Genomic DNA, 225,141 nt, shown 5'->3' with positions numbered 1-225,141 from the left:
TTCGGTCAAGCTCTCGGCGCTCCACCCCAAATATACCTTCTTCCACGCCGACGCGGCCAAGGCCGCGATGGTGCCGATGATCAAGACGCTCGCCCTGCGCGCGCGCGATGCCGACATCCACTTCACCATCGACGCCGAAGAGGCCGAGCGGTTGGAACTCAGCCTCGACATCATTGAGGAACTGGTCGCCGATGACGAGCTGTTCCGCCGCCCCGATGGCAGCCGGTGGGAGGGCTTCGGCCTCGCGATCCAGGCCTACCAGAAGCGCGGGATCTGGGTGTGCGACTGGGCCGGCAAACTGGCGCGCCGTCACGGCCGCAAGCTGTTCGTGCGGCTGGTGAAGGGCGCCTATTGGGACAGCGAGGTGAAGCTGGCGCAGGTGGGCGGCTATACCGACTACCCCGTCTTCACCCGCAAGGTCGCGACCGATGTCAGCTACCTCGCCTGCGCCGCACGCCTGTTCGAGCACGCCGATGTGATCCGCCCGGCCTTTGCCACGCACAACGCCTATACGATTGCAGCGATCAAGCACCTCAGCGAGGGCAAGGCCTTCGAGTTTCAACGCCTCCACGGCATGGGCGAAGAGGTGTACGACGCCCTCCACGCCCTCGAAGGCAACCAGCGCACTCCGGTTCGCATCTACGCGCCGGTTGGCGGGCACAAGGAACTGCTCGCCTATCTGGTGCGCCGCCTGCTGGAGAACGGCGCGAACACCAGTTTCGTCAACCGCATGGGCGATGCCGATATTCCGGCCGAAGAGCTGGTCGGCGATCCCGTCGCGGAACTCGCCGCGCTCAGCCCGCGCCGCAATCCGGCGATCCCCTTGCCGAAGGACATCTTCGGCGCGCGCGTCAACAGCGCCGGGATCGATCTGAGCGACCCCATGGTGCGGGAGCCGCTGATGGCGCGGCTGAAGATGCTCGAAGACGTCCAGTGGCAGGCCGAGCCGACCTTCCCGGCGGCCATCGCGGGCGAGATCGCGCCGATCACCAAGCCGCATGATCCCGCCGCCGTCATCGGCACCCGCCGGGATGCGACCGCCGAAGAGGTCGAAGCCGCCTTCACCCGCGCCGCCGCAATCCAGCCCGGCTGGGACGCGCTGGGCGGCGAGGCGCGGGCGCTGTTGCTCGAAGAAGCGGCCAACCTGTTCGAAGCGCACGCGGCGGAATTCCTCAGCCTGTGCCAGCGCGAAGCGGGCAAGACGCTGCTCGATTCCGTGCTCGAACTGCGCGAGGCGGTCGATTTCCTGCGCTATTATGCGCAAGGCGCGCGTCAGCAATTCGGTGCGCCAACGATCCTGCCCGGGCCGACGGGCGAGGAAAACTCACTCGCGCTCCACGGGCGCGGGGTGTTTGCCACCATCAGTCCGTGGAACTTCCCGTTGGCGATTTTCATCGGCATGGCCTCAGCCGCGCTGGCGGCGGGCAATTCGGTGATCGCCAAGCCCGCCGAACAGACTCCGCTGATCGCGGCCCTCGCGGTCAAGCTGTGCCACGAAGCCGGTATTCCGCCCGAGGCGCTGCAACTGCTGCCCGGCGCAGGCGCGGTCGGCCAGATGATCACCGCCGATCCGCGCCTTGCGGGCGTCGCCTTCACCGGCTCGACCGAGACCGCCCGCGCGATCAACTGCGCGCTCGCCAATCGCGACGGGCCGATCGCCACGCTGATCGCCGAGACCGGCGGTCAGAACGCCATGATCGTCGACAGCTCCGCGCTGCCCGAACAGGTGGTGCGCGATGTGCTGGCGAGCAGCTTCCAGAGCGCGGGGCAGCGCTGCTCGGCGCTGCGAGTGCTCTATCTGCAAGATGACATCGCCGAGCCGATGCTGGACATGATCCGCGGCGGGTTCGAGGCGCTGCATGTCGGCGATCCGGCGGAGCTTGCCACCGATGTCGGCCCGGTCATTGACGAGGACGCCAAGGCCGCGCTCGAACGCCATGTTGCGCGCTGCGTGGCGAGCGGCCGGCCGGTCACGCGCCTGCCGCTCCCGCCGCAGACCGCGAAGGGCTGCTTCGTCGCGCCGACCATTGTTGAACTCGGCTCGATCCGCGATCTGACGCGCGAACATTTCGGCCCGGTGCTGCACGTGGTGCGCTTTGGCGCCGGTGAGCTGGCGCAGGTGGTGGATGACATCAACGCCACCGGCTTCGGCCTCACGCTCGGCCTCCACAGCCGTATCGCCGAAACGCGGCGCTTCGTGCAGGCCCATGCGCGGGTCGGCAATTTCTACGTCAACCGCAACCAGATCGGCGCGGTGGTCGAGAGCCAGCCCTTCGGCGGCGAGGGCCTGTCCGGCACCGGCCCCAAGGCGGGCGGTCCGCACTACCTTGCACGCTTCGCGACCGAGCGGGTGATGACGATCGACACCACGGCGGCAGGCGGCAACGCGAGCCTGCTGGCGGCGGGATAATGGCGCAGCGGATCAAGGTCGCCAGCTACAACATCCACAAGGGCGTGGGCACCGACCGCCAGCGCGATCCCGCGCGCATCCTCAAGGTGCTGGCCGAGGTCGATGCCGATATCGTCTGCTTGCAGGAGGCAGACCTCAGATTCGGCAAGCGCACCAGCGTGCTCCCGCCCTTCATGATCGCGAGCCACACCGACTACGTCCCGGTGCCGCTCGACGTACAGCATGATTCGATGGGGTGGCACGGCAATGCGATCCTGGTGAAGCGCCACATCCGCATTGACGCGCATGACATCATCCACATCCCCTGCCTTGAGCCGCGCGGGGTGGTGACGGCGACCTTGGGGATCGGCGGGGCGAGTGTCAGCGTGTTCGGGATGCATCTCGACCTGTCCGGCCTGTGGCGCGTGCGGCAGGCCCGCGCCATCACCGCACTGGGCGAGGCCGCCCGGCAGCAGCATCCCACGGTGCTGATGGGCGACATCAACGAATGGCGCGCCAATGCCGGGTGTTTCCGCGAGTTTGGCAAGCATTTCACCGTGCTCGACCCCGGGCCCAGCTTCCACAGCCAGCGCCCCATCGGGCGGCTCGACCGGATCATGCATTGCGACCGGCTGGTGCTGCGCAGCTGCGGCGTGCACCGCAGCGCGCTCTCCGCGACCGCGTCGGATCATCTGCCGGTGTGGGCCGAGTTCACGGTGGGGTAATCTGCTCTGCGCGAAAACCGCGGTGATACCCGCAGGAGGAGAGCGGTGATGACAATGTCGGCCAAGGCCGTCCTGCTTGCAGGGCTGATGATCACGGCGAACGCGCAGGCCGAGCCGCCACGGATGCGGGTCCGGCCCGCCGAGACGCCAACGCCCGCGCCGTCACCCGGCGATAGCTATGGCCTGCCCGGCGCCCCGAACGAGCGCGCGCTGCGCGCCCGCGCCAATCTGGAGGCGCTGCTTCAGGGCCGCATCTATACCAGCGACCTGTCTCCGCAGGACTTGCAGGACGTGCTCGATTTCGAGCGCATGGCGCGGGGCATCGTCCCGGACAACCGCACCTTCCAGCAGCAATGCATCGACGAGGAGGTCCGCCGCAACGGCGGCAACCCGACCCAGCTCGCGTGGCAGGTGATCCGGCTGAAGTGCCAGTGAGTTGCAGTCCTAGCCCTCTCCCCTTGCGGGAGAGGGTTGGGAGAGGGGTCCGGAGCGAAGCTCCGGCCCAGCCCCCTCTCAACTGCGACTAGGCAGCAAGCTGCCAAGTCTTCGTATCTCTCCCACAGGGGGGAGAGATAAGCTTTTCCGCATAGGGGTCTCTAGCCGTTTTCCGCTCCCGCAACGCTGAGGCGAGAGGGGATATGTTTCCGCCCGCTCTTGCCCCGCACCCGCGCATCGGGAATCCCTCGTTCATGGCGATTCTCTCCGACAAATGGATCCGCACCCAGGCGCTCGAACATGGCATGATCGAGCCCTTCGTCGAAGCGCAGCGGCGCGACGGGGTGATTTCCTATGGCCTCTCGTCCTACGGCTACGACGCCCGCGTCGCGCCCGAGTTCAAGATCTTTACGAACGTCGATAGCTCGGTGGTCGATCCCAAGCAGTTCGATCCCAAGAGCTTCGTCGACCGCGAGACTGATGTCTGCATCATCCCGCCCAATTCCTTCGCGCTTGCCCGCACGGTCGAATATTTCCGCGTGCCGGAAGATGTGCTGGTGATCTGCCTCGGCAAGAGCACCTACGCGCGCTGCGGGATCATCGTGAACGTGACGCCGTTGGAGCCGGGTTGGGAAGGGCATGTGACGCTCGAGTTCAGCAACACCACGCCGCTGCCCGCGAAAATCTACGCCAATGAAGGCGCCTGCCAGTTCCTCTTCCTCCAGGGCAACGAACGCTGCGAGACCAGCTACAAGGACCGCGCGGGCAAATATATGGGCCAGCGCGGGGTGACGCTGCCGAGGTTGTGACCCACTTCCGTTCGCCCTGAGCTTGTCGAAGGGCCGCACTTCTTTTAGCCCTGAGCCTGCCTCAAGAAAGACAGTGCTTCGGCAAGCGCAGCACGAACGGAGTTGGGATTCACCATGACCAAAGCCCGCGAATTCGACATCATCGTCTATGGCGCCACCGGCTACACCGGACGGCTGGTGGCGGAATATCTCGCCCAGCATTACGGCAGCCGTGAGGACGGCCCCAAGTGGGCCATGGCAGGCCGCAGCCTCGCCAAGCTTGAGGAGGTCCGCGACCTGATCGGCGCACCGGTCTCCACGCCGCTGGTGGTCGCCAATGCCGACGAAGACGCCGACCTCGAAGCCATGTGCGCGCGGACGAAGGTCGTGCTGACCACCGTTGGCCCGTACCAGCTCTATGGCGACAAGCTCGTCGCGGCCTGTGTGAAGACCGGCACCGACTATGCCGACCTGTGCGGCGAACCGGCCTGGATGGCGGAGAAAATTGCCGAGCATCAGGCCGCCGCCGAGGCGAGCGGCGCGCGCATCTGCTTTTCCTCCGGGTTCGATTCCATCCCCTTCGATCTCGGGGTGATGATGACCCAGAAGGCCTGCGTGGAGCGCTTCGGCAAGCCCGCGCCGCGCATCCGGGGACGGGTGCGCGCGATGCAGGGCACCTTCTCGGGCGGCACTGCGGCGAGCCTCGGCGCGACGATGAAGGCGGCGGCCAAAAGCCCCTCGCTGATCAACGTGCTGCGCAATCCCTTTGCGCTGACGCCGGGTTTCGAAGGGCCGGACCAGCCCTCGGGCATGATCCCTTCGTATGAGGACGACCTCGGCAAGTGGTCCGCGCCCTTCGTGATGGCGCCGATCAACACCAAGAACGTCCACCGCACCAACTTCCTGCTCGGCCACCCCTACGGGACCGATTTCCAGTATGACGAAATGATGCTGACCAGCCCCGGCGACGCGGGCAAGGCGGCGGCCAATGCGGCGCTCGAGTTCATGAAGAACCCCTTCGGCGCCAAGCCGCCCAAGCCGGGTGAGGGCCCCACGAAGGAAGAGCGCGAGAACGGCTTCTACGATGTGGTGTTCGTCGCCGACATGGCTGACGGCGGGCGTCTGCAATTCGGGGTCAAGGGCCGGTATGATCCGGGCTATGGCTCAACCAGCCGGATGCTCTCCGAAACCGGGATTGCGCTGCTCAGCTGCACCAAGCCGGGCGGGATCGGGACGCCGGGCAGCTTCCTGGGTGAAGATCTCGTGAAGCGGCTGGAAGAGCACGCCGAGCTGACCTTCGCGGTCGAGAGCTAGGCTGTGAGTCCCCGCGCAGGCGGGGACCTTGGTCGTCTTTGTCACAAGGCCAAATGAGCCCCCGCCCGCGCGGGGGCTCACCTGTTTTTGCAATCGTCAGAAGCTCAGGCGCACGCTCGCGCGGAAGTTGCGGCCCACCAGCGGCACGAAGTCCTTGGTGAAGCTGGCATGGCGGCGGCCGTTGACATCGAAGATGTTGTCGGCGGCCAGCTGCACAGTGACGTTCTGGTTATCGGCTAGCGGACGCCACGCGATCAGGGCGTTGACCAAAGTGAAGCTGTCCGTTGGCGTTTCAAACGCGGTCGTGCGGTCCTGCTTGTCGAACCATTGCACTTCGCCGCGCACGTCGAACGCGCCGGTCTGGGCTTCCAGCGCGCCGAGCAGGCTCAGCGGCGGGATGCGCGGCACGGCGGTGCCATCGGCCAGTTCCGCCTCGACATAGGAGGCGCGCAGATCGGTGATCAGGCGGAAGCCTTCGCCGTCGATGATCGGATAGTTGAGATCGGCTTCAATCCCGAAGAAGTCGGCATCCTGCTGGAGGTATTGGAAGACCGGCAGATCGTCCTCCTCCTCGCCGGTTTCCTCCAGGAAGATGTAGTTGCCGAACCACTGCCTGAAGGCGGTCAGGCTGAACGTCCCGGCACCGATGCTGCCGCGGGCATAGGCTTCCAGGCCCCAGGCGGTTTCGGTCCGAAGGTTGGGGTCGCCGATTTCGAACGCCTGCGTGGCGATGTGCGGACCGTCGGAGAACAGTTCCTCGGCGCTCGGCGCACGTTCGGCGCGCGAGCCGTTGATACCGACGCGGATACCTTCGATGCCCTCGTACACGAGGCCAAGCGCGCCGGAGTAGGTATCGAAATCACGCTCGATGCCGAGGGTCTGGGCCTTGACCTTGGTGAATTCGGCGCGGCCAGCGGCTTCGATCTGGAACGGGCCCGTGCCGAGTTCCTGAAGCGTGAACAGCGCGACCTGATCGGTCAGGTTGGGCGGAATATAGGCCTCAGCCCCGACGGCGAAGAAATCGCGGTGCTGGTATTGAACACCGCTCGATCCGCGCAGGGTGCCGCCGGTGTTCTGCACCAGTTCGGCGCGGGCTTCGACGCTGGTGGAATCGAACACGGTGCCGACTTCGGCGCCTTCGAATTCGGTGTGGGTGTAGTCCGAATAGCCGACCCGCAGCTTCAGGCGTTCAAACGCGCCGTCGCCAAGGAAGACGTCGCCCTTGAAGTCGGCGCGGAACTGCTTGAGGCCGATGGTGACGAGCTCCTCGCCTTCTTCCTCGCCGCCTTCTTCTTCGCCTTCCTCGCCGTGGTGGTGGCCTGCGCCCGGCCGCGTGGGGACGCCGTAGGTGGTGTCATACCAGCCGAGCGATGCGCCGAAGGTGCTTTCGCCCAGGATCACACCGAGACCGGCGTTGATCGTCCAGCTTTCCATCGCCGAGTTGGGCACGGTGCCGCGCTGATTGGCGGCTTCCCGCAGTTCGGCCGCTTCTTCCAGCTCGCCTTCCGCTGCTTCCTCGTCGGCATCGGCGAGCAGATCGGCCCGCAGCGCCGGCGCGACCTGGAAGCCGCCGATCTCGAAATCATCGGTCTGACGCCAGGAACCATCGACGTGGAACACGAGGCTCTCGCCCACACCGACGTCGATGCTGCCCGCGCCCGTGCGCAGGTTGGTTGCGCTGTCGATCCCGGCAAAACCGTCAAAGTGGAAGTCTTCATCCGGCATCCGGGTCGGGATGCGCTTGTCGATCACGTTGACCGCACCGCCGATCGCCTGGCTGCCGTAGAGCAGCACGGCGGGGCCGCGCAGCACTTCAATCCGCTCGACCGTGATCGGGTCGATGGTGGTCGCGTGGTCGACCGAGGTGTTCGACACGTCCGCGGTGCCGACGCCGTCGACCAGCACGCGCACACGTTCGCCCTGCTGGCCGCGCAGCACGGGGCGCGAGGAGCCGGGGGCGAAGCTGGTGGCAGAGACGCCCGGAATCTTCGTCAGCAGGTCGCCGATCTGGCCGGTCACGGCGTCGCGCTGGATGTCGCGGATTTCAACCACGCTCGTACCGGCGAGCACGTCGAGCTCCTTGAGGCCCTGTGCACTGACGATAATGGTGCCGATCCCGTCGGTCTGGCGGTTGTGGACGTCATCCTCCACCTGAGCGCCGCCAGCGGGCTGCGCTGCGGCTTCCGCTTCCGCCGTCTCCGCAAGCGCGGGCGTGGCGACAAAGGCCAGACCCAGCGCAGCAGTGAGTGCAAGATGAGAGGACGCGGTTTGCGTCTTGTGCTTGATCATGGGGGTTCCCGTTGAAAGAATGAGATAACGTATCGCGCGCCTAGCGCCGAGCCCGGCGAATGCAAGCCACAATCTGACAAGTGGGCGATGAAGACCGACCAAGTGCGGCGGATTTGCGACAGGTCTGGCAGGGTCTGACGCGCGCTGGGAGGGCCTAACGGATGCCGACGAAGGGCTGGCGGCCTGCGCCAGCCACCGCGCGTTTCATGCCGGGAGAGTTGAACGCCATCGTCACCGCGCCGCTGCGATCGACCGCGATCACGCCGCCATCGCCCTGCTGGCGCGCGACCTCTGCCAGCATCGCAGCGCAGCTCTCGTCGAGGTTCGCCCCGCCATAGGCGATGCGCGCGGCAATATCGCGCGCGCCGCCCGCGTAGATGAAAGCCTCGCCGATCCCGGTGCAGCTGACCGCGATGTCGCCGTCCGCCCAGTTGCCGATGCCGGTAATCGGCGTGTCGCCGACGCGCCCGGCACGCTTGCCGAGCAGGCCGCCGGTCGAGGTCGCGGCGGCGAGCCGCCCCTGCTGGTCCAGCGCCACCGCACCAACCGTGCCATGCGCGAGGCCGCTGTCGAGCTGGAGCAGTTCCTCCGCCTCCACCCCGACCGGCAAACGGTAATGGGCGGCGCTGTCGGTGACGAAGGCCAGCCCCTGTTCCTCCGCCAAGCGCCGCGCGCCTGCGCCTGCGATCAGCACATGAGGTGTGTGTTCGAGCACCGCGCGCGCCGCGCGGATCGGGTGGACGAGGCCCACCGCCGCGCATACGCCGCCCGCCCGCATCCGCGCCCCGTCCATGATCGCGGCGTCACATTCGACCTCGCCCCGGTCATTGGGCGCAGACCCGCGCCCGGCGACATAAAGCCCGCTCGCTTCCATCGCCGCGACCGCGTGTTCGACCACGTCGATTGCGCTTGCTCCGTCGGCCAGCTGCGCCTCACAGTCCCGCACCAGCGCGCCAAGATGCCCCTCGACCTCGCGATAATCGCGGGTGGGGTGGACGCCTGCTCCGCCGTGCAATGCGATGACGTGAGGGTGCGGCATCAATCGGTGGCCTTTCTGATGGCAACGGTGATCGGGGTGATGTCGAAGGCGACGCCTTCAATCGTATAGCGGGCGCGGCCCTGTGCATCGCGGCCCCACCACCCGCGCGCCGCGCCGGTCTTGGCGAAGCGGTAGGTGACGCCCTCTCGGCCAGCAAAGGAGTGGCGTTCGGTCACGCTGGCAGCGGCGTTATCCAGCAATCCCTCCCCCACGACCCCAGCAAGCGTTTGGTCGCCATAGGCCATGCCGCCGCCTGCGAGCAGCGGGCGTTCGACGTATTCGCGCCCCGCCGTCGGCTTGCGGATGGGGGCAGGGGTGACGCCCGGTTCGGCAAGACCGATGCTGTCACCCGCGCCCGCCAGCCCGAGCCTCAGCCCTGCGATCCCGATCCGCGGCCCGCGGGTCCGCTGCGCCATGCGGGCATCGAGCAGGGTGACATAGCCGCTGCCTTTCACCAGAGCGCGACCATCGCCGAGGCTGACGATCAGCGCGGTGTCCTCATCAATCCCGAGGCCGATGCGCTGCGGCTGACCGGGGTCGGTGATCGCCACCGCCAGCCGCCCGAGCCGCGCGCGCTCACCGAAATGCTGATCGACCAGCGCGCCTTTCAGGAACCCGAGCCCGCGCGTCAGCTCAAGCGGTTCGCCGCCCGCATTGGCCAGCAGCGCGCCCAGGCTGTCGCCCTGACCGATCATCCCTTCGCTCATGATCGCTGCCCCGGCCGAGGTGCCGCCGACCACCGCGCCGCCCGCCAGCCGCTGCCGGATTGCGGCGAGCATCGGGGTGTCGCTGCCATCCTTCTCCAGCAGCACCGCCGTGATCCGCGCCTGATCGCCGCCGAGGAACCAGATCGCGCCCGCGCGTTTCACCGCAGCGATTTCCGCCGGGTCATGCGCATTGCCGGCCCAGCGGCTTTCGTCCTCATCGGGCGTGCCGGGGTCATCGACAGCCGCGAGGCGGATGGTCACGATATCCTCCGGCCTGGTGCCGTGGCGTTGCAGCGCGGCGGTAAAGGCCCGCGATGAGGCTGCGGATTCCCCCGAGGCCGCCGGAATGATTGCAATACCGGGCGCGCCCTCGGGCCGGGCATCGAGCAGCGCGGCGAAAATCTCGGCATTGGCCGGATCGAGCCCGCCGCCGACGATTACCAGCGTGCCGCCCTCGGCCCGCGCCGCGGCGGTGCTCGCCGCCAAAGCAAGGCCCGCCAGAATGAACCGCGCCCGCATCAATATCCTCCCAGATGGGCCGCAACCATCACCGCGCTCGACAGCGCCATCAATCCCAGCACCGGCCGCCAGATGAAGGCCAGCCATTCGCCAAACCCGATCCGGGCCGCTGCCAGACAGGCCATCAGCACCGCTGAGGTGGGATTGACCAGATCGGTGAACCCGTCGCCCAGCTGGAACGCCAGCACCGCCGTCTGCCGCGTCACGCCCGACAGGTCGGCCAGCGGGGCCATGATCGGCATGGTGACGCTCGCCTGCCCCGATCCCGAGGCGATGAAGAGGTTGATGAGGCTTTGCACCATGAACATCGCCCAGGCGGTCAGCCACTCGGGCATGGCGGCGGTGAACCCGCTCAGGCTGTCGAGCAAGGTGTTGAGCAGTGAGGCCCGCGCAGGGTCATCTCCGCCCAGGATCAGCAGGATACCCTTGGCCGCGCCGACCACCAGCGCAGCGGGGAGCAACTGTGCAGCGCCCTCGCGGAAGGCGTCGACCATCGCGTGCACGCGCGCGCCTGGGATCCGGCCGAAATGGGCGATCGCGGCGGTGGCGATGCCGACGGCGAAGAACTGCGCGGCGATTTCGGGCAGGTAGTAGCCGCGGGTCGAAACACCCCACGCAACCCAGCCGACCCCGGCGATCACGGTCAGCAGCACCAGCTTGTGAGCGACGGTGAACGCCATCGCCGGAGCCTCTGCCGCCGCCTCGCCCAGCGTCCCGATCCGCTCCCGCCGCCCCAGCCGCACCGCGCGGGCATGGCACGCGACAAACAGTGCGGCGGCGAGGGTGAAGCCCAGCCACAGCACCGCGCGCACCTCCAGCCCCGACATCGGCGCAAGGCCGGCAATGCTCTGCGCAACGATCACGCTGAAGGGGTTCATCCAGCTGGTCGCAAAGCCGATCTGGCTCGCGCCGTAACAGACCAGCACCGCCGTCACCGCGTCATAGCCTGCGCGGGTCAGCGCGGGCGCGAGCAGCAGGGTGAGGGCAATCGCCTCCTCCGACATTCCGAACACCGCGCCCGCCAGCGAAAAGGCGATGCACAGCGCAATGATCAGCGTCTCGTTGCGCGCCTTGCCGCCGGGCAGGGCCGATTGCAGCGCGGCGTCGATCGCGCCGGTCTTCATCACCATCCCGAACACGCCGCCCAGCACGATGATGAAGGCCATCAGGCCAATGGCCGCCGAATTGCGATCGCCGGTGACCAGCCCCGCAAACAGAAAGTCGATGAAGCCGGTGCGCGCCTCCCCGCCCATGATCGGCGCGGGGCTTGGCCCGGCGGCGGCGGTGAAGCTGCCGGGCACGATCCGCGCCGGATCGCCCGCCAGCGCGAACTGCCCCGGTGTGAACAGCCAGGTCGCCGCCCACGCCAGCGCGGCGAGCGTGAACAGGATCAGCAGCGTATCGGGCATCTGCCAGCGTTTCGCCGGGGGCAGCGCGGGATCGTCAGTCATGTATTCTCCTCGCCGCGCCGCCCCGGACCCTGCGCACGCTTGACGCGCAAGGCCCGGGTGGTGCGACCCTCACCGAGGCTCAGAACCGCTTCACGATGCTGACCGTGGCAAACCGACCGATGAGGTCGTGATTGAACAGGTCGACATTGGACGACGAACCGAGCACCAGCGGGGGATCCTCGTCAAGCACGTTGCGCACCGCCAGCTGGACGAAGCTGTCTTCGGCGAAATCGTAGCTGACGGTGAAATCGACGGTGATGTAATCATCGACGAAATAGTCCTGCCCGCGCGGCAGGCCGAGGGCGTCGAGCGTCCGGTTGGCCGGATCGTCGCGGTAGCCGCTTGTGTAGAACCCGGCGACGCTCGCGCGCCATTCATCCTTGCGCCAGCGCAGGCGGGCCGCGCCGATCCAGTCGGGGAAGAGGTAATCTCCCGCCAGCCGTTCAACCGGGCTGGAGGGCGACGCCTGCCGGTCGAAGTTGAGGATGTGGGTCACGTCCGCAGTCAGCGTGAACAGCCCGAGCGGCCCTTCGGGGAAGCGGTGGGTGTAGGCGACATCGATCCCGTCGGTCTTCTGGAAGCCGAGATTGGTGATCTGGAAATGCGCGTCCGACACAAAGCCGTTGGTCACCTCCAGCCCGGGTGAGCCGGTCGGCAGCAGGCCGGAACCCACCACCGGGAATTCGCCCGCCAGCGCGCGGCGGATGAAATCATCCTCGTCGATGCCGACCAGATTTTCGTGCCGGATGTTCCAGTAATCGATCAGTAGTTCGATCGCATTGCTCGGCTGGAACACCACCCCGCCGCCGAAGCTGCGCGCGTTTTCGGCTTCGAGATTGGGGTTGCCGACGTCCTCGGACAGCAGCGCCTGACCGGTGGCGTTGGCGTTGTTGTTACAGGCCTGCGGCGTGGCCCGGCAATCGACGCGATAGGCCGACAGCAGCACACCCGCCCCGCTTTGCGCGAGAGAAGGCGCGCGGAAGCTGGTCGAGTAATTGCCCCGCAGGGCGAGCCATTCCACCGGCTGCCAGCGCGCCGCGATCTTGGGATTGAAGTCGCCGCCGAAGCCCTGGAAATCGTCGTAACGCGCGGCCAGTTGCAGGTTAAAGGTCTCGGTCACGGGGACGTAGAACTCCCCGAACACGGACCAGTTGTTGCGGGTGGCGTTGGCGCTGGTGGACGAGAAGCCGAGGATCGGATCGGGGTTGGTCGGGGTTGCGACCGCGAGGCCCGAGGGCACATCGCTCAGCGTTTCGCGCCGGAATTCCCCGCCGAACGCGGCCTTGACCGGGCCGGCGGGCAGATCCAGCACCGTGCCGTTGACGAAGCCATCCAGCGCATAAAGCCGCGACTTGCCGCGCCGTTCGGCCTGCGTTTCCAGCAGGTCGAGCACGCCATCCTCCTGATCGGTCTGACCGCCGAAGGGGTTGTACCACAGCGTCGATTTGCCGGAATCCTCGCAGGTATTGCCGACAAAGCGCGCGCTCGGCCGGGCTGCGTTGACCGTCCAGCGGTTCACCCGGCTGCCGTCGGTGCAGATATTGCCGAGGTTGAGATCGAAGAACGTGCCCGACTGGTACAGCCCGGAGGTGCCGCGTTGCACCCGGTCATTGCCGCCGAACAGGAAGGCGACATCGAAGTCCCAGTCGCCGGTCAGATCGCCCTTGAGACCGGAGGTGATCCGGTAGCTGTCGGATTCGACTGCGACCCCGCGCGGCTCGGGCACCTTGCCCCAGGCGAAAATCGGGAAGCCGAAGAATTCGCTGAAGTCGTCCACCCCGGCTTCGTCGATGAGGTCCTGCTGGAGCGCGGCGGGCCAGAACGGGTTTTCGGGGTCGACCGGCGCGCGGCTGAAGTTGGCCGGGCTGCTGACCCCGCGTGAACGCACGCGCTGGTAGATGACATCGTTGTACCACGTCAGACCATCGGTGATGCGGAACTGGTGGGTGAACAACCCGCCCAGCGTTTCCAGCCGGTCATTGGCGGAAACAAAGGCGTTGTTGTTGACCTCGCAGAACTCGCCGAGGTTGCCGACCCCGAAATCCTCGGGCGCGCAGCCGCCGTTCCCCGGGCCTTCGGTCTGGTCGTTGGTTTGTAGGAACAGATCGTTGAAGCTCGGGAAGAAGCCCTGCTGGCTCGGGCTGAAGCTGTTGCGGCTGATCGCCCGGTCGCGCAGGAAGAAGGGATTGCGGCGGAAATAATCGACCACCAGCATCACCGAATTGCGCTCACCCAGCTGGGCGCCGAACACGCCCGAGATGTTGAAGCGGCCTTCGTCTGTCCCCGCGGTGGAATTGCCGTAGGAGCCGGACAGCTCCAGCCCTTGGAAATCCTCGCGCAGCACAAAGTTGACGACCCCCGCCACGGCGTCGGCACCGTAGATCGCCGATGCACCGGACGGCAGCACCTCGACCCGCTCGATCGCGGCCAGAGGAATCGAGCTGGCATCGATGAAGCTCTCCTGCCCGCGCGCGAAGGCGCTGATCTGGGCGCGGCGTCCGTTGATGAGCGTGAGGGTGGAGGATGCACCAAGCCCGCGCAGCGACACCGCCGAAGCGCCGACCGGCGTGTCGGACGACAGCGCACCGGCGGTCGCGGTCGAGAAGGTCTGGCCGCCGCCGCTGGTGACGGGCAGGTCTTGCAGCACTTCAATGATGGTACCGGCGCCCGACTGGACGATATCGTCGCGCGTCACGGACAGCGTCTGCACCGGGCCGTCCTTGGGCAGGCCGGCAATCCGGCTGCCGGTAACGGTGATGGCTTGCCCCTCTTCGGCGGACTGTTCGTCGGTGGTGGCAGTGACGTCGGCTTGGGCATCGGCCGGCTGCGTCTCGGCCTGAGCCAGAGCGGGCGTGGCGACGCCGGCGAGCAGAATGGAGGCGACGCGCAGCGCGCCGCGGTAAAGCGGTGTTTGAAACGACATAAGGTGAACCCCCTGAAACCCTGAGGCACGGCACGCGGCCGCGAGGCGAATCAGCGGGATGAAGCCCGGAGCTGTGATGAAGGGCAGCGACGCGCCACGGCGCCAGTCGCTGCAATCAATCCGCGCCTATCCCGCGCGGCAGGGAATCACTCGTTGAACCAGTCGGTGAGATGAAACTCGACCGACCGGCGAACGGTCACTTGACCGCCGAGGGGACAGAAGAAACGTGCGTCCATGCAAGCAAGTATGTCATGCCCGTTCGCACCGTGCAACATTCTTGCAAGTACCCATGCAATCGGCGCAATTCCGCCATCGGCGTGCCTTGCCGGAGGCTCATGCACAAACCCGCTGTGTCGCGACTGCAACACACCCGATTGTTGATGTCCTGCAATTTTTCGCGTCAGCGCGACTCCGATGGCAAACCGTCCGCAAGCCGGGTCAGTTGCCGTTATTGGTCACCACATTGCCGATTGCGACAGCCGAGAACGCCAGGCTGGTCACGGTCGACAGGAATTCCCGCAACTCCGCTCCCGGTGCCGTCGAGACATAGACCACATCCTGATCACGGATCTGGAATTCCTGCGCCACGAAGAACCCGCGCGCATCCGACAGATCAAGGCGATAGATGACCGGGACGCGGCCATCCTCAAGCGCTTGCGTTGCCCGACGCTGTGCCGGATCCAGTGCCTCCGGTTGCTCCAGCCGGAACACAAACACGCCGCGAATATTGGCCTGGTTATCGCGCAATCCGCCGACCCGCGCCAAGGCCTGCGCCAGCGAGATGCCCCGCCCTTCGAAGGGGATTTCCGCGCTGGTCGCCACAGCGCCCATCGCGATGAAGCTGTAGGGCTGGTGCAGCACCGTCACCACGTCTTCCGGGCGCATCCGAATGTTCTGTGCCGGTTGGGCAATGATCGCCTCCAGCGCCATGGTCGCCGAGGTGCCGCCGCGACTGACCTGCACGGTAGTCTGATGCACCGGCGCGCGCGGGCCACCGGCGCTCGCGATGATGTCGAGCAGTCGCTCGCCGCGCGGGCCCAGCGGGACGCGGCGGCTGGCGGCGATTTCGCCCAGCACGGTGACATTGCGCGAATCGTTGAGCGCCAGCCGGACGTTGACCTGGGGATCATTGGCCCGGCCCGCCAGCCGCGCGACGATGGCACGCTCAATGGCGGCAGGCGTTTGCCCGGCCGCTTCAATCTGCCCGGCAAACGGGACGCTGATCCTGCCCGTCCCATCGACCACCTGCTGGACGACAGTGCGGTTCTGCGCGCCAGCGTCGGCTCCCGGGATGATCCCTGCGCTGCCGAACAGCACCGCGGGCGGTGCTTCCCACATCGCGATGTCGAGCACATCGCCGGGGCCGATCAACACGTCGCCCGCGCCGCCTTCACCAAATTGCTGCGCCAGACCAAGCGATTGTTCGAAGGCTGCAATCCGCTTGTAGGTCAGCGGATCGAGATCAACCAGTGCGACCTGCGACCCGGCATAGTCCGCCCCCTCGGCCTTGCGGATCTGACCGGACGAGGGCCCGGCCGCACCCAGCGTGGTGCAGGCACCGACCACTCCGGCGAGCAGCAACGCAAGCAAGGGGCGTGCGACGGTTCCGGTGACGGACTTGGGGCGGGTCATGCTGATTGTGCCTTTGTAAGCGGGACAGGCGGCGCGGCGCGCCCCTCGTTGGGAAGGCGCGAGGCCGTGCCGGTCAGCCGCGCATAAAATTCGCTCAACCGTTCGCGATAGGCGCCTGCGCTGAAACGTTCTGCCTGTACGAGGCCGCGTTGCCCCAGCTCTGCGACGGCGCTGTCATCATCGTCCAGCGCCTTGATCGCCCGGGCGATCGACCGCACATCATAGGGGTCGACCATTACAGCCGCATCGCCCGCGACTTCGGGCAGCGAGGATGTGGCGCTGGTGATGACCGGGGTGCCGAGCGACATCGCCTCCAGCACCGGAAGCCCGAAACCTTCATACAGCGAGGGGAACATCACCGCCCGCGCCCCGGCAATCGCCGTGGCCAAGGTCTGGCGCGGCAGATAGCCCAGCCACTTGATGCGCTTTTCGGTGTCCAGTTCGGCCAACTGCTTGAGCAGGGCGACATCGCGCTCGCTTCCCCATCCGGGCGCACCGACGATCACCAGCGGGTGCCGCGATCCGCTCATCAGATGCGCCTCCAGCAGCCGGGCGAGGTTCTTCTTCGGTTCGAGCGCGCCGAAGAACAGATAGTACTCGCGCATTCCGACGCCGAGCAGCCCTTCGACCTCCTGCGCGATCTGATCGGGCGTTACGCTGTCCAACAGCCCCGCGATATCGGTCGACTGGTAGAGGTTGGTGACCCTGTCCTCCTCGACGCCGAGGATGCGGATGATGTCGGCGCGCGAATGCTCGGACACGGTGAGGATATGATCCGCCTCGCGTGCGATCCGCTGGCACAGAGCCAGATAGTGCCGCTTGTGATCCGCGGTGGTGTAGGGAAGGCGCAGCGGCACCAGATCGTGCAGCGTGTAGACATTCGCCGCGCCCGGGGTCTTGACCGGCAGCGGATAGGTCCAGTGCGCAATGTCCGTCCCCGGTAGCGCGACCCGCGTCATCCGCCCCGTCGCCCGGAACGCCGCGTTGGCGAGTTCATAGAGCTGCGGCGTGTGCCAGTACCGCGCCCCCGGCACGCCGAGCGCGGGCGGCAGGATCACCTCGCCCGAAAGCGCGACTTCGCGCGCCTGCCGGGTGCCGAAGACCCCGCCAGTCGCTTTGACGACCTGACCGGGGAGCGCCAGCGCCCGCCGCTTGCGAGGCTCGGACTGCCCACCGTCACCCTCGGCCAGAGCGATTTCGTTGAGCAGCGGCTGCTTGCGCGAATGGCCCGCGCGGGTGCCGAACATCAAACGGACCTCAAACCCCAACCCCGCAGCCGCCCGCGCAAGGTTGCGGCCATAAGTGGCCACCCCCGTGCCGTGCGAGCGGGCGATGTTATAGGCGTCGAGGAGGATGGTCATAGAGTGTGTGCCGTCATCAACGTCTCTGCAAGCCAGGTATACTCCGTGGAATACAGAGCACATCCCACTCTTCGGTGAATTCGCCAGACCATTGACGAATTCCCGCCTCTAATCCGGCCCCCTCGTCAAAGTGTTTGAATTCATATCCTAAATCTTCAAGAAACCTGTAGATTTCTCGGTAGTCGTAGCCTTTCAGCTTCATCCAATATGGGGCTATTTCCAAAAAGATCTTAGGCTTGAACCGGTCAATGACGTTCCTTGCTCCCAAAAGCACAAATAGCTCAAAGGATTGAACGTCGATCTTCATGAAATCCAATTGATCAATGACGATTTTCCCAGATGAAATCAGGTTGTCGAGCGCCCAGACTGGCACAACCTCACCGCCCGACGACTCTGTCGTTGACGCCACCGACAGAGCTCCGAAATTGTTCGGCTCTTCATAGGATATCGGTGCCATATAAAGTTGCCCATCTTGGTCACCGAGGCAGCCTTGCATCAAGCTCGTGTTCCAGCACCCATTCAGCGCAAGGTTGGCCGAAGCGAATCTGAAAATCTCCTGCTGAGGTTCGAATGCGAAAACCTTTCCGCCCTCGCCCACGAGCTTGGAGAAAAATACAGTGTGATGGCCAATGTTTGCGCCGATATCGAAAGCGACGTCACCGACTTTGACAAGTTGCTCAAAAAGTTCGAGATCTTTGGGGGCCCATGCCCCTGTGTTCTTGATTGCCTGCCCGATCACCGCATCCAAGTGCGGGACTATGAGGCTTCCCACCTTCGCAAATCGAAAGTCGGCATGGCTAGAGAGCGGGAATGACTCGCTTTGCCACGGCTGAAGCTCGAAGAACTCGACTCCCTTGAGCCACACTTGTTGGCCTTTGGCTGCCGGATCGCAATCGCCCATCGCAAATAGCGAGATCGACGTCAGTTCACTGCTATCGGAACCGAATTCGATCCAGCAATCACTCGGTTCAGATGAGAATAGGTTGAATTGCTCTAATCTCCCCTGTTCAATTTTTGAGAGGCTCCCGCTCCAAGCGTGCGTATGGAAATGTAACTTGCCTCTGCCTTTGGAGTATATAGTTATGCCATTAAACCTATCATCAATCAGGTCTGCCAAGGGATCGAAAGCATTTGCGCTAAAATTCTTTAGCATGATGCCATCACTTGGTATGTAGTGGGTAGATGCTAGGGACCTAAGCATAGATGATGTATAATACATGGTGCGACCTCAAGTATGTTTAAATCATCGTAATAAAGTCGTTGGGCCGCGCGCGGCTTGAAATGCGCTGGCGGACGCGGATCGTGTCGTCCACCGCCCAGCGATCGGCTTCCTGACTGGCCGTAATGGCGCGTAACTGAGCGTCCTTGCACGCTTCGTTCTGTTCCTGCGGCAATCCGCCGCGGGCGGTCTGCGTAAGCGCCCGCGGACGGATAACCGCCTTACTCGCCTCGGCCAGTGCTGCCCGTGTTGCCGGCCAGCCGGAAAATCCACTCTGCGAAAGAAGCAGCCACGGCAGGACCTCGCGATCGTCTCCAAGTTCTTGCGCCAGGTCGTTCGCGTCGTGCCCAGATATTGGCGTTTCGGCCATCATCGCCGCTTGAAGCAGCCATCCGGCATCAATCATCGTTGCCTCCTGAATTCGCGAGAATGCTGCGGTAATATTCGGCCACGTCGCGCGCCATTATCGTGTCCGAGAAGCGCGTAGAGAAAGCACGGTGACTGGATTCTGCGAGCCGCCCGAGCCCTGCGCGGTCGCTTGCAAGCACACGAAGACGCTGCACCGCGCCGTTCACAAATGCATCTTCACTGGAAAACAAATAGCCCGAGACACCTTCCTCTATGACCTCGGCCAGCCCGCCGGTCGCAAGTGCGAGCACTGGGGTCGCCGCAGACATTGCTTCAATCGCGACAAGTCCAAAGGATTCGAACCGGCTCGGCATCATCACAATATCAGCGTCGAAATAGAGCTGTTCGAGCGCCGCGCGATCAACCTCCCCGTGGAAGCGGATGCCCCCTTCGCGCACTGGGTCGATGCCATATTCTGCCTTGATGCGGCTAAGCAGGGCGGCATCCGGGTTCGCTCCGGCGAAATCGAAGCACAATTGCGCATCACTTCGCAGATGCGCCGCGACCTTCAGCGCGAGGTCATAGCCTTTGCGCGGCTCGAACCGTCCGGCGAACAGGACGCGTAGTGGCTCGCCCTTGCGCTGGCGGGCCAACTTGTCGTCCAGCGTGACGCCGAGCAGGTCGAGGATATCGGGCGTACCGTGCGGCACAATCCGCGCCCGCTCCCCTAGTGAAACGTCATATTCGTTTTCGATCTGGTCGATCACTGCGCGACTGTTGGCAAGGATGTGCGGCGCGCGGACAAGTGCCGCCCGCTCGGCTTCGATCATTGGCTCGACAAAGCTGCGACCGTAGATGATGCGGGATGTCCATTCCCGCTTGAACGGACGTGCCAACTTGTAGCTGGTGTGCAGGCTCAGGACGCTTGCCACATCGGGATCGTCGAGCACTGGCAAAGCCTCCAGATCCCAGATCGGGAAGGACACTAGGTCGACCCCGAAGGTCTTGAGGAAGTCGATTTCCCGCATCACGCCGGCCATCCAGTCGGCCACCCCGCTGCGAGGCACCCGGTAGGTCGCCGCCAGCGCATCGGCGTCCTCGGCGGCAGCCGTGATCTTGTGAAACCAGATGCCGTCGCGGAAGCGGCGGCTGGGCAGGTCTCGAGCGCGGGTGATGATATGGACGGCCAACCCAGCCTCGCGCAGACCTTCGGCCAGCAACATCGTCCAGCGGGCAATCCCGGCCTCGTTGTCAGGCGGCAGGCCTTGCGACACCAGAACCACCCGCAGCGGGCGCGGCATCGTGGATGCAAGAAACGGTTCCGGCGCGGGGCTGGCTGCCAAGTCCCCTCGGGTCTTGCGCTCGAGCAGCGCGCGGCTGCTCGCTTCTATTCCCGCTTCGGTCCCGGCCTCGACATCGCTGTCAAGCGCCTGACGGTGGAGCGACGAAATGTCGCCATGCTCTTCAAGCCAGGCATTGGACCTGAGCAGCTCGGTCCGGTAACTCTCAAGCGCCTGAGCCACCTTGCCGTAGCCATCGGCCCGGCCATGGTGGTTGATGAAATAGGTCTTGCTGACAACGGAGGGATAAAGCGTTTTGGCTTTGCGTGTGCTGGACCGGATGTGGCTGGCGGCGAACTGGTGGAAGATCATCGCAGCCGGTTCATAGACAACGTTCCACCCGCTATCGACCAACCGCAGACAGACGTCAGTTTCGTCGAGCAGATAGGCGAAGGTATGATCGAACCCGCCGATTTCGCGTAGCGCGGACATGCGGAAACTGGAGTTGGTGCCGAGCAGGCTGGGATAGAGCGGGGTGCCAGGCCAGTTAAGAACCCGTTCGTCAAAGGAATCCGACGGGAAATAGGCATTGCCGAAACGATCGCACACCGTCTTGCGCACCTGCCAGCGCACTCCGGTATTATCGACTGTGAAACCGCCAACCCCGCCGATCGACGGATCGGCGAAACTGCGCGCGAGATAGCGCAGCCAGTGTGGATGGGGCACGGCGTCATCATCGAGGAAGGCAACTATCTCGCCCGCCGCGCCTTCGATCCCGACATTGCGTGAGACTGACAGATTGGGCACATCACAGCGCAGATGCTTGATCCGCCCCTGCCAGCTCGCCAACACGTCTTCGGAATTATCGGTTGATGGGCCGTTGACCACTACCAGTTCGACATGCGGATAATCGAGCTGCATCACGCCGGTAATTGCATCATTAAGCAGTTCGGCACGGTTAAGTGTGTTTATCACCACCGAAACAGACGGTGATTGGGCGTCAGAAAGAAAGCGGGTCACAGCTCTTCCTCTCGCACGAGTTCAAGCCACGAGCGATTAGCCCGCTCAAACCGCGGATCACGGATCATCGCCGCCATCAGCTCGTCAAGAGTCGCGCAACCGCGCAAGAAGCGGGCAATATCCTCATCATCCATTCCTAGCGCACCCCACAAAAGGCGGCCGCAGGCAAGAACATCTGGTCGGCCCGGCACATGCTGCGGCTGCGGACCGGTCTTGTAATGGAGGATTGGGTGGCGATGTTCTTCAAGACCTTGCCGCGCCATCACAAATCGCAGGTGTGGATCGACATCCTGCGGTGCCGCTCCCAGCGCACAGGCCGTGCGGTAGGCATTTTCGGCCCTGACGAAGGCTTCCTGTTCTTTTGCCATGTGACCCAGCTGGGTCCAGTAACTGCGCTCATAAGGATACAGATCAAGTGCGGCCGCATAAGCAGCCTCGGCCTCAAGCCAGTTTCGAACATCCCGGGCTCGGTCACCGCGCTCAATATGCTCAAGAAAACGTGCGTCACTAAGAGCCGCCCTCTGCGACGACTCAAGCAGATCTTGACGGCTTGTTCGTGACACTGACGACGTTCTGCCCGGCACTGAAGTCCCGGCTCCCGCCCGCACCGTACCGCGCCGCGCTAGGGCGAACATGTCCTTTCTGGTCTTCATTCCTCGCCCCCCTGATCGGCTATCTCGATGACATTGCCCGACAATCCCCCGTGAAGAGCATTGGCGATCTGCGATAAGTTCATGGATCAGGCCCCGCCCTTCTGAATGATCAGGCCGAAGGAGGTGGTGACCCACTTTTCAATCATGAGTTTCAGGTGCCGGTCGGCAGAATAGGGAGCCATATCGATATGTCGGTCGAGCGGCTGGTCCCCGAGATCGAAGGTCAGATCGATCCGGTGGCCGCGCGCGCGCAGGCGGTCTGCCAGGCGCAGAAAATCGCGCTGCCGGAACAGGACGGTGGAAGCATGGTCCAACGTGTCACCGTCTGACGAGCAGTTGAACTCGGTCGTATGCACCGCCACGCCCCCGGGGACGAGGCAGGCGATCGACTTTTCGATGAAGGCCAGCCCATTCGCGATCGAACCAAGGTGCTCAAGCGCGCAGGCCGACCAGCAGAAATCGAACCGCCCGGCGAGATCGGACGGCACATGGTTCATGTCGACCACGCGGTAATCGACAAGGCGTGCGAAACTGTCCGGATCGCACAGCGCGCGGTTGTTGAGCGCGGCCTTGCCGGCGGCGTGCTGATCGGTGTCGACCCAACCCAGCGCCGCGGCGCGGGACTGGTCAAGATCGGTTGCCAGCACTTCTACGCCGCGCTGCGCCATCAGGGCGGCGAGTGGCTCCTCACCGACGCCGAAGCCGAGCCCGCGCATGTCCGGGGCCAGCTTGCCGGTGCGGGCCAGCGCCTGCAGGATGTAACAGAACTCCCACTGCTTGCGATGATGGCGCGGCACTTCGCCGATCGCCGCGCACCAATAGGCATAGGCAGGCTCTTCCATCTGCGCCTGGGTGCAAGCCTGCGAACGCGGGTCGCGCAGCGTCGGCACCGGATCGGCAACAGGGGTAGCAGTTTTGAAGAGGCCCAACATGATCCCGTTTCTTAGGCTGTCGTCGGTTCGTGCGGAGACCAGCCCACCGGCGGCTTCCACCCGATCAGATCCTTGAAGATGGCATAGGCGACCTCAAAATCGTCGTACGGGACGAATTCGCCCTCGTGCAGGATCGCCCAGCGGTTGCAATTGTCACGGACATACGCGGCATCGTGGCTGATGATGATCATCGCCCGGTCGCCGCGTTTCTCGAACAATTCGTGATTGCAGCGCTCGTGAAAGCGCGCGTCCCCGACCGATGCAATCTCGTCGATCAGAAAGCAGTCAAACTCGATGATCATGGAAATGGCGAAAGCCAGCCGCGCCCGCATGCCCGAGGAATAGCTGCGCACTGGTTCGCGCAGGTAAGGACCGAGCTCGGCGAATTCCTCGACGAAGGCCAGGTTGCGTTCGAAATCCTGATTGTAGATCCTGCTGATGAACCGGATATTGTCCACGCCCGTCAGCATCACCTGGAAAGCGCCGCCGAATGCCAGCGGCCATGACACTGACATGGTGCGCTCGATTTTGCCTAACGTGGGTTTCTCCGCGCCGCTGACCAGGCGGATCAGGGTAGACTTGCCCGCGCCATTGCGACCAAGGATGCCAAGCCGTTCGCCCCGCCGCAGTTCGAAGTCGACGCCCTTCAGAACCTGCTTGTCGCCGAACCGGGTCGGATAGGTCTTGTGCAGATCGGTCACGCGCAGGACCCCGGTGGCGTCGCCACCCACTATGCTCGCCTGCCGGTGCAGCGCGCCTTCGATCAATCCTTGCGCGGTCATTCGGGAACCACCCGGCCTTCGCTCCATCGCACCAGCATCAGCGCCACGACGGAAATCACCAGCGAGAAGGGGATTACGTATGAGAGGTCGTAGATGGCCTCCACACGGCTGCCGAAAAAGCCCTCACGGACGATCTCGACGCCATGCACCATCGGAATGTAAAGCACGACCTGCTGCGCGTAAGGGGGCAACGCCGAGACGAGGAACGCCGAGCCGGAGAGCGGGAACAGGAGGTAGGAGGCGGGATGCCACAGTTTCTCGACCAGCTCGCTTTCCTGCGAAACCGCCCCCAATGCGATTGCGAGCGCCGCGCCGAACCAGGCGATCAGCAGCCAGCCCCCGACGACCTCCAGAAAATCCTCGGGTGGTTCAAGCCAGCCGATCAGGATGAAGAACAGCGACAGGGTGAAGAATGAGATCGTCGCGCCCGAAAACTCGATCATCAGACGCGCCAGGTAAATATCCAGCGGCTTGATGTTGCGGTGATACATGAGCGAAAGATTGGCTTCGAGCGCGCCGATGCAGCGGCCCGGCATATTGCGCCACAGCAGCACGCTGGAATAACCCGTAAGTGCGAAGGCCACGATCGGGATGTCGCTGCCGTGCACCGATTTGGTTGCGGTCCACAGCGCTGTCACCCCGAGGGTGAAGATCATCGGCTCGACGAACAGCCAAAGAAAGCCGATATTGTGCCGCCCGTAGCGCGTCAGCATCTCGCGTATCAGCAGCGCGCCCAGCACGCGGCGCTGCACCCCAAGGCTGGCGATCAGCGAATCCCGGGCGGCGCTTGCCATGCTCAATCCCTGTGCTCACGAATGCCGACCAGCAGCATTGAGACCACACCCCAGGCCAGCAGGCCCAGCACGAAGGTGGCGAGGATGTTGCGCAAACGGCGTGGATAGGCAGAATCGTCGGGCAGGCTCGGATTCGAAATCCGCTCGACATAGGCCTGTTTGCGTCGAGCTTCTGCCTGCGCCTCCTGATAGGCCGACAGCGTGATGCCGAGTTGCTTCTCCGCAAATTCGGACGCCAGCTTCAGCTCCTGATAGCGCACCGAAGCCGAAGACAGCGAACCCCGTCCGCCCGCCAATTGCGTGGTCTGATCGGCAATTTCGCGCTCGAGATTGCGAATCTGCGTGCGCAAGAACGGGATTTGCGATGCCCGCGGCGTATAGGTCTGCAATTGCAGCAGCTGGGTCTGGGCCGCGATCAGCTGGTCCTGAAGCTTCGAAATCATCTGTAGCCCGGCACTGGCCTGCAATTCGGGATCGATCAGGCCTTCACGATCGCGGAAGGTCCCAAGCGCCAGCGCGGCCTCCTGTGCTTCCCGCCGGGAGCGGGCAAGTTCGGCCTCGGCAAAGGAAATGGCGTCGCGCCGTGCCCGGTTGGACAATTCATTGACCAGCTCTTCGGACTTTTCGAGCAGCCGCTGGTTGATCGCCCGCGCGGTCTGCGGGTCGAAGGATTGCACTGACAGCACCGTGACCATGGTCGTGGTCGAATCCTCGGCCGACACCTTGTCGAGATAGTATTCGAACAGGTCTTCGCCGGTATCCGCGCCGAACCTGCCGAACCGGTCGAACCAGAAGATCGACGGGTTGCCCCATGCGCGGGTTGCGTAACCATCGGCATTGATGGCAGCGAGGCCCTGACGCGAACTCAGGAACTCGGTGACGGCTTCGCTTTCCTCGCTAGCGCCCACCAGACTGCCGCCCCCCAGCACCACGCCCAGCGGTGACAGGTTGGGTTTCGACGGGCTGCGCACGATGAAGCGGCTTTCGGAGACATAGACCTCGCTGGCGAAGACACCGAAATAGAGGCTGGCAATCAGAGTCGGCAGGATCACCAGCGCCGCGAACAGCGGATCGATCGCCTTCAGCCGCGACAGCAGGCTGCGGCGAGCAGGCGCATCGTGATCAGCGCCGGGTGCGCCATGCGGTCCTTCTGGGTCAGTCAGCACGGGATCAAGAATAGGCTTCATCTGGGTCATGCCAACCCCCGAGCCAAATCCGAACGTGCCGCGGTGTCATTGGCTGCGACCAGCGGGGCACAATCCGCGGCGCGGCGCACGGGGAGGGTCTCGAGCCATTCCTCCACCAGACCGAAATGATCGCGCCAATCCGGGGCGGACCATGCCGCCAAGGCGGCCATCTGGCGGCTCCGCTCCGCTCCATCGGTCATGAAGTCCTTGATCACGCGCAGCCACTCTTCCGGCGCATCAGGAGCAAGGAAGGTCGGCACGGTGCCGCCAACTTCGCGAAACACCGGCAGGTCGCTGGCAATAACGGGAACGCCGAGCGATAGCGCCTCGACCACCGGCAGGCCGAAACCTTCGGCTCGCGAAGGCGCCAAGAGCGCGCGCGCTGCGCTCACATGCTGGACCACCTCGGCATCGGTGCACCCGGTGTGGATCGTGACGAAACGGCGCAGCTGAGGATCGGACAGATAGCGCTGGCGCACCGCCTGCGAACCGACACCCCACCGCCCGATCAGCACCAGCCGCGGCGCGCTCTCGCCATAGCGGGCAATCAGGCGCTGCCACACGTTGAGCAGCAACATATGGTTCTTGCGCTGTTCGATGGTGCTGACGCACACAAAGCTTGCTCGCTCCATCGCCGCAAGAGCAGGCCGTTCAGGCAGGCGGGGCGATCCGAGCGGGGCGCCAAGGATCGGCGGCAGGGCCAGCCCCTCGCTGCGCGCAAAGGCGGTGATGGCGCTGGCCGTGACGCGCGAATTGGCAATGATGCCGCTTGCCGCCTCAAGGGCGCGGCGGACACGCCCGTTGTGCCGGTTGACCTTTTGGGGCGTCGTGAATTGCGGATGCTCGATCGGGATAAGATCGTGCAGCAGATAGACCGGCCGCAGGTTCTCCGACCGCACCCAGGCAATATGCCGATCAAGGTCGAAGTCGGTGTGGGTCACGTTGAGATACAGCGCGCCAGGCGGGGTGCCGACGCCGCGTGCTTCGCCATCCATCAGCGCCGCAAAGCCGCTGGCCAACGAGGCGAAGCGCTGACGCAATGCGCCGCCGGGCGTGTCGAGCAAGGCGAAGAGCCGTTCCGACTGCGCCCGGGTCATCACGCGCGCGCGCCCGCGCACCTGGATGACAGCTTGGGCACGCGCCGCAAAATGCGTGCGATAGGCGTCAGCGACACGGTCAATCCCGGTCGGCATGGCACCGGACCAGTAGCGCGCGATCATGCGCGTGCAATCAAGCAGCAGGGGTTGAGCGGTGGTCATGCGGCGACCTGATGCGATATCGGCTGTGCCGCGCCGCGCCCCAACAGGGCGGGCGCCATCGCCTGTGCCAAGGCCAGCATCGCCGGATCGTCGACGTCGATCCACAATTCACCCGTCGCATCGACCGTGTCTGCCAATCCGCGATCGGCGAGGCGTTGCATCCCATCGGACAGGCTGCCGCTGGCGCCTTCCCCAATCGCATCGGAAATCGATTGGGCGAGATCGGGTGTGGCAATGAAGGCGCCGCAGTCGACCGCGTCATATCGGCTCAGATGCTTGCCGATCTGTGCGATCTGGCCGTTGCCGTGGCAGCGCACCCAGGTGGCATCCGCAGGATCGATCGCGGGCCCATCGACGCCGCGATCGATTGCCAGAGCCGCACCGGAACTGCGGCCAAAGTCTGTCACAAGGCGCTGCAGCAGCCCCACACTGAGCAGATGATCGGCCATCACGAGCAGGTAGTTGCCGGTGATCCTTGCGGCACCGGCGATGACGGAATGGCCGTTCGGACGCGACCAGTCCGCCATCCGGCATGGCTCGAGCGCCACGCCGGTAACCTGCGCAATCCCGGGCAGGCGAGCCTCAATCTCGTCGGCACAATGCCCCGTAACGATCACCGCCCGCGTAACCCCGACAGCGGCCATCTGTCGCACAGACCATTCCAGCAGGCTGATACCGGCGACTTCGACAAGCGGCTTGGGCGTCCGCATGGCGGACAACCGGCTGCCAAATCCGGCCGCGAGGATCACTGCATTCATGACGGGCTGCCTTGGGCCAGAGAGGATGAGAAGCCAGGGAGCTTGCAAACAGGGGATTCTGTAACGGTTGTGCGGTTGTATCGGTCCCGCATTACTCGGCGGCGTCCAGCCTCGGCGCTGCGCGCGCGTCCAGCAGGCCCAGCGCGACATCTTCCACCAACTGCTGCGGCGGGTGTTTGCAGTAATACGCGCTTTCGGCGATCAGCGTTCCGCCTTCGCCGCGATCACGGGCGAGTTTGCAAAACCGGATCGCATCCATCACGCAGGCGGCGGAATTGGGGCTATCCTCGACCGAGAGGCGCAGCTCGAGGTTGACTGCCACGCCGCCCCATTGTGACCCCTCCAGCCGCACGAACGCGATCTTGTTGTCCTTTTGCCAAGGCACGTATTCGGCCGGGCCGATGCGGATATTCTCTTCATCCAGGCGTTGCGCCAGCGCGGCCTGCACCGCTTCGGTCTTTGACACCTTTTTGTGAGCCAGCCGCGCCGGATCCAGCATGTTCATGAAGTCGGTATTGCCACCGGTGTTCAGCTGGTAGGTTCGGTCAACCGTGACACCACGGGTCGAGAACAGGTTCGACAGTGCGCGGTGGATGATCGTGGCACCGACCTGCGCCTTGATGTCATCGCCCACGATCGGCAGACCGCGCTGGCGGAAGCGCGCCTCCCATGCGGGGTCGCTGGCGATGAACACCGGGATGGCGTTGACCACGCCAACACCGGCCTCAAGCGCGCATTCCATGTAGAATTCGCTCGCCTGTTGTGACCCAACCGGGAGGAAGTTGATCAGCACGTCCACCCGTTCACGCCGCAATGCAGCAACGATGTCGTCCTGCGTGGGTTCGGGAAGATCAGCAATCTGGAAGCCGCGCTCGCCAGCCTGCACCATGTGCGGAGCGACACCGTCAAGCACACGTCCCATAATGACCTGCGCCGAAGTCGGTTCAATATCGGCTTCGAAAACCTGCGTATTGTTGGGGCTTGCAAAAATTGCCTCAACAAGAGGTTTGCCGACTTTGCGGCGATCAACGTCAATTCCAAGAACAAAATCGACGTCGCTGGCTTGATAGCCACCGATTGACTGATGAATTAAACCGTTGCTTGACAATGTCCGCCGATAATAGGCACTACCTTGCATCAGTGAACAAGCACAGTTGCCCACGCCTACGATTGCTGCTCGTACGCGATTCATCAATACATCCTTAAATTGCCCGCAATACATCTATGGAGGGCAAGCGTCTGTCAACCCTCACGAATTTTTGTCGTGTTACCTTTCCTTGGATAAATGCGGCTAAAGAGGCCAGATTTGAAGCGGCTGAATGATCCGAAATGAACGTCATTTGGCCCGTGAAAAGGCCGGAAATCTGCCACATTCCGGCTGTGGCCGAAGCGTTGGCAAACGGCCTAGTCAGGGTATGTGACACACCGCCACACGCCTTTCGCACCTGCGGTAAACCGCGCCAAAATTCAGCTAATCCGAAATGGATGAAGTCACTGTAACAATGCCAGTACGCACGCCCCTTCGGAGCCCCCATGTCGCGCTCGATTGCCGCTATCTCGGTCCGCGCCCAAGCGGGATCGGCGAAGTTGTCGCGGCGCTCGCACATCACTTGCCGTCTCTGGCGCCTGACTTCCAATTTACGTTCCTCAGGCACGCATCTCGCGATGAACCTCTCAGCAATGCGGCCAATGTTCGAGAAGTCATTATTCGCGCTCCGGCAAATGGTCCGGTCACGTTGCTTCACCTGCCACTTGCTGTCGACTTGCGCGGGATCGACCTGTTTCATGCACCAGCCAATATCTTGCCTGGGGGACTGACAATGCCCGCGATCACAACCATTCATGACACGATGTGGCTGACGCATCCGAAATGGTGCAATCCGGCGCCCTGGGGCCGAATCGAGCAACACTTCTATGGCCATGGCATCCGGCGGGCGCTCACCCGCTCTGCGGTTGTTGCGACAGTCAGCGAAGCGAGTCGGACCGAAATTGCCCGCATCTGGTCGCAGGCGGCGGCGCGTGTGGCCGTCACCCCTTCGGGCGTTGCCGATGATTTCCACCCCGTGTCGCCCGATCCCGAAACATTGGCGCGATTGGGCGTTGCACCCGGACGGCGCTATGTCCTGATCGTCGGGCAGGGCGCGCCCTACAAGAATCACGAAGGCGCGCTGCGGGGGTTTGCGATAGGATGTGGGTCATCATCCGACATTGATCTGGTGCTGGTGCAAAGACGCGGCGGACAGCGGCAGGCTTTTGCGGAGCGCGTACGCGAGCTGGGTCTTGATGGCCGGGTTCATGTGCTGGAGCCGATCGACCGCGCGGCGCTGGTCCAGCTTTACAGCGGGGCTGCGGCGCTGCTGCATCCCTCTTTCATTGAAGGTTTTGGTAATCCGGTTGCCGAGGCGATGGCATGCGGTTGTCCGGTCGTAACCAGCAATTGCTCGGCCATGCCAGAGGTTGCCGGCGGCGCCGCGCTTCTGGTTGATCCCCATGATTCGGCTGCGATCGCCGCCGCTTTGCGGCGCGTGACGCAGGACGCCGCCCTTGCCACCACGCTGCGTCAGCTTGGCTTGGCACGCGCGGCCGCGCTTGACTGGCGGGCCTTCGCCGCGGCCAATCTTGCGCTTTATCGCAAGGTATTGGACGCCCTTGCCTGAATCAGAACCGCCTCCATCACCTGCCGCACCCGGGCGAGGGAGGCGACAAGGACGGCGCCCAAAACCACGATCTCGAACAGGAAATACCAGTGCGGCCGCCCCGCCAGCATTGCGGCACCCACCGCGAGGGTGCGGTAATTGGCGCTGAGCGGGCCGATCCGGGCGAGCAGAGCCGGGCCGTGCCGCCGCATCGCCTCGCGCAGCGGCGCGCTTGTCTCCGGCGATTGCGCTGCCATCCGCAACGCGGCACCGTGCGGCACGATCCAGCCGGTGAGCCACAGGTAATAGGCGACGAAGGGATGCCGCCGGCCCTTGGCATCAGTGGCAGGGGCCTCGCTCCCCATCCACGGAGTGCCATAGACCGCCAGTTGATATTGCCGCCGCGTGCCTTCGTAATGCGCGGCCTGCACCACGCGGCTGGCCCCCGCCGCCCACATCAACGCCCAGCCCCAGCCGCCGATCTGACCCGCGGCAATCGCCCCCATCGTCACATAGAGGACGATATGCCCGGCATAGTCGCAGATCCCATCCACCAGCTCGCCATGCGCCGAACTGCGCCCGGTCAGCCGCGCGAGATCGCCGTCCGCGCCATCAAGCGCGTGCCAAGACATATGGAGGAGTAGTCCCAGCACGGCCCCCCAAGACGCTGCGATCAGGCCATAGCTTGCAGCGGCCAGCATGATCGTCGCCGCACCGGCAGCCGAGACCATGTCCGGCGTTATCCGGGTCGACGCAAGTCTGCGCGCCAGCCGCCACGACAGGGGGTGATAGACCTGACGATTGAGCCAATCCTCCAGCTCCGCCGGTCGCGCGGGCGGCGCGGTCACCGGGGTCGAGGAAGCAGAGGTCATAAGGTATCACCGGATCCGCGGCAGGACGACGTTGCCCTGCCGTGCATCGGCGATGCATATAGGCGGCTGTTTACCAGCGCAATTCCGCAGCACTGCGAGGCCTCATGTCATCCCCCCTCGGGTATCGCTTCTCGTCGTCACGCACGGCCGACCGTCTGGTGGCCGGCGTGCCAGCGGCGGCGCGCTTGGCCAAAGCCCATGTCGCGGCGCTGCCCGGCACGCCGCTGCGGCTGGTGTTGGGCGATTCGGGTGCGCTTGCCCCGTTGACGCGCGCAGAGATCATGCGCTTGGCACCCGGCCTGCCGGTTGAACTCTCGGCAGCTGCCGACATCACTCTGCTTCCCGGCGAAGCACTGCCGGACGCGGCTACGATCCTCGCGGTGCAGGCGGGTTTGGCGGCAGCCCCCGAACAGTCGGATGATCCCGAGATGGCTTTGCGCAGAGCGGCCAAGACGATCGTGCGCGGCACGGCAAAGCCCGGCGACGGGATGATCTCGCGCCATTGCAACCGTCCCCTGTCGCAGGCCGCCTCGGCGGCGTTGCTGCGGCTCGGCTGGATCCGTCCCGGCCATGCCACCTTGCTGACCTTCCTGACCGCATTGGCGATGGTGGCAAGCTTGCTGACGGGGACACCGGGCGGGTTGGTGGTGGGGGCGCTGCTGTTCCAGATCGCGTCGGTTGTCGACGGGATCGATGGCGAGATTGCAAGGGCAACCTTCCGCTCTTCGAAGCGCGGTGCCTCGCTCGACAGCATCATTGATGCCTTCACCAACGTCGCCTTTCTGGCCGGCGCCGGGTGCAACTTCTGGATGCAGGGGCAGGCAGAGGACGCGCTGGTCGGCATGGCCGCGGGTGCTGTGATGGCCACCGGTCTCGCCCTCCTCGGAACCTCGGCCTTCCGGCGCGAGGGTATCGTCCATTTCGATGGCGCGAAACGCATTCAGGAAGAGGCGGGCAGTCCTAACGCGCGGCTGCTCAAGGACCTGACGAGCCGCGATTTCTACTGCTTTGCGCTGCTTGTCGCGGCGCTGGCCGGGGTCTTGGACGTTGCATTGAAAGTGTTTCTTGCCGCCGTCGTCGTTTGGCTGGTGGCGATCATATCGCTGCTGTCTGCGCAGGCGCGGGGCCAGCAATGACGCGTCAGGGGAGCCAACTGGCGATCAGGCGCAAAGCAAAAAGGAAGGAGCCTGAGCGCGGCGCATCGCGCCAGGCCCGCAACAGGCCGTCGCGCTGACTTGCCGGTGACCTAGGGCCCGGTGCCCGAAGGCAAAAATTCGCAAAACTGTTGGATGTAATGGAGCGGGCGAAGGGATTCGAACCCTCGACCCCAACCTTGGCAAGGTTGTGCTCTACCCCTGAGCTACGCCCGCTCACTGGCGCTGACAAAAAGCCGCAGTTGCGCGCTTCCTGCCGGAGAGGCGGCGCGATTAGCAGCGCCTTGGCACACCTGCAAGCGCTAAATTCGCACATTGGCTCGTGCAAATTTGGCGCGATTGGGGCTTGATCGCGTATAGCGCAGCGGTCAGCACAAATCCGCGCTTCACATCTTGGCGCAAGGCCCCACATTGGAGCCAATGGCGCGCGGGCGTCCAATGACACAGCAGGAGCAGATACCTTGGCCAGCATGGGACTGAGCATCGACGAACAGAAGGCGGTCGACCGTTTCCGCAAGGCGGTGGTCGAACCTTCGCAGAGCAAGCTCGTCATCCTTGATTTCTGGGCCGAATGGTGCGGCCCGTGCAAGGCGCTGACCCCGGTGCTGGAAAAGGTCGCGGGCGAATATGCCGACAAGGGCGTGGTGCTCGCCAAGATCAATGTCGACGAGGAACAGTTCATCGCCGCACAGTTCCAGGTGCGCTCGATCCCCACGGTCTATGCCATGTTCCAGGGCCAGCCGATCGCCGATCTGACCTCCGCGCGCAGCGAATCGCAGCTGAAGGCGATGCTTGATCAGTTGCTGGCGCAATTGCCGATCCAAGGCGGCGCGGCCGATGGGGTGACGGGCGAACCGCAGGGCCCTTCGCCCGAGGAGATCGCGCAGTTCGTGAAGCTGGGCGAGGAAGCCCTTGCCGCGGGCGATCCCCAGCGCGCTGCGGGCATCTTCGCGCAGATCACCGAGTTCGCACAGGACAATGCCCCCGCCCACGGTGGTCTGGTGCGCGCACTGGTGCAATTGGGCGAGGTCGATCAGGCCAGACAGGTGATGGAAGTGATCGATTCCGACCCGCGCCTCGCCACCGATCCCGCCATCGCACCTGCCCGCAGCGCGCTGGAACTTGCCGGCACCCGCGTCGACGACAGCGAGCTTGCCGCCCTGCGCGCCGCCGCCGCTGCCGCGCCTGAGGATATGGACGCGCAGTTCGCTTTTGCCGAGGCCGCCTTTGCCGCAGGCCAGCGCGATGACGCCGCCGACACCTTGCTCGCCATGATCACCGCCGACCGCGCGTGGAACGACGGCGCGGCGCGGTCCAAGCTGCTCAAGATCTTCGAGGCGACCGGCCTTGAAGACGAATGGGTGGTCGGCGTCCGCCGCCGCCTGTCGCGCGTATTGTTTGGATGACCGCAAACACCATGACCCGCCGCCTTTCCATCTTTCCCCTGACCGGCGCCGTGCTGTTCCCCGGCATGCAGCTGCCGCTTCACATCTTCGAGCCGCGCTACCGTGCGCTCGTAGGCGATGCGCTGATCCGGGACCGTCAGATCGCGATGATCCAGCCGCAGCGTGCAGTGGAAGGCGCGCCGCTCTACGCGGTCGGCTGCATCGGCAAGATCGGCGAAGTGCAGGCGATGGACGATGGGCGCTACAACCTCATCCTCGAAGGCACGGCGCGGTTCCGGCTGGTGCGCGAGCTCGATGTGGCCACCGCCTTTCGCCAGATCGAAGCCGAGGTCTATGCCGAGGACGAAGACGAAACCCTCTCCCACGCGCAGCGCGGCGGGTTTGAGCGGGAGGCGCGTCGCTTTGCCGATATGCAGGGCTATTCGGTCGATTGGGCTTCGGTCGAGCGGTTGGATGATCGCTCGCTGATCAACGGCGTCTCGCAGATCGCGCCGTTCGATCCGGCGTCAAAGCAGGCACTGCTCGAAGCCGAGACGCTGGCCGACCGCTGCGAATTGCTGGTGCAGCTGATGCAGTTCTATGGCCGCACCGATGGCAGCGAGGAAATCACCACACTGCAATAGCCGATAGCGCGCTGGCGCGGGTATCAAGGCAACTGGCGTGGGTGCGCTACCCCATCGCCTCCAGCACATCTTCCAGCCGCGCCGGATCGCCCAGTGCGATCACCGTGCCATCGCTGCCTGCGTCAAGCGGATTGCCCTGCCAGTCGGCCATCATCCCCCCTGCGCCTTCGACCACCGGGACGAGCGCGGCGTAGTCATAGAGCTTCAGCCCCGCCTCGATCACCACATCGACATGGCCGCTGGCGACCAGGCCGTAATTATAGCAGTCGCCGCCGAACACGATCTTCTTTTCCGCCACCTGCTTGGCGACCGACATGAAGGCGTCGGCCTCCTGATTGGTGAAGAGGTGCGGGCTGGTGGTGGCCAGCACGGCGTCGCGGAGTTCCTTGAGGGGGCGTGCCTGTGCGGGCTTGCCGTTGAACAGCGTCGGCTGGCCGATGCGGCCCACCCAGCGTTCTCCGCTCACCGGCTGGTCAATGATCCCGAGCACCGGCCAGCCGTCCTGTAACAACGCGATGAGCGTGCCGAAGATCGGGCGGCCGGCGATGAAGCTGGTGGTACCGTCGACCGGGTCGAGCACCCACTGCCGCCCCGCGCCCTCGTTGCGGGTGCCATATTCCTCGCCGATAATCCCGTCGGCCGAGAATTCCGCCTCGATCAACCGTCGCATTGCGGCTTCGGCGGCACGGTCGGCTTCAGTGACGAAGCTGCGGTCGGCCTTCTTCTCCTCGCTCCACTGGCCGCGGAATAGCGGACGGATCGCGGCTCCGGCGACATCGGCGAGGCGCAGGGCGAGGGCGAGATCTTTATCGGTCATGCGCTTCCCAATAATCGAACGCCTCGGCCTGTCGAGCCTGCGTATAGGCCCGTGCTTCCGTCCCCTCCCATTCGAGCGGCAAGTCGTCGTAAACGCCGGTACGGCTGACGAACCAGCCTTGGCCGGGCAATCCGTCCGACTGGCGCACGACCAGCACCGCGAGGCCGGGCTCCCCGCAAGCGCGCCCGTCCTCGTCGATCCGGTCGAGCACCTTGCACAGCTGGCGCATCAGGGGCCGCGTGAAGGTATGGCCGAGAATGGCGAGGAGCCCGCCGTAGGTGAAGGTCTGCCGCTGGCGGGCGGCGTCGATCAGAAGGGCGCGGATTTCGCTGGGGTCGAACATCAAAGCCCCCTCCTCTTCAGAAGGGGGAGAATGGTCGGCAACTCAATCAAACAGGCTCGAAACCGAGCTCTCATCCGCAATCCGCCGGATCGCCTCGCCCACCAGCGGGGCGATCGGCAGGATGCGGATGCGGTCGGAGGCTTCGGCGGCCTCGGTCGGGCGGATCGAATCGGTGATGACCAGCTCCTTGAGGCTCGACCCGTTGATCCGCGCCACCGCCCCGCCCGAGAGCACGCCGTGAGTGATGTAGGCCGCGACCGACTTCGCCCCGCCTTCCAGCAGTGCCTCGGCCGCGTTGCACAGCGTGCCGCCCGAATCGACGATATCGTCGATCAGGATGCAGTGCCGCCCGGAAACGTCGCCGATGATGTTCATCACCTCCGATTCGCCCGGACGATCACGCCGCTTGTCGACGATGGCCAGCGGGGCGTTGTCGAGCCGCTTGGCCAGCGCCCGCGCGCGGACCACGCCGCCGACGTCGGGCGAGACCACCATCAGCGACTGGTCGCCGTAACGCGCCTGAATGTCCGCCGCCATGACGGGCGCGGCGTAGAGGTTGTCGGTCGGAATATCGAAAAAGCCCTGAATCTGCCCGGCGTGAAGATCGACCGCCAGCATCCGGTCGGCGCCCGCCTCGGTGATGAGGTTCGCCACCAGCTTGGCCGAAATCGGCGTGCGGGGGCCGGGCTTGCGGTCCTGCCGCGCATAGCCGAAATAGGGCACCACCGCCGTGATCCGCTTGGCAGACGCGCGGCGCAGCGCGTCGATGCAGATCAAGAGCTCCATCAGGTTGTCGTTCGCCGGGAAGTTGGTCGGCTGGACGACGAACACGTCCTCCCCGCGCACATTCTCGTGAATCTCGACGAAGACCTCCTCGTCCGAGAAGCGCCGCACGCTGGCATCGGTCAGCGGGATTTCGAGATAGGCCGCAATGGCCCGGGCGAGCGGCAGGTTCGAATTGCCGGACATGATCTTCATCGCTGCGAATCCCCGTTGGCGCGTGACGCTTCCGCCTAGCGCGGCGTCATGGAATTGCAACGCAGCGCTGCGGCGTTCTCGTCAGGTAAGGTGGGACTTTCGCACTGCGAATAGCCGACTGGGCCGCGCGAGCTTACCCGAACAGCCGCCCGGCGACTGCATCCAGCTTGGCCATGACCGCCGGGTCGTGTTCGTCGGGCGCAGTGATCACCGCATCGTCCAGCGCGAAATCGATCGGGGAAGGTTCGCGCTCTTGCGGCAGAGCGGCGATGAAATTCGCCACCATCGCGCGGGCAAGCGCGCCGTTGGCCTGCATCTGGCCAACCACCTGCGCCACATCGACCGCTTCGCCTTCGCGCCAGCAGTCATAATCGGTGACCATGCCGACCAGCGCATAGGGCAGCTCCGCCTCGCGCGCGAGTTTCGCCTCGGGCATCGCGGTCATGCCAATCACATCGGCGCCCCAGGCGCGGTACATCCGGCTTTCGGCGCGGGTAGAGAATTGCGGGCCCTCCATCGCGAGATAGGTCGCGCCGACTGCTACCTTCCCCCCGGCGTCGCTGATCGCGTGAGCGGCCATGTCCGACAGGCGCGGGCAGACCGGATCGGCCATCGAGACATGGGTGACAAAGCCGCTGGTATAGAAGGTGCTGGGGCGGTGCACGGTGCGGTCGATGAATTGCTCGACCACGGCAAAGCGCCCCGGCTCCAGCTCCTCGCGCAAGGATCCCACCGCGCTGATCGCCAGAACATCGGTGCAACCCGCCCGCTTCAGCGCGTCGATATTGGCGCGGGCGTTCAACTCCGTCGGCGTGATCGGGTGGCCTCGGCCATGGCGCGGGAGAAAGCGCACCTTCACCCCGGCGAGCGTCCCGCACAGAATTTCGTCCGACGGGTCACCCCAAGGCGTGTCGATCGCGATCCACTGCGCGTCTTCCAGGCCGTCGATAGCATAGAGGCCTGATCCGCCGATGATCCCGATGCACCATTCGCTGGCCATTTTGCTCGCCTGTTCTCTGATCGCTTTGGGATGTGGGGCTTAGGTCAGGTCGAAGCGGGTGGGCAAGGCCCTGCGGATCATCTTTTCCGCCGCCGCATAAGGTTCGGCGATCAGCGGCAGGGCCTGCATCGCAGCGTAATGTGCGGCAAGGCCGGGCCAGCGATCCAGCGGCATCTCTGCCACCAGCGCGATCTGCATCAGCACCGTCGCCACGGTGATGTCGGCAATCGAGAGCGCGTCGCCCGCGAAGAATGCGCGTCCGCCGAGCCGCGCTTCGAGCACATCGAAGATCGGCGGCAGCTGGTTCGCCCAGGCATCGCGTGCCTTTTCGAGCCCTGGCTCCTCGCCCTTGCTGACCGCGAAGAAGATCGGCCGGAAGATGCCTAGGCCGCCCGCCATCGCCAGCGCGGTGTCGGCATATTCCTCGATGAACAGCGCTTCGCCCAGTGCCATCGGGATATCGGGATAGAGCGCCGGGGTGGGGTGCTTCTTCTCGATGAACGCGCAGATGGCGGAGGAATCGGCGATGGTGCCCGCCAGGCCTTCCTCTGCCACCGAACGGTCGCGCAGCACCGGAATGCGCTTCATCGGTGAGATGTCGCGGAACCACTGGGGCGGATCGAACACGTTGATCGCCTCGACCTCGTAAGGCACGCCCTTGGCGATGCAGACCCCGGCGACCTTGCGCACGAAGGGCGAGATCGGGCTGCCGTAAATCACCAGATCAGGGCGGGAATCACTCATGCGGCTCTCCTCCAAGGCATCTCTCGCCGGTTCCATAGGCCCCCATGCCGATAGCGCAATCATCAGGTGATCGCGCCCGGACATCGCGCTAGCCCTGTCGTCAACGCAAGCGTTGCGTTTTGCTACGCAACGCGCCAACCTGATTGCGAGAGACGACTCCCCCCATTCGTAGAGAGGACAGACAGATGGTCACCCAGTACAAGAACCTTATCGGCGGCGAGATGGTCGCGACCGACCGCTGGCTCGACGTGGTGAACCCCGCCAACGAGCAGGTGATCGGCCAGGTCCCCGCCTGCGGCCAGGCCGAGCTTGACCGCGCGGTCGCCGCTGCCCGCGCTGCGTTCAAGACGTGGAAGAACACCCCCATCGAGGAACGCCGCGCCGCGATCATGGCGATTTCGGGCGCGATCAAGGCCAATGCCGAGGAACTCTACCGCCTGCTCACCAGCGAGCAGGGCAAGCCCCACGATCAGGCGCGCGGCGAAATCTACGGCGCGGCCGGGATGAGCGCGGCGCAATCGACCCTCAGCCTCGAAGACGAGATCAACGAGGACAGCGACACCCGCCTGTCGCGCACCCGCCGTGTGCCGGTGGGCGTTGTCGGCGGCATCGTGCCGTGGAACTTCCCCGTCATGATGGCGATCCAGAAGATCGTCCCCGCGATGCTTTCGGGCTGCACCATCGTGCTGAAGCCCTCGCCCTTCACCCCGCTCACCACGCTGCGCATCGCCGAGCTGATCGCCGACAAGGTGCCCGCGGGTGTCGTCAACATCATCACCGGCGAGGACGACCTCGGCCCGATGATCACCAGCCACCCCGATATCGACAAGATCACCTTCACCGGCTCGACCGCGACGGGGAAGAAGATCATGGAAGGCGCCAGCGCCGATCTCAAGCGCATCACCCTCGAACTCGGCGGCAACGATGCCTCGATCGTGCTCCCCGATGCCGATCCCAAGAAGGTCGCCGAACAGCTGTTCTGGTCGAGCTTCTCCAACGCCGGGCAGATCTGCGTCGCGGCCAAGCGCGTCTATATCCATGAGGATATCTACGATGAACTCAGCGCCGCCATCGTCGAATATGCCAAAACCGTGAAGGTCGGCGACGGCAGCCAGCAGGGCACCGGCGTCGGCCCGATCCAGAACAAGAAGCAGTACGAGCGCGTGCTGGAGCTGATCGAGGACGCCAAGGAGAACGGCTACAAGTTCCTGCTCGGCGGCAATGTCGATCCCTCGGGCACCGGCTACTTCGTGCCGCTGACCATCCTCGACAACCCGCCCGAAGATGCGCGGATCGTGGCCGAGGAACAGTTCGGCCCGGTCATGCCGCTGATGAAGTTCTCGACCGAGGAAGAGGTCATCGCGCGCGCCAACAACTCCGAATACGGCCTCGCCGGCGCGGTGTGGACCGGCAACCCCGAGAAGGGCGTGGAGATCGCCGAGCAGCTCGAAACCGGCACGGTGTGGGTCAACGAATACCTCCACCTCTCGCCCTTCGCGCCCTTTGGCGGGCACAAGCAGTCGGGCTTCGGCGCCGAATACGGCAAGGAAGGCCTCAAGGAGTTCACCTATCCGCAGGTGATCACCGTCAAGAAGGACGCCGTCACCGCCTGATCCGGTGGCAGTAACGGTTGAAGACCTGAGCGCCGGGCTGGCGCGGGTGTGTGCCCGCGTCGGCCTCGGCGCTTTGTCGTTGGCGCCGCAGCGCCTGACGGGCGGGGCGGTGATGGAAAGCTGGCGGTTCGAGGCGGGGGGCTCCGACTGCGTGTTGCGCCGCGCCCCGAGCCTCGCCTTCATGGAGGGGCGGCCTTACGGGCACGCGACCGAAGCCGCGCTGATCGAGGCGGCGCGGGCCAAGGGCGTGACCGCGCCGGAAGTGGTGGCGGTGCTGGAAGAGGCGGACGGGCTGGGTTCCGGCTTCATCATGCGCGCGCTGCCGGGGACGGCGGACCCCAAGGTCATTCTCGGTTGCGACGATCCCGATGGGTTGCTGCGCGACATCGCGCGTGATCTGGCGCGCATCCACTCGCTGCGGCAGTCCGACGTGCCCGCAGGCGTGCCGGTGATGGACTACCGCGCCGCGATTGCCGACCTCAAGGCGCAGTTCATGGACGCGGGTGGCGACCGACCGATCATTGCGCTCGGGCTCAAGTGGTTGGAGGACAACTGCCCGCCTGAGGTCGAGCCCGTCCTAAACCACGGCGACTACCGCATGGGCAATCTGCTGGTGGAGGGCTCGGCGCTGACCGGCGTGCTCGACTGGGAGATCGCCCACTTCGGCGACCGCCATGAAGACCTCGCCTTCGGCTGCATGGCGGTGTGGCGCTTCGCCCGCTACGACCGCCCCGCGCTGGGGCTGGGGAGCATCGCCGACTACATCGCCGCCTATGAGGCCGAGGCGGGGGTGACCATCGACCCCGCGCGGTTCCGCTTCTGGACGATCTACCGGACGGTGTGGTGGGCGCTCGGGTGCCTCAAGATGGCCGCGCAATGGCGCTCGGGCGCGGACCGGATGCTCGAACGCGTGGTGATCTCGCGCCGGACGAGCGAGCAGGAGCTCGATCTGCTGCTGCTGCTGGAGGAGGACGCGTCGGAGGAAGAGCGGGGACGGCCAGTTGTCCTCCCCGATATGTCCTGCACTTATCTCGGCGAGGCCAATCAGGCTGAGATGGCTACCGCCATCGCCGAGTGGCTCGATACCCTGAAGGACAAGCTGACCGGGCATGACCGCTTTCAATTGGCGGTCGCACGGAACGCACTTGGCATGATCGCCCGTGAGGATGACCTGCTGCCCTATCCAGGCGACTACCTGCTGTCGGAGGCACTCTTGGTGGGCGAGAAATCGGTCAAATCATCGGGATTGCTAGCTGACTTGAGATCGTCGGCACTACAAAAGTTGAGCGCAGACGTTCCCAAATACCCTGCGCTCAAAGCGGCGCGGAAGAAGTGGCTTGGAGAGGAATAACCCATGGACTTCGCGCTTCCCGCCGACCTGCAAGCCTATCTCGACGAACTCGACGCCTTCATCGCCGCCGAGATCAAGCCCCTGGAGCAGCAGGACGACAACATCCGCTTCTTCGACCACCGCCGCGAATATGCGCGCACGGATTTCGAAGCGGGCGGGCTGCCCCGGCACGAGTGGGAGGAGCTGCTCAAGGAAGCCACCCGCCGCGCCGACAAGGCGGGCCATTGGCGCTTCTCCGCCCCCAAGCGCTATGGCGGCAAGGACGGCAGCAACCTCTGGATGGCGGTGATCCGCGAGCACTTCGCGCGCCAGGGCCTTGGCCTCCACAATGACTTGCAGAACGAGCACAGCATCGTGGGCAACTTCCCCTTCGTCGCCATGTTCGACCAGTGGGGCACCGAGGAACAGAAGCAGGAATTCATCCTCGGCGGCTTCGAGCGCACGCGGCGGGTCGCCTTCGGCCTCACCGAACCGCACCACGGCTCGGACGCCACCCACATGGAAACCCATGCGGTCAGGGAAACCCGCGATGGGGTCGATGGCTGGCTGATCAACGGCGAGAAGATGTGGATCACCGGCATGCACGTCGCCACCCACTGCGCGATGTTTGCGCGCACGGCGGGCAAGGCGGGGGACGCGAGCGGGATCACCTGTTTCCTCGTCCCCAATCCGACGCCGGGCCTCGAAATCGAGGAGTGGCTGTGGACCTTCAACATGCCCACCGACCACCCGCGCCTCAGCGTGACCAACGTGTGGGTGCCCGACAGCGCGATCCTCGGCGTGGAAGGCCGCGGGTTGGCGCTGGCGCAGAGCTTCGTCCACCAGAACCGCATCCGGCAGGCGGCGAGCAGCTGCGGCGCGGCGCTCTATTGCATTGATGAGAGTGTGAAATATGCGCGCGAACGCAAGCCCTTCGGGGAGGAGCTGGCGCGCAATCAGGCGATCCAGTTCCCCTTGGTGGAGCTGGCGACGCAGGCGGAGATGCTGCGGCTCCTGATCTTCAAGACCGCGTGGGAGATGGACAATATGCCCCACGAGGCGATCGAGAAGACCATCTCGGACAAGGTCTCGATGTGCAATTACTGGGCGAACCGGCTGGTGTGCGAGGCGGCGGACCGGGCGATGCAGGTCCACGGCGGCATCGGCTATTCGCGCCACAAGCCCTTCGAGCACATCTACCGCCACCACCGCCGCTACCGGATCACCGAGGGCAGCGAGGAGATTCAGATGCGCAAGGTGGGGGCCTACCTGTTCGGCTATCTCGGGCCGAAGCGGGGCATGTACGGCTAGCCCCTTCCCTTGGGGGGAAGGGGTTGGGGATGGGGGTACGACGCCCGCTGATGCCGAACCCCCACCCCCAGCCCCTCCCCAAGGGGAGGGGAGGAAGAAGGGCTAACCCCTCCGCCGCCACCACCCCGCCAGCAGGCTCCCGATCACCACGTGCCACACGGCCGAAATCGCCGCTGGAACCGGGGCGAGGGCGGCTTGCTGGATGCTGGCGAACTGCGCGGCAAAGGCAGGGGTTTTCGCCAACCCTGACCCGAGGCCCGAATTCTGCATCCCCACCTCGATGCTGATCGTGCGCGCCTCGATCTCGCCCAGCCCCAGCATCCGGGCCAGCCCATAACCCAGCGCAAAGCCTACCGCGTGCAGCAGGAAGGTCGCCAGCAGCAGCACGCCTGCGTGCGCGGCAATCTGCGTCTTTGCCCCGCCGACGATCCCGCCCACAATCAGGATGACAAGCACGATGGCGACCAGCGGCAGCACCGCACTGACCCGTTCTGCGGCGCGCGGGAACAGGCGGTTGAGCAGCGTGCCCAGCACCACCGGCACCAGCACAATGCTCACCATGTTGGCGAGGAGGTTCCAGCGGTCGATCTCGACATAGGCCCCCGCCAACCACCCGGTCAGCAGCGGGGTCAGCACCACGGCGGCAAGGGTCGAGGCCATGGTCATTGCCACCGACAGCGCCACATGGCCGCGCGCGATGTAGGTGACCACGTTCGACGCCGTGCCACCCGGACAGCAGGCGACCAAAATCAGGCCCACCGCCAGCCCCGGCTCCAGCGAAAGCGCGCGGGCAACCGCGAAGCCCGTCAGCGGCATCACCGCAAATTGCAGCACCACGCCTGCAACCAGCGCGCGCGGCGCCGAGGCGAGCTTGCGGTAATCATCGAAGGTCAGGGTCAGGCCCATCGCGAGCATGATCACGCCGAGCGCAAGGCTGAGCAGCGGTTGCCCGGCAAGGGTGATCCGACCGTCGGTCATCCAGGTGAAGCCCGCGGGGAAGAACCACGCCAGCCCCACGCCCAGGACAGTCAGCACGGCAAAATTGTTGGTGATTGTGCGCAGCATGGCCCCCTCTTTGCGCCCCCCTTCGTTGCGCGTTAGCGCAAGACGGGGATCGGTGCACCCATTCCGGCTCTAGCAATATCCGAAACCGGCGCTAGGCTCTCAAGTCATTCGTTGAATGGGGGTCTTTCATGTCGCGCCGTCTCGCCAATCGATTTGCTCGCCCCTTGGCAGGCCTGCTGCTGGCCGGGACGGCGGCGGTGCCGGTGTGGGCAGGTGAGACCGTGCTGTATGACGCCGCGCCGAGCTGGGTCGAGGTCGCCAGGGTTGACCCCAAACCGGCCAATTCCAATGCCATCATCATGCTGCTTGATCAGCAAGCCCGGATCGAAACCGGCAAGCTGTCGACCTACATCGACACCGCCGTGGCGCTCGATTCCCCTGAAGCGCTGACCCGCTTCGGCACGCTGACGGCGAGCTGGATGCCCGACAAGGGCGATCTCATCGTCCACCGGGTCGAGCTGATCCGCGCGGGCGAAGTGATCGACGTGCTGAAGGGCGGCGCGCAGTTCGAAGTGTTGCGGCGCGAACGCGGTCTCGAAAACCGGCTCGTCGATGGCCAGCTTACCGCGACGCTGGCAGTGCAGGGCGCCAAGCTCGGCGATGTGTTGCGGCTCGCCTATTCCACCACCCTGAGCGATCAGGCGATGGGCGATAATGTGCAGTGGCAGGGCGGGCTCATCGCCAAGCCCTTTCCGCTCGAACAGGGGCGCGTCACGGTGTCATGGCCCGAGGCGCTGCCGGTCACCCGCCTGCGGCTGGGCAAGGCCGCCGTGCCGGAGCCGGTCGCGAAGGGCGGGTACATGGTGTGGTCGGCCTCCCTGCCGGTGCCCGAGGGTGATGAGATGCCCGAAGACGCGCCCTCGCGCTTCCGCATTGGCGAGCTGATGCAGGTATCGACCTATGCCGATTGGCCTGCGGTTTCGCGCAATCACGCCCAGCATTATGGCACCGCGGGGAAGGTGACGCCCGGCGGCGATCTGGCGGGCCGTATCGCCGGGATTGCCGCGGCGAGCGATGATCCGCGCACCCGCGCGGCGATGGCTCTGAGGCTGGTGCAGGACGATATCAGCTACCTTATGAACGGCATGTCGGGCGGCAATTACATCCCCCAGGCGCCCGAGGAGACGTGGGAAAAGCGCTTTGGCGATTGCAAGGCCAAGACGCTGCTGCTGCTCACCATGCTGCGCGAGCTGGGGATCGAGGCCGAGCCGGTGCTGGTCCGCAGTCAGGGCGGCGATGCCTTGCCGAGCCTTTCGCCAATGCCCGGCAATTTCGACCATGTGATCGTGCGCGCGGTGATCGGCGGCACGAATTTCTGGCTCGACGGCACCACGTCAGGGGTGCGTGCCGATACGATGGATGAAGTGCCGCGCTTCTTCCACGGCCTGCCGCTGCGCGATGCGGGCGCGGAACTGATGGCGCTCGACACGCGGGCGCAGTCGACGCCTGACCGGGTGGTGCGCCTGACCGTCGATCAGCGCGCGGGCCTGCGCGTTCCGGCGACCTTCGATGTGACCATCGAATATCGCGGCACGATCGGGGCAGGCTGGCGCAGCATGGCCTCGCAAGGCAGCGACGAAATGCGCGAGGACGCGGTGGCTTCCGCCATCACCGAAGTGATCGGCGATGGGCAGGTGGTCGAGCATTCGGTGCGCTACGATGCTGAGGCGGGCCTTGCCGTGCTGACCGGGCGCGGGATCATGAGCAGCGCGTGGACGCGGGACGGCACCGACTACAAGTTCGAGCCGCCCGCTCAGGCCGCGCGCGATGTCGGGTTCGAAGCGGACCGTGCACGCAGTGCGTGGCGCGCCATCCCGCTCCAGCTCAACGGCCCGGTCTATTTTACCAGCACGGCCGAGGTGCTGCTGCCCGACGATGTCGCAGGCGTGAACCTGGAAGGCAGCGCCGCGCCCGTTTCTGCCACCATCGGCGGGGTCGAACTGGCCTCCACCGCCAAGCTGGAAGGGCGCAAGCTGACAGTCGATCAGACGATGCGCACTCTGAAGGAAGAACTCGCCGCCGATGCCATCGGCGCGGCGCGACGCGAACTCAACCGGTTCGACCGCCAGCTGCCGGTGCTGCGTTCGCAAGGCGACGTGCGCGAATTGTGGCAATATTTCGGGAAGGACCGCGCGCGGCTTTCCGCGCTCGAAGCGCTCTATGCCAAGGGGATTGCCAAGGCGGAGCCGGATGATCCCTATCCGCTGATCAACCGCGCGGGCTTCCGCATGGGCATCTTCGATTTTGCCGGCGCGCTGGCCGATGTCGAAGCGGCCATGAAAATCGAGGATTCGCGCGATCTGATCTACGCCCGCGCCACCCTGCGGCGCGAGCTGGGCGATATGTCCGGCGCGCTCGCCGATCTGGTCGAGGCCGAAGCGCTGCAACCCGATGGCTCGACCTATGGCGAACAGATCGAACTGCTCGCCTTGCTGGGCCGCGCCGAGGAAGGGTTGGCGCTGGCAGAGGATTTCGAGGCCCTGACCAAGGAGCGCGCCGACGGCGTGACGGTGATGGCATCCGCGCTTGGCTGGCAGGGCGCGGCGGAGGAAGGGCTCGATCTGCTGGATGGCATGATCGCCCAGCGGCCAACCGACGGGAACCTGCTCAACGCCCTGTGCTGGCAAGCGGCGATCTGGTCGAAGATGGACGAGATGCGGCTCGATTCCTGCACCAAGGCGGTCGAGAAAAGCGACAATGCGCCGACCGCGCTCGATAGCCGGGCGATGGCGCATTTCCGGCTCGGCAACCTTGCGGCGGCCAAGGCGGATATCGACGCGGCGTTGCTGGCGGAGCCCTATCAGGTCGAATCCCGCCTGCTGCGCGGCATCATCCTCACGCAAATGGGCGACAAGAGCGGCAAGGACGAGATCGCGCTCGCGCTGAAGATGCGGCCTTCGCTGGCCGCGACCTACAAGGCGTTCGGGCTGACGTTCTAAGGGTATTTTGTCGACCTAACGCTTCGCTGCTTGAGGCCTTATGCCGCCTCCAGCAGCGCGCGCAGGTCTTTCAGAGCCTTGGCGCGCAGCTGGTGCACGCGCGGCACGCTGACGTCGAGCACGGCGGCGATTTCGGTGAGGTTCAATTCCTCGACGAAGAACAGTTGCAGCACCAGTTTCAGCCGGTCGGGCAATTCGATCATGGCGTGCAGCAACCGGTCACGATCCTCGGCGGCGCACAGCGCTTCGAACGGATCGGGATCGTCGCTGGCGAAGGCGAGGCTGGTTTCGTCATAGGCGTCATCGATCGGGGTCAGCTTCACGCCTGAGGCTTCGATGGCGAGCAATTCCGAATCGCTGACGGCCATCGCGCGGGCAAGCTCTGCACGGCTTGGCTCGCGGCCCAATTGCCCGCGCAGGGCGGACAGCGCGCGTTCGTAGCCGGTGCGTTTGGCGCGTGCTGTCCGGCTGTCATGGGCAAGGCGGCGCACCTCATCCAGCATCGCCCCGCGCACCCGGATCTTGGCATAGGCGGCAAAGCCGTCCTCGGTCGGCCCGGCGTGGCGCTGAGCGCATTCGGTCAGCGCGAGGATCCCGGCCTGCACCAGATCCTCGATCTCGAGCCCCTCACGCCCACGCCCGTTGATGTGCCACGCGGTGCGGCGGACGAGCGGGAGGAAACGGCGCACGCGATCAGCCACCTCGGCGCGGGTGGGGGCATAGGGGGCGGGCTGCGCAAAGCTGGCGTGGTCTTGCTTCATGCGGCCAGCCCCTCAGGCGCAGGAGGGGCAAGTTCGGGGGTGTCCTCGGTCGCTCCGATCACGCCCACCACCGCAATCGGCTGGGCGGCGGGCAGTTCGGCGATGGAGAGGACAAGGCAGCGCGGTGCGCGGGTCTTGAGCAAGGCGGCGAGCGCGCGGCGGGCGGGTGGCTGCACAATCAGCGCAATGGGGCTGCTCTCGCGGTCGGCGATCCGGCTCGCCTCGCGCACGATCATGCTGCTGCAATCGGGCTCGATCAGCGGTTGCCCGGTGGCCGGGTCGATCATCCCGCCGAGAATGGCGCTCTCCAGTCCGGCATCAAGCGTGATGACCTTCAGCGGCTCACCCGGCGCAGCGATGCGGGCGACGAGCCGCGCGGCCATATCGGCGCGCACGGCATCGATCACCGCGTCGAAATCACTGGTCTTCTGGAGCGCCAGCGCCAGCGAGGTGAACAGCGGCTATGGATGCGCCAGCCCGATCCCGTCGGCCATCAGCGCCCGCAGGGTGCGGGTCAGCGCCGCGAGCGGCAGCGGGTCGGGCGTCACCGCCTCGACCAGAGCGGGCGCGCGGGCCTTGAGCCCATCGACCCACTCGCGCACTTCGTCCGGGCCGAGCAATTGGTGCGCCTCGGCCAGCAAGGCCTGATTGGCGTGGGTGGCAATGACCGAGGCGGGATCGACCACGAGGAAGCCCTCGGCCACGGCATGGTCGCGCGCGGACGGCGTAATCCATAGCGCTGGGTAATCGAAGGAGGGATCGCGGGTCGGCTCGCCGGTCAACCCGTGCCCCGGCCTAACATCACCCGCGTCGATGGCGAGCAGTTTGCCAGTCCGCACGCTCCCGCGCGCGATGCTCACCCCGCCCATCAGCACAGCGTAATCCTGGGCAGCGAGATCAAGCGAATCCCGGATCCGGAACTGCGGCAGCACAAAGCCGAGATCGCGCGACAACTGCTTGCGGATGCCCGTGATCCGGGTGATCAGCGGCGCGCCCTGTGCGGCATCCACGAGGCCGACGATGCCATAGCCCAGTTCAATCGTGACCAGCGTGCCATCGGCCACATCGGCGAGCGCAATGTGATCGGGGGCTTCGTCTTCTGTCGCCTCGATGATCGGGGCAGGCGCGGCGGCGCGGCGTTTCAGGTGCCACCAGATCGCTGCCGCAATGGCGGCTCCGGGGAGGAAAAACAGCTGCGGCATCGCAGGCACCACGCCCACGGCGCCGAGGATCAGCGCCACTGGCAACCATCCGCGCGGATCGGCGAACTGGCCGCCGATTTGCCCGGCCAGATCGCGTTGATCGCTGACCCGCGTCACGATGGCGGCCGCCGCAATCGACAGCAGCAGCGCAGGCACCTGCGCCACCAGCGCGTCGCCCACGGCGAGGGTGACATAGGCTTCGCCCGCCTCGGCGGCGCTCAACCCGTGGCTGATGATCCCGATGGCGAACCCGGCGATGATGTTGACCCCGAGGATCAGGAGCGCGGCGACGGCGTCGCCCTTCACGAACTTGGAGGCGCCGTCCATCGAGCCGTAAAAATCGGCCTCGACGGTGACCTCGCGGCGGCGCTCGCGCGCTTCGTCGGCGGTGATGAGGCCTGCGGCAATATCGGCGTCGATTGCCATCTGCTTGCCCGGCAAGGCGTCGAGCACGAAGCGCGCCGAGACTTCCGAGACGCGGCCCGCGCCCTTGGTGATGACGATCATGTTGATGATCATCAGGATCGCGAAGACAAACAACCCGACGACGAAATTGCCGCCCACCAGAAAGGCCGCGAAGCTCTCGATCACATGCCCAGCGGCCGCGCCGCCTTAGTGCCCGTGGACCAACACCACGCGCGTCGAGGCGACATTCAGGGCAAGCCGCAGCAGGGTCGCGAACAGCAGCACCGAGGGGAAGGACGAGAAATCGAGCGGTCGCTTGGCGTTCAGCGCCACCATCAGCACCGCGATCGAAATCGCGATATTGAGCACGAAGAAGATGTCGAGCAGCAGCGCCGGGATCGGCAGCACCATCAGCGCCAGCAGCGCAAATATGCCGACCGGCAGGGTCAGCGCGGCAGACGCGGTGCCGAAGCGCGCGACGCGGGAGGTGATGGCAGCGGGGGGCATCATCACAGGCCCAGCGCGTTGAGCGTATCATAGGCGCGGCGCACCTGCCGGGGCGCAGCGGCGGAATCGGTCCCGAAGGTCGCACCCAGCACCTGCGACATGGGCCGTCTTTGGGGCGACTGAACGGTTGCCGCAGGCAGCGAGGCCTGCGTCAGCGCGGGCGGTATTCCGGGGCCGAACACGTCCTCGTCAGCGATCAAGTACGGGGCGGGGGTGAAACCGCTTGTGTGGCTGGCGTCGGCGCGGCCGAGCGCGCGGTTGAGCTTGCCGCCGATCACGTCCATCACCTGCGCCAGAGAGCGGGGCGCGCCATCGGGCGCATAGAAGATCGCGCGGTTGGCAGCGGCGGGGCGCGCGAACAGCGCGGCTGCGTTCTGGCCCGGATCGGCCTGCAATTCGCTCAGGAACCGCCCCGCCCCGCCCGCGCCGAGGAAATGGGCGAGGTACAGCTCGGCATGGCTCGGCTGGCGGCCGAGGATTGGCAGCAGATGCGCGCGGTTATCCTCCGCCAGCCCCGCCGCCATCAGCGCGGCGACCTGCGGGTCGTTGCGCAAGGCCAGGATCGCCTCGCGCTGGGCGGGATCGGCGACATAGGCGCTGCCCGAGGGCGTCAGGTTGATCTGATCGGCCACCGCCTCCAGCCCGAAGCGCGGGCCGTGTTTCTTGACGGTATCAAGCCAGGTGCTGTCGATGAACTGATACAGCCCGGTCGCGCTCGATGTGGCGGCGCGGGCGGTGGGGTTCATCGCCGACTCCACCTCGGCCTGGGCGAGGAGATAGTTGAAATCGACGCTGGTGGCCTGCGCCGCATGGGCAATCGCGGCTTCGACGGGGGAACCGGGTGCGGCGATCTGGCGGGCGGCAGGCAGCGCGCCGTCCTCCCGCTGCGCCCGCGCAGCGGCGTGGGTGCGCGCGGCGGTTTCAAACCCGACGCGGATCGACCCGGTGGGCAGGCCCCCTGATGAAGCAGACTGGTTCACGCATCCTCCGCCCAGTGGCGAGCACCGCAGGAATGGGCGGCGCTTTCACGGGCGGATTGTGCAAACGGCGTGCCAGAAGCAGGCCGCGCCGCCTCAGCACGAATACCTAGGGGCGGGTCGGATCATAGGTCGCGCGCGGCGAGCGGCCGAGGCCATGCCGCCGCCCACCCAGCGCTTCGATCCGCGCAGCGACATTGGCGGCAAGCAGATTGCGCACCCGACGATTAACCTCGTTGAGTTGTCGCGCGGTCTCGGCGAGGGTGCGGGTCTCCCCGTCAAGCGTCTGCGGGCCGATACTGGCCATCGCATCGCACAGAGCCTCCTTGTCGCGCGCCGCGCCGATCAGTCCGTCGGCATCGAGCGCGGCAAGCGCCTGCCGCTCGCGCTCCAGCACGGCAATCATTTGCCGCAGGCTCTGCGACAGCGCCGCGGCCTGGGGGAGGGTGTCAGTCACCGGCTCAGCTCCGCTCGGGCAGTGACAGGCTGACCTGCGCAGCGATCATCGCATCGACGATCTTGGTCGGCACCAGGGGGTATGAGCCATCGCGCAGCGCGTCCCGGATCTGAGCGACCCGCTCGGCATCGACCGGCGGGCGGATCGCCTCGCTGGTGCCGGTGACTTCGACGCTGATGCCGGATGTGCTGCCGGTGTTGGCGGCAATGGCGGGACGGGCGCGCGCGTCCATCTGCGCGCGGTCGCTGGCAGAGAGCGCGCGTGCGGCGCTGATGCCCGGCAATTTGCTCAGTTCGACAGAGGGCATGGCAATGTCCTTCGCATGGGTTCCTGCGAGCGAGAACGGCGGCGCGGGAGCGGGTTTAAGGGGCGGTGGGCGGGTTTCTCAATCGGCGGGGATCACCGCGAGGCCGGGGCGTACGATCCGGGCGCGCAAGGGCTCGCCCTTGCGGTTGGTGCGCACCTCGATCCAGTCGCCCACCGCGCCCGCCTGCATCGCTTCGCCCGGTTGCTGGACGCTGAAACCGCGCCCGCGCACCATGATGGTGAGCGCATCGCCGCGCTTGACCGCGGGCGCGGCGCGCGTGGCGGCGGTCGATCCGGCGGCAGGCGTGATGGCAACGAAGATGCGCCAGCTGACCGGCCCGGGGCATTCGACCTGCACGGCGGTCCGCGCCGCAGTGTGCCAGCTCACCGCGAGCGACCCGGCGCAGGCGGCAAGCTGCAATCGCGGATCGGTCGCCGCCCGGGCCCCGCCGGGGGCACCGATGGCGGCGCCGGTAAACTCGGTCACAGCGCGGTCGATCATCGCCGGATCGGTCATCCCGCGCGCCTCGGCGGCGGGTTCGCATAGCGGCAGCAGCATCGGCAATGCCAGCGGGCTCAGCCGCCATCCAAAGTGCCGGGGAAAGTTTGTGTCCACGCGGGGGCGCTCCTTGTTTCTGCGCGTTGGCGCTGGCGGTGGTTCAGCAAGGGCCATGCCAAGCGCGAGGGCGGGGTTCAGGAGGCGACCTCGGCAATCACCGCATCATAGGCGAGGCTGGCATAGACCTCCTCGTGCATTCCGGCGGTGATGATCGCGCGCACTGCCACCCCGCTGGCGCGCGCTTCGGCGGCCAGCGCCCTGGCGCGCCGCCAGGCCGCCGCTTCGCTGCCCCTGGTGTGGACCGCGAAGATCGTCAGCGTCGCGCGCGGGTCGGGCCCTTGCGCGGCGAGCCATGCGCCAAGGCTCGGCCCGCCCGGAATGGGCCGGAACAGCGCCTGCGCCGGAGCGACCTCGGCGTGGAGCATCCCGAGCGCATCACGCTCGCGTGCTTCGGTGTCGGCCAGACGCCGTCCGCTCTCCGCCTCGGCGGCGGGGAGGGCGGAGAGCGCCAGCAGGAACAGGATCAATGCCAGATCGGCGAGGATCAGCTGCCAGCCATGGCCCCCACGCGGGTGGGCGGCGCTGAGGGTCATGTCACTCCGCGCAGGTGCGCGCGGCGGGCCGTGGCGGCGACATCGGCCAGATCGATCTGGGCGACGAACCATGCGGCCAGCATTTCGCGGTTCTGCTCCTCGATCAACCCGCGCCGCTCGATCGCGCTCGCCAGCGGGTAACACACCAGGTGGGCGAGCAGCGCGCCGTAAAGCGAGGTGAGCACGGCGGTCGAAACGCCGCTCATGATCATCGTCGTCACGTCTGCTCCGGTGGCAGGGGTGAGCTGGGCGAGGCCGTAGAGCGTGCCGATCAGCCCGAACACCGGGGCCAGTTCGCCCGACCAGATGAACACCTGCGACGCGCTCACACGGCGCGCTTCATCGAGCGCGCGTTCGGCCTTGCGGATCTGGCCGAGCGCTTCGGGCGCGCCGTGGCGCAGATAGGTTTCGACCATCAAGCTCAGCGCGCGGTCGGGTGGCAGGGCGGGATCGGCGCGGTGGAAGCCATCGCGCTGGATGGCGCTTACCGCCTTGGCCAGCGCCTTGCGGTTGGCTTCGATCTGAAAGCGCCGCCGCATCAATCCGCTCGCTGCCTTGATTGCTGCGCCGAAATCGCCCCACCCGCAGCGCGCGACCGTGGCGAGCACTGTGCCGACGACCACAATCCCCAGCGAACCGGGATCGAACAGGTGGGATAGGTTGGGCAGGGTAGGCGGCATCACAGATCCCCTCGCGTTAATTGCCGCTGTCAGAACGGCGGCACAACCGGCGGATTAAGGCGTCTGGCGGCGGCAGAGGCTTGCCACAGGGGGGGCGAGGATCCGGCAAGAGCCTGCCGCCCAACATCTCCTTCCCCCACCGCGCCCGGTAACGCGCTGGTTTGGCACGCTTCCTGCTGTTGGGGCCGCAACCCCGCGGGCCCGTCCCGCAGCATCAGGAGCCTCAAGCGTGAACGAGCGACTTTTCGGTATCCACGGCGCCGCGCTGACTGTGCGGTCGGAGCGGATGGGCGTGATCGCGTCCAACATCGCCAATGCCGCCACCCCCGGCTACAAGGCGCGCGACATTGATTTCAACGCCGCGCTCGATGCCCGGTTGGCGCGGGCGCGCGGGGTCATGTCCGCCAACACCCGCGCCGGAATGGTGTGGCGCAGCCCGACCATGCCGTCGATGGATGGCAACACGGTCGAACTGAGCCGGGAACAGGTCGCCTTTGCCGAAAACGCGGTGGCCTATTCGGCGACGCTCAGCTTCGTGCAGGGCAAGGTCAACACCATCACCCGCGCGCTCAAGGGCGAGTAAGGCCGATGCCCGATCGCCAGCCCATGACGCTGTTCTCCATCACCACCCGCGCCATGAGCGCGCAGATGGTGCGGATGAACGCGGCGACCTCGAACCTCGCCAATGCCGGTTCCGTCTCCACCACGGAGGACGGCGCCTATCGCCCGATCCGCGCGGTCTTCGCCGTTGAGCTCGACCGCGCCTCGGGCCTTGCCGGGGTGACGACCGGCGGACTGGTGCGCGCCGAGACCGCCCCGACCAAGCGCCATGATCCCTCCCACCCGCTCGCCGACAAGGATGGCTACGTCTTTGAAGCCCCGGTCGATGAGACCGCCGAGATGGTCGAGATCATGGAGAGCGCCCGCCAGTATCAGAACCTGGTGCAGGCGCTCCAGACCGCCAAGCAGCTGATGCTCGAAACCCTGAGGAGCCAGTCATGACCACCCCCACCACAGTCACCCCCGCAGCGCAGGCGACCCTCGACCGCTTGAACAAGCCCTCGCAGCTCAAGGGCGGCGGGTTGGGCGCGCTTGATGGCGGCGATTTCCTCAAGTTGCTGACGACCCAGCTGACCTTTCAGGATCCGCTTGAGCCGACGGACAACGAGGCGATGCTGGCGCAGATGGCGCAGTTTTCCGCGCTCGCCGCAACCACCCAAAGCGGAGCGACGCTGGAGGAGATATCGACCAAGCTCGACCGCTTGATCGCCGCGCAGGAAGCGGCCCTCCTTCCCGCCAAGCCGCAAACCTGACCCTTCCCCTTCCTGAGAAAGGACCAACGCCATGTCGTTCTTCACCTCCCTGTCCGGCCTCAAGAATGCCGAGACCGATCTGCGTGTCATCGCCAACAACATCGCCAATGCCGAAACCGTGGGCTTCAAGAAGAGCACGGCGCAGTTCGCCGATCTGGTCGCCACCGGCTCCTCCACCGATCCGCGCCGCAACCCCGGCATTGGTGCGGCCCTCGCCGCGATCACGCAGAACTTTGTGCTCGGCCCGCTCGAACAGACCGGCCGCAGCCTTGATCTGGCGATTGATGGCGATGGCTTCTTTGCGCTCGCCAACCCGTTTTCGGGCGACGTCAGTTACAGCCGCAACGGCAATTTCAGCCTGAGCGCGACGGGCGAGCTGGAGGATGCGTGGGGCAACCGCTTGCAGGCCTATCCGGTCAATGCGGCGGGCAATCCCACATCGAACACGCCCGCCGATGTCGATGTGCCGATCACCAATGCCGCCGGATCGACCCTTGCCAATGTCACCATCGACGTGCGCGGGGTCGTGAATGCGGCCTATGCCGATGGCACCACCGTGCCGGTGGGCATGGTGGCGCTGGCGACCTTCCCCGCCCCCAACGGGCTGCGCGCCATCGGCCAGACCAAGTGGCAGGCGACCGGGGATTCCGGGGTAGCGGTGTTCGGCAATCCGGGCATCGGCAATTACGGCGAGATGATCACCGGCGCGCTCGAACGCTCCAACGTCGATCTGGCCGAGGAAATGGTCTCGCTGCTCATCGCGCAGCGCAACTTCCAGGCGAACGCGCGCGCGATTGACACCGCGACGCAGATTTCGACCACCGTCCTCAATCTGCGCCAGCAGTAATCGCCCGATGGACCGGCTGATCTACACCGCCATGACCGCGATGAACGCGGCGATGGACCGGCAGCGGGTGGTGGCGAATAACCTCGCCAACGCCTCGACGCCGGGCTTTCGTCAGGAAATCTTCGCGGTCACGCCGGCGACGCTCAAGGACGGATCGCTCGAAGCCCGCGCCATGGCGCGCGGCAATGTGCGCGGCGCGGATATGAAGACCGCGCGGGTGGTGCCGACTGGCAATCCGCTCGATGTCGCGCTGGAGGGCAAGGCGCTGATCGCTTTCCAGTCCCCCGACCGGCAGGGAGAAATCTACTCTCGGCGCGGTGATCTGCGGGTCGCGGCTTCGGGCGTGCTGGAGAACGGCGAGGGGCTGGCGGTGCTGGGTGAAAGCGGTGCGCCGATCACCGTGCCCCCCGGTTTCAGCATCAGCCTTGCCCCCGACGGCACGATCCTCGCCAGCGACCCGGCCGCGCCCAATGCCGCTGCGGAGGCGATTGACCGCATCCGGTTGGTCAACCCCGCGGGCAGCCCGCTGGCCAAGGGGATCGACAGCTTTCTGAAGGTGCCCGGCGCCAATGGCCAAACCGGCGTGCTGCCCCCCGATCCGACCGCCCGGCTCACGCCCGGCACGCTCGAAATGTCGAATGTCGAAACCGCCGATACGCTGGTGCAGATGATCGAGGCGCAGCGTGCCTTCGAACAGCGCGCCAAGATCATCGCCACCGCCGGAACGCTCGATGAAGCGGGCAGCGGGCTGATGGCGCTGCGTTAATTCCAAAGGAGACCTGACCCATGCCCACCTCAGCCCTTCACGTCGCCCGCACCGGGCTAGAAGCGCAGGATGCGCGGATGCGCGTCATCGCCAACAACCTCGCCAATATCGGCACCACCGGTTTCAAGCGCGACCGCGTGGATTTTGCCACGCTCGCCTATCAGGAACAGCGCGTTGCGGGACAGGCTTCGACCGGGCAGACGGCCTTTGCCGTGGGCCTCAATCTCGGCACGGGGGTGCAGGTGCAAGGCACCAGCCGGATGTCGACCCAGGGCACGCTCAACCCCACCGGCAATGTCTTTGACCTGGCGCTGGATGGTGACGGGTTCTTTCAGGTGGAATTGCCCCCGGGTGGCCAGATCGGCTTCACCCGCGCAGGCAATTTCGCGCTGGCGAATGACGGCACGCTGATCACGGCGCAGGGCTATGCCTTGCAGCCGCCCTTGCAGGTGCCGCAGGGCGCACAATCGATCTCTATCGCGCCCGATGGCACGGTGAGCGCGCTCACCCCCGGCAATGCCGAGCCGACTTTGCTCGGCCAGCTGACTGTGGCGAGCTTCGTCAATCCCGCCGGTCTGCGGGCGATCGGGGACAATTTCCTTGTCGAAACCGCCGCTTCCGGCCCCGCCGAACTCGGCTTTGCAGGCGAGAACGGGCGCGGGCAGATCCGGCAGGGGATGCTCGAAAGCTCGAACGTCAACGTGGTCGAGGAACTGGTCGAGATGATCGAGGCGCAGCGCGCCTACGAGATCAATTCGAAGATGGTGAGCGCGGTCGACGAGATGCTGCGCAACGCCAACCAGACATTGTGAGGCCGCGCATGAAGGGTCGTATCGCCATCCTTGCCATGCCGCTGTGGCTTGCCGCGTGCGGCGGGTTGGGCGGCAAGGGGCCGCAAGCGGGCTTCACCGCCCCGCCCCCGCCCGGCGCCGCGATGGTCGCGGCCGGGGCAAGCGATCCGCTCCGGGTCGCCGCGCCCGAGCCGATGAAGCCTGCCACCACCGCAGGCGCGATCTTTCAGACCGGCAGCGGCTATTCCGGCCTCGTCACCGGCACCCGTGCGCGCCAGCTGGGCGACATGGTGACGATCATCCTCACCGAAGCGACCACCACGACCAAGAGCACCACCGGCAGCACCGCCCGCGAAGGCAGCTTCGGGATCACGCCGCCCACTTCTGGCCCGCTCGATTTTCTCAACCCCAATGCCCTTAAAGCTGCGGCCGAAGGGTCGTTCACTGGCGGGGGCAATGCCGCGCAGCAGAGCCGCCTCAACGGCGCGGTCGCTGTGACCATCGCCGCGATCTACCCCAACGGCACCGCTGAAGTGGTCGGAGAAAAGCAGATGATGTTCAGTCAGGGAGACGAGTGGGTGCAATTCGCCGGTCGGATCCGGCTGGTCGATATCGACAGCGACAACCGCTTGGCATCCTCGCAGGTCGCCAATGCCCGGATCATCTATTCGGGCAAGGGCGCGGTGCAGCAGGCGAGCCGTCCGGGCTGGCTGAGCCGCTTCTTCACCATGATCTCGCCGTTCTGAGGGAGCCCGCGACCATGAACCGCATCCGCATCCTTGCCCCGATCCTCTACATCCTGATCGCGCTAGTCGCAGGGCACATCCCTGCCCCCGCTCATGCCGAGCGCATCCGCGATCTCGGCCAATTCGAAGGCCTGCGCGCCAACCAGCTGACCGGTTATGGCGTGGTCGTGGGCCTGCAAGGGACGGGCGACAACAACCTCGAATATGTGACCGAGGCGATGCGCGGCGTGTCCGGCAGGCTGGGGCTGCAATTGCCGCCGGGTGTCTCGCCGATCCTCAGGAACGCCGCTGCGGTGATCGTCACCGCCGAACTGCCGCCCTTCGCCAAGCCGGGGCAGCGGATCGACATCACCGTCTCCACCCTTGGCCAGGCGCTGAGCCTGAGGGGCGGGGCGCTGGTGCTGACCCCGCTCTATGGCGCAGACGGACAGATCTATGCGATGGCGCAGGGCAATGTCGCGGTCGGCGGGCTGGGGGTGACGGGGCGAGATGGCTCGCAGGTCAGCGTCAATGTCGCCACCGTGGGCCGCATCGCCGACGGGGCGAGCGTCGAGCGCGCGGTCGCCACCGGGTTCGACGCCTCGCCCACCTTGCGCTTCAACCTCCACAAGGCCGATTTCCTCACCGCCGCCCGCGTGCGGGATGCGATCAATGGCCGCTATCCCGGCATCGCCAGCATCGCTGACGGGGTGAGCATCGAGCTTGCCTTGCCCCCGGGCAATGACGTGCGATCGGGGATCATGGCCGAGATCGAGATGCTCGGCGTTTCCCCCGCGCCGGTCGCGGCGAAGGTGATCGTCAACAGCCGCACCGGCACGGTCGTCATCAACGATGCGGTCCGTCTTGCCCCCGCAGCGGTCAGCCACGGCAAACTGGTGATCCGCATCGACGAGAACCCGGCGATCATCCAGCCCGCGCCCTTCAGCGATGGCGTCACGGCACAGGAGGAATCCTCCGATATCACCATCGAGGAAACCAGCGACCGGGTCGCCTACATGCCTGCCGCCGCGTCCTTGACCGAGATTGTCGATGCGCTGAACCTGCTCGGCGTGGGCGCATCGGATCTGGTGGTGATCCTCGAAAGCCTGAAGCAGGCCGGCAGCCTGCAAGCCGAAATGGTCGTGCTGTGATCGGGCCGGTTGCTGGCGCGGGAACCCCTGCTCTCTCGTCTGAACGGGCCGAGCTGCGCAAGGCGGCGGAGGGGTTCGAGGCGATCATGCTGCGCAAACTGCTCGCCAGCGCGCGGGCCTCCCACTTCGCCGAGGAAACCCCGCTCACCGGCGGCGGGATGCAGCAGTTCCAGACGATGCGCGACGAACATTTCGCTGACATTGCCGCCCAATCGGGCGCCTTCGGGTTTGCCCGGAGTATCGAAGCACAACTTGCGCAACACCTTCCCAGCAAAGGGGATAGCTGATGCCTACCGCGATCTTCACCATCGGCCGTTCGGGATTGACCGCATCGCGGCGCAGCCTTGAGCTGACGGCGCAGAACATCGCCAACGCCACCAACCCCGATTACACGCGCCGTACCCTGACGCAGGGCGAGTTGGTGATGACCGGATCGATCGGCACCAATGCGGCGGATTCCTTGGGCGGCGTCCGTCCCGGTGCGATCAAGCGGGCGGAAAGCGCGCTGGTGCAGCGTCAGGCGCGGGATGCCTCGTCGGCAGTGGCGGCAGCGGAAGCGGAGTTCTTTGCCCTGCGCGAGGCGGAAAGCGCGCTCGAAACGTCGGGCCTGTTCACCGGCATCGTCGGTTTCGAAGCCGCGCTGAACAAGTTGCAGAGCAACCCGACCGAACCTGCGCTGCGGGTGACGGCGGTGGAGGCGGGACGCAAGCTAGCGAGCAATTTCCGCGTTGCCAACGGGACGCTCGCCAATGCGCGCAGTCTGGTGCAGGGTGAAGCCAGCGCCGAGGTACTCACAGTCAACGAACTGGCCAAGGAACTCGCCGAGATCAACGCCGATCTGGTTGGCGCGCGCGAAGGCACGGCCGGCCGCGCGGCGCTGCTGGACGCCCGTGACAAGGCGCTGCGCGGACTGGCTGAGCAATTTGGCATCCAGCCCACCATCAACGCCAACGGCACGGCCGATGTCATGCTGGCGGGCACGCCGCCTGTGGCGCTTGTGACGGGGGCGACCGCTCAGGCGGTCAGTGTCACCTTCGCCGCCAATGGCACCGCCAATTTTGCTGTCGGCGCCACCGGTTTTGTGCCAGCCGGCGGAGCGATGGCGGGCCGCGCCAGCGCGCTGGCGGACATGGCAAATGTTCAGACCGGACTTGATGGCATCGCCGTTTCGGTCGTCGCCATCGCCAACGCGGCGCAGGCCGCCGGTGTTGGCCTTGACGGCACCTCCGGCCAGCCGTTGTTCGCAGGCACCGGTGCAGCCGACATCACCGTGGTGCTGGCCTCTGCCAATGGCCTTGCCACCGCGCCCGCCGGAGCGCCTGCGGGCAGTACCAACACCGCCAATCTTGCCGCGCTCATCACGGCGCTGTCGGCGCCCACAGGCCCGGCCTCGGGCGCGGACTCGCTGCTGCTCGGCCTGTCGAGCCGCGTCTCGGCGCTTGAAACCCGTAGCGAAGGCCTCGCCATTGTTTCTGCCAGTGCCGAGGCGGAGCTGCTGCGAGAAACCGGCGTCGATCTCGACACCGAAGCCGCCAACCTGATCCGGATGCAGCAGGCGTTCGAGGCCAACAGCCGGGTCATCCAGGTTGCCGCCGAGCTGTTCGATACGATCCTTGGTCTCAGATAGGGGAGCGCGCCGCCATGAGTTCCGTGACCAATTCGACCGGTTCCTTTTTCAACCGCTCGCTCGCCCAGATGGCAGACCTGCGTGACGGGATCGAACGCACCCGCACGCAGATCGCCACCGGTCGCAAGTTCGAGCGCGGATCGCAGGACCCTGCCGGTGCCGCGCAGCTGCGCAGTATCGACCGGCGCGCGGCTCTGGCCGAGGCGGAAAGCGATAATGCCGTGCGGCTCGGGCAGGATCTCGGCGCGGCGGCAACCGAGGTCGAAGCGGTGACAGCGCTGCTCCAGCGTGCGCGGGAACTGGCGGTGCAGGCGGCGAACACGGCGACCGGAGCGGATGGGCGGCAGGCGATTGCCTTCGAACTGGCGCAGCTGAGCCAGGAGCTGTTCACCCGCGCCAACAGCGCCTCGCTGACCGGTGAGCCGCTGTTTGCCGGGCAGTCATCTGGCCTTGCCTTCTCCCGTGATGCCGCTGGCACTGTCACCTATATCGGCACGCCGGAAAGCGGCGCGGTGCCGGTGGCGCCGGGCACCGCGATCGAGCGTGGCCTGCCGGGGAGCGAAAAGTTCACATTCAACCTCAACGGCTCGCCATCCAGCGCCTTTGCGGTGCTGGATGGACTGGTGGCGGCCTTGCAAGGCGGGGCGCCCGATCCGGTTGCGGCAGCCAAGAGCGCGCTTGAAGGGATCGACGCCGCGCTCGATACGGCAGGCCGCGCCACCGCCATTCTCGGCACCCGGATGGCCTGGGTCGAACAGGTCGAAGCCCAGCAGGCCGACCGCAAGATTGCGCGCGCCGAACGCCGCAGCCGGGTGGGTGACACCGATATTGCCGATGCCATCGCCCGGTTGCAGCAATCGCTGACGGCGCTGGAAGCGACCCAATCCGCCTTTGCCCGCGTCAGTTCGCTGACGCTGTTCGACGCGCTGCGTTAAGGGGGCGGCCCGATGTTTGTTGCAATCGGCATCGTGGTGTTGCTGGTGATGGTGTTCGGCGGGTTCATGCTCGCCGGCGGCGCGCTTGGTCCCGTGGCGAAGGCGATGCCGCTGGAATTCATGATGATCGGCGGCGCGGCTGTCGGCGCGACGTTGATCGGCAATTCGCTCCATGCGATCAAGCTGCTCGGCAGCGGATTGCGCAAAGTGTTCAAGGGGCCGAGATACACCGACGCGGACCATATCGACGCGATCGCGCTGACATCGAAGCTGATGAAGGTGCTGCGATCCGAAGGCGCGGTCGCGCTCGAAAGCCATGTCACGGATCCGGCGGCATCGGCGCTGTTCTCCGAATATCCGCGCCTTCAGGCCGATCCGGTGGTGACCGCCATGATCTGCGATCCGCTGACCTTGCTGGTCGTGTCATCGGGCACGCTCGACACCCATGCGGTCGAGGATGTGATCGATAGCGCGATCAAGACCGAGCTCCATGAAATGAGCGAGCCCGAGCACATGATCCAGTCGCTTGCCGATGCCTTGCCCGCGCTGGGGATCGTGGCGGCGGTGCTCGGGATCATCAAGACGATGGGCGCGATCGACAAGCCACCCGAGATCCTCGGCAGCATGATCGGGTCGGCGTTGGTCGGCACCTTCTTGGGGGTGCTGCTGGCCTATGGCTTTGCCGGGCCGCTGGGCACCCGGTTGAAGCAGATCAACGGCCACGACAGCCAGATCTTCCATTCGATCAAGCAGGTCATCATCGCCAGCCTGCATGGCTATCCCCAGCCCCTGGTGCTTGAGGCCGCGCGGTCAGGCCTGCCGCCTGCACACCGTCCGAAGCTGACCGACCTGCTCGACATGATGCGGGGCCGTTGAGGTGGCTGAGGCCAAACCCAAGCCAGCGGCGATCCCTGCACCGATTATCGTCAAGAAGGTCACCATCGTCGAAGGCGGCCATCATGGCGGGGCATGGAAGGTCGCCTATGCCGACTTCGTGACCGCGATGATGGCCTTCTTCCTGCTGCTGTGGCTGCTCGGCGCGACCGAGGAGAAGCAGCGCAAGGGCATCGCTGACTATTTCACGCCCACGCTGGTGAAGCTGCGCGAAGAAAGCGTGGGGGCGGACGGCTTGCTGGGGGGCAGCTCCATTACCGATGTGGATAATTATCCCAACCGGCAGGGCCAAACTGGCACGCAGACGCTCACCATTCCGCGCGGCGCCGAAGGCGGGCCCAAGGAAGCCGGGCGGGGCGAGGCGTCCGACGTCGACGAGCTCAAGGCCCTGCGCGAAAAGATCGAGGACAAGCTCGCCCAGAGCAAGCAGACGTCGCACCTCGCGCGGCAAGTGCGGGTGATGCGCGCGCCCGATGGCATTCGTATCGACCTGATGGATGACGCCGATTTCTCGATGTTCGAACTCGGCACCACGATCCTGACCAGGGAAGCGCGCGCGCTGCTGGGGATCATGTCCGAGACGCTGAAAACCGAACGCGCCCCGCTGATCCTGCGCGGCCACACCGATTCGTTGCCGTGGCGCGGCGGGGTCAGGGCCAATAACTGGTCGCTTTCCACCGGCCGGGCCGAAGCCACGCGCCAGGCGCTGGTGCTGGGCGGGGTCGCGCAAACGCGCTTCGCCCGGATCGAAGGCGTGGCCGAAACCGAACCGCTGATCGCCGATAACCCCGCCGATCCCCGGAATCGCCGGATCTCGCTGCTGCTGCTGGAGGGGCGGGGTGTAGGCGGCGGCGACCGAGCGCCTGCGGCCACGACAGCCAAGACTGCGTTTGCCAAGGCAGGACGCTGAGGCGGTGCCGACGCAGACACCCAAGCGGCGTAGTAAACACCATGGACGCACAGCGCCTTCTGCCAGAGGTACCAACCGGCAGTACTTTTGATCTGCCCTAACCAAATCTATGGTCCGCGGAATGCATCCAAGTGACCGCCTTGCGAGACTGACCGAGCGCGAAAAGCTTTGCTTGCGGCTGTGGCTGCAGCACATGTCCGCTAAAGAAATCGCGGCTGACCTACGGATAAGCCATCACGCGGTTGAAAAGCGGTTGAAGATGGCGCGGATCAAGCTCGGGACCACCTCCTCGATGCAGGCGGCCCGTATGCTGCGCGATTCCGAAGATTACGGTCAGACAGTAGCCCAGTCGGCGGACCTTGGACGGCCAGCCCCAACCTTACATCCCATGATCAATTCGAAACTGATTATCGGAGGAATGGGAATGACGATTGCCGCCGCAATCGCTCTCGCGATGGCCACACTGCCAACGGCAGAAACAGTCGCTCCTTCGCCAACGAGTGCGCTGATCCATGAGTATGACGAGCAATTGGTTGCTGTATTGCAGACCTTGATCGCTTCAGCAGAGATTGGGCCTGAGGGCGAGGTACTCCTGACGCAGGCTGTCGGCGATCGCCGCTTCCTGGCGCCGAAAAGCGGTTATTACTGGCAGATCAGCGCGGACGGGCTGACCGACTTCAGGTCACGCTCCTTGTGGGATCGAAGGTTGCAACCCAGAGGGCGTCAATCGCGGGAGCCGGTCCATTACAACTCTGACCAGTTTCCGAACGAGCCGCTACGTGTCGTTGAACAGACCCTGCTCTTGCCGGATAGCGATGTGCAATGGCGGTTTGTGGTGGCCCGACCGCTTGCCAGTCCAGAATAGTCAGCGCTCCATCATTTTTTCACGGCTCGCCCATCAACACCAAAAGCCCGGAGCCGTGCGGCTCCGGGCTCTCCCTGCCCGCCCCTCAGGGGGAAAGGGGGGTGCGGGGTAGGGCTTAACGCAGCAGCGACAGCACGTTCTGCTGCGACTGGTTGGCCTGTGCCAGCATCGCCGTCGAGGCCTGGCCGAGGATCTGCGCCTTGGCGAGCGCGGTGGTTTCCGCCGAGTAATCGGTGTCCATGATCCGCGACCGCGCATCGGTCAGGTTGGTCGAGACATTGGTCAGGTTGTTCACCGCCGACTGGAGGCGGTTCTGGCTCGCACCGAACGAGGCACGTGCGCCGTTAACCGCGGTGAGCTGCGTGTCGACGGTTGCGATGGTGGTGGTCGCGGCGGCCGCATCCGCCACGCTGTATGTTGCGGCAGTGACGGGGGTGAGGTCGGTGCGGGTGATCGCAATCGTGTCACCGGAGCTGCGCGAACCGGCCTGAATATTGATCGCGTCGCCCGAGTTCAGCAGCGAAATACCGTTGAACTCGGTCCCCGTGATGACCTGCGTAATCTGTGCGGTCAACGCCGTGACTTCGAGGCCGATGTTGGTGCGGTCGGCCGTGGCGAAGGTTCCCGAGGCGGCCTGAACGCTCAGCTCACGGATGCGCTGGAGCATGTTGGTCACCTCGTTCAGCGCGCCTTCTGCGGTCTGGACAAGGCTGATGCCGTCATTGGCGTTGCGGACGCCCTGCGTCATCCCGCGAATCTGGGACGTCATCGAGTTGGCGATGGCGAGGCCAGCGGCATCGTCTGCGGCGCTGTTGATGCGCTTGCCCGAAGACAGACGCTCCATCGCGGTGCCGAGCATCTTGCCGGCGGACACAGACGCGTTGCTGGCACGCAGCGCCGAGGTGTTGGTGTTGATCACGTTCATTGTTCAAACTCCCGAATGGTCAGGCAGGACGAACTGGCCCGTCGCTGCTGGCCCATAGAGCGGCTGCCCCGCGGAATGTTTAAGGTCAGAAATTTCCGAGGTGAAATCAATGATATATTGGTCAGATCTTGTAAGCAGAGCGTCATGGCCCGGACCGGCCTCGGTGTTCCCAGAAGGCCCGCTAGGGGAAGCTACGAGGTTCCGTATTTGCCGCTTGTGCAGCCTGTGTGCGGCAGAGCCTTGCCGACACAGACGGCATTTGCGCCGCAGTTCAACCACACAGGGGCAAGCATGAGGGAACGGGCGATCAGCACGAGAGGCGACGAGGCGGCAGCGGCTTCGCAGACCGGCGCGCATGAGGCGCTGATCGGCATGACCGTGCCGCTGATGGGCGGCAGCTGGCAGCATGACCGGATCGTTTTGGGTGACGAGTTGCGCCCCCCCATGGCCGCCGCCATCGCGCGCGGGGGGAAGGTGGCGATTGGCTTGTCCCATGCCGCCGCCCCCGCGCTGGCGCTTGCCGGAGCGGGGCGGATCACCCTCGCCTATGACCCTGACGCGCTGCCCCCAGCGCGTGCGGCACTGATCGCGGCCTCGGCACAAGGCGGCTGGCCGGTGGCGGGCGATCCGCAATCGCTGGCGCTGCTGACGCTGGCCGAGCGGATCGCGGCGAGCGATATTCCGGTCCTGCTCGAAGGGCCGACCGGCACCGGCAAGGAAGTGCTGGCGCGCTTCGTCCACCGCCTCTCGGCCCGCGCCGATGGCCCCTTCGTCGCGGTCAACTGCGCTGCCATGCCCGAAGCGATGCTGGAGGCGCTGTTGTTCGGTCACAAGAAGGGCGCCTTCACCGGCGCGGCCGAAGCCGCCGAGGGGCTGTTTCGCGCTGCGGATGGCGGGACGCTGCTGCTCGACGAGATCGGCGAACTCCCGCTGGCCCTGCAATCGAAGATGCTGCGCACCTTGCAGGAGGGCGAGGTGCTGCCGCTGGGCGCGACCAAGCCGCTCAAGATCGATGTGCGCGTGGTCGCAGCCACCAACCGCCATCTGGCGAGCGAGGTCGAGGCCGGACGGTTCCGGGAGGATCTGCTCTATCGTCTCAACGTGTTCCCGCTCACCCTGCCCGCGCTGCGCGACCGGCCGGGGGATATCGCCCCGCTCGCCTTTGCGATGCTGCTGCGCCACGCGCCTGCGCCGGGCGAGCCGGGCTGGATCGGGGCCGACGCCTTGGCGCTGCTGGAAAGCCACGCCTGGCCCGGCAATGTCCGTGAGCTCGAAAACGTCATCCGCCGCGCGATCCTGCTGGCGGGTGGTTCAGACGCCATCGCGGCCGAGCACATTGTCTTCGACACGGCCGTGGGTGCGGTGGGCGAGCCGCTGGTCCCTGCCACCGGCGCACGGTCCCTGTCGGATGTCGCCTTCGCTTCCGAAGCGCGGGCGATCCTCGAAACCCTCAATCGCAACGGCGGCAACCGTGTCGCGACCGCACGCACGCTTGGCATATCGGAACGCACGCTACGCTATCGCCTCGCCTCGATGCGCGGGGCCGGGCTACTCGCCGCAGGAGGTGCGGCGTGAGCGGGGTGAGCGGCATTGGGCGCGCCAGCTTCGGCATTGAGGATGTGATGGCCCTGCGCAGTCAGGTGCTCGCCCGCAGCGCCGCCCTGCGCGATGTGCGCGCGGCGAGCGAGGCGGGGCGCGCCTTCGTTCCGGCACAGGCGCCCGGTTCGGGCTTTGCCGATACGCTGAACACCGCGCTCAGGCAGGTCAGCGCGGTGCAGGAGCATTCGTCTCAGATGCAGGTCGCCTATGAACGCGGGCAGGTGACCGATATCGCGCAGGTGATGCTGGCGCGCCAGAAAGCGGGAGTCGCGTTCGAGGCTACGCTGCAAGTGCGCAACAAGCTGCTCAACGCCTATCAAGACATCATGCGGATGGGGGGTTAAGCCATGGCCGATGCCTTGCCCGTCCCCGCCGATCCGGCGGGCCCGCCGCTGGCGCCCGCAAGCGGATGGCGCACCATGTTGCCGCCGCAAGTGGCCGGCTTCGTCAACCAGCCCGCGCTGGCCCGCGCGCTGCCGGCCCTCGCGGGCGTGGGCGCGCTGGCGGCAGCAGCGGCTGTGTGGATGGCGATTTCCTCTGGCCCCGACCGGGTGCTTTACACTAGCCTGACCGATGCGGAGCGCGCCAAGGTGGTTGAAACGCTGGAGGCGGGCGGCATCGCCTATGCGATCGACAGCGGCACCGGCGCGCTGTCGGTGGCCGAGGGCGATCTCTACCGCGCCAAGATGCTGGTCGCGAGCGACGCCGGGATTGCTGCGCCCGAAGGGGCCGAGGCGATGCTCGACGCGATGCCGCTCGGCACCTCGCGCACCTTGGAGGGCGAGCGTCTGCGGCTGGCGCGGGAGCGCGAGCTGATGCTGACGATCCGCGAGATCGACGGGATCGAAAGCGTCCGTGTCCACCTGGCCACGCCGGAAAGATCAGTGTTCGTGCGGGAGAACAACCCGCCCTCGGCCTCGGTGATGGTGCGGCTGGTGAGCGGGCGCAGCCTGTCACCCGATCAGGTGGGCGCGATCGTCAATCTTGTCGCGGGCTCTGTGCCGGGGCTGTCTGCCGATGCGGTGCGGGTGGTCGATCAGAACGGCCGGCTGCTGACCGATCCGCGCGCGCAGGAGGGCGAGGGGCTGACGCTCCAGCGCGAGCATGAGGCCAAGCTGCGCGAACAGGTCGATGCGCTGCTGCTCCCCTTGCTGGGCGAGGGCAATTATTCGGCGCAGGTGCAGGTCGAACTCGACACGGCCGAAGTCACCACCGCGCGCGAAACCTACGAGAAGGAAGGCGCGATCCGGGCCGAAAGCGCGCGCAACGCCAGCCGAACGGGAGCTGGCCCGGTGGGCGGTGTGCCGGGCGTTCCGGCCAATACCCCACCACCGCAGGCCCAGCTGGTCGACGGCGCGCCCAACCCGCCGCCGCCCGCCACCGCCCCCTCGACCGACACCGAAACCGCGACAGATCGCTCTTACGAACTGGGGCGCGAGGTCGCTGTCACCACCGCCGGGCCGGGCGCATTGAAGAAGCTCTCGGTCGCGGTTGCCGTCAGCGACGCCGCGCTCAAGGCCGCCGCGCCGATGACCGCGCAGCAATTGGAAGCGTTGGTGAGCGCCGCTGTCGGCGCCAACACCCAGCGCGGCGACATGGTCAAAGTGGTGGCGAGCAAGTTCGATCCGGTCGATCTCGAACCCCCCGCCTTCTATGAGGAGCCGTGGTTCGCGATGTTGGTGCGGTATGGCACGGCCTTGCTGGCGGTGTTGCTGGTGTTGCTGCTGGCGGTGCGCCCGCTGATCGGCAGGCTCAAGGACAAGACCGCCCCCGCCACGCTGCCCGCCGAAGACGCGCCGCTTGGCATGATTGTCGATGCCGACGCGCAGGACAGCGGCCCGACGCTTGCCGCCGGTGACGAAGGCGTCGCGCTTGCCGATCTTCCGCAGCAGGTCGAACTCGCGCGGCGATTGGCGGCGAGCCAGCCCGAACGTGCGGTCGAAGCCTTGCAGCGGATGCTCGAAGGGCCGGACCCGCGCGCGGGGGAGGCTGGTGCGGCATGATTCAGGACGATGCCCTGACCGATCCCCCCCCCGCCACGCCGCCTGCCCTGCTCAGCCGGGTGGACCGTGCGGCGGTGTTCCTGATGCTGCTGGGCGACGAGGAGGCGACCGGCCTGCTGGCCCGCCTGACGCCGGCTGAACTCGAAAAGCTCGGTGCCGCGATGATGGCGCTGGGGGAGATCGATCAGCCGCACATGGCCGAAGCGCTCGCCGATTTCGCGGGCGAGGCGGCGCGCGAGATGCTGCCGATGCGCGGACGGACCGACCGGGTGCGCAATCTGCTCGACAAGGCGCTCGGCCCCGCGCGCGCGGATTCGATGATGCAGCGGATCGAGCCGGATGCCGCCCCGCGCAGCCTCGAACTGGCGAAATGGCTCGCGCCCGGCGTGCTGGTGCGGCTGATCCTTGACGAACACCCGCAGATGATCGCGGCGCTGCTGTTGCTGATCGAGCCCGAGCCTGCCGCCGCCGTGCTGGCGATGCTCCCGCTCGAATTGCAGACGCTGGTGGTGGAGCGTGTGGCGAAAAGCGGTGCGATCTCCGCCACCGCTGTCAGCACGATCGACACGCTGCTCACTCAGCGCATTTCCGCGACCTATGGTACGGCGGCGCTGATGCTGGGCGGGCCGCGCGATGCGGCCAACCTCATCAACCTGGCCGCGGGCGAGGTGCGGGGCACCGTGCTGCCCGCCATCGCCGAGCGCGATGCGCCGCTGGCGGAGCAGATCAAGGACGAGCTGTTCACGTTCGAAATGCTGTTCGCGCTCGATCCAATGGGGATGGGCCGGTTGCTGCGCGATGTCGACAACGACATGTTGGTCGTTGCGCTCAAAGGCCTCAAGGACGCCGACCGTGCGCCGTTCTTTGCCGCAATGTCGAGCCGTGCGGCAGACGGTGTGCGCGACGAGATCGAGCTGCGCGGGCGCTTGGCCAAGAGCGAGGTGCTCGCCGCGCAGAAGGCTATCGTCGAGATCGCGCGGGGCCTGGCCGATGCGGGCGAAATCGTGATCGGAAGCGGCAGTGGCGACTTCGTCTGATTGGCTCGGCGCGCTGGCCGAACCCCAGACTGTCACCCTCGATGCGCCCGGCTGGTTGGCGCAATTGGGTGAGGGAGGCGTGTTCCGCGAGGCATCGCCATTCGCCGCTCCGGAGCCGGAAGCCCCGCCACCGCTGCTGCCGCCCGAGCGTGAGGCGGCTGACCCGACGGTGGAAGCCTGCGCCCGCGCCTATGCCGATGGCCTCGCCGCCGGGCGCGCCGCGGCCGAGGCCGAAGCCGCCGAACATGGCGCGCGCCAGCGGGCGCTCAGGCTCAATTTCCGCGCGCTGGATGAAGCCGCGCGCGACGTGCTGGCCGATGATCTCGCCGCCACGGTGCTGGCGCTGTGCGAGGGTGCTTTGGCCGGGGCCGCGATTGAGCGCGAGGGGTTGCTGGCCCGCTGCCATGCCGCCGCGCGGCGGATTGGCGGGGCGGCGGAGACGCTGACGCTGCATCTCCACCCCGAAGACATCGCCCTGCTGGCAGATGCGCCGCTGCCCGGTTGGCGCGTCACATCCGACGCGGCGCTCGAACGCGGGACAGTGCTGATTGCAGGCGCGGACGGCAGCGTCAGCGATGGCCCCGCCGAGTGGCGCCGCGCGATTGCCGCAGCGGTGCGCGGATGATTGCCGAATTGCAGCTCGATCTGGCGCGGATGCGCAGCGCCCCCGTCGCCACCGGTCCGGTGCTGACCGGGCGGGTGGTGACCTGTGATGGTGGGCTGATCGAGGTGGAAGGCCTGCCGTTGCCGGTCGGCTCGCTGGGGCTGATCGAAAATGACGCGGGCGCGGAGTGCCTCGCCGAAGTGATCGGCTTCCGCGCGGGCCATTCGCTGATGATGCTGCTCGGCGATGCCATGCTGCTGCGTCCGCAGGCGCGGGTGCGGGCGCTTGGGGCGCCGGGCGAGGTGCGCGTGGGCGAGGCATTGCTGGGCCGCGCGGTCGATGCGCTGGGCGATCCGATCGACGGCGGACCAAGGCTCGATCTGGCGGATATCTGGCCGCTGGCGGGCAAGCGCGAAGGCGCGCTGGAGCGGGCGAGCGTCGAACATCCCTTCGATTGCGGGGTGCGCGCGATCAATGCGCTCGCCACGATGGGGGTGGGGCAGAGGCTCGGGATCATGGCGGGATCGGGCGTCGGCAAGTCGGTCCTGGTCGATACCATCGCGGGCCACGCCGTCGCCGATGTCACCGTGGTCGCGCTGATCGGTGAGCGGGCGCGCGAGGTGTCGGATTTCGTGAACCGGCACATGGCGGGCGCGCGGCGCGGCGGGATCGTGGTGGTCGCGGTGCCCGCCGACCATGCCCCCAACCTGCGGCTGCGCGCGGCGCAATATGCCAGCGCCATCGCCGAATATTTCCGCGCGCAGGGCAAGCGCGTGCTGCTGATCCTCGACAGCCTCACCCGTGTCGCCCATGCCGCGCGCGAGCTGGCGCTCGTGCTGGGGGAGCCGGGCGCGGCGCGGGGCTATCCGCCCTCCGCGCTCGCCGCGATCACCCGGCTGGTGGAGCGCGCGGGCAATTCCGCGCGGACGGGCGGGGCGGTGACGGGAATCTACACCGTGCTGGCGGACGGGGACGACGCCAATGACCCGGTGGTCGATACCGCGCGCGCCATTCTCGACGGGCACATCGTCCTGTCGCGCGAATTGGCGCAGCGCGGGCACTATCCCGCTATCGACGTGCCCGCGAGCCTCAGCCGGGTGATGGACGATCTCGTCCCGCCCCCCATCCTTGCGGCGGCGCGGCGGCTGCGGGCGCTGATCGCCGCGCGTGAGGCCGGGCGCGATCTGGTGCTGATGGGGGCCTACCGCGCGGGCGGCGACCCGCTGCTGGACGAGGCGCTGGCGCTGAGCGCTCCGATTGACGCCTTCCTCACCCAGACGCGCGGCGAGGCCGAACCGCTTGCCGCCAGCCACGCCGCGCTGGCGGCGCTGATGGCTGATCCGGGTGCGTGAAGCCCGCCGCCTCGCGCTGCTGCGCCGCCAGAGCCTGATCGCCGAGGTTGCGAGGAAGCAGGCCTTGCGCGGCCTCGCCGAAGCGCTGGAGAGTGAGGCGCGCAGTCATGCGCTGGCGGAACGCAGCCGCAGCCTCGTCGCCGCGAGTGCGCCGGGTGCGGGGGCGACCACCGGGGCGGCCTTGCAGGCGCGGGCGGAGTTCACCGCCGGGCTCGCTCAGCTTGCTGTCAACGCCGGAGACGCCGCCCGCGATGCCGCGCGCCAGCGGGCGTGGCAGGTCGAAAGCCTCACCCGCGCCGAAACCCGCGCCAAGCGCCTCGCCGAGCGAGCCGCCGAAGCACGCACCGCGCTCGCCGCAGCCAAGGCTGAAGCGGCGCGCGCTCTGCCGCTGGCACGCAAGTTGCAAAGTCGAGGTGAAGACTGATCCCGACAGCCGAGGACGACCGCGATGATCCCCTTTTTGCCCGACCTTCTCAGCGCTCCCGGCGCGCTCGCCGCCGGTGACGCAATGCCGCAAGCGCCTGTGCTGACGGGGACCGGGCTGAATTTTGCCGAGCTGCTGGGGGCCGCGTTGCCGGAGAGTGTCGCCGCCAGTGAGGCTGCCGTGCCTGCCCCTGCCCCCCCGTCCAACCCGCCGCTCGCCCTGCCGACCGGCAAGAATGTGCCGGAGCCGGGCGTGCCTTTGCCGCCGCCGCCGCCGCCGGTGTCGCTGCCGACCGCGCCGCCCACCCTCCGTGCCGGGGCGGTCCGCCCGTTGTCGCCAGGTCCAGATCCAGACGAAGCGCTGCCTGTGCCCGTAGCGGACGAGGTTGCTCCAGACATCATCACCGTGCCCCCCGCACTCGTTGACGCTGCCGTTGATGCCGACGCTGACGCCGCGCTTCCTGAGCCCTCAGCGCCCGACCCCGCGCTCGTCGCCACGATGCTCTTGCCTGTCCCTGCGACCCCGCCCGCCGCACCGCCGCAACGCGAAGCGCGTCCGGCAGAGGCCGAGCGCGCGGTTACGGCCCCGGCGGCTCGGCCCGGGAAGGGCGGATCGCCTGCTCCCTCCACCGTGACGTTGGTGCCGGTCGCGGATGCAGCCCAGCCTGTACCAGACCTGCCGGCCACCCCATCACGCGCCCCTGCCGCGCCGCTGCCCGCACCGGAAGGCCCGGCGCCGTCTGCCCTCCCTCCGGCCCAAGCCCTCGCGGCCCCGCCTGCGATGCTCACCACCCCCGCGCCCGAACCCGTCGATGCACCCCGCGTGCCCGCGCCGCAGCTCGAATCGAGCATCGCGCAGGTCGGCGATCTGCGCGAAGCCCTGCGCAGCGCGCGGCCGGAAATGACGCTGCGGCATGGTGAATTCGGCTTCGTTGCGCTTCGCCTCGAACAATCCGGCGCGCAGGATTGGCGCGCGGTGCTGGCGAGCCGCGATCCCGGCTTTGTCCCCGCGATTCAGGCCGCGCTGGCCGACCGCGCGGTCGCTGCCGCTTCGGCGAGCGCCGAGACTGGACAGTTCCTCGGTCAGCCGGGCGCGGGTCAGAATGGCACGTCCGATCCGCGCTACGGGGCTTCCCCTAGTGGGGGGCAAGGGGGCTCGCAACCATCCTTCGGCCATTCCGCCAACCGTCATGGCGAGGCTGCGCCGGACCACCGCCACCCCTCGACCGCCGCCGCACTCGCGGCCCGCGCCGAGGAGGGGGAGGAGGCATCCGGCAGCCCCGCCGCGCCGACACACGGCATGTTCGCCTGAGCGCTGCACGCACCCGGGCCAGAGGTTGAAACAGGGAACTGACGGAAAATGTCAAAAGGCAAAGAGCATTCCGATTGGGACGGTGTCGAACGGCGCAAGGCGCGGAAGGGATCGGGCAAGGGCGGGGTGATGAAGATCGCCATCGGGGCGGTGCTGCTGCTCGGGCTGGGCGCGGGCGGGGCTTACGGCGCGGTGGCGATGGGTCTGCTCGGCGGCGGTCCGGACGCGCCCGACCAGCCCAAGCTGGTGCTCAAGACCGAGGCCGATCCCTATGCCCCGCCCGGTGACGGCAAGGAGAAGGACGCCGTCGCCCCGGTCTATGGCGAGGGCGGGAGCAAGTATCGCACCGCGTACTATTCCTTCACCGAAAGCTTCACCTCCAACCTCGTGGACTCGCCCGCGCTGATCCAGGTCGAACTGGCCGTCTCCACCCGCCGCGATGGGCGGGTGCTGCAATGGGTGAAGAACCACGAACTCGCGATCCGCTCGGCCATTCTGGCGGAGCTCGCCGCGACCTCCGAGAGCGAGCTTTACGATGTCGCGGGCAAGGCAAAGCTCGCCAAGCGGCTGACCAAGTCGGTCAATCAGGTGCTGGAGGAGAACGAGGGCTTCGGCGGGATCGACGCTGTGCACTTCCGCGGGTTCCTGGTCCAATGAGGATGGGCCAATCCTTTGCCGCCGCACGGCCTGCGGCGCTGCATTGTCCCGAACTGATTTGTCGTGGCCCGCGCCCGGAAGAAAGCGCGGCGCTCCTGGCGGCATGGCGGCGCGATCTGGCGCGGCTGCTGGCCGATGATCTTTCGGGCCTGCTGTCGGGCGACCGGCTCGATGTGTCCGTCAGCGAGCCTGACCGGCTGAACGGTGCCGAGGCGCTGCACCGGATCGGGCAGGTCGCGGCCAATTCCTTGCTGCGGGTCGGCGCGAGCGGAGAGACCGCGCTGCTCAGCTTCGATTTCGCCACCGCGATCGCCTTGATGGACCGCAGCTTCGGGGGCGACGGGCGCGCGACGGGCCCCGTGCCCGACGTGCTCCCCCGCTCGGCAGCACTGCTGGTCGAGGAAGCCGCGACCATCATTGCCGGGGCGATGACCCGCGCCAGCTTTGGCGACATGCCGCCGCCCGCTGGCGGCAGCCCGCGCCCCGACGTGATCGTGCGCAGTGAAAGCGCGGCGCGGCTCAAGCCCTTTGCGCTCGACGCCGAGGCGCTCGCCTTCACGATTGCCATCAGCAATCCGCACGGCTGCACCTGGCGCGCCAGTCTGTGCGTTGCGGCCGATCGGATGGCGCGCCTGCTTCCCGGAGGCGGTCGCCGCCCCCGTCTCTGCACGCCGCGCGCGCCCGCCACCGGCATGGCCCGGCCCTTCGCTGACATGTCCTTGCCGCTGCACGTGGTGCTGGCCGAAATCGACCTGTCGCTCGCGCGGCTCCAGACCCTTGCTCCCGGAGACATGATCCCGCTGGCGATGGGGCGTCAGGTGCCGCTGATGGTGGGCGAAACCGTGCTCGCGCATGGCAGCGTCGGCACGTCCGAGGACCGCATGGCGATCCGCCTCACCCGCTTTCCCCTTCCCGCATCCCATCAAGGTGTCGCAGCATGACCGCTCATCAACCCGCCGCTTTTGCCCGTTTCGGCGATGTCGCCGTGCGCCTTTCGGTCGAACTGGGCCGCACTGAAATGCCCTTGCGCGATGTGCTGATGCTGGGGGAGGGGAGCACGGTTGCGCTCGACCGGTTGACCGACGAATTGCTCGATGTGACCGCCAATGGCCGCGTGATCGCGCGCGGCGAGGTGGTGGCGGAAAAGGGCCGGTTCGGGCTGCGGATTGTCAGCCTGGTGGGCGAGGACGGACAGGACGTGCCGCCCGCACCGGGTGACGCGCCCGCCGACGCAGCGGTGCCCGCCGCCGAAGCGCTCTAGGCGGACACGGCCGCGATGCTCGAATATCTCCTGCGTCTTGCGCTGCTGCTGCCGCTGCTGGCGGGGCTGATCTGGGGGAGCCTGTGGCTCACCCGCTACCTGCAAACGCGCCTCCACGGAGCGCCCGGAGCGGGGGGCGGGCGGCATCTGCAACTGGTCGAAACCCAGCTGCTCGCGCCGGGGATGAAGCTCGCCGTGGTGCGGTTCCATGACCGCGAAATCCTGCTCGGGCTGTCGCGTCAGGGCCTTGTGCGGCTCGGCGAAGCCCCCGCCCCGGTAACGGAGACCGCGTGATGCGAGGCCCCGTGAACATGCGTGCAGCCTTGCTGTGCCTGATCGCATTAACCATGTTTGTTCTCCCCGGACTGGCCCACGCGGCCGCGCCTGCCATGCCTGCGCCTGACCCGGTCGCGGCGGGCGTCGGCACGGCGATCGAGCGCGCGCTGGGTGATCAGGGCGCGGGCGAGGATAGCCCGCTCAGCCTGTCGCTCCAGCTGCTGGTGGTGATGGGCCTGCTGACCATCCTGCCCGCGCTGGTGCTGATGATGACGAGCTTTCTGCGCATTCTGGTGGTGCTCGCGATCCTGCGGCAGGCGCTCGGCCTGCAAGGCTCGCCCCCGGGGCAGGTGCTCGCGGGGCTCGCGCTGTTCCTCAGCCTGTTCGTGATGGCCCCGACGCTCGATGTGGTGAACGCGCAGGCCGTCGCCCCCTATGCCGCCGGAAGCATCAGCGCGGACGCGGCGATCGGCAAGGCGGGCGAGGCGTTCCATGCCTTCATGATCGCCCAGACCCGCGAGGCGAACCTGATGATGTTCACCGATATTGCTGGCGGCGGCACGTTCAAAAGCGGCGCCGAGGTGCCCTTCTCGATCCTGCTCCCGGCCTTCGTGACGAGCGAACTCGAAACCGCCTTCCAGATCGGCTTCATGATCTTCCTCCCCTTCCTCGTCATCGACCTCGTGGTGGCGAGCGTCTTGATGAGCCTCGGCATGATGATGCTCTCCCCCACCATCATCTCTCTGCCGTTCAAGCTGCTGCTGTTCGTGCTGGTCGATGGCTGGGCGCTGCTGATGGGCTCGCTCGCCATGAGTTTCGCCACATGAGCGAGGATGCCGCCCTCCTCGCCTTGGCCGATCAGACGCTGTGGGTAACCGCGCTGATTGCCGGGCCGGTGCTGATCGCGACGCTGGTGGTGGGTCTGGTGGTCGGGGTCATCCAGGCCGCCACCTCGGTCAACGAACAGACCCTCTCCTTCATCCCCAAGCTGGCGATCACCGCGCTGGTGTTCGTGGTGCTGGGGGCGGCCATGATCGGGTTGCTGTCGGACTTCACCCGCGAGATCATGGCGCAGGTCGCCGGGCTTTCCGCGTGAGGCCATGAACGTCCTCGATTTCGGCTTCGGCAGCCTTGAGGCGCAGCTGTGGCAGATCGTCTTCCTGTCGATCCGCTGCGGCGCGGCGCTGATGGCGGCGCCGATGGTGGGCGGGGTGGCGGTGCCTGCCCCGGTGCGCATCCTGCTCAGCATCGTGCTCGGGTTCTTCATCGCGACCTGGGTGCCGCTCCCGCCCGCTCCTGCGATGCTGAGTTTCGCCGCGATCATCGCGGTGCTGCAAGAGGTGGCGGTGGGCCTGATGCTGGGCTTCGTGCTGCAACTCGCTTTCGCCATTCCGCTGATCGCCGCCGAGCAGATTTCCGGCACCATGGGCCTTGCCATCGCGACGGCGATTGATCCCGCCAGTGGCGCGCAATCAGGGGCGCTGGGGACGTTCTTCGGGCTGGTGCTCAGCCTGCTGTTCTACGCCATTGGCGCGCATCTGCTGTGGTATGAGCTGCTGATCGAAAGCTACCGCCTGCTACCTGCGGGCGCGTTCAGTTTCGGCGCGTGGCGCGCGCAGAATGTCGCGCTGTTCATGGGCTACGGCTTTGCGACGGCGGCCGCGATTGCGCTGCCGGTGGTGCTGGTGCTGCTGCTGGTGCAGGTGGTGACCGGCCTGATCGCGCGCTCCGCCCCGTCGCTCAACCTGTTCGCGCTGGGCCTGCCTGCCGGCGTGCTGGCGGGGATTGCGGCGCTGATCATCGCGCTGCCGGTGATGGTGCACCAGTTCAAGGGCGTGATCGAAATGGCGCTCGACCAGTCGCAAGCCCTGATCGGGGCGCGCTGAAATGGCCGAGGAAGCCGCTGGCGAAAAGACCTTCGCGCCCACCCCGAAGCGCCGTCAGGACGCCGCGAAGAAGGGCGATGTGCTGCGGTCGAAGGAGCTTGGCACGCTGGCCGCGACCGGCGCGGGCGCGCTGGGGCTGTTGGGGCTGGGGTCATGGCTGCATGACGCCATGGGCCGGATCGCGCGGGCGGGGTTCCACTTCGATCGCCGGGCGTTGGATGGCTTCACCCCCGGCGCGGCGCTGGGCGATGCGGCGCTGGCCGCGCTGCCGCCCGTCATGGCGCTGGGGCTGATCGTGGCACTGGTCACTGCCCTGTCGCAACTGGCGCTGGGGCAGGACGGGCGCTTCATCGCGGGCAATGCCGCGTTCAAGCCTTTGCGGATCAATCCGCTGGCGGGCTTCAAGCGGATCCTCGGCTGGCAGGGCTTGATCGAGCTGGGCAAGGGACTGGCCAAGCTGGGGCTGCTGGGCGGGATCGCGTGGTATTGGGCCAAGGGCCGGATGCCCGCGCTGCTGGCGCTTGGCACGTTGCCGCTGGAGGCGCAGCTGGGCCTTGCGCTTGAGGCCTTCACCAGCCTGATCGGCGCGCTGCTGATCGGCCTCACCGTGATCGCCGCCATCGACTACCCCCTGCAACGGTTCCAGCGCGACAAGCGGCTCAAAATGAGCCTGCAAGACATGCGCGAGGAGAACAAGCAATCCGAAGGCTCGCCCGAGATGAAAAGCGCCCGCCGCCAGCGTCAGCGCGATCTGGCGCGTGGCGGCGTGGCCAAGGCGATGAAGGACGCGCAGTTCATCGTCGTCAATCCGCTCCATTTCGCGGTCGCGCTGACTTACGATCCTGCCCGCGCGCCCGCGCCGCTGCTGCTGGCGAAGGGCCGGGGTGAAACCGCGCTCGCCATGCGCGAGATCGCGGCGGAGACAGGGCTGCCGGTGCTCGAATACCCGCAGCTCGCGCGTGCGGTCTATTTCACCACCCGGCCCAACCAGATGGTGCGCGAGGAATTGTATATCGCGCTCGCATCGCTGGTGGCCTTCGTCATGGCGCTGAAACGCGGCCAACGTCCGCGCCGCCCGGTGGTGGAGGTGCCCGCCGCCCTGCGCTTCGATGGGGACGGGAGAGTGGAGAGGTGATTGTCCCCTTTCTCCCCATCCCGGGCTTGACCCGGGACCCCGCTTTCTTTGCTGCAAACACAAGCTGGGCCCCGGCTCAAGGCCGGGGAGGGGAGAGCAGAGCCCTTAAACTTCCTCGCCGCTGCCCGTCCTGACAGGCATGACAACCGCAGGCTCCTCCATCATCTCCGCGCTTGGCGCTGGTAGTGGCGTCGATTTCATCAAGCTGGCGCAGGATATCTCTGCCGCCAGCTTTGCGGCGCAGCGAAATTCCATCACAGCGCGCCAGACCGCATTGGAGGCGCAGATTTCGGCGGCCGGGCAGCTGCGCGGCGCGATCACCGGGCTCGCAAGCGCGCTCGGTGATCGCATCCGCAGCGGCGATCTTGCGCCCAGGCCCGAACTGGCCAACCCCGCCGTCGCCAAGGTGACCGTGCCCGCTGGCCTTACCCCGCGCGGCAATTTCGCGCTGGAAGTCACCCAGCTTGCCCAAGGCCAGACGCTGGTGGGCCGTCCCTATGCCAGCCGCGATGCGCTGGTGGGCGAAGGCACGCTGACCCTGCGGTTCGGCACGGTCAGCGGCGCGAGCTTCACCCCCGATGCTGCGCGCGCGGCCGCCGCTATCGCCGTCAGTGCGACCGACACTCTCGCCACGCTGGCCACCAAGATCAATCAGGCGAGCGGCGGAGCGGTGCAGGCCTATGTCGCAGAGGGCGCCAGCGGCGCGCGGCTGGTGATGAAGGGGGGCGAAGGCTCGGCCAATGGCTTCGTGCTCGAAGCCGCAGGCGCGGGCGGAGCGGCGGCGCCGGGCGATCTCAGCTATCTGGGCTGGCAACCGGCGACCAACGCGGGCGAGTTGCAGGCCACCGCGCGCGATGCTCTGTTCCGGCTCGATACGGTGGAGCGCACCAGCCCCACCAACCGCGTCACGGGCCTGCCAGGCGGGTTCACCCTCAACCTCACCGCGACCAACACCGGCGCGCCGACCACCCTCAGCTTTGCCAGCAACACCGATGCGATTGCCAGCGTGATGAGCGATTTCGTCGCCGCCTTGAACAATGTCGTCAGCCAGCTCGCCGATGTCGCCGCGCCGATTGGCGGGGAACTGGGCAATGATCCCGGCGCGCGCGAATTGCGCCGCGCGCTCGCCGGGTTGGCGGGCCGGGTCGTCATGCCCGGCGCTGCCAATGGCGAAGCGCGCACGCTTGGCGATCTCGGGCTGGCACTGAACCGCGATGGCAGCTTCCGGCTGGACAGCGCGCGCCTCACCCGCTCGCTGGAGGCCAGCCCCGATGCCGTCGCGGCGATGTTCACCACCGGGGTCTCCGGCGTCTTTGCGACGATGGACCGCTTTGCACGGGAAAACAGTCTGGTCACCGATCCCGGAACGCTGGGCGGATCGCTCAAGCGGTTCGAGGCGCAGAAAGCCGCCAGTGATGCGCGGCTGGCGAAAGTTGCCGAGCAGCAGGACAATCTGCGCGAACGGCTGACCCGCGAATTCACCGCCTCCGAACGCCGTGTGGCAGCGTCGCAATCGACCTTGGCGTTCCTGCGCCAGCAGGTCGATATCTGGTCGAACAGCGACCGGTAAGGAGGAAGGCGCGATGCAGATGTTCAGCCAGAACCCCGCCGCTGCCTATCGCCGGGTCGCGCTGGAAGCCCGGATCGAGGCTTCGGGCAGCGCCGAGCTCACCCGCATCTGTCTGGAGGAGGCGCACGCCGCGCTGGGGCAGGCAATGCGCGCCGTAGAGCGGCCGTTGCCCGGTCATAGCGAGGCAGTATCGGGGTCTTTGCCGGGTTGTCGCGACGCGCTGAGCCGGGCGCAGACGATCCTGTTGTGGCTCGCCGGGTCGGTGGCACCGGACCATCCGCTCAGGCCAAGCCTGACGGCGTTCTATGGCGGGCTGGCGCGCCAGATCGGGGCCAATTGCCTACAGACGGACGCTCAGAGTATCGCGCAAATACAAAGCGATATCAGGGACGTACTTGAAGCGGCGGGCTAGGCTGTGGCTATGTTTCACGTGAAACATTTGGCGAACATTGCGGTCAGTCGAGCCACTCTGCGATGATCCGCGCCGCATCCGCCGGGTCCTGAAACGGGTGGAAATGGGTCATGTCAGGCCGGTAGAGGTCGGTCCCTTGCGGCAGCACTTGCGCCAATTCGGGCCAGGTCGGCGAGCTCTTGAAATCGTTGAGATTGGTCATCTGCGCCCGCACCACCAGCACCGGGATGTCGACCCGTTTGGCGGTCTCAACAATCGCGCCATTGCTGCGGCTCGACGCATAGACGCTGGCTTCGACTTCGGGGGCGCAGGCCAGTTCCAGCCCCTCGCCCGAGGCGGCCTCGGTCAAGCCATAGCGGCAGTAATCGGCGAAAACGCGGGGGTCGAACAGGTTGTACGGATCGCGGGTCTGGAAGCGCGCGATCATCGCCTCGGCGCTGGCGAAATCGCGCTTGCGGCGGATCGCGGGGTGGGGGTTGTCGGCGGTGTAGAGCGGCTGGCCGGGGGCGTAGAATTCCGGCGCGAGGATCACCGGATCGAACAGGACGAGGCGGCTGAACCGCTCCGGCGCGTCAGCAGCGACTTGCAGCAAGGTATGCGCGCCCATCGAATGGCCGATGCCGACCGCGCCGGTGATGCCCGCCTGGGCCAGGAAATCAGCGACATCGCGTGCCACGACCCGCCAATCGTCAATCGGCCCGGCGCGCGATTGACCGTGGCCGCGCAGGTCGATGGCGTAAGCGGGGTGATCGGGGAAAGCCTCGACAATCGCGTCGAACACCCGACCGTGGAACCCGGTCGCATGGGCGAAGACCAGCGGCGTGCCGTCTGTGTCCGAGGCCCATTCGTGCACGGCCAGAGCAATGCCGCCGGTGGGATAGAAGCGGGTGACGGGGGCGGGGCGGGTGGTGCTCATCCGCCTGCCCAACCGTATCACCGGCCGCAAGTCAATCGCACAGCTTTGCTAGGGGTCATTCGGCCGGAGCCGGTTCGGCCTCACCGCGATTGCGCAGGAAATGCAGCGCCTCGGCCATGCGGTCCGGGGCGATCAGGTGGAGCGCGCCGAGGTACAGGCCGACGCCGAGCAGCACCGCGCTCGCCAGCGCGACGATGTCCGGCACCGCTGGCAAGGCCCGCAGCATCAGCGCCACGCCCACCGCCATCATCAGCGCGGCGGCCAGTTGCGGGGCCAGCGCGCGGGCCAGACTGCCAATCCTCAGCCCGATGATCCCGCCCGACAGGATCACCGTTGCGCAGGTCAGCACCGCCATGCCGCCCACCCAGCCCCATGCAAAGCCTGTCACGCCCCAGTGCGATCCGATGAAATAGGCGCTCGGCATGACGACGCTGCCAATCATCGTGATCCGCAGCGCCGCCCACGGCACGCCGCGCGCATTGGTGGCAGGCGCGAACAGGATCTGGAGCGTCATCATCGCCATCGCCACCGACAGGATCGGCAACAGCGGCACAATCTCGGACCACTTGTCCCCCAGCAGCACCGGCACCAGCACCGGGGCTACCACGGCGAGCCCGGCATAGGCCGGCAGCGCCACCATCGTCACCAGCCGGATCGTCGCCAGCAGCGCCGATGCGGCCACATCCTGCTGGCGGGAATAGGCGGCATAGGCGACTTCGTTGATCGGCGGCACGAACTTGGCCGCGAGCAATTGCGCGAGGAACAGGCCGGTGGTGTAGACGCCGAGGCTGTGGGGATCGAGCACGCGGCCCGCGATCATCACGTCGGCCTGGCTCTGGACGAACCAGAACAATTGCGTCGCGGTCATCACTCCGCCGAAGCCGGCGATGTGGCCCGCGCCCGAAAAGCGGAAGCTGGGGCGGATCGGCGCGCCCGCGGCCCAAGTCATGCCGATCGCTTCGGTCAGCATCATCATCATCGGCGCGGCCACCAGCGTCCACACGCCCCAGCCGCTCAAGGCGCCCGTCAGGGCGGTGGTCGCCCCGGCAATCGCCACCACCAGCCGTACCTGCGCCGGGCGGCGGAAGTCCATCCGGCGGCTCAGCATCGCGTGCGGCAGCGCGCAGAATGGCACGGCGAGATAGAGCAGCGATTGCACCCGCAGTAGGTTTGCCACCATCGGCTGTTCGAACCACAGGGCCACCAGCGGTGCGGCGAGGAACTGAGTCAGCGCCAGCCCGCAATTGAGCAGGATCAGCATCCCCAGCGTCTGCCGCAGGCGCTCCTCCGTCACCTCCTCCTCGCGGATCAGTGCACTCGCCAGACCCCAGCCGTTCATCGTGCTGAGGAACATCAGCATCACCTGCGCCATCGCAAACAGCCCGTAATCCTCCGGCGCAAGCAGGCGGATCACGATCAGGGTCGAGGCCCAGGACACGAGCTGGGTCAGCACCTGACTGCCCGAGCGCCAGATCACCGCCGTGCGCACCTGCGCGGCGAGCGAGGGTTTGGAGATGGGGTCAGCCTCAGCCATCATTGGTCCTGCTCGGCATGATCGCGGCGGTGGCGGGGGTGGGCGCAAGTTCCTCGCCCCAGGCCTGCCCCAGCATTCGCGCGGCGGAACGGCTGCGGACGAACAGCAGATCGGCCATTTCGTAGCCTTCGACCGCGCCCATGACCTTCTTGTACCCGGTGTCGCCCACGCCCATGTCCATCACGCTTTGCCCATCGGCCATGGCGTCTTCGATCGCGCGGTAATTGGTGAGCTTGCCGATGCCGAGGTGCTTCAGGTCTTCGACATAGCTGCCGGCAATGCCATATTGCAGCGGTCCATCGTCGAGATCGAAGCTGAAGGCGACCGGGCGATCACCCATCATCAGGATCGTGGCGGAGAGATTTGCAGCGAGGACGGGATCGCTCAGCACGTGGCTCCACAAGGCGCGCTGGGCGGGCGTCATGAATTTCGCGCCGCTGCCATCGGTGGTGCGGGCGATCCAGCTTTCGGCTTCGACCCGCCCCAGGTCTTCAAGCGCGCCGCTGTCCCAGTCCGTCCCGCGCACATAGCGCCAACGCGGGGTGCCGTGATCGTCGAGCTTGCGCCACGCGGCGCGCAGTTTGCGGGCGGTTGATGCGCTGGGCCAACCCCGCTGGCGGGCCGCGTCGAGGTCGATCACCCAGCTCGTCCCGGCGGGGCGCGACAGCACGGTCCAGTTGGCCAGCTGCGCGGCGGCAATCAGCAGCGTGGTCGCCGGATCGTCACAGCGCGCCGGGCCGACCCGCCACACCGGGCCAAGACATCGCGCGGCGGGATGATCGAGAGCATGGGCGAGTTCGAACACATCGCAATCGGGCGCGAACAGCGGACTGCGCAGCGGCCAGTATGATCCCGGCACCTTGCGTCCGCGACCGATCATGGGGCCAAAGGCGATGGTCGGGATCGCAGCCAGCACCGGGCCGTCACCGCCGCGCCGCACAAGCAGCGTCCGTCCGCTATTGGGCGCGCGGGCCGCATACCAGGCGGCGCGCAGGAATCCGTGTCCGGCAAGATTGCACGCTGCAAGCGTGTTGATTTCAGGCGGGAAGCCCTCCACCGCTGCGACCGTCAGGCGGCTCGATGCAATGCTGCTCTCGTACATTCCTCACCTGCAGGGCCCGCGTGGGCGAAGCGCAAACCCTGCCATAGCGAGCGGGCGTAACCACGCGGTTAACCACAGGCCTGACAATCGGGCGCTTTCCCGTGATGCCGCAGGAACCGGGGGCGGCGGCAGTGATTGACACAGTGGGGCAGTGTGCCGATGACCCCGGATGCGCGCCTGTTCCTTGATCGCCGGAGACCTTCGTGCCTGCTTCTGCTCCGGATCGCTCTGCCGATACCCGCGCTTTCCGCCAAGTGATGGGGCAATTTGCGACCGGGGTGGCGGTGATCTCGCTGGTGCCACCGGGCGGCGGCGTGTCGGCGATGACGATCAATTCGCTGGTGTCGATCTCGCTTGATCCGATGCTGGTGAGCTGGAGCCTCCAGAATTCAGCCAGCCTCTATGAGGCCTATGCAGGGGCGGAGGCGTTTGCGTTCAGTATTCTGGCCGAGAGCCAGCAGGCGCTCGCCCGGCGCTATGCCGCACGCGGGGACAGCGCGCTTGATCCGGCGGATTTCGCGCCGGGGCCGAGCGGGCTGCCGGTGATCCGCGGCGCGCTCGCCCACATTGCCTGCCGCCGGTTCGCCCTGCACCCGGCGGGCGACCATACGCTGATCCTCGGCGCTGTGAGCGGAATTGCAGAGGCTGACACGGCGAGCGGCCGCCCGCTGCTGTTCTTCGGCGGGCGGTTTGGCGAGATGGCGCCTTAGAACACCACCACGCTGCGGATCGACTTGCCTTCGTGCATCAGGTCGAAGGCGGTGTTGATCTCCTCGAGGCCCATGACGTGGGTGATCATCGGGTCGATTGCGATCTTGCCGGTCATGTACATGTCGACGATTTTGGGCACATCAGTGCGGCCCTTGGCCCCGCCGAAGGCCGTGCCGCGCCAGTTGCGGCCTGTCACCAGCTGGAACGGGCGGGTGGCGATTTCCTTGCCCGCTTCGGCCACGCCAATGATGATCGAGGTGCCCCAGCCGCGGTGGCAGGCTTCCAATGCGGTGCGCATCACTTCGGTGTTGCCGGTGGCATCGAAGGTGTAATCCGCGCCGCCATCGGTCATTTCCACGATCTTCGCCACGACCTCCTCGCGGCTCATGCCCTTGGAGTTGAGGAAGTGAGTCATGCCGAACTGACGGCCCCATTCCTCGCGCGCGGGGTTGATATCGACCCCGACGATCAGGTTCGCTCCCGCCAGCCGCGCGCCCTGAATTACGTTGAGGCCGATCCCGCCAAGGCCGAACACCACGACATTGTCGCCCACCTGCACCTTGGCGGTGTTGGTGACCGCGCCGACCCCGGTGGTGACGCCGCAGCCGATGTAGCAGGCGCTCTGGAACGGCGCGTCCTCGCGGATCTTCGCCACGGCAATCTCGGGCAACACGGTGAAATTGCTGAAGGTCGAACAGCCCATGTAATGGTAAATCGGCTGGCCCTTGTAACTGAAGCGGGTGGTGCCATCCGGCATCAGCCCCTTGCCCTGCGTCGCGCGGATCGCGGTGCACAGGTTGGTCTTGCCGCTGAGGCACGACTTACACTGGCGGCATTCCGGCGTGTAGAGCGGGATCACGTGATCGCCCGGCTTCACGCTGGTCACCCCCGCGCCGACTTCGCGCACGATCCCGGCGCCTTCATGGCCGAGCACGGAGGGGAAGATGCCCTCGCTGTCGAACCCGTCCAATGTGTAGGCGTCGGTGTGGCAGATGCCCGTCGCCATGATTTCGACCAGCACTTCGCCCGCCTTCGGCCCCTCAAGGTCGAGTTCGACGATTTCGAGCGGCTTTTTCGCTTCGAAGGCAACGGCGGCACGGGTCTTCATGGGGCGGATTCTCCGGTTGGTCAGCGGCGCGTCGGTACGGCCTCGTGATCGTAAGGGCAATGCCGGCACGCCGATCCGCAACACTTCCCGCGCGCCAGGTGGGCGAGGCGGGTGAACACAGTGTAGCCGGTGTCAGGATCGCGATAGGTCGCCTCCCCGCGCGCGCAGGCGGCTTCGTGCAGGGCGTGCCATGGGGGGAGAGTCATGGTGCGAGGCGATAGAGCGAACCGCAGCCAGCGCCAATAGCGTGACTTCGATGCCGCATGATACACAATATCACGACCTGCGCAGCATAGTCACTTGCGCGCCCGCCGGTTTTGCGCTCTCACCCGCGTCTGCCATTTTCCCGGAGAGCGCCCTTGCGTTTCGTGCTGTTTGTCGCCGCCCTGTTCTTTGCCATCCCTGCTCACGCCCAGGGCGTGCAGCAGACCAAGGGCAATTTCGAGGACAAGTTCCGCCAGTTGGACGAGGTGCTGCCTGACGCCAACACCTATCGCAACGCGAGCGGCGCGCCGGGGCATGAATACTGGCAGCAGAAGGTCGACTACAAGATCGCCGCCACGCTCGACGAAACCAAGCGCCGCATCACCGCGCGGGCCACGGTGCGATACACCAACAATTCGCCCGACAGCCTGCCGTGGCTGTGGATGCAGCTCGATCAGAACATCTTCAAAACCGATTCGATGGCCGAGCTGACCGACGCCTTCGGCGGTCCCGGCCGGCGCGGGCCGAAGGTGACGCTGGGTTCCGGGAGCGAGCCGACCAAGCTGTCGTTCGAGGAGCTGCGCCGCCAGCAGGCGATGGCCGACAACCAGTATGGTTATGACATCAACGCGGTGACGCGCATGGACGGCGCGAAGCTGCCGCACACCATCGTCGGCACGCTGATGCGGATCTATCTGCCCGCGCCGCTGGCTCCGGGTGAGACCACCGAATTCGCCATCGAATGGGCGTTCAACATCGTCGAGGAAGACGCGGTCAACGCGCGTTCGGGTTACGAGCACTTCCCTGATGATCCGCGCAAGGGCGGGAACGACATCTTCCTCCTCGCCCAGTGGTTCCCGCGCATGGTGGTCTATTCGGACTACGAAGGCTGGCACAACAAGGAGTTCCTCGGCCGCGGCGAATTCACGCTCGAATTTGGCGACTACACGGTCGATCTGACCGTGCCTTCCGACCATATCGTTGCCGCCACGGGCACGATCCAGAACCCGGATGCGGTTCTCACCGCTGCCCAGCGTCAGCGGCTGGAAGCGGCCAAGGATGCCGCTGCGCCGATGTTCATCGTCACCCCGCAGGAGGCCGCGGCCGCGGAAGCCGGCAATCCCAAGGGCACCAAGACCTGGCAGTTCGCCGCGCAGAACGTGCGCGATTTCGCTTGGGCCTCCAGCCGCAAGTTCATGTGGGACGCGCAAGGGGTGAAGCAGCCGGGCGCCGAGCATGAAACCGTGCTCGCCATGAGCTTCTGGCCCAAGGAAGGCGGCGATCTGTGGAAGAAATATTCCACCGCCGCGGTGGCGCACACGCTGAAGGTCTATTCGCGCTTCAGCTTCGATTATCCCTATCCCACCGCGCAGTCCGTCAACGGGCCGGTCGGCGGGATGGAATATCCGATGATCACCTTCAACGGCCCGCGCACGACGCTGAACAAGGACGGCACGCGGACCTATTCGCTGGCCGAGAAGATGTTCCTCGTCGGCGTGGTGATCCACGAGATCGGGCACATCTACTTTCCGATGACGGTGAACTCGGACGAGCGCCAGTGGACCTGGATGGACGAAGGGCTGAACTCCTTCCTCGATTCGGTCGCGGGCTATGAGTGGGATCCGAACATGCCCTGGACCCGCAGTCTGGCGCGCGATCTGGTGCCCTACATGGTCTCGAACAACCAGCAGCCGATCATGACCCAGTCGGATTCGATCACTGACTTGGGCTCCAACGCCTATGGCAAGCCGTCGGCGGCCTATCACGTGCTGCGCGATACGGTGATCGGGCGCGAACGGTTTGACTTTGCGCTCAAGGAATATGCCCGCCGCTGGAAGTTCAAGCGGCCCACCCCGGCGGACTTCTTCCGCACCATGGAAGAGGCATCGGGCACCGATCTCGACTGGTTCTGGCGCGGGTGGTTCTACACCACCGATCACGTCGATATCAGCCTCGATTCGATCTACCGCCTGAAGATGGACAGCAAGAACCCCGACATCGACCTGCCGCGCCGCCGGCAGGAGCGGGCCGATGAACCGACCCCGGTCGGCATCCGCATGAACGAGGAGCAGGGCCTGCCGATCTGGGTGCTCGAAAACCCCGGCGTCACCGATTTCTACGACAAGAACGACGAATTCACCGTCACCCCCAAGGATACCAAGGGCTACAAGGACTTCCTCGACGGCCTGCTGCCGTGGGAACGCACCGCCTTTGACCGCGCGGTGAAGGAGGACGCGAACTATTACGTCCTCAACTTCAGCAACAAGGGCGGCCTCGTCATGCCGATCGTGCTGGGGCTGACCTTCAAGGACGGGTCGAAGGAAAAGCTCAACATCCCGGCCGAAATCTGGCGCCGTAACAGCAAGGAAGTGGCCAAGCTTCTGGTCTACCCCAAGGGCAAGGAATTGGTCGAAGTAATGGTCGATCCCGATTGGGAAACCGGCGATGCCGACCTTGAGAACAACCACTACCCGCGCCGCATCATCCCGAGCCGGATCGAGGCCTTTAAGGACGAAGCCAGCAAGTCGCGCGTCAGCCGCGATCTGATGGGTGAAGCCGCCGGGGCCGAGCCGGACAAGAAGAAGAAATGATCCGCTGCCTGCTGGTGCTGCTCGCCTTGGTGCTGGCCCCGATCGGGGCCGGCACTGCGGCTGCGCATCAGCAGAAGTTCACGATCAGCACGGTCAGCCTCAACCACCGCACCGGCATGATCGAGATTGCGCATCAGGTGCCGGTCCACGATGCCGAACATGCCCTGGTGGTGCAGCGGACCGGCAATCCCAACATCCACACGCCCGATATCATCGGCAGCGAGGACAGCCGCGAGGCCTTCGCGCGCTATGTCACCCGTCGGTTTCTGCTGGTGGTCAATGGCGAGATCATCACCCCCGATTACGTCGGCAGCGAGATTTCGGGGGGCAGCCTGTGGGTCTATCAGGAGACGCCCGCACCTGAAGGCGAAACAACGATCCGGGTCAATTCGCAGATCCTGACCGATGTCTGGGCGCGGCAGGAAAACCGGGTCAATATCGGCGGTGGCACCAACGTGCAGACCTTCATCTTCAAGTCCGGGGACGTGGCCCAGACCGCACCGCTCACGCGGTAATCACGCCCGGCGGCGCTGCGCCGTTCCGGTCCCGTCCTTATCGGCGAAGCGCGCCTGCAAATCCGCCAGCAACATCGGACGGCCATAGCGGTAGCCTTGGACGTGGCGGCAGCCGATGGCGCGCAGGAAGATCTCCTGCTCCTCGGTCTCGACCCCCTCCACCACGACGCGCAGGCCGAGGCTGTAGCCCATCTGCACGATCGCCTGAATGATCAGACGCGACTGGTGATCCTCGCCAATTCCGGCGATGAAATCGCGGTCGATCTTGACCTTGTGGATCGGGAAGGCGCGCAGGTGGGTGAGTGACGAGAACCCCGTGCCGAAATCATCGAGGCAGATGGTGAAGCCGCATTCATCCAGCATCGCGAGCGACGCGCGCAGCTGGCCGCCGGCGTCGATCAACATGGTCTCGGTCACTTCGATGGTGATGTTCTTGGGGCTGAGCGGGCTATCGTCGATCACGTCGATCAGATGCTGCACGAAATCGCCGCGCCGCAGATCGGCTTCCGACAGGTTGAGCCCGATCCGTGTGTCTGGGCCGAACAGGGCGAGGATTGCGATGCCATCGGCCACCACTGAATCAAGCATCACCCGGCTGACCCGGCGCGACAATTCGGGATCGAGCAGGGCGGCGAACACGTCGCTCGCCGCCAGCAGGCGCCCATCCTCGTCGCGCAGCCGCAGCAGCGCTTCGACCGAGACGACTTCGCCGCTCTCCAAATCCACGATCGGCTGATAGGCCGCCAGTGCCCGCCCGCTGTTGAGCGCCCCGCGCAGCTGCGCGATGGCGGTCTGGCGTTCGGACTGGCGCGCTTCGATGTGATGGTCCCAGCACACCACGGCGCCGCGCCCGGCCTCCTTGCCGCGATACAGCGCAAGGTCCGCCCGGCGCATGATTTCCTCGCTGCTCGCCGAGGTGCTCATCTGCGCCACCCCGCAGGTCGCACCGATCTTGAGCATGGTGCTGCCGAGCGGCGGCATCTCCTCGAATTCGGCCAGCAGACCCTCAAGATAGTGGGTCACTTCGTCGAGCGTCATCGCGGGCGGGAACAGCATGGCAAATTCGTCGCCACCCCAGCGCGCCAGAAACATGCCCGGCGCAATCCGCGTCGTGAGCTGTTCGGCGATGGTTTCCAGCACCCGGTCCCCGACCAGATGGCCCAGCGTGTCATTGACGTCCTTGAAGCCATCGAGATCCAGCAAGGCGATCGTCACCGGCTCGGATTCGACCTCCTGCATCACCCTGGCAAGCCTGCGATCAAAGCTGGCGCGGTTATAGAGCCCCGTCAGCCGGTCACGTTCGGCCGCACGGTTCAGGGCGACATTGCGCAGGTGTTCTTCGGTGCAGTCGAGGATGATGCCGGCAACACATTCGGGCTGCCCGTCGACATCCATCCGTTCGCCGACCACGCGGATGCGGCGTCGTTCGCCATCGCGGCGGCGGATGGTGGTCTCAAAGCTGAAGGGTTTGCCGTCTTCAATGGTGTCGTAGATCGCCTTGCTGACCATCGGGCGGTCTTCGGGCTGATAGAGCTGGACCACATCGGGGACGCTGACGGATCGGCCTGGCTCCAGCCCGGCGATATCGAACACCTGATCGGACCAGTGGAGCTGCCGGGTGGCGATATCGACCCGCCAGCTGCCGACATTGACCGCGCGTTCGGCCTGGCGAAAGACCTGGGTCGATTCCTGGAGCGCAGCATTGGCCAGGCTCAGCGCGCGGGTGCGGGCATTGAGAGCAAGGCTTTGTTCGGCCAGCTCGGCCAGCATTGCCAGCGGCGCGATCTGTTCGGGCTGGAAGGCCTTCGCTTCGGGCGAGACCACACAGAGCGCGCCCAGCAGCACACCCTCGTCCGAACGGATCGGCACGCCGAGATAGGAGCGAATCAGAGGGGTGCCGGTGACAAGCTGGCTGTCACGCAGCCGGTCGTCGCTACGAGCGTCCGCAATCAGCAGCGGACCCGGATTCAGCACGCAGATGGTGCAGAAGGGATCTTCGATCGGGACTTCCAGCACATCGGTACGGGTGCGCCCCAGAAACCAGTGCCGTTCCTGCTCGATCACGGAGAGCAGCGCAATCGGACAGTTGAACATGGTGCTGGCGAGATGCGTGATGTGTGAAAAGACATCACGATCAGGAATCGCCTGAAGTCCGCGATCGCGGATGGCCGTGAGACGGGGTTGATCTTTCACCCGCGCACCCATGCCCGAAAGCCCTTAATAAAGCGTCGATAGGGGGCTGAGTATCCGACGAAGATGGTGGCGTGCGCCGCGCTATCGGCAAGGTCAGGGAAGAGGCAGCCTACCATTGCGAAGGTTCGGCACTAGTCACACAAGGACGGTGCAACGCGCTCCGCATTGCGCGGTCCGGAAAGATCCCGACTTGCTCTGGTATTGAACGCCGCAAATTCGGTAATCGGTCCGGTTTCCACGCCCGTTACGGGGAAGATCGGCTCGTAGCTGTAGTAGATTTCGGTCACCATGATCGAGGTGCCGGCAGGGGCCTGCACACGCCGGTTCTGCGGACCCATGCCCTGGAACGATGTGCCGCTTTTCCCCTCACCTTCGCTGCCATAAGCGGAGCTGAACGTGCCTTCGCCATAGCATCGCTGCCACGCAATCCACTGGCCGCCATCGGCATTTCGCTGAAGACTGGACAAGATAATTCTTCCATTCCGTTCAAAATCCGGAAGATTGTCTTGCAGTTGCGCGCCGATGAACACATCGTTGATTTCGGCCTCGGAGATCTGCTGGATGCTCAGGCCTGCGCTTCGTGTTCCCATCCGTGACGCATTATCGGTGACCAGAACCGCGAGGTCTCCGACCCTTTTTATCGCAAGGACGTAGTTCGCCAGCTCCAGCCCGAACGCGGTCATGATCAGCAAGATCGGGAGCGCGAACGCAAACTCCGTGAGCGCCACACCGCGGGCATCCCGCAGGATATTCCTGCCGGTTGAAGCCGTGCCTCGCGTTCTTTTGACAGAGAACATCACGCACATGTCCCCGACATCGGCTGAGACTGCTGATCGAACGGTTGGTTCTTCAAGATCGTGCGGGCTTGTATCTCGACGTCATTTTCCATGCCGAACAATTCAGCCACCGGGAAAAACCGCGCATATCGCAAGGTAGCGGTATAGATAACGACATCACGCGCCCCTCCCGCTCCGGCTCTGGCTCCGTTCAGATCGAACCGGCTGTTGCCGTTGAGATCAAGGTAGCTCTCCCCGACATCGCATTTGTCGTTGTCATTGGCATCCACGAAAGGTTCGACGCGCGTTTGGGCTAAACCGTAAGTATTGAACGATTCTCGTTCGAAGGTGACTGCGCCATCCGGCACGATCAACCTGACCTTTTCAGCGACACGCGCATCCATGTCGGCTCGACTCTTGTCAGTGGCGCTCTCAAGCGCTGAGGCGCGGCCAACGGCATTGACCTCTCCGCTCAGGATAGAGCGCGCATAGGCCATAAAACCCATGTCAAAAATGAACATGATGATGCCGATGAATATCGGAGCAACAACGGCGAATTCGACGATTGTCGCTCCCGACGTATCACGGCCAAGGCTTCGATTGATCAAGAGGGGCCGCATAACCATCAATTGGTCAACCTGAGCTCGGCCATCTGCGTTGCAATTTGGGTGAAGGCATCGGTCAATTCGGCCGCGTTTCGTGCTTCGAACGCCTTGTCAGGCGAAGCACAATCGATCAGGAGTTGATCGAGCTTGGTGCCAAAAGCGATCACCCAAAGCGTGATGTTCTTGTTGTTCTTCGCGATCGAGCAAAGCTCGATGAGGCGCTGTTCAGACACTGCATCTTCCGTAGCTCTCGTCGGAAAGGAATCTGTCGGTGTGCGACGGCGTGCGACACCGGCAATGCCCCATGCTGAATAGGTGAACGGCCTTGTGTCCTTCTGCCCATCCACCATCAGGATCATATGCCGCTGCACGGCGCCGCCAGCATCTGCCGCACGGTTTTCTGCACCGAACAGCCCCTCGCGTGACATCAGGCGCAGGCCCCAGAGCATGCCGATCTCGTGATAGGTATATCCCTGGGGCCGCAGTGAGCCGAGATAGGTCAGGAGATCCGCCCTCGAAATTTCACCAAGCTTGCGCGCGGGCGAGGGGCAGGCCCCTTCATAATTGCCGAAGTTGCCGCCAAAGGGATTGAAGTAGTTGTACGTCGATTCCAGCTTGATCTTGCGGGTGTAGGTCGGCGCCAATTGGCTGAACACCCACCGCGCATCGACATTCGGATTGGTTGAGACGCGGGTCTCACTCTCTCGAATGTTCGTTGTCACGTTTCGCGCGTATACCAGCGCCGGCAGGTAAGGCTTCCACTGTGTGTCAGGCTTCGAAGTGTCCGGGATGAGATCGATGTCCATATCGTAACGCGACGTCAGGAATGTTTCATTCGTTCGCCGCGTGGCCCGCTCCTCGATGCATGCGCGATCACCATCCGGCCATCGGATGGTGCGGTTCGACTGATCATCGTTCACAGGTGCGGTGAAGCTTCCGCCGGAGACAGGGTTAGCGCCGGGACCAGGGCCCTTCAGAGCCCGAAGGTCGTATTGGACCGGTCGATAAATCCAGTGGCGCGCAGTGTTTGTGGTCGGCGAAGTCCCGGTGGCTGTATTCTGCCGGACCGTTTCCGTCAGCCGTTCGCGATAATCGACCCAGTCACGGGGCGTGATCCAGCAATTGCCGCTGGGATCGCGCTGGACGGTGAATTGTGTCCCATTAAGCGTCCGGAGGCGCGTACGCGAGCGCGGCAGCGCCGTGGCTGAAGGGTCCCAGTCGCTCCATGGCGTCAACTCCTCGCGCCAATTCTCGCGAGGAATGCTTGTCGGGCAGTTTTCCGATGGCCCGCGATAGCGAGGGCGGGCCGTACTTGTGCCGCTCACATAAGCCGCCGTTGTTTGGCTCGTGGTGCTGGGAGGCGCGCTTCCGTTCGTCGTCCACGTGTGAATCCCATCGGGCTCGCGCGAGTCATAGGTCCCGAAATCCTGAATCCAGTCCTTGCTGAGCAACGCGCCCACGTTCACGGTCTGGGAATATGGCACGAAGCCGTAACGGATCCGCGCCCCTTGGGGCTTTGCGGTCTCCAGCGTATCGAAGAATGATGTGACGGCGCTTGAAAGTGCATCGATGCGTCTGACGCTGTCGCCTGGATTGTTGTCATTCATCGACAGGGTCGTGTCCAGGACCATCATGACATCGGTATTGGGCAAGTTTAAATTCGCCGAGCACGTGACGGCCACTTCCTGTTCCTCAACGCCGAAGAAGGTCATCAAGGTCATCGGAACTTCAGCAGCAGCCGTGCCTTCCACCGTGCCACCCCTGGTGGCCGAAAAGGTCGCTGTCAGGTCACCCGTAGCATACCTTCCCTCGGGGAAATTCGCGCGAAAATAGGTGTCAGCCACCTGCTTCGTCGCTTTTGTCCAGTTCAGGCCGCTCATTGAGCGCCGGGACGCCAAGGCGCCGGCATCGCAAGCCGATTGAAGCCGTGACTGCACGAGATACATGCGGCTGAGATCAATGCCGCCGCCAACAAGCGCTATCATGGGCACGATGGCGGCTGCGGTCATGGCGAGCGTGTTTCCCGCGTCGTTGCGAATGACGGACCGAATAAATGACAATCCGAGCGATCTCCGAGCCATAATCAAGCGCGCCCCTTGTAGCTTAAGTATTCGCGGAAAGCTGTTAAATGAAACTGTCAGCCACCAGCCTTCGGATAACCCTATCGGCCGATCGTAAATAAAGGGTTAATGCGTTGATTCAACACCCTGAAATTGCGCCGTATTCTGGATGGCGCAATCGGCGAATGACCGGTTGAGGGCATGGGCGCAGCGATAGTCGAGCGCCTGAATGACCGCTTATATCTTTGTTAATCTGAACCAATCTCTGCCATTGAGATACGTTTTGATTAGATCAGTAATATCCATGATATTACGATGACAGATTGGCGTCTATTCGAATACCCCTATCGTCAATTCATGCTCTCGTCTGCGCCAATATCCTGCGCTTGGGGTCGCCATGCATCCCATTGCTGCTACGAGGAGCAACAAGGGGAAAATGCGGAGTGAGAGCCAGGTGAGGCTTTCCCAATACATCAACGGGAGTTGAATATAGAGGGACATTTTTACGATGACTGAAGTCCCTATCAGGCAGACAGAAAAAAGAAATCGCTGTATTGAGGTAAGGTACCACAGAGCCAAGTTTGAAAAGAAGCAGAAAGTCGACGATAACAAGATTCGCGTCGAGGCAATTTCATCACCAGATATTGCGGCGTATTCGATAATCGCGGCGGCCTCTAGCAAGAAGGCGCCCCAAAACAGAATATCGAATGCCAAGACAGTGACGGGTTTCTTCCGGGCCACGGCCAATCATCCCATTGGATCATCGCAGGAAGGGGGCGGGCAGACTGCTGGCCAAAGCCGCAATCCGTTTCCGAGCGCTCCGGCCATCGGGAGGGTGTCGCCCGGGTCGTCACGGAGCGCGCGCCGAATCGGCGCTGATGCGAGCAATCTTCGACCCATAAACAAGCGTACCCTTTATCGTGTAAGTATCCATCCAAGATCATCAAATGAAACCGGATGTCCTTTGCGTGCCAATTCATCTACGGGCTAGTGGTAAATGGAAGGTAAACGAGAGGATACAAAGCGCTGAAATAACGCCGAAAATGGCGAATATGCAGTAGCAGGTGAGCGCTGGTCGGCTTGTCGAGAATTGGACGTCTGCGACGCTGACGTGCTGGATTGGCGACAGAACCATCTGATAATCGCAACCTTTGTGCGATGCTAGGGCACACTTTGTCTCAATAAGATGTGACTTCGCCAATCTGAGAATTGATTATAAGTATATGTTCGCTTGGCTTGGTCCTAAATCTTCCGTCTCATTTTATAGACACAAGCACGTAAGGCGATCATGCGCACGGGTGTCCCTCTCAGTACCAATATCAGAGAAATCTGTAGTTTCAGCAGGTTTTGTTCGCGGCCTGACGCAGTGCAGTTGCATGTGCGGCTCGCATTTTCATGACAGAGACCTGGGAAGGCAGGGCCGGGCGATCCGGCGCGTCGCTAGTGCCTGAGCACATCCTGGCTGATCACAGCCCCAAAGGCCTATAGGCCTGCGCCACTTCCGCGGCGCGGACTGCCCGAAGGCTAAATCTGAATTTCAGGAGAGACTGTTTGGTGCGGTCGAGAAGACTCGAACTTCCACGGGCTTTCGCCCACAACGACCTCAACGTTGCGCGTCTACCAATTCCGCCACGACCGCACTCGGGTTTGCCGGGGCAGCCAGAGTGCTGGCCCCGCGGTAGGAGCGCGCCCCTAGCAAGGGGTATGGCGGCGCGCAAGCTCTTTGACGATGGCTTGTGATCAGCGGGTCGTCAGGGGGTCAGTTGGGCGCCCAGCCGATGGCGGCCTTGGCGGCACCGGGCGGGATGTTGGTGATCGCCTGAGTGACGGTGATCGTCTCACCGGGGGCGAGGCGGCGCTTGGCCGGGGTGACCGGCCAGTCGCCGATGTTGCGATCGCGCCGGTCGCTGAACACCACCAAGAGGTTGGGGACATCCAGGCTTTCGCGCCCATTATTGGTGATCGTCCCGCGGACCCCGAAAATCTCCTCGCCGGTTTCGAGCATCTTCTTCTTCTGCTCAGCGGGCGGGAAATCGAGCTCCAGTCCGGGACGGCTGACACCGAAGGTCGGGCGGCTGATCGGCACCCACTCGGGCAGGCCGTAGTAGTTCACGGCGAGTATCGTGCCCAGCACCATCGCGGCAAACAGCATCGCCGCCAGCGTCCACATCCGCAGCGTGTTGCGCCGCCGGGTAAAGGGCGCCCGGTACCCGAACTGCGAGCCCCCATCCTCGTCACTGTCCTCGTCCTCGAAGGGCGGGTCAGACATGTCGTCGACAATCGCGGGCGGCTCTGGCGGTGCCGCTTCGACAGGCGGTGTGCCGCGCGTAGCGAAACCGCGCCGTGACGCAGGGGCGGCGACGGCCGTGTCTTCATCGCTTGCGACGGGCGCAGCGGGCGGCTCGGGCGAGCGCCAGTGGCTGACCGAGGGGCCGGCGGTTTCCGGTTCGGGCGCGGGCGCGGCCGCGAATGGAGGCGGGGGCGGCGGCGCGACCGCCGCAGGCTCGGCCGACGGCGGCGGCGCGGGCGGCGTAGCGGCAGGCTCGACCGGGGCCGGGGAAGGCGCTTGCGACGCCACCGCATCCTCAGCCGAGGGGGGCGGATCCTGAAACCAGCTGTGCTTGCACTTGGCGCAGCGCACGGTGCGGCCCTCACTGCCGATGGCGGCATCGGGCACGGCGTAACGGGTGCCGCAGGCTGGGCAAGCGATGATCATGTCACAAATTGCATACTCGTCACACTCTCGTGCACAAGACCAACTGCGGCAGAGCCCCCTATTTACTCTCTGTTTTCCACATTACGGGGCGTAAATCAGTCGATCTATGGTCTGCATTGCGATCTCCGACTTCCCCCGTGCCTGCCCCCCTGATAGGTGCGCGACATGAATGATCGCCTCGCCGGACACGTGAAATTCGACAATGTCGGCTTGCGCTACGGCACCGATCCCGAAGTGCTGAGCAATCTTAGCTTCACGCTGTATCCCGGCAGCTTCTACTTTCTCACCGGCGCGAGCGGGGCGGGGAAGACATCGCTGCTGAAGCTGCTCTACCTGGCGCAGCGGCCATCGCGCGGGGCAATCCGCATGTTCGGGCAGGATCTGATCACCATGCCGCGCGAGCGCTTGCCGGAGCTGCGGCGGCGGCTGGGGGTGGTGTTCCAGAACTTCCGGCTGGTGCCCTATCTCACCGCCTTCGACAATGTCGCGCTGCCGCTGCGGCTGGCGGGAACGGACGAGAAGAAGGTGGTCAAGTCGGTCGGTGACATGCTCGACTGGGTCGGCCTGTCGCACCGCGCTCATGCCGTGCCGCCCACTCTGTCGGGCGGGGAGCAGCAGCGTGTCGCCATCGCCCGCGCGGTGATCGTGCGGCCCAAGATGCTGATCGCTGACGAGCCGACCGGGAACGTCGATCCCGACATGGCGCTGAAGCTGCTGCGCCTGTTCGAATCCCTCAACAATCGCGTCGGTACGACCGTGGTGGTGGCGACCCACGATGTCCACCTGCTCAAGAAGGTGCCGGATTCGCTGATCATGCGGCTGCACAAGGGCCAGCTGTCCGACCCGACCGGCGCATTGCGCTATCCGCCGCGTGCGGTCTCCCCCGGCGGAGGCGAGGCCGAGTGAGCACGCTGCCCCCGCTCCCGGCCGAGCCCGAGACCGAGACCGAGGCGGTCAAGGCGGCACCCGTCCGCCCGCGCGGGCGCGCCGCCGCGCGGCTGCTGCCCCCGACGCGGCTGACCGGACCGATCCCGTGGGTGATCGCGATCCTGATCGCTCTGGTGGTGATCGCTGCCGCAGGGGGGCTAGCCCTGCGCAACCTCGCTGCCAACGCGCGGTCTGATCTCTCGAGCGCGGTCAGCGTCCAGGTGATCGAACCCAACCCCGATCTGCGGGCAGAGCGCGGCGCGGCGGCGGTGAAGGTGCTGACCCGGATGGAGGGCGTGCAATCCGTGCGGCTGGTGCCCGAGGCGGAGCTGGTCGCCCTGCTCGAACCCTGGCTCGGCGAAGGGGCGAGCGGCGATGATGTGCCGATCCCGGCGCTGATCGATGTCGAGCTGACCGACAGCGCCAGCCGCGCGGACATCGCGCGGATCGAGAGCGCGCTGGCCGCTCAGGTGCCCGGTGCGCGGGTCGATGCCCAGGGCGATTTCCTGCGTCCGGTCTATGATGCGCTGTCCGCCATGCAATATCTCGCGCTCGGCCTGATCGCGCTGGTCGCGCTGGCGACTGCCGCAGCGGTGTGGCTGGCGGCGCGCAATGCCTTTGCCGGCGCGCGCGACACGGTCGAGATCATGCACCTGCTCGGCGCCAGTGAAAAGCAGATGACGGCGGTGTTCCTGCGCGATGTCCTGCGCGAAGCGGTGTTCGGCGCGCTGGCCGGGGCCGGGCTCGGCGTTGGCGCGGTGTGGCTGCTCGGCCAGCAATTCGCCGCGCTCGACAGCGGAATGGTCGGCAGTGGCGGTTTGGGACTGAGCGATTGGCTGGTGATCGCGATGATCCCGCTGATCGGCGTGCTGCTGGCACTGGTGACGGCACGGATCACCATTGCGCTTGCCTTGCGGGACATGCTTTAGGCTCAGACCCATGATCCGGCGTGTCGTCTCCTTGATGTTTCTCGCGTGGGCGATCGGCTTCCTGTGGTTTGCCGTCGCCCTGCCCAAGCCCGTGGCCGGAGCCGTGACCACCGATGCGGTGATCGTCGTCACCGGCGGGCCGGGGCGGATCGCGCGCGGGCTGGAGGTGCTGGACAAGGGACTGGCGGACAGAATGCTGGTCAGCGGCGTCGATTCTGAAGTGCGCCCCGGTGAGTTCGCTGCCGAATTCGGCGTCTCTCCGGCCGAGATGGCCTGCTGCGTCACCCTGGGCTTTGCGGCGGTCGATACCCGATCCAACGCCGCCGAAACCGCCAAATGGGTCGCGCAGAAAGAGGTTCGCTCGCTGCGCCTGGTGACGACCGACTGGCACATGCGCCGCGCGGCTGGCGAGCTTGACCGCGCGCTGCCCGATCACGTCACCGTTATCCGCGATGCCGTGCCCTCGCAGCCCGATCTCGGCACGCTGTTCCTCGAATATCACAAGTTGATCGCGAGCCGTGCGGCGGGTCTGGCTGACCTTTGACCTGGTTGCTGGCGGCCCTGCGTTCCTTGGTCTTTTACGTGCTGTTCTACGGGGTCAGCGCGGTGCTGGTTGTCGCTTCGGTGGTGGCCGTGGTGGCGCAGCGCCGCTGGCTCGGCCCGATTGTGGAGCGCTGGGGGCATTGGCACCTGTGGTGCGTTCGCCATCTGCTCGGCATCGAGGTGGTGCTGGAGGGCGCCTTGCCCGATGGCCCGGTGCTGATCGCGATCAAGCATGAGAGCTTCTTCGAAGCGATCGACACCCCGCGCCTGTTCACGCTCCCCGCGGTGTTCGCCAAGCAGGAGCTGTTCGCGATCCCCGGCTGGGGCTATTCGGCGCGGACCTACGGGCTGATCCCGGTGGCGCGCGACAAGGGCGCCACGACGCTGCGGGCCATGCTGGCGCTGGCCAAGCAGCGCCTCGACGAGGGCCGCCCGCTGGTGATCTTCCCCGAAGGCACCCGCGTCGCCCCCGGCACCCGCCCGCCTCTGCAAGCGGGCTTTGCCGGGCTCTACAAGCTGCTGCGCCTGCCGGTGGTGCCGATCGCGGTGAATAGCGGCGCGGCCTATCACCATCTGGTGAAGCGCCCCGGGCGGATCACCTACAAGGTCGGCGACATGATCCCGGCCGGGCTCCCGCGCGAGGAGATCGAGGCGCGGGTGCATGACGCGATCAACGCGCTGAACGGGTAGGCGCGCGGGGCGTCATGTCCGCTTTAGGGGTGAAGTTGAACCTGTCGGAATGGCGGGAAGTGGGTGGAAAACGGTCAATCGCGATCGAGCATTTCGGCATCGCGTTTCGCCCTACGGCGTTCTGCCTCACGGGTCCTCTCTTCGTCCCAAAACTTTCGCTGACGCTTCGCCCAGCGCCAGTTGACGAATGCGAACGGCCAAGGTGCCCAAAGGCTTAGAAAGACCAGCCAGCCTCCCACTCCCTCACGCAAAAGATATGGGCTACAGGGGTAGGAGAACAACATGGCAATCTTTGCTGATCGCCGTGCGCTGTATTCGTCCAACGGCAACCCAGTGCAGCTTTCTATGTAATCAGCGTTCAGTGCAGCGATAAGCACGCCAACAACGACAGCGATCGCTGGCCACCAGCGCGAGATCGGAATGCCCGATCCGACCTTTCTGAAATGCCGTTCTTCGTCTGTCAGACTGCGTCGCCCCATAGACGCTTTTCGCATTGGTTCATAATGACCGCAACGGGGTCGATAGCTGCAGGGCAGGAATTTTTCGCGACCGGGGTCAAGCCGACACGCCGCTTTCGGGGTCGCGCATCCGCCTTGCTCATGGCAACTCATGGGTGGGGAGCTGACTTCACCCCTCATCGTCGCCCCGTGCCTGACACGGGGCTTGGCTTTTCTTTCTCCCCGGTTGCGGCGATACCCGGTGCATGGAGAGGGGTGGCTGGGTCTACATCATGGCAAACCGCTAACGCGGCGGGATGTATGTCGGCGTGACTGCGGATGCTCTCGCCCGCGTCTATCAGCACCGCGAGGGCACGGGTTCGCGCCATGTCGCTGATTTCGCAAAGACCCGGCTTGTTTATGTCGAACGCCACGACACCATCGAAGGCGCGATCGCCCGCGAGAAACTCGTCAAGAAATGGCGGCGCGAATGGAAGTTTGCGCTGATTGAGGCGGACAATCCCGAATGGGCCGATTTATGGGCGCAATGGTTCGCACCCGACGCTGAGCCAAAGTAGCCAAGCCCCGTGTCAAGCACGGGGCGACGATGAAGAGGGATGGCCAACTTGGGGGCCAAAGCCGCCATTTCCTACACCCCTGCCCGCCGCTACAGATTGCGCGGCTCTTTGGCATTGTCAGACCCCCCATCGCGACCGTTAGGGGCGAATTTCCGCGCGCGCGTCCTGTGTCCGTCCGCCCGGCCTTCTGGCCTCAAGCTTCTGAAAAACAGGCGATAATCCGGAATCCGCAAAGGTGACACGGTGTCACCTTTGTCAACTTTGTTATTTTGTTGCGCGACCCGCTCTGCCGGCCGGAGGAAAGCGCTGATCCGGTCCGCCAACGGACGGACCGCAAGCGCGAACGCGCGCCCGCAGCGGCCCGGAGCGAAGCGTAGGATCAGCCGCGAGGACGAAGCGGCGGAGGCCGCTTCGCAAAACAAGAAACGGCGACTAGTCGCCGTGCCCGCGCCCGAAGTCGGGCCGTTCGTCGTCCTGCCCTTGCTCGATCACCTGACGGCGGATGGCGCGGGTGCGGGTGAACAGGTCGAACAGAGTGTCGCCGTCGCCCGAGCGGATTGCGCGTTGCAGCGCGGTGAGATCCTCAGTGAAGCGACCCAGCATCTCCAGCACCGCGCCCTTGTTGGTCAGGAACACGTCGCGCCACATGACCGGGTCGGACGCGGCGATGCGGGTGAAGTCGCGGAAGCCCCCGGCGGAGTACTTGATGACCTCGCTCTGGGTCACGTCCTCCAGATCGCTGGCGGTGCCGACGATGGTGTAGGCGATGAGGTGCGGGATATGGCTGGTCACCGCGAGGACGAGATCGTGGTGCGCGGCGTCCATCAGCTCGACCTTGGAGCCGAGGGCGGTCCAGAACGCCGACAGGGCTTCGAGCCGCGCCGGATCGACCCCGTCGGGCGGGGTGATGATGCACCAGCGGCCCGCGAACAGCGTGGCAAAGCCGGCGTCCGGCCCGCTCTGCTCGGTGCCCGCGACGGGGTGGGCGGGGATGATGCAGGCGCCCGGCAGCGCCTCGGCCAGCGCGGTGGCGACGGCTTCCTTGGACGAGCCGACATCGCTGATGATCGCATGGGGCGCGAGGCCGGGGGCGACCGCCCGCGCCGCATCGCCCATCGCACCGACGGGGACGCACAGGATCACGAGATCGGCGGCGGCGACAGCGGCCTCGGGGGTGTCGCAGACGGTCTCCACCAACCCGCGCTCCGCCGCGCGCTGGCGCACCGCGGGATCACGGTCCCAGCCGGTGGTGGCGATGGCGAGGCCGCGGGCCTTCACCGCCAGCCCGATCGAACCGCCCAGCAGGCCGAGACCGATGATGGCAACGCGCGCGATCGTCATGCCGCCTCTCCGCACAGTTTGCGCAAGGTGGCGATGACGTCGGTGGTCGCCTCGGTGGTCCCGATGGTGATGCGCAGCGCATGGGGTAGGCCCTGGCCCGGCAGATGACGCACGGCGTAACCGGCCTCTGACAAGGCCTCGACCGCGTCAGCCGCGCTCACGTCGCCTTCGAAATGCACCAGCAGGAAGTTGGCTTCGCTGGGCGAGGCGGAGAGGCCGTGGTTGCCGAGCATCGCGATGGCGTCGGCCAGTCGTTGGCGCTCGGTTGCATTGTGGTCGCGGCTGCGTGCGACAAAGTCCTGGTCGCCCAAGGCGGCCAGCGCGGCCTTCTGCCCGCTGATGGAGACGTTGAACGCGCCCCGCAACCGGTTGACGAGATCGATCAGATGCGGCGCGCCGGTCACCCAGCCGACCCGCTCCGACGCCAGGCCATAGGCCTTGGAGAAGGTGCGGCTGACCAGCACGTTCTCATGCGCGGCGGCGAGTGCGAAGGCGGCGTGTTGCAACGCCGGATCGACATATTCGCCGTAAGCCTCGTCGATGATCAGCAGCACGTCACCGGGCAGACCAGCGTGGAGTCGCGCGACTTCGGCAGGGGGCAGGAAGCTGCCGACGGGGTTGTTCGGGTTGTCGAGCAGCACGACCTTGGTGGCGGGCGTGACGGCGGCGAGCACGTTGTCGACGCTTGCGCCATAGCCCTCGGGTTCGGCAAAGACCGGGGTCGCCCCCACCTTCTGCGCCAGCAGCGGATAGAGCGAGAAGGAATAACGCGAGGCCAGCACCTCGTCTCCCGGCCCGCACAATGCCTGCACCGCGCAGTGCAGCAACTCGCCCGAGCCTGTACCGCACACGATCCGGTCGGGATCAAGGCCGTGCACCTCTGCGATCTTTTCGCGCAGAGCCCGCGCGTCGGGATCGGGATAGTCCGCCGCCACGTGCGCCTCGGCCAAAGCCGCCAGCGCCGCCGGGCTGGAGCCGAGCGGGTTCTCGTTGGCCGAAAGCTTGGTGAGCGGCTTCCCGCTCGCCGACTTCGACTTGCCCGGCACATAGGCGTGGATTGCGCTGATCCAGGGCTTGGGTTGGGGTTTTGCCATTGTCATCGTGATGCGCCGCTTGAAGAAAAGGCAGTGCTTCGACAAGCTCAGCACGAACGGATTTTGCGAAAAGTTTCGTTAGCCGTTCGCCCTGAGCTTGTCGAAGGGCCGTTTTTCCGCTTTCGCAGCTTTTGCATGAACGCCGCCCCGCCCATCTCCTCGATCTACCGGATCCCGGACCCCCTGCCGCTCGACAGCGGACAGGTGCTGGAGCATTGCGAGATCGCTTATGAGACTTACGGGACGCTGGCGGCGGACAAGAGCAACGCGGTACTCGTCTGCCACGCTCTGACGGGCGACCAGTATCTCGCGAGCCCGCACCCGATCACCGGCAAGCCGGGATGGTGGGAGCGGATGGTCGGCCCGGGCAAGCCGATCGACACGAATCGTCATTTCGTGATCTGCGCCAATGTGATCGGCAGCTGCATGGGATCGAGTGGCCCCGCGAGCCTCGCGCCCGACGGCGCGCCTTACGCGATGCGCTTCCCCGTCATCACCATCCGCGACATGGTGCGCGGGCTGGTGGCGCTGCTCGACGGGTTGGGGATCGACAAGCTCCACGCGGTGGTTGGCGGGTCGATGGGCGGGATGCAGGCGCTGAGCCTCGCCGCCAACTGGCCGGAGCGCGCCGCGCGGGTGCTGGTGATCGCCTCGACCGCGCGCCATTCGGCGCAGAACATCGCCTTTCACGAGGTCGGGCGGCAGGCGATCATGGCCGATCCGGCATGGGCCGAGGGGAATTACTACGCGAGCGAGGCGAAGCCCGACAACGGCCTCGCCGTGGCGCGGATGGCGGCGCATATCACCTACCTCTCCGAAGCAGGGCTGACCGAGAAGTTCGGCCGCCGGTTGCAGGACCGCGAGGCCAAGGGCTTCGGCTTCGACGCCGAGTTTCAGGTCGAAAGCTACCTGCGCTATCAGGGCAGCGGCTTCACCCGGCGGTTCGACGCCAATTCCTACCTCTACATCACCCGCGCGATGGACTATTTCGACATCGCCGAGGAGCATGGCGGCAAACTGGCGGACGCCTTCGCGGGGACGCAGGCGCGCTTCTGCATTGTCAGCTTCGATACCGACTGGCTCTACCCGACGAGCGAGAGCCGCCACGTGGTCCACGCGCTGAACGCGGCAGGGGCGAAGGTCAGCTTCGTGGAACTCTCCGCGCCGCACGGGCACGACAGCTTTCTGCTCGAACACGACCAGCTTGACCGGGTGGTGAAGGGCTTCGTCGAATGAGCGCGCTTCCCGAGGGCTACGAACTGGTCACCGACCAGAGCGCGATCGATGCCGTCGCCGCGCACGCCTATCTCACCACCAGCTACTGGTCGCCGGGCATCCCGCTCGAGACGGTGCAGCGCGCGGTGGCGGGGAGCCTGTGCGTGGCGGTGCGGCACAATGGTGCGCAAGTGGCGATGGCGCGGGCGATCACTGACCGCGCGACCTTTGCCTATCTCGCCGACGTCTATGTGCTCGATGCGCATCGCGGCAAGGGGCTGTCGAAGGCGATGGTCGCGTGGTTCCATGCCCACCCCGAGCTTCAGGGCCTGCGCCGCTGGATGCTGATGACGCGCGACGCGCACGGCCTCTACGCGCAGTTCGGCTGGACGCCGCTCGCCGATCCGGCGCTGGCGATGGAACGCCACAACCCGGCGGCCTACGCATGACCTCCCTGCGCCCCGACCTCGCCGCGATCGCCGCCCATGTCGCGCCGGGCAGCCGGGTGCTCGACATCGGCTGCGGGGACGGGGCGCTGATGGCCGAGCTGGAAGCGACGAGCGGCTGCGATGCGCGGGGGATGGAGCTGGACGGGGCGCTGGTCGAACGTTGCGTCTCGCGCGGTCTCAGCGTGGTGCAGGGGGACGCCAATCTCGATCTGGCCAACTATCCCGACAAGGCGTTCGATTACGCGATCCTCAGCCAGACGCTGCAGACCGCGACCCGCCCCGATCTGATGCTCGACGAGCTGCTGCGTGTGGGGCGGCGGGCCTTCGTCTCCTTCCCCAATTTTGCCCACTGGCGCACGCGCGCGGCGCTGATGTTCGGCGGGCGCATGCCGGTCACGCGCGCGCTGCCGGTGAGCTGGTACGAGACCGAGAATATCCACCACGTCACGGTGGAGGATTTCCGCGATCTGGCGCGGATGAAGGGCGCGACGATTGAGCGCGCGTGGTTCTTCGCCAATGAAAAGCAAATCGGCGCGCCAGCGGCGAACTGGCGCGCCGAATTTGCGGTGTTCGAGTTAAGCCGGTAGGCTCAGCCTGCGCGGTGCAGCATGCACAGCTTGTGGCCGTCCAAGTCCAGCACGTAGCCGAGATTCAGCGTCCCCATCGCGCCGGTGCGCGGGCCCGGGGGGTCTTCGATCGACTTGCCACCCGCAGCGACAGCCGCATCATGGAACGCCTGCACCTGCTCCAGGCTGTCGCAGGCAAAGCCGATGGTCGAGCCGTTGGCGCAGGCGGCGGGTTCGTTGTTGATCGGCTGGCTGATGGCGAAGATCCCGCCATTGTGGAACCAGAAGGCGCGCTTGTGGCCGGTGGCTGCTTCGTTGATGTTGCCCGGCCCGGCGCCAAGCGTGGCCAGCACCGCGTCATAGAACGCCTTGGCGCGGTCGAAGTCATTGGTGCCGACCATAATGTGACTGAACATGGAAACCCGTCTCCTCTCATAAGACCGGTTGCGGATTAGGACGGATTACGGCTGCCCGCAATCGGCATTTGCGGGGCGATTTCGGTAGCGCCGCGTTCATATTGCAGGGCATAGGGTGCGCCATGCTCACTTCCCTTCTTGCCCCTGTGCTTGGGGCCGCACTCGCGCTGCAAACCGCCCCCGCCCCGGTGGCGCCCGAACCCGCGCCGCTATCGCAGGAAAACCGGGCCTTGCTGCGCTGTGCGGCGGCCTTTGCGCTGGTGGCGCAAGGCCAGGTGGCGGGCGATCCGCAGGCCAAGGCTTGGCCCGATCTGTCCGCACGTGGGCGGGAGTTCTTCGTCCGGGCGATGGCGCAGCTGATGGACGAAACCGGGCGCGACCGTGCGGGCATCGCAGCGCTGGCCCATGCCGAAGCCGAGGCGTTGACCACCAGCGGTGATCTGCACAAGGTCATGCCGTCGTGCCTGTTGATGCTGGAAGCCGCACAGCTCTGATTACTCCCCCGTTAGTCGTGGCGCGCGCTGGATTTGCCCTGCAAAATGCGGCAGAGCTTGGGGCCTTATGTGGCTCCTCTATCAATTCCCCTTGTGCCCTTTCAGCCGCAAGATCCGGCTGCTTCTGAGCGAAAAGAACGTGCCCTTCGATCTGGCGCGCGAGGATCCGTGGGCGGCATCGGACCTGTTCTTCAACCTCAACCCGGCCGGACGCACGCCTGTGATCGTCAACGCCGAAAAGAACATCACCATCCCCGATAGCCGGGCGATTGCGGAATATTTCGAGGAAACGGTGGACCGCAATCCGATGATCAACGGCACCGCGACCCAGCGCGCCGAAATCCGTCGGCTGGTCGCGCTGTTCGACGAGAATTTCTACGCCGATGTCACCGCCCCCTTGCTGTCCGAACGGATGAAGAAGCGCATCCTGCGCCAGCCGCCCGATAGCGGCGCGCTGCGCAATGCGATGAAGATGGCGCACGGGCATCTCGATTATCTCGACTGGCTGATCGACAACCGCCCGTGGGTGGCGGGCTCGACTATGAGCCTCGCCGATCTCGCGGCAGCGGCGCAGATTTCGGTCGCGGACTATCTTGGCGGGATCGACTGGGCCGGGCACGAGCAATCGCGCGGCTGGTATGCCGTGTTCAAGAGCCGACCGAGCTTCCGTCCCCTGCTGACCGAGCGGATGGAGACGATCAAGCCGCCCGCGCATTATGCGCTTCTGGATGGGTAGCATCCTCGCCGTGTTTTTGTTTTCCGCACGCCGTCCGGCGTGCGATATCCTCGCTCACGCGACCTGAAGGTCGCATCGCTGCGGGCGCGCGGTCGCGCTTGCGGACCGCCGATGGCGATCCGATATCAGCGCAAAGTTGAGAGGTAGCTTTATGACCGACGATCCCCGCAGCCTGACCGATGCCGAATGGCGCGAAAAGCTTTCGCCGATGCAGTACCACATCCTGCGCGAGGCTGGCACCGAGCGCGCTTTCACCGGCGAATACGACAAGTTCTACGACGAGGGCGAATATCACTGCGCGGCCTGCGGGACGCAGCTGTTCTACTCGACCGCCAAGTATAACAGCGGATGCGGCTGGCCTGCGTTCACCAGGCCCGCCGATGAGGACGTGATCGAGGAGCACCGCGATGTCAGCTACGGCATGGTCCGCACTGAAGTGCGCTGCGGCACATGCGGCAGCCATCTCGGCCATGTCTTTCCCGACGGCCCGCCCGAGCAGGGGGGGCTGCGCTACTGCATCAATTCGGCTGCGCTGATCTTCACACCGGCCGAAGACTGAGGCAATCCGCCGTTGATGGGGGAGAGCGCCGTGAACCCGGGTTCACCCCCGGTTACAACTTGCCTATGCATGGGCGCGCATCCCCCGTGTCAACGATGGGGGTCAGATTAGGCGCAAGCAATGTCGAAACGGGGTGAGCGGTTGCAAAACAAGGGCGGACGCGGGACGCGCCGGGCAGCGACGGAACGATCCGCCGCGCCCGACGGCAGCGGCAGCGGCGCGCCGCGCTCGCGCTGGAAGTTGTGGCTGAAGCGGCTGTTCCTGTGGGGCGGCGGGCTGGCGGTGCTGGGCCTCATCTTCCTCGCCTTTGCGGTCGGCTTTGCCGCGCAATCCCTGCCGAGTTACAGCACCCTGCAAGCGACCCAGCCGGGCCAGACCATCGTCATCCGCGCGCGCGACGGGCGCGAACTGGTCGAGATCGGGCCGAGCTTCGGCGAATGGCTCAGCTACGACGACATCCCCGAAAACATGACCAACGCGATGATCGCGGTGGAGGACAAGCGCTTCCGCTCGCACTTCGGGGTCGATCCGGTCCGCTTGACAGGCGCGCTGATCGAGGGGCTTACCGGATCGCGCGCGCGGCTGGGGGGCACCTCGACGATCACCCAGCAGCTCGCGCGCAACCTGTTCCTCAACAACAATCGCTCGCTGGACCGCAAGGCGCGCGAAGCGGTGCTGGCGATGGCGCTGGAATGGAAGTTCTCGAAGGAAGAGATCCTCGAGCTCTACCTCAACAAGGTTTATTTCGGCGGCGGCGCCTATGGGATCGATTCTGCGAGCCGCAAATTCTTCAGCCACCCGGCCAACGACCTCAGTGTCGAGGAAGCGGCGATCATTGCCGGGCTGGTGAAGGCACCCAGCCAATATTCGCCGACCGCCGACGTGCAGGCTGCGGTTGACCGGGCCGAAGTGGTGCTCGAGCTGATGCGAGAGCAGGGCTACATCACCGCTGACCAGGCGCAGGTCGATGTCAGCGCGGTGCAGTTGAAGGAGCAGGCCGGACAGAATTCGGTGCGCTATTTCACCGACTGGGTGCTGCCGCAGCTCGAGATCATCTTGCCCGAAACCTACGAGCCGATCGAGGTATGGACCACGCTCGACATCGGGATGCAGCGCGCGGCGACCGCTTCGATCGAAGCCAACACGCCCAAGGGCGCACAGGGCGCGCTGGTCAGCCTTGATCGGGACGGCGCGATCCTCGCGCTGGTGGGCGGCACGGATTACGTCGCGAGCAATTTCAACCGCGCCACCACCGCGATGCGCCAGCCGGGCTCGGCATGGAAGCTGTTCGTCTATCTCGCCGCGCTGGAGGCAGGCTACAAGCCGGAAGACAAGGTCAACGACACCCCGGTCACGATTGACGGGTGGAGCCCGCGCAATTCCAACGGCCGCAATGTCGGCGAGACCGATCTGCGCACGGCCTTTGCCTATTCGATCAACACCGTCGCGGCGCAGCTGGGCAATGAAGTCGGCTTCGGCACGGTCGCGTCGATGGCGCGGCGGTTCGGCGTGAGTTCCAAAGTCGACACCAACCCGTCGATGGTGCTCGGCGCGTCCGAAATGCGGGTGATCGAGATGACCCAGGCCTTTGCGGGGATCGCGGCCAAGGGCGTCGCGGTCGAACCCTATGGCATCACCAAGGTGACCGGCGCGAGCGGCGAGGTGCTTTATCGCCGCGCAGCATCGTCCGGATCGCCGGTTGTGCCCGATTATGTGGTCGCCGGGATCACCGATCTGCTGCAAGCCGCAGTGCAGACCGGCACGGGCCGTGCAGCACAGATCGGTCGGCCCGTGGCGGGCAAGACCGGCACGACGTCCTCTAACAAGGACGGCTGGTTCATCGGCTTTTCCAGCGGCATCACCACCGGCGTCTGGATGGGCCGCGACGATGCCAAGGCCGTGCCGGGCCTGCAAGGCGGGCGCGCCCCGGCGCAGGCCTTCGCCTCATACATGCGCTATGCCGTGAAGAGCCGCCCGGTCGAGGAATTCGATGTCACGCTCGAACTGCCGGAATGGCAGCTGGAGCCCGACGAAGAGGCGCTGTTCGGTGAGCCCGATGATTATTACTACATCGATGAGCAGGGCAACATGATCCAGCCCGGCCGCGATGAGTTCGGCCCAGAGGGTGAGCGTGGGCCCGATGCACCGCCTGCGGCCAGTCAGGACTTCCTCGAGGAAGCCACCGGCGGGGCCTTGCCGCAGCAGAGCCAACGCCCCCAGCGCGAACCCCGCCGGCCGCCGCCGCAACCGGCGATCAAGCCGGGCGAATAAGCGGCCACGCATGAAAAAAGGCGCCGGGATCTGCTCCCGGCGCCTTTTTCGTTGGGCGCTATGCCGTGCGGGTGCCGATCAGCGGATGCGCACCGCCACGAAGGCGGGTGGCTGCGTGCGGCGCTGGATGCGCAGCAAGAGCGCCTCGCGCTTTTCCGCCGTTGCGGCGGTGATCTGTGCCAGCAACTCTTCGACCGTCGCGGTGGGCTGATAATTGGCCGAGAGGATAATGTCCCCGCGACGGAGACCCTTGCGCGCCGCGTCGGAATTGGGATCGACCGCTGCGATCACCACGCCCTTGGTATCGGCGGGCACGCCCAGCGAGCGGGCGATGGCCGTTGTCATCGGGGTGACTTGCATGCCGAGCTTCTGTTCGATCGTGCTGTCCGACGTGCCGGGCGCCATCGGCTCTTCGGCATCCGGATCGAAGGTCTGGCCCTGTTGCAGCAGCTCCGCTTCAGGCGGACGCTTGCCGAGCGTGACGTTGAGCGCGAGACGCTCCCCGCTGCGCAGCAGTTCGACCGGCACCTTGGCCCCCGGCTGGAGGTTGGCGACGAGGAAGGACACGGTCTGATCCGCGGTCACATCCTTGCCATTGACCTTGGTGACGACATCGCCGGGCCTCAGCCCTGCGCGCGCAGCCGGACTGTCGTCCTGCACGGTCTGTACCAGCTCGCCGCGGCGCTTGGGCAGGCCGAGCGAGGCGGCAAAGTCCTCGTCAATCGGCGCAAGGCCGACGCCGAGATAGCCACGCTCGATCTCGCGGCCATCGCGCAGCTTTTCCACGATCGGCGCGGCGATTTCGGCGGGGATCGCAAAGCCGATCCCGACGCTGCCACCCGAAGGCGAGAAGATCGCGTTGTTGATGCCGATCACATTGCCGCGCATGTCGAACAGTGGGCCGCCCGAATTGCCGCGGTTGATGCTGGCATCGGTCTGGAGGAAGCGGTCATAGGGGCCGCCCTGGCCGGTGTTGCGATACACCGCCGAGATGATCCCGCTGGTGACCGTGCCGCCAAGGCCGAAGGGGTTGCCGATCGCCACCACCCAGTCACCCACGCGCGCCGCGCTTGAATCCCCGAAGCGGACAAAGGGGAAGGTGCGGTTGGCGCGGATTTTCAGCACTGCAAGGTCCGAGGCCGCATCCGCGCCGACCAGATCGGCTTCGTATTCGGTGCCATCGGGCAGCGTGATGGTGATCGATTCCAGCTTGGCGCGCGTATCGGGCGGCGAGATCACGTGGTTGTTTGTGACGACATAGCCATCGGCCGAGATGATGAAGCCCGAACCCAGCGACTGTGCCTCGCGCGTTTGCGGCTGGCCGCCGTTGCCACCACCGCCGCCGCGCCGGTTGAACAGCTCGGCAAAGGGCGTTCCGGCAAAGGGGTTGTTGGCCACCTCGACCCGCTGGCGCGTGGCGATATTGACCACGGCGGGCTGCAATTGCGCGGTGAGATCGGCGAAGCTGGCCGGAGCGCCGGCAACCGGCACAACCCGGTCCATCACCGCATCATCGTTCTGGGCCACCTGCGCGCCCAATGGCGAACCGGTGATCAGCGAGATGGTAGCGCCGCCCACCAGCAACGCGCTCGTCAGTCCGTATACATAGCGCACTTTGTTCACGTCCTCATGGTCCTCATTCTTGGCAGGAATGCGCAGGGGTCCTGCAACGTTCCTAAAGCCGTTGTCGGGGCCGACCACATGGGCCGGTTTCGCGCCCCAAATGCCCTGTTCCGGGCTGAACGCTGATTGAACACCTGCGACGTTCAGCGCCGCGTGTTGGCACTTGGTCGATTGCTCAGCGGTCACCCTTGAACTGGCGGAAATATTCGCTGTCCTCCGACAGCACCATCGTGCTCTGCCCTTCGCCTTGCAGGAAGGTTTTCTTGTAGCTCTGCATGGCGCGGTAGAAGTCGTAGAACTTCGGGTCTTTGCCATAGGCATCGGCATAGATGCGCGCCGCTTCGGCCGAGGCTTCGGCCAGAATGATCTGCGCATCGCGCTGACCAGCGGCGCGGATGGTGGTCGCCTCTTCCTCGCGATCGGTCTGCATCCGGGTGAAGGCCGCATCGAGCGGGCGACCTTCGGGAAGGTCAGCCGCCTTGATCCGCACGTCGAGCACCTGAGCTCCGTAATTGCGCGCCTGCTTGTCGAGCGTGGCGGTGATGTTGGTCATCGCCGTCCCACGTTCGGCATTGATCAGCGCCGAGAACGGCCTGCGGCCCAGTTCCTGCCGCAGCACCGACGTGAGGATCGGCAGCAATTGGGATTCGAGCTGGCTTTCAGAGCCGGCGCTTTTGACCAGCCTGACCGGATCAATGATGCGGTAGCGCGCATAGGCATCGACTTGCAGGCGCTGCTGATCGTTGGAGAGCACCTGGGTGCGCTCCATGTCGAGATCGAGCACCCGGCGGTCGATCATCCGCACTTCTTCGATGAAGGGAATGCGCAGCTGCAAGCCCGCCCCGGTCTGTCCATAGGGCACATCGGGGCGGAACTGGTTGAAGGTCCGCACCGGCTTACCAGCCTGCACCACGACGCCCTGATGGGTTTCGGGCACGATCACCACGCTGGAAAGCAAGGCGACGGCGACCACAATCGCGCCAATCACGAACGGCTTGTAGGTCTGAAACAGGTTGCTCATGCCCTTACTCCCCCTGCGGCGGCGGCGGCGTCTGCGCACGGCGCTTCAGCTCGGGCAGCGGCAGGTACGGCATCACATTGCCGCTTTCGACGATGGTCTTGTCGGTCTTGGACAGGATCTGCTCCATGGTCTCGTAATAGATGCGGCGACGCGTCACTTCGGGCGCGAGCTTGTATTCCTCGTAGATGTCGTTGAATTCGCTGGCGTCACCTTGCGCACGGGCGAGGGTTTGCTGCGCCACCGCGCGCGACCGGTTGATCGCGGCATCGGCATCCTGCTGGGCGGACGAAACGTCCTTGAACGCTTCTTCCACCCGGCTCGGCGGATCGACCTTGTTGATCTCGATACCCTGCACCTTGATCCCGGAACGATAGGCATCGAGCCGCGCCTGCATCGCGGCGCTCACATCCTGTTCGATCTCTGCACGGCCGGCACCGGTCAGCACGCTATCGAGCTTCTGCCGCGCCACCGCCGCACGCATCGCGGCCTCGCCGATTTCCAGCAGCGCGTTACGCGGATCGTTGAGCTGATACTTGTAGAGCGCCAGATCGGAGATGTTCCAGCGGATCAGATAGCTCAGATCGACGAGGTTCTGGTCGCCGGTCAGGATCAGCTTTTCGGTCTTGGTGCCGGGCACTTCCTCAAGCCGGACCTGCGTCACATTTTCCTTTTCGACCATATGGATCGGCCAGGGTGCGGTGAAGCCGGTGGATTCGAGCGTGTGGGAATACTTGCCGCCGAGCCACGTGACGACCGCCTGTTCGCCGGGCTGGATAAAGTGGAAACTCGTCACCGCGGCCCACACAATCGCGACCCCGCTGATGATGGCCGGCGCCCAGCTCTTGCCGTTCGGACGCTCGGGCAAACGGAAGGTCGGGCCGCCGCCGCCTCCGCCGCCTGCGCGGCGCGGGCCTTCGGGGCCGCGGCTCTTGAAGATGTCCTCGATGCTGGCCGAACGCCGCTTGCCGGGTTCACCGCCGCCGGGCAGCCACGGGTTGCGCGGGCCGCCTCCGCCGCCGCTCCCGGCATCGCCATCACCGGCAGGCCCATCGCCGCCAGGTTCGTCGCCGCTTCCGCCGCCACCCCAGGGGTTGTTCTTGCCAGCCATGGCGAAGCCTTTGAGGCCAGCGCCAAGTCGTTCTCTCCAGCCGTCTAATCTTTGCATAAGGTGTTTATAGGCACGCGTTCTGGCGAAAAACAGGGGTTCGCTGTGTGATTTTGGTGGTAGAGGCGTGCCGAAATGGACACGTCACCCCAAGAACCCCGTCAGCCTGCCGCCGAAGAGGCGCTGATCCGCGCTGCCTTGACCCCGGAAATCAACCATCGTCTCCGCTCCGCCCGGATCGTTGCACGTCGCGCGGTGATTGTGGCCGAGGCGGGCGACCTGTCCGACTCCGCCCGCGCCGAGCTCGAAAGCGCCATCACCGCTGCCCTGACTCCGCTCGCGGAAATCGACGAAGTGCGCATTGCGCTGACCGGGGAGCGGCGGCGGCGGCGGTTGATTGCCGTGGGGAGCGGCAAGGGCGGGGTTGGCAAGTCGACCTTGACCACCAACCTCGCGGTCGCGCTCGCCCGGATGGGCCGCAAGGTCGGCGTGATCGACGGCGACATCTACGGCCCCTCGCAGCCCAAGCTGCTCAAGACCGAAGGCGTCAAGCCCGGTGCCACCGCCGATGGTTCGCAACTGGTGGCGATCGACAGCCCGTATCAGGTCAAGGTGCTGTCGATGGGTCACGTCGTCGCACCTGGCAAGGCGCTGGCGTGGCGCGGGCCGATGACCGGCAAGGCGCTGACGCAGCTGGTCGATGCCGATTGGGGCGATACGGATCTGCTGCTGATCGACTTGCCCCCTGGCACCGGCGATGTGCAGCTGTCGATGCTGTCGGCCCACCGCCCGGATGGCGCGGTGCTGGTGTCCACCCCACAGGATCTCGCGCTGATCGACGCGGCGCGCGCGGGCCAGCTGTTCGAGCAGGGCGAGGTGCCCATCATCGGGCTGGTCGAGAACATGGCGGGCTATTGCTGCCCGGAATGCGGCCATATCAGCGACCCGTTCGGTTCGGGCGGGGTCGAGAAATTCGCCGCCGCGCTGGAGATTCCCTTCCTTGGCCGCGTACCTTTGACGCTGGCGACGCGGATCGCGGGCGACAAGGGCAATCCTCCCGCCGCCGGCGATGACGAGACCGCCGCGCCGTTCCGCGCCATCGCGGAAAAGCTGGCGCACTGGCTCGATCGCGGTACGGTCTGAGGCATGGAGCTCACGCGGCGCGGATTGCTGGCAGGGGCAGCGGCGGGTGGCGGTCTGATTGTCGCCTGGTGGCTGATGCCGCGCAACTACGCGACCCCGCTCGTGGCGGCCAAGGGCGAGCATGTGTTCGGCGCCTGGCTCAAGATCGCGTCCGACGGGGTGGTCACCGTCGCCGTGCCGCAGCTCGAAATGGGGCAGGGCATCACCACCTTGCTGCCGCAGATCGTCGCCTATGAATTGGGCGCGGATTGGCGGCAGATCGCGGTCGAGCCTGCGCCGGTTTCCGGGGCCTATGCCAATATTCCGCTCGCGACCAAGTGGATGGCGCTGTGGGACCCCTTTGGTGCCGGGCTGTCAGGCACCACCGATGCGCTGATCGCGGCGCGCTTTGCCGGATCGCAGCGCTTCAATGCGACCGCCGATGGCACCTCGCTCGCCGCCTATGAACAGCCCTGCCGCGAAGCCGCTGCCGCCGCGCGCGCCATGCTGGCGCAGGAGGCCGCGTCGCGCTGGGGGGTCGCATGGGAGGAATGCGAGGTCGAAGGCGGCTTCGTCACCCACACGGACAAGCGCGCCAGCTTTGGCGAACTGGCCGAGGCTGCGGCGGATTACACTCCGCCCGATCTTCCCCCGCTGCGCCCCGAGCCGCCGCGCGAAAAGCCGCTGCCCGCCGATGTCGACGGCGCACCCGCCTTTCCGCGGATCGATCTGCCCTCCAAGGTTGATGGCTCCTACCGCTTTGCCGGAGACGTGCGCCTGCCGGGGATGGTGTTTGCCTCGATCCGCCACGGGCCGGTCGACGGGTCGGAACTCACCGGGTTCAACCCCAAGGCCGCCGCCGGGATCAAGGGGCTGGCCGGGATCGTCGAAAGCAAGCGCTGGCTCGCGGTCGCGGCCGACACGTGGTGGAGCGCCGAGCAGGCGCTCGCCGCGATGAAGCCCAAATTCGCCAACCCCACCCCGGTAAGCAGCAACGAGATTGCCGAGGAGCTCGATACGGCGCTGACGCGCGGCAAGGCCTATACCATTGCAGAGACCGGTTATGGCGGCGAGGCGCTCCAGCGGGTCGACATCGGGCGTCGCTATGAGGTGGAGCCCGCCTATGCCGCTCCGGTCGAAACCGCGACTGCGGCGGCGCGCTATGCCGATGGACGGCTCGATCTGTGGATCGCAAGCCAGGCGCCTGAACAGGCGCGCATCGCCGCGGCCCGCGCGATCGGCATTTCGACCGAGGACGTCGCGCTGTATCCCATGCCCGCCGGGGGCAGTTTCGATGCGCGGCTGGAACATGACCACGCCATCGAAATCGCCCTGATCGCCAAGGCGCTGGGCCGCCCGGTGCAGCTGACCTGGCCGCGCCGTGACGAGTTGATCCGCGCCCGCCCGCGAGCGCCGGCCTGGCTGCTGCTCGGCGCGCAGCTGGCCAAGGGCGGGGCGAGCGGGGAAGGCGGCGCGATTGACGCGATGCGTGTCCGCATCGCCACGCCGCCCGCCGCGCGTGAATTCGGCCAGCGGCTGTTCGGCAATCGCACCAGCATGGCCGCGATCCGCGACACCACTGGTGAGCCTGATCCGCTCGCCTGCGAAGGGGCCGTGCCGCCCTATCAGCTCCCGGCGCTGCTGGTGGAGCACGTCCCGGTCGCAATCGGGCTGCCGGTCGGCCGGGTGCGCGGCAATGCCTATGGGCCGACGGTGTTCGCCATCGAAAGTTTCATCGACGAGATTGCCGCCAAGGCCGGGCGTGAGCCGCTGTCGTTCCGCATGTCGATGCTGGGGAGCGATGTACGGCTCGCCGCCTGCTTGCAGCGCGCGGCGCAGCTGGCCGGATGGGATGGCGGTGCGGATCAGAGCGGTCAGGGCCTTGCCTGCGCCCGGATCGGCGAAGGGCCGGAAGCCGGGCGCATCGCCTGCGTCGCCACGGCGCGTCAGGGCGAAGGGGGCGTGCGGGTGATCCGATTGTCCGTTGCGGCGGACATTGGCCGGATCGTCAATCACGACATCGCCAAGCAGCAGATCGAAGGCGGGCTGGTGTTCGGCATGGGTATCGCGCTCGGCAATGCGCTGCGGCTGCGCGGCGGGCTGCCCGAAGGCGGCGATGATTCCGCGCTCGGCCTGCCGGTGCTCGCCGATTGCCCGGAGATGCGGATCGAATTCATCGCCAGCGAAGCTCCGCCCGCCGATCCCGGAGAGCTGGGCACGGTGGTCGCCCCGCCGGCGATTGCCAATGCGCTGTTTTCGGCTACAGGGTTGCGCCTGAGACGCCTGCCCCTACTTTCGGACGGCATATGACCCGCACATTTTTGCCACACCGCGTCCGGGCGATGGACTTTGCCCGGAAACGAAACGCCTGCGATGCGTTAGGCGGGCTATGACCTGGCAGACCCAGCGCCTTCCGGGCGACCATCCTCCCGCCAAGAGCGGCCAGATCGGCGTGTTGCTGATCAACCTCGGCACGCCTGACGGGCCCGATCCGGAATCGGTGAAGAAATACCTCAAGCAGTTCCTGTCCGATACGCGAGTGGTGGAGATTCCGCCGATCGCCTGGCAGCTGATCCTGCGCGGGATCATCCTCAACACCCGGCCCCAGAAAAGCGCCAAGGCCTACCAGAAGATCTGGACCGAGCGCGGCTCGCCGCTCGCTGACATCACCGCGCGGCAGGCCGAAGCGATGGGTGGCCGGTTTGGTGACAATGTCGTGGTCGACTGGGCGATGCGCTACGGCAACCCCTCGATCGAAAGCCGCCTGACCGCGCTGATGGCCGAGGGCTGCGACCGCATCCTCATCGCCCCGATGTACCCGCAATATTGCGCCGCGACGACCGCGACCGTTTTCGACGAAGTGGCGCGGGTGCTCAAGAAGATGCGCTGGCAGCCTGCGCTGCGCTTTGTGCCGCCCTATCATGACGAGCCGACGTTCCTCGCCGCCTTGGCGGATGACCTGACCCGACAGGTGCGCGCCCTGACCTTCAAGCCTGAAGTGATGCTTCTCAGTTTCCACGGGATGCCGCAGCAGACGCTGGAAAAGGGCGATCCCTATTACTGCCACTGCATGAAGACCGCGCGCTTGCTGCGCGAAAAGCTGACGACGCGGCCCGAGTTCGCAGGGGTCCGGTTCGAAACCACCTTCCAGTCGCGCTTCGGCCCGGCGGCGTGGCTTGAGCCGTCCACCGATGCGACGCTGATGGCGGAAGGCGACAAGGGCACCAAGCGGCTGGTGGTCGCCGCGCCCGGCTTTGCGGCGGATTGTGTCGAGACGCTGGAGGAACTCGCGCTGGAAGGGCGCGATGAATTCATCGAGCATGGGGGCGAGGACTATGCTGTGCTCGATTGCCTCAACACCTCGGAAGATGGCCTCGCGATGATCGACGCGATGCTGCGGCGCGAGCTTTCCGGCTGGATTTGACCGCGCGGATTATTTACATCAGAGTCAGTTGCGAATCCGAACCTTCACCGGAGCATCAAGACCCTCATGGCTACCCTTGCCGAAGCCCCGCAGTCCCCTGACACCGCACCCGCCAATGCGCCGCGCCACTGGAGCGAGCTGCGCCTGACCGAGGCCGATCTCGCGCACATTCCGGGCGAGGCGGGCTGGCCGGTGGTCGGCAACACCTTCACCATGCTCGCCAACCCGCACGCTTTTGCCGAGCGGATGATCAAGACCCACGGCAAGGTCTACAAGAACCGCGCCTTCGGCGGCTGGCAGGTCGCGCTGATCGGGGCCGAGGCGAACGAGCTGCTGCTGTTCAACAAGGACAAGATCTTCTCCAGCGAACAGGGCTGGGGCCCGGTGCTTGACCAGCTCTTCCCGCGCGGGCTGATGCTGATGGATTTCGACCATCACCGCATCGATCGCCGCGCGCTCTCGATCGCCTTCAAGCCTGAGCCGATGCGGCACTATTCGGGCGCGCTCAATCGCGGGATCGCCCGCGAGGTCGCCACCTGGGCGGGGCCGAAGGAGTTTTACCCGGCGATCAAGAAGCTGACCCTCGATCTCGCGGCGGACAGCTTCATCGGCCTGCCGTGGGGGCCGGAAGCCGACAAGATCAACGAGGCCTTTGTCGACATGGTGCAGGCCTCGGTCGCGCCGGTGCGCCGCCCGCTGCCCTTCACCAAGATGAAGAAGGGCGTCGATGGCCGTGCCTTCCTCGTCGACTATTTCACCCGCGAGACCCTGCGGCGCCGTGCCGAAGGCGGCGGGCAGGACATGTTCAGCCAGTTCGCCACCGCCACCCGTGAAGACGGCTCGCTGCTGCCGGTTGACGAGGTGGTCGATCACATGAACTTCCTGATGATGGCGGCGCATGACACCATCACCTCCTCGGCGACCTCGCTGATCTTCCACCTCGCCACCAATCCCGAATGGCAGGAGAAGCTGCGCGAGGAAATTTTCGCGGTCACCGGCGGGCCGGACGGGGACGGGAACCCGCGCCCGCTCGACTATGATGATCTCGCGAAGCTCGACCTGACTGAGATGGCGTTCAAGGAATCGCTGCGGATGGTGCCCCCGGTGCCCTCGATGCCGCGCCGCGCGCTGCGCGCGTTCGAATATGGCGGCTATCGCATCCCGGCGGGCGCGATGGTGGGGATCAACATCTACTGGACCCACCATTCGGAGGAATACTGGGACAACCCCTTCACCTTCGATCCCATGCGCTTCACCCCGGAACAGGTGAAGGCGCGCCACAAATACGCCTGGGTGCCGTTCGGCGGCGGGGCGCATATGTGCCTGGGGCTGCACTTTGCCTATATGCAGGTGAAGATCCTGCTCGCCCAGCTGCTCCAGCGCTACCGGATCGAGGCGGCGGCGGGCTACAACCCTGAATGGCAGGACTGGCCGATCCCGCAGCCCAAGGACGGGCTGAAGGTGGAATTCAAGAAACTTTGATTCTTACCCCTCCGTCAGCCGCCTTCGGCGTCTGCCACCTCCCCATGCCTGTGGGACGGGGAAGGACTTGGTCCCTTCGTCTCTCCCCGTTCGGAACGAATGGGGAGGCGGCAGCGCGAAGCACTGACGGAGGGGTCATTCTTTCTTAGAAATCGACCGCGATCCCGTCACCCCTCTCCCAATCACCGTAACGGGTGGGGGAGAGCTTTTCGGTGTTCTCCACCGGCTTGGGGGCGGGCACGGGATCATTGGTCCAATGGGCGGGCTTCTTGAAGGCCTTGGCGGCTTCGGACTTCTGTCTGGTCATGCGAAGCAAATGCCTATGCTGGCACTTTGTTTCAAGGACGGTTAGGGGCGGGACATGTCAGCCACCCCCGGACTCCCCGTGCGCCGCGCTGCGCTTCGTCTGCTCGATGCCGTATTCCGGCGGGGCGAGACGCTCGAACAGGCGGAAGGCGGCGCGCTCAGCGATATCCGCAAGGCGCCCGACCGCGCGCTGGCCAAGGCGATTGCGGGCGAGACGCTGCGCTGGCTCACCGATCTCGACGCTCTGATCGACAGCGCGACCAAGCAGAACCTGCCCGATGATGCCAAGGCGCGGATGGTGCTGCGGATCATGCTGGCCCAGGCGTTGCGGCTCGACACCCCGCCCCATGCGGTGATCGCGACCGGGCTACCGCTGCTGGCGGGCGGTCCGCGTCGGCTCGCTCACGGCGTGTTCTCGGCGCTGGTGAAGCGCGCCGATACTCCCCTCCCGCCTGCGCCTGCGCTGCCCGAACGGGTCATCGAACGCTGGGGCGCGGAGAAGGCCGCCGCCATCGCCCCCGGCCTCGCCTTCCCGCCCGAGCTTGATCTCGCATTGAAGGATGCCGCTGCAACCGAGACCCGCGCCGTGGCGATGGGCGGCGTAACCCTCGCCCCCGGCCATATCCGGCTGCCGCGCGGTGCGGCAGTGGAGAGCCTCGCCGATTACAAGGCGGGCGACTGGTGGGTGCAGGATCTCGCCGCTTCGATCCCCGCGCGCCTGCTCGGGGCAGGGGAAGGGCGCTCGGCGCTCGACCTGTGCGCCGCGCCGGGCGGCAAGACGATGCAACTGGCGGCGGCGGGGTGGAAGGTGACCGCGCTCGACATGTCGAAGCGCCGGCTTGACCTGCTCAAGGACAACCTCAAGCGCACCGGCCTCAAGGCCTCGCCGGTCCGCGCGGACGCGCTGACGTGGGAGCCGAAGCACCGCTTCGACGCGATCCTGATCGACGCGCCCTGCACCGCGACCGGCACCTGCCGCCGCCACCCCGATGTGTTGCACCGGATCGGCAAGGGCCAGATCGCCGAAATGGTCGAACTGCAACGCGCCCTCGTCGCCAAGGCCGCAGAGTGGCTCAATCCCGGCGGGGTGCTGGTCTATGCGGTGTGCTCGCTGGAGGCCGAGGAAGGCGAGGAACAGGCCGCGTGGATCGACGCCGAACTCGGCCTTACGTCCCAGCCGATTACGGCGGAGGAACTGCCTGCGGGCCTCAGGCCAACTGCCGAGGGCTGGCTGCGCACCCATCCCGGAATGCTGGCCGAGCAGGGCGGGCTCGACGGGTTCTTTGTCGGGCGGTGGGTAAGATAACGTCCCCGCCCCGGCCTTGAGCCGGGGCCCCGCTGCCCTTCATCGCCGAAAGATAAAGCTGGGTCCCGGATCAAGTCCGGGACGGGGGGGTTACTTCACGTACTTCTGGAAGCTCTTCCTGAGCTTCATCATCTTGGGCGGGATGACCGCGAGGCAGTAAGGATTGCGCTGACCCTCGCCGTCCCAGTATTCCTGATGGTAGTCCTCGGCCGGATACCATTCGGCCACCTGCGCGCCGCCCGACAGCCCTTCGATCGTCGTCACCGCCGTTTTGCCGTTCTCGGCATTCCAGCGCGCAATCGCCGCTTCGGCTTCGGCGCCTTGCGCGTCCGAAAGCGGGAAGATCGCCGAGCGGTACTGCGTGCCGATGTCGTTCCCCTGCCGGTTCAGCTGGGTCGGATCATGGGTGCCGAGGAACACGTCGTAAATCTGCGGCAGGCCGATCACATCCGTATCGAAGGTGACGCGAATCCCCTCCGCGTGGCCGGTCGTACCGGTGCAGACTTCCTTGTAGGTCGGGTTGGGCTTCGTTCCGCCGATATAGCCGCTCTCGACCATCGTGACGCCCACCACATCGCGGAACACCGCCTCGGTGCACCAGAAACAGCCGCCTGCAATGATCGCCGTGTCCAAGTTGCTCATCGAAATCTCCATTGGTATTGGGCACAAATAGGCTAGCAAGCGGCAATTGCCATGTGCTGGCGACCGAAATTTCCACCTCCGGAGAGAGACCCCATGAAGAAACTGATCCTTGCCGCCGCTGCGAGCGCGCTTGCCGTTGGGGCACCGCTGCTGGCCCAACAGCACATGAACCATGCCGAGCACGGCGATGCCCACGTGCTCGATACCGCCGCCTTCAACAAAATGCATGGCGAGGCCGTGTCGGGCGCGCTCAACCACCCGACCCGCGCCGAAGACCGGGCCCGTGACATCCATCGTCACCCCGCCGAGGTGCTCGCTTTCTTCCACGTCGGCCCGGATATGAAGGTCGGCGAATATTCGCCCGGCGGCGGCTGGTATTCCCGCCTGCTCGGCCATTATCTGGGCGGCGAGGGGCAATTGGTTGGCCTCTACAGCAATCCCCTGACCGCTACGCCTGACGCCGCCCGCCAGCAGCGCATCCGCGATGCCGCCGCAGGCTTCGGCGCCGAAGTGGCGGGATATACCGGCCTGCCGGCCGAGAAGTTCAGCGGCCTCACGCTCGACAAGGCCGCCGAGCAGAAGGGCACCTTCGACCGCATCCTCGTGATCCGCGCGCTGCACGGCCCGACCCGCGCCGGGATCGCGGATACCGAAATCCGGGCGATGCGCGAATTGCTCAAGGATGATGGCCTGATCGGGATTGTCCAGCACCGTGCCAAGGCAGATGCGCCGTGGTCCTATGCCAATGGCACCAAGGGCTACCTCAAGCAGCAGGACGTGATCGACTTCATGCGCCTCAACGGGTTTGAACTGCTCGCCGCAAGCGAGATCAACGCCAACCCCAAGGACACGGCCGATCATCCCGAAGGCGTGTGGGAAATGCCCCCGACGCTCGCGACCAAGCGCGAAGATCTGAAGGACAAGGGTGAAAGCGACCGGATGACTCTGCTGTTCAAGAAGGCAAAGTAATAAGGTAGGGGCGGCGGCATGACCGCTATCACTGTCGCCGCCCTGCAGCTTGCCCTCGGTTCCGAGGACGAAGCTGCCAACATCGCTGCCGTCTCGGCGCTGGTCGAGGAGGCCGCGGCCAAAGGCGCGCAGCTTGTTCTGCCACCTGAGCTGTTCAGCGGCCCCTATTTCTGCCGCGAGGAAGACGAGGCGCTGTTCGCGCTCGCCCGTCCGACCGCCGAGCACCCCAGCGTGATCGCGATGCAGGCGCTAGCCGCCAAACTGAAGGTGACGATCCCGACCAGCTTCTTCGAGCGGGACGGGCACCACTATTACAACACCCTCGCCATGATCGGGCCCGATGGCGCGGTGCAGGGCACCTATCGCAAGAGCCATATCCCCGATGGGCCGGGCTACGAGGAAAAGTACTATTTCCGCCCCGGCAATGATGGCTTCAAGGTGTGGGACGTGCCGGGCGAGGATGGCGCGCTGGTCAAGGTCGGCGTCGGCATCTGCTGGGACCAGTGGTATCCCGAATGTGCGCGGGTGATGGCGCTGATGGGGGCGGAGCTGCTGCTCTATCCGACCGCGATCGGCTCCGAACCCTATGACGCGGACCTTGACACCAGCCGGATGTGGCGACGCGCGATGATCGGCCATGCCGTATCGAACTTCATGCCGGTCGTCGCCGCCAATCGCATCGGCCACGAAGGCCCGGAGAACCGCGCGCAGAGCTTCTACGGTCATTCCTTCATCACCGACGAATGGGGCGATGACCTCGCCCTGTTCGGCAAGGAGGAGACCGGCGTGCTGGTCGCGCGGCTCGATCTGGCGCGCGCCGCCAGGCACCGCGCCGGCATGGGCTTTTTCCGCGACCGCCGCCCGCAGCTCTACGGCCGGATCGCGCAGGACATCTGACGGGGTGTCCAGCACCTATCTGATCGCGCTGGGGAGCAACCGGCGGCACCATTGCTATGGCCGCCCGCAGGACGTGGTGCTGGCCGCGATGGAAGAATGCGCCGCCTTCGGCACCGTCACCGCCCGCGCGCCCGTGATCGCGACGGCCGCGATGGGCGCGGCGCGGCGACGCTTTGCCAATACCGCGCTGGTGCTTGCGAGCGCGCTTTCCCCCACCGCGCTGCTCGCGGCGCTGAAGCATACCGAGCGCGCTTTCGGTCGGCGACCCGGCCAACGCTGGGGTGATCGGGTGCTCGACTGCGATATCATCCTGTGGAGCGGCGGGGTGTGGCGCTCTGGAGACCTCAAAATCCCCCACCCGGCCTTTGCGCAGCGGCGCTTCGTGCTCGACCCGGCGGTTGCCATTGCCCCCGACTGGCGCGATCCGGTGAGCGGTTTAACCCTCGCCCAGGCCCATGCCCGCTTGACCCGCCCGCGCCCCCTGCCTAGGTGAGCGCCCCAATCGCCGTTGTCGCCCCCGGCGACGCGGCGAAGCCGTTTGCGTGGACCCGTAGCTCAGTTGGTAGAGCAACGGACTTTTAATCTGTAGGTCTCGGGTTCGAGCCCCGACGGGTCCACCATTTCTGTTTGCGCGCGCCCTCCGGCGCGCGATTTCCTCGCTCATACGAGCTGAAGCTCGCGTCGCTGCGGGCGCCCGGTCGGGCTTGCGGTCGCTTCGCGACTGTTCCGGCGCTTAGCGAAAAGTTGCCAGTCTTCGGCCTCAGCCTTCCTTCTTCCGGTCCAGCCAGCGTGCCGCCTGAACGCCGCCGGTGATCAGGAAGGGGACCAGCACCAGGCTCAGGAACACTTTCGCCAGCACTTGGCCGATCATCAGGTCGGTGATGTCGAACTCCCCGTAAAACGCCAGGGTGATGAAGATCACCGAATCGACCGCTTGCGACAGGGCCGAGGCGATGGCGCCGCGCACCATCAGGCCCAGCGTGCTTTCGGCCCCGCTGCCGCGCAGGCGGTCGAAGATCCAGATATTGAGCAAGAGCGAAGTGATGTAGGACGCAGGGCCCGCCATCCACACCCGCCAGGTCGAACGGTGCACCCGTTCGAACGCGGCCAGATCATCGGGGCGGAAGGCAATCATCTCGGACGAGGCGGGCAGGGCCAGCACCAGCCACATCAGCAGCGCCGACAGCCCCAGCGGGAAGAACCCCCACCACACGATCCGCTGCGCCATCGCACGGCCGTAAAGCTGCGACAGCGTGCTCGAGATCACCACCAGCAGCAGGAACGGGAAGATCCCGCTCTCGACCGCGAGGCTGGTCGGCCACAATTGCACCTGCTTGAACGCCAGCACCCCGGCCAGCACCGTCATTCCGCCATAGAGCAGCGTGAAGACGAACAGCCCCAGCGGCATGTTGATCGTGGGCGAGGGCGCGGCGACGGGTGCGGGATCGGTCTGGTCCATTGACCGAGTGCTAGCCAGCACTGCGACAAAAGAAAAGCGGCGCGCACCCGCCTGTCACCCGTGCGTTGCGAGCGGTTAGCCTCAGCCTCCCATGCTTCCCCGCTTGCAACGCCGCGCGCAAACTGCCACGCCAGCACGCGCTGCGCGCAAGGGAGGCGTTCTTGCGGGCCGCTGGGGTCTAACGCTTCCGACATGAAGAAGGGCAATTTGCTGCCGTGAACGAGAGTATCACGTCCATCCTGCTGAGCCTTGCAGGCGTGTTCGCCATTCTTGGGATCGCCTTTGCGCTGTCGACCGCGCGGCGCAGGATCAACCTGCGTGTGGTCGGTTCTGCCTTTGCGTTGCAGGCGGTGACCGCGCTGATCGTGCTGCGCACCGACACCGGCGTTGCCGTGATCGGCGGTCTGTCGCAGGGCGTGATCGCGCTGCTCGATTTCTCCAAGGTCGGGATCACATCGGTGTTCGGCCCGATGGAGACCAATCCCTTCGCCAACACTTTCGTGATCGCCGCGCTGCCGGTGATCGTGTTCTTCGCCGCGATTGTCTCGATCCTCTACCACCTCGGCATCATGCAGCGGCTGGTGCGCTGGGTGGGCGGAGCAATTGGCTTTGTCACCGGCATCAGCAAGGTCGAGGCCCTGGGCGCGGCCGCCAACATTTTCGTCGGCCAGTCCGAAAGCCCGCTGGTGGTGCGTCCTTATCTGGCGGCGCTTTCGCCGTCGGGCCTGTTCACGCTGATGAGCGTCGGCATGGCGGGCGTCGCGGGGACGATCCTCGCCGCCTATGCCAGCTTCATCGGTGAGGACGCCGTGCCCTTCCTGCTGGCGGCGGCGTTCATGTCGGCGCCGGGCGGGATTTTGATGGCCAAGATCATGATGCCGGACGATGCCACACTCGCGGTCGGGCGCACTCAGGTCGTGGCGGCGGCGGCCGAGGCCAACACCATGGCCGAGGCGACCCGCGAGGTCGTGTATGACGAGAACGGGCAGGAGGTCGAACTCCCCCAGGCGCGCATCAGCGCGGTCGGTCCGGCCTCGATCCTCGAAGGCGGCGCCAAGGCCGACGAAGTGAGCGCGGCGGAAACCTTCGAGGAAGGCCAGCGCCCCGCCAATATCATCGAAGCCGCAGCGCAAGGCACCCAGACCGGGGTGAAGCTGGCCGTGGCCGTGGGCGCGATGGTGATGGTGTTCGTCGCACTGGTGGCGCTCGCCAACGGAATGCTCGCCGGGATCGGCGGCGGGATCGTGGACCTTGCAAACGGCATCGGCGCGCCGCTCAGCCCTGAGGTCGCCACCTGGCTGCAAGGCATCAGCTTCCAGCAATTGCTCGGCTATGTGTTCGCGCCCGTGATGTTCCTGATCGGCATTTCCGATTGGGATCAGGCGCGGATTGCGGGCGGGTTGTTCGGCACCAAGATTGTCCTCAACGAATTCGTCGCCTTCATCGATCTGGGCAAGATGCAAGGCGCGGAGCTGACCGAGCGCAGCCGCGCGATCATCACCTTTGCCCTGTGCGGCTTTGCCAATTTCTCCTCGATCGCGATCCAGATGGCGGTGACCGGCGGGCTGGCCCCCAACCAGCGTCCGGTGATCGCGCGGCTGGGGCTGCGAGCGCTTGCCGCGGGGAGCCTCGCCAACCTGATGAGCGCGGCGCTGGCGAGCCTGTTCCTGCCTTACTGAGGCCTGCGCGAAGGGCTTGGCAGGCGCGGTGCCCCGCGTGTAAGGGCCGGGCATGATCAATATTGCTTCCGTCTCGCTGACCCAGCCGCTCGAAACCATCGCTGACGAGTTGGGGCGCAGCTTTGGCGAATATGGCTTTGCCGTGGTGCGCGATCACGGCATCCCCCAGACCCTGATCGCGGAGGCCGAGGCGGTCTCGAAGGCGTTCTTCGCGCTGCCCGATGCGGTCAAGCGCGCCTACAAGATCGAAGGCGGCGGCGGCGCGCGCGGCTACACCTCCTTCGGCACCGAAAAGGCCAAGGACGCCGAGGTGTTTGACCTCAAGGAATTCTGGCACGTCGGCCGTGATTTGCCCGAAGGCCATCCCTTGGCGGAATTCATGGCCCCCAACGTGTGGCCGAGCGAAGTCGAAGGCTTCCGGGAAACGATGACCGCGCTTTTCGCCGCTTTCGAAGTGGCCGGTGGCCGTGTGCTCGAAGCGATCGCACTCCACCTTGGCCGCCCGCGCAATTTCTTTGCCGCCAGCGTCGAGGACGGCAATTCGGTGATGCGGCTGCTGCATTATCCGCCGTTGGGCGAAGGCGCACCCGAAGGCGCGATCCGCGCGGCTGGGCATGAAGACATCAACACCATCACCCTGCTGCTGGGTGCCGAGGAAGCAGGCCTGGAACTGCTGACCAAGGCGGGCGAATGGCATGCGGTCGATGTGCCGCCGGGCGCGCTGGTCATCAATGTCGGTGACATGTTGCAGCGCCAGACCAACGGCCAGCTCCGCTCGACCACTCACCGGGTGGTCAATCCGCGCGGAGAGGCTTCGCGGCGGGCACGCTATTCCATGCCGTTCTTCCTGCATTTCCGGCCCGATTTCCTGATCGAGCCGCTGCCGGAATGCGTTGCGGCCGATGCGGCGAATCCGCCGCCGGAGCCCATCACTGCGCATGATTACCTCATGCAGCGCCTGCGTGAGATCAACCTCGCCTGATCCGGCGTTAAGGGGCGATTTTTCGTCCCATTGATTGGCCTCAAGAAATTCCCTGCGGGCGTTGCTGCGATGCAACACTCATTGATGGAACTCGCGCTAAACCTACACTTTTCTGGCGTTCGGCGAGACTCGCCTTATGGAATCGCCGCGCCTGGGTGAGGCGTTTCATCAAACTGTCACAGAACAGTCGCTTTGCCGCAAGCGTTCAGGCCTAGGGCAGGTCGCATCACGTTTCGATCACCTCTTCATCTAAACCGTTAACAGGGGCTTTTACCCATGAAGCTTAAGTATCTTCTTGCGGCGAGCATCGTCAGCCTTGCTGCGACCACCACCATCGCCACGCCGGCGTTTGCGCAGGAAACCACCTCGTCCGTTCGCGGCGATGTTGTTGACCAGAACGGCAACCCGATCGTCGGCGCCACTGTGGTCGTGACCCACGTTCCCTCGGGCACCAAGTCGACTCAGACCACCGATGCTGCGGGCAGCTTCAACGCGGCCGGTCTGCGTCTTGGCGGTCCGGTCACTGTCGAAGTGAGCGCTGACGGCTTCGAAACCGCTTCGCAGGAAATCGGCTTCCTCAATGCCGGTCAGGCCCAGCGCATCAGCGTGGCGCTGGCCGAAGCGGGCCAGACCATCGTGGTCACTGGCTCGCGCACCCGTTCGTCGATCTCGCTGAGCACCGGTGCCGCCACCGTGCTGAGCGCGAACGACATTGCCGGCGTGGCCAACGTCAACCGCGACATCCGCAACCTGGCTGCGCGCGATCCGCTGGTGACGCTCGACGCCACCAACAACGGCGCGATCAGCATCGCCGGCCAGAACAACCGCTTCAACCGCTTCACCGTCGACGGTGTGGCCTTTGGCGATCCCTTCGGTCTGGAATCGGGCGGCCTCGTGTCGACGCGCGGCCCCGTGCCGCTGGACGCGATTGGCGAATTCTCGGTCGAAACCGCGCCGGTCGATATCCAGCAGGGCTTCTTCCAGGGCGGTGCGATCAACACCCAGCTCAAGTCGGGCGGCAACGCATTCACCTTCATGGGCGCAGCGTTCTACCAGAACGAAGATCTGCGCGGCAGCAAGGCGGACAACCTCCGCCGCATCGGCGCCTTCGACTCGCAGGTCTATGTGGCGCAGATCACCGGTCCGATCATCAAGGACAAGCTGTTCTTCGCGGTGACCTATGAACGCACCCGCGACACGGTTCCGGCCGACGTTGATCCCTCGCAGCTCGGCATCACCGATGCCGAAATCAGCGCGATCAGCGCCACGGCGCAGAGCGTCTACAACTACGACACGCTGGGCGTTGCCAACGACATCGTGGAGAAGGACGACAAGCTGGTCACCAAGCTCGACTGGAACGTCGCGGATGGTCACCGTGTGACCGCCACCTACATCTGGAACGATGCGGCGCTGCTCGCCGGTCAGACCGGCACGGGCCAGCTCTCTGCTGTCGGTAACGGCAACCCGACCTACAACCTGCTGTCGAACAACTACACGCAGGGTGCGAAGAACCACTTCGGGATCATCCAGTCGAACAACCAGTGGTCGGATGACTTCTCGACCCAGCTGCGTGTGTCCTATGCGGATTACGTGCGTCTTCAGCAGCCGATTGGCGGCACGACCTTCGGCCAGTTCCAGGTCTGTCTCGATCCGACCAACCCGACGACCGGCGTTGGTGCGGCTCCGGCCGTTTGCTCGCCCGGCCAGCAGCGCATCCAGTTCGGTCCGGACATCAGCCGTCAGGCGAACGAGCTCGACAGCCAGTCGCTGGCAGTTGAATTCGCCGCCACCCTGAAGGTGGAAAACCACACCCTCAAGCTGATTGCCGAGCGTCGTCGTCAGGATGTGCGCAACCTCTTCGCGCAGCGCGTTTCGGGTGCCTGGCTGTTCGACAGCATCGCCGACTTCGAAGCACGTCGTGCCAACGAGCTCGACTACGCTGTGCCGTTGCTGGGCGGCCTCGACACCGTCACCGCCGAATTCCAGAACAACAGCTGGACCTTCGGCCTGATGGACACGATCGATGTGACCGACACCCTGACGGTTGTGGCGGGCGTGCGTTACGACCTGTTCGATTCGCCGGATCGCCCGTTCTTCAACGAGTTCTTCCTCCAGCGCTTCGGCTTTGCCAACACCGCGACCCTCAACGGCCGTGACCTGTTCCAGCCGCGCTTCGGCCTCAACTGGCAGCCGACCGATCGCCTTCAGGTCCGCGGTTCGGCGGGCCTGTTCGGCGGGGGCAACCCGCTGGTGTGGATCTCGAACAACTTCTCGAACCCGGGGCCGACGCTCCAGCGCGTGCGCGTGCGTCGTAACGCCAACGGCACCTTCTCGATCCCCGAGCAGTCGGTTCTCGGCCTCAGCAACGCCCAGGTGCAGACCCTCGGCGCGGCGACCCTGAACAATGTTTCGGGCGGTGAAGGCGTGCCCCAGGAACTGATCGACGCCGTGCGGCGCGCCGGTTTCCAGGGCGCCCCGACCAACGCGCTGGATCCGAACTTCAAGGTTCCCTCGCAGTGGCGCTTCTCGGGCTCGATCGACTATGAAGCCAATCTGGGCTTCCTGGGTGACGGCTGGCGCTTCGGCACCGACGTGATCTATTCGAAGACCAACGACGCGCTTGAATGGGTTGATCTGCGCTCGGTCCGGCAGACGGGCACGCTTCCCGATGGCCGTCCGCGCTACGACGTGCTGGCTGGCACCGCCGGTGAAAACACCGACATGCTGCTGACCAACACGGGCTTTGGCGAAAGCTGGAACATCGTTGCCCGCTTCGACAAGGACTTCGATTCGGGCTTCTTCCTGAGCGGTTCGTACACCTTCCAGGACGTGACCGATCAGAACCCGGGCACCTCGTCGGTGGCGTTCTCGAACTACCAGAACACGGCCTTCACCGATCCGAACTTTGCGGCTCAGGGTATCGCCAACTACCAGCGCGATCACCAGTTCCGCCTGGTCGCGGGCTATGACGCCGAGCTGTTCGGTGACAACAACACCCGCATCGAGTTCTTCTACAACCTGCGTTCGGGCCAGCGTTACAGCTACACCTTCAACGATCCCACCAACGGGCGTTCGGCGGTGTTCGGTGTCAATGGTCGCGGCAGCCGCGGTCTGCTCTACGTTCCCAACGTGAGCAGCATCACGGCGGACCCGCTGGTCACCTACGATTCGCAGGCGACCTTCGCGGCGTTCCAGAGCTTCGTGCAGAACTCGGAGCTCAACGACTACCAGGGCCAGATCGCGGACAAGAACATCGGCAAGACCCCCTGGGTGCACAAGCTGGACTTCTCGATGCGTCAGGAAGTGCCGTTCGTCTTCGGCGGCAAGCTGGAGCTGATGGCCGATGTCGAGAACGTGCTAAACATGATCGACAAGGATTGGGGCACGATCCAGCAGGTCGGCTTCCCCTACACCGCCTCGCTGGTCAACGTGACCTGCCTCCAGACCGCAAACGGCGCGCCGGCCACCACGCCGAGCCAGCCCTGTGCGCAGTACGGTTACTCGAGCTTCCGTGCGCCGAACGAAGCGACCAACATCAACGGTTCGCTGTGGGGCGTCCGCTTCGGGGTTCGCGTCCGCTTCTGATCGCTTGCGCGATTGCTGAAACACGAAAGGGCGGTCCGGCAACGGGCCGCCCTTTTTGTGTGGGAGCGCCTTCCATCGCCTATTGCCCACAGTCTGCTATAGTCCGACCCAGCGGCTTGGGGGGACAACCACAGCCGGAACAGACCGAACGCGAGGACAGGCCACAGCCCATGCCCGACCACCGCACCTTCCAGAGCCGTCCGCGGCGGCTGAGCTGGCCGCTGATCGCCGGGATCGTGGTGCTGCATGTGGCGGCGCTCTATGGCCTCGCCCGCGCGCTCGCCCCGGATTTCACCGCCTCGGTCGAGCGTGAGGTGTTGTCGACATTTGCCGTCACCATCACTGCGCCGCCGGATCCTCCGCCACCGGACAATCAGCCCGAACCGGATGAGGGCGCGCAGGGCGATTCGGGGCGTGAGGCGGTCGCTCAGCCGGTGACCAGTCCGCCGCCGCGCGTGCGGGTGAAACAGGACCGGCCCCTGCCCCGCGCCGCATCGACCGGGACGGCCAATCAATCCGGCGCGGCGGCGGCGGGCGACGGCACCGGTGCCGCGGGTAGCGGAACCGGCACAGGCAGCGGGAACAGCGGCAGCGGGCGCGGCGGGGTTGCGGTCACCAAGCCGGTCCACATCAGCGGCCGCATCGACAATGCGCGCGACTATCCGGTGCCGCCCGGTGGCCGTGCAGCGCGGCGCGGCACGCAGGTGATCGTCCGGGTAACCGTCGGCACGGATGGCCGCGCGCGGGGGTGTTCGGTCTATCGCCCCAGCCCTGATCCCGAAGCGGATCGCATCACCTGCCAACTGGTCGAAGCGCGGCTCGGCTTTCGACCGGCAACCGATGCCAGCGGCAATCCCGTGGCCGCACCCTTCTATTGGCGTCAGCAGTGGTTTTGATGAGACAAGTTGCGGAATTATGGGCGGATTAGAGATGCTTCCTGACAAGGAGTTGCTATAGGCTTGCCCAAATAAAGGGTATTTGAGTGACTGTAATCCATCCTGTGATCCTGTGCGGCGGCAGCGGCACGCGGTTATGGCCGGTCAGCCGCAAGACCTGTCCCAAGCCGTTCCTGCCGCTGGTGAGCGATGAGACGCTGTTCGAACAGGCTGTCCGCCGGGTCGCAGGCGATGATCGCTTTGCCGCCCCGATGGTGGTGGCCGGGGCAGCCCATGCCGAGCTCATTCTCTCGCAGTTGGGTGATACGCCCGGTGCGCGGCTGGTGATCGAACCGGCGGCCAAGAACACTGCCCCTGCGATTGCGCTCGCCGCCGCTTTGCTGCCCGAAGATGTGGTGATGCTGGTCTGCCCGAGCGATCATCATATCGCCGACAGCGCCGCCTTCCGCGCCGCCGCGCTGGCCGCTGCGGCACTGGCGCGCGAAGACTATCTCGTCAGCTTCGGCATTGCTGCGGATCGGCCCGAGACCGGCTATGGCTACCTGCGGCGCGGGGAGCCCCTGGCGGGTGGGTTTGCGATCCGCGAATTCGTCGAAAAGCCCGATCTGGCGCGGGCCGAGGCCTATCTTGCCAGCGGCGACTATAGCTGGAACGGCGGCATCTTCGCTTTCCGCGCCGGGCACCTGCTGGACGAACTCGCCGCGCACCGTCCGGACATGGCGCGGCTCGTGCGCGAGGCCGTTGCCAGTGGCACCGAGGATGGTGCGCGTTTCCTCCCGGCGGCTGAACCTTTCGCCGCAATTGACGGGGACTCGATCGACTATGCCGTGATGGAAAACACCGCCCGCGCGGCGATGGTGCCTGCCAGCATGGGGTGGTCGGATATCGGCAACTGGGCCGCGCTGGGCGAGGCGCTCGCGGGAGAGGCGGACGCGGCGGGCAATGTGGTGCGCGGCAGCGCCGACCTTGCCCAATGCAGCGGGGTCTTTGCCATGAGCGATGGTCCGCGCATTTCGGCGGTGGGCCTGACGGATGTCTGCATCATCGTCTCCGGCGGGGAGGTGCTCGTCACCACGCGGGACGGCGCGCAGGCGGTCGGCAAGCTGCCCGGAGCCGTCAACCAGTGACCGCCCGCCAACTTCCCACCCGCATGGTCGAGAAGGTCTGGGGGCGCGACGTCCTGCCCGCGCCCTTCGTTGCCCCACCGGGTGAGCGGATCGGCGAGATCTGGTTCGAACCCCCGCGTGAAGTGCCGCAGGTGCTGGTGAAGTACCTCTTCACCTCCGAAAAGCTGTCGGTGCAGGTCCATCCGTCGGATGATACCGCGCTGGCAGGTGAAGCGGGCAAGGAGGAATGCTGGCTGGTGCTCGATGCCGAGCCTGACGCGCGGCTTGCCATCGGGTTCGAGCGGGACGTGACCCCCGAGGAAATCGCGGCCGCCGCGCGGGATGGCTCGATCGAGGCGCTGCTCACCTGGCACCCGGCGCGGGCGGGCGATCTGTTCTATCTGCCTGCGGGGACCGTTCACGCCATCGGCCCCGGCCTGTCGCTGGTCGAGGTGCAGCAGACCAGCGAGACCACCTTCCGCCTCTTTGACTATGGCCGCCCGCGCGAATTGCATCTGGAGCGCGCGCTCGCGGTGGCCGACGGCGGGCCCTATGCCGCCGCGCACCGCCGCTCGATTGCCAACGGCCCCGTGCTCGTCGACGGCCCGCACTTCCGGCTCGACCGGATTGCAGGCGCGCCCGATGCCGCCACGCTTGAGGCCTATCCCGGCGCGTTGCTGGTGCTGCCGCTCGCAGGTGAGGTTAGCGCGCGCGATGGGTCGGCGCGCGCTGGAGCGGGAGAATGTCTGGTTGCCGACGACCTCGCCAGCCTGGACTTCAGCCGGGCCGAAGTGACCTTGTTGACGCGTGCGGCGTGATGCGGCCGCCAAAATGTTTCACGTGAAACATTTGTAGAACATCGACAGCCGCGAGGCTCATGCTCCGGCCAGCAAACGTTCGATCTCGGTCATGCCGTAGGGCTTGCGCAGCACGGCAGCCGCGCCCAGCCGCTCAAAACTGCCCGCGCCTTCGGCATAGCCGGTCGCCAGCACGAAGCGGACACCGGCGGCGCGCAGGGCTTCGGCAATCGGCTCGGAGGATTCGCCGCCGAGGTTGAAGTCGATGATCGCAAAGTCTGGCGGACTGTCGGCAATCGCCGCCAAGGCGCCGGTGACAGAGCTTTCCAGCTGCACATCGCCCACGCCCAGACGCTTGAGGTTTTCCTCGGTGTCGAGCGCGATGATGATGCTGTCCTCAACCACCAGCACGCGCCCCGGCTGGCTGGCGGCGGCGGTGGGCGCAGGATTGCGCTGCGGTTCTGGTGGGCGCGAAGGGAGCGTGCGGCCCGCCTCGTCGGGTGCGGCGAGATAGCGCGCGGGCACGAGGAAATCCGCTTCGACCCCGGCCAGCTTGTAGCGCAGATCGGCCTCTCCGCCGAGATCATGGGGGATGGAGCGGTTGATGATGGTCGAGCCGAAGCCGGACCGGGTCGGCGCAGTGACCGGCGGGCCGCCCGCCTCGCGCCAGCGCAGCGACAGATCCCCGAAGGCGGTGCGCGCGAGGGTCACTTCGACCGATCCGGCGCGCGCGGACAGGCTGCCATACTTGGCGGAATTGGTCGCAAGTTCATGCACCACCAGTGCGAGGATGGTGTAGGCCTCGGGCGCGATCAGCACGTCATCACCCACCACGCCGAACCGCGCGCGATCCGCACCGCAATAGGGCGCGAGCTCCGCCTCGATCAGGCGGGTCAGGCTGGCCGGACCCCAGTTCTTCGCGGTGATATTGTCATGCGCCGCCGCCAGCGCAGCGATCCGGCCGCCGATGATCGCGGCAAAGCCCGGCACGCTCAGCGCCTCGGCCTGCGATTGCGCCACCAGCGCGCGAATCAGGCCGAGGATGTTGCGCACCCGGTGATTGAGTTCGGCGATCAGCAGGTCCTGCTGCGCGGACGCGCGGGCACGCTCGCGGGTCAGATCCTCGCTCATGCGCAGGATCACCTCGATCAGCGTGCGGCGCAGTCTTGCGGCGATTTCGCATTCATCGGCGCTCCAGTCGGCGCTGTGGCCGCGCACGGTTTCGGCCCAGGCGGCAAAGCTGGAACGCGGCTGGAGCAATTCGCCCGGAGCGGCCGCCGCCTTGGTCGGATCACCGGCCCATGTCACCACCCGGTCAAGCGGGCGGCGCCACAGCACCAGCGAATCGCGTGTCCCGCGCGACAGCGGCAGCACCAGCGCGCCCGTCACCCGGTGAGCGAAACCGGCGGCCTCGGGGATCTGGTCGGCCAGCCGCGTGCTGGAATGGGTGGCTCCTCCCAGCGTGCTGGCGAGCAGCGGAGCGATGGCGCGGAATTCCGCTTCACAGGGCGCTTCGCCGCTCGCGCGGTATTCTCCGTCGGCGAGCAATGAGATGCCGTCATGCTGGATCGTGCCGCGCAGCAGCTCTTCGATCATCGGCAGGCTGTCGGCGAGTGTCACCCCGCCCGCCAGTCGCAGCAGCAGCCGGTCGTTCAATTGCCGCGCCCGCTCCCGCAAAGCCTCGGCCTGCGCCACCAGAATACGATCGAGCATCAGCGAGAAGGTCTGGCTCAGCAGCTCTGCCACGGTGCGCAGCGAATAGGGCGGCAGCCGCGCTGCGCGGTGGTGGCACGAGATCATGCCCCACAGCCGATCATGCCGGACGATCGCAATCGCGAGGCTCGCACCCACGCCCATGTTGCGCATATAGGCGAGGTGCATCTTGGAGTGGGAGCGCAGCATCGACATCGACAGATCGAGCGGCATGTCGTCCGGGCCGGTGGCGGGGAGGATCGGGACGGGGTCCGAATCCATGTCGGCGATGATGCGGAACCGGTTGCGGCGGAACAGCTCGCGCGCCTGCTGCGGGATGTCGGCGGCGGGGTAACGCAGGCCCTTGAATGGTTCGAGCGCCTCGTCGCGGTCCTCGGCGATCACCTCGCCGCTTTCGTCGGGGTGGAAGCGGTAGACCATCACCCGGTCATAGCCGGTCATCTGCCGCACCAGCCGCGCGGCGGTGTCGCACAGGGCGGCGACGGTTGCGGCCTGTTCGAGCTGGGCGATCACGGGGACAATCATGCTGACATGATCGGCGAAGTCATTGCGGGCGTGGTGTTCGAACTCGATCACCCGCAGCCCGCCGCTGATGTGCACCGCGCAGTCGAATTGCTGGCCCTTGCCCGTGAGATCAAGCCCGAAGCGGCGCTCGAGCGTGTCGATCCCGGCGAGACCGGCGAAGGCCTGATCGAGGGTCGCCAGAGCGTCAGGCGCGATGATCGCCGCCAGCGCGGTGCCGGGGGCGGGGCTGTCTGCCAGCCCGAGCAGATCGGCGATATTGGCGGAGGCCTGCACCACCCGGCCCTGCGGATCGGCGGCGATCAGTCCGCCGAAGTTCTGGACCGCAGCAATATGGTGGATTGCCTCGCGGTCACACTCGGACAGCGTGTCGTTGCGCTGGTGCAGGTTCATGCGGGGAGGCTCTCGGGCGCGCGGCCATGCTCTGCAACGGCGAGGAAATGGGCGAAGACGGCTTCGGCGGCGCGGGTCGCACCCTCGGCTTCGTCCGGTTCGGCAGGACGTTCGATCCGGGCGCGAAGCCCTTGCCAGAACGCCATCATCGTGTCGTCACCGAGAAAGGCCGTCGGCCATTCGCCGCCGCTGATCCGGGCCACCTGCTTGGCAATCGCCCGGTTGCCGAGCGCCGAGCCGGCCAGCACCCAGGCCGTGCCCAGCGCCTCACCGGGAGAGGGCATGGCAGGTGTCAGAAGCGGTGCCGGCTCCGGCACGCCCAGCCCAAGCGCCGCCAGATCGCGCGCGAGCAGCGGGGTTTGCGGCGGGGGCGAAAGATCGCGCGGCGCGTGGCGTGCCAGCCAGCCCTCCAGTGGGACGCGTGCGGCATATTGGAGCGCGAGAAAGCGCGCATAATCGGCGCGGGTTTGCCAGCCGCTCGCGGCCTGCATGGCATGATCGAGGAGATCATGCGCGGCCATGGTGGCAGCGCGCAGGTGCGTTCTCAGGCTGTCATCAGCCCCTGCACTCTCCTTGACCGGTGCCATACCACCCGTCCCTTCCGCCTGAGTCGGCCCCGCAGCCGAATTGCCCCATCATCCTCGGCAACTGGCCGGTGCGTAAGGCAAATTAGGCAGATATTTGTGTCCAATATTTATGACACACAGGTTGTGGCTTGGCAATGGGAAGTGGGTGACCGCAGCCGGATAGTCAGGGTGCGAGCAGCCGCCCGCCTTCCTTCTTCACCGCCGCTTCGAGCGGGCCTTTCATGACCGAGAACAGCAGCGGCAAGTCCATCTCGATCACCACGTCATGCTCGCGCACCTCGACCCCGCCGGGGATGGTCTGACCCATGACGACAGCGGTGATGCTCATGCGGTCTTCGGACGGCCAGTCGGTTGTGACCTTGGCGAGGCCGGGCGGAAAGAACCCCCCGATCTCGTCCGCGTGCTTGTGCATCCGCGCGCGCACCTCTTCCTTGGTGAGGTCGTGGGGAAGGGTGACGCGCATCGCCTAACGCTCCTGTTTGGCGGGCATGGCCGAAAAATCGGGCAGAGGAACGCCGGTATCGGGCATGGCGTCTTCGAGCGCCTCGGCCCCGCCATAGCGGTATTCAAGATAGCGGCTCTTGATCGCCAGATCATCCAGCGCGCCTTCGGCCAGCCGCCGCGTGACGCGATCGACCTCGCCCGAAATCTTGGTGAGGCTCTCGACCAAGCGCGCGTCGGCGGTCTTGCCAGCATATTCCTCGGAGCGCAGGTGCGCGGGGATCTTGCGGTAGTTGTCGATCGTCTCGGGGATGTATTCGCCGACCAGTTCGCGCACTTCGGTCATGGCGGGCTCGTTGTCGCCGAGGCCCTTGAGCTGAAGCCCCAGCGCATCGAGCTGCACCCCCAGCTGATCGACCAGCGCCTGCGCCGGCGGGGGGAGGGCGGGGCGCTGGGCTTCGAGCCACAGCTCGGTGCGCGCGACCATCTGGCCGGGGTTGCCCTGCTTGAGTTCCGCGCGCTGCGGCACCTTCACCTGGCCAGTCATCGCGAAAACGCCGACCGCAACGACCGTGGCAAGCAGTGTCGCCATGAAGCCCCAGAACAGCAGCGGGCCGACGACCGCGCTGAAAATCCCCGCCCCAACCCAGATCGCCACCACCGCGAGGGCGATGTTGCGCACCTTCTTCAGCAGCGCCTTGGTCTTCATCTCAGCCGAGGCCTTGCCAATGCTTGCCCCGCGCAGGCCAGGCCGGTGCGTCCCGCCTTCGCGCTGCACCACGAGGCTGGTTTTCGCCTCGAACAGGATGCGGTCGCTCTCGCGGGTGGAGTCGGGCATTACTTATCCAGTGCCAGCAGCGAGGGCGCCTGCGAGGCGACCTTGGCCTGCGCCTGCGATTGGCCTTCGGCGCGGGCGATGTAGCCCTTCGACTTCTCGACCTCGGCGGTGAGGACGGTGACGGTCTGCTTCATGGAATCCAAGGCGCGGACCTTGAAATTGTCGACCTCGTCCATCGTGTCGTAGATGTTCTGGAAGGCGCGTTGCAGCGTTTCGAGCGGGATCGTCGAGGACGCCGCCTGTTCGTGAATTTGCGCCGTCTGTTCGCGCAGCAGCGTGCTGGTCGAATCGATGATGTCGCTGGTGGTCTTGTTGAGCGCCGTGATCTGGCCGAGCACCAGTCGCTGGTTGGTCATCGCCTGCGCGACCGTAACCGCCGTGCGCAGCGCGCCCACCGTGGTGGTGCTGGCGCGGTCGACGCCCTTCACCAGCTCGACATTGTTCTTCTTGACGAGGTCCAGCGCGAGATAGCCCTGAACGCTCACCGCCATTTGGGTCAGCAGGTCCTGCGTGCGCTGGCGGACATAGAACAGCGCCGATTCCCGCAGCGCTTTGGCCTTGGCCGGATCGGAGGAATCCAGCTCCAGTGCCTTGGCCTCGAGCCGCGCATCCAGCGTCTTGGCGATGTGGATCATCTGCTCCAGCTCGCCCATCGCCGCCCACAGCTTCTGCCGTTCGGTATCGATCGCGGCGTTATCGAGATGCAGCTCCTTCTTGCCGCTTTCCAGCCGCTGGAGGATCGAGGCGATGTGCCCCTGCGCGGATGTGTAGCTGTCGAAGTAGTTCTTGATCTTGTTGCCGAAGGGGATGATCCCGAGGATCTTGCGCGGGCCCGACAGCTTGCCCTGTCGGCCGGGATCAAGATCCTCGACCGTGCGGCGCAGTTCGGCGAGGTCCTTGCCCACGCTCCCGTCGCCGTCCATCGCCCGCACCGGGCGATCCAGAAAGCGGTTCGACATGGCGGCGGCCGAGCGGATCTGCTCCTGCCCCATGCGGGTGATCTGATCGACCTTCTCGCCGAACTGGGGCGAATTGGCATCGACCGCGACCAGCTCGTTGACGAAGGCATCGACCTTGGTGTCGAGTTTGGACTTCTGCTCCGAGGTGACCGGCACCAGCCCAGCCGCTTGTTCGGGCGCGACCTGCGGCACCGGATCGGGCGGGGTCAGCGAAAAGGGGGTCGCGGTTGCCGTCTGCGTTTCGGTGCTCATGCCAGTTTCGTGCTCCCTCAAACCCGCGCCGCAGCGTCAGGGTCATCGCTACTGTATTAGTGATCTAAAACACGCCTTTCAAGCGGGCTTGATGATCGTAGGCCGGAAAGGCCCCTCGCGTCCATCGCACTGAGGGCCTCGCGCGTCACGGTTTGCTTGGCAATCGCGGATGCTGCAAGCTATCGCTGGATACAGGACACACGGCCAGGGGCTGCTTGATGAACGACACTTCCGGATCAGGTGCCACGCCTGACGCTGCCAGCGCGGCCGCGCGTCCCTTCAATCTGCGCGCGCTCATCGGCGATGTGCGCGAATGGTGGACAGTGCATGTCATTGGTCAGGTCGATCAAGCCGAAGTGACCGAACGGCGGCGCGAGGACGGCAAGCTGTCCGAACACTACCTGTTCATGACCGCGATGGCGGGCGGGATCGCGATCCTCGGCCTGCTCCTTTCCTCCCCTGCCGTCGTAATCGGCGCGATGCTGCTGTCGCCGTTGATGGGGCCGATCATGGGTCTGGGCTTTGCGCTGGCGATCGGCGACTGGGCCTGGCTCAAGCAATCGGTGCTGACACTGGTGATCGGCAGCGTGCTGGCGGTGCTGCTGTGCGCGGTGCTGGTGTTCGTCTCGCCGATTCAGACCATCACGACCGAGATTGCCGCGCGCACCCGGCCCAATCTGTTTGACCTCTTCGTGGCGCTGTTCTCGGCGATGGCCGGAGCCTATGCGATGATCCGCGGGCGCGAGGGGGCGATTGTGGGCGTGGCGATTGCGACCGCCTTGATGCCGCCGCTCGCCGTGGTCGGCTTCGGTCTGGCGACCTGGAACTTCACGGTGTTTTCCGGGGCGCTGCTGCTGTTCGTCACCAACTTCATCACCATCGCCTTGACCGCGTTCGGCATGGCCAAGCTTTACGGCTTTCGCGCCAAGCTGACCAAGGGCCAGTCACAGGCGCAGAGCTTTGCGGTGCTGGTGGTCTTTGTCGCGCTGGCCATCCCGTTGGCCTTCTCGCTCAACCGGATCGCATGGGAGACCAACGCCCAGCGCATCGTCCGCAGCGAAATTCGCGAGCAGTTCGACGGGCGTTCCCAGCTCGATCTGCTGGAGATCGACTTCGCCGCCGCGCCCATCGGTATTCACGCGGTGGTGTTTACCCCGGTGCTCCGGCCCGAGATCGAACAGGCGGTGGCTGCCTCGCTCACCGAGCGGTTGGGAGAGACCGTCAGCCTCGACCTGGTGCAATACGAGGTCGGCACGAATGATTCCGCAGCGGAACGCGCGCAGCTCTCTGCCGCCCGCGCCCGTGAGGAGCGCGAAGCGTCCGCCCGGGCCGAGGCGCTGGCGGTGCGGCTGTCGCTGGCAGCGGGCGTGCCGCCGCGCGAGGTGCTGATCGATGAATCCCGCCGCCGCGCGCTGGTGCGGGCCAAGCGTCTGGATGGCGCAACTCTGGTAACCTATCGCGCGCTGGAGGCGCGGATCGCGGCGGGTGAGCCGGACTGGACCATCGAACTGATACCGCCTGCGGGGGCGCTCCCCGCCGCGATTGCCTTCGATGGCAGCGAGCCGACCGAGGCCGGCCAAGCCGCGCTCGCTATCACCGGCTGGGCCGCGCAGCGGCTTGGCCGGGGCGTGGTGCTGACTGGCCCCACCGCCGAGGCCGAAGTCGCCGCCGAGATGCTGCGTGAAGCAGGCGTCCCGGTTGAGCTCCGGGCTGGCGGAGCGCCCCTGCGGGCGAGCTGGGCGAGCGAGGGCTAACCGACAGGGGGCTGGGAAAGCTGGATGGTCGCGCTTGCCGGCAGTGGGTTCCCGTCACCTGTTGCCGCCACCCCATTCGCGGGTGTCTGCGATCGTGCCCGGAACGTTCCTGCATCGATAGAAGCCCGCACCAGTTCCAGAATGTTGCCGGGCGTGCAGATGTTCTGGTGATCAACCAGCGTACGCGCGGCCTTGTCAAAGGTCGTCAGTCTTCCAGCCTCAACGGCACTTACGATATCATCCTGATGCGCTTTCAGAGCCCGCAGGGTCATGTCTCGCACCGAATAGACGTTGTCGGCACCGAACAGGAACTGGTCTTCGTAGATGTCGATCCCGGAATTCGCTGCCGCAGTGCCGACAGCCAGTAGCGCGAGAGCATCACTTTCGCGTCGCTCGCTCCCGAAGGTGATCACCGAAAACGCGCCCGTGATCGCTACCGACAGGGGCTGGATCAGGCTGCGTGCCAAACGGGCACCGCCCTGATGGGTCTGCTTCGCGTTGAAGAAATCGTTGCAGCGGACCTTCACCAGCGTCATGCCGCTTTGCAGCATCGCAGAAGTTACCCCCGCATCAGCAGGCTTGGAAAGCGAGGCGCATACTTTTGCCGAAAAGTTCACGCTCAGGTTGTTCTGCATGATCGATTCGGCCCCTTTCGCAGGGCTTGTCAGCACGCCGTCGACACATTGGAAGTCGCCAGACCTTACCGATCCATCGATATGGGAAAGCCGTACAAGCCGCGGCGGCCCGGCAAAACCTGCCCCGCAGGCTGACAGGACGAAGGTCGCTGCGATCAAGCAGCCCAAACCGATCGATTTCAATGTTGATCTCCCCCGAATCATCCCGAGCTGGGGTCGGCGTCCGACTAACTGGTGTCTCTGCTAACACCAATATGGAGCCTTATCAACGGCTTATCTCATTGACGAACTAAGCCGCCAGATCGATCGGCACGATTTCGCCCGCCAGATAGAGCTTCTTCGCCTTGGCGCGGCTGAGTTTGCCCGAGGAAGTGCGCGGCAGGGTGCGGGGGGGAACGAGTTCGACGATGCAGCTCATCCCGGTGACCGAACGCACCTTGTCAGCGATCTGGTCGCGCAGCTTCACGCGCTCTTCGGGGTCGGAGACCTTGCAATGCACCAGCACCGCGGGGGCTTCCTCGCCGTTTTCCATCTCGATCGAGAACGCCGCGATGTCGCCGTGGTTGAAGCCGGGGAGCTGTTCCACCGCCCACTCGATGTCCTGCGGCCAGTGGTTCTTGCCGTTGATGATGATCATGTCCTTCGCCCGGCCGACGATGAACAGATAGCCATTGGCGGTGTAGCCCATATCGCCGGTGTCGAGCCAGCCGTCGACGAGGCAGTCATTGGTCGCTTCGGGGTTGCGGAAATAGGAGTGCATCACGCTGGGGCCGCGGCACCAGACCTTGCCGATCTGGTGATCGCCCCGGCGGCTGCCGTCCTCGCCCTTGATGGCGACGTCCATGTCAGGCAGAGCCTTGCCGCAATTGACGATCGCGCGGTAGCGGGCCGGGCGTGACAGATCGCGCGGCGCGCCCGACAGGCGCTCCTCTTCGACCAATTCGACGCGGATGCCTTCGCCCGGCGGCATCACCGTCACCGCCAGCACTGCTTCGGCAAGGCCGTAGGAGGGGGTGAAGGAAGCCGCCTTGAACCTGGCGGGCGCAAAGGCGTTGACGAAGTTCTGCATCACGTCCGGGCGGATCATGTCCGCGCCATTGCCTGCGATCCGCCAGCGCGACAGGTCAAAGCGTTCGGCGACATTGCTCTGGCTGGAAATACGGCGCGCACAGATGTCGTAGCCGAAGGTGGGCGAGTAGGAGAGCGTGTTGCCCGGATTGCGGCTGATCATGTCGAGCCACGCCAGCGGGCGGCGGGCAAAGGCATCGGGCTTGAGGTAATCGCCGGACACCTGATTGGCGATCAGCGAGAGCAGGCAGCCAACCAGCCCCATGTCGTGATACCACGGCAGCCAGCTGACGCAGCGGTCGTTCTCGCCGAGGTTCATCGTGGTCGCGTGACCATAGAGGTTGTGCAGCAGCGCCCGGTGCGTGACGGCGACGCCGGTCGGGAAGCGGGTCGATCCGGAGGAGTACTGCAAGTAGCAGATATCGTCCGGGCTGGCGGTCGGCAGGTCACAGTCCGGCGCGGGGCGGTTCGCGAAATCCTGCCAGCTTTGCGCCTCGCAGCCCTGACGGGCGGCGGCAGTGGCGGCCATCTCGGCGATCTCCTCGGGGTAGAGGAGGATCTTCGGGTCCGAGCTTTGCAGCTGAATCGCCAGCTGGTCGATGAAATTGTCCTTGCCGCCAAAGGTGGTCGGCAGCGGCAGCGGCACGGGCCATGCCCCGGCATAGACGCAGGCGCAGAACAGGGCGGCGAAATCGGCGCCGGTCTCGGCGATCAAGGCGACGCGGTCTTCCTTGCCGATCCCCGCCGCGATCAGGCGCCGGGCCATGATCAAGGCATCTTCGCGCATGGTCGTATAGGGGTAGACGCGTGCCAGTTCCCCCCGCATGTCGTGAAAATTGAGCCCTTTTCGGCTCTGCGCAGCATAGTCGATCGCGTCATTGAAGGTTGCAAATTGCGCACGGACCCGCGGCAGATCGCAGTCATTCGGCGTCGGCGTCAAAACGGCCTCGGTCATATTTTTCAACGATACCCGTCAGTTGCGGCGCGTTTCATGACAGCATCATGTACGCGCTCTGGCATAACCCCGTGTCGCCGGGCATAATCCGGCAGTGATCAATGTTCCGCATTTGATAAAGAAAGTGGCGCGAATAAGGCGAAATGGTTTCACGTAAAGCGAATTCGTCGTCACCCGGTCGTCGAACCGGGGAGGATTCCGGGCAGGAACGCCGGACGGCGAAGCGGGTGAAACCTCCGCTGGGAGAGGCCGCTTTGCGCGATTTGGCGCTGCATTACGCCGCCCGTTTCGCCACCACCGGCGCGCGGCTCGAGGGCTATCTCCTGCGCAAGATCAGGGAGCGGGGCCTCGCCGAAGACGGAGATGGCCGAACGGTGGAGATCGACATTCCCGCGCTCGTCGCCCGTTTGGTGGAGCTGGGATACGTCGATGACGATGCCTATGCCCGGATGCGCGCCCGCGATCTTGGTGCAAGAGGCTATGGCGCGCGCCGGGTCGAGGAGAGCTTGCGCCATGCCGGTGTGGACGAGGGGCTGCGTCAGGCCCACGCCCCCGGCGAGGCCGCAAGCCGCCGCGCCGCTGCGCTGATGGCGCGGAAGCGGCGGCTGGGCCCCTATGGTGCCTCATCCGAGGAGGGCGGCGACCCGCTGGCCGCGCGCAAGGCCTACGAAAAAGCCGTTGCAGCAATGCTGCGCGCAGGCCACCAATACGAGCATGCACGCTTCATCCTCGCGGCCCGGAGCCTTGAGGATGTGGACAAATGGCTCGGCGAAGCGGCCGAAGAGGAAGGGATGGACGACCAATGGTGAGGCACCTCTTGGCAAGCGCGGTCATGGCCGCGGGACTGCTTGCGGCCTGTTCGCCCGGGACAACCACTGCCAGCGCGCAGACGCCGGCTCCGGCCACGGCGACGCGCCACCCGGTCTCGGGCCTTGAGGTGATCGACCTCGTGGTCGAGCGCGGGACGAAGAAGTTGGCCTTCAAGGTCGAAGTCGCCGCCACCCCTGAGGCGCAGGCCAAGGGCCTCATGTTCCGTACGTCGCTGGGCGATAACGAGGGCATGATCTTCCCCTCCGCCGTGCCCGAGCCGAAGAGCTTCTGGATGAAGAACACCCCGCTCTCGCTTGATATCATCTTCATCGGGCCGGACGGGCGGATCAGCAATATCGCGGCGAACACCGTGCCCTATTCGCTCGATTCGGTGCGATCGAGCGGGCTGGCCAGCGCGGTGCTGGAACTGCGCGCGGGCCGGGCGAAGGAGCTCGGGATCGTGCCGGGGGACAGGGTAAGTTACTGAGCGCACGGTCCCTCCCCGTCCCGCAGGGATGGGGAGGTGGCAGACGCCGCAGGCGGCTGACCGAGGAGGCGTTCCTGCGCCGCCCTTACCCCTCCGACCGAGGCCTGATGGCCTCGGCCACCTCCCCATTGCGATGCATCTGGGAGGGACTTTGGGTTCCTAAACCGAAGAGTCTCCCTTGGCGCGCCTGTTCTAATCCGCTAGGCGCACGGCCTATGGGTATCCTTGGAAAAATCTTCACCTGGTGGGACGGTGCCACGCTTGGCACGCAGCTCTGGGCGAGCCGCGCGGGCGGCGAGCATGTCGGCACCGATGGCGCGGGCAACAAGTACTACCGCGAAAAGCCGAAAGCAGCGGCGCACAACACCGGCTCTTACACCAGCCGCGAAAAGCGCTGGGTGATCTACAACGGCGCCAATGATGCGAGCCGCGTTCCGGCTGAATGGCACGGCTGGCTGCACGGCACCTATGACGATGTGCCCGAAAGCCACCTGCCCCCGCCGCGGATCTGGGAGGCGGATTACACGCCCAACGCCACCGGCACCGTTCAGGCCTATCGCCCGCAAGGCGCTCTGGAGCGCGGCGGCCAGCGCGCCCGCGCTGTCGGCGATTACGAAGCGTGGACCCCCGGCAGCGCGGACAGCTGAGGCGCGCGGTGCGGCAGTTGCGCCTGACCCTTCCGCTGGCGAGTGTGCTGATGCTGGCCGCGTGCGACATGGGCACATCGCAGAACGAAGCGGTGGTGGTGCCGCTGGGTGAGGCAAGCCCCGAGGCTGCGGCCAGCCCTGCCGCACCGGTTAATGATTACGGCGCGACCCCGATGAACGAGCGCGTTGCGGTGCTCGGCCTCCTCAACAAGCGCAACAATGTCTCCGAAGAGATCAAGCTCAAACCCGGCGAAAGCCGCGAGACCGGTCCGGTGATCGTCCGCGTATCCGCTTGCGAGCGCACCGCGCCGTGGGAAATGCCGCAGCAGACCGCGGCCTTCGTGCAGGTCGATATCAGAGGCCGGGGCGAAGCGCAGCACAAGCGCGTCTTCTCCGGTTGGCTGTTCCTCGAATCGCCCAGCCTCAACGTGGTCGAACACCCGGTCTATGATGTCTGGGTCAAGGATTGCACGATGCGCTTCCCGGGCGAGGAAGGTTCGGCCGCCCCGTCGCCCCAAGCATCGGGCAAGCCTGCCGCGCGCCCTTCGGCCACGCCCACGGCGGCACCCAGCGCGGCACCTACTCCCGACGCATAGCCGCCGCTGAAGTGGCGCCACGCGGTGCCAAGGCTGTCATGCGGCTGGCCCCTGGCCTGCTCCACCAACCTTCGATAATCCGCCTGCGCCAGCTCGGTCGCACCCATGGCGCGCAGGTGCTCGGTCATGAACTGGCAGTCGAGCAGCGCGAACCCCGCGCGCCGCATCATCGCCACCAGCCATGCGAGCGCGACCTTGCTGGCATCCGGCACCCGGCTGAACATGCTCTCGCCGCAGAACACCCGGTCGAAGCTGACCCCGTAAAGCCCGCCCACCAGCTGCGGCGCGCCATCCTCACCCGCCAGCCAGCATTCGACCGAATGGGCGTGCCCGGCGCGGTGGAGGCCGATATAGCTCTGCACGATCCGTTCGCTGATCCAGGTTTCGGGATGGTCGGCGCGCGGCTCGGCACAGGTGCGGATCACTTGCTCGAAGGCGCGATCGACCGTCACGGTGAAGCGATCCGCGCGCAGCACCTTGCGCAAGCTCCTGGAGACATGCAGTCCGTCCAGCGGAATGATCGCCCGGTCACGCGGTTCGACCCAGAACACCTCGGCATCTTCGCGCGTGTCCGCCATCGGGAAAATCCCGCTGCGATAGGCCAGCAGCAGGGTCTCGACGGGGATGGGAGGGCGGATCGGCGCGTGCATGGTTGCAGCGCAGAATACATGGCCGCGCGCGATGAGGCAAAGAGCATTGCCTATCGGATAAGCCTTCGATAAAGGCACCGCTCCAACGCGCTGCAGGGGTGTAGCTCAGTTGGTAGAGCATCGGTCTCCAAAACCGAGGGCCTGCGGTTCGAGTCCGCACACCCCTGCCATCGTTGTTTGTTCCGAACCGGCCTCCGCCGGTTCGTCCTCGCGGCTGATCCTCCGTTTCGCTTCGCTTCACTCCGGGCCGCTGCGGCTCGGCCGCGTGGCCTCGCGACGCCTGCGGCGTCGATACTGTTTTTCGAACCCGCCTCCGCGGGCTCGTTCTCCCGGCTGAGACTTGCTTTTTGTGCCGCAGCCCCTCAGGCCTGCGAAATCCTCGCTCATGCGACCTGAAGGTCGCGTCGCTGCGGGCGGCCGGTCGGCCTTGCGGCGCCTCTGGCGCCGAATCTTCCGCCTCTATGAAAGCTTGTCCTAGGAAATGCCGCTGGCGTCGGCCTGCGCATTTCGCGTGCCACTCAGCGCTCCTACCGCCCCGCCGTTCATCATCCCGCAAGGCGAACCGTGTATTCCTGTCGACGAACCGATTGACCGCCCTCGCACAGGAGACACAGGATGAGCGCCTACACCTTCCGTTCCTCGCGGCCCGATCAGTGGGTCAGCCCGCGTCCCACCCGCGATCCGGCGCGGGGGCGGGCGATTCATGGCCCGCTCCAGCCCATGCAGTCCAGCGGCAGCCTGATCGCGCGCCTGTTCGGGACGCGCTGAGACGCGCTGCCCGCGCACGCACGCGGGCCCCAAGCAATCTTGCATTTGCGCTGTCCCGCGCGTAAGAGCCTCGGCGTCTTATCCGACATCGGTAGATCTCCAGCCCCTCCGGCGACCTTGTCCCGGGCGGCGCGGCCCCCTACCTGAAAGCCGTCTCGGACAGGACGAGCAGGCATTACGCGAAGGAACAGGCTATCATGGCCGATCAGAAGAACGCCGAACTCGGCAAGGTTGAAGAGAAAAAGCGCAAGACCTCGCCCGGCGAGTTCTTCAGTCAGGTCAAGGCCGAGACGAACAAGATCGTCTGGCCGACCCGCGAGGAAACCGTGCGCACGGCGATCTTCGTGTTCATCTTCATGATGATTCTCTCGATCTTCTTCCTCGGTATCGATAGCCTCTTCGGCGCGATCGTGCGCGGCGCGATCAGCCTGCTGCAATAAGGCGCACGGCGCGCCCGATTTTTCTGCCCGTCAGATCTCTATTTCCAAGGACTCTCCATGGCTCGCTGGTACATCATCCACGCTTACTCCGGTTTCGAGAACAAGGTTCGCGACGCGATCATTGCGGAAGCCGAACGGCTCGGCCTGTCGGACGGGGTCGAAGAAGTGCAGGTGCCGACCGAGACCGTCACCGAAGTGAAGCGCGGCAAGAAGGTGCAGGTCGAACGCAAGTTCATGCCCGGTTACGTGCTGGCCAAGCTCAACCTGACCGACGATGTCTATCACCTCGTCAAGAACACCCCCAAGGTGACCGGCTTCCTCGGCTCGATGAACAAGCCGCAGGCGATCTCGGAAAAGGAAGCTGCGCGCTATTTCGGCGGCGTCGCCGACGCGCAGGCGGCCCCCAAGCGCGAGATCAGCGTCGATTACGAGATCGGCGATTCGGTCAAGGTGCTCGACGGCCCGTTCGCCAGCTTCAACGGGATCGTGGAAGAGCTCGATTTCGACAAGGCGAAGGTCAAGGTTTCGGTGTCGATCTTCGGCCGCGCCACCCCGGTGGAACTCGATTTCGAGCACGTCGAACTGGCGAAGTGAGGTTCCGCACCCGCCTCCGCGGGTGCGTCCTCGGCGCTGTTCCTTCGTCGCTGCGCTCCTCTGAGCGCCCGCGGCTCGCGCGCGTGCGCTCGCGGCCTCTTGCGAGGCCGTTCTGCCGCCTTCATGATGCGTCGATGCAAACCCGCCCCGGCATCTGCAACCGCAAGCGTCGCTATGCATCCCGCGAGGACGCGGATGCCGTGGCGCTGCGCGCCGATGTGACCTTGCGCACCTACAAGTGCGCGCTGTGCCACCAATTCCACCTCACCAGCCGCACCAAGGGGCTCAAGCCGCCGCGCGCCGTGCAGGATGGTGCCGCCGTTCGCGGGTCATAGGCCCCTGCCATGGCAGACGCCACATCGCTTCGCCAAAGTTCATGACATGCGCTGCGAAAGTAGAATCACGTATCCAGTAACATACTGATTTTATATGGCGTCGTTCGCAGAACGGCGGCATGAAGCGAAGTGATCTCACCTCCCTTGCCATCGAGGCCCTCGACAATGTCGGACAGGGCACGTGGGCGGTCCTCCCCAAAGGCCGCTGGACGGTCCTATGGAGCGAGGGAATGTTCGACATTTACGGGCTTCCCCGTGGGTCCGAACCGCCCAACAACGAGACGGTCTTCAAACTGAACCACCCTGACGATGCCAACTATGTCGCGCGGCAATGGCGAAAGCTTCTTGCGGCCGGCGGATCCCATAGCTGGCACGAACGCGTCGTGAGACCCAACGGGGAGGTTCGCCACGTCATCGTCAAGGCGGTCGAGTTGCCTCCCGACGAAGATGGGGAGATCTGGTTCCTGGGAACGATGAGCGATGTGACCGAGCTCGCCGATACGAATAGGCTCGTGGAATCGGAGCGGGCATTCCGCTTTGTCGCCGAAAATATTCGTGATGTGGTGCTGCGAACCTCGGCGAGCGGACAGATTGAGTTCGTATCGCGATCGGTCAAGCACTTGCTCGGGCGGGAGCCCGAAAGCCTGATCGGTCATTATGTCAGCGATTTGATCCATCCCGATGATGCGGAACGCATCAGCGAGGCCTTCCGCGCGCAACTGGCCGAGCGGTGCCAAGTGCGGAAGGAAACAACGGAATACCGCGTCCTGAAGGCGGATGGGCAGCCTGTCTGGATCGAGAGCTCTCCCCGGCTTGTGTTCGATGCCAATGACAACTTCATCGGCTGGGTGGATGTCGTGCGTGACATCACCCAACGCCGCGCTGCGGATGCCCGGATCGCCCATATGGCGCGCCACGACTGTTTGACGGACCTGCCCAATCGCGTGGAATTTGATGAGCAGTTGGCAAAAGCACTGTCCCTATGTCGTGGCCGGCGTCGGCTTGCGGTGCTCTGTCTCGATCTCGACCGGTTCAAGGCGGTCAATGACACTCTTGGTCACGCTGCCGGAGATGCGCTTCTGGTCCAGGTGACAAAGCGTCTGTTAGCCAACGTACCGGTCGACCGCAGCCTTGTCGCGCGGATCGGCGGGGACGAATTCGTGCTGTTCGTGACCGGTGCCGGACCCGAAGAAGCAAGCGTGCTGGCTGCTGACCTGATCAACAGCGTCGGCGCGGCCTATGAGATTGAGGGACAAGCGGTGAGCATCGGGCTCAGCGTCGGGATTGCGCTGGCTCCGCGCGATGGCAACGATCCCCAAGGGTTGCTCCGCACAGCGGACATGGCGCTGTATCGCGCGAAGGCTGAGGGGCGCGGGATTTTCCGCTTCTTCGACGCCGAGATGGGGTTGCGGATTCAGGAGCGGCGGAAGCTGGAAATGGACCTTCGCCGAGCCCTCGCCGATGGCCAGTTCCAACTCGATTTCCAGCCACTGGTCGACCTGGCGTCGGCCCGTATTGTCGCGGCTGAAGCGCTGGTTCGCTGGCGCCTGTCCGACGGGCGGCTTGTTCCGCCGGACGAGTTCATCCCGCTGGCCGAAGAGATTGGACTGATTGTTCCACTCGGCCAATGGATCCTTCAGCACGCCTGCCATGTCGCCTCAACCTGGCCCGAGCATGTCCGTCTGGCGGTCAACCTGTCCCCCGTCCAGTTTCAGCACCCGGGGCTGGTGAGCGTGATCACATCGGCACTCATCAATGCCGGGCTGAGCCCCAGCCGACTCGAATTGGAGATCACAGAGGGGGTCCTGATGCAGAGCGACCTCGGGACCGTTGAGCTGCTGCACCAACTCAAGGCGCTCGGCGTTCGCATCGCGCTCGATGATTTTGGGACCGGCTATTCCAGCCTGAGCTATTTGCGTTCGTTCCCCTTCGACAAGATCAAGATCGACCGATCCTTCGTGGCTGACATGGATAGTCGTGCGGACGCGGCGGCGATCGTTCAGGCGGTCGCGAGTCTGGGGGCTAGCCTCGGGATGACGACAACCGCCGAGGGGATCGAGACGCAGGCCCAGCTTGACCAACTGCGCGCAGAGGGGTGCACGCAGGTCCAGGGATTTTTGCTCAGTCCGCCGCTGGATGAGCGTGGGTTCCGCGCGCTCTTGAGCAAGGAAACCGGAGACAGCCTCGCCGCCTGACGGGCGTGCCGACAGCTATACACCGGGGGTCCGTAGGTTGCGATGTGCCGATGAGGCATCCTGATCGCGGCACAGTTCCTGTTTCTGGCCAATGTCTCCAGCGCCGCCCTCAGCCGCCATGCTGAGCATTGGCAGGCGCTGGGATGGGGCCGCGGGCTTGCATTGCGCGGCAAAACCGCTATGCGCGCGCCTTCGCTGGCCCCCGAGGCCGGTGATTCCGTGCGGGAGCCTCTGCAATGCACGAAGCAGAGGCGCTGGACCGCTTAACATGAGCCCGGATGGAAACAGCCGGGCAACAGTGCGACAGGAGTAAGGCCTCATGGCCAAGAAAATCGAAGGCTATATCAAGCTGCAGGTGCCCGCGGGCTCTGCCACCCCCTCGCCGCCGATCGGCCCGGCGCTGGGTCAGCGCGGCGTGAACATCATGGAATTCTGCAAGGCGTTCAACGCCGCCACGCAGGAAATGGAAAAGGGCATGCCGATCCCGACCGTGATCACGGTTTACGGCGACCGCTCCTTTACCTTCGTCACCAAGACCGCGCCGGCGACCTACTTCATCAAGAAGGCCGCCAACCTCAAGTCGGGCTCGAAGGAGCCCGGCAAGGTGTCGGCTGGCACCATCAAGAGCTCGCAGATTCGCGAGATCGCTGAAGCCAAGATGGTTGATCTCAACGCGAATGACATTGATCAGGCGATGAAGATCATCGCCGGTAGCGCCCGCTCGATGGGCCTCGAAGTGGTGGAGGGCTAAGCACATGACCAAGATCACCAAGAAGGCCAAGGTGCTGGCCGCGCTCGATCGCGAAAAGCTCTACACGGTCGAAGAAGCGCTGGCTGTGCTGCGTGAGTACAAGACCAAGTTCGACGAGACCGTCGAAGTCGCCATGAACCTCGGCGTCGACCCGCGCCACGCTGACCAGATGGTCCGTGGCATGGTCTCGCTGCCCTCGGGCACCGGCAAGGACGTCAAGGTTGCCGTGTTCGCGCGCGGCGACAACGCCGAAAAGGCGCTGGCTGCGGGCGCTGACAAGGTCGGTGCGGAAGACCTGATGGAAGACATGCTGGCCGGCAACCTCGATTATGGCCGCGTCATCGCCTCGCCCGATATGATGGGCGTCGTGGGTCGTCTCGGCAAGATCCTGGGTCCCAAGGGCCTGATGCCGAACCCCAAGCTCGGCACCGTCACCCCCAACGTCGCGCAAGCGGTCAAGGACGCCAAGAGCGGCCAGGTCGAATACCGCGTCGAAAAGCAGGGCATCATCCACTCGGGCATCGGCAAGCTGAGCTTCACCGATGACGCGCTGAAGGCCAACTTCAAGGCGCTGACCGAAGCGGTGGTGAAGTCCAAGCCTGCTGGCGCCAAGGGCAAGTATGTGCGCAAGGTCACCATGACCTCGAGCATGGGCCCGGGCCTGAAGGTCGACCTTTCGGAAGTCGAAGGGGCGTAAGCTACTCTCCTACAGCTCCGCTGACAGCATATGAGGGGTCGGAAGCCGCGCGCTTCCGGCCCCTTTTGCGTTCGGCATAAGTCATTCGGACCCCTTGTCTTCGCCGCGCGTTGTACCATTTGATAAGGGTTCTCGCGGCGCCCCTCCTCCCCCTTCGGCCGCGGTTCATGAAAGAGGTCGCTCATGCCCTTTGCTTCCGAACGCCTTGCCGGATGGCTCTCGCCCAAGTGGCTGGTGGCTGGCGTGGCACTCGCCGCCGATGGGATGTTGATCAATTACGACCTGCGCCTCGGTATCGCAGCCAGTGTGCTGCTCGGCGTTGTTGCGGCGATGTGGCTCTATCTGGCGCTGCGTTACGGGTCGCTCAGCGGTGCACCGTCGGGCCGTTCGGCGCTGGTGGCGCAGGTGCGCGCGCAGGAGAGCAACCGCCGCCGCGCGGCTGCGGCCATGCGCGGCAGATCAGGCCCGCAGCAGGGCGCGGATCCGTCCCAGCGCCCCTGAGCGTTCCGCCAGCGCCTTGGCGCCAAGCACGCTCGCATCAAACCCTGCCCGCGCGCCCAGGAGCGTGCGATTGGCGAGCGTCGGCTCCAGCAGCACGAGGCTGGAGCAGGCGGCCGCATGGGTGCCGAACATCTGCTTGTGCGCACCGTCGCCCTCGGTGAAATCGAACCAGCGGTAGCGCTGCTCGGCAAACAGGCGTTCGAGCGCGTCCATCTGAAGCACCGTGCCAACCGACAGCCGCGCCCAATCGGGGTCATAGCCCAGATACGCATAGACCAGCGTCTGCCCGGCCAGCGGCAGCGACAGGTAGGCGACCGCCTGTCCGCCCGCGTGGAGCAGGAAGGCGCGCATCCGGTCAGCCTCGGCCGCCTCCAGCATCGCGCGGCGGGCCTCGGGGCTTTCGGGCAATCCGGCATCGAGCAACCGCGCCTGATAGGTGCGCGCCGACAGCGGCAGCGCGGCGGCAAGGAAGGCTTCGATCTCGGCCGGGGTGCGGTGTTCGGTGACGGTGTAGCCACCGGCGTCGTCCGCCAGCTTGCGTGCCTTGCGCCGCAGGGTCGAGCGGGTCTTGCCCGAGAACTGCGCCATGTAGTCATCGAAGCTCTGGTCCATGTCGATGTAGTGGCGGCGGTAATCCTGCCGCCCACCGGCAATGAAACCGGGATAGCGCGCGGTGATCTCGGCAAGGCGCGCGGTCGGGGCGGACAGCACCCGCACCCCATCACGCCCGCTTGGCGGCGCAGCGGGCAGGGCGCCGGCGAGCACATCTTCCAGGCTGAAGGCCCAGGTGGAAAGCTGGCGCGGCACGCTCAGCAGGCGGCGCGATCCCACGGTGAAGTCGATGGCGGCGGTGCCCACGGCGCGTCCCTAGAGCGCGCCGTAAAGCGCGTTGGAGACGAATTGTTCGGCCAATCGCCGTCCCGTCCGCAACGCGCTGGGTGGCAGCGGCTGGCTGGCCCGGATCGGCGAGCGCACGCGGGGCGGGGTCTCCGCGTAGGTCCCCGTCGTTACTCCGGACATGGTCTCAAGCGCCTTGACGAGCCCGGCGAAGCGATGGCGCACCACGCGGTTGGCGGCCAGCTTGCGGCGGTTGATCAGTTCGAAGGAATGGCTGACGAGGGTGAAGGTCTCCTGCCCACTTGCCGCCGCATGGCGGATCGCGGCGAGCATCTCGCCCAAGGACAGTGCGGTGATCTGGGCATGGCGCTGCCCTCCACCCATCGCGCCGATACTGCCGACGGGGACTTCGATCACGCCCATATGCTCCAGCGGGTCGTGCACGTCGCTGCCGAGGCTGATCCGGCACGCGCTCTGACCGACCATCGCCGGACAATGGCTCGTATCATAGGCGATGCCGAGGCTGGCAAGCGCGCGCAGGGTATCGTCATTGGCGCCATAATTGCCCGCCCGGAACGCGACTGGCGCAGGCGCGCCTGCGGCCATCAGCGTGGTGCGGGCAAAGTCGAGGATCTGGCATTGCTCATCGAGCGGGAAGTCGGCGAGGTTCTGGCCGGTGCGCTTTGACGCGAGCGGGTTGGCGGCCCCGGCCAGGCCGAGCCATTCCGTGTGGCAATGCAGCTGCACATCCTGCCCGGCGGCGAGAATGGGGCCAACAATGTCTTCGATCGCGGCCACGCCCCACACCAGCGCGGGCATGGGATCGACGAAGAACACTGCCTTCTGGCCGTGGCGGCCAAGCAGAGCGAGCTTGTGTGCGACGCCTGCCGGGCCTTGCGGCGTGTGGCACGCGATCGAGCGGGCAAAGTTGTCCGCCCGGTCTGCCGCCCCCGGCCCGGTGTAAAGTCCCGAGGAATACTCGGTATCAATCGTGATGAAGACCCGCGTCATGACCCGGGCGGTATAGTGCAAGAGGGTTAAGAGCGGGTGATGATGTCTCTTGGCGCGCTAGATGCCGCCGGGCGTGACCGCATGGCCATTGCTGGTGAGCCCCTCCGTCAGGCTGTCGGCGCAGGCCTTGAGGTCTTCGGCGCTGACGGAGCGGATCACGAAATTCGCCCCTACCCGGCCTTCGCGGAAGAACGGGTAAGAGCCGATCTGGCAGGTGGCATGCGCCGCTTCGGTCTGGCGCAGCAGATCGGCGACCTCGCTTTCGGCGACCCAGCAGCCGAGCGTTTCGGACAGGAGTGGCGCGCCGCCTTCGAGCTGGCCTGTGAGCGCGTCGAGCATGCCTGCGGTGATGTGTGGCACGCCCGCCATCAGGAACAGGTTGCCGCGCCGGATGCCCGGAGCGCCCGACATGCGGTTGGGGATCAGCTCCGAGCCTTCCGGCACCCGCGCCATCCTGAGCCGCCCCTCGTTCAGGCCCCCGCGGGTTTCATAATAGCGCTCCAGCAGCGCGCGCGCCTCGGGGTGGATGACCACCGGCACACCGAGCGCTGCGGCGACCGCGTCGACGGTGATGTCGTCATGCGTCGGCCCGATCCCGCCGGTGGTGAAAAGGTAGTCATAGGCGAGGGTGAGCGCGTTGACCGCCTCGATAATCCGCGCCTCGACATCGGGCACCACCCGCACTTCGGCAAGGCGGATGCCCTGCACCTGCAACCACGTCGCGACCTGGGCGATGTTCTTGTCCTGCGTGCGGCCGGAGAGGATCTCGTCGCCAATAACGATGAGCCCGGCGGTCCAGATTTTTTCGGGAGAGGTCATGGGCATTGGTTAGGCGAAGGCGGGGGAAACCGAAAGAGTTTCGTCATTGCGAGCCGGAGGCGAAGCAATCCATGAACTGCCGCCGCGTCCCGTCGAGCGGGTGGGTCATGGATTGCTTCGTCGCCGTCGGCTCCTCGCAATGACGAGGAGTGCAGTTACTCCGCCGCTTCCAGCTGTTCCTCACCGCGCTGCGCATTGGCACCGGGCCTGGTGAAGGTCAGAATGCCGTCGGTCAGCGGATCATCCTTCATCCGCTTGCGGTCGACGACATATTCCTGATTGAGCCGCCAGGGATAGCTGACCGAATTGCGCGGCATGATGTGCTTGCCACGCTGGATGTAGCCCGAGGAGAAATCGAACACGTCATCCTCGACAATCGCCGCCTCGCCCGCAGGCGTCAGCACCGGGGTGGCGATAGTCGCGCCGGTCGTGCGCATGTGTTCGAGCACCCGGCAGACGTAGTCCGAATTGATGTCCGCCCGCAGGGTCCAGCTGGCGTTGAGATAACCGAACACCACTGCAAGGTTGGGCAGGTTTGAGAACATGCAGCCCTTGTAGTAGAACCGCTCGTTGAACTTCACCGCCTCGCCATCGACGCGCACGTCGATCTTGCCAGCGACTGCCAGCTTCAGCCCCGTCGCCGTCACGACGATATCGGCGGGAAGGAAGGTGCCGTCGGTCAGCCGCACGCCGCCCTTTTCGAACTTGGCGATATGGCCGGTGACCACATCGGCCTTGACCGCCTTCATCGCCTTGAACAGGTCCTCGTCGGGCACCAGGCACAGGCGCTGTTCCCACGGGTTGTAGGGCGGGGTGAAGCTGTCCTTGTCGTAATCCGGGCCGAGCGACTTCTCGATCTTCTTGTAGAGCGCGTCCTTCACCTTCTGCGGATTGTCGCGCGCCAGCTTGAAGCTGAAGTCCTGCATCTTGATGTTCTTGAACCGGGTGATCCGGTAGGCGAGCTTCTCGGGCAGCACGGCGCGCAGGAAATTCGCCACCGCATCCTTGGCGGGCCGCGTGAACATCCATGTCGGCGTGCGCTGGAGCATGGTCACATGCGCCGCCTCGCGCGCCATCGAGGGGACGATCGTCACAGCCGTCGCGCCCGAGCCGATCACGACGACATTCTTGTTCTTGTAGTCGAGGTTTTCGGGCCAGAACTGCGGGTGGACCACCTGCCCTTCGAACGCGCCGAAGTCGAAGCCGGGGTCATAGGGCTCGTCGTAATCATAGTAGCCCGAGCCGAGGTAGAGGAAGTTGGCGGTCAGGTGGGTGCGGCTGCCGTCAGCCTTTTCCATTTCGACATGCCAGCGCGCGTCATCATGGTGGAAGTCGGCGCTCACCACCTTGTGGCCGAAGCGGATGTGCTGGCGGATGCCGCGCTCGTCGACGATGCGGTCGAGATATTCGAGGATCGCGGGGGCATCGGCGATGCTCTTTTCGTGCCGCCAGGGTTCGAAATCGAAGCCGAGCGTGTGCATGTCGCTGTCCGAGCGGATGCCGGGGTAGCGGAACAGATCCCACGTCCCGCCCAGATTGTCGCGGCGTTCGACGATGCAATAGGAATGGTGCGGGGCCTTCATCCCCATATGCGCGGCCATCCCGATCCCGGAAATCCCGGCACCGACGATCAGGACGTCGAAATCAGGCGGTGTTGCAAGCATGACGGGCCCTCTCTCTCCCTTGTTGACACAGATGTAACCACAGCGTGCCCGCAAAAGCGAGTCTTGAATGGCAAAGTGCAACTGAGTTTGGGGTGACGGGACGGGCGCGAGCGTATAGGCGACGCGCCATGACGATCCGCCACCGCTTGCTCGCTTCCGCTCTGCTCCTCCCTGCCGCCGCGCCGCTCGTCGCGCAGGACGAGGGGCCGTTGCCCGACGAGGTGCTTGAGGCGGACTCTCTGGTCGAGGAGCTCCCCGAAGACATCATCGTCACCGGGCGCGGGCTTGATGCGGCGCTGTCGACCGGCATCTACGCCACCACCACGCTGGAACGCGACGTGATCGTTGCCAGTCCATCGGGCCGGATCGAGGATGTGCTGCGCAATGTCGCGGGATTCCAGCAGTTCCGCCGCTCGGACAGCCGCTCGTCCAACCCGAGCGCGCAGGGCGTGACGCTGCGCGCGCTGGGCGGCAATGCCACGAGCCGCGCGTTGGTGCTGCTCGACGGTGTGCCGCTGGCCGATCCGTTCTTCGGCTACATCCCGCTCTCCGCAATTGCGCCCGAGACGCTGGGACAGGTCCGAGTGACGCGCGGTGGCGGGTCGGGGCCGTTTGGCGCAGGCGCACTGGCTGGCACGATCGAACTCGAAAGCGCAGGACCGGACAGCATCGCGCCGGTGCTCGCGAGCGCGGCGGTCAATGACCGGGGCGAGACCGAGCTGTCCGGCGTGCTGACCCAAAGCCTCGGCCGCGGCTTTGCAACGGCGAGCGGGCGCTGGGACCGCGGGCAGGGATTTTTCACCACGCCTGCCGATCAGCGCGTCCCTGCCACCGCGCGCGCCGGGTTCGATAGCTGGAACGCCGCCTTGCGCGCCGCCGCACCGCTCACCGACACCGTCGAAGTCCAGGCCCGCATCGCCACCTTCCGCGACGCCCGAAGCTTGCGCTTTGCGGGTGCGGATTCCACCAGCAAAGGCGAGGAAGCCTCGATCCGCTTTGTCGGGCGCGGCGATTGGGCTTTCGATGCGCTGGCCTATGTTCAGACGCGCGACTTTTCGAACATCGTGATTTCCTCGACCCGCTTCACCCCGACGCTCGACCAGCGGCGCACACCATCCACTGGCATCGGCGGCAAGTTCGAACTGCGCCCGCCCGTGCTCGAAGGGCACGACATCCGCATCGGCGCGGATTACCGCCGCGCCGACGGCGAATTGCAGGAGGAGGCGATCAATGCCGTCTCGGGCGCGATCACCGAGCGCCGCCGTGCGGGCGGAGCGACCAGCAATCTCGGCATTTTCCTGGAGGATGACTGGCAGATCGGCCCGCTGCTGATCAACGGCGGTCTGCGCGCCGACCGGAGCAGCATCACCGATGGCTTCTACCGCGCTGTCAGCGCCAGTGGCGTGCCGGTCAGCACCCTCACCGCGCCTGACCGCAGCGACTGGACGGTCAGCTGGCGTGCGGGGGCGTCGTTCAATGCCACCCGCCGGCTCGATCTGCGCGCGGCGGCCTATACCGGGCTCAGGCTGCCGACCCTCAACGAACTCTATCGCCCCTTCGTGGTCTTCCCGGTCGTGACCGAGGCCAATGCGGCGCTGGAGAACGAGCGGCTCGAAGGCTTCGAAGTCGGGTTCGACTGGCAGCCGGTCAATGCGCTGGTGATTGGGGTCTCGGCGTTCGACAACAAGGTCGAGAACGCCATCGCCAATGTCACCATCGCCCCCAATCTGCGCCGCCGCGAAAACCTGCCCGCGATTGCCGCGCGCGGGATCGAGGCGAATGTGGCGGCGCGGTTCGGCACGGTCAGCGTGGAAGGCGCACTCGCCTGGAGCGACGCTGAGGTGCGGGGCGAGGGCGCTTCGTTCGACCTCGATGGCAATCGTCCGGCCCAGACCCCCGAATTTGCCGGAAGCCTGACCCTCGGCTGGGAGCCGGCTGCGGGCTGGCGGATCGCTGGCACGCTGCGCCATGTCAGCGCGCAATTCGAGGATGACCGCGAGACTGACCGACTCGCTCCGGCCACCACGATTGACGCTTTTGTCGCTGCTCCGCTCGGCCAAGGCGTGTCGCTGATTGTGCGCGGCGAAAACCTCACCGACGAGGTGATCGTCACCCGCAACCAGGGCGGATCCATCGATCTCGGCGTGCCGCGCACCTTGTGGCTGGGTTTACGTTACGGCTTCTGAGATCTCCACAATAGCGCGAAATATTCTTACGACCGACAAGGTCAGAGTGAAGTCATGCTGCGCCGCAACACAAGATGTGGCATTTTTGCTACTGTTTGCTATAAGTTGACTATGACTCTTGTTAGGGCGTGCGACGCTGATAGGTTCCGCTTCACAACCGATGACCGGCATCAAGACCGGAGGGTTTTGTGGAGAGAGGAAAGCCATGACGCGCAAGTTCGCACATATCGCCTGCGGCCTGTTGGCCTGCAGCGCGCTGACCACCCCTGCCTTTGCGCAGGATACTGAGGCCCAAGCCGAACCGACCCGGGACGACAACGTCATTATCGTGACGGCCACCCGCCGCGCGCAGGACGTGCAGGACATTCCGCTGGCAGTGACGGCGATTTCGCCGCAGCAGCTCGACAATCAGGGCGTGGTCAACATCCAGCAGGTCACGGCGCTGGCCCCGAGCTTCAGCAGCTCGCAGGCCCAGCTGGCCTCCGGCTCGGTGGTGCTGCGTGTGCGCGGTGTCGGGACGACATCGAACAATATCGGCTTTGAAAGCGCGGTCGGCATCTTCATCGACGGCGCCTACCAGTCGCGCCCCGGTGTTGCTCTGGGCGAATTCGTCGACGTGGAGCGCGTGGAAGTTCTGCGCGGTCCGCAGGGCACGCTGTTCGGCCGCAACACCTCGGCAGGCGCGCTCAACGTCACCAATGCGCGCCCTGACGTGACCGAGTTCGGCGGCTTCGTGAACGCGGGCTACGGCAACTTCAACGAGGTCAGCGTGCAGGGTGCGGTCAACGTGCCGATCGTGCAGGACACGCTGGCGATGCGCGTCACGGGGGCCTACCGCCAGCGCGACGGGTTCCTTGATGTCGTCAACCGGACCGGCGCGAAGATCGGCGAGACCAATGATGCCGATCAGTGGCTGGTGCGCGGCCAGCTGGGCTGGGATACGGAAAGCGGCCTGCGCGGCCGTATCATCGCCGACTACTCCAAGAGCACGGCGAGCTGCTGCGGCGCGATCGAACTCTATCAGTCGCCGCTGGTGACCGGCGGTGCCTATGCTGCGGTCGGTCTGGGTGCCAATGGCGGCAATGGCCAGCCATCGGTCTCCACCAACCGCGACGATCAGGGCGCGTTCGAGCGGGCGATGGACAATCGCACCGTATCGGCCAATGAAGTGCCCCAAGCGGACATCGACAATTACGGTGTCACCGGTGAGCTGGAATTCCCGCTGTCCGAAAACGCCGACCTGATCTTCATCGGATCCTATCGCAAGTACAAGAGCTTCGAAAAGTACGACACCGACTTCTCCGGGCTCGACATCTTCAACGTTGATGCGCTGAACCTGGAAATCGACAACTGGACCGCGGAATTGCGACTTCAGGGCGAAAGCATGGGCGGCGCGCTCAACTACATGGTTGGCGGCTTCTTCTCGGACGAAACCATCGACCAGTCGCAGACCTTCTCGCTCGGCGCGGATTATGGTGAGAACGTCGGTGCGCTGCTGTTCGTCCCGACCGGCGGCGCGCTTGGCGCCAATCCGCTGACGGTGTTCACCGGCCGCGATCCGGCGGGCACCCGCACCACCAACCGCTTCCAGCAGGACGCCAAGAGCTACGCGATCTTCACGCACAATTCGCTGGAGATCACTGACGGGCTCGAACTGACAGTGGGCGCGCGGTACTCGTGGGAAGAAAAGTCGGGTGGGTTCACGCAGACCGCGACCAACAACCAGATCTGCCCGTCCACCCTGGCGGCACTCGGGGCCATCCCGGCGCCGCTTCGGCCTTCGTTCATTGGTCTGGGCTGCTTCGGGTTCACCGCCCCTGCCGACCTTCCGCAGGCTGCCGCCTTGCCGCTGGTTCGCACCTTCCAGTCCGATTTCGATGACGAGGAACTGATCTACACGGTCAAGCTCGGCTATGAATTCAGCCCCTATGTCAACAGCTACGCCAGCTTCACCCATGGCTACAAGGCAGGCGGTATCAACCTCGATACCACCGCAGCTGTTGCCGGGGCCGACCCGACCTTCCTTTCGGAAGAGGTCGATGCCTATGAAGTGGGTGTGAAGGCGCGCACGGCCAACGGCGCACTGACGCTGAATGTGGCGGCGTTCTATGAGGAGTTCAGCAACTTCCAGGTGCTGGAATTCACCGGGACGGCGTTTGCCACCTTCAACGTGCCTGTGGCCGAAACCAAGGGGATCGAAATCGAAGGTCTGGTGCGTCCCAATGACGAACTGACCCTGAATTTCGGCGCGACCCTGCTCGATGCGAGCTACCCGGATGATTGCGCAGGCACTCAGACATCGGTGCAGGTGCTGTCGCTGTGCGGCAACAAGCTGACCAATGCGCCGGACTTTGTCGGTCTGATTGGAGCCCTGTGGGAAAAGCCGATCAGCGACTCGACCGAGTTCTTCCTGTCCGGTCAGGTTCGCATGGAAAGCGACCAGCGCACCTCCACGCAGGCGATCATCCTGCCGGGTGCTGCTGAAATTGCGGCCAATGGCGGGTTGCAGCAGGCAATCGACGCGGCTCCGCCGATCATCGCCGACATTCAGGACGGCAAGGCCTTCGTGAACCTGCGGGCTGGCCTGAAGTTCAATGATGGCGCCTATGCGATCGAAGGCTGGGTCAACAACCTGACCGACGAAGTGGTACGCGGGGTGACCTTCAACACCACCCTGCGCGGCTCGGGTGCGGCCAACTCGCGTTCGGCCTTCACCCTGCCGCCGCGCCAATACGGCGTGACGCTGCGCGCCAAGTTCTAAGCGCGAAAGAGCTTCGGCCAAAAAAAAGAGGGGCGGCTCGAAAGAGCCGCCCCTCTTTTTTGCTTTGCGAAGCCACTTCCGTGGCTTCGTCCTCGGTGCTGTTTCAAGTCCTGCGGACTTGAGCACCTGCGGGTCCATAGCGAAGCGGAGGACGTCTAGGGAGGACGCAGCCGCGCAGGCGGCTGCGCTCACATCAACCCGCTTACATACCCCGCGCGATCACCATCTTCATCACCTCGTTCGATCCGCCGAAGATGCGGGTGATGCGGCTGTCGCGGTACATGCGGGCGATCGGGTAGTCGTTGATGAACCCGGCCCCGCCGTGGAACTGCAGGCACTTGTCGACGACTTCGCCCTGGAGCTCGGTCACCCAGTACTTCGCCATGCAGGCCGTCGCCACGTCCAGTTCGCCCTTGAGATGCCGGGCGATGCAGTCATTGACGAAGACGCGCGCGGCGGTGCTGCGGGCCTTGAGGTCGGCCATCACGAACTGGGTGTTCTGGAAATCCCAGATCGTCTGACCGAAGGCCTTGCGGCTCTTGACGTAGTCCATCGTGGTCTCGAGTGCCTTCTCGATCCCGTTGATCGCACCCACGGCGATGATCAGGCGTTCTTGCGGCAGCTCGCCCATCAGCTGATAGAAGCCCTTGCCCTCGACCCCGCCGAGCACGTTTTCGGCCGGCACGAAGACATTGTCGAAGAACAGCTCCGAGGTGTCGGCCGCGTCCATCCCGATCTTGTCGAGCTTGCGCCCGCGCTGGAAGCCGTCCGCGCCTTCGGTCTCGAGCAGCATCAGCGAGATGCCCTTGGCGCGCTCGTTCGGGTCGGTCTTGGCGACGACGATGATGAAGTCGGCGATCTGGCCGCTCGAGATATAGGTCTTCGAGCCGCTGATGCGGTAGCCGTTGCCGTCCTTCACCGCGGTGGTGGTGATCGACTGCAAGTCGGAGCCGACGCCCGGTTCGGTCATGGCGATCGCGCTGACGAGATCGCCGGAAACCAGCCGGGGCAGGTACTTCTGCTTCTGCTCCTCGGTCCCGTGGCGCACCAGATAGGGCAGGATCACGGTGTTGTGGAGCGAGGCGGCAAAGCCGTCCACGCCGTGCTTGGCCTGCTGGTCGATGACGACGAGGTCATGGCGGAAGTCGCCGCCGTGGCCGCCATATTCGCTCGGCACAGAGACGCCGAGCAGGCCTGCCTCGCCCGCCTCGCGCCAGAATTCGCGCTCGACCTGGCCATCCTCGCGCCACTTCTCGACGCGCTTCTGGGGGGCGTGCTGCATGTAGAACTTGCCGACCGCGTCGGCGAAGATGGCGATTTCCTCGTCTTCCATGAAGGCGGGCTGAGGGACGTTCAATACCGACATTGTCTTACTTCCCCGTCCAGTTGGGCTTGCGCTTTTCGGCGAAGGCGGCGGCGCCTTCGCGGGCATCATGGCTGACGAACACCGGGCCGATCAGCTTGCCCTGGTTGGCGTAGCGATCTTCCATCGCCCAGCCGCGTGACTGCTTCATCACCTGCTTGGAGACTTTCACCGCGAGCGGGCCGTTAGCCGCGATCCGGGCTGCGAGCGCCTTGGCACCGTCGAGCGCCGAACCTTCGGTCACTTCGTTGATCAGACCAAGCTGATAGGCGCGCTCCGCCCCGATGAAATCGCCGGTCAGCGCGAGTTCCAGCGCGATCCGTTCGGGAATCTGGTCAGGCAGCATCATCACGCCGCCTGCCGCCGCCACAAGGCCGCGCTTCACTTCGGGGATGCCGAACTTGGCATTGGCATTCGCGACCACGAGATCGCAGGCAATCATCAATTCAAGCCCGCCGGCCAGCGCATAGCCTTCGACCGCCGCGATCAGCGGCTTGGCCGGAGGGGCCTGCACCACGCCGCCAAAGCCCTTGCCTTCGACGCTGGGGCTCTCGCCGCGCAGGAAGCCTTTGAGGTCCATGCCCGAACAGAAGGTGCCGCCCGCGCCGGTGATGATGCCGACCCTCAAATCGTCATCGCTGTCGAGCCGCTCCATCGCCGCCGCGATTCCCTCGGCCGCCGCCTTGGTCATCGCGTTCTTGGCTTCGGGGCGGTTGATGGTGACGATGAGGACGCCGTCCTCCACTTCGGTCAGCACTTCGGGGGCAGCGGTATCGCTCACGGCTCTCTCTCCTATCGAATTTGGCATTACGTTTCGAAACGCAATCCTTGTGCCTTTGGTGCAGCCGGTTTACGGACGCGTCAACCGCAATTTCGCTATAAACGGAGAGGACCGACATGGCCGAGGCTTACATCATCGACGCAGTGCGCACCCCGCGCGGGATCGGCAAGCAGGGCAAGGGCGCGCTGGCCGCGTGTCACCCGCAGCATCTCGCCGCGACGGTGCTGAAGGCGATCAAGGACCGCAACAATCTCGACACCAAGACGGTCGACGATGTGATCTGGTCGGTCTCTACGCAGGACGGGATGCAGGCGGGCGACATGGGGCGTATGGCGGCGCTGGATGCGGGCTATGACATCACCTCGTCCGGCACCACGCTCGACCGTTTCTGCGGCGGCGGGATCACCAGCGTCGCGCTCGCCGCCGCGCAGGTGATGAGCGGGATGGAAGATTGCGTCGTCGCCGGGGGCACCGAGATGATGAGCCTCACCGCCGCCATGTCGCAGGAGAAAATGCGCGCCGGGATCAAGCCGCCGATGATGGGCAGCTATAACGAGCGCCTGCAGAAGGTGCACCCGCAGTCGCACCAGGGCATCTGCGGCGATGCCATCGCGTCCAAGGAAGGCTTCACCCGCGAGGAGCTGGACGAAGTCGGCTACCGTTCCCAGCAGCGCGCCGCCGAGGCGATTGCCGAGGGCCGCTTTGCCAAGTCGGTCGTCCCCGTGGTGGCGGATGATGGCACGGTGCTGCTCGACCGCGAGGAATATCCCCGCCCGCAGACCACCCGCGAAGACCTCGCCAAGCTGGAACCGGCCTTCCCCAAGATCGCCGACGTGCCGCTGGACGCAGAGGGCACGACCTTCCGCAAGCTGATCAACGCCAAGTATCCCGATCTCGAAATCAAGCATTTCCACCATGCGGGCAACTCGTCGGGCGTGGTCGATGGCGCTGCGGCGGTGCTGATCGCCTCGAAGGACTATGCCCAGAAGCACGGGTTGAAGCCCCGCGCGCGCATCGTCGCCACCGCCAACATGGGCGATGATCCGACGCTGATGCTGAATGCGCCCGTCCCGGCGGCGAAGAAGGTGCTGGCCAAGGCGGGCCTCAGCAAGGACGATATCGACCTCTACGAGATCAACGAGGCCTTCGCCGTGGTCGCCGCCAAGTTCGTGCGCGATCTCGAGCTCGATTGGGACAAGGTCAACGTCAACGGCGGCTCGATCGCGCTCGGCCACCCGATCGGCGCCACGGGGTCGATCCTGATCGGCACCGTGGTTGACGAGTTGGAGCGGCGCGGCGGGCGTTACGGCCTTGTCACCATGTGCGCCGCGGGCGGCATGGCTCCCGCGATCATCGTCGAGCGGGTGGAAGATTTCGTTGACTGAGATCGCTGACAACACCCCGGTTATCATCGGGGTCGGCCAATATTCGGAGAGGGTGGGCGAGCCGGGCTACGAAGCGCTCTCCTATATGGACCTCGCAGGGCGGGCGCTGGGGGCGGCGATTGCCGACAGCGGGGCTTCGGGGTCGGTGGCGCAGGCCATCGACACCCTCGCCGCGATCCGCGCTTTCGAGATGTCGCGGCCTGACAGGAAGCCGCCCTTCGGTGCTGCAAGTAACGTGCCGCGCGCGATTGCCAAGCGGGTCGGGGCAAACCCGGCGCGCGCGATCCTGACCACCACGGGCGGGCAAACCAACCAGCAATTGGTGGGCGAGTTTGCGAGCGCCATTGCGGCAGGCGACAGCCAGTGCGCGGTGATCGTCGGCAGCGAGGCTATCTCGACCGTGCTGGCTCTTTCCGCGAAGGGCGAGATCCCCGACTGGTCGGAAGAGATCGAGGGCGACTTCGAAGACCAAGGCTTCGGGGTCGAGGAGCTGATGGAACCCGCCCTCTTCATGCACGGCGCGAGCGGGGCGATCCCGCTCTATGCCCTCGCTGAGAATGCGCGGCGGCACCGGCTCGGCATGGGGCTGGAGGCATGCCGGCTCGAAATCGGCAAGCTGTTCGCGCCCTTCACCAAGGTAGCAGCGGCGAACCCCCATTCTGCGGCTCCGGTCGAGCGCACGGCAGAGGAACTCGCCACCGTCACCGACCGCAACCGCATCGTCGCCGAGCCCTATCCGCGCATGACCGTTGCCCGCGATCAGGTGAACCAGGCGGCGGCGGTGATCGTCGCCTCGGCGGGCCTCGCGCGCGAGCTGGGCGTGCCGGAGGACAAGTGGGTCCACATCCACGCCGTCACCGCCGCGACCGAGCTCAAGCTCTCGCAGCGGCCTGACCTTGCGGGCAACCCGGCGAGCCTCGCCAGCGTCGACAAGGCTTTGGAGCGGGCGGGCAAGGGGATGGCCGATATGCGCTACCTCGACTTCTATTCCTGCTTCGCGATTCCGGTCTTCAACCAGTGCGACCACTTCGGTCTCACCGCTGACGACCCGCGCGGGCTGACGCTGACCGGCGGCCTGCCGTTCTTTGGCGGGGCGGGGAACAACTACTCGGCCCATGCCATCGCCGAAGCGGTGCAAAAGGTGCGCGGGGATCGGGGCTCGTTTGCCTTGGTGGGCGCGAATGGTGGCTGGATGAGCAAATATGCGACCGGCATCTATTCGACCGAACCTGCCGACTGGAGCGCAAATGATCGCTTCGCCGTGCTCCCCAAGGCCACCGCCAAGGTGCCGCTCGCCAAGGGCCCGGTGGAGAGCGCGGTCGTCGAAACCTACACCATCAACCGCGGCCCCAAGGGTGCCGAGGCGATTGTCATCGCGCGCTCAGACGCGGGCGAGCGGGTGGTGGGCAATGCCGACCTCTCGGACCCTGCCACCGCCGAGGCCTTCGAAAGCGGCGAGCCCTTCGGTAAGCGCCTGTCGCTGACGCAGGACGAGCGCGGGCGGACCTTGGGGCGGGTCATAACCTAACCCGTTCGCCCTGAGCTTGTCGGAAGCGAAGCTGGCCGATAGGCCAACGGCCGTTCTGACTTCGAATGCCGCGCCCGGAAACGAAAGTGCGGTGCTTCGACAAGCTCAGCACGAACGGGAATGGGGAATAGCCTCCATTGGCTCCAGCTTGCGCGAATCGGAGCTTTGCGGTAGATGGTTTCAATTGAAACTATCTCGCCAGTGAGGGCCCTGCCGATGAACGCGCCGACAAAAGACCTCTTCGACAATCCCGCCGGGCTCGACGGGTTCGAGTTTGTCGAGTTCTGCGCGCCGGAAAAGGGCGTGCTTGAGCCGGTGTTCGAAGCGATGGGCTTCACCCGCGTCGCGCAGCACCGGTCGAAGGACGTGCACCTGTGGCGGCAGGGCGGCATCAACCTCATCGCCAACTACGAGCCGCGCAGCGCCGCATGGTACTTCGCGCGCGAGCATGGTCCTTCGGCGTGCGGCATGGCGTTCCGCGTGCGTGATGCGGCCAAGGCCTATGCGCACCTGATCGCCCAGGGCGCGGAGCCGGTCGCCAATGATCCCGGCCCGATGGAACTGCGCATCCCGGCGATCCGGGGCATCGGCGGGGCGATCCTCTATCTGGTCGACCGCTATGCCGGCGCGGGCAACAACCTCACGATCTATGATATCGATTTCGACTATCTGCCGGGGGTCGACAAGCACCCGGTCGGCGCGGGCTTCCACACGATCGATCACCTCACCCACAATGTCTACACCGGGCGGATGAAGTACTGGGCCGACTATTACGAGACCCTGTTCAACTTCCGCGAGATCCGCTTCTTCGACATCAAGGGCGAATATACCGGCCTCACCAGCAAGGCCCTGACCGCGCCCGACGGCAAGATCCGCATCCCGCTCAACGAGGAAGGCGAAGGCGGCAAGGGCCAGATCGACGAGTTCCTGAAGGCCTTCAACGGCGAGGGCATCCAGCACATCGCGCTGATCTGCGACGATCTGGTCGCCTGCTGGGACCGGCTGCAAACACTCGGCGTTCCCTTCATGACCGCGCCGCCTGCGACCTATTACGACATGCTCGAAGGCCGCCTGCCGGGCCACGGCGAGGATGTGGATGCGCTGAAGATGCGCGGCATCCTGCTCGACGGCAGCACCGAAGGTGGCAGCCCCCGGCTCCTCCTGCAAATCTTCGCGCAGGCGCAGGTCGGGCCGGTGTTCTTCGAATTCATCCAAAGGAAGGGCGACGAAGGTTTCGGCGAGGGCAACTTCAAGGCCCTGTTCGAAAGCATGGAGCGCGACCAGATCATCCGCGGCGTGCTGAACGTCGAGGAACCGGCGGAGTAAATCCCTTCCGTCATGCTGAACTTGTTTCAGCATCCATCGAGCCGCCGCAAGCTGTGTTCGATGCGGAGAAATGGACCCTGAAACAAGTTCAGGGTGACGAATAGTAGGAGTGCAGGACCATGACCCACCCCGTCGCCCTGTCAGGCATCCACCACGCCGCCTATCGCTGCAAGGACGCCAAGGAGACGGTGGAATGGTATGCCCGCGTGCTCGGCATGACCTACACCACCGCCTTTGCCGAGGATCATGTGCCCTCGACCGGCGAGTATGATCCCTACATGCATATCTTCCTCGACGCGGGGAACGGCAACATCCTCGCCTTCTTCGAGCTGCCCAACCAGCCGGAGATGGGCAAGGATCCCAACACGCCCGCATGGGTGCAGCATCTGGCGCTGAAGGTGCCCTCGGAAGAGGCGCTGCTGGCGGCGAAGGCGCATATTGAGGCGCAGGGGATCGACGTGCTTGGCCCGACGCATCACGGCATCTTCAAGTCGATCTACTTCTTCGATCCCAACGGCCACCGGGTGGAACTCGCCGCGGACATCGGGACGGCCGAGCAATATGCCGAACTCGCCCGCGTCGCTCCGGTGATGCTGGAAGAGTGGTCGCAGACCAAGACCGCGCCGCGCCATGCGGACTGGCTGCACGAGATCGCCCGCGCGAAACACGCGGCGAAGTAGCTTCGGGCGTCACTCTTCGTCTTGTTTCTCGCAGAGACGCAGAGGAAAGAGAGACGCAGATACGTTACCGCGGCGAAGCCGCAGAAAATCTCGCACGAAGACACGAAGATGTCGCACCAGGTCGCGGCGAGCGCCGCCCTCTTCGTGTCTTCGTGTGAAACCCATGAAGGCCGCTGACGTGGCAGGCCATTCTTCCTCTGCGTCTCTCTTTCCTCTGCGTCTCTGCGAGAAACCCCCTCAGGCACGACCGATCAACATTTGATCCAGCGCAAAGCCCCCGCGCGCCGCATCCCTCACCTTGGGCCCACTCGAGAGGGGAGAGTCGGCCCATGCGCATTCTGTTCGTCCATCCCAACTATCGCTCCGGCGGGGCCGAGATTGCCGGGACATGGCCGCCCGCCTGGGTCGCCTACCTCACCGGGCCGCTGAAGCGCGCCGGGTTTGACGACATCACCTTCATCGACGCCATGACCGAGAACCTCTCGGACGACGAGCTGCGCCAGCGCATGACCGCGCTCCAGCCCGATGTGGTTGGCACCACCGCGATCACCCCCTCGATCTACGCCGCCGAGCGCGTGCTGGAGATCGCCGCGCTGCATGTGCCGCAGGCGGTGCGGGTGCTGGGCGGGATCCACGCGACCTTCATGTATGCGCAGGTGCTCGCCGAAGCCCCCCACATCGACGTGATCGTGCGCGGGGAGGGCGAGGAGATTGCGGTCGCGCTGTTCACTGCGATCAAGCAAGGCCGCTGGCCGCAGGACGCCCGCGCCATCAAGGGCCTCGCCTTCCGCGAGGGCGAGAAGGTCGTCGCCACCGAGGCTGCCGACACGATCAAGGACATGAGCTCCATCAAGCCCGACTGGGATATCCTCGACTGGAACCAGTACACCTACATCCCATTGGGCACCCGCGTCGCCATCCCCAACCTCGCGCGCGGCTGCCCCTTCACCTGTTCCTTCTGTTCGCAATGGAAGTTCTGGCGCGACTACCGCGTGCGCGACCCCAAGGACGTGGTCGACGAGATCCAGGAGCTCCACGAAAAGCACGGCGTCGGCTTCTTCATCCTCGCCGACGAGGAGCCGACGATCAACCGCAAGGCCTTCATCAAGTTCTGTCAGGAACTGATCGACCGCGGCCTGCCCGGCAAGGTGAAGTGGGGCATCAACACCCGCGTCACCGACATTTATCGAGATAAGGAACTGCTCCCTTTCTACCGCAAGGCGGGTCTCGTCCACGTCAGCCTCGGCACGGAGGCCGCCGCACAGATGAAGCTTGACCGGTTCAACAAGGAAACCAAGGTCGAGGAGAACAAGCAGGCGATCAAGCTGCTGCGCGATGCCGATATCTTCGTCGAAGCGCAGTTCATCGTCGGCCTCGACAACGAGACGCCCGAGACGCTCGAGGACACCTTCCAGATGGCGTGGGACTGGCAGCCCGATCTCGCCAACTGGGCGATGTACACCCCCTGGCCCTACACCCCGCTGTTCGAGACGCTGAAGGACCAGGTCGAGGTTCACGATTTCAGCAAGTACAATTTCGTGACGCCGATCATGAAGCCCGCCGCGATGGAGCGGGGGGAACTGCTCGACGGGGTGATGAAGAACTACCGGCGGTTCTACATGCGAAAGGCGCTGTTCCACTATCCGTGGCGCGGCACGGGGTTCCGGAGGCGCTACCTGCTCGGCTGCCTGTGGGCCTTCCTGCGCGCCGGGTTCAAGCGCACCTTCTACGATCTCGGCAAGGCCGGGTATTGGGGGCCGCAGACGAAGAAGCAGCTCGACTGGCACTTTGACGAAAGCCGCCGCGCCGCCGCCGACGCTGCGACCGACTGGGAAACCAATGCCGACAAGGCCGCGCAGGCGCAGGAACGCCGCGAGGCGGTGCGCGCGCAGATGAAGCAGCGGGGTGAGAGCCGCAAGCGGGATCGGATCGATGTCGAATAGGGCGCAGCTTCACGCCCGGCGCAGACCCGGTGCGCTGATCGGCCCCAATGCGGTGCTGCAAGCGGTGGCGGTGATGGAGGAGCGGCTCGGGATGGCCGAAACCGCCGCGATCCTCGCCGATGCGCAGATCGAACAGCTCCCCACGGGCCAGCACATGATCCCCGAGATCGAGGCGCTGCGACTCCACCGCTGGCTGGCGCTGCACGATCCGATGGGCGCGCTGGTCATCGCCGAGGAGGCGGGCGCGCGCACGGCGGATTACATCATCGCCAACCGCATACCGCGCCCGGCGGTGTGGTTGCTGAAGCGCCTGCCCGCTCTGCTCGCCGCGCCGCTGTTGATGGGGGCGATCCGCAAGCACGCCTGGACGTTCGTCGGCGCAGGGGTGTTCACGCCTGCGGGCGCATGGGGCTTTGCCATTGACCGCACGCGCGCCGACGACAGCATTCCCCCTCCTGATAGTCTGTTCCTGTGGTATGCGGCGGTCTTCACCCGGCTGTATCGCGTCCTGGTAGCGCCGGACTGCACCTGCCGGATGGCCGAGCCCGGACAGGACTTCGCGCCGCGCCGCACTTACACGATCAATCGGGCGCCGGACCACAGCTCAGACGGATCTCGCTGAGCGCGAGGTCATAGGTGATGCGCGAGCAATGCGCGATCTGGTCGCGGCCAAGGCGGGTCAACAGGTCGGGCCGGCCGCGACCCTTGCGGCGGCTGACGAGGATCTGGCTCTTGTCGAAGCGCGGGTCATTTGCGCCGATCTCGCCCACCCGCTTGGGATCGCCGTAGTCATCCACTCGCACCGCGAAGCGTGTCAGAGCCAGATCGCCCAGAATGATCGGTTCCGCAATGCGCATCATCCGGGTCCGGCGCTCGACCGCGAAATTCATGATCGCCGTGCCTTCCGTTCCGGGCTCGAACCCGCCTTCCTGATGGGTGGCAATGAAATTGGCGGTGGGGGCGGTGATGAGGTTTTCGGCCCGCCGCAGCGCGAAAATCATCGCCAGTTTCTTCTTCCCGACCACGACTTCGGTGCCCAGCCGGGTGTCGCCCTGAGAGCCGCTGCGTGTCATGGGGAAGCGCTGGATGGTCTCACCGTCCACGGGCGGGGACAGCACGAAGGTCACCCGCTTGTAGGGCAAGTTATGGACCCCGGTGACCCCATCGGCCTTGCGCGACGCGAAGCGCTCGGCCCAGCTGATCGGCATCATCATTGGGCCGCCGCCGAAATCCAGCGCCACCCCCGCGGACATTCCTTCCACCGCGAAAGAACCAAAGCGCCAACCGCGCCGCGTCTCGGCGACCAGTTGCAGCCGTGTGGCGGCTTCGCTGTTGATCACTGGCGCGCCGAAGCTGTCGGCATCAACCTCCAGCCGCAGCGGCGTGCCATTGACCATGACGGCGATGATGTTGTCGCCTTCGAGCACCAGCTCGTCCGGCAACGGGGTGAGGGGCGCAGACTCGGTAACAGGCGCGGGCGTCTGCGCGGCAACGGACGGGCCTGCAAGCAGCAGGGGCAGCAATGACACAAGCAACGGGCGTCCGACCATCCCGCCTCAACGCGGGGGGCTGGACAGCGTTCCTACCGCTCGCCGCGCCGCGCCCTGCGTTCCGTCTCGCGCTGCTGCCGGAGCAGCTTCTCCACATCGATCACTTCGGCGCGGGCCATCATCCAGCGGATGCTGACAAGGCTCCAGACGAGCGTGGCCGCCAGATAGAGCGCCAGCGCGGCCCAGAATTCCGGGCGACCTTCGACGCGTTCCGCATAGATGGCAAAGGCAATGGTCGGCACCGCGAACACTGCCATCCATGCGCCGAATTGAGTCCAACCGGCTTTCCCGCGCGGCATGATGGTGAAATTCCACGGCCCGCGCCGATACATCACGAAGGGCTTGTCCTGTTCACGCATCGCTCTCTCCTTCTGGCGCCGTGCCCGGTGGCCGCCCGCGCCGTGGCGCTTCGCTGCGCGCCACTTTTAGTCCACGCCGGCTGAGCGCTTCGCGCAGCAGCACCTCGATCTCGGCATTCACGCTGCGGAGCTCGGCATCGGCGAGCCGCTGGACCGCATCGTGCAACGCCGGATCGAGGCGCAGGGCAAAGGCTTTCTTGGCGGGCATGGCAGGATCAGTAGAGGCTGCCTGCGTTCACCACCGGCTGCGTGTCCCGCTCCCCGCACAGCACCACCATCAGGTTCGACACCATCGCCGCCTTGCGTTCATCATCCAGTTCGACGACGTTCTTCTCGCTGAGCTGAGTCAGCGCCATCTCGACCATCGTGACCGCGCCTTCGACCAGCTTCTTGCGTGCGGAGATCACCGCTTCGGCCTGCTGACGGCGCAGCATCGCACCGGCAATCTCGGGGGCATAGGCCAAGTGGGTGAGGCCGCATTCGTCGACCGTGATCCCGGCCACCGCCAACCGCTCGATCAGCGCGGCGCGCAGTTCCACGCCGACTTCTTCGTGATTGCCGCGCAGCGTCACTTCAAGGTGCTCGATGTCGTCGTAGGGATAGCGCGAGCCGATCGAGCGCACCGCGGCCTCGATCTGGGCGGTGACGAATTCGCGGTAGTCATCGACATCGAACAGCGCCTGTGCCGTATCGGTGACGCGCCACACGACCTGCGCGGCCATCTCGATCGGGTTGCCGCGCGCGTCGTTGACCTTGATGGTCTGCGAGATGACGTTGTTGGCGCGCACCGCGATCTTGGTCTTGCCCAACCACGGCAGCACCCAGCGCAGGCCCTCGTTGCGGTCGGTGCCCTTGTAGGCGCCGAACAGCTGGATCGCAGCGGCCTCGTTCGGGTTAATCATGTAGAAGCCGGTGAGGATGAACAGGCCGATGATGGCGGTCAGGATCGAACCGATCGCCATCAGTCCGTCGGGCGCATCGGGCATGACCACGCCGGTGATGAACATCCAGACCGCGACCCCGACCAGCGCAAGGCTGACCAGCAGCATGACATAGCCGCTCTGGGTGGTGGCCGGGACCTCGCGGCTGCGATTGAGGGCAAAGGGTTCAGCAGAGGACATGACGAATCTCCAGATGCGATATAATTATGATATCATATTTATATCATATGTTGAGGCCGTCAAGCCGTTTCGGGCTGCCCCCGCGCCATCATCACTTGGCGCGGCCCCCTGTTTGGCTGTAGCATGGCGTCCGGGGCAATTACGGATGGGGGAGCAGGCGGCAGTGGAAAGCGGCGACGACACTCCGGCCCCGCCGCGCCCCGTGCTGTTCGTCAGCTATTCGCGCACCGACCTTGCTCATGCCCGCCCGGTGATCGACCTCTTGGAACAGGCCGGGTTCGACGTCTGGTGGGACGGACGGCTGGAGGGCGGGGAGAATTATCTCCAGACCACCGAACACGCGCTTGAGACATCCGACTGCGTGGTGGTGCTGTGGTCGGCGACCTCGGTGAACTCGCATTGGGTGCGGGACGAGGCGCAGCGCGGACGCGAGCGCGGGTGCCTCGTGCCGCTGACGATTGATGGGACGATGGCACCGCTCGGTTTCCGGCAGTTCCAACTGCTCGATATCAGCGCTTGGGACGGCGCTGCGACCAGCCCCGAAGCGGCACGGATTCTGGTGGCGGTTCGGGCCAAGGCCGGCGCGCCAGCGCCCGTGCCCGCGTCCATGCCCGCGCCTGTCCTTGTCTCAGCCTCACCAGCCCCAGCGTCGCCCCCGCCCCCGTCCCCGGCGGGGGGCTTGGCGCTGTCGCGGCGGACGGTGATGATTGGCGGCGCGGCGGCGGTGGGGGGTGCCGGTCTGATCGGCGCATGGCAGTTCGGCCTGCTGGGCTCCCCCGCTTCGGCAGCGATTTCCATGGTGGTGCTGCCCTTCGGCAACGAGACCGGCGATCCCGACAAGAAGTACTTCTCTGACGGCCTGTCCCGCGAGCTGCGCGCTGTGCTGGCCCGCAATCCCAGGCTCAAGGTGGCCGCTCCCGCCTCATCCAATGCGATCGATGGGGAGGATGACTTTGCCATCGGTCGCAAGCTGGGGGTGAGCAATATCCTGCGCGGCGGGGTGCAGCGCGATGCCGAGCGGGTGCGCGTCACGGCCGAGCTGGTCGCAATTGATAACGGGGAGCTGCTCTGGGCGAAATCCTTTGACGGCGCGCTGGAAGATGTCTTCGCGGTGCAATCCGAAATCGCCGAGGCGGTGGCCGTCTCGCTGGTCGCCGAGATTGCGTCGGACGCCGAGGCCAAGCAGTCGCTCGCCGCACAAAGCGAGATTGGCGGAACGCAGAAGGTCGAGGCCTATGAGGCGTTCCTGCGCGGCATGGCGCTGTATGATCTGGGCGCTGGCGGGGATTCCAACCGCAGCGGGCTTGCCCAGTTCGACGCCGCCATCGCCGCCGACCCCGATTACGCCGCCGCCCATGCGATGCGCGCGACGATGTTGCTCAACCTCGCGGTTGAAAGCAGCAATGCGGGCGAGACGCGGCGGCTGTTTGCTGAATCGATCACTGCCGCCAAGCGCGCGATCGCGCTCGAGAAGCGGCTGGCGCAGGGGCACCTCGCGCTCGGCTTTGCGCTCAACAACGGGCAGCTCAATCGCGCGGCCGCCTTGCCCTCCTACCAGATCGCCGAGCAGCTGGGGGCGGGCGATGGCGACCTGTTGCGGCAGGTCGCGACCTTTTATTCCTATGGCGACGAACACGAGCGCGCCGGGCAGATCATCGACACCGCGCTGGAGCTTGATCCGCTCAACGCCCGCGCGTTCCGATCGGCGGGTTTCGTCGCGCTGCTGGCGCATGATTATCCCAAGGTCATCAGCCGGATGGAGCGCGCGCTGGCGCTGAACCCGACCCTCGCCAGCGTCTATTACGCGATGGCGGTCGCGCGGCTGATGCAGGGCGATGCGGCGGGCGCTTTGACGCTGGCGGGGAAGGAACGCACGCCCATCTTTCGGCTTACCGCCACAGCCGTCGCCGCCGCCAAGCTGGGCGATGCGGCGGGATCGGCCAGAGCCTTCGATCAGACCCTCGCCGAGTATGGCGATGCCGCGCTCTATCAGCAGGCGCAGATCAAGGCGCAGCAGGGCGACAAGGCCGCGGCGCTGGCGCTGCTGGGCCGCGCGATTTCCGAGGGCGATCCGGGTTTGCTCTGGGCCCCGAATGACCCGCTGCTCGATCCCCTGCGCGGCGAACCGGCGTTCAAGGATTTGCTAATCCGCCTTGGGTCGTGATAGCTTCGCGCCCGGCCCAAATGGGGGGCGGCAACAGGGGAAATCCGATGAAGAAGATCATGACTGCTGCGGCGTTGGCCGCAGGTGTGCTGGCGCTGTCGGCGTGCGGTGGCAAGAAGGAAGAAGCACCGGCGGCTGAGCCCACGGCCGAGGAAATGATGGCACCGGCCACCGAAACCCCGGCTGCGGACGATGCGGCCGCGGCTGCCGAAGGGCTCGACCCGACCGGCAACCCGATCGGCCCCGGCGCCCCGGCAGCGGCCTCCGGCGAAGCTGAGGCCGCGCCCGAGTAATTGCATGGCGTCCCCTTGCGCGACTGTTTCCCAGGAAACAGCGCGCAAGGGCGACCCTAACGCCTGCCGGTGCCTGGCAGGATCGCGTTGAGCCAGCTCTGCACCAAGGGATGGGCAATCCGGGTGAAGCGGCTCGGCACGCTGGTCCGGCCGCACTTCACCCCGGCGCTCACCACACCCAGCAAGGTCGGCACACCGCCTGCATCGCCATAGGTGATCAGCGGACCGCCGCTGTCGCCAAAGCACGCCTGCTCACCCCGCGCTCCGGCGGCGCAGAGCACCGCTTCGCGGCGCTTGTCACGGAAGCTGGTGAGGCGGGTGCAGCTGTCCAGATCGCGCAGTTCCAGCCGCGCTCCGCGCAGCTCCTCGGGCGGCGCGCCGCCTTCCAGCGCAGTGCGGCCCCAGCCAAAGGTATAGGCCGGCATCCGCGCCCGGATCGTGCGGGCCGTGATGGGCTGCGGATCAAGCCGGATGCGCGCGATCGGATAGACCTCGCCGCCGAGCTTCTCGCCCTTGGGGTCATATTGCACCAGCGCGACATCGAAAGCGAAGGTCGACGGCTGGAAATCGGGATGCGGGATCACGCGCAGGATGCGGTAGGTGTACCCCTCATTGTCGAGAGGATTATACAGGCCCAAGCGGATGCGGTGCCCGCCGGTCAGCACCGGAACCCCGCCTTCGTCCGTCAGGCAATGGGCGGCGGTCAGCACCCAGCCGGTGCGGATCACGGCCCCGCCGCATAGCACCCGCTGGGCCGGGGTCAGGCGCTTGCGGCCCAGTGTCTCGGGTCGCCACAGCAGCGCCTGCCACGGCGCATCGCCAGCTTTGACCGCAAAGCCATCGATCACCGCCACCACCCGCACGCAGATCCGATCAGTATAGATCACGCCCCGCAATTCGACGGTGGTGTTGGTGCAGGCGCGCTCGTTCTCTTCGGCTTCTCTGCGCAGGCGTTCCGCTTCGGCGATCCGGCTCCGTTCGGCGATTTCCTCGGGGCTGAATTCGGGCGGAGACAGGTCGCCGCCTGCCACCAGCAGCGGCGCGCCGGGATCGCTACGGATCGCTTTTTCCAGACCCCTGCAACCGCTCGCATAATCCGCGTCGCACAGAGCTTCATACAGGCCGAGCGCGCGCGGCTTGTCGGCGGGCAGGATCGCGCCCGACCACAGCGCATCGGCGAGGTTCGCGCAGGCGCTGTTCGATCCCGCCGCGCAGGCTGCGGTGTAGAGGCCATCGATCCGGGCTGGATCGATAGCAGCGCGAGCGTCGGCGCTGCCATTGGTGGCTTGATCCAGCGCCAGATTGCCCGCGGTCTCGCACAGCTCCTGCGCCTCCTCCGCATGTCCGGCGGTCAGGCACGCCACGCTCAGCAATGCGATCCCGCGCGGCAGATCCTCCAGCGGGCCGCCTCGGCGGGTGTATTGCTGGCCGATTGCGATACAGGCGGCGCGCTCGCCAAGGTCGCAGGCGGCGCGCTGGGCAGGCTCATCGCGCACGGCTCGGGCGGTGTCGCAATGATACTCAGCCAGTTCGCAAGCGCGGACATAGAAGGCGATTCCGGCGCTGCGGGCCTCCGGCCCGATACCATTGCGCAAGGCCCGCTTGCCGATCTCGGCACAGACCCATGCATCGCCCGCCCGGCAGCCGAGCGACTGGTATTCGCGCGCGCGCGGCCCAAAGCCGCCTTCGACCTCGATCCAATGGCGCGCCGCATCGCCGCAATCCCGGCTCTCGCCCGCGCGGCACTGGCGGTCGAGCAAGGCTAACCCTTCGGCCTGTTCCGCGGCGCTGCGATCGCTGCGCATGAGTTCGCCGGCGAGTATCGAGCAGCTCGGCGCGCTTCCGCCTGCGCAGGTCGCGCGGCGCAGGGCCAGCGCGGCGTCGGGATCCGTGACCCCGGTGACGCCCGCTTCCCAATCATCCGCCTGCGCATCGCACCCGGAGGCCGAACCCAGCGCGCAGGCGCGCACGAAGAGCGGGGCGGTTTGGCCCCAGTCGGCGCGGTCATCGGCAAAGCGCAGCAGCTTGCCCAGTCGGTAGCAGCCTTCTGCCGCCTCGCCCTCACATGCCTGACGGTAGAGCATTTCTGCCACGGGGCGGTTCTGCGGACGGCCCTTGCCTGTCTCGAAGGCGGTGCCAAGAGCGGTGCAGCCGGTCGGGTCTCCGGCATCGCAAGCGGCGGCGAAGCTGTCAGCCTCCTGCGTTTCGCGGGTGAGGGTTTCGGGCGACTTGCCGGTATAGGCGCGTTCGAACCCCGTGGCCGGATAGAGGCGCGGGATCGGCGCATCTTGAGCCGCGACCGGCGCGGCCGCTGCGAGCAATCCGGTCAAAAGCGCGCCCCACAGCGCCGCGAGAGATTTGTGCATCGAAAAGCTCCCCCAAGCTTGCGCAAGCACTGCGCTTTTCCCGAAGGATCGTCAAACCTCCCGTATCGGCGCTTGTAAGCGGGCAGGGCGTGCGATTAAGCACGTTGCCATGCCTGCGGCTGCGCGCGGGCGGGAGACGCCGCGCCTCATGCCATCCCATCTGCCCGCCCGAATTCATGACAGCTGGCAACCGCATCTGGCGCTGGGCATCACCGGGCACCGCGCCTCCAACCCTTCGTACCGCGCCCATGCGCCAGCGATTGCGGCAGCGCTCGCCGCGCTGTTCGCCCGGATCGAGGCGATGGCCAACAGTCTGCCGGGCACGCGCGGGGCGGTGCGGCTGCACAGCCTGATGGTCGATGGGACGGACCAGGTCGCCGCCGAGCTAGCGCTGGCGCAGGGCTGGGAACTGGCGGTGCCGCTGCCGTTCGGCGCGGGGCTCAATGGCGCGATCAACGCCCACCCGCACACGCTCGCCGATGCCGATGCGCTGCTCGCGGGCGGCATGGCGAGCGACCCTGCGGTCGAGGCCAGGGCCGCCGCGATCCGCGCTGTCACGGCGCGCGCCTGCCTCTTCGAACTGGCTGACCGCGATGCCGAGGTGGAAGCCCTGTGGCGCGCGGTGATCGCCGATCCGGAGGACCGCGCCGCTACCCGCGCTTTCGAAGCGCTCGCGTCGGACAATGTCGCGCTGGCGGGGCGCGTGATGATCGAGCGGACCGATCTCGTCATCGCGGTGTGGGACGGCAAGGTCGCCAATCTGCCCGGCGGGACGGGGCACACGGTCGTCGCCGCGCTCCAGATGGGGACGCCGGTGCTGCTGATCGATCCCGCTGCGCCCGAGGCCTGGCGGATCCTCACCCGACCCGAGGAATTGGCCCAGCCCGATTTCGACGGGTCGCCTGACAGTGCCCGGCTGGAAGCGATCATCCGCGCTGCCGTGGTGGTGGAGGACTGGAGCCCGGCCAGCCTCGCCAAGGAACAATGGCGCCCGCACAGCTCCCGCGCTTTCGGCCTCTATCGCCGGGTCGAGCGGATGTTCGGCGGCGGAGGCAGCCCGTTTGCCTCGCTCAAGATCGCCTATGAAGCGCCCGATGCCATCGCGACCGGTAGCGGCGCGGGAGTGATGGCGGCGGCGCAGACCATGCCGGGTGGCGATGCGCAAGTGACGCGCCAGCTGGCCGAAGATGTGCTGCCACTCTTCGCCTGGGCCGATGGGATCGCCAGCCGCCTTGCCGATGCCTACCGCAGCGGGATGACGGTCAATTTCGTGCTCGCTGCGCTGGCGGTGATGATCGGGATTGCGTTTCTGCCCACCGGGATGGGCGATAGCAAATGGGCCTTTGCACTGGTCGAGCTGCTCTTGCTTGGCGGGATCCTGGTGATGACGGCGGCAGGATCGCGGCTGGGCTGGCACCGGCGCTGGTTCGCGATGCGCCGCGCGACCGAGTATCTGCGCCATGCCCCTGCCTTGCTGCTGCTGGGCGTCGCCCGGCCCACCGGACGCTGGGCGCGGAGCGGTGAGGGGGCGGAATGGCCCGAACATTTCGCCCGCCATGCACTGCGCGATGTCGGGCTTCCGCAGGTTCAGGTGACGCGCGCCTATCTGCGCGCGGGGTTGACCGGTGTCGTCTTGCCCCATGTCATCGCGCAGGCGAGCTATCACGAGGCCAAGGCCCACCGGCTGGAGCGGGTGCACCACCGGCTTGATAAGGCGGCGGAGAGCTGCTTCGCGCTCGCCGTTGCATCGGTTGTGGCCTATCTGGGGCTGAAGGGCGCGGGCCTTGCCGGGGTCGTGCCGAAGCACCTGGCCGCTGACTGGTCGCCGTTCTTCACCTTCTGCGGCGTCGCTTTCCCGACGCTGGGTGCCAACCTTGCCGGAATCCGATACTTCGGCGATTTCGAACGCTTCGCTGCAATCTCGCAAGTGGCGGCGGAGAAGCTGCGCGAGATTGAGGCGCGGATCGGCCTGCTACTGTCAGGCGCGCCCGCCGCGCTGACCTATGGCGCGACGGCCGATCTGATCCATGCGCTGGATGACGCCGTGGTCGAGGAAATCGCCAGCTGGCAATCCGTGTTCGGTGCCAAGCATCTGGCGCTACCGGCCTAGGCGCGCTGCGGCATCATACCAGCCCGATCCTCTGGGCAGCCCGACTCACCACGGCGCGCAGCAATGGGGCACTGGGCTGCACGACCGGATCATAGGCGGGCAGGCCGACGCGGCGCAGCAGCGGGTTGAGACTGAGGGCATCGGCAATCGCGCGGCTCTTGCGGCTCTGCCACGTCACCGACAACGAAAGGGATGGCTTGAATCCGGCCTGAATCCAATGCGGCGCGGCATAGGGCACGAAGAGCGCATCGCCCCGCGCCAGCTTATGCTGTTCGCCCAGCGCCGCGTAATGATGCTTCCATTCGAGCAAGTTCTGGCCTGTGCGATGATAGGCTTCGCGCCGCGCCAGATCGAGGAAAGGCGGCGCAGGCGGGTAGGTGGCCAACGTCTTGTCACCGGCAATCTGGAACAGGATGCTATCCTCGGTATCGAAGTGGAAAGGGGTGCGGGCACCGGGTGCGCTGATGAAGATGAAGCCCTTGAAGTTGCGCAACGCTGCGGTCGCTGTGCCGATGACGGGGGCAATCTCTCCCAGCAACCGTTCGAGCAACGCGCGATAGGCAGGCAATTGCTCGATAGAGCGTAGCATGATCCATCCCGAGCCCGCGCCGCCTGCGGCAATGGCATTGGCGATGTGCGCGTCACTGTCGCGCACACGAAAGGCCTCGCCATTGCTGGCATTGTGGACACGCCGTTCGACATGCTGGCGCGGCAGCGCGCGCGCGGCCTGAGCCAGCGCGGGGTAGCTGAGCAGACCCTCGGCAGCGAGGTGGTGGCGCAATCGTCCCGGCTTGCGCGGAAAACGCGCGCGCAAATGGGACAAGGAGTTGGGGTCAATCAGCGACATGAATGCGGCCCTGTCAACGAAATCCCTACTGTATAACAAGTATTTGCCCGGATTCCGTGAAGGGCTGGTTAACGCAAACTGCCACTCGCTTAACGCGCGGGCGGATCAGTAGCCGCTGGCTTGTCCGTCCTTTCGCATTTCGGTCGCACCGGTGTAGACGCCGCTCACCGGATCGCGCACGATCGCCTGATAGCCGCCGAAGGGGATGCCGGTTTTCTCCACTTCCACCCGGTGGCCCATCGCCCGCAGGGCTTCGACCGTCGCCGCCGGGATGCCGGGCTCGAGCTGAAGCACGCCGAGCATATCGACCGGCGCCGTGTCGGCGGGGCTGCCCGCCAGCGCATCGGTCGGCTGGCGGCCGCCATCATGGTGCAACCGCGCCGCATCGCCCGCTTCCTGCAGGTTCATCCCGTAATCGACGAGGTTGATCAGCACCTGCACATGGCCCTGCGGCTGCATCCCGCCGCCCATCAGCCCGAAGCTCATCCACGGCTTGCCGTCCTTCTTGATGAAGGCCGGGATGATCGTCTGGAACGGGCGCTTGGCGGGCGCATAGGCATTGGGGTGCGCGGGATCGAGGCTGTAGAGCTCGCCCCGGTCCTGGAACATGAAACCCAGCCCGTCGGGCACCAGCCCGCCGCCCATGCCGCGATAGTTCGACTGGATCAGGCTCACCATCATCCCGTCCTTGTCGGCGACGGTGAGGTAGGTGGTGTCGCCCGGCCCTTCCAGCTTGGGGGCAATCAACGCGCCGGGGGTGAAGGCGGGCGTGGCCTTGGCCGGGTCAATCAGGGCGAAGCGCTGCTTGCCGTAGTCGTCGGTGAGCAATTCCGCGGGCGCGCGGGCGAAGGCCGGATCGGCATAGAAACGGGCGGCATCTTCAAAGGCGAGACGCTTGGCCTCGGTGATATAGTGGATCACTTCAGGACTGCCGCGCTCCCACTGGGTGAGGTCGACATTCTTCAGGATGTTGACCATCTGGAGCGCCGCAAAGCCCTGCGAGTTCGGCGGCAGTTCGCACAGCTCGTAGCCCTTGCGGTATGCCACGCAGGCAACATCGACCCACGCGCTGTCATGTGCGGCGAAATCGGCGAGGGTGAAGGCGCTGCCCTGCCGTCGCAGGTAATCGACCATCACCTTGGCCAGATCGCCCGTGTAGAAGGCATCGCGCCCGCCAGCGGCAATGGCCTCCAGCGTGTTCGCCAGATCCGGGTTGCGGAACATCTCGCCGGGGCGCGGTGCGCGGCCTTCCTTGAAATAGGTCGCGCGGGCATTGGCGAATTCGAACGGGGTGGTGGTGCGCTGGCGTTCGTAATTCTTGAGCCCGCGCTCCATGTACATCGCGATCACCGGGGCGACCGGGTGGCCTTCGCGAGCATAGCGGATGGTTGGGGCGAGGACGTCGGCCATCGGCAGCTTGCCGAAGCGCGCGTGGAGATCGAACCACGCATCGACCGTGCCGGGGATGGTGACAGGCAGCACACCCACGGGAGGCAGGCTGGTCGCGCCGGCGGGCAACTTGGCCTTGAGCTGGTCGAGCGTCTGGCCGCTGGGCGAGCGGCCTGATCCGTTGATGCCGATCAGTTGGCCGGTCTTGGGATCGTGAACAATCGCGAACAGATCGCCGCCGATGCCGTTGCCGGTGGGCTCCATCAACCCGAGCGCTGCGTTGGCGGCAATCGCCGCATCGACCGCAGAGCCGCCCGCCTTGAGAATATCGAGCGCGATTTGCGTCGCAAGCGGGTGGGCGGTGGCGGCCATGCCATGCGGGGCGACCACCGGCGAGCGGCTCCACTGTGCGCCGACGGGCCGCGCGCCGGGACCGATCCCGGCGGTGGCCTCGGGGGCACTGGTGGCGGGGTTGGGCGCGGCCTCTTGCGCGAGGGCGGGGGCCGCGAGGAGAGCGGTGGCGGTAAGGAGGAGGGGTGCAAGTTTGATCATGGGGCCGCACCCTAAGCAAGTCGTGCAAACCTTCAACCATCGTGATTGCGAACCGAAGGCGTGGCAATCCATGGCCCGGGCTCTTGGTGTGGGCTGCGGTCGCCCTTGGATTGCCGCGTCGCCAGTGGCTCCTCGCAATGACGAGGAACGGCCACGGCGAGAAAAAAGGCCCCCGGTGTCGCCACCGGAGGCCCTTCTGGGTCAGCGTGTCACCGCTCAGGCGTGGTACTTGGCGTAGCTCACGTCGAAGCGGTCGGCGTTCATCACCTTGTTCCAGGCCGAGATGAAGTCGCACACGAACTTGCCCTCGTTCCCGCTCTCGGCATAGACCTCGGCCTGCGCGCGCAGGATCGAGTTCGAACCGAAGACGAGATCGGTGCGGGTCGCGCGCCACTTCTCCTCGCCCGTCGCGCGGTCGACGCCGACATATTCCTCGTCACCGCTGTCATCGACCGGCGACCACTTGGTCCCCATATCGAGCAGGTTGCGGAAGAAGTCGGGCGTGAGCTTGCCCGGGGTCTCGGTCAGCACGCCGATGCGGTGGCCGTGGTGGGCGTGATCGCTCACCGCACCCAGCGCGCGCATCCCACCGACCAGCACGGTCATCTCGGGAACCGACAGGCCGAGCAGGTGCGCCCGGTCGATCAGCATCTCCTCAGTGCGGACCTGGGCCTTGGTCTTGAGGTAGTTGCGGAAGCCATCGGCGAAGGGCTCGAGCGGCTCGAAGCTCGCCGCGTCGGTGTGCTCTTCGGTCGCATCGCCGCGCCCGCCGAGGAAGGGCACGGTCACATCATGCCCCGCATCGCGCGCCGCCTTTTCGACCGCCGCCGAACCGGCCAGCACGATAGCGTCGGCCATGCTCAGCGCTCCGCGATGGGCGTCGATGGTGTCGAGCACCTTCGCCAGCTCCGCCGGGTCATTGACCGCCCACGAACGCTGCGGTTCCAGCCGGATGCGCGCGCCGTTGGCACCGCCGCGGTGGTCGGAGTTGCGGTAGGTCGAGGCCGAGGCCCAGGCCGCCTTGACCAGCTCGCGCACGCTGAGGCCGCTGTTCAGGATCGCATCCTTGAAGCGGGCGACTTCGGCATCCGAAGGCGTGGTGCCCGCCGGAACCGGGTCCTGCCAGATCAGCGTCTCTTCCGGCACTTCCGGCCCGAGGTAGCGGATCTTGGGCCCCATGTCGCGGTGGCACAGCTTGAACCACGCGCGGGCGAAGGCATCGTCCAATGCCGCCTGATCGTTCAGGAACCGCTCGGAAATCTTGCGATATTCCGGGTCGTTCTTGAGCGCCATGTCGGCGGTGGTCATCATCGTCGGCACCTTCTTCGACGGGTCGCGCGCGTCGGGGGCCATGTCTTCGGGATCGGGGTTGATCGGCTGCCACTGGTGGGCACCGGCGGGGGACTTCACCAGCTCGAAGTCATACTTGAACAGCAGGCGGAAGTAGTCGTTGCCCCACTGGGTCGGGTTCGGCGTCCACGCGCCCTCGATCCCCGAGGTGGTGATGTTGCCAGCCTTGATTTCTTCCTCGTCATTGAGCCAGCCGAAGCCCATCAGGTGCAGGTCTTCGCTCTCCGGAGCGCCGCCGAAGGTGTCGGCCGGGTGCGCGCCGTGGGCCTTGCCGAAGGCGTGGCCGCCGGCGGTGAGCGCGACGGTTTCCTCGTCGTTCATCGCCATGCGGGCGAAGGTCTCGCGCATGTCGCGGGCCATGCCCTCGGGATCATGCGGGTTGCCCTGCGGCCCTTCGGGGTTGACGTAGATGAGGCCCATCTGGATCGCGGCGAGCGGGTTTTCGAGCGCCTTGCCTTCCTTGGGCTGGATGCGGGTGGCGACGCCTTCGTTGACCCACTGCTCCTCGGTGCCCCAGTAGACGCTCTCAGGTTCGAACACATCGGCGCGGCCGCCGCCGAAGCCGAACACGGGTCCGCCCATGCTCTCGATCGCGACATTGCCGGTGAGGATGAACAGGTCCGCCCAGCTGATGTTCTTGCCGTATTTCTGCTTGATCGGCCACAGCAAGCGGCGGGCCTTGTCGAGGTTGCCGTTATCGGGCCAAGAGTTGAGCGGGGCGAACCGCTGCTGGCCCGAGCCCGCGCCGCCGCGTCCGTCACCGGTGCGATAGGTGCCCGCCGCGTGCCAGGCCATGCGGATGAAGAAGGGGCCGTAGTGACCATAATCCGCCGGCCACCACGGCTGGCTGTCGGTCATCAGCGCGGTGAGATCGGCCTTCAATGCCTTGTAATCGAGCGCGTTGAAGGCTTCGGCATAGTCGAAGTCCTCGCCATAGGGATTGGCGCTCTTGCCCTGCTCGGTCAGGATGTCGACCTGCAGCGCCTGCGGCCACCAATCCCGATTGGTGCGGCCCAGCAGGTTCCGCATATCCATGCTGCCGTGGAACGGGCAACCGCCGCTCATCTCTCCGGTTTTTGCGTCCATGATGTGTCTCCTCTCGAAGTTCAGACTCGTCCCTTGCGGGGGTCTATGGCGAGAAGATTACGCTTTCAGGATGGCGCGTCCAATCGATTAATACGCGCTTTTTGATTGAGTGGGGCGATTAGTGGACCGAGTCGGTGCGCACAAAAAAGCCCCCTCCTCTTCAGAGGAGGGGGTTGGGGGTGGTGGCGTGTGCCGCTGACACCACCCCGCTGCGACTAGCGAGCAAGCTCACAAGTCTCGCGGCCCTCCTCTAAAGAGGAGAGCGGGCTTTGCCTCAAGCCGCCTGCGCGACCTCTTCGACCGGCTCGTTGCGGATCAGGAAGTCGAACGCCCCCAGGCCCGCCTTCGCGCCTTCGCCCATGGCGACGACGATCTGCTTGTGCGGCACGGTGGTGCAGTCGCCCGCGGCGTAGATGCCGGGGATGGAGGTCGCGCCGTGATCGTCGATCACGATCTCGCCGAACTTGCTCAATTCGAGGCCCGTTTCGCGCAGCCATTCAGTGTTCGGCACAAGACCGATCTGGACGAACACGCCTTCCAGATCGATGCGGCGCTCGTCGCCGTTGGCGCGGTTCTTGACCACGAGGCCGTTCACGCGGGTGCCGTCACCCAGCACTTCGGTGGTCTGGCCGTTGGTGATGATCTCGACATTCGGCATCGAGCGCAGCTTGCGCTGGAGCACCTCGTCGGCGCGCAGCTTCACGTCGAACTCGATCAGGGTGACGTGGCCGACGATCCCGGCCAGGTCGATCGCTGCCTCGACGCCGGAGTTGCCGCCGCCGATCACCGCGATGCGCTTGCCCTTGAACAGCGGGCCGTCGCAGTGCGGGCAATAGGCGACGCCCTTGTTGCGATACTCCGCCTCGCCCGGCACGCCGAGATTGCGCCAGCGCGCGCCGGTGGAGAGGATCAGCGAGCGGGCGCGCAGGGTCGCGCCATTGGCCATCACGACTTCGTGATAGCTGCCGACGTCCTTCGCCGCGCGCAGTTCGACCGCGCGGGCGAGGTCCATCAGGTCGATCTCATATTCGCCGACGTGCTTCTTCAGGCTGTCGGTCAGCTTGGGGCCCTCGGTGTAGGGCGTGCCCGGGAGGTTCTCGATCCCGAGCGTGTCCATCAGCTGCCCGCCGAAGCGTTCCGCCGCGATGCCGGTGCGGAAACCCTTGCGCGCGGTGTAGACCGCCGCCGCCGCGCCCGCCGGGCCGCCGCCGACCACCAGCACCTCGAAGGGCGCCTTGGCGGCGAGCTTCTGGGCCTGCTTGGCATCGGCATTCTTGTCGAGCTTCGCCAGGATCTCGGCCAGCTCCATCTTGCCGTTGTAGAAGGGCTCGCCATTGAGGAAGGTCGCGGGCACGGCCATGATGTCGCGCGCCTCGACTTCGCTCTGGAAGGTGCCGCCTTCGATCAGCGTCGCGGTGATGCGCGGGTTCTCGAGCGCCATCAGCGTCAGCGCCTGCACCACGTCGGGGCAGTTGTGGCACGAGAGCGAGAAGAACATCTCGAAATGGAAGTCGCCCTCGAGCGCGCGCACCTGCTCGATGAGGTCGGCATCGACCTTGGGCGGGTGGCCGCCGGCCCACAGCAGCGCGAGCACCAGCGAGGTGAATTCGTGGCCCATCGGCAGGCCCGCAAAGCGCACCCACTTCTCGGCGTCGGACGCGCGGCGGATGATGAAGCTGGGCTTGCGATCATCGGTCCCGTCAAAGCGCGCGGTCACAAGATCGTGCAGCCCGGCGATCTGTTCGATCAGCTGGCGGGTCTGGCGCGACTTCTCGCTGTCATCGAGGCTGGCGACCAGTTCGATCCCCTCGCGAAGATTGCCGAGATAGGTTGTGAGCTGGGCCTGCATGGCGGCGTCAAGCATGGGTCTGTTTCCTTCGTCATTGCGAGGAGCCCCGTCAGGGGCGACGTGGCAATCCATGGATCGACCTATCGGCAAGCGGAAAGAGCAGGCCATGGATTGCCGCGTCGCCTCCGGCTCCTCGCGGGTGACGAGGAGGGGGCAGTGAGGGTTGGGTAACGCGGGACCGGACGGCACTTGCCCCGAAAAGGGGAGAAGGGGCGGGCACATCCGGTCCCGGTCACGACCCGAGGGCATCAAGCCACTCGGGATTTGTCAGTCAGCGCAGGGCGTGGGGGAGGGGGGAAGCCCCGCGCTGACCGAAAGGGCAGGCTTAGATCTTGCCGACGAGGTCGAGCGAGGGAGCCAGCGTGTCGCTGCCTTCTTCCCACGCCGCCGGACAGACCTGACCGGGGTTGGCACGCACATACTGCGCGGCCTTGATCTTGCGGGTCAGTTCGTTGGCATTGCGGCCCACGCCTTCGCAGGTGATTTCCATGATCTGGATCACGCCGTCCGGATCGACCACGAAGGTCGCACGGTCGGCCAGGCCCACGCCTTCACGCAGCACGCCGAAGTTGTTCGACAACACGTGGTTCTGGTCGCCCAGGAACGGGAAGGTCAGCTTGCCGATCTTGTCCGAGGTGTCGCTCCACGCCTTGTGGCTGAAGTGCGTGTCGGTCGAGACGGCGTAGACTTCGACGCCCATCGCCTGAAGCGTGGCGTACTTCTCGCCCATGTCTTCCAGTTCGGTCGGGCACACGAAGGTGAAGTCGGCCGGGTAGAAGAAGAACACCGACCACTTGCCCGCGAGATCCGCGTCGGTGACGGTGAAGAAGTCCTTGCCCTTCTGGAAGGCGGTGGCGGTGAACGGCTGGATGGTCGAACCGATGATACCCATGGGAATTTGTCCTTGTGTTGGGTGGTTGGAAGAGGGTTGAAACTGACCGTGCCCAGATAGGCGTTTTTGCGCTGCACAAAAGTTGATTTGTGCGATTGCGAAAATCGGTTTTTTCAATGAGTGGGCCGGGAACCAATCGGATTTGGCGGTCAGGCAAATGCCGCGTCCGGTCTGCTTTTGGAGGTTGGCGATGGATTGCCCTATGACCGGAATTGGGTGAAACACTGCCCCATCTTCACCGTCGCCCCGTGCTTGACACGGGGCTAGGCTTTTCTTTCTTCGGCATTGACGCGATACCCGGCGCATGGAGAAGGGTGGCTGGGTCTACTTCATGGCGAACCGCTATCGCGGCGGGATGTATGTCGGGGTGACCGCAGATGCGCTCGCCCGCGTCTACCAGCACCGCGAGGGCACCGGCTCGCGCCATGTCGCGGATTTCGGCAAGACCCGGCTTGTTTATGTCGAGCGTCACGACACCATCGAAGGCGCCATCGTCCGCGAGAAGCTCGTCAAGAAGTGGCGGCGCGAATGGAAGTTTGTGCTGGTCGAGAAGGATAATCCGGACTGGGATGATCTTTGGGATCAGTGGTTCGGATCAAGTGCGCCAGAAAGTTAGCCAAGCCCCGTGTCAAGCACGGGGCGACGAGGGGAAATGACCGCACCGTGATCGATAGCCGCATGGCAGGTTTTGCCGTGCGGCCATTGATAACCGACGTTTCCTACAAGCCTACCAATCGTTAGGTTTGGCTTTGGCTCTTTCCCATTGTCATGTCTGGCCGCAAGTGGTCGGTTGATCGCCGGAGCACAAAACAAGCCCCCGCTCCCTGTCCGTCCGCTTTGGCGGATCGGGCAGAGGCGATTGAAATCGTTCAGAAATACACCGGCAAGCCAAGCGGACAGGGTGTCCGCTTTGTAACGCTTAATGTCGCTTGGCGGCATCCCGCTGCTTGAGCGGGCTTGCCGCTTTAGCCGCGCCACCACTTACGCTACTTCAGCGCGTGCTTGCCGCGCTATCGCTCAGCCCACCTGCCCCCGGTGCAGCAGCTTGTGGTCTGCCAGTACCAGCGCCATCATCGCCTCGACCACCGGCGTGCCGCGGATGCCCACGCACGGATCGTGCCGGCCCTTGGTAACCACGTCCACCGCCTCGCCAGCCGAATTGATCGATTCCACCGGGGTCAGGATCGAGGAGGTCGGCTTGAACGCCACGCGGCACACCACCGGCTGCCCGGTCGAAATGCCGCCCGCGGTGCCGCCTGCGTGGTTGGCGAGGTAGATCGGCTTGCCATCGGGGCCGGGGCGCATCCGGTCGGCGTTTTCCTCGCCAGTGAGGCGCGCGGCTTCGAAGCCGTCGCCGATCTCGACGCCCTTGACCGCGTTGATGCTCATCATCGCGGCGGCGAGGTCGCTGTCGAGCTTGGCATAGATCGGCGCGCCCCAGCCGGCCGGGACGCCCTCCGCCACGCATTCGACGATCGCACCGAGGGACGATCCGGCCTTCCGCGCCGCATCGACCTTTTCCTCCCAGCGCTTGGCCGCTTCGGGGTCGGGGCAGAAGAACGGGTTGTTGGCGATCTCGGCATAGTCGATATTCGCAGGGTCAATCCGATCGCCGCCGAGTTCGCAGACATAGGCGGTGATGGTGACCTCCGGGATCACCAGCCGCGCCACCGCGCCCGCCGCGACCCGCGCCGCTGTCTCGCGCGCAGAGGAGCGCCCGCCGCCGCGATAGTCGCGGATGCCGTATTTGGCGTCATAGGCGTAATCGGCATGGCCCGGGCGGTAACGCTGGGCGATCTCGGAATAATCCTTCGAGCGTTGATCGGTGTTCTCGATCATCAAGCTGATCGGCGTGCCGGTGGTCTTGCCCTCGAAGGTGCCCGAGAGGATCCGCACCAGATCATCCTCGCGCCGCTGGGTGGTGAATCGGCTCGTCCCCGGCTTGCGGGCATCGAGGAAGGGCTGGATGAAGTCCTCGGAGATGGCGAGCCCCGGCGGGCACCCGTCGACGACCGCGCCCAATGCGGGCCCGTGGCTCTCTCCCCAGGTGGTAAAGCGCAGCACGCGCCCGAAGGTGTTCCAGCTCATGGGGCGGTTCCTTTACCCAAACTCCCGTTCGTGTCGAGCGTAGTCGAGACACCTTGATGGATGCATCGCGACTTCGCTCGATGCGAACGGGGATTTGTGAGGCAGAACACTAGCCAAGCCAGAGAGATTAGGTCAGGAACAAACCATGATTGCAAAGCTCTCAGGCAGGCTCGATGCGACCGGCGAGGACTGGGCGGTGGTCGATGTCGGCGGGGTGGGTTACCTCGTCCACTGTTCGAGCCGCACGCTTGCGGCACTGGGCGAGGTGGGCGAGGGTTGCACCGTCCACACCGAACTGCAGGTGAGCGAGAACGACATGCGCCTCCTCGGGTTTGCCGAGCAGGCGGAGCGCGACTGGTTCCGGCTGCTGACCGGCGTGCAGGGCGTGGGGAGCAAGGTCGGCCTCGCGATCCTCTCCGCGCTCTCGACCGGAGAACTGCGCGACGCCTGCGGCAAGGGCGACGCGGCAATGGTCGCGCGGGCGCAGGGCGTGGGGCCGAAGCTGGCGGGCCGGATCGTCAACGAGCTCAAGGACAAGGCGGGCGGGATGCCGGGCGGCAGCGGTGGGTTTGCGGTCTCGGCCGCCGCCGCCCCCGCAGGCAGCAAGGGCGCGGATGCGGCGAGCGCGCTGGAGAACCTCGGCTTCAAGCCTGCGGTGGCGGCGCAGGCCGTGGCCGGGGCGCTCGAGGAATTGGGCGAGGGCGCGAGCGAGGGTGATCTGATCCGCGTGGCGCTGAAGAAGGCGGCGGGGTGATGGGAGCCACCTCCCTTCGTCATCCTGAACTTGTTTCAGGATCCATCCGGCCTTCCGCGCGGATCCATCGGCGCAAACCCCAGCCCCACGGCCAGATCATGCCAATCGGGGTTTTCGCTCTCGATCAGGTTGATCTTCCACTGCCGGTGCCAGCGCTTCAACTGCTTCTCGCGCAGGATCGCGCGCTCCATCTCGACGAACAGCTCATAGCGGACGAGGTGGTGGACCTTGTAGCGGCGGGTGAAGCCGGGGACGACGCCATTGCGGTGCTGCCACAGCCTGCCGATCAGGTCGCTGGTCACACCGATGTAGAGCGTGCCATGCCGCTGGCTCGCAAGGATGTAGACGCAGGGCTGGCGCTCTTGCCGCATGGTGCTGAGGGTGACGCACGATGGATGCTGAAACAAGTTCAGCATGACGGGATTTATGACTGAGCCCCTCCACTCCCCCGCCCGCCAGCCCGGCGACCCGGACGCCGCCCTGCGCCCGCGCAGGCTCGCCGAGTTCGTCGGGCAGGAGGCGGCCAAGGGGAACCTTGCCGTCTTCATCGCGGCCGCGCGGGCGCGGGGGGAGGCGATGGATCATACCTTGTTCTTTGGCCCCCCCGGTCTCGGCAAGACCACGCTGGCGCAGATCATCGCGGGCGAGCTGGGGGTGGGCTTCCGCGCCACCAGCGGCCCCGTCATCGCCAAGGCGGGGGATCTCGCCGCGCTGCTCACCAATCTCGAACCGCACGACGTCCTCTTCATCGACGAGATCCACCGCCTCTCGCCGGTGGTGGAGGAGGTGCTCTATCCTGCGATGGAGGACCGCGCGCTCGATCTCATTATCGGCGAGGGGCCCTCGGCGCGCTCGGTGCGGATCGACCTGCCGCCCTTCACCCTGATCGGGGCGACCACGCGGCAGGGCCTGTTGACCACGCCGCTGCGCGACCGCTTTGGCATCCCGGTCAGGCTCAACTTCTACACGCACGAGGAGCTGGAACGCGTCGTGACCCGCGCCGCCGGGTTGCTCGGCCTGGCGATCCAGCCCGATGGCGCACACGAAATCGCCCGCCGCAGCCGCGGCACACCGCGAGTCGCTGGCCGCCTGCTGCGCCGCGTGCGCGACTTTGCCGATGTCGCGGGCGCGGCAGCTGTCACCCGTCATGTCGCTGACGAGGCGCTGACGCGGCTCGAGATCGACCGGCTCGGCCTAGACGCGATGGACCGGCGCTATCTCACGATGATCGCCACCACCTATAAGGGCGGCCCGGTGGGGATAGAGACGCTGGCGGCGGGCCTTTCCGAGCCGCGCGACACGGTGGAAGAGGTGGTCGAGCCCTACCTCATCCAGCTCGGCCTCATCGCCCGCACTGCGCGAGGCCGGGTGCTGAATGATGGCGGCTGGGCGCATCTGGAGCTGACCCCGCCCAGAGAATCACCCCCAAGCCAGTCAGGTCTGTTCGAGGACTGATCCCCGGCCATTTGGTTAACCGATCAGCTAACCCGACCCCTGTTTTCGGTGCCAGTTCGGGACAGCGCGCCCGAAATCCCGCGATTTCCGGCCGATTCCCGCCGTTCCCGGTGCTCCGGCGTGGTTAAGCGGATTGCCCGCCAGCGCCATCTGACATCAAAAGAACGCTGGATTTGGGGGAAGTGCGGACAGTCCGCATCCAACCCGCAGGCAAACAGGGTTACCGACTATGTCGCTCAAACTGGCCATCGCGAAGCTTTCCGCCGCTGCTGCGGGTGTCGCATTGTTGCAAGGCGGCGCGGTGCGCATGGCCGAACCGATGAACACCGCCGCACCGGATTACTCGACCAATATCGATGGCAAGCTCATTGCGGTCGATCCGGTGACGGGCGCGCGCTACATCAAGACGCGCGAGCGGGACATTCCGATGCCGGAACAGCGTCGCCGCCGGATTGTCGAGCGCACGATCGAATGTCAGCCGGTGGGTCCGGCCGGCTCGGTCGCTGCGGCCAGCGCGCCCGCCGGGGCAACCCAGGCCTATTTCGACGCCAATGAATGTCCGCCGATCACGCAGATGGCCTATATGCCTGCGCCGCTTCCGCCACTTCCGCCAATTTCGGGCGGCGGCGGAGTTGGCGGCGGCTGGGGCGGCGGCTTCGGCGGCGGCTTTGGTGGCGGTTTCGGGGGCGGCTTCTTCGGCGGCTTCTTCGGCGGCGGCGGTTCCTCGTCGGGCGACGTCTCGGTCTCGACCACCACCTCGACCTCCGGGAGCAGCAGCAGCAGCGGATCGAGCGGCGTCGTGGTCGATATCGACATCGACAACTCCACCTCGACCACCTCGTCTTCGGGCCAGATCAGCACGTCCACGACGTCGTCGTCAGGCCAGATCAGCTCTTCGACCGGGCAGGTTTCGACCTCGACCTCGACCGGGCAGGTTTCCACCAGCACCGGCGCGGTGTCGAGCACCAGCACCTCCGGCAACGTCAGCTCTTCGACCGGTGCGGTCTCGACGAGCACCGGGGCCGTGTCGTCCAGCACGGGTGCGGTCTCCAGTTCCTCGGGCAATGTCAGCTCCTCGACCGGCGCGGTGACATCCTCGGGTTCGTCTTCGTCCTCGTCGTCGTCCTCGAGCTCGTCTTCGTCGTCCTCTTCGTCCTCGTCCTCTTCGGGCGGCGGCAGCAGCGGCAAGCCGGGTGGCAGCTCGGGTCATCCGGGCAGCACGTCTTCGGGCGGTTCGGGTTCGTCCGGCTCGTCAGGTTCGTCGGGCTCGAGCTCCTCGGGCAGCAGCGGCGGCAGCAGCTCGTCTTCATCGTCGGGTAGCAGCTCGTCCTCGTCGTCGGGCAGCAGCAGCTCGTCGTCGTCCGGCGGCGCGACCAGCGGTGGCAGCACATCGGGCGACATGACCAGCAGCACCAGTGGCAGCTCGTCGTCCTCCTCGTCGTCTTCTTCGTCGTCGTCTTCTTCGAGCAGCTCCAGTGGCTCGTCGGGCAGCAGCGGTTCCTCGGGGTCGAGCTCGTCTTCGAGCAGCAGCAGCTCTTCTTCGTCTTCGTCCTCGTCGAGCAGCAGCAGCTCGTCCTCTTCGTCGGGCGGTCATGACGTGCCGGCTCCGCCGATGACGATCCTGTTCGGCCTTGCCGCCGCAGCGATCCTCGGACGCCGCAAGTTCCTCGGCTAAGCCGGAGCGGTCAGACACAGCAAAAGGGGCGGCCTGATCGGGCCGCCCCTTTTCGTTTGCGCGTCAGAATTGTGGCTTAAGGCTTGTCGACCGGCTGCTGCGCGGCTTCCCAGGCGAGCATCCCGCCTTCGAGATGTTCAACCGGCTCACCCGTCACCGCGGCCAGTTTCTCACCCGCCATCGCGGAACGGCGGCCCGAGCGGCAATAGAGCACCACCTCGCGCCCATCCGACAGATCGAGCGCGGTGGGATCAAACTGATCGAGCGGGATGTGTTCGGCGCCGGGGATCACGCCCTCGGCCACTTCGGCGGTGGTGCGCACGTCGATCAGGCGGATATTGCCCTGCTCAAGCCGCGCGGCCAGCTGTTCCGGCGTCAGCGCGATCAGCGGTGCGGGGGCTGCCGGAGCAGGCACCGCCGAATCGTCCGCCGTGCCATCGCTCACCCCGGCCATTGCCAGTTCAAAGCCCAGCGGCGCGGACGGCCCTTTGCGGCCCTCGCCCGCCCCGCTGCCTTCGCCCCCGCAGGCCGACAGCGCCAGCACAAGCGGCGCCAGCGGGAGAGCGGGAGCAAGCAGCAGAGCGAGGCGGGCTGGCGTCATGCCTCTCCTTATGCCGCAAGCTTGCGCAGAACGTAATGGAGAATTCCGCCGTGGCGGTAATATTCCATCTCGTTTGCGGTATCGATGCGACACAGAGCGGTGAAGCTGAACTGCGTGCCGTCCTCACGGGTGACTTCGACCGTGACGTCCTGACCGGGGGTGAGGTCGGCAAGGCCGCGGATCGAGAAGGTGTCGGTCGCCGCAAGGCCAAGGCTCTGGCGGGTGTCGCCTTCCTTGAACTGGAGCGGCAGCACGCCCATCCCGACGAGGTTCGAGCGGTGGATGCGCTCAAAGCTCTCGACGATCACCATGCGGACACCCAGCAGGATCGTGCCCTTGGCCGCCCAGTCGCGCGAGGAGCCGGTGCCATATTCCTTGCCGCCGATCACCACCAGCGGGGTGCCGTCTTCCTTGTGGCGCATCGCCGCATCGTAGATCGGCATGGTCTCGCCCGCATAGGTCGAGAAGCCGCCTTCGACGCCCGGGACCATCTCGTTCTTGATGCGGATATTGGCGAAGGTGCCGCGCATCATCACTTCGTGATGGCCGCGGCGCGAGCCGTAGGAGTTGAAGTCCTTCTTGGTGACCTGGTTCGACATCAGGAACTTGCCCGCCGGGCTGTCTTCCTTGATCGAACCGGCCGGCGAGATGTGGTCGGTGGTGACCGAATCGCCGACGATCGCCAGCGGCTTGGCATCGACGATGTCGGTGATCGGCGCCGGGGTCATGGTCATGCCCTCGAAATAGGGCGGGTTGGCGACGTAGGTCGAACCCGCGCGCCAGGTGTAGGTGTCCGACGGGGCGACTGTGATCGCCTGCCAGTGCTCGTCACCGTCATAGACGTTGGCGTAGCGCGATTCGAACATCGAGCGGTCGATATTGGCGGCGCGGTGTTCGGCGACTTCGGCGTTGGTCGGCCACAGATCGGCGAGCATCACGTCATTGCCGTTCTGGTCCTGGCCGATCGGGGTGGTCGTGATGTCCTCGGTCACCGTCCCCTTCAGCGCATAGGCCACCACCAGCGGCGGCGAGGCGAGGAAGTTGGCGCGCACGTCGGGCGAGACGCGGCCTTCGAAGTTGCGGTTGCCCGAGAGCACCGAGGCCGCGACGATATCGTTGCCGTTGATCGCGGCGCTGATCGGCGCGGCGAGCGGCCCCGAGTTGCCGATGCAGGTGGTGCAGCCATAGCCGACGAGGTCGAAGCCGACCGCATCCAAGTGCTCCTGCAGGCCCGACTTTACGAGGTAGTCGGTGACGACCTGCGAGCCGGGGGCGAGCGAGGTCTTGACCCACGGCTTGGGCTTCAACCCCTTCTCGTTGGCCTTCTTGGCGACGAGACCCGCGGCGATCAGCACGTCGGGGTTCGAGGTGTTGGTGCAGGAGGTGATCGCGGCGATCACCACGTCGCCGTCACCGATGTCGTGGTCCTTGCCCTCGACCGCGACGCGCGCGGGCGCAGCCTTGCCATAGGCCTTGGTGAGGTCCGAATTGAACAGGTCGTCGACCTCCTGGAGGATCACCTTGTCCTGCGGACGCTTGGGTCCGGCGAGGCTGGGGACGACCGCGGCCATGTCGAGCGAGAGGGTCTTGGTGAAGACCGGCACGTTGGCCGGATCGAACCACATGCCCTGCGCCTTGGCATAGGCTTCAACCAGCGCGATGGTGTCTTCGCTGCGGCCGGTGAGGCGCAGGTAATCGAGGGTCTTGTCGTCGATCCCGAAGAAGCCGCAGGTCGCGCCGTATTCGGGGGCCATGTTGGCGATAGTGGCGCGGTCGGCAAGCGTCAGGTTGGCCACACCCGGCCCGTAGAACTCGACGAAGCGGCCCACCACGCCGACATTGCGGAGCATCTGCACGCAGGTCAGCACCAGATCAGTCGCGGTCACGCCCTCGGCCATTGCGCCTTCGAGGTAGAAGCCGACCACTTCGGGGATCAGCATCGAGACCGGCTGGCCGAGCATCGCGGCCTCGGCCTCGATCCCGCCGACGCCCCAGCCCAGCACGCCGAGACCGTTGATCATGGTGGTGTGGCTGTCGGTGCCGACGCAGGTGTCGGGATAGGCGACCATCACGCCGTCCGGCCCTTCGGACGACCACACCGCGCGTGCGAGATGTTCGAGGTTCACCTGGTGGCAGATCCCGGTGCCCGGGGGCACCGCGGTGAAGTTCTGGAAGCTCTTCGAGCCCCACTTGAGGAAGTCGTAACGCTCGGCATTGCGCTCGTATTCCAAAGCCATGTTGGCTTCCATCGCCTTGGGATGGCCGAATTCGTCGACCATGACCGAGTGGTCGATCACGAGGTTGACCGGCACCAGCGGGTTGATCTTGGCGGTGTCGCCGCCGAGCTTCTTGATCGCGTCGCGCATCGCGGCAAGGTCGACAACGCAGGGCACGCCGGTGAAGTCCTGAAGCAGCACGCGCGCCGGGCGGTACTGGATTTCCTCGCCGGTGGTGGGGTTGTTCTGCCAGTCGACCAGCGCCTGGATGTGCGAACGGGCCACCGTGAACCCGCCGTCTTCAAAGCGCAGCAGGTTTTCCAGCAGCACCTTCATCGAGATCGGCAGTTTGGAGATATCGCCCAGCTGCTCAGCGGCTTTCGCGAGCGAGTAATAGGCGTACTGCTTGCCGTTAACGTCAAGCGTCTGGCGGGTGCCGAGCGAATCCTGGCCGATTGCGGTCATGGGAGGGTTCCATCCTTATGATTAGACCCGCCCCCGATCCACCAAGGGCGCGGTTTTCGAGGGCGCACTGCGCTTTCAGACGCGCGAGGTCAAGGGGGGCAAGGGGCTTACCGCCCTTGGCAAATGGTCTTAGCTGGCGGCGACCGGGGCGGGGCGGGCGGGGCGGGTGGCGAGCCAGCATCCGCCAATGATCAACGCTGTCCCGGCGAGTGTGGGCACAGTCACCGCTTCGTGGAAGAACAGCCAACCGAAGAGGCTCGCCCAGACAAAGCCCGAATATTCGGTCGGCACCAGCACATTCGCCTCGGCCCGTGCATAGGCCCAGGCGATGGCGAGCGATCCGGCCACCGTCAGCGCGCCCGCCGCCAGCAGCGGCACCAGGGCGTCGCCGGAGGGTGTCTCCCACAGGAGCGGGGCGAGCGTCAGCAGCACCAGCCCGCCGATCCCACTGTGAAAGGTCGCGATCTCCAGCGGCCCGGCGACCTGCGCCTGCCGCCGGATGACAATGAAGTTATAGGCATAGAGCAGTGCCGAGACGAACAGCGAGGCCACGCCCAGCGCCGCGCCTTCATCAAACTTTCCCTGCCCGATCCGCCCGCCCACAATCACCAGCGTGCCCGCAAAGCCGAGCACGCTCGCCCCGATCGCCGCGCGGCTGATCACCTCACCCAGCAGCACGCGCGCAAGGTAGAGCGCGATCAACGGCGCGATAAAGCTCAGGGCAATCGCCTCGGCCAGCGGCAGCAGGGTCAGTGAGAAGAAAAAGGTCAGCGCCATGAAGGCCGACACAACGCCGCGCGTCAGGTGCAGCTTCCACACCGCGCGGCTTGGCATCGCCGGCCCGCGTGACAGCCACACCGGGGCGATCAGCGCGGCGCCGATGAATGCCCGCAGCACCGTGGCGGTATAGGCGCCGATCAGCAGCGCGGCCTCTTTCATGAAGGCATCCATCAGCGACAGGAAGCTCACGCCCGCCAGCGCAGCGACAAACGGTAGCAGAGGGTGATGGCGCGGCGGCATGGGCGCTCCTTAAGCGCAGGTGGCCCCAAGGTCACGCCAAGGACACAGGGGTGTGAACATTAATCCAGGTGAAAGCCAAGGTGGTTGATAGGAGCAAGGCTGAGAATGTATGCAGCTTGCGACGGTTATTGGTCGCGATCCCAAGCGGCACGGGGCGAAAAGGCAGTATCGAGATGAAGTTTCCCGGCAAATTGGCAGGTGGCATCAGCGCCGCAGCGCTGGTGGCGAGTGCGGCCTTGGCGCAGGAAAGCCGCCCGTCTGCGTCGGCCAATCCTGCGCCCGCGCGCAGCCAGAGCACCGGCAGTCCCGCGCCCGCCGCAGTTCCACCGCAGGGCGAATCCGTGGCCGAAGCCTTTGCGCAGCCGGTATTCGAACCGCTTTTGCAAGCCTGGACCGTGGCGCAGGCCACGCGGTTGGTCGCGGTGATCGAGGGGATCGGTGCCGAGGGGCTCGATCCCAAGGATTATGATCTCGAACCGCTCAAGGTGGCGCTGGCGTCCGGCCCGTCGAAGGAATTGAACGAGCTCGCATCGCAAAGCTTCGTGTGGCTGGTCGAAGATCTGCGTGACGGCCGCACGCCGATGGAGGCGCGCGAGCAGTGGTTCGTGGTCGATCCTGACCGGGATCTCTACCCCGCAGGCAAGGTCATGGCCGAAGCACTGGCGAGCGGCGATATCGCCGGCACGCTGGCCAAGCTGAACCCGACCCACCCCGATTACGCCAAGCTCAAGGCGGAACTCGCAGCAACGTCGGACGGGCAGACCGCCAAGCGCAAGCTGATCCGCGCCAACATGGACCGCTGGCGCTGGCTGCAGCGCGATCTCGGCTCGCAATACCTGATCACCAACGTGCCGGAATTTCAGCTGCGGTTGACGGTGAAGAACCGCATCATCAGCACCTACCGCACGATTGTCGGCAAGCCGGGCCGCACCGCGACGCCGCAGCTTGCCGAAATGGTTGAAGGCGTGGTGTTTAACCCGACCTGGACTGTGCCGCAGTCGATCGTGAAGGGCGAAGGCCTCGGCGCCCGCGCGCTTGCCAACCCGGCATGGGCCAAGCGCAACGGCTATGTCGCGACCAAGGGCGCGAACGGCTATATCACCGTCGTCCAGCAGCCCGGGCCAGGCAATTCGCTGGGGCAGATGAAGCTCGAAATGCCCAATCCCCACGCGATCTTCTTCCACGATACGCCGTCCCGCCACCTGTTCGCCGCCGAATTCCGCGCGCTCTCACACGGCTGCGTGCGGACCGAGCGCGCGCTGGAACTGGCGATGACGATGGCGATCCTCGGCAAGGGCGCGACCAAGGACGAGGCTGTGGCGATTTCAACCTCGGGCAAATACACCAAGGTGATGCTCGAAAAGCAGTGGCCCGCCTATATCACCTATTTCACGATGGCGTCGGACATCAACGGTCAGATGGCGACCTTCAAGGACATCTATGGGCGCGATACCAAGGTGCTTGCCAGCCTCGACAAGCCGCGGGTGCGCAACCGCACCAGCGTGCCGACCGACGAAGTGATCGTGATCGAGGATGATTTGCAGGACAGCTGAGCGGGCTGAGGCAGCGCCTTAGTAGGCGCTGATCGTCGGCCGGGGATAGAGATCGAGCGGCTGACGCTCGATCATCGCCAGTTCCGGCACCGGCTGGATGCTGCCGTCTTCCTCTAGCCCCAGCGAATCGGCGAACAGCAAGCGCCCGCCGGACAGGTGCATCAGCGCCATGCGGAACTGTTCCTCGCCCATCGCGAAGCACCCGTTGGAGCGCCCCAGACGGCCCCACTTTTCCAGATGGCTGCTCTCGGCATAATCGGCGCGGTGCATCACGATGTAGCGTTGCAGCGCGGCGTTGTTGCTCTCATCCAGCCCGCCGAGGCGCACCGAGGTGCCATAGCGGCCCTTGTACCATTCCCACGTGACGTAAGCCCCGCGGCTGGTCGCGTTGGAGCCTTCGGTGTTCGAGAACTGCTTGAGCCACCCGTCATGCTGCGGGTCGGAGCCCATGCCGTGGCTGACGTGGTACGACTGCACTTCGGCGCGTTCGAGATTGACGAAGTGGAAGCGCGGCTTCGCCGAATGGAGGCCGAAATCGGCGATCCCGACGATGTCATGCTTCCAGATCGCGTTGCCCGCGCGCAGCAGCTCGCGCTTGGCGATGTCGAAAAGGATGCGATCACGCGGAGAGCCGGGGGCGACGGACGCGAACAGGCGGGATGGCAGCGCCAATGCTGCCCCCGCTGCCAGAGTGCCCTTCAGAAGATCCCGACGCTTCATTGCGCCGTAACGTAAACCGCGCTGCTTGCGTTCCCAATGGGGTGGCCAACGGTTTATCGTATCTATGGCTCACTTCGTGGAGGATGGCTCCGGAAACGCGCTGTTTGCTGCGGCCATTGTCAGCATCGAAGCCGCATGGCGGGCGGCGACGATGCGCGGATCATCGCCGTAACCACCCCCCAACGCGCTCGCAACCACCACGCCACGACTGCGGCACGCGGTGACAACGAAGCGGTCTCGCAGCGCCAGTCCGGCATCGGTCAGGGCCAGCCGCCCCAGCTTGTCTGCATGATGGGGATCGACCCCGGCCTGATAGAGCACGAAATCGGGCGCGAATTCGGCGAACACCTCCGGCAGGTGGCGGGTGAGCGCCTCCATGTAGCCATCGTCGTCCACCCCGTCGGGCAGGCCGACATCGCGGCTCGATCGCGCCTTCCTGACCGGGAAGTTCTTCTCGGCGTGGAGCGAGAGGGTGAAGATGTCCTCCCGCCCCGCCGTCAGACTGGCGGTGCCGTCCCCCTGATGCACATCGAGGTCGACGATCAGCACCCGCGCCGCGTGACGCTCGGCAATCAGGCGGTTGGCGGTGACGGCGAGGTCGTTGAACACGCAGTACCCCGCGCCGGTGTCATGCAGCGCATGGTGGCTCCCCGCGGCGGAGTTGGCGGCGTAGCCATGCTGGCGGGCGAGCTGCGCGGCGAGCCAGGTGCCGCCGTTGGTGTGGCGCACGCGGCTGGTGATCGCGGGGGTGACGGGAAAGCCGATCCGCCGTTCCTTGGCGCGCGGGACTTCGGCGCGGAAGACCTCGTCGACATAGTCGGGGCAATGCACCGCCTCGAGCCATTCGCGCGGCATGGGCTCGGGGGCGTGTTCGGTGATCGGCGCTCCGCTCGCGCGCAGCTCCTCCATCACGAGGTAATATTTGTCGAAACGGAACGTCCCCCGCTCCGGCCGGGGCGCCATGTAGTCGGCATGGTGGACGACGTGGAGCACGCGGTTACAGCCAGCCGGAATGCTCGGCGAGGATCTTCACCCCTAGCCCAATCAGGATCACGCCCCCGATGCGCTCGGCCCATTCGCCCCAATGATCGCCGGCCCGCCGGCCCAGCACCACCCCCGCGCCGCTCATGACGAAGGTGACGATCCCGATCAAGGCGACCGCGAGCCACGGCGATAGGCCGAGCGTCGGCAGGGTGATCCCGGCGGCCAGCGCGTCGATGCTGGTGGCCACGCCGGCGATCAGCAAGGTGCGCCCCGTCAGCGCGCGCGCGGCTTCCTCCTCGCCGACATGCCCGCCCAGCATCCGCACCCCGAGGAAGGTCAGCAGACCGAAGGCGATCCAGTGATCCACTGCCTCGACATAGATCAGCGCCACCGCGCCGATCACCCACCCGGCGAGCGGCATCAGCGCCTGAAACACCCCGAAGGTGAGCGCAATGGCCAGCCCCCCGCGCGGTGATGGCCGGAACCGCGCACCTTGTGTGAGAGCGACGGCAAAGGCGTCCATCGCCAGCGCGAGGGCAAGGAGCAAGGCTTCGATCATGGCGGTCAGATTTCCAGCGCGGATTGGATGTCGGTTTTGCCGAAGTCATCGCCCTTGAACAGCAGCGGGGCGTTCAGCGATTTCGCCAGCGCATAGGCCATGCAATCGCCGAAGTTGAGCTGCGCCGGATGGCGACCCCTTCCAAACTTGCTGTGAGCGCCAATCGCAGCGGCGAGATGGTCGAGCGTAAAGGGCACGGTTTCGATGGCTAGGCTTTGCAGCACGCGCAGGGCTGAGGGCCCGTTCGGCCCGGTTTTCGATCTCAAGACGATTTCCAGCTCAATTGCGGTCGGCGCAGCAATAAAGACTTCATTCGCCGTGCTGACTGCGGTCAGGAGGTTGTCAGCATCCGGTTCGTCAAGCGTGATCGCGATAATTGCTGACGTATCGACGACGATCAACGCGGCAGCCCATGTTCGTCATAGCCAATGATCTCGTCCGGCGTGCGCGGATCAAGAATGGGCAGCTTGCGCACCTCCTCCTGCAATTCGCGCACAGCTTCGCGGATGCGTGCGGGGTTGCGGGCCGGGGAGCGGCGCTTGTCCAGTTCGTTCCTGACCGCCAGCCGGATGGCTGCGGTGAAACTCACCCCGGCCTGCTGAGCGAGCTTGCGCACCAGCCGGTCGGTCTCTTCGTCCTTGATGCTGAGCGCCATGGGTGCTGCCTCCGTTCTAGACAGTATAGAAAGCAGCAGCCGCAATGCAAGGCGTCGCCCGAGCTGGCGGCGCTAGCCGGACTCGCCCGCCAGCGCTACCAATTCCTCAAAGATCGCATCCTCGCTGCGGCTGGCGGCGTTGCGCCAGCTGGCGGCGGTGTCGAGGTTCACGGCGCGGCCCTCGGCGGTCAGCACCAGCAGGGCCGGGGTGCCGGGCATGTCTGCCAACCCGAAGCGGCGCGCGATGTCGAGATTGCGGCCCTCGCCCGTCTGCGGCGTGCCGACATCGACAAAGACGACGTCATAGGCCTGCGCGGTAAGCGCGGCGAAGCGCGGTGTTTCCAGCCATCCGGCGAGCGCGCGGCTATCGTGACACCAGTTCGCGCCCAGCACCAGCAGCACCCGCTTGCCCGAGGTGGCGGCGCGGGCAAGCGCGGCGTCGACTTCGGCGGTTGCATCGGCGGTGGCAGAATAGGCGCGCGCTTCGGGATGGGCCGCAGCAGCATCACCCGTCGTCGCGCAGGCGGCCAGCGCCAGCGCCAGACATGCGGCCATCGCAGCGCGGATCACTCGGCGGCTTCGGCGGGGGTCGCGTGGGGATCGAAAGCGGTGGCTTCGCCCGCTTCGATCGCGGCGGCCTTTTCCTCGACCAGCTTGACGATGTGATCAAGCATCGCCTCGTCATCGATCGCGTGGGCCTTCATGCCGCTGAGGTAGACCATGTGCTTGCCATTGCCGCCGCCGGTGAGGCCGATATCGGTCTCGCGCGCTTCGCCGGGGCCGTTGACCACGCAACCGAGCACCGACAGGCTCATCGGGGTCTTGATGTGTTCGAGCCGCTTTTCCAGCGTTTCGACCGTGCGGATCACATCGAAGCCCTGCCGCGAGCAGGACGGGCACGAGACCACCCGCACCCCGCGCGTGCGCAGGCCCAGGGCCTTGAGCATGTGGTAGCCGACCTTGATCTCTTCCTCCGGCTCGGCGGAAAGGCTGACGCGGATCGTGTCGCCGATGCCCGCCCACAGCAGCGAGCCCATGCCGATGCTGGATTTCACCGTGCCGCCGATCAACCCGCCCGCTTCGGTGATGCCGAGGTGCAGCGGGCAATCGACCGTTTCGGCCAACCCGTGATAGGCCGCGACGGCGAGGAACACGTCCGAGGCTTTCACCGCCACCTTGTATTCGTGGAAATCGTGATCCTGCAGCAGCTTGATGTGATCCAAGGCGCTCTCGATCAGCGCTTCGGGGCAGGGCTCGCCATATTTTTCGAGGAGGTCTTTCTCAAGGCTCCCGGCGTTGACGCCGATGCGGATCGCGCAGCCATTGGCCTTGGCGGCGCGCACCACTTCGGCGACGCGCTGGGCCGAGCCGATATTGCCCGGATTGATGCGCAGGCAGGCCGCGCCCGCATCGGCTGCTTCGAGCGCGCGCTGGTAGTGGAAGTGGATGTCGGCGACGACCGGAATGCGGGCGCCGCGGGTGATCTTCTTGAAATCGCGGGTCGATTCCTCGGTCGGGCAGGAGACGCGGATAATGTCCGCGCCCACGTCCTCGCAGCGCCGGATCTGGTCGAGCGTCGCCTTCACGTCTTCGGTGGGGGTGTTGGTCATGGTCTGCACGGTGATGGGCGCATCACCGCCTACGGGGACATTCCCCACCATGATCTGGCGACATTTGCGCCGTTCGATCGTGCGCCACGGACGGATGGAAGACATGGCCTGCCATATAGGCGGCAAAGCGTGGCGGGGCAATGACAAGCGCGGGGGTTCGGCGTGGGGCAGGCCTGTCTGCAAATCTTCCGACTGTCGCATATTGGCGCAGGGGCCGATTTGCCTGTTCGTGCGAGGCATGGCGCACGGTATTTGTGACAATACCGGGTCACACACCAGACGCAGTTGCGGGTTCGCTGCGCATCAGGACGGAATACGGCGATGATCATGATCGGCGATCTTTGGCGGACAAGTGTCGAGCTGGCACGGTCGCGCGCGCTGCACATCGCGCTGATGTGCGTGGTGCCCTATGCCTGCGTGCTGGTGGGTCTGGATGTCGCCGCGCATTATGGCGATGCGACCGGGGCCGCTTTGCCGACGCAGTTCTTCATGTCGCAGGATGGCTCCTTCGCGGAGTTCCTCGAGTATTCGCTGACCACGGCCTCGGCGGTGATGCTGTTCGTGCTGTGGCTGCGCACCCGGGCAATGGTTTATCTGACCAGCGCGGTGCTGTTCGTGTGGATGACGCTCGACAATTGGGGCGAGGTGCATGAGCAACTCGGCTTCACGCTCGGCGCGATGCTGCCGGTGATGGACTGGCTCCCGATGCAGCCGCATCACCTTGCCGAATCGCTGATCTTCGTGGTTGTCGGGGTGGTCTGGCTGGCCGGCATGGCGGTGGCCTTGCGACAGGCGGACAAGCGCGCCGCGATCCACGGTGCGCTGATCGCGGCCTGCATCGCCGGAGCGGCGGTGTTCGGCATCGCGGTCGACATGGCGACGTCGTGGGGCGATCACGCGCCGAATGTGCTCAACCTCTTCGCCTTTGTCGAGGACGAGGGCGAGTTCGCGATGATCGTGATCATGTTCGCGCTGAGTGTCGGGATCTTCGATGTCGAAGCGCGCCGCCTCAAAGGCGAGACCTCCGGGCAAGGCGCGCTGCGCACCGCCAGCGCTTGACCTGCCTCCCCGGAGCGGCGCTCTGTCGCGACAAGGGGGAGAGCGCGGCGGGTGTCGATGCCAAGTTTTGCGAAGGCGAGGCCGCCCCGCCCGTCGTCTTGGCGTTCCTGCCCGCTAGCTCGGGAACTTCGCCCCGGTCAGCTCCTCGCTCAGCTTCCACAGCTGGTCGGCATAGCTGGGGTTGAGCGCGTAGGAGCGCACCCCGCCGCTGGCCGATTCGTCATCCACTTCGGCGACGTGGCAGTCCTCGCAATAGACCCCGCCCTTGCCTTCCAGCTCAGGGGCCGTCGCCGCCCAGCAACTGGTCGCGGCGCCTTGCGGGATGGTCTTCCAGGCGAAGCTGGTATCGCGAGAGGAAATCCTCGCCATCAAGGCGTCGCGCATCTCCTGCGTCATATGGCGGCCAAGGTTGGTCTCGATCCCGCCGGGGTGCACCGCATAGGCGTGGATGCCCATCACCGCATAACGCGCCTCGATCCCGACCGAGAACAGCACATTGGCGGTCTTGGACTGGCCGTAGCTCGCCCACGGATCATAGGGGCGATGCACGAAATTGGGGTCGTCGAAATGCACCGGCCCCATATGGTGCCCGCGGCTCGACAGGTTGACGATGCGCTTGGCTGCTCCCGCTTCGATCAGCGGCATGAGTTCCGCCGTCAGCGCGAAGTGGCCCAGATGGTTGGTGCCGAACTGCCGCTCGAACCCGTCGGCAGTGTGTTCGAAGGGCGTGGCCATGACCCCGGCATTGTTGATCAGCAGGTCGATCCGGGTGAACCGCTGGCGCGCGCGCGAGGTTGCGGCGCGGATGCTTTCGAGCGAGGCGAGGTCGACCGTGATCGTATCAAGCTGTGCGTTCGGCACGGTCGCAAAAATCGCGGCAACCGCTTCGTCCAGCTTGGCCTGATCGCGCCCCGCCAGCACCACATGCGCGCCCCTGGCGGCCATCGCGCGGGCGGTTTCCTGCCCCAGCCCGGAATTGGCCCCGGTGATGAACGCCGTTTGTCCCGAGAGGTCGATGCCCTCCAGCACCTCGTCGGTGGTGCTGCTCCAGCCAAATGCGCTCATGGTCCCGCTCCTGTGATTATAGCTTCAATTCGTACAGAAATTCCGCGTCGAGCTGTGCGCCCACCTGAAAGGTGATATCAGCGATCTTGCCGAAACCATAGCGCTGGTAGAACCGCTGCGCGCCGAAATTCTCTGAATAAACCGACAGAAGGACCGCATCGTGCGACCTTTCGCGCGCCACGCTCAGCGCCCAGTCCATCAGCCTGGCGCCGATGCCGGTGCCGGTGTGGGTGGGCAGGGCGTAGAGCTGGCCCAGTTCGATCGGATCGCGCGCCTCGGTGTAGCGGGTGTAGTGGCTGGGGTAGCGCAGCTTGCAATAGGCGACCAGCGTGCCGTTCTCTTCGACCAGGCAGTGGGTGCAGCTGTCGCCCGCGATTTCCTCCGCGACCGGGCCGGGCGCGTGGACCTGCGCGAGAAAGGCGGCGAGGTCTTCGGGCGTGTAGAGATGCCCGAAAGCGGCGATAAAGGTTTCCGCGCCCAAGGCGGCAAGCGCAGGGGCATCGGCGAGAGTGGCGGGACGCAGGATCATGGCACCGCCCTAGCCTGCGCCGAGCGCGCTGTTAAGCTGGCGAAACGGTGAGCAGCGCGTTACACCTTGCGGCCATGAACAAACTGATCGCCGCTCTCACCCTCGCCCTGATCCCCGCCGCCGCCGTGGCTGAGGATGCCGCGCCGCCAGCCCCCAAGTGGTCGATTGCGATCCATGGCGGGGCGGGGACGCTCGACCCCAAGGCGATGACGCCGGAAAAGCGCGCGGAGTACGAGGCGGCCTTGCAGGTCGCGCTCGATGCCGGAGCGAAGGTGCTGGCCGAGGGGGGCAGCGCGATGGATGCGATCAAGGCCGCGATCATCCCGATGGAAGATTCCCCGCTGTTCAACGCAGGCAAGGGCGCGGTGTTCACCTGGGAGGGAACGAACGAGCTGGATTCCTCGATCATGGATGGCCGCGATCGTAGCGCCGGTGCGGTTGCCGGGGTGAAGACCGTGAAGAACCCGATCCTGCTGGCCGACACAGTTCGCACCGATTCCGAGCACGTGTTTCTGATGGGCGCGGGTGCCGAGGCCTTCGCGGTCGAGAAGGGCTTTGCCGTCACCCCGCCCGAATATTTCGCCACGCCCGCCCGGCGCGAGGCGCTGGAGCGGATGAAGGCGAAGCAGCTTTCCGCGCTCGATGTGGATCACAAGTTCGGCACGGTGGGCGCGGTGGCGCTCGATCAGAGCGGCAATCTGGCCGCGGGCACCTCGACCGGCGGGATGACCGGCAAGCGCTGGGGCCGCGTGGGCGATGCGCCGGTGATCGGCGCGGGGACCTATGCGGATAACCGCGCCTGTGCCGTGTCTGCGACCGGGTGGGGGGAGTACTTCCTGCGGGTCGGCGTGGCGCATGAGATTTGTGCGCGGTTGCGGGCGACCAACGAGGTGAAGGTCGCAATGGCAGAAGAAGGCGCTGCCGCCGAGAGCGTCCGCACCGAGGAAGCCCAGTATATCGCCGATGCTGTCATGGCCGATGTCGCCGGTCTCGGCGGCGATGGCGGCGTGATCCTCGTCACGCCCGAGGGCCACGCGATCTTCAGCTTCAACACCACCGGCATGTATCGCGGCCGCGCGACCAGTGCAGGAGTGCGCGAAGTGGGGATCTTTGGCGGTGAGGCGAAGGCTTCGGACACGCCGGATCACTAAAGCCCCTTCCCTTGAGGGAAGGGGTTAGGGATGGGCGCTCTGCCCTCTCGGAGGTGGGAGCCCCAACCCCTAGCCCCCTCCCCCAAGGGAGGGGGGACTTAGTAAATCTTCCCCACCAGCGGTAATCCCCGCTCCGGCTCGGCGAATTCCTTGATGATCCGGCCCACGCGCGACAGCGTCAGTTCGGCCCGCGCGGCCATGTCGTCATCGCCTTGGCGCGCGCGGAAATAGCAGGCGAAGGTGATCGGCGGCTGGCCCTTCGGCCCTTCGGCAAACCCGATGTCGATGTAATTGCCGTCCGTCCCGACCATGCCGCTGGTGCCGGTCTTGTCGCCGGCGACCCAGCCTTCGGGCAACCCCGCGCGGACGCGCTTGAGGCCGGTTTCGGTCGCGATCATCCAGCCCTTCAACTCCGCCCGCTCTGCTTCCGGCAGAACGTCGCCATAGACGATCTTGGCGACATTGCGGGCCATCGCAGCGGGCGTGGCCGTGTCGCGGAACTCCGCGGGCGGGACGATGTTCATCTCCGGCTCGTAACGGTCGAGGCGGCTCACCTCGTCACCGATGCTGCGCCAGAACGCGGTCAGCCCCGCAGGGCCGCCCAGATGGCGGAGCAGGATATTGGCTGCCGGATTGTCCGAGGTGATCTGCGTCGCCCGCGCCAATTCGCGCAAGGTTGCGCCGCTCGCCATCCGCTCGGTGGTGAAGGGCGCGTGGTGCAGCATGTCGGCCTCGGTCCAGGTCACATGCTTGTCCGCATCGATTAGGCCTGCGGCATGACGCTGGAGCAGCAGCGCGGCGAGCGAGAGCTTGAAGGAGGACGCGTGGCCGAAGCGACGGTCGCTGTTCAGGCCGAGCGCCATGCCGCTGACGGTGTCGAACAGCTCGACGCCCAGCGTGCCGTTCCCCGCCGCCTCAATCAGCCGCAGCTCAGCCGCCAACCGGCCCATCGGGCTCTGATCGGGCGGAATGCAGGCGCTTGCCCCGAGAGCGAGGGTGCCGCCGAGGAAGAGTCGCCGATCCAGTTTCATGAGAACTTGTCCGCTTTCCGCTTGCCGAACCGCATGTCGGCCTCCAACCGGCTGCGCAATTGCGCATAGAACGCCTCGAGGAAAGCCCTTTCGTCGCCCGCGCCGGGGTCCCAACCGATCTTGCGGCAGATCGTGGCGTGCACGGCCTTGAGCGCATCGGGCTGGGAATCGCGCAGCAGCCGCTCCAGCGTCTGAAGCTCGCGCTCGCCATAGATCGAAAGCTCCGCATCGCCGAAATCATAGCGCACGCCCGTGACCTCGCTGGCACCCGCAGCTGCGGCGGCGCCCTGCGTGCTGAGCACGGCGGCCAGACGGGTGCGCGGACGTTCCACCACCCAGGTCCCGGCCACGATGTCGCCCGCGCGCAGGCCATCGCGGTTGAAGAACGGGAACAGCATGAACAACAGCAGCCAGCCGGACAGCACAATGCCGAGCGCGCCGACATCTTCGCCCTGACTGCTTAGCCCGACGAGGATCAACAGCGCGATCAGCGGGTAGAAGACCTCGATATCGCGCAGCAGATTGCGCGCGATGACCGCCTCGGGCGTCAGGCGCGCCCCGCCGCGCGCGGCGATGCGGATGCCGACCAGCCGCTTGCCCAGCGTCGCGCCGCGCGGGCCGAGCTCCTGCACCAGGAAATAGCCGTACCACGCGGCAAAGCCGATCAGCACAGAGGTGATCACCAGAAACTCCGCCGATCCCGGCAAGCCTTGCTGGGGATCAAAGCCGATCCCCTCGACCACGCCCTTGAACAGCTCCTGCATCACCCACTGGAAGGCGATCAGGCCGATCACGATGATCACCATGTCGATGATCAGCGCCCCGGCCCGGGCCCCGCGTGAGGCGAGGGTAAGCGGCAGCGCCAGCCCTTCGGGTGTGATCAGCGTCCGGGCGCGCTTGTCCGGCTTGGCGGTGGCGGTGGCGGCTTTGCTCATGCGGTCTCCGCCCCGGCGACGTCACCGGTGATGCGCGGGCGGTAGAGGATGAAATAGCTGAGCCAGAACGCCAGCATCGTCCCGCCGATCATGAACCGGCCGGCGGTGCCATCGACCAGCTGGCGCGGGAAGGCCTCAAGCAGTGCGGCGACGATCATCATGATCACCACGCCGACCATCACCACCGCCGAGCGCCGCCCGGCCGCCGCCGCTGCTTCGAGCACCGGGCGCTTGCCGGGGAAGGCCATCGCCCGCCCGATATGCAGCCCGGCTGCGCCCGACAGCAGAATGCCGAACAGTTCGGTGGTGCCGTGGACGGAGAGCCAGGCGGCCAGCTCGACCACTAGCCCCTGCCCGTCGAACAGCCACAGCAAGGCGCCCAGCAAGGCCATGTTGTGCACCAGCAGCAGCAGCGACGGGATGCCGAAGGCGAAGCCCAGCGCGAAGGCGAGGATGCACACGGCCGAATTGTTGCCGAACAGCTGCGCGGCGAACGCCGACAGGCCATTTGCGCTGTTCTCGGTCGCCAGGGTGGCGAGCAATTGTTCGCGGCTGGCACCGGGCACGCGGGCCTCGCCGAAGCCGGCCGGGAACAGGCGGTAATACCACGCCTCGTCCTGCGCCACGAGCAGCCAGCCGACCACCGTGCCTGCCACCATCACGAACAGCGCGATGCAAATGTCGAGCCACAGGCTCCGCACCGCGCGGCTCCAGCCGCCGAAAATGAAGCTTCGAAACCAGCGGATGAACCCCTGCCGCGGGCCGTAAACCTGAAACCACGCACGCTGCACCAGCGCTTCGAGATAGGCGAGAGTCGCGGCGTCGAGCGACGTCTCGCGCGCCACCGAAAGCGAGGAGGCGGCGGTGCGATACAGCGCGGGCAGCGCGATCAGATCGGCATCGGGGATACGGCGCAAGCCCCCGCGCTCCATCCGCGCCAGAATTTCCTCCAGTCGCCGCCAGTCGCCCTCACGCTCCAGCCGGAAGCGATCGGACCGCAGCGCCGCGCTGGCGATATCGGGCGGCGCGGCGACCTGACCGCGCCCGAACCATGACGAGATGACCGGCGCCTTCACCCGATCGCCTCGCTGCTGCGGATCGCGAGATAGTGGTCGATCAGGCGCGGGCCGATGCTCTCCCACGGCGCCTCCAGCACGTCGATCCCCAGCCGCCGCAGCCGGGTCAGCACCAGCTTGCGCTGCTGGGCGAGGCTATCGGCGGTGACCGACCGGGCCAGCGTCGCGATATCGCCGGGCGGGGCGGTGATGAGATCCTCGACCTCGCTGTCGGTCATGGTGACGAACAGCACCAGATGCTTGCCCGACAAGCGGCCGAGGCTTTCCACCATCAGTTCCGCCGCGGTGGGATCGGTAAAGTCGGAGAACACCACCACCAGCGATCGGCGCTGGAGCCGCCCGGTCAGCGTGGCGAGCGCGAGCGTGAAATTGGGCTCGGCCGGTTGATAGTCGAGACCCGCCGCCGCGCTCTGCAAACGGTGGAAGGCGCGCGGGTCGGCGATGAAGGGCGTCATGATCTGCGGGGCTTGCGCAAAGCCGAACAAGGCGACCTTGTCTCCGCCCTTGAGCGCGACATAGGCGCAGGTCAGCGCGGCGCTGACCGCCCGGTCGATCCGCGGCAGGCCGTCCACCGGCTCGCACATCGCCTGCCCGCAATCGAAAGCGAAGACGATCTGGTTGTTGCGCTCGCTCTCGTTCTCGCGGGCGAACAGGCGGGTGTGGCGAGCGCTGGCCTTCCAGTCGATGCGGCGGCGGTCCATGCCGGGCTCGTATTCGCTCAAGGCTTCGAACTGGGTGCCTTCGCCCCGGATGCGGCGGGCGATCAGGCCGATCTGGGCGTTGCGCAGGAAGGCCTGCAAATCGGGGGAGCGCACCGGCGAGAGGTCGGGCCAGATTCGCACCACGCGGCCCAGCGGATAGTCAACCTGCCGCGCGCCCAGCCGCAACGGCCCTTCCCAGCGCATCCACGCCCGCTCAACCTGTGCCGTACCGCGCCGGGTGGGTGTGAGGATCGTCTCACCGCGCCAGCCTTCCCCAAACGGCTGCGGCGCGAGCGCGAGCGTCACCCGGCCCTCCGGTGCCAGCCGCGCGTCGCAGGCGAGCGCCGCCTCGGCACGCGCCGGCTGGCGACCTTTGAACCGCGCGGTGATGGCGAGCACGCTCGGCTGGCCGACTTCGATGTCCTCTGCCGTGCGGATGTCCCAGCCGTCGAGCCGCCCGGTCAGCACCGCGTCGAGCGCGATCAGCGCCACCAGCGTCAGCCCCAGCAGCGGCGCGATCACCCACGCGCCGGGAGAGGTCGCCGCGATCACCACCGCCACCGGCGCGAGCGCCGCCGCGATCCACGCCGCCCGCTCGGTCGGCGCGACGATCAGCAGCGGCCGCAAGGGCAGCAGCAGGATCCCGAGGACAAGGCGCAGGACGCGGATCACCTTACCGGGGGGCCTCGGTGCTTTCGACCAGTTCGGCGACCAGCGCCTCCATGTCGCGCCCCTCGATCTCGGCGGCCGGGCTCAAGGTCAGGCGGTGGCGCAGCACCGGCACGGCGAGCGCCTTGACGTCATCGGGGATCACATAGGCGCGGCCCTCCAGCGCGGCGCGGGCGCGGGCGGCACCGGCCAGCAGCACCGCCGCGCGGGGGGAGGCGCCCACGGTCAGCTCCGCATGGTCGCGGGTCGCGCGGATCAGGCGTACGACGTAGCGGGTGATATCCTCGGCGACCGCGACCTGCGCCAGCGCCGTGCTCGCCGCGACCAGACCGGCGGCGTCGGTCACGGCGGTCACGCCCAGATCGGCAGGGCGCTGCGGGCCGGAACGCTGGCCATAGGTGGCGACGATCCGCGCTTCCTCGTCCTCGGCCGGATAGGGCACCAGCAGCTTGAACAGAAAGCGGTCAAGCTGGGCTTCGGGCAGGGGATAGACACCCTGGTTCTCGATCGGGTTCTGGGTTGCGACCACCATGAACCGTTCGGGCAGCTGGTGCGTCTCCCCGTCCAGCGTGACGCGGCGTTCCTGCATCGCTTCGAGCAGCGCGGCCTGGGTCTTGGGCGGGGTGCGGTTGATCTCGTCCCCCAGCAGCAGATCGCAGAAGATCGGCCCGCGCGTCAGCGTGAACTGGCTGGTCTGGAAGTTGAACAGGTTCGACCCGAGGATATCGCCCGGCAGCAGATCGGGCGTGAACTGGATGCGCCCGAAATCGAGCCCCAAGGCGGTGGCAAAGCTCTGCGCAAGGAAGGTCTTGGCGGTCCCCGGCGGGCCTTCCAGCAGCACATGGCCTTCCGCCAGCAATGCGGTCAGCAGCATGTCGACCATGTTGTCCTGCCCGACGATCGCCTTGGCGATTTCGGCGCGGATGGCGCCTGCGAGGCTGCGGACGTCGTCGAGTGTCATGGTCATCATTGTCCCTGCGATAACTTGGCGTTGAGGTCGTCGAGGCTTTGCGCGGCGGCCAGAATGTCGGCGGGTTTCGCCGCCGCTTCCAGCCGTGCGGCGCGGCGGGTGAAGGGTTCTTCCTGCGGCAGGCGGCGGGCGAGCGCTGCGTCGATCGCCTGCGGATCGGGCCGGGCGAGGCCGAGCCGGTCGGCGATTCGCCGCGCGGAAAGGGCGGCATAGGGCGCGCCCAGCAGCCCGAACCGCCGCGCGCGCAGGATCAGCCCTGCGCCATTGGCGATCAGCTGGCGCTTGCCGAAGGCGATGTCGGGCCCGGCAGGCGCAGCCGGTGGGCCAAAGCGCTGGAACGCGCGCCACCCGACGATCAGCAGCGCCACCAGCAGGCTCAGCGTCGCCGCCAGAAAGGGTGGGCGGAAGGCGAGCGTCAGCAGGTTTTCCGACGCGCCAAACCCGTTCAAGGTCATGTCGAAGGTGACTTCGTACACGTCGGCATCATTCGCCAGCCAGTCCACCAGCGCCACGGCCGCAGCGGCGCGGTTGGCGTCGGCAAGGCCGTAATTGTTCGCAAGGTCAGGCTCGGCGAGAAAGACCACCGGATAGGCCGGGTTGTCATCGTCAATCCCTTCGCCGGGGTTGACCCAAAAGGCGAGCGCGCGGCCTTTGGCATCGGCGATCAGCACGTCGTGCGCGGCTTCGGGCACGGCATACATGGTGGTGGAGGTCGGCAAGCGTCCGGCAAGGTCCAGCCCGCTCCAAGGGTCCCCGGCGGCGCTTTCGGCGTCCTCGGCCACTTCGTGGCTGAACCGATAGGGCTTGGGCAGGTCGGCTGGCCACTCCGTCGCTTCCGCCCCGTCGAGGATCACCCAGCCGCGCTTGAACTTGTCGCGGGCTTCGGAGGGGAGCTGGTTCGACGGCGGCATGGCGAACCATTTGGGCACTATCACGAGCGTGGGGCCAAGAAAGGTGCGGTTTTCGAGGATTTCGGCGATGGCCTCGCCATCACCAAAGGCCGGAGGGGTCAGCACCAGCAGGCCGCTGGTCTCCAGCCCCTGCGGGCTGCGCGACCGGGCGACGTCATAATTCGCCGCCTCGAGCAGCCGAACGAGACCGGCATAGCCGTTCAATCCGTTGCTGGCGGCATGGGCCTGTCCTTGCCCGCGCGTTCCGCCGAAGTCCTCGCCCGCGCCGATCAGATAGAGCGCGGCAAGGAACAGCGCGAAGCCGCCCACCACCAGCGCCAGCACCCCGCCGCGCGAAAAGGCTGCGCCGGACGTCATGCCGCTCGCCCCAGCGGCGTCCCGCGCGGATCGATCCGGGCAAGCGCGAACTCGGCATAGGCGGCGCGCGCCGCCTCCCAATCACTGCGGTCGAGCCTGCGCAGCGCAAACAGCGAGCGTTCGACCCGCTCGGCAATCACGCCGAAAGCCGTGCGCGCGCTGTCTGGCAGAGCGGGGAGCGCGGCGAGCTCGCGCGCGGTGCTCGACGGTTCGACCCAATCGGGCCGCGCCGCCGCGATCTGGCCAACGCTGCGCTGAAGCAGCAGGTGGGTCGCCGCCTCGAACTGCCCTTCGGCGGCGAGCCGGTCGGCATCTTCGAGCAGGGCAAGGCTGGCCGCCTGATCGGGTTGCCACGTGTTATCGGCCCCCGCATCCGACGCAGCGGATTGGGCGCGGCGGAAAAAGCTCGGATCGATCAGCCGCACCAACAGCACGAGCGCAAACAGCCCGACCAGTCCCAACACCACCCATTGCAGCCACCACCACGAACCGCCCAGCGCAGCCCCCGCCGGCGCCAGCCATTCGGCAAGCACTTCACCAAAGGCGTTCAACAGGCGTTCCAGCCAGCTTGGCTCGGGCGGTGTGATGGGGGGGATTTCGACCGGGGCGAACTGGACATTGCCCTCGGCATGCAGCGCGTCCCATCCGACGGGAGCCGATCCGCCTGAATTGGCTATTGGTTCGGAAGGCGAAGAAGCGGCCGCTGCGGTCATCCACCGTTGGTGGTGGCACGCCATGTGCGCGCGCGCAACGGGAAACAGCGCGGCGGCCGCGCTATCCGCGCCTTAGCCGCGCCTTAGCCTCTGGCGCGAGCCTGTTGGTAGCTGCCCAGAATGCGCAAGACCTTGGAATGAAACGCACATTCTTCCAGCGCGCGGTCCACCGCCGGATCACCCGGCGCGCCGATGATGTCGGCGTAGAAGGTGGTGGCGGCAAAGCTGGTGCCCTGCTGATAGCTTTCCAGCTTGGTCATGTTGACCCCGTTGGTCGCGAACCCGCCCAGCGCCTTGTAGAGCGCGGCGGGGATGTTCTTCACCTCGAAGATGAAGGTGGTCATCACCGGCTTGCCCGCAAGCGCGCTGTCGGCCAACGGCTGCTGCGCGAGGATCACGAAGCGGGTCATGTTGTCCGCGCTGTCCTCGACATTGTGCTCGATGATCTGGAGACCGTAGAGCTCGGCGGCGAGGGCGGGGGCGATGGCGGCCACAGTGGGATCGCCGCGCTCGGCGACATAGGCCGCAGCGCCAGCGGTATCGGCGTGGCTCAGCGGCACGATCCCGCGCGCCCGCAGATAGTGGCGCGACTGCCCGAGCGCCTGGGGGTGGCTGTAAGCGGCCTCGAACGGCCCCGCTCCCAGCGCCATCAGCGCATGGTGAATCGGCATGAAATATTCGCCGATGATGTGCAGCCCGCTTTCAGGCAGCAGGAAATGGATATCGGCGACCCGCCCGTGCTGTGAATTTTCGATCGGGATGATCGCTTGCGCCGCCCGCCCGTCCTTCACCGCTTCCAGCGCGTCTTCGAAGCTGAAGCACGGCAGCGGCAGCATATCGGGCCGCGCTTCGGTGGCGGCGCGGTGCGAATTGGCCCCCGGCGAGCCCTGAAACGCAATCGTGCGCGCAGGCTCCGCCAAGGCGGCGGCGCGCATCTGGTCGACGATGGCAAGGGCAGGGCCGGGAAAGGATCGCATGGTGCAAGCCGCCTAGAGGCGCAGGCGCGCAGGCACAAGCCCGCTTGCAAAAGGTGCAAGAATTCGTGCCACGATCAGTCTTGCGCGCCTCGGCTGGCGACACTATGAGCCGCCCGGGATGACACAGGATAACTCTTCGCAGGATAACGCGGCCAGCCAGACCGGCGGTGGCGATCTGTTCAACACTGCCGCAGGCTGGGTGCTGTTCGCGGGCGTCGTGGGCCTTGGGCTCGTGCAGCTTTCGAAAGGCTATTTCCACGGCGACAAGCCGGAGCGGCCCGAAAAGCTCGGCTACGTGATCGAAGGCGCGGTCGAAGAAGGCGCGGGCCCGGCGGAAGCCTCGATTGCCGATGCGCTGAACGCCATGCCCGCCGCCGAACTGGTCGCTGCGGGTGAGAAGGCCTTCGCCAAGTGCCAGAGCTGCCACACCATCAATGCGGGCGGCGCCAATGGCATCGGCCCGAACCTTCACGGTACGATGGGCAAGGCCGTGGCCAGCCACGCCGGGTTTGCCTACAGCGCCGAGCTGAAGGCTGTGGGCGGCAATTGGGACTGGGACAAGATGGATGCCTGGCTCAAGAACCCCAAGGGCATGGTCCCTGGCACCAAGATGAGCTTCGCCGGTCTCGGCAAGGTGGAAGATCGCGCCGCGATTGCGGCCTACCTCAACGCGCAGGGGTCGAACCTGCCGTTCCCGGCTGCTGCTGCACCTGCGGCCGCGGCTGAAGGTGAAGCCGCTGCTGCCGAAGGCGAGGCGGAAGCTGTCGCCACGGCCGAGGCTGGCACCGATCCGGCGGCTGCGGCGGAATAAGCATCACGGGCGGGCGGCATCAGGCCGCCCCCTCTCCCCACACGTCAGCCCTTGAACCCTTGGGCGATCACGTACCACTCCGACGAGCCCTTGCGGCTCGCCGGGGGTTTGGCGTGTTTGACCTGCGTGAAGTTCTTTTTCAGCAGCGCCAGCAGATCATTGTCCGTCCCGCCCGCCAGCACTTTGGCGACGAAGGCCCCGCCCGGCGCGAGATTCTCGGCCGCGAACCACGCCGCCGCTTCGACCAGGCCCATCGTGCGCAGGTGATCGGTCTGCTTGTGGCCGACCGTGTTGGCCGCCATGTCCGACAGCACGAGATCGGGCGGCCCGCCCAGCGCGTCGGCGAGCTTGGCCGGGGCCTCATCGGCCATGAAGTCCATCTGGAAAATCGTCACGCCTTCGAGCGGTTCGACCTCCAGCAGGTCGATCCCCACCACTTCCGCCTTGGGTGATTTGGCGCGCACGACCTGCGACCAGCCGCCCGGCGCAATGCCGAGATCGACCACCCGCTTAGCGTCCTTGAGCAGGCCGAACTTCGCGTCGAGCTCGATCAGCTTGTAGGCCGCGCGGCTGCGATAGCCGTCGGCCTTGGCCTGACGGACGTAGGGATCATTGAGCTGGCGTTCGAGCCAGCGCACCTGGCTGGCGGTGCGGCCCTTGGCGGTTTTCACCCGCTTGCTCGGCGTCTTATCACCGCGGCTCATTGGGCGCCCGTCCATGGTTCTGGCCGCCGCGCTGCCGTTGCAACGCTTTGAGCGATCGTTCCGACTGACGCTCGGCCGCCATGATGCTGCGCAGGATTCCTTCGCGGATTCCCCGGTCTGCCACGCCCAGTCGCCGCGCGGGCCACAGGTCGAGGATCGCCTCAAGAATCGCGCAGCCCGCCACCACCAGATCGGCGCGGTCCTGCCCGATGCAGGGCAAGGTGGAGCGTTCATAGGGCGTCATCACCGATAGCCGTGCGCTGATTTCGCGCATCTCGCCAGAGGGCACGATCAACCCGTCCACGGCCTTGCGGTCATAGCTCGGCAGTTCGAGATAGAGGCTCGCCAGGGTCGTCACCGTGCCGCTGGTGCCGAGCAGGCGAATATCGTCATGCTGCGCGGCCCCCGCCACGCGGGCGGCGAAGGGGGCGAAGCTGTCGGCGACCATCTGCCGCATCTGCGCAAAGCGGGCGACGCGCGCGGCTTCGCTGTCCTCGGCGCGGCCGACTGTGTCGGTGAGCGAGACGACACCCCACGGCACGCTTTGCCAATCGAGAATGCGCGGCACCCGGCTGGCACCTTCGCCGACCGCTTCGACCAGCACCAGCTCGGTCGATCCGCCGCCAATGTCGAAGATCACGGCGGGGCCGGTGCCTTCTTCCAGCAGGATATGGCACCCCAGCACCGCCAGCCGCGCTTCTTCCTCGGCGCTGATGATGTCGAGCGCGATGCCGGTCTCGCGCCGCACCCGCTCGATGAAGGCGAGCCCGTTTTCCGCGCGGCGGCACGCCTCGGTCGCGACCGAGCGGGCGAGGCGGACATTGCGGCGCTGCAACTTGTCGGCGCAGATGTTGAGCGCACTCAAGGTGCGGTCCATCGCCGCGTCGGACAGGCGCCCGCTGGTCGCGAGGCCTTCGCCCAGCTTCACCACCCGGCTGAAGGCATCGATCACCGTGAAATCGCGGCCCGAAGGGCGGGCGATCAGCAGGCGGCAATTGTTGGTGCCTAGGTCCAGCGCGGCATAGGCCTCACCATGGCTGGCGGGCTTTAACGCACCAATATCGGCCAAGTCCGGCCTGGACCGGTCTGCGCCATTGCCTTTGGCACGGCCATTGGCTCTGGCATCGGGCTGAGGGGGGCGCTTGTAGCGGAAATCGACTACCTTGCCGGACTTGCCGCCCCGGTTTTTCCCAGCACTTCTATTCCTGTCCGGCGGGAGAGTTTCCGCCATGATCACATTACTTTCATATCACCCTGCGCGCGATGTGGGGCGCAGGGCACTTGGGACCAAGCTAACCCAAGCGCCGCGCAAGAGCAAGCAATGCAGGCGCAACGCGTGCTTGACCTTGCGCCGCAGCGAAACTAGGGAGCGCCTTCGTCGACGCCGCCGGACTTTGCTGGCGCGCCAGGCCAATGCCCCGTCCTCTAATGGTAAGAGAGCGGACTCTGACTCCGTCAATCAAGGTTCGAATCCTTGCGGGGCATCCAGCCATTTATCATGATTTCAAACGCTTATGCGTTGATCAGGACGCGACGGCGGTGTTCTGCCCAATCCCTTTGATTCCCACGAGTTTTCGTAGATTTCCTTGGTGTGCCCGCGACTCCTTGCAACACCGATGCAACATACGGAGCCGCAACGGCTGGGCAAATTCTAAGAGCCGGCAGGCAGCTTCACGCTCGTTTTTGCGAGCAGCGGGCATTCTGAAACCGACCCCAAGTCAGACGTTCAGTTGCGACCTTCGACTTCCTGAAAGTGGCCATCTGTTCATGGGGCTCGGAACAACTGAAATTGGGACATTGCGGTCATTCCTGCGCGGCCAGCACAGCGGCCGATTATGCCCCAAAACCTCACACCGATCGATGCGGGGACGGATGCTGCGGAGGCGGGACGTTAGCATATCGCCAAGGCAAGCGAGATCGAGTTGTGCTATGCCGTCTGAGGGATGGCCGGCAGCTCGTGATGGCCTGCACGCCGCGTTCATCATCTGTCAGAGCCTGTCGCGCCCTTCGGCATACCCGCGCGCGATCGCCTGATACATCCGCGCATTCATCAGGTTAGCCTCGGAGCAGTCCCGCTCGCGGATCAGGCGCGCCGGGCTTGTCGAGAGGGTTCCCGCCCTTCACTTGCTCGCCATCGACGCCTCAAGAAACGCGCCGATCTCGGCGAGCATCGAGGCGCGCACCGTGCTGTCGTCGAGCGCGTGCTGGAGATCCTCGTACTCGCGGTAGATCACGCGCTTGCCGGCCGCTTCCAGCGCCTTGGCCATACCTTGCGAATGGCGCACATCGACGTTGAGGTCGCGGGTGCCGTGGAACAGCGCGACGGGCGCTACAAAGCGGGACGCTTGCCGGCGCGGGCTGCCCGCCTCGACATGGGGGCCAGTGCCGACGAAATCGCGCACCAGTCGCGAATTGGTGTAGGCCTGCGCGTCTTCGGTGAGATAGCCCAGATCGCTTACAGGCGCGATGGCCACCACCGCCTTGAACAGAGCCGGATCGAGCACCTGCGACTGCAAAGCCGCGTAGCCGCCATAAGACCATCCGACGATGCCGAGCTTGTCGGGCTTGGCGATGCCCTCGCGCAGCAGCCAGCGGCCTGCATCATTGACGTCGCCGATCGCCGTGTCCCAAGCCTTGAAGCCGTTGCGCCCATACCATGCGTCGCCATAGCCGGAGGAGCCCCGGTAATTGGGCTGGAGCACGGCGTAGCCCTTGGCGGTGAAGTATTGCACCAGCCAGTCGAAGCCCCACTCGTCGCGCGCCGAGGGGCCGCCGTGGGGCAGCACGATGGCGGGCAGGCCCTTTCGGTCCGATCCGGGTGGCAGGGTGAGATAGGCCGGGATCATCGTCCCGTCCGCGGCCGGATAGGTCACCGGCGTCATTGTGCCCATGACCTTGCCTGTGAGCAGCTTGCGCACCCGAAGAATGGGTTCGAGCGTCCGTGCGGTCTTGTCAAAGAAGTAGACCATCCCCGGCTGGGTATCGCTCGACGCGATGAGCAGTAGCCGCTGCTCGTCCGCGCTTGCTCCGACGATGTTGATGATGGGCTGGTCGGATAGGGCCTTGCCCAGACCGGCGGCCAGCTTTTTCAGGTCGGGATCGAAATAGGCGACCTCCCGCTTCTCAGTGGCGAAGCTGACGCCGACCACGCGGCGCTTGCGGCCCACGCGGATCAACGAATCCACGTCAACATCCGACCGGGCAAGCAACGCCTTGCCCTGCCCGGTTCCGTCGAGGGCGACCTCGGCAATGGCATCATAGCCATCCCGGGAGAAAGAGCCGTAGGCAACATTGCGCAGGCTATCGACCGACAGGGGGACGAACGAGGGAGCCGCTGCATTGTCGATCTGGACCGCCGGGAAACTCTGCCAGTCGTTGCTGCCGCGCGGGCGATAGAAATAGACCCTCTCGCCCGTCAGGAGGCCGTTGCGATCGCGTAACGCGCGCACCTTGATCCTTACCCAGCCAAGTTCGTCCGCGACATAGCGCACAGCGAGTTCATCCGCGCCCTCGCGCACCCGTCGCTTCGCTGTCAGCACATCGACCAGATCGGTGCCGAAGCCACTCTTGTCGGAATAGGTACGCGTGGCGGCATTGGCTTCGGGTACATATTGCCGCGACATCAAAATCTGGCCCTGCTCGCCGCCAACATCGAGCGCGACGACATCGCCGCCATATTGCAGGACCTGAACCGCATCGTTGGACTGCCGCTGACTCAGATCCCTGAGATTGCTACCATCGTCGTTGACGGCGAAAAGCCGCTGGAACGGCACCAGAATGCCCGACGGCCCGTAATCCACGCCTGCAACCTGACAGACAAGACGGGACTCGGTCGCCCATTCGCACCAATCGATATCGGTTATCTGCTCGCGGTTGGTCGCGACCGGGCGTTCCTTGAGATCGCCTTGGAGGTCGATGACGTAGACGATCTCGGTGAAGGCCGGCCCGGCGGCGACATAGGCGATCTTGTTACCGGAGGGCGACAGGCTGATATGCAGCACGTCGGCTCTGGCCCCGAATCTGATGGCCGTCTCGTCCGTGACCACGGCCGGTTCCGCTGCCGCGGGAACTAGCGGTGCGATAATCGCAAGGCACAAAGTGGCGCGCAGCCTCTTCCATAATCGTGCCAGCATCATGCCCCCTCTGCGCCAGCCCTCAGACTAGCGCAGGGGAAGCGGTCTTCAAGCCCTCTTGTGAAGATAATCGCGGCGGAAGTCGCTAGCGAAGCTTGCGAATTGTCCGGCGGCGACGCTGTCGCGCATCCCCTCCATCAGGGCCTGGTAGAAACTGAG

Annotated in this window: 207 protein-coding genes, 5 tRNA genes and 3 pseudogenes (2 of these 215 cut by a window edge); 108 read left to right on the top strand and 107 right to left on the bottom strand. The window is 65.9% G+C overall.

The annotated features are described in order from the left end of the window. The 5 genes from putA to ACLBKT_RS12745 all read left to right on the top strand — a co-directional run. Window positions 1–2,410: the 3' portion of a bifunctional proline dehydrogenase/L-glutamate gamma-semialdehyde dehydrogenase PutA gene (gene putA / locus ACLBKT_RS12765; RefSeq protein ID WP_410183288.1), read on the top strand. The gene continues 725 nt to the left of window position 1, outside the view; only the last 2,410 of its 3,135 coding nucleotides appear in the window; its start codon lies off the left edge, out of view; it ends in the stop codon at window positions 2,408–2,410. Then, window positions 2,410–3,114: an endonuclease/exonuclease/phosphatase family protein gene (locus ACLBKT_RS12760; RefSeq protein WP_410183287.1), complete on the top strand. Its 705-nt coding sequence runs from the start codon at window positions 2,410–2,412 to the stop codon at window positions 3,112–3,114. Before putA ends, ACLBKT_RS12760 begins: the two co-directional genes overlap by 1 nt. Window positions 3,115–3,162: 48 nt before the next feature. Beyond that, window positions 3,163–3,549 (top strand): hypothetical protein, encoded by a 387-nt coding sequence (locus tag ACLBKT_RS12755; protein WP_410183286.1) that lies wholly within the window; start codon window positions 3,163–3,165, stop codon window positions 3,547–3,549. A 254-nt stretch (window positions 3,550–3,803) separates the two neighbouring features. Beyond that, window positions 3,804–4,358 (top strand): dCTP deaminase, encoded by a 555-nt coding sequence (gene dcd, locus ACLBKT_RS12750; protein ID WP_066526763.1) that lies wholly within the window; start codon window positions 3,804–3,806, stop codon window positions 4,356–4,358. A gap of 114 nt (window positions 4,359–4,472) precedes the next feature. Next, the gene (locus tag ACLBKT_RS12745) at window positions 4,473–5,651 is read left to right on the top strand and encodes a saccharopine dehydrogenase family protein (RefSeq protein WP_410183285.1); all 1,179 of its coding nucleotides are present in this window, start codon (window positions 4,473–4,475) and stop codon (window positions 5,649–5,651) included. 96 nt (window positions 5,652–5,747) lie between these two features. Here ACLBKT_RS12745 and ACLBKT_RS12740 read toward each other — a convergent pair whose 3' ends face one another. The 18 genes from ACLBKT_RS12740 to ACLBKT_RS12655 all read right to left on the bottom strand — a co-directional run bounded on the left by ACLBKT_RS12740 (window position 5,748) and on the right by ACLBKT_RS12655 (window position 28,996). Beyond that, a complete protein-coding gene (locus ACLBKT_RS12740; RefSeq protein WP_410183284.1) occupies window positions 5,748–7,940 on the bottom strand; it encodes a TonB-dependent receptor in 2,193 nt (730 codons plus the stop codon). Window positions 7,941–8,094: 154 nt separating this feature from the next. Next, window positions 8,095–8,979, bottom strand: a complete 885-nt coding sequence (locus ACLBKT_RS12735; RefSeq protein ID WP_410183283.1) for an isoaspartyl peptidase/L-asparaginase family protein — start codon at window positions 8,977–8,979, stop codon at window positions 8,095–8,097. Continuing rightward, the gene (locus ACLBKT_RS12730) at window positions 8,979–10,205 is read right to left on the bottom strand and encodes a cyanophycinase (protein WP_410183282.1); all 1,227 of its coding nucleotides are present in this window, start codon (window positions 10,203–10,205) and stop codon (window positions 8,979–8,981) included. The genes ACLBKT_RS12735 and ACLBKT_RS12730 overlap by 1 nt, the downstream gene beginning before the upstream one ends. Then, on the bottom strand, window positions 10,205–11,656 hold the full coding sequence (yfcC, locus tag ACLBKT_RS12725; RefSeq protein ID WP_410183281.1) for a putative basic amino acid antiporter YfcC: 1,452 nt from the start codon (window positions 11,654–11,656) through the stop codon (window positions 10,205–10,207). Before yfcC ends, ACLBKT_RS12730 begins: the two co-directional genes overlap by 1 nt. A 79-nt stretch (window positions 11,657–11,735) precedes the next feature. After that, the gene (locus ACLBKT_RS12720; protein WP_410183280.1) at window positions 11,736–14,579 is read right to left on the bottom strand and encodes a TonB-dependent receptor plug domain-containing protein; all 2,844 of its coding nucleotides are present in this window, start codon (window positions 14,577–14,579) and stop codon (window positions 11,736–11,738) included. 438 nt (window positions 14,580–15,017) lie between these two features. Beyond that, on the bottom strand, window positions 15,018–16,211 hold the full coding sequence (locus ACLBKT_RS12715; RefSeq protein WP_410183279.1) for a polysaccharide biosynthesis/export family protein: 1,194 nt from the start codon (window positions 16,209–16,211) through the stop codon (window positions 15,018–15,020). After that, window positions 16,208–17,572 (bottom strand): glycosyltransferase family 4 protein, encoded by a 1,365-nt coding sequence (locus ACLBKT_RS12710; protein WP_410183278.1) that lies wholly within the window; start codon window positions 17,570–17,572, stop codon window positions 16,208–16,210. Before ACLBKT_RS12710 ends, ACLBKT_RS12715 begins: the two co-directional genes overlap by 4 nt. 16 nt (window positions 17,573–17,588) lie before the next feature. After that, window positions 17,589–18,725 (bottom strand): FkbM family methyltransferase, encoded by a 1,137-nt coding sequence (locus ACLBKT_RS12705; RefSeq protein ID WP_410183277.1) that lies wholly within the window; start codon window positions 18,723–18,725, stop codon window positions 17,589–17,591. A gap of 85 nt (window positions 18,726–18,810) precedes the next feature. After that, complete coding sequence (locus ACLBKT_RS12700) at window positions 18,811–19,197, bottom strand: hypothetical protein (protein WP_410183276.1); 387 nt, start codon at window positions 19,195–19,197, stop codon at window positions 18,811–18,813. Beyond that, window positions 19,190–21,397 (bottom strand): glycosyltransferase, encoded by a 2,208-nt coding sequence (locus ACLBKT_RS12695; RefSeq protein ID WP_410183690.1) that lies wholly within the window; start codon window positions 21,395–21,397, stop codon window positions 19,190–19,192. The genes ACLBKT_RS12700 and ACLBKT_RS12695 overlap by 8 nt, the downstream gene beginning before the upstream one ends. Before the next feature lie 38 nt (window positions 21,398–21,435). Further along, complete coding sequence (locus tag ACLBKT_RS12690; RefSeq protein WP_410183275.1) at window positions 21,436–22,092, bottom strand: hypothetical protein; 657 nt, start codon at window positions 22,090–22,092, stop codon at window positions 21,436–21,438. Window positions 22,093–22,178: 86 nt separating this feature from the next. After that, on the bottom strand, window positions 22,179–23,024 hold the full coding sequence (locus tag ACLBKT_RS12685) for an SAM-dependent methyltransferase (protein ID WP_410183274.1): 846 nt from the start codon (window positions 23,022–23,024) through the stop codon (window positions 22,179–22,181). A gap of 11 nt (window positions 23,025–23,035) precedes the next feature. After that, complete coding sequence (locus ACLBKT_RS12680) at window positions 23,036–23,791, bottom strand: ABC transporter ATP-binding protein (protein ID WP_410183273.1); 756 nt, start codon at window positions 23,789–23,791, stop codon at window positions 23,036–23,038. An 11-nt stretch (window positions 23,792–23,802) separates the two neighbouring features. Further along, window positions 23,803–24,600, bottom strand: coding sequence for an ABC transporter permease (locus ACLBKT_RS12675; protein ID WP_410183272.1), 798 nt, complete (start codon window positions 24,598–24,600; stop codon window positions 23,803–23,805). A gap of 2 nt (window positions 24,601–24,602) precedes the next feature. Further along, on the bottom strand, window positions 24,603–25,796 hold the full coding sequence (locus ACLBKT_RS12670; RefSeq protein ID WP_410183271.1) for a hypothetical protein: 1,194 nt from the start codon (window positions 25,794–25,796) through the stop codon (window positions 24,603–24,605). Further along, a complete protein-coding gene (locus tag ACLBKT_RS12665; protein WP_410183270.1) occupies window positions 25,793–27,046 on the bottom strand; it encodes a glycosyltransferase in 1,254 nt (417 codons plus the stop codon). Before ACLBKT_RS12665 ends, ACLBKT_RS12670 begins: the two co-directional genes overlap by 4 nt. After that, entirely contained in the window at window positions 27,043–27,804 is a 762-nt protein-coding gene (locus ACLBKT_RS12660; protein ID WP_410183269.1) for an NTP transferase domain-containing protein, read from the bottom strand. The genes ACLBKT_RS12665 and ACLBKT_RS12660 overlap by 4 nt, the downstream gene beginning before the upstream one ends. Before the next feature lie 91 nt (window positions 27,805–27,895). After that, window positions 27,896–28,996, bottom strand: a complete 1,101-nt coding sequence (locus ACLBKT_RS12655) for an inositol-3-phosphate synthase (protein WP_410183268.1) — start codon at window positions 28,994–28,996, stop codon at window positions 27,896–27,898. A 289-nt stretch (window positions 28,997–29,285) separates the two neighbouring features. Here ACLBKT_RS12655 and ACLBKT_RS12650 point away from each other — a divergent pair, with 289 nt between their 5' ends. Continuing rightward, window positions 29,286–30,461: a glycosyltransferase family 4 protein gene (locus tag ACLBKT_RS12650; RefSeq protein WP_410183267.1), complete on the top strand. Its 1,176-nt coding sequence runs from the start codon at window positions 29,286–29,288 to the stop codon at window positions 30,459–30,461. On the opposite strand, the gene ACLBKT_RS12645 is transcribed toward ACLBKT_RS12650, so the two are convergent. After that, the gene (locus ACLBKT_RS12645) at window positions 30,431–31,312 is read right to left on the bottom strand and encodes a CDP-alcohol phosphatidyltransferase family protein (RefSeq protein WP_410183266.1); all 882 of its coding nucleotides are present in this window, start codon (window positions 31,310–31,312) and stop codon (window positions 30,431–30,433) included. The two genes, ACLBKT_RS12650 and ACLBKT_RS12645, sit on opposite strands and share 31 nt — an antisense overlap. 104 nt (window positions 31,313–31,416) lie before the next feature. Here ACLBKT_RS12645 and ACLBKT_RS12640 point away from each other — a divergent pair, with 104 nt between their 5' ends. Next, window positions 31,417–32,448 carry a CDP-alcohol phosphatidyltransferase family protein gene (locus ACLBKT_RS12640; protein ID WP_410183265.1) on the top strand — a complete coding sequence of 344 codons (1,032 nt, stop codon included), beginning with the start codon at window positions 31,417–31,419 and terminating at the stop codon, window positions 32,446–32,448. A gap of 159 nt (window positions 32,449–32,607) precedes the next feature. Here ACLBKT_RS12640 and ACLBKT_RS12635 read toward each other — a convergent pair. After that, a tRNA-Gly gene (locus tag ACLBKT_RS12635) sits at window positions 32,608–32,682 on the bottom strand. A 254-nt stretch (window positions 32,683–32,936) separates the two neighbouring features. Between ACLBKT_RS12635 and ACLBKT_RS12630 the strand changes: the two genes are divergently transcribed. Together ACLBKT_RS12630 and ACLBKT_RS12625 are read left to right on the top strand one after the other, a co-directional pair. After that, the gene (locus ACLBKT_RS12630) at window positions 32,937–33,872 is read left to right on the top strand and encodes a tetratricopeptide repeat protein (protein WP_410183689.1); all 936 of its coding nucleotides are present in this window, start codon (window positions 32,937–32,939) and stop codon (window positions 33,870–33,872) included. 11 nt (window positions 33,873–33,883) lie between these two features. Continuing rightward, on the top strand, window positions 33,884–34,495 hold the full coding sequence (locus ACLBKT_RS12625) for an LON peptidase substrate-binding domain-containing protein (RefSeq protein WP_410183264.1): 612 nt from the start codon (window positions 33,884–33,886) through the stop codon (window positions 34,493–34,495). A gap of 46 nt (window positions 34,496–34,541) precedes the next feature. Here the strand turns inward: ACLBKT_RS12625 and hisN are convergent, their stop codons facing one another. The 5 genes from hisN to ACLBKT_RS12600 all read right to left on the bottom strand — a co-directional run bounded on the left by hisN (window position 34,542) and on the right by ACLBKT_RS12600 (window position 38,377). Next, entirely contained in the window at window positions 34,542–35,312 is a 771-nt protein-coding gene (gene hisN / locus ACLBKT_RS12620; protein ID WP_410183263.1) for a histidinol-phosphatase, read from the bottom strand. Beyond that, the gene (locus ACLBKT_RS12615) at window positions 35,302–35,655 is read right to left on the bottom strand and encodes a ribose-phosphate pyrophosphokinase (protein ID WP_410183262.1); all 354 of its coding nucleotides are present in this window, start codon (window positions 35,653–35,655) and stop codon (window positions 35,302–35,304) included. Before ACLBKT_RS12615 ends, hisN begins: the two co-directional genes overlap by 11 nt. Window positions 35,656–35,697: 42 nt before the next feature. Then, on the bottom strand, window positions 35,698–36,633 hold the full coding sequence (locus ACLBKT_RS12610) for a ribose-phosphate pyrophosphokinase (RefSeq protein ID WP_410183261.1): 936 nt from the start codon (window positions 36,631–36,633) through the stop codon (window positions 35,698–35,700). Between the two features lie 133 nt (window positions 36,634–36,766). Beyond that, complete coding sequence (gene mtnP / locus ACLBKT_RS12605; protein WP_410183260.1) at window positions 36,767–37,633, bottom strand: S-methyl-5'-thioadenosine phosphorylase; 867 nt, start codon at window positions 37,631–37,633, stop codon at window positions 36,767–36,769. Between the two features lie 39 nt (window positions 37,634–37,672). Next, a complete protein-coding gene (locus ACLBKT_RS12600) occupies window positions 37,673–38,377 on the bottom strand; it encodes a glutathione S-transferase family protein (RefSeq protein ID WP_410183259.1) in 705 nt (234 codons plus the stop codon). Between the two features lie 185 nt (window positions 38,378–38,562). On the opposite strand from ACLBKT_RS12600, the gene ACLBKT_RS12595 reads away from it, so the two are divergent. The 3 genes from ACLBKT_RS12595 to ACLBKT_RS12585 are packed head-to-tail and all read left to right on the top strand — an operon-like array spanning window position 38,563 to window position 42,631. Further along, window positions 38,563–39,990 carry an aldehyde dehydrogenase family protein gene (locus ACLBKT_RS12595; protein WP_410183258.1) on the top strand — a complete coding sequence of 476 codons (1,428 nt, stop codon included), beginning with the start codon at window positions 38,563–38,565 and terminating at the stop codon, window positions 39,988–39,990. Window positions 39,991–39,994: 4 nt separating this feature from the next. After that, a complete protein-coding gene (locus ACLBKT_RS12590; protein ID WP_410183257.1) occupies window positions 39,995–41,341 on the top strand; it encodes a phosphotransferase in 1,347 nt (448 codons plus the stop codon). A gap of 3 nt (window positions 41,342–41,344) precedes the next feature. After that, a complete protein-coding gene (locus tag ACLBKT_RS12585) occupies window positions 41,345–42,631 on the top strand; it encodes an acyl-CoA dehydrogenase family protein (RefSeq protein WP_410183256.1) in 1,287 nt (428 codons plus the stop codon). A 102-nt stretch (window positions 42,632–42,733) separates the two neighbouring features. Here the strand turns inward: ACLBKT_RS12585 and ACLBKT_RS12580 are convergent, their stop codons facing one another. Further along, entirely contained in the window at window positions 42,734–43,696 is a 963-nt protein-coding gene (locus tag ACLBKT_RS12580) for a bile acid:sodium symporter family protein (RefSeq protein ID WP_410183255.1), read from the bottom strand. 128 nt (window positions 43,697–43,824) lie between these two features. Between ACLBKT_RS12580 and ACLBKT_RS12575 the strand changes: the two genes are divergently transcribed. Then, window positions 43,825–46,635 carry a DUF3857 domain-containing protein gene (locus ACLBKT_RS12575; RefSeq protein ID WP_410183254.1) on the top strand — a complete coding sequence of 937 codons (2,811 nt, stop codon included), beginning with the start codon at window positions 43,825–43,827 and terminating at the stop codon, window positions 46,633–46,635. Between the two features lie 38 nt (window positions 46,636–46,673). Here ACLBKT_RS12575 and ACLBKT_RS12570 read toward each other — a convergent pair whose 3' ends face one another. The 8 genes and pseudogenes from ACLBKT_RS12570 to ACLBKT_RS12535 form a co-directional block, all read right to left on the bottom strand. Beyond that, window positions 46,674–47,396, bottom strand: coding sequence for a sigma-70 family RNA polymerase sigma factor (locus tag ACLBKT_RS12570; RefSeq protein ID WP_410183253.1), 723 nt, complete (start codon window positions 47,394–47,396; stop codon window positions 46,674–46,676). Next, window positions 47,393–49,510: pseudogene (locus ACLBKT_RS12565) on the bottom strand (flagellar biosynthesis protein FlhA). Before ACLBKT_RS12565 ends, ACLBKT_RS12570 begins: the two are co-directional and overlap by 4 nt. Window positions 49,511–49,512: 2 nt before the next feature. Continuing rightward, window positions 49,513–50,490 carry a transglycosylase SLT domain-containing protein gene (locus ACLBKT_RS12560; protein ID WP_410183252.1) on the bottom strand — a complete coding sequence of 326 codons (978 nt, stop codon included), beginning with the start codon at window positions 50,488–50,490 and terminating at the stop codon, window positions 49,513–49,515. Between the two features lie 106 nt (window positions 50,491–50,596). Next, window positions 50,597–50,944 (bottom strand): flagellar protein FlgN, encoded by a 348-nt coding sequence (locus tag ACLBKT_RS12555; protein WP_410183251.1) that lies wholly within the window; start codon window positions 50,942–50,944, stop codon window positions 50,597–50,599. A gap of 4 nt (window positions 50,945–50,948) precedes the next feature. Further along, entirely contained in the window at window positions 50,949–51,251 is a 303-nt protein-coding gene (locus tag ACLBKT_RS12550) for a flagellar biosynthesis anti-sigma factor FlgM (RefSeq protein WP_410183250.1), read from the bottom strand. A gap of 78 nt (window positions 51,252–51,329) precedes the next feature. Next, window positions 51,330–51,866: a flagella basal body P-ring formation protein FlgA gene (locus ACLBKT_RS12545; protein ID WP_410183249.1), complete on the bottom strand. Its 537-nt coding sequence runs from the start codon at window positions 51,864–51,866 to the stop codon at window positions 51,330–51,332. 77 nt (window positions 51,867–51,943) lie between these two features. After that, a complete protein-coding gene (locus ACLBKT_RS12540; RefSeq protein ID WP_410183248.1) occupies window positions 51,944–52,402 on the bottom strand; it encodes a hypothetical protein in 459 nt (152 codons plus the stop codon). After that, on the bottom strand, window positions 52,399–53,082 hold the full coding sequence (locus ACLBKT_RS12535; protein WP_410183247.1) for a MotA/TolQ/ExbB proton channel family protein: 684 nt from the start codon (window positions 53,080–53,082) through the stop codon (window positions 52,399–52,401). Before ACLBKT_RS12535 ends, ACLBKT_RS12540 begins: the two co-directional genes overlap by 4 nt. Window positions 53,083–53,368: 286 nt before the next feature. Between ACLBKT_RS12535 and flgB the strand changes: the two genes are divergently transcribed. The 14 genes from flgB (at window position 53,369) to ACLBKT_RS12465 (ending at window position 63,906) form a co-directional block, all read left to right on the top strand. After that, window positions 53,369–53,665 carry a flagellar basal body rod protein FlgB gene (gene flgB, locus ACLBKT_RS12530; protein ID WP_410183688.1) on the top strand — a complete coding sequence of 99 codons (297 nt, stop codon included), beginning with the start codon at window positions 53,369–53,371 and terminating at the stop codon, window positions 53,663–53,665. Between the two features lie 5 nt (window positions 53,666–53,670). Then, window positions 53,671–54,084 (top strand): flagellar basal body rod protein FlgC, encoded by a 414-nt coding sequence (flgC, locus tag ACLBKT_RS12525; RefSeq protein ID WP_410183246.1) that lies wholly within the window; start codon window positions 53,671–53,673, stop codon window positions 54,082–54,084. Next, the gene (locus ACLBKT_RS12520) at window positions 54,081–54,395 is read left to right on the top strand and encodes a flagellar hook assembly protein FlgD (protein ID WP_410183245.1); all 315 of its coding nucleotides are present in this window, start codon (window positions 54,081–54,083) and stop codon (window positions 54,393–54,395) included. Before flgC ends, ACLBKT_RS12520 begins: the two co-directional genes overlap by 4 nt. 31 nt (window positions 54,396–54,426) lie before the next feature. Beyond that, window positions 54,427–55,242 carry a flagellar hook-basal body complex protein gene (locus tag ACLBKT_RS12515; protein WP_410183244.1) on the top strand — a complete coding sequence of 272 codons (816 nt, stop codon included), beginning with the start codon at window positions 54,427–54,429 and terminating at the stop codon, window positions 55,240–55,242. A gap of 7 nt (window positions 55,243–55,249) precedes the next feature. Then, window positions 55,250–56,008 carry a flagellar basal body rod protein FlgF gene (locus ACLBKT_RS12510; RefSeq protein ID WP_410183243.1) on the top strand — a complete coding sequence of 253 codons (759 nt, stop codon included), beginning with the start codon at window positions 55,250–55,252 and terminating at the stop codon, window positions 56,006–56,008. 20 nt (window positions 56,009–56,028) lie between these two features. Next, window positions 56,029–56,820, top strand: coding sequence for a flagellar basal-body rod protein FlgG (flgG, locus tag ACLBKT_RS12505; RefSeq protein ID WP_410183242.1), 792 nt, complete (start codon window positions 56,029–56,031; stop codon window positions 56,818–56,820). Window positions 56,821–56,828: 8 nt separating this feature from the next. Next, a complete protein-coding gene (locus ACLBKT_RS12500; protein ID WP_410183241.1) occupies window positions 56,829–57,545 on the top strand; it encodes a flagellar basal body L-ring protein FlgH in 717 nt (238 codons plus the stop codon). Window positions 57,546–57,559: 14 nt separating this feature from the next. Then, window positions 57,560–58,675, top strand: coding sequence for a flagellar basal body P-ring protein FlgI (locus ACLBKT_RS12495; RefSeq protein WP_410183240.1), 1,116 nt, complete (start codon window positions 57,560–57,562; stop codon window positions 58,673–58,675). Further along, entirely contained in the window at window positions 58,672–58,962 is a 291-nt protein-coding gene (locus ACLBKT_RS12490) for a rod-binding protein (RefSeq protein WP_410183239.1), read from the top strand. Before ACLBKT_RS12495 ends, ACLBKT_RS12490 begins: the two co-directional genes overlap by 4 nt. After that, window positions 58,962–60,302: a flagellar hook-associated protein FlgK gene (gene flgK, locus ACLBKT_RS12485; protein ID WP_410183238.1), complete on the top strand. Its 1,341-nt coding sequence runs from the start codon at window positions 58,962–58,964 to the stop codon at window positions 60,300–60,302. The genes ACLBKT_RS12490 and flgK overlap by 1 nt, the downstream gene beginning before the upstream one ends. Before the next feature lie 14 nt (window positions 60,303–60,316). Further along, on the top strand, window positions 60,317–61,237 hold the full coding sequence (locus ACLBKT_RS12480; protein ID WP_410183237.1) for a hypothetical protein: 921 nt from the start codon (window positions 60,317–60,319) through the stop codon (window positions 61,235–61,237). A gap of 12 nt (window positions 61,238–61,249) precedes the next feature. Further along, the gene (gene motA, locus ACLBKT_RS12475) at window positions 61,250–62,113 is read left to right on the top strand and encodes a flagellar motor stator protein MotA (protein ID WP_410183236.1); all 864 of its coding nucleotides are present in this window, start codon (window positions 61,250–61,252) and stop codon (window positions 62,111–62,113) included. Window position 62,114: 1 nt separating this feature from the next. After that, the gene (locus ACLBKT_RS12470; RefSeq protein ID WP_410183235.1) at window positions 62,115–63,041 is read left to right on the top strand and encodes a flagellar motor protein MotB; all 927 of its coding nucleotides are present in this window, start codon (window positions 62,115–62,117) and stop codon (window positions 63,039–63,041) included. A gap of 109 nt (window positions 63,042–63,150) precedes the next feature. Further along, the gene (locus ACLBKT_RS12465) at window positions 63,151–63,906 is read left to right on the top strand and encodes a helix-turn-helix domain-containing protein (RefSeq protein ID WP_410183234.1); all 756 of its coding nucleotides are present in this window, start codon (window positions 63,151–63,153) and stop codon (window positions 63,904–63,906) included. A 115-nt stretch (window positions 63,907–64,021) separates the two neighbouring features. Here the strand turns inward: ACLBKT_RS12465 and ACLBKT_RS12460 are convergent, their stop codons facing one another. Beyond that, window positions 64,022–64,831 (bottom strand): flagellin, encoded by an 810-nt coding sequence (locus ACLBKT_RS12460; RefSeq protein WP_410183233.1) that lies wholly within the window; start codon window positions 64,829–64,831, stop codon window positions 64,022–64,024. Window positions 64,832–65,122: 291 nt separating this feature from the next. On the opposite strand from ACLBKT_RS12460, the gene ACLBKT_RS12455 reads away from it, so the two are divergent. The 18 genes from ACLBKT_RS12455 to ACLBKT_RS12370 all read left to right on the top strand — a co-directional run bounded on the left by ACLBKT_RS12455 (window position 65,123) and on the right by ACLBKT_RS12370 (window position 80,358). After that, window positions 65,123–66,406, top strand: a complete 1,284-nt coding sequence (locus tag ACLBKT_RS12455) for a sigma-54 interaction domain-containing protein (protein ID WP_410183232.1) — start codon at window positions 65,123–65,125, stop codon at window positions 66,404–66,406. Continuing rightward, the gene (gene fliE / locus ACLBKT_RS12450) at window positions 66,403–66,774 is read left to right on the top strand and encodes a flagellar hook-basal body complex protein FliE (RefSeq protein ID WP_410183231.1); all 372 of its coding nucleotides are present in this window, start codon (window positions 66,403–66,405) and stop codon (window positions 66,772–66,774) included. Before ACLBKT_RS12455 ends, fliE begins: the two co-directional genes overlap by 4 nt. 3 nt (window positions 66,775–66,777) lie before the next feature. Beyond that, the gene (gene fliF / locus ACLBKT_RS12445) at window positions 66,778–68,433 is read left to right on the top strand and encodes a flagellar basal-body MS-ring/collar protein FliF (protein ID WP_410183230.1); all 1,656 of its coding nucleotides are present in this window, start codon (window positions 66,778–66,780) and stop codon (window positions 68,431–68,433) included. After that, window positions 68,430–69,470 (top strand): flagellar motor switch protein FliG, encoded by a 1,041-nt coding sequence (locus ACLBKT_RS12440; protein ID WP_410183229.1) that lies wholly within the window; start codon window positions 68,430–68,432, stop codon window positions 69,468–69,470. Before fliF ends, ACLBKT_RS12440 begins: the two co-directional genes overlap by 4 nt. Beyond that, window positions 69,454–70,095 carry a FliH/SctL family protein gene (locus tag ACLBKT_RS12435; RefSeq protein WP_410183228.1) on the top strand — a complete coding sequence of 214 codons (642 nt, stop codon included), beginning with the start codon at window positions 69,454–69,456 and terminating at the stop codon, window positions 70,093–70,095. The genes ACLBKT_RS12440 and ACLBKT_RS12435 overlap by 17 nt, the downstream gene beginning before the upstream one ends. After that, window positions 70,092–71,426, top strand: coding sequence for a FliI/YscN family ATPase (locus tag ACLBKT_RS12430; RefSeq protein ID WP_410183227.1), 1,335 nt, complete (start codon window positions 70,092–70,094; stop codon window positions 71,424–71,426). Before ACLBKT_RS12435 ends, ACLBKT_RS12430 begins: the two co-directional genes overlap by 4 nt. Further along, window positions 71,419–71,850 (top strand): hypothetical protein, encoded by a 432-nt coding sequence (locus tag ACLBKT_RS12425; RefSeq protein ID WP_410183226.1) that lies wholly within the window; start codon window positions 71,419–71,421, stop codon window positions 71,848–71,850. The genes ACLBKT_RS12430 and ACLBKT_RS12425 overlap by 8 nt, the downstream gene beginning before the upstream one ends. A gap of 24 nt (window positions 71,851–71,874) precedes the next feature. Further along, window positions 71,875–73,161 carry a hypothetical protein gene (locus ACLBKT_RS12420; protein WP_410183225.1) on the top strand — a complete coding sequence of 429 codons (1,287 nt, stop codon included), beginning with the start codon at window positions 71,875–71,877 and terminating at the stop codon, window positions 73,159–73,161. Between the two features lie 48 nt (window positions 73,162–73,209). Then, window positions 73,210–73,818 carry a flagellar basal body-associated protein FliL gene (gene fliL / locus ACLBKT_RS12415; protein ID WP_410183224.1) on the top strand — a complete coding sequence of 203 codons (609 nt, stop codon included), beginning with the start codon at window positions 73,210–73,212 and terminating at the stop codon, window positions 73,816–73,818. Then, window positions 73,815–74,759, top strand: coding sequence for a FliM/FliN family flagellar motor switch protein (locus ACLBKT_RS12410; RefSeq protein ID WP_410183223.1), 945 nt, complete (start codon window positions 73,815–73,817; stop codon window positions 74,757–74,759). The genes fliL and ACLBKT_RS12410 overlap by 4 nt, the downstream gene beginning before the upstream one ends. Next, window positions 74,756–75,079: a FliM/FliN family flagellar motor switch protein gene (locus tag ACLBKT_RS12405; protein ID WP_410183222.1), complete on the top strand. Its 324-nt coding sequence runs from the start codon at window positions 74,756–74,758 to the stop codon at window positions 75,077–75,079. The genes ACLBKT_RS12410 and ACLBKT_RS12405 overlap by 4 nt, the downstream gene beginning before the upstream one ends. Before the next feature lie 15 nt (window positions 75,080–75,094). Next, window positions 75,095–75,373 carry a flagellar biosynthetic protein FliO gene (locus ACLBKT_RS12400; RefSeq protein WP_410183221.1) on the top strand — a complete coding sequence of 93 codons (279 nt, stop codon included), beginning with the start codon at window positions 75,095–75,097 and terminating at the stop codon, window positions 75,371–75,373. 17 nt (window positions 75,374–75,390) lie between these two features. Next, window positions 75,391–76,182, top strand: a complete 792-nt coding sequence (gene fliP, locus ACLBKT_RS12395) for a flagellar type III secretion system pore protein FliP (RefSeq protein WP_410183687.1) — start codon at window positions 75,391–75,393, stop codon at window positions 76,180–76,182. Further along, window positions 76,179–76,451 (top strand): flagellar biosynthetic protein FliQ, encoded by a 273-nt coding sequence (locus ACLBKT_RS12390; RefSeq protein ID WP_410183220.1) that lies wholly within the window; start codon window positions 76,179–76,181, stop codon window positions 76,449–76,451. The genes fliP and ACLBKT_RS12390 overlap by 4 nt, the downstream gene beginning before the upstream one ends. A 4-nt stretch (window positions 76,452–76,455) precedes the next feature. After that, a complete protein-coding gene (locus ACLBKT_RS12385; protein ID WP_410183219.1) occupies window positions 76,456–77,241 on the top strand; it encodes a flagellar biosynthetic protein FliR in 786 nt (261 codons plus the stop codon). Between the two features lies 1 nt (window position 77,242). Continuing rightward, a complete protein-coding gene (locus ACLBKT_RS12380; protein ID WP_410183218.1) occupies window positions 77,243–78,376 on the top strand; it encodes a flagellar biosynthesis protein FlhB in 1,134 nt (377 codons plus the stop codon). A 139-nt stretch (window positions 78,377–78,515) separates the two neighbouring features. Further along, on the top strand, window positions 78,516–79,946 hold the full coding sequence (fliD, locus tag ACLBKT_RS12375) for a flagellar filament capping protein FliD (protein ID WP_410183217.1): 1,431 nt from the start codon (window positions 78,516–78,518) through the stop codon (window positions 79,944–79,946). Window positions 79,947–79,959: 13 nt separating this feature from the next. Continuing rightward, the gene (locus ACLBKT_RS12370; protein ID WP_410183216.1) at window positions 79,960–80,358 is read left to right on the top strand and encodes a hypothetical protein; all 399 of its coding nucleotides are present in this window, start codon (window positions 79,960–79,962) and stop codon (window positions 80,356–80,358) included. A gap of 43 nt (window positions 80,359–80,401) precedes the next feature. On the opposite strand, the gene ACLBKT_RS12365 is transcribed toward ACLBKT_RS12370, so the two are convergent. From ACLBKT_RS12365 to ACLBKT_RS12355, 3 genes are read right to left on the bottom strand one after another with little or no spacing between them, the layout of a single operon-like run. Next, window positions 80,402–81,274: an alpha/beta fold hydrolase gene (locus ACLBKT_RS12365; protein WP_410183215.1), complete on the bottom strand. Its 873-nt coding sequence runs from the start codon at window positions 81,272–81,274 to the stop codon at window positions 80,402–80,404. Window positions 81,275–81,329: 55 nt separating this feature from the next. Further along, window positions 81,330–82,808: a lipopolysaccharide biosynthesis protein gene (locus ACLBKT_RS12360; protein ID WP_410183214.1), complete on the bottom strand. Its 1,479-nt coding sequence runs from the start codon at window positions 82,806–82,808 to the stop codon at window positions 81,330–81,332. Further along, entirely contained in the window at window positions 82,801–83,910 is a 1,110-nt protein-coding gene (locus tag ACLBKT_RS12355) for a GNAT family N-acetyltransferase (RefSeq protein ID WP_410183213.1), read from the bottom strand. Before ACLBKT_RS12355 ends, ACLBKT_RS12360 begins: the two co-directional genes overlap by 8 nt. Window positions 83,911–84,113: 203 nt before the next feature. Here ACLBKT_RS12355 and ACLBKT_RS12350 point away from each other — a divergent pair, with 203 nt between their 5' ends. Then, the gene (locus ACLBKT_RS12350) at window positions 84,114–84,620 is read left to right on the top strand and encodes a flavin reductase family protein (RefSeq protein ID WP_410183212.1); all 507 of its coding nucleotides are present in this window, start codon (window positions 84,114–84,116) and stop codon (window positions 84,618–84,620) included. On the opposite strand, the gene ACLBKT_RS12345 is transcribed toward ACLBKT_RS12350, so the two are convergent. Then, window positions 84,617–85,729: an S-(hydroxymethyl)glutathione dehydrogenase/class III alcohol dehydrogenase gene (locus tag ACLBKT_RS12345; RefSeq protein ID WP_410183211.1), complete on the bottom strand. Its 1,113-nt coding sequence runs from the start codon at window positions 85,727–85,729 to the stop codon at window positions 84,617–84,619. The genes ACLBKT_RS12350 and ACLBKT_RS12345 overlap by 4 nt on opposite strands. A gap of 20 nt (window positions 85,730–85,749) precedes the next feature. Next, window positions 85,750–85,935: a DUF5522 domain-containing protein gene (locus ACLBKT_RS12340; protein WP_410183210.1), complete on the bottom strand. Its 186-nt coding sequence runs from the start codon at window positions 85,933–85,935 to the stop codon at window positions 85,750–85,752. Between the two features lie 162 nt (window positions 85,936–86,097). Here ACLBKT_RS12340 and ACLBKT_RS12335 point away from each other — a divergent pair, with 162 nt between their 5' ends. Both ACLBKT_RS12335 and ACLBKT_RS12330 read left to right on the top strand, forming a co-directional pair. Then, entirely contained in the window at window positions 86,098–88,524 is a 2,427-nt protein-coding gene (locus ACLBKT_RS12335; RefSeq protein ID WP_410183686.1) for a M1 family metallopeptidase, read from the top strand. After that, a complete protein-coding gene (locus tag ACLBKT_RS12330; protein WP_410183209.1) occupies window positions 88,521–89,039 on the top strand; it encodes a DUF6702 family protein in 519 nt (172 codons plus the stop codon). The genes ACLBKT_RS12335 and ACLBKT_RS12330 overlap by 4 nt, the downstream gene beginning before the upstream one ends. Here the strand turns inward: ACLBKT_RS12330 and ACLBKT_RS12325 are convergent, their stop codons facing one another. From ACLBKT_RS12325 to ACLBKT_RS12300, 6 genes are all read right to left on the bottom strand, one after another. Beyond that, a complete protein-coding gene (locus ACLBKT_RS12325; RefSeq protein WP_410183208.1) occupies window positions 89,040–91,232 on the bottom strand; it encodes a putative bifunctional diguanylate cyclase/phosphodiesterase in 2,193 nt (730 codons plus the stop codon). Window positions 91,233–91,363: 131 nt separating this feature from the next. After that, window positions 91,364–92,029 carry a TadE/TadG family type IV pilus assembly protein gene (locus tag ACLBKT_RS12320; RefSeq protein ID WP_410183207.1) on the bottom strand — a complete coding sequence of 222 codons (666 nt, stop codon included), beginning with the start codon at window positions 92,027–92,029 and terminating at the stop codon, window positions 91,364–91,366. Next, complete coding sequence (locus tag ACLBKT_RS12315) at window positions 92,029–92,634, bottom strand: TadE/TadG family type IV pilus assembly protein (protein WP_410183206.1); 606 nt, start codon at window positions 92,632–92,634, stop codon at window positions 92,029–92,031. Before ACLBKT_RS12315 ends, ACLBKT_RS12320 begins: the two co-directional genes overlap by 1 nt. Continuing rightward, window positions 92,634–94,694: a TadE/TadG family type IV pilus assembly protein gene (locus ACLBKT_RS12310; RefSeq protein WP_410183685.1), complete on the bottom strand. Its 2,061-nt coding sequence runs from the start codon at window positions 94,692–94,694 to the stop codon at window positions 92,634–92,636. The genes ACLBKT_RS12315 and ACLBKT_RS12310 overlap by 1 nt, the downstream gene beginning before the upstream one ends. 1,531 nt (window positions 94,695–96,225) lie before the next feature. Continuing rightward, window positions 96,226–96,312 (bottom strand) — tRNA-Leu (locus tag ACLBKT_RS12305). A gap of 120 nt (window positions 96,313–96,432) precedes the next feature. Further along, a complete protein-coding gene (locus ACLBKT_RS12300) occupies window positions 96,433–97,389 on the bottom strand; it encodes a zinc-ribbon domain-containing protein (RefSeq protein WP_410183205.1) in 957 nt (318 codons plus the stop codon). 165 nt (window positions 97,390–97,554) lie between these two features. On the opposite strand from ACLBKT_RS12300, the gene ftsE reads away from it, so the two are divergent. The 5 genes from ftsE (at window position 97,555) to ACLBKT_RS12275 (ending at window position 101,493) form a co-directional block, all read left to right on the top strand. Then, window positions 97,555–98,295, top strand: a complete 741-nt coding sequence (gene ftsE, locus ACLBKT_RS12295) for a cell division ATP-binding protein FtsE (protein WP_410183204.1) — start codon at window positions 97,555–97,557, stop codon at window positions 98,293–98,295. Beyond that, entirely contained in the window at window positions 98,292–99,245 is a 954-nt protein-coding gene (locus ACLBKT_RS12290) for a cell division protein FtsX (RefSeq protein ID WP_410183203.1), read from the top strand. The genes ftsE and ACLBKT_RS12290 overlap by 4 nt, the downstream gene beginning before the upstream one ends. A gap of 10 nt (window positions 99,246–99,255) precedes the next feature. After that, a complete protein-coding gene (locus ACLBKT_RS12285) occupies window positions 99,256–99,789 on the top strand; it encodes a YdcF family protein (RefSeq protein ID WP_410183202.1) in 534 nt (177 codons plus the stop codon). Window positions 99,790–99,815: 26 nt separating this feature from the next. Next, window positions 99,816–100,478, top strand: a complete 663-nt coding sequence (locus ACLBKT_RS12280) for a lysophospholipid acyltransferase family protein (protein ID WP_410183201.1) — start codon at window positions 99,816–99,818, stop codon at window positions 100,476–100,478. Between the two features lie 766 nt (window positions 100,479–101,244). Beyond that, window positions 101,245–101,493, top strand: a complete 249-nt coding sequence (locus ACLBKT_RS12275; RefSeq protein WP_410183200.1) for a GIY-YIG nuclease family protein — start codon at window positions 101,245–101,247, stop codon at window positions 101,491–101,493. 432 nt (window positions 101,494–101,925) lie between these two features. Here ACLBKT_RS12275 and ACLBKT_RS12270 read toward each other — a convergent pair whose 3' ends face one another. Continuing rightward, complete coding sequence (locus tag ACLBKT_RS12270) at window positions 101,926–102,834, bottom strand: prephenate/arogenate dehydrogenase family protein (RefSeq protein WP_410183199.1); 909 nt, start codon at window positions 102,832–102,834, stop codon at window positions 101,926–101,928. Then, entirely contained in the window at window positions 102,831–103,928 is a 1,098-nt protein-coding gene (locus tag ACLBKT_RS12265; protein ID WP_410183198.1) for a pyridoxal phosphate-dependent aminotransferase, read from the bottom strand. The genes ACLBKT_RS12270 and ACLBKT_RS12265 overlap by 4 nt, the downstream gene beginning before the upstream one ends. A 135-nt stretch (window positions 103,929–104,063) precedes the next feature. Here ACLBKT_RS12265 and ACLBKT_RS12260 point away from each other — a divergent pair, with 135 nt between their 5' ends. Genes ACLBKT_RS12260 through metW form a run of 3 tightly spaced genes read left to right on the top strand, consistent with a single transcriptional unit; the run spans window position 104,064 to window position 106,179 of the window. Further along, window positions 104,064–105,164, top strand: a complete 1,101-nt coding sequence (locus ACLBKT_RS12260) for a homoserine O-acetyltransferase (RefSeq protein WP_410183197.1) — start codon at window positions 104,064–104,066, stop codon at window positions 105,162–105,164. Next, on the top strand, window positions 105,161–105,592 hold the full coding sequence (locus ACLBKT_RS12255) for a GNAT family N-acetyltransferase (RefSeq protein ID WP_410183196.1): 432 nt from the start codon (window positions 105,161–105,163) through the stop codon (window positions 105,590–105,592). Before ACLBKT_RS12260 ends, ACLBKT_RS12255 begins: the two co-directional genes overlap by 4 nt. Next, entirely contained in the window at window positions 105,589–106,179 is a 591-nt protein-coding gene (gene metW, locus ACLBKT_RS12250) for a methionine biosynthesis protein MetW (protein ID WP_410183195.1), read from the top strand. Before ACLBKT_RS12255 ends, metW begins: the two co-directional genes overlap by 4 nt. 2 nt (window positions 106,180–106,181) lie before the next feature. Here the strand turns inward: metW and ACLBKT_RS12245 are convergent, their stop codons facing one another. Next, window positions 106,182–106,574, bottom strand: coding sequence for a VOC family protein (locus tag ACLBKT_RS12245; protein WP_410183194.1), 393 nt, complete (start codon window positions 106,572–106,574; stop codon window positions 106,182–106,184). Window positions 106,575–106,696: 122 nt separating this feature from the next. Between ACLBKT_RS12245 and ACLBKT_RS12240 the strand changes: the two genes are divergently transcribed. The 4 genes from ACLBKT_RS12240 (at window position 106,697) to ACLBKT_RS12225 (ending at window position 110,634) form a co-directional block, all read left to right on the top strand. Then, window positions 106,697–107,068, top strand: a complete 372-nt coding sequence (locus tag ACLBKT_RS12240; protein WP_410183193.1) for a hypothetical protein — start codon at window positions 106,697–106,699, stop codon at window positions 107,066–107,068. A 67-nt stretch (window positions 107,069–107,135) separates the two neighbouring features. Then, complete coding sequence (locus tag ACLBKT_RS12235) at window positions 107,136–107,804, top strand: glutathione S-transferase family protein (RefSeq protein WP_410183192.1); 669 nt, start codon at window positions 107,136–107,138, stop codon at window positions 107,802–107,804. A 151-nt stretch (window positions 107,805–107,955) separates the two neighbouring features. Then, the gene (msrB, locus tag ACLBKT_RS12230) at window positions 107,956–108,363 is read left to right on the top strand and encodes a peptide-methionine (R)-S-oxide reductase MsrB (protein ID WP_410183191.1); all 408 of its coding nucleotides are present in this window, start codon (window positions 107,956–107,958) and stop codon (window positions 108,361–108,363) included. Between the two features lie 120 nt (window positions 108,364–108,483). Beyond that, complete coding sequence (locus ACLBKT_RS12225; RefSeq protein WP_410183190.1) at window positions 108,484–110,634, top strand: transglycosylase domain-containing protein; 2,151 nt, start codon at window positions 108,484–108,486, stop codon at window positions 110,632–110,634. A 78-nt stretch (window positions 110,635–110,712) separates the two neighbouring features. On the opposite strand, the gene ACLBKT_RS12220 is transcribed toward ACLBKT_RS12225, so the two are convergent. The 3 genes from ACLBKT_RS12220 to hflK all read right to left on the bottom strand — a co-directional run bounded on the left by ACLBKT_RS12220 (window position 110,713) and on the right by hflK (window position 114,386). Then, a complete protein-coding gene (locus ACLBKT_RS12220; protein ID WP_410183189.1) occupies window positions 110,713–112,257 on the bottom strand; it encodes a Do family serine endopeptidase in 1,545 nt (514 codons plus the stop codon). A 175-nt stretch (window positions 112,258–112,432) separates the two neighbouring features. Beyond that, window positions 112,433–113,278: a protease modulator HflC gene (hflC, locus tag ACLBKT_RS12215; protein ID WP_410183188.1), complete on the bottom strand. Its 846-nt coding sequence runs from the start codon at window positions 113,276–113,278 to the stop codon at window positions 112,433–112,435. Window positions 113,279–113,282: 4 nt separating this feature from the next. Then, window positions 113,283–114,386 (bottom strand): protease modulator HflK, encoded by a 1,104-nt coding sequence (hflK, locus tag ACLBKT_RS12210; protein ID WP_410183187.1) that lies wholly within the window; start codon window positions 114,384–114,386, stop codon window positions 113,283–113,285. Window positions 114,387–114,518: 132 nt separating this feature from the next. On the opposite strand from hflK, the gene ACLBKT_RS12205 reads away from it, so the two are divergent. The 4 genes from ACLBKT_RS12205 to ACLBKT_RS12190 all read left to right on the top strand — a co-directional run bounded on the left by ACLBKT_RS12205 (window position 114,519) and on the right by ACLBKT_RS12190 (window position 120,411). Further along, window positions 114,519–115,526, top strand: coding sequence for an Mrp/NBP35 family ATP-binding protein (locus tag ACLBKT_RS12205; RefSeq protein WP_410183186.1), 1,008 nt, complete (start codon window positions 114,519–114,521; stop codon window positions 115,524–115,526). Between the two features lie 3 nt (window positions 115,527–115,529). Next, the gene (locus ACLBKT_RS12200) at window positions 115,530–117,815 is read left to right on the top strand and encodes a molybdopterin cofactor-binding domain-containing protein (protein WP_410183185.1); all 2,286 of its coding nucleotides are present in this window, start codon (window positions 115,530–115,532) and stop codon (window positions 117,813–117,815) included. Window positions 117,816–117,894: 79 nt separating this feature from the next. Then, entirely contained in the window at window positions 117,895–118,929 is a 1,035-nt protein-coding gene (gene hemH, locus ACLBKT_RS12195; RefSeq protein ID WP_410183184.1) for a ferrochelatase, read from the top strand. Between the two features lie 66 nt (window positions 118,930–118,995). Next, complete coding sequence (locus tag ACLBKT_RS12190) at window positions 118,996–120,411, top strand: cytochrome P450 (RefSeq protein ID WP_410183183.1); 1,416 nt, start codon at window positions 118,996–118,998, stop codon at window positions 120,409–120,411. Window positions 120,412–120,556: 145 nt separating this feature from the next. Here the strand turns inward: ACLBKT_RS12190 and ACLBKT_RS12185 are convergent, their stop codons facing one another. Next, on the bottom strand, window positions 120,557–120,718 hold the full coding sequence (locus ACLBKT_RS12185) for a DUF1674 domain-containing protein (protein ID WP_410183182.1): 162 nt from the start codon (window positions 120,716–120,718) through the stop codon (window positions 120,557–120,559). 54 nt (window positions 120,719–120,772) lie between these two features. On the opposite strand from ACLBKT_RS12185, the gene ACLBKT_RS12180 reads away from it, so the two are divergent. Then, complete coding sequence (locus ACLBKT_RS12180) at window positions 120,773–122,023, top strand: RsmB/NOP family class I SAM-dependent RNA methyltransferase (RefSeq protein WP_410183181.1); 1,251 nt, start codon at window positions 120,773–120,775, stop codon at window positions 122,021–122,023. 90 nt (window positions 122,024–122,113) lie between these two features. On the opposite strand, the gene msrA is transcribed toward ACLBKT_RS12180, so the two are convergent. After that, window positions 122,114–122,665, bottom strand: coding sequence for a peptide-methionine (S)-S-oxide reductase MsrA (gene msrA / locus ACLBKT_RS12175; RefSeq protein WP_410183180.1), 552 nt, complete (start codon window positions 122,663–122,665; stop codon window positions 122,114–122,116). 93 nt (window positions 122,666–122,758) lie between these two features. Here msrA and ACLBKT_RS12170 point away from each other — a divergent pair, with 93 nt between their 5' ends. The 4 genes from ACLBKT_RS12170 (at window position 122,759) to ACLBKT_RS12155 (ending at window position 125,151) form a co-directional block, all read left to right on the top strand. Then, window positions 122,759–123,634, top strand: a complete 876-nt coding sequence (locus tag ACLBKT_RS12170) for a class I SAM-dependent methyltransferase (protein ID WP_410183179.1) — start codon at window positions 122,759–122,761, stop codon at window positions 123,632–123,634. Between the two features lie 18 nt (window positions 123,635–123,652). Beyond that, complete coding sequence (gene aguB, locus ACLBKT_RS12165) at window positions 123,653–124,531, top strand: N-carbamoylputrescine amidase (RefSeq protein ID WP_410183178.1); 879 nt, start codon at window positions 123,653–123,655, stop codon at window positions 124,529–124,531. A 4-nt stretch (window positions 124,532–124,535) separates the two neighbouring features. Beyond that, window positions 124,536–125,024: a 2-amino-4-hydroxy-6-hydroxymethyldihydropteridine diphosphokinase gene (gene folK / locus ACLBKT_RS12160; protein ID WP_410183177.1), complete on the top strand. Its 489-nt coding sequence runs from the start codon at window positions 124,536–124,538 to the stop codon at window positions 125,022–125,024. Between the two features lie 51 nt (window positions 125,025–125,075). Beyond that, window positions 125,076–125,151, top strand: a tRNA-Lys gene (locus ACLBKT_RS12155). A 140-nt stretch (window positions 125,152–125,291) separates the two neighbouring features. Here the strand turns inward: ACLBKT_RS12155 and ACLBKT_RS12150 are convergent. Further along, complete coding sequence (locus ACLBKT_RS12150) at window positions 125,292–125,990, bottom strand: queuosine precursor transporter (protein ID WP_410183176.1); 699 nt, start codon at window positions 125,988–125,990, stop codon at window positions 125,292–125,294. A gap of 215 nt (window positions 125,991–126,205) precedes the next feature. Between ACLBKT_RS12150 and ACLBKT_RS12145 the strand changes: the two genes are divergently transcribed. From ACLBKT_RS12145 to ACLBKT_RS12120, 6 genes are all read left to right on the top strand, one after another. Continuing rightward, complete coding sequence (locus ACLBKT_RS12145) at window positions 126,206–127,669, top strand: NupC/NupG family nucleoside CNT transporter (protein ID WP_410183175.1); 1,464 nt, start codon at window positions 126,206–126,208, stop codon at window positions 127,667–127,669. A 52-nt stretch (window positions 127,670–127,721) separates the two neighbouring features. Beyond that, a complete protein-coding gene (locus ACLBKT_RS12140) occupies window positions 127,722–128,651 on the top strand; it encodes an isopenicillin N synthase family dioxygenase (RefSeq protein WP_410183174.1) in 930 nt (309 codons plus the stop codon). A gap of 276 nt (window positions 128,652–128,927) precedes the next feature. Continuing rightward, a complete protein-coding gene (locus ACLBKT_RS12135) occupies window positions 128,928–132,236 on the top strand; it encodes a TonB-dependent receptor domain-containing protein (protein WP_410183173.1) in 3,309 nt (1,102 codons plus the stop codon). A 170-nt stretch (window positions 132,237–132,406) separates the two neighbouring features. Continuing rightward, on the top strand, window positions 132,407–133,132 hold the full coding sequence (locus ACLBKT_RS12130; RefSeq protein ID WP_410183172.1) for a TonB family protein: 726 nt from the start codon (window positions 132,407–132,409) through the stop codon (window positions 133,130–133,132). Between the two features lie 86 nt (window positions 133,133–133,218). Beyond that, window positions 133,219–134,259 carry a mannose-1-phosphate guanylyltransferase gene (locus ACLBKT_RS12125; protein WP_410183171.1) on the top strand — a complete coding sequence of 347 codons (1,041 nt, stop codon included), beginning with the start codon at window positions 133,219–133,221 and terminating at the stop codon, window positions 134,257–134,259. 23 nt (window positions 134,260–134,282) lie between these two features. After that, window positions 134,283–135,056: a class I mannose-6-phosphate isomerase gene (locus ACLBKT_RS12120; RefSeq protein WP_410183684.1), complete on the top strand. Its 774-nt coding sequence runs from the start codon at window positions 134,283–134,285 to the stop codon at window positions 135,054–135,056. Between the two features lie 57 nt (window positions 135,057–135,113). On the opposite strand, the gene ACLBKT_RS12115 is transcribed toward ACLBKT_RS12120, so the two are convergent. From ACLBKT_RS12115 to ACLBKT_RS12095, 5 genes are all read right to left on the bottom strand, one after another. After that, window positions 135,114–137,663, bottom strand: a complete 2,550-nt coding sequence (locus ACLBKT_RS12115) for an HWE histidine kinase domain-containing protein (RefSeq protein WP_410183170.1) — start codon at window positions 137,661–137,663, stop codon at window positions 135,114–135,116. Next, window positions 137,660–138,250: a biliverdin-producing heme oxygenase gene (locus ACLBKT_RS12110; RefSeq protein ID WP_410183169.1), complete on the bottom strand. Its 591-nt coding sequence runs from the start codon at window positions 138,248–138,250 to the stop codon at window positions 137,660–137,662. The genes ACLBKT_RS12115 and ACLBKT_RS12110 overlap by 4 nt, the downstream gene beginning before the upstream one ends. Before the next feature lie 163 nt (window positions 138,251–138,413). Next, entirely contained in the window at window positions 138,414–138,713 is a 300-nt protein-coding gene (locus ACLBKT_RS12105; RefSeq protein WP_410183168.1) for a polyhydroxyalkanoic acid system family protein, read from the bottom strand. 3 nt (window positions 138,714–138,716) lie between these two features. Then, window positions 138,717–139,529: a hypothetical protein gene (locus tag ACLBKT_RS12100; RefSeq protein WP_410183167.1), complete on the bottom strand. Its 813-nt coding sequence runs from the start codon at window positions 139,527–139,529 to the stop codon at window positions 138,717–138,719. Further along, the gene (locus tag ACLBKT_RS12095; RefSeq protein ID WP_410183166.1) at window positions 139,529–140,740 is read right to left on the bottom strand and encodes a toxic anion resistance protein; all 1,212 of its coding nucleotides are present in this window, start codon (window positions 140,738–140,740) and stop codon (window positions 139,529–139,531) included. The genes ACLBKT_RS12100 and ACLBKT_RS12095 overlap by 1 nt, the downstream gene beginning before the upstream one ends. Window positions 140,741–140,958: 218 nt before the next feature. Between ACLBKT_RS12095 and ACLBKT_RS12090 the strand changes: the two genes are divergently transcribed. Next, window positions 140,959–142,494 (top strand): TIGR00341 family protein, encoded by a 1,536-nt coding sequence (locus ACLBKT_RS12090; protein WP_410183165.1) that lies wholly within the window; start codon window positions 140,959–140,961, stop codon window positions 142,492–142,494. On the opposite strand, the gene ACLBKT_RS12085 is transcribed toward ACLBKT_RS12090, so the two are convergent. Continuing rightward, window positions 142,491–143,312, bottom strand: a complete 822-nt coding sequence (locus tag ACLBKT_RS12085) for a hypothetical protein (protein WP_410183164.1) — start codon at window positions 143,310–143,312, stop codon at window positions 142,491–142,493. The two genes, ACLBKT_RS12090 and ACLBKT_RS12085, sit on opposite strands and share 4 nt — an antisense overlap. Window positions 143,313–143,418: 106 nt before the next feature. Continuing rightward, window positions 143,419–145,152, bottom strand: coding sequence for a fatty acyl-AMP ligase (locus tag ACLBKT_RS12080; RefSeq protein ID WP_410183163.1), 1,734 nt, complete (start codon window positions 145,150–145,152; stop codon window positions 143,419–143,421). A 143-nt stretch (window positions 145,153–145,295) separates the two neighbouring features. On the opposite strand from ACLBKT_RS12080, the gene ACLBKT_RS12075 reads away from it, so the two are divergent. From ACLBKT_RS12075 to ACLBKT_RS12060, 4 genes and pseudogenes are all read left to right on the top strand, one after another. Next, entirely contained in the window at window positions 145,296–145,961 is a 666-nt protein-coding gene (locus ACLBKT_RS12075; RefSeq protein ID WP_410183162.1) for a regulatory protein RecX, read from the top strand. Beyond that, window positions 145,955–146,449, top strand: coding sequence for a DUF192 domain-containing protein (locus ACLBKT_RS12070; RefSeq protein ID WP_410183161.1), 495 nt, complete (start codon window positions 145,955–145,957; stop codon window positions 146,447–146,449). Before ACLBKT_RS12075 ends, ACLBKT_RS12070 begins: the two co-directional genes overlap by 7 nt. Before the next feature lie 215 nt (window positions 146,450–146,664). Then, entirely contained in the window at window positions 146,665–147,096 is a 432-nt protein-coding gene (locus ACLBKT_RS12065; RefSeq protein WP_410183160.1) for an NADH:ubiquinone oxidoreductase subunit NDUFA12, read from the top strand. 50 nt (window positions 147,097–147,146) lie between these two features. Beyond that, a pseudogene (locus ACLBKT_RS12060) lies at window positions 147,147–147,506 on the top strand (DUF2155 domain-containing protein); the annotation flags it as partial. A gap of 35 nt (window positions 147,507–147,541) precedes the next feature. Here ACLBKT_RS12060 and aat read toward each other — a convergent pair. Next, entirely contained in the window at window positions 147,542–148,342 is an 801-nt protein-coding gene (gene aat, locus ACLBKT_RS12055) for a leucyl/phenylalanyl-tRNA--protein transferase (RefSeq protein WP_410183159.1), read from the bottom strand. Between the two features lie 94 nt (window positions 148,343–148,436). On the opposite strand from aat, the gene ACLBKT_RS12050 reads away from it, so the two are divergent. The 9 genes from ACLBKT_RS12050 to ACLBKT_RS12010 all read left to right on the top strand — a co-directional run bounded on the left by ACLBKT_RS12050 (window position 148,437) and on the right by ACLBKT_RS12010 (window position 154,623). After that, window positions 148,437–148,512, top strand: a tRNA-Trp gene (locus tag ACLBKT_RS12050). 445 nt (window positions 148,513–148,957) lie between these two features. Next, window positions 148,958–149,110, top strand: coding sequence for a hypothetical protein (locus ACLBKT_RS12045; RefSeq protein WP_410183158.1), 153 nt, complete (start codon window positions 148,958–148,960; stop codon window positions 149,108–149,110). 197 nt (window positions 149,111–149,307) lie between these two features. Beyond that, on the top strand, window positions 149,308–149,550 hold the full coding sequence (gene secE / locus ACLBKT_RS12040; RefSeq protein ID WP_410183157.1) for a preprotein translocase subunit SecE: 243 nt from the start codon (window positions 149,308–149,310) through the stop codon (window positions 149,548–149,550). Window positions 149,551–149,607: 57 nt separating this feature from the next. After that, window positions 149,608–150,144 carry a transcription termination/antitermination protein NusG gene (gene nusG / locus ACLBKT_RS12035; protein ID WP_410183156.1) on the top strand — a complete coding sequence of 179 codons (537 nt, stop codon included), beginning with the start codon at window positions 149,608–149,610 and terminating at the stop codon, window positions 150,142–150,144. A 134-nt stretch (window positions 150,145–150,278) separates the two neighbouring features. Then, the gene (locus tag ACLBKT_RS12030; RefSeq protein WP_410183155.1) at window positions 150,279–150,479 is read left to right on the top strand and encodes a hypothetical protein; all 201 of its coding nucleotides are present in this window, start codon (window positions 150,279–150,281) and stop codon (window positions 150,477–150,479) included. A gap of 119 nt (window positions 150,480–150,598) precedes the next feature. Continuing rightward, the gene (locus ACLBKT_RS12025) at window positions 150,599–152,674 is read left to right on the top strand and encodes a putative bifunctional diguanylate cyclase/phosphodiesterase (protein ID WP_410183154.1); all 2,076 of its coding nucleotides are present in this window, start codon (window positions 150,599–150,601) and stop codon (window positions 152,672–152,674) included. Between the two features lie 319 nt (window positions 152,675–152,993). Then, window positions 152,994–153,425, top strand: coding sequence for a 50S ribosomal protein L11 (gene rplK / locus ACLBKT_RS12020; RefSeq protein ID WP_410183153.1), 432 nt, complete (start codon window positions 152,994–152,996; stop codon window positions 153,423–153,425). A gap of 4 nt (window positions 153,426–153,429) precedes the next feature. Continuing rightward, the gene (gene rplA, locus ACLBKT_RS12015) at window positions 153,430–154,122 is read left to right on the top strand and encodes a 50S ribosomal protein L1 (RefSeq protein WP_410183152.1); all 693 of its coding nucleotides are present in this window, start codon (window positions 153,430–153,432) and stop codon (window positions 154,120–154,122) included. A 183-nt stretch (window positions 154,123–154,305) separates the two neighbouring features. Continuing rightward, a complete protein-coding gene (locus tag ACLBKT_RS12010) occupies window positions 154,306–154,623 on the top strand; it encodes a hypothetical protein (protein ID WP_410183151.1) in 318 nt (105 codons plus the stop codon). On the opposite strand, the gene ACLBKT_RS12005 is transcribed toward ACLBKT_RS12010, so the two are convergent. The 4 genes from ACLBKT_RS12005 to ACLBKT_RS11990 all read right to left on the bottom strand — a co-directional run bounded on the left by ACLBKT_RS12005 (window position 154,582) and on the right by ACLBKT_RS11990 (window position 158,954). Beyond that, window positions 154,582–155,481, bottom strand: a complete 900-nt coding sequence (locus tag ACLBKT_RS12005) for a GNAT family N-acetyltransferase (protein ID WP_410183150.1) — start codon at window positions 155,479–155,481, stop codon at window positions 154,582–154,584. The two genes, ACLBKT_RS12010 and ACLBKT_RS12005, sit on opposite strands and share 42 nt — an antisense overlap. 9 nt (window positions 155,482–155,490) lie before the next feature. Continuing rightward, window positions 155,491–156,471, bottom strand: a complete 981-nt coding sequence (locus tag ACLBKT_RS12000; protein ID WP_410183149.1) for a polysaccharide deacetylase family protein — start codon at window positions 156,469–156,471, stop codon at window positions 155,491–155,493. A 57-nt stretch (window positions 156,472–156,528) separates the two neighbouring features. Beyond that, window positions 156,529–157,290, bottom strand: a complete 762-nt coding sequence (locus ACLBKT_RS11995) for a competence/damage-inducible protein A (RefSeq protein WP_410183148.1) — start codon at window positions 157,288–157,290, stop codon at window positions 156,529–156,531. Between the two features lie 155 nt (window positions 157,291–157,445). Continuing rightward, complete coding sequence (locus ACLBKT_RS11990; RefSeq protein ID WP_410183147.1) at window positions 157,446–158,954, bottom strand: flavin-containing monooxygenase; 1,509 nt, start codon at window positions 158,952–158,954, stop codon at window positions 157,446–157,448. Between the two features lie 128 nt (window positions 158,955–159,082). On the opposite strand from ACLBKT_RS11990, the gene ACLBKT_RS11985 reads away from it, so the two are divergent. Both ACLBKT_RS11985 and ACLBKT_RS11980 read left to right on the top strand, forming a co-directional pair. Beyond that, the gene (locus ACLBKT_RS11985; protein ID WP_410183146.1) at window positions 159,083–161,140 is read left to right on the top strand and encodes a TonB-dependent receptor; all 2,058 of its coding nucleotides are present in this window, start codon (window positions 159,083–159,085) and stop codon (window positions 161,138–161,140) included. Window positions 161,141–161,345: 205 nt separating this feature from the next. Further along, window positions 161,346–163,901, top strand: a complete 2,556-nt coding sequence (locus ACLBKT_RS11980) for a TonB-dependent receptor (RefSeq protein ID WP_410183145.1) — start codon at window positions 161,346–161,348, stop codon at window positions 163,899–163,901. Window positions 163,902–164,103: 202 nt separating this feature from the next. On the opposite strand, the gene ACLBKT_RS11975 is transcribed toward ACLBKT_RS11980, so the two are convergent. After that, complete coding sequence (locus ACLBKT_RS11975; RefSeq protein WP_410183144.1) at window positions 164,104–165,267, bottom strand: acyl-CoA dehydrogenase family protein; 1,164 nt, start codon at window positions 165,265–165,267, stop codon at window positions 164,104–164,106. Between the two features lie 4 nt (window positions 165,268–165,271). Then, window positions 165,272–166,072, bottom strand: coding sequence for a crotonase/enoyl-CoA hydratase family protein (locus ACLBKT_RS11970; RefSeq protein WP_410183143.1), 801 nt, complete (start codon window positions 166,070–166,072; stop codon window positions 165,272–165,274). An 89-nt stretch (window positions 166,073–166,161) separates the two neighbouring features. Here ACLBKT_RS11970 and ACLBKT_RS11965 point away from each other — a divergent pair, with 89 nt between their 5' ends. From ACLBKT_RS11965 to bchJ, 6 genes are all read left to right on the top strand, one after another. Then, window positions 166,162–167,430, top strand: coding sequence for an acetyl-CoA C-acetyltransferase (locus ACLBKT_RS11965; RefSeq protein WP_410183142.1), 1,269 nt, complete (start codon window positions 166,162–166,164; stop codon window positions 167,428–167,430). After that, complete coding sequence (locus tag ACLBKT_RS11960; protein WP_410183141.1) at window positions 167,423–168,958, top strand: acetyl-CoA acetyltransferase; 1,536 nt, start codon at window positions 167,423–167,425, stop codon at window positions 168,956–168,958. The genes ACLBKT_RS11965 and ACLBKT_RS11960 overlap by 8 nt, the downstream gene beginning before the upstream one ends. Before the next feature lie 216 nt (window positions 168,959–169,174). After that, a complete protein-coding gene (hppD, locus tag ACLBKT_RS11955) occupies window positions 169,175–170,284 on the top strand; it encodes a 4-hydroxyphenylpyruvate dioxygenase (RefSeq protein ID WP_410183140.1) in 1,110 nt (369 codons plus the stop codon). A 119-nt stretch (window positions 170,285–170,403) separates the two neighbouring features. Continuing rightward, the gene (locus ACLBKT_RS11950; protein ID WP_410183139.1) at window positions 170,404–170,964 is read left to right on the top strand and encodes a VOC family protein; all 561 of its coding nucleotides are present in this window, start codon (window positions 170,404–170,406) and stop codon (window positions 170,962–170,964) included. A 329-nt stretch (window positions 170,965–171,293) separates the two neighbouring features. Next, window positions 171,294–172,907 carry a magnesium-protoporphyrin IX monomethyl ester anaerobic oxidative cyclase gene (gene bchE / locus ACLBKT_RS11945; protein WP_410183138.1) on the top strand — a complete coding sequence of 538 codons (1,614 nt, stop codon included), beginning with the start codon at window positions 171,294–171,296 and terminating at the stop codon, window positions 172,905–172,907. Beyond that, window positions 172,897–173,529, top strand: a complete 633-nt coding sequence (bchJ, locus tag ACLBKT_RS11940) for a bacteriochlorophyll 4-vinyl reductase (RefSeq protein ID WP_410183137.1) — start codon at window positions 172,897–172,899, stop codon at window positions 173,527–173,529. Before bchE ends, bchJ begins: the two co-directional genes overlap by 11 nt. Here the strand turns inward: bchJ and ACLBKT_RS11935 are convergent. Genes ACLBKT_RS11935 through ACLBKT_RS11920 form a run of 4 tightly spaced genes read right to left on the bottom strand, consistent with a single transcriptional unit; the run spans window position 173,489 to window position 175,937 of the window. After that, a complete protein-coding gene (locus tag ACLBKT_RS11935) occupies window positions 173,489–174,436 on the bottom strand; it encodes a hypothetical protein (RefSeq protein ID WP_410183136.1) in 948 nt (315 codons plus the stop codon). The two genes, bchJ and ACLBKT_RS11935, sit on opposite strands and share 41 nt — an antisense overlap. A 53-nt stretch (window positions 174,437–174,489) precedes the next feature. Further along, window positions 174,490–174,816 (bottom strand): hypothetical protein, encoded by a 327-nt coding sequence (locus tag ACLBKT_RS11930; RefSeq protein ID WP_410183135.1) that lies wholly within the window; start codon window positions 174,814–174,816, stop codon window positions 174,490–174,492. Further along, on the bottom strand, window positions 174,809–175,024 hold the full coding sequence (locus ACLBKT_RS11925; protein ID WP_410183134.1) for an Arc family DNA-binding protein: 216 nt from the start codon (window positions 175,022–175,024) through the stop codon (window positions 174,809–174,811). Before ACLBKT_RS11925 ends, ACLBKT_RS11930 begins: the two co-directional genes overlap by 8 nt. Before the next feature lie 7 nt (window positions 175,025–175,031). Next, window positions 175,032–175,937 carry an SPFH domain-containing protein gene (locus ACLBKT_RS11920; RefSeq protein ID WP_410183133.1) on the bottom strand — a complete coding sequence of 302 codons (906 nt, stop codon included), beginning with the start codon at window positions 175,935–175,937 and terminating at the stop codon, window positions 175,032–175,034. A 163-nt stretch (window positions 175,938–176,100) separates the two neighbouring features. On the opposite strand from ACLBKT_RS11920, the gene ACLBKT_RS11915 reads away from it, so the two are divergent. Then, the gene (locus tag ACLBKT_RS11915) at window positions 176,101–178,101 is read left to right on the top strand and encodes a TIR domain-containing protein (protein WP_410183132.1); all 2,001 of its coding nucleotides are present in this window, start codon (window positions 176,101–176,103) and stop codon (window positions 178,099–178,101) included. Between the two features lie 47 nt (window positions 178,102–178,148). Further along, entirely contained in the window at window positions 178,149–178,394 is a 246-nt protein-coding gene (locus ACLBKT_RS11910; protein ID WP_410183131.1) for a hypothetical protein, read from the top strand. Between the two features lie 56 nt (window positions 178,395–178,450). Here ACLBKT_RS11910 and ACLBKT_RS11905 read toward each other — a convergent pair whose 3' ends face one another. Further along, on the bottom strand, window positions 178,451–180,760 hold the full coding sequence (locus ACLBKT_RS11905) for a trypsin-like serine protease (protein WP_410183130.1): 2,310 nt from the start codon (window positions 180,758–180,760) through the stop codon (window positions 178,451–178,453). 148 nt (window positions 180,761–180,908) lie between these two features. On the opposite strand from ACLBKT_RS11905, the gene ACLBKT_RS11900 reads away from it, so the two are divergent. Then, window positions 180,909–182,870, top strand: coding sequence for a hypothetical protein (locus ACLBKT_RS11900; RefSeq protein WP_410183129.1), 1,962 nt, complete (start codon window positions 180,909–180,911; stop codon window positions 182,868–182,870). A 13-nt stretch (window positions 182,871–182,883) separates the two neighbouring features. On the opposite strand, the gene ACLBKT_RS11895 is transcribed toward ACLBKT_RS11900, so the two are convergent. From ACLBKT_RS11895 to ahpC, 5 genes are all read right to left on the bottom strand, one after another. Next, a complete protein-coding gene (locus ACLBKT_RS11895; RefSeq protein ID WP_410183128.1) occupies window positions 182,884–183,717 on the bottom strand; it encodes a transcription factor jumonji, JmjC in 834 nt (277 codons plus the stop codon). A 105-nt stretch (window positions 183,718–183,822) separates the two neighbouring features. Further along, window positions 183,823–185,658: a gamma-glutamyltransferase family protein gene (locus ACLBKT_RS11890; protein WP_410183127.1), complete on the bottom strand. Its 1,836-nt coding sequence runs from the start codon at window positions 185,656–185,658 to the stop codon at window positions 183,823–183,825. Window positions 185,659–185,874: 216 nt separating this feature from the next. Continuing rightward, window positions 185,875–188,094 carry a catalase/peroxidase HPI gene (katG, locus tag ACLBKT_RS11885; protein WP_410183126.1) on the bottom strand — a complete coding sequence of 740 codons (2,220 nt, stop codon included), beginning with the start codon at window positions 188,092–188,094 and terminating at the stop codon, window positions 185,875–185,877. Window positions 188,095–188,368: 274 nt separating this feature from the next. Then, on the bottom strand, window positions 188,369–189,958 hold the full coding sequence (ahpF, locus tag ACLBKT_RS11880) for an alkyl hydroperoxide reductase subunit F (protein ID WP_410183125.1): 1,590 nt from the start codon (window positions 189,956–189,958) through the stop codon (window positions 188,369–188,371). Window positions 189,959–190,268: 310 nt separating this feature from the next. Continuing rightward, window positions 190,269–190,835 (bottom strand): alkyl hydroperoxide reductase subunit C, encoded by a 567-nt coding sequence (ahpC, locus tag ACLBKT_RS11875; RefSeq protein WP_104941341.1) that lies wholly within the window; start codon window positions 190,833–190,835, stop codon window positions 190,269–190,271. Between the two features lie 304 nt (window positions 190,836–191,139). On the opposite strand from ahpC, the gene ACLBKT_RS11870 reads away from it, so the two are divergent. Beyond that, window positions 191,140–191,451, top strand: coding sequence for a GIY-YIG nuclease family protein (locus ACLBKT_RS11870; RefSeq protein WP_410183124.1), 312 nt, complete (start codon window positions 191,140–191,142; stop codon window positions 191,449–191,451). A 401-nt stretch (window positions 191,452–191,852) separates the two neighbouring features. Here ACLBKT_RS11870 and aroC read toward each other — a convergent pair whose 3' ends face one another. Then, window positions 191,853–192,923, bottom strand: a complete 1,071-nt coding sequence (gene aroC / locus ACLBKT_RS11865; RefSeq protein WP_410183123.1) for a chorismate synthase — start codon at window positions 192,921–192,923, stop codon at window positions 191,853–191,855. 145 nt (window positions 192,924–193,068) lie between these two features. Here aroC and ruvA point away from each other — a divergent pair, with 145 nt between their 5' ends. Beyond that, the gene (gene ruvA / locus ACLBKT_RS11860; RefSeq protein WP_410183122.1) at window positions 193,069–193,677 is read left to right on the top strand and encodes a Holliday junction branch migration protein RuvA; all 609 of its coding nucleotides are present in this window, start codon (window positions 193,069–193,071) and stop codon (window positions 193,675–193,677) included. Window positions 193,678–193,712: 35 nt separating this feature from the next. Here the strand turns inward: ruvA and ACLBKT_RS11855 are convergent, their stop codons facing one another. Next, entirely contained in the window at window positions 193,713–194,048 is a 336-nt protein-coding gene (locus ACLBKT_RS11855) for a GIY-YIG nuclease family protein (protein ID WP_410183121.1), read from the bottom strand. A 55-nt stretch (window positions 194,049–194,103) separates the two neighbouring features. Between ACLBKT_RS11855 and ruvB the strand changes: the two genes are divergently transcribed. After that, window positions 194,104–195,132: a Holliday junction branch migration DNA helicase RuvB gene (gene ruvB / locus ACLBKT_RS11850; protein ID WP_410183120.1), complete on the top strand. Its 1,029-nt coding sequence runs from the start codon at window positions 194,104–194,106 to the stop codon at window positions 195,130–195,132. A 579-nt stretch (window positions 195,133–195,711) separates the two neighbouring features. Here the strand turns inward: ruvB and ACLBKT_RS11845 are convergent. The 5 genes from ACLBKT_RS11845 to ACLBKT_RS11825 form a co-directional block, all read right to left on the bottom strand. After that, on the bottom strand, window positions 195,712–196,320 hold the full coding sequence (locus ACLBKT_RS11845; protein WP_410183119.1) for a hypothetical protein: 609 nt from the start codon (window positions 196,318–196,320) through the stop codon (window positions 195,712–195,714). 18 nt (window positions 196,321–196,338) lie between these two features. Next, window positions 196,339–196,545 carry a hypothetical protein gene (locus tag ACLBKT_RS11840; protein ID WP_410183118.1) on the bottom strand — a complete coding sequence of 69 codons (207 nt, stop codon included), beginning with the start codon at window positions 196,543–196,545 and terminating at the stop codon, window positions 196,339–196,341. A 338-nt stretch (window positions 196,546–196,883) separates the two neighbouring features. After that, window positions 196,884–197,408 (bottom strand): rhodanese-like domain-containing protein, encoded by a 525-nt coding sequence (locus ACLBKT_RS11835; protein ID WP_410183117.1) that lies wholly within the window; start codon window positions 197,406–197,408, stop codon window positions 196,884–196,886. An 8-nt stretch (window positions 197,409–197,416) separates the two neighbouring features. Next, window positions 197,417–200,089: an aconitate hydratase AcnA gene (gene acnA, locus ACLBKT_RS11830; protein ID WP_410183116.1), complete on the bottom strand. Its 2,673-nt coding sequence runs from the start codon at window positions 200,087–200,089 to the stop codon at window positions 197,417–197,419. Between the two features lie 129 nt (window positions 200,090–200,218). Further along, a complete protein-coding gene (locus ACLBKT_RS11825; protein WP_410183115.1) occupies window positions 200,219–201,109 on the bottom strand; it encodes a DMT family transporter in 891 nt (296 codons plus the stop codon). Window positions 201,110–201,282: 173 nt separating this feature from the next. Here ACLBKT_RS11825 and ACLBKT_RS11820 point away from each other — a divergent pair, with 173 nt between their 5' ends. Then, window positions 201,283–202,662, top strand: coding sequence for a L,D-transpeptidase family protein (locus ACLBKT_RS11820; protein WP_410183114.1), 1,380 nt, complete (start codon window positions 201,283–201,285; stop codon window positions 202,660–202,662). 18 nt (window positions 202,663–202,680) lie between these two features. On the opposite strand, the gene ACLBKT_RS11815 is transcribed toward ACLBKT_RS11820, so the two are convergent. The 7 genes from ACLBKT_RS11815 to ispG all read right to left on the bottom strand — a co-directional run bounded on the left by ACLBKT_RS11815 (window position 202,681) and on the right by ispG (window position 207,295). Further along, window positions 202,681–203,382, bottom strand: coding sequence for a murein L,D-transpeptidase catalytic domain-containing protein (locus ACLBKT_RS11815; protein WP_410183113.1), 702 nt, complete (start codon window positions 203,380–203,382; stop codon window positions 202,681–202,683). Window positions 203,383–203,451: 69 nt separating this feature from the next. Continuing rightward, window positions 203,452–204,375 carry a histone deacetylase gene (locus tag ACLBKT_RS11810; RefSeq protein WP_410183112.1) on the bottom strand — a complete coding sequence of 308 codons (924 nt, stop codon included), beginning with the start codon at window positions 204,373–204,375 and terminating at the stop codon, window positions 203,452–203,454. Window positions 204,376–204,379: 4 nt separating this feature from the next. After that, window positions 204,380–204,925: a manganese efflux pump MntP family protein gene (locus tag ACLBKT_RS11805; protein WP_410183111.1), complete on the bottom strand. Its 546-nt coding sequence runs from the start codon at window positions 204,923–204,925 to the stop codon at window positions 204,380–204,382. A gap of 5 nt (window positions 204,926–204,930) precedes the next feature. Continuing rightward, window positions 204,931–205,326, bottom strand: coding sequence for a type II toxin-antitoxin system VapC family toxin (locus tag ACLBKT_RS11800; RefSeq protein WP_410183110.1), 396 nt, complete (start codon window positions 205,324–205,326; stop codon window positions 204,931–204,933). Further along, window positions 205,323–205,580, bottom strand: coding sequence for a type II toxin-antitoxin system VapB family antitoxin (locus ACLBKT_RS11795; RefSeq protein WP_410183109.1), 258 nt, complete (start codon window positions 205,578–205,580; stop codon window positions 205,323–205,325). Before ACLBKT_RS11795 ends, ACLBKT_RS11800 begins: the two co-directional genes overlap by 4 nt. A gap of 72 nt (window positions 205,581–205,652) precedes the next feature. Continuing rightward, a complete protein-coding gene (locus tag ACLBKT_RS11790) occupies window positions 205,653–206,150 on the bottom strand; it encodes a thioredoxin family protein (protein ID WP_410183108.1) in 498 nt (165 codons plus the stop codon). Then, a complete protein-coding gene (gene ispG / locus ACLBKT_RS11785) occupies window positions 206,147–207,295 on the bottom strand; it encodes a flavodoxin-dependent (E)-4-hydroxy-3-methylbut-2-enyl-diphosphate synthase (protein ID WP_410183107.1) in 1,149 nt (382 codons plus the stop codon). The genes ACLBKT_RS11790 and ispG overlap by 4 nt, the downstream gene beginning before the upstream one ends. A 222-nt stretch (window positions 207,296–207,517) precedes the next feature. Here ispG and ACLBKT_RS11780 point away from each other — a divergent pair, with 222 nt between their 5' ends. Continuing rightward, on the top strand, window positions 207,518–208,249 hold the full coding sequence (locus ACLBKT_RS11780; RefSeq protein WP_410183106.1) for a hypothetical protein: 732 nt from the start codon (window positions 207,518–207,520) through the stop codon (window positions 208,247–208,249). Between the two features lie 114 nt (window positions 208,250–208,363). On the opposite strand, the gene ACLBKT_RS11775 is transcribed toward ACLBKT_RS11780, so the two are convergent. Beyond that, a complete protein-coding gene (locus ACLBKT_RS11775; RefSeq protein ID WP_410183105.1) occupies window positions 208,364–209,314 on the bottom strand; it encodes an SDR family NAD(P)-dependent oxidoreductase in 951 nt (316 codons plus the stop codon). Window positions 209,315–209,330: 16 nt separating this feature from the next. Next, window positions 209,331–209,843 carry a GNAT family N-acetyltransferase gene (locus ACLBKT_RS11770; RefSeq protein ID WP_410183104.1) on the bottom strand — a complete coding sequence of 171 codons (513 nt, stop codon included), beginning with the start codon at window positions 209,841–209,843 and terminating at the stop codon, window positions 209,331–209,333. Window positions 209,844–209,917: 74 nt separating this feature from the next. On the opposite strand from ACLBKT_RS11770, the gene ACLBKT_RS11765 reads away from it, so the two are divergent. Continuing rightward, window positions 209,918–210,994, top strand: coding sequence for an isoaspartyl peptidase/L-asparaginase family protein (locus ACLBKT_RS11765; RefSeq protein WP_410183103.1), 1,077 nt, complete (start codon window positions 209,918–209,920; stop codon window positions 210,992–210,994). Window positions 210,995–211,092: 98 nt separating this feature from the next. On the opposite strand, the gene bla is transcribed toward ACLBKT_RS11765, so the two are convergent. The 8 genes from bla to ACLBKT_RS11725 form a co-directional block, all read right to left on the bottom strand. Beyond that, window positions 211,093–212,025 carry a class A beta-lactamase gene (gene bla / locus ACLBKT_RS11760; protein ID WP_410183102.1) on the bottom strand — a complete coding sequence of 311 codons (933 nt, stop codon included), beginning with the start codon at window positions 212,023–212,025 and terminating at the stop codon, window positions 211,093–211,095. Continuing rightward, window positions 212,022–212,960, bottom strand: coding sequence for an RDD family protein (locus ACLBKT_RS11755; RefSeq protein WP_410183101.1), 939 nt, complete (start codon window positions 212,958–212,960; stop codon window positions 212,022–212,024). The genes bla and ACLBKT_RS11755 overlap by 4 nt, the downstream gene beginning before the upstream one ends. Further along, a complete protein-coding gene (locus tag ACLBKT_RS11750; protein ID WP_410183100.1) occupies window positions 212,957–214,036 on the bottom strand; it encodes a stage II sporulation protein M in 1,080 nt (359 codons plus the stop codon). The genes ACLBKT_RS11755 and ACLBKT_RS11750 overlap by 4 nt, the downstream gene beginning before the upstream one ends. Continuing rightward, the gene (locus tag ACLBKT_RS11745; RefSeq protein WP_410183683.1) at window positions 214,033–215,406 is read right to left on the bottom strand and encodes a DUF58 domain-containing protein; all 1,374 of its coding nucleotides are present in this window, start codon (window positions 215,404–215,406) and stop codon (window positions 214,033–214,035) included. The genes ACLBKT_RS11750 and ACLBKT_RS11745 overlap by 4 nt, the downstream gene beginning before the upstream one ends. 4 nt (window positions 215,407–215,410) lie before the next feature. Further along, complete coding sequence (locus ACLBKT_RS11740) at window positions 215,411–216,373, bottom strand: AAA family ATPase (protein ID WP_410183682.1); 963 nt, start codon at window positions 216,371–216,373, stop codon at window positions 215,411–215,413. Further along, window positions 216,373–217,644, bottom strand: coding sequence for a DUF4350 domain-containing protein (locus ACLBKT_RS11735; protein ID WP_410183099.1), 1,272 nt, complete (start codon window positions 217,642–217,644; stop codon window positions 216,373–216,375). Before ACLBKT_RS11735 ends, ACLBKT_RS11740 begins: the two co-directional genes overlap by 1 nt. Further along, window positions 217,641–218,357, bottom strand: a complete 717-nt coding sequence (locus ACLBKT_RS11730) for a hypothetical protein (RefSeq protein ID WP_410183098.1) — start codon at window positions 218,355–218,357, stop codon at window positions 217,641–217,643. Before ACLBKT_RS11730 ends, ACLBKT_RS11735 begins: the two co-directional genes overlap by 4 nt. Before the next feature lie 83 nt (window positions 218,358–218,440). Next, window positions 218,441–219,334, bottom strand: a complete 894-nt coding sequence (locus ACLBKT_RS11725; RefSeq protein WP_410183097.1) for a prephenate dehydratase — start codon at window positions 219,332–219,334, stop codon at window positions 218,441–218,443. 118 nt (window positions 219,335–219,452) lie between these two features. Between ACLBKT_RS11725 and ACLBKT_RS11720 the strand changes: the two genes are divergently transcribed. After that, window positions 219,453–220,145, top strand: a complete 693-nt coding sequence (locus ACLBKT_RS11720; protein WP_410183096.1) for a c-type cytochrome — start codon at window positions 219,453–219,455, stop codon at window positions 220,143–220,145. Between the two features lie 44 nt (window positions 220,146–220,189). Here the strand turns inward: ACLBKT_RS11720 and ACLBKT_RS11715 are convergent, their stop codons facing one another. Both ACLBKT_RS11715 and ACLBKT_RS11710 read right to left on the bottom strand, forming a co-directional pair. Next, entirely contained in the window at window positions 220,190–220,849 is a 660-nt protein-coding gene (locus ACLBKT_RS11715) for an RlmE family RNA methyltransferase (protein WP_410183095.1), read from the bottom strand. Next, a complete protein-coding gene (locus tag ACLBKT_RS11710; protein WP_410183094.1) occupies window positions 220,836–222,080 on the bottom strand; it encodes a Ppx/GppA phosphatase family protein in 1,245 nt (414 codons plus the stop codon). The genes ACLBKT_RS11715 and ACLBKT_RS11710 overlap by 14 nt, the downstream gene beginning before the upstream one ends. Window positions 222,081–222,263: 183 nt before the next feature. On the opposite strand from ACLBKT_RS11710, the gene ACLBKT_RS11705 reads away from it, so the two are divergent. Beyond that, a tRNA-Gln gene (locus ACLBKT_RS11705) sits at window positions 222,264–222,337 on the top strand. Window positions 222,338–222,969: 632 nt separating this feature from the next. On the opposite strand, the gene ACLBKT_RS11700 is transcribed toward ACLBKT_RS11705, so the two are convergent. Together ACLBKT_RS11700 and ACLBKT_RS11695 are read right to left on the bottom strand one after the other, a co-directional pair. Then, a complete protein-coding gene (locus tag ACLBKT_RS11700) occupies window positions 222,970–224,850 on the bottom strand; it encodes an alpha/beta hydrolase family protein (protein ID WP_410183093.1) in 1,881 nt (626 codons plus the stop codon). A gap of 180 nt (window positions 224,851–225,030) precedes the next feature. Next, window positions 225,031–225,141, bottom strand: a pseudogene (locus tag ACLBKT_RS11695) (tRNA-guanine transglycosylase); its annotated part runs 123 nt beyond the window's last position; the annotation flags it as partial.

This window comes from Erythrobacter sp. W302b, from assembly GCF_046452395.1.
Taxonomy (GTDB): Bacteria; Pseudomonadota; Alphaproteobacteria; order Sphingomonadales; family Sphingomonadaceae; genus Erythrobacter.
The sequence above is the reverse complement of the archived record's forward strand: the minus strand, read 5'-3'. Positions and strand labels throughout refer to the sequence as shown.

What these genes read in the sequence shown, in the direction of transcription:
- ACLBKT_RS12760 (WP_410183287.1), top strand. Translation starts at nt 2,410, where the DNA reads ATGGCGCAGCGGATCAAGGTCGCCAGCTACAACATCCACAAGGGCGTG.
- ACLBKT_RS12755 (WP_410183286.1), top strand. Translation starts at nt 3,163, where the DNA reads ATGACAATGTCGGCCAAGGCCGTCCTGCTTGCAGGGCTGATGATCACG.
- dcd (WP_066526763.1), top strand. Translation starts at nt 3,804, where the DNA reads ATGGCGATTCTCTCCGACAAATGGATCCGCACCCAGGCGCTCGAACAT.
- ACLBKT_RS12745 (WP_410183285.1), top strand. Translation starts at nt 4,473, where the DNA reads ATGACCAAAGCCCGCGAATTCGACATCATCGTCTATGGCGCCACCGGC.
- ACLBKT_RS12740 (WP_410183284.1), bottom strand. Translation starts at nt 7,940, where the DNA reads ATGATCAAGCACAAGACGCAAACCGCGTCCTCTCATCTTGCACTCACT.
- ACLBKT_RS12735 (WP_410183283.1), bottom strand. Translation starts at nt 8,979, where the DNA reads ATGCCGCACCCTCACGTCATCGCATTGCACGGCGGAGCAGGCGTCCAC.
- ACLBKT_RS12730 (WP_410183282.1), bottom strand. Translation starts at nt 10,205, where the DNA reads ATGCGGGCGCGGTTCATTCTGGCGGGCCTTGCTTTGGCGGCGAGCACC.
- yfcC (WP_410183281.1), bottom strand. Translation starts at nt 11,656, where the DNA reads ATGACTGACGATCCCGCGCTGCCCCCGGCGAAACGCTGGCAGATGCCC.
- ACLBKT_RS12720 (WP_410183280.1), bottom strand. Translation starts at nt 14,579, where the DNA reads ATGTCGTTTCAAACACCGCTTTACCGCGGCGCGCTGCGCGTCGCCTCC.
- ACLBKT_RS12715 (WP_410183279.1), bottom strand. Translation starts at nt 16,211, where the DNA reads ATGACCCGCCCCAAGTCCGTCACCGGAACCGTCGCACGCCCCTTGCTT.
- ACLBKT_RS12710 (WP_410183278.1), bottom strand. Translation starts at nt 17,572, where the DNA reads ATGACCATCCTCCTCGACGCCTATAACATCGCCCGCTCGCACGGCACG.
- ACLBKT_RS12705 (WP_410183277.1), bottom strand. Translation starts at nt 18,725, where the DNA reads ATGCTAAAGAATTTTAGCGCAAATGCTTTCGATCCCTTGGCAGACCTG.
- ACLBKT_RS12700 (WP_410183276.1), bottom strand. Translation starts at nt 19,197, where the DNA reads ATGATTGATGCCGGATGGCTGCTTCAAGCGGCGATGATGGCCGAAACG.
- ACLBKT_RS12690 (WP_410183275.1), bottom strand. Translation starts at nt 22,092, where the DNA reads ATGAAGACCAGAAAGGACATGTTCGCCCTAGCGCGGCGCGGTACGGTG.
- ACLBKT_RS12685 (WP_410183274.1), bottom strand. Translation starts at nt 23,024, where the DNA reads ATGTTGGGCCTCTTCAAAACTGCTACCCCTGTTGCCGATCCGGTGCCG.
- ACLBKT_RS12675 (WP_410183272.1), bottom strand. Translation starts at nt 24,600, where the DNA reads ATGGCAAGCGCCGCCCGGGATTCGCTGATCGCCAGCCTTGGGGTGCAG.
- ACLBKT_RS12670 (WP_410183271.1), bottom strand. Translation starts at nt 25,796, where the DNA reads ATGACCCAGATGAAGCCTATTCTTGATCCCGTGCTGACTGACCCAGAA.
- ACLBKT_RS12665 (WP_410183270.1), bottom strand. Translation starts at nt 27,046, where the DNA reads ATGACCACCGCTCAACCCCTGCTGCTTGATTGCACGCGCATGATCGCG.
- ACLBKT_RS12660 (WP_410183269.1), bottom strand. Translation starts at nt 27,804, where the DNA reads ATGAATGCAGTGATCCTCGCGGCCGGATTTGGCAGCCGGTTGTCCGCC.
- ACLBKT_RS12655 (WP_410183268.1), bottom strand. Translation starts at nt 28,996, where the DNA reads ATGAATCGCGTACGAGCAGCAATCGTAGGCGTGGGCAACTGTGCTTGT.
- ACLBKT_RS12650 (WP_410183267.1), top strand. Translation starts at nt 29,286, where the DNA reads ATGGATGAAGTCACTGTAACAATGCCAGTACGCACGCCCCTTCGGAGC.
- ACLBKT_RS12645 (WP_410183266.1), bottom strand. Translation starts at nt 31,312, where the DNA reads ATGACCTCTGCTTCCTCGACCCCGGTGACCGCGCCGCCCGCGCGACCG.
- ACLBKT_RS12640 (WP_410183265.1), top strand. Translation starts at nt 31,417, where the DNA reads ATGTCATCCCCCCTCGGGTATCGCTTCTCGTCGTCACGCACGGCCGAC.
- ACLBKT_RS12630 (WP_410183689.1), top strand. Translation starts at nt 32,937, where the DNA reads ATGGGACTGAGCATCGACGAACAGAAGGCGGTCGACCGTTTCCGCAAG.
- ACLBKT_RS12625 (WP_410183264.1), top strand. Translation starts at nt 33,884, where the DNA reads ATGACCCGCCGCCTTTCCATCTTTCCCCTGACCGGCGCCGTGCTGTTC.
- hisN (WP_410183263.1), bottom strand. Translation starts at nt 35,312, where the DNA reads ATGACCGATAAAGATCTCGCCCTCGCCCTGCGCCTCGCCGATGTCGCC.
- ACLBKT_RS12615 (WP_410183262.1), bottom strand. Translation starts at nt 35,655, where the DNA reads ATGTTCGACCCCAGCGAAATCCGCGCCCTTCTGATCGACGCCGCCCGC.
- ACLBKT_RS12610 (WP_410183261.1), bottom strand. Translation starts at nt 36,633, where the DNA reads ATGAAGATCATGTCCGGCAATTCGAACCTGCCGCTCGCCCGGGCCATT.
- mtnP (WP_410183260.1), bottom strand. Translation starts at nt 37,633, where the DNA reads ATGGCCAGCGAATGGTGCATCGGGATCATCGGCGGATCAGGCCTCTAT.
- ACLBKT_RS12600 (WP_410183259.1), bottom strand. Translation starts at nt 38,377, where the DNA reads ATGAGTGATTCCCGCCCTGATCTGGTGATTTACGGCAGCCCGATCTCG.
- ACLBKT_RS12595 (WP_410183258.1), top strand. Translation starts at nt 38,563, where the DNA reads ATGGTCACCCAGTACAAGAACCTTATCGGCGGCGAGATGGTCGCGACC.
- ACLBKT_RS12585 (WP_410183256.1), top strand. Translation starts at nt 41,345, where the DNA reads ATGGACTTCGCGCTTCCCGCCGACCTGCAAGCCTATCTCGACGAACTC.
- ACLBKT_RS12580 (WP_410183255.1), bottom strand. Translation starts at nt 43,696, where the DNA reads ATGCTGCGCACAATCACCAACAATTTTGCCGTGCTGACTGTCCTGGGC.
- ACLBKT_RS12575 (WP_410183254.1), top strand. Translation starts at nt 43,825, where the DNA reads ATGTCGCGCCGTCTCGCCAATCGATTTGCTCGCCCCTTGGCAGGCCTG.
- ACLBKT_RS12570 (WP_410183253.1), bottom strand. Translation starts at nt 47,396, where the DNA reads ATGAAGCAAGACCACGCCAGCTTTGCGCAGCCCGCCCCCTATGCCCCC.
- ACLBKT_RS12550 (WP_410183250.1), bottom strand. Translation starts at nt 51,251, where the DNA reads ATGCCCTCTGTCGAACTGAGCAAATTGCCGGGCATCAGCGCCGCACGC.
- ACLBKT_RS12540 (WP_410183248.1), bottom strand. Translation starts at nt 52,402, where the DNA reads ATGACCCTCAGCGCCGCCCACCCGCGTGGGGGCCATGGCTGGCAGCTG.
- ACLBKT_RS12535 (WP_410183247.1), bottom strand. Translation starts at nt 53,082, where the DNA reads ATGCCGCCTACCCTGCCCAACCTATCCCACCTGTTCGATCCCGGTTCG.
- flgB (WP_410183688.1), top strand. Translation starts at nt 53,369, where the DNA reads ATGGGCGTGATCGCGTCCAACATCGCCAATGCCGCCACCCCCGGCTAC.
- flgC (WP_410183246.1), top strand. Translation starts at nt 53,671, where the DNA reads ATGCCCGATCGCCAGCCCATGACGCTGTTCTCCATCACCACCCGCGCC.
- ACLBKT_RS12520 (WP_410183245.1), top strand. Translation starts at nt 54,081, where the DNA reads ATGACCACCCCCACCACAGTCACCCCCGCAGCGCAGGCGACCCTCGAC.
- ACLBKT_RS12515 (WP_410183244.1), top strand. Translation starts at nt 54,427, where the DNA reads ATGTCGTTCTTCACCTCCCTGTCCGGCCTCAAGAATGCCGAGACCGAT.
- ACLBKT_RS12510 (WP_410183243.1), top strand. Translation starts at nt 55,250, where the DNA reads ATGGACCGGCTGATCTACACCGCCATGACCGCGATGAACGCGGCGATG.
- flgG (WP_410183242.1), top strand. Translation starts at nt 56,029, where the DNA reads ATGCCCACCTCAGCCCTTCACGTCGCCCGCACCGGGCTAGAAGCGCAG.
- ACLBKT_RS12500 (WP_410183241.1), top strand. Translation starts at nt 56,829, where the DNA reads ATGAAGGGTCGTATCGCCATCCTTGCCATGCCGCTGTGGCTTGCCGCG.
- ACLBKT_RS12495 (WP_410183240.1), top strand. Translation starts at nt 57,560, where the DNA reads ATGAACCGCATCCGCATCCTTGCCCCGATCCTCTACATCCTGATCGCG.
- flgK (WP_410183238.1), top strand. Translation starts at nt 58,962, where the DNA reads ATGCCTACCGCGATCTTCACCATCGGCCGTTCGGGATTGACCGCATCG.
- ACLBKT_RS12480 (WP_410183237.1), top strand. Translation starts at nt 60,317, where the DNA reads ATGAGTTCCGTGACCAATTCGACCGGTTCCTTTTTCAACCGCTCGCTC.
- motA (WP_410183236.1), top strand. Translation starts at nt 61,250, where the DNA reads ATGTTTGTTGCAATCGGCATCGTGGTGTTGCTGGTGATGGTGTTCGGC.
- ACLBKT_RS12465 (WP_410183234.1), top strand. Translation starts at nt 63,151, where the DNA reads ATGGTCCGCGGAATGCATCCAAGTGACCGCCTTGCGAGACTGACCGAG.
- ACLBKT_RS12460 (WP_410183233.1), bottom strand. Translation starts at nt 64,831, where the DNA reads ATGAACGTGATCAACACCAACACCTCGGCGCTGCGTGCCAGCAACGCG.
- ACLBKT_RS12455 (WP_410183232.1), top strand. Translation starts at nt 65,123, where the DNA reads ATGAGGGAACGGGCGATCAGCACGAGAGGCGACGAGGCGGCAGCGGCT.
- fliF (WP_410183230.1), top strand. Translation starts at nt 66,778, where the DNA reads ATGGCCGATGCCTTGCCCGTCCCCGCCGATCCGGCGGGCCCGCCGCTG.
- ACLBKT_RS12440 (WP_410183229.1), top strand. Translation starts at nt 68,430, where the DNA reads ATGATTCAGGACGATGCCCTGACCGATCCCCCCCCCGCCACGCCGCCT.
- ACLBKT_RS12430 (WP_410183227.1), top strand. Translation starts at nt 70,092, where the DNA reads ATGATTGCCGAATTGCAGCTCGATCTGGCGCGGATGCGCAGCGCCCCC.
- ACLBKT_RS12420 (WP_410183225.1), top strand. Translation starts at nt 71,875, where the DNA reads ATGATCCCCTTTTTGCCCGACCTTCTCAGCGCTCCCGGCGCGCTCGCC.
- fliL (WP_410183224.1), top strand. Translation starts at nt 73,210, where the DNA reads ATGTCAAAAGGCAAAGAGCATTCCGATTGGGACGGTGTCGAACGGCGC.
- ACLBKT_RS12410 (WP_410183223.1), top strand. Translation starts at nt 73,815, where the DNA reads ATGAGGATGGGCCAATCCTTTGCCGCCGCACGGCCTGCGGCGCTGCAT.
- ACLBKT_RS12405 (WP_410183222.1), top strand. Translation starts at nt 74,756, where the DNA reads ATGACCGCTCATCAACCCGCCGCTTTTGCCCGTTTCGGCGATGTCGCC.
- ACLBKT_RS12400 (WP_410183221.1), top strand. Translation starts at nt 75,095, where the DNA reads ATGCTCGAATATCTCCTGCGTCTTGCGCTGCTGCTGCCGCTGCTGGCG.
- fliP (WP_410183687.1), top strand. Translation starts at nt 75,391, where the DNA reads ATGCGTGCAGCCTTGCTGTGCCTGATCGCATTAACCATGTTTGTTCTC.
- ACLBKT_RS12390 (WP_410183220.1), top strand. Translation starts at nt 76,179, where the DNA reads ATGAGCGAGGATGCCGCCCTCCTCGCCTTGGCCGATCAGACGCTGTGG.
- ACLBKT_RS12385 (WP_410183219.1), top strand. Translation starts at nt 76,456, where the DNA reads ATGAACGTCCTCGATTTCGGCTTCGGCAGCCTTGAGGCGCAGCTGTGG.
- ACLBKT_RS12380 (WP_410183218.1), top strand. Translation starts at nt 77,243, where the DNA reads ATGGCCGAGGAAGCCGCTGGCGAAAAGACCTTCGCGCCCACCCCGAAG.
- fliD (WP_410183217.1), top strand. Translation starts at nt 78,516, where the DNA reads ATGACAACCGCAGGCTCCTCCATCATCTCCGCGCTTGGCGCTGGTAGT.
- ACLBKT_RS12370 (WP_410183216.1), top strand. Translation starts at nt 79,960, where the DNA reads ATGCAGATGTTCAGCCAGAACCCCGCCGCTGCCTATCGCCGGGTCGCG.
- ACLBKT_RS12365 (WP_410183215.1), bottom strand. Translation starts at nt 81,274, where the DNA reads ATGAGCACCACCCGCCCCGCCCCCGTCACCCGCTTCTATCCCACCGGC.
- ACLBKT_RS12360 (WP_410183214.1), bottom strand. Translation starts at nt 82,808, where the DNA reads ATGGCTGAGGCTGACCCCATCTCCAAACCCTCGCTCGCCGCGCAGGTG.
- ACLBKT_RS12355 (WP_410183213.1), bottom strand. Translation starts at nt 83,910, where the DNA reads ATGTACGAGAGCAGCATTGCATCGAGCCGCCTGACGGTCGCAGCGGTG.
- ACLBKT_RS12345 (WP_410183211.1), bottom strand. Translation starts at nt 85,729, where the DNA reads ATGAAGACCCGTGCCGCCGTTGCCTTCGAAGCGAAAAAGCCGCTCGAA.
- ACLBKT_RS12340 (WP_410183210.1), bottom strand. Translation starts at nt 85,935, where the DNA reads ATGACTCTCCCCCCATGGCACGCCCTGCACGAAGCCGCCTGCGCGCGC.
- ACLBKT_RS12330 (WP_410183209.1), top strand. Translation starts at nt 88,521, where the DNA reads ATGATCCGCTGCCTGCTGGTGCTGCTCGCCTTGGTGCTGGCCCCGATC.
- ACLBKT_RS12320 (WP_410183207.1), bottom strand. Translation starts at nt 92,029, where the DNA reads ATGTTCTCTGTCAAAAGAACGCGAGGCACGGCTTCAACCGGCAGGAAT.
- ACLBKT_RS12315 (WP_410183206.1), bottom strand. Translation starts at nt 92,634, where the DNA reads ATGGTTATGCGGCCCCTCTTGATCAATCGAAGCCTTGGCCGTGATACG.
- ACLBKT_RS12310 (WP_410183685.1), bottom strand. Translation starts at nt 94,694, where the DNA reads ATGGCTCGGAGATCGCTCGGATTGTCATTTATTCGGTCCGTCATTCGC.
- ACLBKT_RS12300 (WP_410183205.1), bottom strand. Translation starts at nt 97,389, where the DNA reads ATGATCATCGCTTGCCCAGCCTGCGGCACCCGTTACGCCGTGCCCGAT.
- ftsE (WP_410183204.1), top strand. Translation starts at nt 97,555, where the DNA reads ATGAATGATCGCCTCGCCGGACACGTGAAATTCGACAATGTCGGCTTG.
- ACLBKT_RS12285 (WP_410183202.1), top strand. Translation starts at nt 99,256, where the DNA reads ATGATCCGGCGTGTCGTCTCCTTGATGTTTCTCGCGTGGGCGATCGGC.
- ACLBKT_RS12270 (WP_410183199.1), bottom strand. Translation starts at nt 102,834, where the DNA reads ATGACGATCGCGCGCGTTGCCATCATCGGTCTCGGCCTGCTGGGCGGT.
- ACLBKT_RS12265 (WP_410183198.1), bottom strand. Translation starts at nt 103,928, where the DNA reads ATGGCAAAACCCCAACCCAAGCCCTGGATCAGCGCAATCCACGCCTAT.
- ACLBKT_RS12260 (WP_410183197.1), top strand. Translation starts at nt 104,064, where the DNA reads ATGAACGCCGCCCCGCCCATCTCCTCGATCTACCGGATCCCGGACCCC.
- ACLBKT_RS12255 (WP_410183196.1), top strand. Translation starts at nt 105,161, where the DNA reads ATGAGCGCGCTTCCCGAGGGCTACGAACTGGTCACCGACCAGAGCGCG.
- metW (WP_410183195.1), top strand. Translation starts at nt 105,589, where the DNA reads ATGACCTCCCTGCGCCCCGACCTCGCCGCGATCGCCGCCCATGTCGCG.
- ACLBKT_RS12245 (WP_410183194.1), bottom strand. Translation starts at nt 106,574, where the DNA reads ATGTTCAGTCACATTATGGTCGGCACCAATGACTTCGACCGCGCCAAG.
- ACLBKT_RS12240 (WP_410183193.1), top strand. Translation starts at nt 106,697, where the DNA reads ATGCTCACTTCCCTTCTTGCCCCTGTGCTTGGGGCCGCACTCGCGCTG.
- ACLBKT_RS12235 (WP_410183192.1), top strand. Translation starts at nt 107,136, where the DNA reads ATGTGGCTCCTCTATCAATTCCCCTTGTGCCCTTTCAGCCGCAAGATC.
- msrB (WP_410183191.1), top strand. Translation starts at nt 107,956, where the DNA reads ATGACCGACGATCCCCGCAGCCTGACCGATGCCGAATGGCGCGAAAAG.
- ACLBKT_RS12225 (WP_410183190.1), top strand. Translation starts at nt 108,484, where the DNA reads ATGTCGAAACGGGGTGAGCGGTTGCAAAACAAGGGCGGACGCGGGACG.
- hflC (WP_410183188.1), bottom strand. Translation starts at nt 113,278, where the DNA reads ATGAGCAACCTGTTTCAGACCTACAAGCCGTTCGTGATTGGCGCGATT.
- hflK (WP_410183187.1), bottom strand. Translation starts at nt 114,386, where the DNA reads ATGGCTGGCAAGAACAACCCCTGGGGTGGCGGCGGAAGCGGCGACGAA.
- ACLBKT_RS12205 (WP_410183186.1), top strand. Translation starts at nt 114,519, where the DNA reads ATGGACACGTCACCCCAAGAACCCCGTCAGCCTGCCGCCGAAGAGGCG.
- ACLBKT_RS12200 (WP_410183185.1), top strand. Translation starts at nt 115,530, where the DNA reads ATGGAGCTCACGCGGCGCGGATTGCTGGCAGGGGCAGCGGCGGGTGGC.
- hemH (WP_410183184.1), top strand. Translation starts at nt 117,895, where the DNA reads ATGACCTGGCAGACCCAGCGCCTTCCGGGCGACCATCCTCCCGCCAAG.
- ACLBKT_RS12190 (WP_410183183.1), top strand. Translation starts at nt 118,996, where the DNA reads ATGGCTACCCTTGCCGAAGCCCCGCAGTCCCCTGACACCGCACCCGCC.
- ACLBKT_RS12185 (WP_410183182.1), bottom strand. Translation starts at nt 120,718, where the DNA reads ATGACCAGACAGAAGTCCGAAGCCGCCAAGGCCTTCAAGAAGCCCGCC.
- ACLBKT_RS12180 (WP_410183181.1), top strand. Translation starts at nt 120,773, where the DNA reads ATGTCAGCCACCCCCGGACTCCCCGTGCGCCGCGCTGCGCTTCGTCTG.
- msrA (WP_410183180.1), bottom strand. Translation starts at nt 122,665, where the DNA reads ATGAGCAACTTGGACACGGCGATCATTGCAGGCGGCTGTTTCTGGTGC.
- ACLBKT_RS12170 (WP_410183179.1), top strand. Translation starts at nt 122,759, where the DNA reads ATGAAGAAACTGATCCTTGCCGCCGCTGCGAGCGCGCTTGCCGTTGGG.
- aguB (WP_410183178.1), top strand. Translation starts at nt 123,653, where the DNA reads ATGACCGCTATCACTGTCGCCGCCCTGCAGCTTGCCCTCGGTTCCGAG.
- ACLBKT_RS12150 (WP_410183176.1), bottom strand. Translation starts at nt 125,990, where the DNA reads ATGGACCAGACCGATCCCGCACCCGTCGCCGCGCCCTCGCCCACGATC.
- ACLBKT_RS12140 (WP_410183174.1), top strand. Translation starts at nt 127,722, where the DNA reads ATGATCAATATTGCTTCCGTCTCGCTGACCCAGCCGCTCGAAACCATC.
- ACLBKT_RS12135 (WP_410183173.1), top strand. Translation starts at nt 128,928, where the DNA reads ATGAAGCTTAAGTATCTTCTTGCGGCGAGCATCGTCAGCCTTGCTGCG.
- ACLBKT_RS12130 (WP_410183172.1), top strand. Translation starts at nt 132,407, where the DNA reads ATGCCCGACCACCGCACCTTCCAGAGCCGTCCGCGGCGGCTGAGCTGG.
- ACLBKT_RS12120 (WP_410183684.1), top strand. Translation starts at nt 134,283, where the DNA reads ATGGTCGAGAAGGTCTGGGGGCGCGACGTCCTGCCCGCGCCCTTCGTT.
- ACLBKT_RS12115 (WP_410183170.1), bottom strand. Translation starts at nt 137,663, where the DNA reads ATGAACCTGCACCAGCGCAACGACACGCTGTCCGAGTGTGACCGCGAG.
- ACLBKT_RS12110 (WP_410183169.1), bottom strand. Translation starts at nt 138,250, where the DNA reads ATGGCACCGGTCAAGGAGAGTGCAGGGGCTGATGACAGCCTGAGAACG.
- ACLBKT_RS12105 (WP_410183168.1), bottom strand. Translation starts at nt 138,713, where the DNA reads ATGCGCGTCACCCTTCCCCACGACCTCACCAAGGAAGAGGTGCGCGCG.
- ACLBKT_RS12100 (WP_410183167.1), bottom strand. Translation starts at nt 139,529, where the DNA reads ATGCCCGACTCCACCCGCGAGAGCGACCGCATCCTGTTCGAGGCGAAA.
- ACLBKT_RS12095 (WP_410183166.1), bottom strand. Translation starts at nt 140,740, where the DNA reads ATGAGCACCGAAACGCAGACGGCAACCGCGACCCCCTTTTCGCTGACC.
- ACLBKT_RS12090 (WP_410183165.1), top strand. Translation starts at nt 140,959, where the DNA reads ATGAACGACACTTCCGGATCAGGTGCCACGCCTGACGCTGCCAGCGCG.
- ACLBKT_RS12080 (WP_410183163.1), bottom strand. Translation starts at nt 145,152, where the DNA reads ATGACCGAGGCCGTTTTGACGCCGACGCCGAATGACTGCGATCTGCCG.
- ACLBKT_RS12075 (WP_410183162.1), top strand. Translation starts at nt 145,296, where the DNA reads ATGGTTTCACGTAAAGCGAATTCGTCGTCACCCGGTCGTCGAACCGGG.
- ACLBKT_RS12070 (WP_410183161.1), top strand. Translation starts at nt 145,955, where the DNA reads ATGGTGAGGCACCTCTTGGCAAGCGCGGTCATGGCCGCGGGACTGCTT.
- ACLBKT_RS12065 (WP_410183160.1), top strand. Translation starts at nt 146,665, where the DNA reads ATGGGTATCCTTGGAAAAATCTTCACCTGGTGGGACGGTGCCACGCTT.
- aat (WP_410183159.1), bottom strand. Translation starts at nt 148,342, where the DNA reads ATGCACGCGCCGATCCGCCCTCCCATCCCCGTCGAGACCCTGCTGCTG.
- ACLBKT_RS12045 (WP_410183158.1), top strand. Translation starts at nt 148,958, where the DNA reads ATGAGCGCCTACACCTTCCGTTCCTCGCGGCCCGATCAGTGGGTCAGC.
- secE (WP_410183157.1), top strand. Translation starts at nt 149,308, where the DNA reads ATGGCCGATCAGAAGAACGCCGAACTCGGCAAGGTTGAAGAGAAAAAG.
- nusG (WP_410183156.1), top strand. Translation starts at nt 149,608, where the DNA reads ATGGCTCGCTGGTACATCATCCACGCTTACTCCGGTTTCGAGAACAAG.
- ACLBKT_RS12030 (WP_410183155.1), top strand. Translation starts at nt 150,279, where the DNA reads ATGCAAACCCGCCCCGGCATCTGCAACCGCAAGCGTCGCTATGCATCC.
- ACLBKT_RS12025 (WP_410183154.1), top strand. Translation starts at nt 150,599, where the DNA reads ATGAAGCGAAGTGATCTCACCTCCCTTGCCATCGAGGCCCTCGACAAT.
- rplK (WP_410183153.1), top strand. Translation starts at nt 152,994, where the DNA reads ATGGCCAAGAAAATCGAAGGCTATATCAAGCTGCAGGTGCCCGCGGGC.
- rplA (WP_410183152.1), top strand. Translation starts at nt 153,430, where the DNA reads ATGACCAAGATCACCAAGAAGGCCAAGGTGCTGGCCGCGCTCGATCGC.
- ACLBKT_RS12010 (WP_410183151.1), top strand. Translation starts at nt 154,306, where the DNA reads ATGCCCTTTGCTTCCGAACGCCTTGCCGGATGGCTCTCGCCCAAGTGG.
- ACLBKT_RS12000 (WP_410183149.1), bottom strand. Translation starts at nt 156,471, where the DNA reads ATGACGCGGGTCTTCATCACGATTGATACCGAGTATTCCTCGGGACTT.
- ACLBKT_RS11995 (WP_410183148.1), bottom strand. Translation starts at nt 157,290, where the DNA reads ATGACCTCTCCCGAAAAAATCTGGACCGCCGGGCTCATCGTTATTGGC.
- ACLBKT_RS11990 (WP_410183147.1), bottom strand. Translation starts at nt 158,954, where the DNA reads ATGCTTGCAACACCGCCTGATTTCGACGTCCTGATCGTCGGTGCCGGG.
- ACLBKT_RS11985 (WP_410183146.1), top strand. Translation starts at nt 159,083, where the DNA reads ATGACGATCCGCCACCGCTTGCTCGCTTCCGCTCTGCTCCTCCCTGCC.
- ACLBKT_RS11980 (WP_410183145.1), top strand. Translation starts at nt 161,346, where the DNA reads ATGACGCGCAAGTTCGCACATATCGCCTGCGGCCTGTTGGCCTGCAGC.
- ACLBKT_RS11975 (WP_410183144.1), bottom strand. Translation starts at nt 165,267, where the DNA reads ATGTCGGTATTGAACGTCCCTCAGCCCGCCTTCATGGAAGACGAGGAA.
- ACLBKT_RS11970 (WP_410183143.1), bottom strand. Translation starts at nt 166,072, where the DNA reads ATGCCAAATTCGATAGGAGAGAGAGCCGTGAGCGATACCGCTGCCCCC.
- ACLBKT_RS11965 (WP_410183142.1), top strand. Translation starts at nt 166,162, where the DNA reads ATGGCCGAGGCTTACATCATCGACGCAGTGCGCACCCCGCGCGGGATC.
- hppD (WP_410183140.1), top strand. Translation starts at nt 169,175, where the DNA reads ATGAACGCGCCGACAAAAGACCTCTTCGACAATCCCGCCGGGCTCGAC.
- ACLBKT_RS11950 (WP_410183139.1), top strand. Translation starts at nt 170,404, where the DNA reads ATGACCCACCCCGTCGCCCTGTCAGGCATCCACCACGCCGCCTATCGC.
- bchE (WP_410183138.1), top strand. Translation starts at nt 171,294, where the DNA reads ATGCGCATTCTGTTCGTCCATCCCAACTATCGCTCCGGCGGGGCCGAG.
- bchJ (WP_410183137.1), top strand. Translation starts at nt 172,897, where the DNA reads ATGTCGAATAGGGCGCAGCTTCACGCCCGGCGCAGACCCGGTGCGCTG.
- ACLBKT_RS11930 (WP_410183135.1), bottom strand. Translation starts at nt 174,816, where the DNA reads ATGCGTGAACAGGACAAGCCCTTCGTGATGTATCGGCGCGGGCCGTGG.
- ACLBKT_RS11925 (WP_410183134.1), bottom strand. Translation starts at nt 175,024, where the DNA reads ATGCCCGCCAAGAAAGCCTTTGCCCTGCGCCTCGATCCGGCGTTGCAC.
- ACLBKT_RS11920 (WP_410183133.1), bottom strand. Translation starts at nt 175,937, where the DNA reads ATGTCCTCTGCTGAACCCTTTGCCCTCAATCGCAGCCGCGAGGTCCCG.
- ACLBKT_RS11910 (WP_410183131.1), top strand. Translation starts at nt 178,149, where the DNA reads ATGAAGAAGATCATGACTGCTGCGGCGTTGGCCGCAGGTGTGCTGGCG.
- ACLBKT_RS11905 (WP_410183130.1), bottom strand. Translation starts at nt 180,760, where the DNA reads ATGCACAAATCTCTCGCGGCGCTGTGGGGCGCGCTTTTGACCGGATTG.
- ACLBKT_RS11900 (WP_410183129.1), top strand. Translation starts at nt 180,909, where the DNA reads ATGCCATCCCATCTGCCCGCCCGAATTCATGACAGCTGGCAACCGCAT.
- ACLBKT_RS11895 (WP_410183128.1), bottom strand. Translation starts at nt 183,717, where the DNA reads ATGTCGCTGATTGACCCCAACTCCTTGTCCCATTTGCGCGCGCGTTTT.
- ACLBKT_RS11890 (WP_410183127.1), bottom strand. Translation starts at nt 185,658, where the DNA reads ATGATCAAACTTGCACCCCTCCTCCTTACCGCCACCGCTCTCCTCGCG.
- katG (WP_410183126.1), bottom strand. Translation starts at nt 188,094, where the DNA reads ATGGACGCAAAAACCGGAGAGATGAGCGGCGGTTGCCCGTTCCACGGC.
- ahpF (WP_410183125.1), bottom strand. Translation starts at nt 189,958, where the DNA reads ATGCTTGACGCCGCCATGCAGGCCCAGCTCACAACCTATCTCGGCAAT.
- ahpC (WP_104941341.1), bottom strand. Translation starts at nt 190,835, where the DNA reads ATGGGTATCATCGGTTCGACCATCCAGCCGTTCACCGCCACCGCCTTC.
- ACLBKT_RS11870 (WP_410183124.1), top strand. Translation starts at nt 191,140, where the DNA reads ATGGAGAAGGGTGGCTGGGTCTACTTCATGGCGAACCGCTATCGCGGC.
- aroC (WP_410183123.1), bottom strand. Translation starts at nt 192,923, where the DNA reads ATGAGCTGGAACACCTTCGGGCGCGTGCTGCGCTTTACCACCTGGGGA.
- ruvA (WP_410183122.1), top strand. Translation starts at nt 193,069, where the DNA reads ATGATTGCAAAGCTCTCAGGCAGGCTCGATGCGACCGGCGAGGACTGG.
- ACLBKT_RS11855 (WP_410183121.1), bottom strand. Translation starts at nt 194,048, where the DNA reads ATGCGGCAAGAGCGCCAGCCCTGCGTCTACATCCTTGCGAGCCAGCGG.
- ruvB (WP_410183120.1), top strand. Translation starts at nt 194,104, where the DNA reads ATGACTGAGCCCCTCCACTCCCCCGCCCGCCAGCCCGGCGACCCGGAC.
- ACLBKT_RS11835 (WP_410183117.1), bottom strand. Translation starts at nt 197,408, where the DNA reads ATGACGCCAGCCCGCCTCGCTCTGCTGCTTGCTCCCGCTCTCCCGCTG.
- acnA (WP_410183116.1), bottom strand. Translation starts at nt 200,089, where the DNA reads ATGACCGCAATCGGCCAGGATTCGCTCGGCACCCGCCAGACGCTTGAC.
- ACLBKT_RS11825 (WP_410183115.1), bottom strand. Translation starts at nt 201,109, where the DNA reads ATGCCGCCGCGCCATCACCCTCTGCTACCGTTTGTCGCTGCGCTGGCG.
- ACLBKT_RS11820 (WP_410183114.1), top strand. Translation starts at nt 201,283, where the DNA reads ATGAAGTTTCCCGGCAAATTGGCAGGTGGCATCAGCGCCGCAGCGCTG.
- ACLBKT_RS11815 (WP_410183113.1), bottom strand. Translation starts at nt 203,382, where the DNA reads ATGAAGCGTCGGGATCTTCTGAAGGGCACTCTGGCAGCGGGGGCAGCA.
- ACLBKT_RS11805 (WP_410183111.1), bottom strand. Translation starts at nt 204,925, where the DNA reads ATGATCGAAGCCTTGCTCCTTGCCCTCGCGCTGGCGATGGACGCCTTT.
- ACLBKT_RS11795 (WP_410183109.1), bottom strand. Translation starts at nt 205,580, where the DNA reads ATGGCGCTCAGCATCAAGGACGAAGAGACCGACCGGCTGGTGCGCAAG.
- ispG (WP_410183107.1), bottom strand. Translation starts at nt 207,295, where the DNA reads ATGTCTTCCATCCGTCCGTGGCGCACGATCGAACGGCGCAAATGTCGC.
- ACLBKT_RS11780 (WP_410183106.1), top strand. Translation starts at nt 207,518, where the DNA reads ATGATCGGCGATCTTTGGCGGACAAGTGTCGAGCTGGCACGGTCGCGC.
- ACLBKT_RS11775 (WP_410183105.1), bottom strand. Translation starts at nt 209,314, where the DNA reads ATGAGCGCATTTGGCTGGAGCAGCACCACCGACGAGGTGCTGGAGGGC.
- ACLBKT_RS11770 (WP_410183104.1), bottom strand. Translation starts at nt 209,843, where the DNA reads ATGATCCTGCGTCCCGCCACTCTCGCCGATGCCCCTGCGCTTGCCGCC.
- ACLBKT_RS11765 (WP_410183103.1), top strand. Translation starts at nt 209,918, where the DNA reads ATGAACAAACTGATCGCCGCTCTCACCCTCGCCCTGATCCCCGCCGCC.
- bla (WP_410183102.1), bottom strand. Translation starts at nt 212,025, where the DNA reads ATGAAACTGGATCGGCGACTCTTCCTCGGCGGCACCCTCGCTCTCGGG.
- ACLBKT_RS11755 (WP_410183101.1), bottom strand. Translation starts at nt 212,960, where the DNA reads ATGAGCAAAGCCGCCACCGCCACCGCCAAGCCGGACAAGCGCGCCCGG.
- ACLBKT_RS11740 (WP_410183682.1), bottom strand. Translation starts at nt 216,373, where the DNA reads ATGACCATGACACTCGACGACGTCCGCAGCCTCGCAGGCGCCATCCGC.
- ACLBKT_RS11735 (WP_410183099.1), bottom strand. Translation starts at nt 217,644, where the DNA reads ATGACGTCCGGCGCAGCCTTTTCGCGCGGCGGGGTGCTGGCGCTGGTG.
- ACLBKT_RS11730 (WP_410183098.1), bottom strand. Translation starts at nt 218,357, where the DNA reads ATGACCGCAGCGGCCGCTTCTTCGCCTTCCGAACCAATAGCCAATTCA.
- ACLBKT_RS11725 (WP_410183097.1), bottom strand. Translation starts at nt 219,334, where the DNA reads ATGCGATCCTTTCCCGGCCCTGCCCTTGCCATCGTCGACCAGATGCGC.
- ACLBKT_RS11720 (WP_410183096.1), top strand. Translation starts at nt 219,453, where the DNA reads ATGACACAGGATAACTCTTCGCAGGATAACGCGGCCAGCCAGACCGGC.
- ACLBKT_RS11715 (WP_410183095.1), bottom strand. Translation starts at nt 220,849, where the DNA reads ATGAGCCGCGGTGATAAGACGCCGAGCAAGCGGGTGAAAACCGCCAAG.
- ACLBKT_RS11710 (WP_410183094.1), bottom strand. Translation starts at nt 222,080, where the DNA reads ATGGCGGAAACTCTCCCGCCGGACAGGAATAGAAGTGCTGGGAAAAAC.